The organism is Limosilactobacillus secundus, assembly GCF_020784695.1.
GTDB lineage: Bacteria > Bacillota > Bacilli > Lactobacillales > Lactobacillaceae > Limosilactobacillus > Limosilactobacillus reuteri_F.
This window is the reverse complement of the sequence record NZ_JAJGUA010000022.1, coordinates 57,672-227,890: the sequence shown is the minus strand read 5'-3', so window position 1 is coordinate 227,890 and position 170,219 is coordinate 57,672. Positions and strand designations below refer to the sequence as shown.

General features: G+C 38.2%; 164 protein-coding genes, 1 tRNA gene, 1 other RNA gene, 2 pseudogenes and 1 riboswitch (1 of these 169 only partly in view). Of the genes and pseudogenes, 51 read left to right on the top strand and 117 right to left on the bottom strand.

The features are described 5' to 3' along the window. From LMB57_RS01645 to LMB57_RS01635, 3 genes and pseudogenes are all read right to left on the bottom strand, one after another. Positions 1-193, bottom strand: a pseudogene (locus LMB57_RS01645) (ISL3 family transposase); the annotation flags it as partial. A 195-nt stretch (positions 194-388) separates the two neighbouring features. Next, entirely contained in the window at positions 389-742 is a 354-nt protein-coding gene (locus LMB57_RS01640) for a hypothetical protein (protein ID WP_229271969.1), read from the bottom strand. Between the two features lie 132 nt (positions 743-874). Continuing rightward, positions 875-1,522 (bottom strand): DsbA family oxidoreductase, encoded by a 648-nt coding sequence (locus LMB57_RS01635; RefSeq protein WP_229271970.1) that lies wholly within the window; start codon positions 1,520-1,522, stop codon positions 875-877. Between the two features lie 247 nt (positions 1,523-1,769). Here LMB57_RS01635 and LMB57_RS01630 point away from each other — a divergent pair, with 247 nt between their 5' ends. Next, complete coding sequence (locus LMB57_RS01630) at positions 1,770-2,630, top strand: alpha/beta hydrolase (RefSeq protein WP_229271971.1); 861 nt, start codon at positions 1,770-1,772, stop codon at positions 2,628-2,630. Between the two features lie 329 nt (positions 2,631-2,959). Here LMB57_RS01630 and LMB57_RS01625 read toward each other — a convergent pair. Continuing rightward, positions 2,960-3,031: transfer RNA gene (locus LMB57_RS01625), tRNA-Arg, on the bottom strand. A gap of 170 nt (positions 3,032-3,201) precedes the next feature. On the opposite strand from LMB57_RS01625, the gene LMB57_RS01620 reads away from it, so the two are divergent. After that, on the top strand, positions 3,202-3,564 hold the full coding sequence (locus tag LMB57_RS01620) for a LapA family protein (protein ID WP_229271972.1): 363 nt from the start codon (positions 3,202-3,204) through the stop codon (positions 3,562-3,564). 20 nt (positions 3,565-3,584) lie between these two features. Beyond that, the gene (locus LMB57_RS01615) at positions 3,585-4,403 is read left to right on the top strand and encodes an HAD-IIB family hydrolase (protein ID WP_229271973.1); all 819 of its coding nucleotides are present in this window, start codon (positions 3,585-3,587) and stop codon (positions 4,401-4,403) included. A gap of 63 nt (positions 4,404-4,466) precedes the next feature. Here LMB57_RS01615 and LMB57_RS01610 read toward each other — a convergent pair whose 3' ends face one another. The 5 genes from LMB57_RS01610 to LMB57_RS01590 form a co-directional block, all read right to left on the bottom strand. Continuing rightward, positions 4,467-4,949 carry a nucleoside 2-deoxyribosyltransferase gene (locus LMB57_RS01610; protein WP_229271974.1) on the bottom strand — a complete coding sequence of 161 codons (483 nt, stop codon included), beginning with the start codon at positions 4,947-4,949 and terminating at the stop codon, positions 4,467-4,469. Positions 4,950-5,024: 75 nt separating this feature from the next. After that, positions 5,025-5,180 carry a hypothetical protein gene (locus tag LMB57_RS01605; RefSeq protein WP_229271975.1) on the bottom strand — a complete coding sequence of 52 codons (156 nt, stop codon included), beginning with the start codon at positions 5,178-5,180 and terminating at the stop codon, positions 5,025-5,027. Between the two features lies 1 nt (position 5,181). Next, positions 5,182-6,045 (bottom strand): alpha/beta hydrolase, encoded by an 864-nt coding sequence (locus tag LMB57_RS01600; protein ID WP_229271976.1) that lies wholly within the window; start codon positions 6,043-6,045, stop codon positions 5,182-5,184. Positions 6,046-6,120: 75 nt separating this feature from the next. After that, the gene (locus LMB57_RS01595; RefSeq protein ID WP_229271977.1) at positions 6,121-6,759 is read right to left on the bottom strand and encodes a DUF421 domain-containing protein; all 639 of its coding nucleotides are present in this window, start codon (positions 6,757-6,759) and stop codon (positions 6,121-6,123) included. A gap of 9 nt (positions 6,760-6,768) precedes the next feature. After that, positions 6,769-7,212: a DUF3290 family protein gene (locus LMB57_RS01590; RefSeq protein WP_229271978.1), complete on the bottom strand. Its 444-nt coding sequence runs from the start codon at positions 7,210-7,212 to the stop codon at positions 6,769-6,771. A gap of 116 nt (positions 7,213-7,328) precedes the next feature. Between LMB57_RS01590 and LMB57_RS01585 the strand changes: the two genes are divergently transcribed. Next, positions 7,329-7,598, top strand: coding sequence for a YbaN family protein (locus LMB57_RS01585; protein WP_229271979.1), 270 nt, complete (start codon positions 7,329-7,331; stop codon positions 7,596-7,598). Between the two features lie 40 nt (positions 7,599-7,638). Here LMB57_RS01585 and LMB57_RS01580 read toward each other — a convergent pair whose 3' ends face one another. The 5 genes from LMB57_RS01580 to LMB57_RS01560 form a co-directional block, all read right to left on the bottom strand. Next, a complete protein-coding gene (locus tag LMB57_RS01580) occupies positions 7,639-9,963 on the bottom strand; it encodes a phospholipase D-like domain-containing protein (protein ID WP_229271981.1) in 2,325 nt (774 codons plus the stop codon). Between the two features lie 193 nt (positions 9,964-10,156). Continuing rightward, positions 10,157-11,011, bottom strand: a complete 855-nt coding sequence (locus LMB57_RS01575; protein ID WP_229271982.1) for a DNA/RNA non-specific endonuclease — start codon at positions 11,009-11,011, stop codon at positions 10,157-10,159. A 109-nt stretch (positions 11,012-11,120) separates the two neighbouring features. Then, complete coding sequence (locus LMB57_RS01570; protein WP_229271984.1) at positions 11,121-12,512, bottom strand: amino acid permease; 1,392 nt, start codon at positions 12,510-12,512, stop codon at positions 11,121-11,123. A 284-nt stretch (positions 12,513-12,796) separates the two neighbouring features. Next, complete coding sequence (locus tag LMB57_RS01565; protein ID WP_229271986.1) at positions 12,797-13,636, bottom strand: LPXTG cell wall anchor domain-containing protein; 840 nt, start codon at positions 13,634-13,636, stop codon at positions 12,797-12,799. 127 nt (positions 13,637-13,763) lie between these two features. Then, the gene (locus LMB57_RS01560; RefSeq protein ID WP_229271987.1) at positions 13,764-15,539 is read right to left on the bottom strand and encodes a 1-deoxy-D-xylulose-5-phosphate synthase; all 1,776 of its coding nucleotides are present in this window, start codon (positions 15,537-15,539) and stop codon (positions 13,764-13,766) included. A gap of 167 nt (positions 15,540-15,706) precedes the next feature. Between LMB57_RS01560 and LMB57_RS01555 the strand changes: the two genes are divergently transcribed. Then, positions 15,707-16,963: a DUF2075 domain-containing protein gene (locus tag LMB57_RS01555; protein WP_229271988.1), complete on the top strand. Its 1,257-nt coding sequence runs from the start codon at positions 15,707-15,709 to the stop codon at positions 16,961-16,963. Continuing rightward, positions 16,960-17,652 (top strand): TVP38/TMEM64 family protein, encoded by a 693-nt coding sequence (locus LMB57_RS01550; protein WP_229271989.1) that lies wholly within the window; start codon positions 16,960-16,962, stop codon positions 17,650-17,652. The genes LMB57_RS01555 and LMB57_RS01550 overlap by 4 nt, the downstream gene beginning before the upstream one ends. 63 nt (positions 17,653-17,715) lie before the next feature. Here the strand turns inward: LMB57_RS01550 and LMB57_RS01545 are convergent, their stop codons facing one another. Genes LMB57_RS01545 through LMB57_RS01535 form a run of 3 tightly spaced genes read right to left on the bottom strand, consistent with a single transcriptional unit; the run spans position 17,716 to position 20,953 of the window. Further along, entirely contained in the window at positions 17,716-20,229 is a 2,514-nt protein-coding gene (locus LMB57_RS01545; RefSeq protein WP_229278036.1) for an excinuclease ABC subunit UvrA, read from the bottom strand. A 15-nt stretch (positions 20,230-20,244) separates the two neighbouring features. Then, positions 20,245-20,583, bottom strand: coding sequence for a fluoride efflux transporter FluC (locus LMB57_RS01540; protein WP_229271991.1), 339 nt, complete (start codon positions 20,581-20,583; stop codon positions 20,245-20,247). Further along, complete coding sequence (locus tag LMB57_RS01535; protein WP_229271992.1) at positions 20,576-20,953, bottom strand: fluoride efflux transporter FluC; 378 nt, start codon at positions 20,951-20,953, stop codon at positions 20,576-20,578. Before LMB57_RS01535 ends, LMB57_RS01540 begins: the two co-directional genes overlap by 8 nt. Positions 20,954-21,066: 113 nt before the next feature. On the opposite strand from LMB57_RS01535, the gene LMB57_RS01530 reads away from it, so the two are divergent. Continuing rightward, entirely contained in the window at positions 21,067-21,459 is a 393-nt protein-coding gene (locus LMB57_RS01530) for a VOC family protein (RefSeq protein ID WP_229271993.1), read from the top strand. 51 nt (positions 21,460-21,510) lie between these two features. On the opposite strand, the gene LMB57_RS01525 is transcribed toward LMB57_RS01530, so the two are convergent. Together LMB57_RS01525 and LMB57_RS01520 are read right to left on the bottom strand one after the other, a co-directional pair. Further along, positions 21,511-22,326: a YdcF family protein gene (locus LMB57_RS01525; RefSeq protein ID WP_229271994.1), complete on the bottom strand. Its 816-nt coding sequence runs from the start codon at positions 22,324-22,326 to the stop codon at positions 21,511-21,513. A 3-nt stretch (positions 22,327-22,329) separates the two neighbouring features. Then, entirely contained in the window at positions 22,330-24,066 is a 1,737-nt protein-coding gene (locus LMB57_RS01520; RefSeq protein ID WP_229271995.1) for an ABC1 kinase family protein, read from the bottom strand. A 139-nt stretch (positions 24,067-24,205) separates the two neighbouring features. On the opposite strand from LMB57_RS01520, the gene LMB57_RS01515 reads away from it, so the two are divergent. After that, a complete protein-coding gene (locus LMB57_RS01515; protein ID WP_229271996.1) occupies positions 24,206-25,567 on the top strand; it encodes a hemolysin family protein in 1,362 nt (453 codons plus the stop codon). A 59-nt stretch (positions 25,568-25,626) separates the two neighbouring features. On the opposite strand, the gene LMB57_RS01510 is transcribed toward LMB57_RS01515, so the two are convergent. Next, positions 25,627-26,055: a CopY/TcrY family copper transport repressor gene (locus LMB57_RS01510; protein ID WP_086141925.1), complete on the bottom strand. Its 429-nt coding sequence runs from the start codon at positions 26,053-26,055 to the stop codon at positions 25,627-25,629. Between the two features lie 154 nt (positions 26,056-26,209). On the opposite strand from LMB57_RS01510, the gene LMB57_RS01505 reads away from it, so the two are divergent. Beyond that, positions 26,210-27,598 (top strand): DHA2 family efflux MFS transporter permease subunit, encoded by a 1,389-nt coding sequence (locus tag LMB57_RS01505; RefSeq protein ID WP_229271997.1) that lies wholly within the window; start codon positions 26,210-26,212, stop codon positions 27,596-27,598. 50 nt (positions 27,599-27,648) lie between these two features. On the opposite strand, the gene LMB57_RS01500 is transcribed toward LMB57_RS01505, so the two are convergent. From LMB57_RS01500 to LMB57_RS01490, 3 genes are all read right to left on the bottom strand, one after another. Beyond that, entirely contained in the window at positions 27,649-28,104 is a 456-nt protein-coding gene (locus LMB57_RS01500; protein WP_042746096.1) for a DUF441 domain-containing protein, read from the bottom strand. 71 nt (positions 28,105-28,175) lie between these two features. Beyond that, a complete protein-coding gene (locus LMB57_RS01495; RefSeq protein WP_229271998.1) occupies positions 28,176-28,592 on the bottom strand; it encodes a cupin domain-containing protein in 417 nt (138 codons plus the stop codon). Between the two features lie 97 nt (positions 28,593-28,689). Next, entirely contained in the window at positions 28,690-29,166 is a 477-nt protein-coding gene (locus tag LMB57_RS01490) for a flavodoxin family protein (RefSeq protein ID WP_229271999.1), read from the bottom strand. A gap of 42 nt (positions 29,167-29,208) precedes the next feature. Between LMB57_RS01490 and LMB57_RS01485 the strand changes: the two genes are divergently transcribed. The 4 genes from LMB57_RS01485 to LMB57_RS01470 all read left to right on the top strand — a co-directional run bounded on the left by LMB57_RS01485 (position 29,209) and on the right by LMB57_RS01470 (position 32,802). After that, positions 29,209-30,093: a LysR family transcriptional regulator gene (locus LMB57_RS01485; RefSeq protein WP_229272000.1), complete on the top strand. Its 885-nt coding sequence runs from the start codon at positions 29,209-29,211 to the stop codon at positions 30,091-30,093. 45 nt (positions 30,094-30,138) lie between these two features. Further along, positions 30,139-31,029 (top strand): aldo/keto reductase, encoded by an 891-nt coding sequence (locus tag LMB57_RS01480; protein ID WP_229272001.1) that lies wholly within the window; start codon positions 30,139-30,141, stop codon positions 31,027-31,029. Positions 31,030-31,167: 138 nt separating this feature from the next. Then, the gene (locus LMB57_RS01475) at positions 31,168-31,434 is read left to right on the top strand and encodes an ACT domain-containing protein (RefSeq protein ID WP_229272002.1); all 267 of its coding nucleotides are present in this window, start codon (positions 31,168-31,170) and stop codon (positions 31,432-31,434) included. Positions 31,435-31,458: 24 nt separating this feature from the next. Continuing rightward, positions 31,459-32,802, top strand: a complete 1,344-nt coding sequence (locus tag LMB57_RS01470; protein ID WP_229272003.1) for a PFL family protein — start codon at positions 31,459-31,461, stop codon at positions 32,800-32,802. A gap of 54 nt (positions 32,803-32,856) precedes the next feature. Here LMB57_RS01470 and LMB57_RS01465 read toward each other — a convergent pair whose 3' ends face one another. Next, a complete protein-coding gene (locus tag LMB57_RS01465; protein ID WP_065867824.1) occupies positions 32,857-33,381 on the bottom strand; it encodes a GNAT family N-acetyltransferase in 525 nt (174 codons plus the stop codon). A 159-nt stretch (positions 33,382-33,540) separates the two neighbouring features. Between LMB57_RS01465 and LMB57_RS01460 the strand changes: the two genes are divergently transcribed. After that, positions 33,541-34,386, top strand: a complete 846-nt coding sequence (locus LMB57_RS01460) for an alpha/beta hydrolase (RefSeq protein WP_229272044.1) — start codon at positions 33,541-33,543, stop codon at positions 34,384-34,386. On the opposite strand, the gene LMB57_RS01455 is transcribed toward LMB57_RS01460, so the two are convergent. Beyond that, positions 34,360-35,208 (bottom strand): glycosyltransferase family 8 protein, encoded by an 849-nt coding sequence (locus LMB57_RS01455; protein WP_229272045.1) that lies wholly within the window; start codon positions 35,206-35,208, stop codon positions 34,360-34,362. The genes LMB57_RS01460 and LMB57_RS01455 overlap by 27 nt on opposite strands. Before the next feature lie 98 nt (positions 35,209-35,306). On the opposite strand from LMB57_RS01455, the gene LMB57_RS01450 reads away from it, so the two are divergent. Further along, the gene (locus LMB57_RS01450; RefSeq protein ID WP_418887468.1) at positions 35,307-35,963 is read left to right on the top strand and encodes an HD domain-containing protein; all 657 of its coding nucleotides are present in this window, start codon (positions 35,307-35,309) and stop codon (positions 35,961-35,963) included. Positions 35,964-36,026: 63 nt separating this feature from the next. Here the strand turns inward: LMB57_RS01450 and LMB57_RS01445 are convergent, their stop codons facing one another. Both LMB57_RS01445 and LMB57_RS01440 read right to left on the bottom strand, forming a co-directional pair. After that, positions 36,027-36,671 carry a hypothetical protein gene (locus LMB57_RS01445; RefSeq protein WP_229272047.1) on the bottom strand — a complete coding sequence of 215 codons (645 nt, stop codon included), beginning with the start codon at positions 36,669-36,671 and terminating at the stop codon, positions 36,027-36,029. Beyond that, the gene (locus LMB57_RS01440) at positions 36,668-37,546 is read right to left on the bottom strand and encodes a DegV family protein (protein WP_229272048.1); all 879 of its coding nucleotides are present in this window, start codon (positions 37,544-37,546) and stop codon (positions 36,668-36,670) included. Before LMB57_RS01440 ends, LMB57_RS01445 begins: the two co-directional genes overlap by 4 nt. A gap of 217 nt (positions 37,547-37,763) precedes the next feature. Between LMB57_RS01440 and LMB57_RS01435 the strand changes: the two genes are divergently transcribed. After that, positions 37,764-39,446, top strand: a complete 1,683-nt coding sequence (locus LMB57_RS01435) for an NFACT RNA binding domain-containing protein (RefSeq protein ID WP_229272049.1) — start codon at positions 37,764-37,766, stop codon at positions 39,444-39,446. A gap of 47 nt (positions 39,447-39,493) precedes the next feature. On the opposite strand, the gene LMB57_RS01430 is transcribed toward LMB57_RS01435, so the two are convergent. The 5 genes from LMB57_RS01430 to LMB57_RS01410 form a co-directional block, all read right to left on the bottom strand. Further along, entirely contained in the window at positions 39,494-41,968 is a 2,475-nt protein-coding gene (locus LMB57_RS01430) for an ATP-binding protein (protein ID WP_229272050.1), read from the bottom strand. Beyond that, positions 41,968-43,053, bottom strand: coding sequence for a carbamoyl phosphate synthase small subunit (locus LMB57_RS01425; protein ID WP_229272051.1), 1,086 nt, complete (start codon positions 43,051-43,053; stop codon positions 41,968-41,970). The genes LMB57_RS01430 and LMB57_RS01425 overlap by 1 nt, the downstream gene beginning before the upstream one ends. 76 nt (positions 43,054-43,129) lie before the next feature. Continuing rightward, positions 43,130-44,041: an RluA family pseudouridine synthase gene (locus LMB57_RS01420; RefSeq protein WP_229272052.1), complete on the bottom strand. Its 912-nt coding sequence runs from the start codon at positions 44,039-44,041 to the stop codon at positions 43,130-43,132. A gap of 3 nt (positions 44,042-44,044) precedes the next feature. Further along, positions 44,045-44,491: a signal peptidase II gene (gene lspA, locus LMB57_RS01415; RefSeq protein WP_229272053.1), complete on the bottom strand. Its 447-nt coding sequence runs from the start codon at positions 44,489-44,491 to the stop codon at positions 44,045-44,047. After that, positions 44,492-44,884 (bottom strand): EbsA family protein, encoded by a 393-nt coding sequence (locus LMB57_RS01410; protein WP_003666197.1) that lies wholly within the window; start codon positions 44,882-44,884, stop codon positions 44,492-44,494. A 38-nt stretch (positions 44,885-44,922) separates the two neighbouring features. Between LMB57_RS01410 and LMB57_RS01405 the strand changes: the two genes are divergently transcribed. Then, positions 44,923-45,318, top strand: a complete 396-nt coding sequence (locus LMB57_RS01405) for a ribonuclease HI family protein (RefSeq protein ID WP_229272054.1) — start codon at positions 44,923-44,925, stop codon at positions 45,316-45,318. A 174-nt stretch (positions 45,319-45,492) separates the two neighbouring features. On the opposite strand, the gene LMB57_RS01400 is transcribed toward LMB57_RS01405, so the two are convergent. The 5 genes from LMB57_RS01400 to LMB57_RS01380 form a co-directional block, all read right to left on the bottom strand. Beyond that, a complete protein-coding gene (locus LMB57_RS01400) occupies positions 45,493-46,647 on the bottom strand; it encodes a THUMP domain-containing class I SAM-dependent RNA methyltransferase (protein WP_229272055.1) in 1,155 nt (384 codons plus the stop codon). Positions 46,648-46,946: 299 nt separating this feature from the next. Continuing rightward, positions 46,947-47,423, bottom strand: a complete 477-nt coding sequence (locus LMB57_RS01395; RefSeq protein ID WP_229272056.1) for a class Ib ribonucleoside-diphosphate reductase assembly flavoprotein NrdI — start codon at positions 47,421-47,423, stop codon at positions 46,947-46,949. Positions 47,424-47,714: 291 nt separating this feature from the next. Beyond that, an RNA gene (rnpB, locus tag LMB57_RS01390) (RNase P RNA component class B) lies at positions 47,715-48,090 on the bottom strand. 31 nt (positions 48,091-48,121) lie between these two features. After that, positions 48,122-48,484, bottom strand: a complete 363-nt coding sequence (gene gpsB / locus LMB57_RS01385; protein ID WP_229272057.1) for a cell division regulator GpsB — start codon at positions 48,482-48,484, stop codon at positions 48,122-48,124. Between the two features lie 71 nt (positions 48,485-48,555). Continuing rightward, complete coding sequence (locus tag LMB57_RS01380; RefSeq protein ID WP_229272058.1) at positions 48,556-49,128, bottom strand: SLOG family protein; 573 nt, start codon at positions 49,126-49,128, stop codon at positions 48,556-48,558. Positions 49,129-49,246: 118 nt separating this feature from the next. Between LMB57_RS01380 and recU the strand changes: the two genes are divergently transcribed. Both recU and LMB57_RS01370 read left to right on the top strand, forming a co-directional pair. Further along, entirely contained in the window at positions 49,247-49,861 is a 615-nt protein-coding gene (recU, locus tag LMB57_RS01375; protein WP_229272059.1) for a Holliday junction resolvase RecU, read from the top strand. Positions 49,862-49,872: 11 nt separating this feature from the next. Continuing rightward, positions 49,873-52,143, top strand: a complete 2,271-nt coding sequence (locus tag LMB57_RS01370) for a PBP1A family penicillin-binding protein (protein ID WP_229272060.1) — start codon at positions 49,873-49,875, stop codon at positions 52,141-52,143. Between the two features lie 78 nt (positions 52,144-52,221). Here the strand turns inward: LMB57_RS01370 and LMB57_RS01365 are convergent, their stop codons facing one another. The 4 genes from LMB57_RS01365 to LMB57_RS01350 form a co-directional block, all read right to left on the bottom strand. Next, a complete protein-coding gene (locus LMB57_RS01365) occupies positions 52,222-53,139 on the bottom strand; it encodes a DMT family transporter (protein ID WP_229272061.1) in 918 nt (305 codons plus the stop codon). A gap of 22 nt (positions 53,140-53,161) precedes the next feature. Beyond that, positions 53,162-53,866: a DnaD domain-containing protein gene (locus tag LMB57_RS01360; RefSeq protein WP_229272062.1), complete on the bottom strand. Its 705-nt coding sequence runs from the start codon at positions 53,864-53,866 to the stop codon at positions 53,162-53,164. Between the two features lie 82 nt (positions 53,867-53,948). Then, positions 53,949-54,467 carry a cell wall elongation regulator TseB-like domain-containing protein gene (locus LMB57_RS01355; RefSeq protein ID WP_229272063.1) on the bottom strand — a complete coding sequence of 173 codons (519 nt, stop codon included), beginning with the start codon at positions 54,465-54,467 and terminating at the stop codon, positions 53,949-53,951. Between the two features lie 93 nt (positions 54,468-54,560). Further along, a complete protein-coding gene (locus tag LMB57_RS01350) occupies positions 54,561-57,425 on the bottom strand; it encodes a helicase C-terminal domain-containing protein (RefSeq protein ID WP_229278034.1) in 2,865 nt (954 codons plus the stop codon). A gap of 215 nt (positions 57,426-57,640) precedes the next feature. Between LMB57_RS01350 and mvk the strand changes: the two genes are divergently transcribed. From mvk to LMB57_RS01325, 5 genes are read left to right on the top strand one after another with little or no spacing between them, the layout of a single operon-like run. Then, positions 57,641-58,591, top strand: a complete 951-nt coding sequence (gene mvk / locus LMB57_RS01345) for a mevalonate kinase (protein ID WP_229278033.1) — start codon at positions 57,641-57,643, stop codon at positions 58,589-58,591. Next, positions 58,591-59,562 carry a diphosphomevalonate decarboxylase gene (gene mvaD / locus LMB57_RS01340; protein WP_229272066.1) on the top strand — a complete coding sequence of 324 codons (972 nt, stop codon included), beginning with the start codon at positions 58,591-58,593 and terminating at the stop codon, positions 59,560-59,562. Before mvk ends, mvaD begins: the two co-directional genes overlap by 1 nt. A gap of 27 nt (positions 59,563-59,589) precedes the next feature. Next, entirely contained in the window at positions 59,590-60,717 is a 1,128-nt protein-coding gene (locus tag LMB57_RS01335; protein ID WP_229272067.1) for a phosphomevalonate kinase, read from the top strand. Between the two features lie 15 nt (positions 60,718-60,732). Next, positions 60,733-61,779 carry a type 2 isopentenyl-diphosphate Delta-isomerase gene (gene fni / locus LMB57_RS01330; RefSeq protein WP_229272068.1) on the top strand — a complete coding sequence of 349 codons (1,047 nt, stop codon included), beginning with the start codon at positions 60,733-60,735 and terminating at the stop codon, positions 61,777-61,779. A 60-nt stretch (positions 61,780-61,839) separates the two neighbouring features. Beyond that, complete coding sequence (locus tag LMB57_RS01325) at positions 61,840-62,328, top strand: DUF1440 domain-containing protein (protein WP_229272069.1); 489 nt, start codon at positions 61,840-61,842, stop codon at positions 62,326-62,328. A 42-nt stretch (positions 62,329-62,370) separates the two neighbouring features. On the opposite strand, the gene LMB57_RS01320 is transcribed toward LMB57_RS01325, so the two are convergent. Then, entirely contained in the window at positions 62,371-64,560 is a 2,190-nt protein-coding gene (locus LMB57_RS01320; RefSeq protein ID WP_229272070.1) for an alpha-galactosidase, read from the bottom strand. Between the two features lie 163 nt (positions 64,561-64,723). On the opposite strand from LMB57_RS01320, the gene LMB57_RS01315 reads away from it, so the two are divergent. Further along, on the top strand, positions 64,724-65,743 hold the full coding sequence (locus LMB57_RS01315; protein ID WP_229272071.1) for a LacI family DNA-binding transcriptional regulator: 1,020 nt from the start codon (positions 64,724-64,726) through the stop codon (positions 65,741-65,743). Between the two features lie 121 nt (positions 65,744-65,864). After that, positions 65,865-66,743 carry a fructokinase ScrK gene (scrK, locus tag LMB57_RS01310; protein ID WP_229272072.1) on the top strand — a complete coding sequence of 293 codons (879 nt, stop codon included), beginning with the start codon at positions 65,865-65,867 and terminating at the stop codon, positions 66,741-66,743. A 75-nt stretch (positions 66,744-66,818) separates the two neighbouring features. On the opposite strand, the gene LMB57_RS01305 is transcribed toward scrK, so the two are convergent. From LMB57_RS01305 to LMB57_RS01275, 7 genes are all read right to left on the bottom strand, one after another. After that, positions 66,819-67,793 carry an L-lactate dehydrogenase gene (locus LMB57_RS01305; RefSeq protein WP_229272073.1) on the bottom strand — a complete coding sequence of 325 codons (975 nt, stop codon included), beginning with the start codon at positions 67,791-67,793 and terminating at the stop codon, positions 66,819-66,821. Between the two features lie 27 nt (positions 67,794-67,820). Then, a complete protein-coding gene (locus tag LMB57_RS01300; protein ID WP_094500817.1) occupies positions 67,821-68,561 on the bottom strand; it encodes an LrgB family protein in 741 nt (246 codons plus the stop codon). After that, positions 68,554-68,973 (bottom strand): CidA/LrgA family protein, encoded by a 420-nt coding sequence (locus LMB57_RS01295; RefSeq protein ID WP_152715392.1) that lies wholly within the window; start codon positions 68,971-68,973, stop codon positions 68,554-68,556. The genes LMB57_RS01300 and LMB57_RS01295 overlap by 8 nt, the downstream gene beginning before the upstream one ends. A 202-nt stretch (positions 68,974-69,175) precedes the next feature. Then, a complete protein-coding gene (locus tag LMB57_RS01290) occupies positions 69,176-69,907 on the bottom strand; it encodes a LytR/AlgR family response regulator transcription factor (protein ID WP_229272074.1) in 732 nt (243 codons plus the stop codon). Then, positions 69,888-71,651: a sensor histidine kinase gene (locus tag LMB57_RS01285; RefSeq protein ID WP_229272075.1), complete on the bottom strand. Its 1,764-nt coding sequence runs from the start codon at positions 71,649-71,651 to the stop codon at positions 69,888-69,890. Before LMB57_RS01285 ends, LMB57_RS01290 begins: the two co-directional genes overlap by 20 nt. Next, a complete protein-coding gene (locus tag LMB57_RS01280; RefSeq protein WP_229272076.1) occupies positions 71,652-72,518 on the bottom strand; it encodes an SPFH domain-containing protein in 867 nt (288 codons plus the stop codon). 18 nt (positions 72,519-72,536) lie between these two features. Beyond that, entirely contained in the window at positions 72,537-73,904 is a 1,368-nt protein-coding gene (locus LMB57_RS01275) for an RsmB/NOP family class I SAM-dependent RNA methyltransferase (protein ID WP_229272077.1), read from the bottom strand. 143 nt (positions 73,905-74,047) lie between these two features. On the opposite strand from LMB57_RS01275, the gene LMB57_RS01270 reads away from it, so the two are divergent. Beyond that, entirely contained in the window at positions 74,048-74,860 is an 813-nt protein-coding gene (locus LMB57_RS01270) for a Cof-type HAD-IIB family hydrolase (RefSeq protein WP_229272190.1), read from the top strand. A 57-nt stretch (positions 74,861-74,917) separates the two neighbouring features. On the opposite strand, the gene LMB57_RS01265 is transcribed toward LMB57_RS01270, so the two are convergent. Then, a complete protein-coding gene (locus LMB57_RS01265) occupies positions 74,918-75,154 on the bottom strand; it encodes a cytochrome b5 domain-containing protein (protein ID WP_003666157.1) in 237 nt (78 codons plus the stop codon). Between the two features lie 484 nt (positions 75,155-75,638). On the opposite strand from LMB57_RS01265, the gene LMB57_RS01260 reads away from it, so the two are divergent. Next, positions 75,639-76,292 carry a response regulator transcription factor gene (locus LMB57_RS01260; RefSeq protein WP_229272078.1) on the top strand — a complete coding sequence of 218 codons (654 nt, stop codon included), beginning with the start codon at positions 75,639-75,641 and terminating at the stop codon, positions 76,290-76,292. A gap of 207 nt (positions 76,293-76,499) precedes the next feature. Here the strand turns inward: LMB57_RS01260 and LMB57_RS01255 are convergent, their stop codons facing one another. From LMB57_RS01255 to sufC, 7 genes are read right to left on the bottom strand one after another with little or no spacing between them, the layout of a single operon-like run. Further along, complete coding sequence (locus LMB57_RS01255; protein WP_229272079.1) at positions 76,500-77,390, bottom strand: helix-turn-helix domain-containing protein; 891 nt, start codon at positions 77,388-77,390, stop codon at positions 76,500-76,502. A 16-nt stretch (positions 77,391-77,406) separates the two neighbouring features. Beyond that, positions 77,407-77,739 (bottom strand): metal-sulfur cluster assembly factor, encoded by a 333-nt coding sequence (locus tag LMB57_RS01250; protein WP_003667917.1) that lies wholly within the window; start codon positions 77,737-77,739, stop codon positions 77,407-77,409. Positions 77,740-77,771: 32 nt separating this feature from the next. Further along, complete coding sequence (gene sufB, locus LMB57_RS01245; RefSeq protein WP_229272080.1) at positions 77,772-79,181, bottom strand: Fe-S cluster assembly protein SufB; 1,410 nt, start codon at positions 79,179-79,181, stop codon at positions 77,772-77,774. Further along, positions 79,174-79,635: a Fe-S cluster assembly sulfur transfer protein SufU gene (gene sufU / locus LMB57_RS01240; protein WP_229272081.1), complete on the bottom strand. Its 462-nt coding sequence runs from the start codon at positions 79,633-79,635 to the stop codon at positions 79,174-79,176. The genes sufB and sufU overlap by 8 nt, the downstream gene beginning before the upstream one ends. Then, positions 79,622-80,860, bottom strand: a complete 1,239-nt coding sequence (locus tag LMB57_RS01235; protein WP_229272082.1) for an aminotransferase class V-fold PLP-dependent enzyme — start codon at positions 80,858-80,860, stop codon at positions 79,622-79,624. Before LMB57_RS01235 ends, sufU begins: the two co-directional genes overlap by 14 nt. After that, complete coding sequence (gene sufD, locus LMB57_RS01230) at positions 80,841-82,130, bottom strand: Fe-S cluster assembly protein SufD (RefSeq protein ID WP_229272083.1); 1,290 nt, start codon at positions 82,128-82,130, stop codon at positions 80,841-80,843. Before sufD ends, LMB57_RS01235 begins: the two co-directional genes overlap by 20 nt. A gap of 11 nt (positions 82,131-82,141) precedes the next feature. After that, positions 82,142-82,939 (bottom strand): Fe-S cluster assembly ATPase SufC, encoded by a 798-nt coding sequence (gene sufC, locus LMB57_RS01225; RefSeq protein WP_003666143.1) that lies wholly within the window; start codon positions 82,937-82,939, stop codon positions 82,142-82,144. Positions 82,940-83,161: 222 nt separating this feature from the next. Between sufC and LMB57_RS01220 the strand changes: the two genes are divergently transcribed. From LMB57_RS01220 to LMB57_RS01210, 3 genes are read left to right on the top strand one after another with little or no spacing between them, the layout of a single operon-like run. Next, positions 83,162-83,368, top strand: coding sequence for a FeoA family protein (locus LMB57_RS01220; protein WP_182589956.1), 207 nt, complete (start codon positions 83,162-83,164; stop codon positions 83,366-83,368). A 1-nt stretch (position 83,369) separates the two neighbouring features. Further along, positions 83,370-85,361 (top strand): ferrous iron transport protein B, encoded by a 1,992-nt coding sequence (gene feoB / locus LMB57_RS01215; protein ID WP_229278032.1) that lies wholly within the window; start codon positions 83,370-83,372, stop codon positions 85,359-85,361. A 6-nt stretch (positions 85,362-85,367) separates the two neighbouring features. Further along, positions 85,368-85,520, top strand: coding sequence for a FeoB-associated Cys-rich membrane protein (locus LMB57_RS01210; RefSeq protein ID WP_229272084.1), 153 nt, complete (start codon positions 85,368-85,370; stop codon positions 85,518-85,520). A gap of 211 nt (positions 85,521-85,731) precedes the next feature. Here the strand turns inward: LMB57_RS01210 and LMB57_RS01205 are convergent, their stop codons facing one another. Continuing rightward, complete coding sequence (locus LMB57_RS01205) at positions 85,732-87,153, bottom strand: o-succinylbenzoate--CoA ligase (protein ID WP_229272085.1); 1,422 nt, start codon at positions 87,151-87,153, stop codon at positions 85,732-85,734. Positions 87,154-87,167: 14 nt separating this feature from the next. Continuing rightward, the gene (gene menB, locus LMB57_RS01200; RefSeq protein WP_229272086.1) at positions 87,168-87,989 is read right to left on the bottom strand and encodes a 1,4-dihydroxy-2-naphthoyl-CoA synthase; all 822 of its coding nucleotides are present in this window, start codon (positions 87,987-87,989) and stop codon (positions 87,168-87,170) included. A 33-nt stretch (positions 87,990-88,022) separates the two neighbouring features. Here menB and LMB57_RS01195 point away from each other — a divergent pair, with 33 nt between their 5' ends. Next, on the top strand, positions 88,023-88,397 hold the full coding sequence (locus LMB57_RS01195; RefSeq protein WP_229272087.1) for a PaaI family thioesterase: 375 nt from the start codon (positions 88,023-88,025) through the stop codon (positions 88,395-88,397). 347 nt (positions 88,398-88,744) lie between these two features. Further along, positions 88,745-89,320 carry an RNA polymerase sigma factor gene (locus tag LMB57_RS01190; protein ID WP_003667942.1) on the top strand — a complete coding sequence of 192 codons (576 nt, stop codon included), beginning with the start codon at positions 88,745-88,747 and terminating at the stop codon, positions 89,318-89,320. 179 nt (positions 89,321-89,499) lie between these two features. Here the strand turns inward: LMB57_RS01190 and LMB57_RS01185 are convergent, their stop codons facing one another. Next, positions 89,500-90,684, bottom strand: a complete 1,185-nt coding sequence (locus tag LMB57_RS01185) for an MFS transporter (RefSeq protein ID WP_229272088.1) — start codon at positions 90,682-90,684, stop codon at positions 89,500-89,502. Between the two features lie 167 nt (positions 90,685-90,851). On the opposite strand from LMB57_RS01185, the gene LMB57_RS01180 reads away from it, so the two are divergent. Both LMB57_RS01180 and LMB57_RS01175 read left to right on the top strand, forming a co-directional pair. Beyond that, the gene (locus LMB57_RS01180) at positions 90,852-93,740 is read left to right on the top strand and encodes a YfhO family protein (protein WP_229272089.1); all 2,889 of its coding nucleotides are present in this window, start codon (positions 90,852-90,854) and stop codon (positions 93,738-93,740) included. A gap of 73 nt (positions 93,741-93,813) precedes the next feature. Beyond that, positions 93,814-94,539, top strand: a complete 726-nt coding sequence (locus tag LMB57_RS01175) for a potassium channel family protein (RefSeq protein WP_229272090.1) — start codon at positions 93,814-93,816, stop codon at positions 94,537-94,539. Positions 94,540-94,597: 58 nt separating this feature from the next. Here the strand turns inward: LMB57_RS01175 and rihA are convergent, their stop codons facing one another. After that, positions 94,598-95,539 carry a pyrimidine-specific ribonucleoside hydrolase RihA gene (gene rihA / locus LMB57_RS01170; RefSeq protein ID WP_229272091.1) on the bottom strand — a complete coding sequence of 314 codons (942 nt, stop codon included), beginning with the start codon at positions 95,537-95,539 and terminating at the stop codon, positions 94,598-94,600. A gap of 157 nt (positions 95,540-95,696) precedes the next feature. Further along, entirely contained in the window at positions 95,697-95,822 is a 126-nt protein-coding gene (locus LMB57_RS09785; protein ID WP_003666121.1) for a hypothetical protein, read from the bottom strand. Between the two features lie 551 nt (positions 95,823-96,373). On the opposite strand from LMB57_RS09785, the gene LMB57_RS01165 reads away from it, so the two are divergent. Then, the gene (locus LMB57_RS01165) at positions 96,374-96,613 is read left to right on the top strand and encodes a HigA family addiction module antitoxin (RefSeq protein ID WP_229272092.1); all 240 of its coding nucleotides are present in this window, start codon (positions 96,374-96,376) and stop codon (positions 96,611-96,613) included. Positions 96,614-96,669: 56 nt separating this feature from the next. Here LMB57_RS01165 and LMB57_RS01160 read toward each other — a convergent pair whose 3' ends face one another. Genes LMB57_RS01160 through xerA form a run of 3 tightly spaced genes read right to left on the bottom strand, consistent with a single transcriptional unit; the run spans position 96,670 to position 101,885 of the window. Continuing rightward, positions 96,670-99,798 (bottom strand): type I restriction endonuclease subunit R, encoded by a 3,129-nt coding sequence (locus LMB57_RS01160; protein WP_418887469.1) that lies wholly within the window; start codon positions 99,796-99,798, stop codon positions 96,670-96,672. Positions 99,799-99,848: 50 nt separating this feature from the next. Next, positions 99,849-100,904, bottom strand: coding sequence for a restriction endonuclease subunit S (locus tag LMB57_RS09865; RefSeq protein ID WP_229278031.1), 1,056 nt, complete (start codon positions 100,902-100,904; stop codon positions 99,849-99,851). 6 nt (positions 100,905-100,910) lie between these two features. Beyond that, positions 100,911-101,885 carry a site-specific tyrosine recombinase/integron integrase gene (gene xerA, locus LMB57_RS01150; protein ID WP_229272095.1) on the bottom strand — a complete coding sequence of 325 codons (975 nt, stop codon included), beginning with the start codon at positions 101,883-101,885 and terminating at the stop codon, positions 100,911-100,913. A gap of 42 nt (positions 101,886-101,927) precedes the next feature. Between xerA and LMB57_RS01145 the strand changes: the two genes are divergently transcribed. Further along, complete coding sequence (locus tag LMB57_RS01145) at positions 101,928-102,554, top strand: restriction endonuclease subunit S (protein WP_229278030.1); 627 nt, start codon at positions 101,928-101,930, stop codon at positions 102,552-102,554. On the opposite strand, the gene LMB57_RS01140 is transcribed toward LMB57_RS01145, so the two are convergent. Genes LMB57_RS01140 through LMB57_RS01130 form a run of 3 tightly spaced genes read right to left on the bottom strand, consistent with a single transcriptional unit; the run spans position 102,551 to position 106,387 of the window. Continuing rightward, positions 102,551-103,084 carry a restriction endonuclease subunit S gene (locus tag LMB57_RS01140; protein ID WP_229278029.1) on the bottom strand — a complete coding sequence of 178 codons (534 nt, stop codon included), beginning with the start codon at positions 103,082-103,084 and terminating at the stop codon, positions 102,551-102,553. The two genes, LMB57_RS01145 and LMB57_RS01140, sit on opposite strands and share 4 nt — an antisense overlap. Beyond that, entirely contained in the window at positions 103,074-104,606 is a 1,533-nt protein-coding gene (locus LMB57_RS01135) for a class I SAM-dependent DNA methyltransferase (protein WP_229272098.1), read from the bottom strand. The genes LMB57_RS01140 and LMB57_RS01135 overlap by 11 nt, the downstream gene beginning before the upstream one ends. Positions 104,607-104,623: 17 nt before the next feature. Further along, entirely contained in the window at positions 104,624-106,387 is a 1,764-nt protein-coding gene (locus LMB57_RS01130; protein WP_229272099.1) for a GmrSD restriction endonuclease domain-containing protein, read from the bottom strand. A 198-nt stretch (positions 106,388-106,585) separates the two neighbouring features. Here LMB57_RS01130 and LMB57_RS01125 point away from each other — a divergent pair, with 198 nt between their 5' ends. Further along, complete coding sequence (locus LMB57_RS01125) at positions 106,586-107,077, top strand: DUF805 domain-containing protein (protein ID WP_229272100.1); 492 nt, start codon at positions 106,586-106,588, stop codon at positions 107,075-107,077. Positions 107,078-107,137: 60 nt separating this feature from the next. On the opposite strand, the gene LMB57_RS01120 is transcribed toward LMB57_RS01125, so the two are convergent. From LMB57_RS01120 to LMB57_RS01110, 3 genes and pseudogenes are all read right to left on the bottom strand, one after another. Then, on the bottom strand, positions 107,138-107,413 hold the full coding sequence (locus tag LMB57_RS01120) for a hypothetical protein (protein WP_135951100.1): 276 nt from the start codon (positions 107,411-107,413) through the stop codon (positions 107,138-107,140). Between the two features lie 81 nt (positions 107,414-107,494). Next, entirely contained in the window at positions 107,495-109,414 is a 1,920-nt protein-coding gene (locus LMB57_RS01115; protein ID WP_229272101.1) for an amidase family protein, read from the bottom strand. Between the two features lie 131 nt (positions 109,415-109,545). After that, positions 109,546-109,743, bottom strand: a pseudogene (locus tag LMB57_RS01110) (DUF1440 domain-containing protein); the annotation flags it as partial. A gap of 118 nt (positions 109,744-109,861) precedes the next feature. Here LMB57_RS01110 and LMB57_RS01105 point away from each other — a divergent pair. Then, entirely contained in the window at positions 109,862-110,092 is a 231-nt protein-coding gene (locus tag LMB57_RS01105) for a hypothetical protein (protein ID WP_324255216.1), read from the top strand. A 139-nt stretch (positions 110,093-110,231) separates the two neighbouring features. Then, on the top strand, positions 110,232-110,543 hold the full coding sequence (locus LMB57_RS01100) for a hypothetical protein (RefSeq protein WP_003666102.1): 312 nt from the start codon (positions 110,232-110,234) through the stop codon (positions 110,541-110,543). 43 nt (positions 110,544-110,586) lie between these two features. On the opposite strand, the gene LMB57_RS01095 is transcribed toward LMB57_RS01100, so the two are convergent. Beyond that, positions 110,587-111,120 carry a GNAT family N-acetyltransferase gene (locus tag LMB57_RS01095; protein ID WP_229272103.1) on the bottom strand — a complete coding sequence of 178 codons (534 nt, stop codon included), beginning with the start codon at positions 111,118-111,120 and terminating at the stop codon, positions 110,587-110,589. Positions 111,121-111,347: 227 nt separating this feature from the next. On the opposite strand from LMB57_RS01095, the gene LMB57_RS01090 reads away from it, so the two are divergent. The 7 genes from LMB57_RS01090 (at position 111,348) to LMB57_RS01060 (ending at position 118,254) form a co-directional block, all read left to right on the top strand. Continuing rightward, a complete protein-coding gene (locus tag LMB57_RS01090; RefSeq protein WP_229272104.1) occupies positions 111,348-112,880 on the top strand; it encodes a gluconokinase in 1,533 nt (510 codons plus the stop codon). A 13-nt stretch (positions 112,881-112,893) separates the two neighbouring features. Next, the gene (locus LMB57_RS01085) at positions 112,894-114,237 is read left to right on the top strand and encodes a gluconate:H+ symporter (RefSeq protein ID WP_229272105.1); all 1,344 of its coding nucleotides are present in this window, start codon (positions 112,894-112,896) and stop codon (positions 114,235-114,237) included. Positions 114,238-114,319: 82 nt separating this feature from the next. After that, entirely contained in the window at positions 114,320-115,339 is a 1,020-nt protein-coding gene (locus LMB57_RS01080) for a LacI family DNA-binding transcriptional regulator (RefSeq protein ID WP_229272106.1), read from the top strand. 51 nt (positions 115,340-115,390) lie between these two features. After that, on the top strand, positions 115,391-116,920 hold the full coding sequence (locus LMB57_RS01075) for a gluconokinase (protein ID WP_229272107.1): 1,530 nt from the start codon (positions 115,391-115,393) through the stop codon (positions 116,918-116,920). Between the two features lie 180 nt (positions 116,921-117,100). Further along, the gene (gene amaP / locus LMB57_RS01070) at positions 117,101-117,646 is read left to right on the top strand and encodes an alkaline shock response membrane anchor protein AmaP (protein WP_229272108.1); all 546 of its coding nucleotides are present in this window, start codon (positions 117,101-117,103) and stop codon (positions 117,644-117,646) included. 15 nt (positions 117,647-117,661) lie between these two features. Then, positions 117,662-117,853: a hypothetical protein gene (locus LMB57_RS01065; RefSeq protein ID WP_229272109.1), complete on the top strand. Its 192-nt coding sequence runs from the start codon at positions 117,662-117,664 to the stop codon at positions 117,851-117,853. Positions 117,854-117,870: 17 nt separating this feature from the next. Beyond that, a complete protein-coding gene (locus tag LMB57_RS01060) occupies positions 117,871-118,254 on the top strand; it encodes an Asp23/Gls24 family envelope stress response protein (protein WP_229272110.1) in 384 nt (127 codons plus the stop codon). A 157-nt stretch (positions 118,255-118,411) separates the two neighbouring features. Here the strand turns inward: LMB57_RS01060 and LMB57_RS01055 are convergent, their stop codons facing one another. Next, positions 118,412-118,906: a GNAT family N-acetyltransferase gene (locus tag LMB57_RS01055; RefSeq protein WP_229272111.1), complete on the bottom strand. Its 495-nt coding sequence runs from the start codon at positions 118,904-118,906 to the stop codon at positions 118,412-118,414. A gap of 28 nt (positions 118,907-118,934) precedes the next feature. Next, positions 118,935-119,114: a hypothetical protein gene (locus LMB57_RS01050; RefSeq protein ID WP_078009056.1), complete on the bottom strand. Its 180-nt coding sequence runs from the start codon at positions 119,112-119,114 to the stop codon at positions 118,935-118,937. An 87-nt stretch (positions 119,115-119,201) separates the two neighbouring features. On the opposite strand from LMB57_RS01050, the gene LMB57_RS01045 reads away from it, so the two are divergent. Next, positions 119,202-119,525, top strand: coding sequence for a hypothetical protein (locus LMB57_RS01045; protein ID WP_019253404.1), 324 nt, complete (start codon positions 119,202-119,204; stop codon positions 119,523-119,525). 64 nt (positions 119,526-119,589) lie between these two features. Here LMB57_RS01045 and LMB57_RS01040 read toward each other — a convergent pair whose 3' ends face one another. The 5 genes from LMB57_RS01040 to parE form a co-directional block, all read right to left on the bottom strand. Beyond that, positions 119,590-119,979, bottom strand: a complete 390-nt coding sequence (locus tag LMB57_RS01040; protein ID WP_324255215.1) for an iron-sulfur cluster biosynthesis family protein — start codon at positions 119,977-119,979, stop codon at positions 119,590-119,592. 130 nt (positions 119,980-120,109) lie between these two features. Beyond that, the gene (locus LMB57_RS01035; protein ID WP_229272113.1) at positions 120,110-121,045 is read right to left on the bottom strand and encodes a manganese-dependent inorganic pyrophosphatase; all 936 of its coding nucleotides are present in this window, start codon (positions 121,043-121,045) and stop codon (positions 120,110-120,112) included. Between the two features lie 108 nt (positions 121,046-121,153). Continuing rightward, positions 121,154-121,621 carry an NUDIX hydrolase gene (locus tag LMB57_RS01030; RefSeq protein ID WP_229272114.1) on the bottom strand — a complete coding sequence of 156 codons (468 nt, stop codon included), beginning with the start codon at positions 121,619-121,621 and terminating at the stop codon, positions 121,154-121,156. Positions 121,622-121,636: 15 nt separating this feature from the next. Further along, complete coding sequence (gene parC, locus LMB57_RS01025; RefSeq protein WP_229272115.1) at positions 121,637-124,102, bottom strand: DNA topoisomerase IV subunit A; 2,466 nt, start codon at positions 124,100-124,102, stop codon at positions 121,637-121,639. An 18-nt stretch (positions 124,103-124,120) separates the two neighbouring features. Next, positions 124,121-126,145, bottom strand: coding sequence for a DNA topoisomerase IV subunit B (gene parE / locus LMB57_RS01020; protein ID WP_267493700.1), 2,025 nt, complete (start codon positions 126,143-126,145; stop codon positions 124,121-124,123). Between the two features lie 210 nt (positions 126,146-126,355). On the opposite strand from parE, the gene plsY reads away from it, so the two are divergent. After that, positions 126,356-126,985, top strand: a complete 630-nt coding sequence (gene plsY, locus LMB57_RS01015) for a glycerol-3-phosphate 1-O-acyltransferase PlsY (RefSeq protein ID WP_229272117.1) — start codon at positions 126,356-126,358, stop codon at positions 126,983-126,985. A gap of 41 nt (positions 126,986-127,026) precedes the next feature. Here the strand turns inward: plsY and LMB57_RS01010 are convergent, their stop codons facing one another. The 9 genes from LMB57_RS01010 to LMB57_RS00970 all read right to left on the bottom strand — a co-directional run bounded on the left by LMB57_RS01010 (position 127,027) and on the right by LMB57_RS00970 (position 135,558). Then, positions 127,027-127,905: an aldose 1-epimerase family protein gene (locus LMB57_RS01010; protein ID WP_473964532.1), complete on the bottom strand. Its 879-nt coding sequence runs from the start codon at positions 127,903-127,905 to the stop codon at positions 127,027-127,029. Between the two features lie 123 nt (positions 127,906-128,028). Beyond that, positions 128,029-130,149: a type I DNA topoisomerase gene (gene topA / locus LMB57_RS01005; protein ID WP_229272119.1), complete on the bottom strand. Its 2,121-nt coding sequence runs from the start codon at positions 130,147-130,149 to the stop codon at positions 128,029-128,031. A 121-nt stretch (positions 130,150-130,270) separates the two neighbouring features. Further along, on the bottom strand, positions 130,271-131,146 hold the full coding sequence (dprA, locus tag LMB57_RS01000; RefSeq protein ID WP_229272120.1) for a DNA-processing protein DprA: 876 nt from the start codon (positions 131,144-131,146) through the stop codon (positions 130,271-130,273). Between the two features lie 49 nt (positions 131,147-131,195). Further along, on the bottom strand, positions 131,196-131,966 hold the full coding sequence (locus LMB57_RS00995; RefSeq protein WP_229272121.1) for a ribonuclease HII: 771 nt from the start codon (positions 131,964-131,966) through the stop codon (positions 131,196-131,198). Then, positions 131,959-132,831: a ribosome biogenesis GTPase YlqF gene (ylqF, locus tag LMB57_RS00990; protein ID WP_229272122.1), complete on the bottom strand. Its 873-nt coding sequence runs from the start codon at positions 132,829-132,831 to the stop codon at positions 131,959-131,961. Before ylqF ends, LMB57_RS00995 begins: the two co-directional genes overlap by 8 nt. 21 nt (positions 132,832-132,852) lie before the next feature. After that, on the bottom strand, positions 132,853-133,074 hold the full coding sequence (locus LMB57_RS00985; protein ID WP_094511282.1) for a YozE family protein: 222 nt from the start codon (positions 133,072-133,074) through the stop codon (positions 132,853-132,855). A gap of 18 nt (positions 133,075-133,092) precedes the next feature. Then, entirely contained in the window at positions 133,093-133,695 is a 603-nt protein-coding gene (locus LMB57_RS00980; protein ID WP_229272123.1) for a YpmS family protein, read from the bottom strand. Between the two features lie 2 nt (positions 133,696-133,697). Further along, positions 133,698-134,624: an SGNH/GDSL hydrolase family protein gene (locus LMB57_RS00975; protein ID WP_229272124.1), complete on the bottom strand. Its 927-nt coding sequence runs from the start codon at positions 134,622-134,624 to the stop codon at positions 133,698-133,700. 91 nt (positions 134,625-134,715) lie between these two features. Continuing rightward, a complete protein-coding gene (locus tag LMB57_RS00970; protein WP_229272125.1) occupies positions 134,716-135,558 on the bottom strand; it encodes a DegV family protein in 843 nt (280 codons plus the stop codon). A 178-nt stretch (positions 135,559-135,736) separates the two neighbouring features. Between LMB57_RS00970 and trhA the strand changes: the two genes are divergently transcribed. Beyond that, positions 135,737-136,381, top strand: coding sequence for a PAQR family membrane homeostasis protein TrhA (trhA, locus tag LMB57_RS00965; RefSeq protein WP_229272126.1), 645 nt, complete (start codon positions 135,737-135,739; stop codon positions 136,379-136,381). On the opposite strand, the gene LMB57_RS00960 is transcribed toward trhA, so the two are convergent. From LMB57_RS00960 to dnaE, 21 genes are all read right to left on the bottom strand, one after another. Then, positions 136,370-136,858, bottom strand: a complete 489-nt coding sequence (locus LMB57_RS00960; RefSeq protein ID WP_229272127.1) for a dihydrofolate reductase — start codon at positions 136,856-136,858, stop codon at positions 136,370-136,372. The genes trhA and LMB57_RS00960 overlap by 12 nt on opposite strands. A gap of 15 nt (positions 136,859-136,873) precedes the next feature. Next, complete coding sequence (locus LMB57_RS00955; protein ID WP_229272128.1) at positions 136,874-137,836, bottom strand: thymidylate synthase; 963 nt, start codon at positions 137,834-137,836, stop codon at positions 136,874-136,876. 18 nt (positions 137,837-137,854) lie between these two features. Continuing rightward, a complete protein-coding gene (locus LMB57_RS00950; RefSeq protein ID WP_229272129.1) occupies positions 137,855-139,765 on the bottom strand; it encodes an ABC-F family ATP-binding cassette domain-containing protein in 1,911 nt (636 codons plus the stop codon). Between the two features lies 1 nt (position 139,766). After that, entirely contained in the window at positions 139,767-140,978 is a 1,212-nt protein-coding gene (locus LMB57_RS00945) for a CCA tRNA nucleotidyltransferase (protein WP_229272130.1), read from the bottom strand. A gap of 125 nt (positions 140,979-141,103) precedes the next feature. Further along, positions 141,104-142,369 carry a tetratricopeptide repeat protein gene (locus LMB57_RS00940; protein ID WP_229272131.1) on the bottom strand — a complete coding sequence of 422 codons (1,266 nt, stop codon included), beginning with the start codon at positions 142,367-142,369 and terminating at the stop codon, positions 141,104-141,106. A gap of 135 nt (positions 142,370-142,504) precedes the next feature. Beyond that, positions 142,505-142,780: an HU family DNA-binding protein gene (locus LMB57_RS00935; protein WP_003666054.1), complete on the bottom strand. Its 276-nt coding sequence runs from the start codon at positions 142,778-142,780 to the stop codon at positions 142,505-142,507. Between the two features lie 209 nt (positions 142,781-142,989). Further along, positions 142,990-144,303 carry a ribosome biogenesis GTPase Der gene (der, locus tag LMB57_RS00930; protein ID WP_229272132.1) on the bottom strand — a complete coding sequence of 438 codons (1,314 nt, stop codon included), beginning with the start codon at positions 144,301-144,303 and terminating at the stop codon, positions 142,990-142,992. 91 nt (positions 144,304-144,394) lie between these two features. Then, the gene (gene rpsA, locus LMB57_RS00925; RefSeq protein WP_003666049.1) at positions 144,395-145,645 is read right to left on the bottom strand and encodes a 30S ribosomal protein S1; all 1,251 of its coding nucleotides are present in this window, start codon (positions 145,643-145,645) and stop codon (positions 144,395-144,397) included. Positions 145,646-145,717: 72 nt separating this feature from the next. Continuing rightward, entirely contained in the window at positions 145,718-146,404 is a 687-nt protein-coding gene (cmk, locus tag LMB57_RS00920) for a (d)CMP kinase (RefSeq protein WP_229272133.1), read from the bottom strand. A 73-nt stretch (positions 146,405-146,477) separates the two neighbouring features. Further along, positions 146,478-147,050, bottom strand: a complete 573-nt coding sequence (locus LMB57_RS00915) for a LysM domain-containing protein (protein ID WP_324255214.1) — start codon at positions 147,048-147,050, stop codon at positions 146,478-146,480. Positions 147,051-147,134: 84 nt separating this feature from the next. Continuing rightward, on the bottom strand, positions 147,135-148,574 hold the full coding sequence (locus tag LMB57_RS00910) for a RecQ family ATP-dependent DNA helicase (protein ID WP_229272135.1): 1,440 nt from the start codon (positions 148,572-148,574) through the stop codon (positions 147,135-147,137). After that, positions 148,564-149,589 (bottom strand): helix-turn-helix domain-containing protein, encoded by a 1,026-nt coding sequence (locus LMB57_RS00905; protein ID WP_229272136.1) that lies wholly within the window; start codon positions 149,587-149,589, stop codon positions 148,564-148,566. The genes LMB57_RS00910 and LMB57_RS00905 overlap by 11 nt, the downstream gene beginning before the upstream one ends. 99 nt (positions 149,590-149,688) lie before the next feature. Beyond that, the gene (locus LMB57_RS00900) at positions 149,689-150,267 is read right to left on the bottom strand and encodes an ECF transporter S component (RefSeq protein WP_229272137.1); all 579 of its coding nucleotides are present in this window, start codon (positions 150,265-150,267) and stop codon (positions 149,689-149,691) included. Between the two features lie 117 nt (positions 150,268-150,384). Next, a riboswitch (FMN riboswitch) is annotated at positions 150,385-150,504 on the bottom strand. Positions 150,505-150,625: 121 nt separating this feature from the next. Further along, positions 150,626-151,339 carry a pseudouridine synthase gene (locus LMB57_RS00895; RefSeq protein WP_229272138.1) on the bottom strand — a complete coding sequence of 238 codons (714 nt, stop codon included), beginning with the start codon at positions 151,337-151,339 and terminating at the stop codon, positions 150,626-150,628. Beyond that, complete coding sequence (scpB, locus tag LMB57_RS00890; protein ID WP_019253453.1) at positions 151,339-151,944, bottom strand: SMC-Scp complex subunit ScpB; 606 nt, start codon at positions 151,942-151,944, stop codon at positions 151,339-151,341. Before scpB ends, LMB57_RS00895 begins: the two co-directional genes overlap by 1 nt. After that, positions 151,907-152,698 carry a segregation and condensation protein A gene (locus tag LMB57_RS00885; protein WP_229272139.1) on the bottom strand — a complete coding sequence of 264 codons (792 nt, stop codon included), beginning with the start codon at positions 152,696-152,698 and terminating at the stop codon, positions 151,907-151,909. The genes scpB and LMB57_RS00885 overlap by 38 nt, the downstream gene beginning before the upstream one ends. After that, positions 152,691-153,047: a reductase gene (locus LMB57_RS00880; RefSeq protein ID WP_229272140.1), complete on the bottom strand. Its 357-nt coding sequence runs from the start codon at positions 153,045-153,047 to the stop codon at positions 152,691-152,693. The genes LMB57_RS00885 and LMB57_RS00880 overlap by 8 nt, the downstream gene beginning before the upstream one ends. A 13-nt stretch (positions 153,048-153,060) precedes the next feature. Then, complete coding sequence (locus LMB57_RS00875; RefSeq protein WP_229272141.1) at positions 153,061-153,954, bottom strand: tyrosine-type recombinase/integrase; 894 nt, start codon at positions 153,952-153,954, stop codon at positions 153,061-153,063. Then, positions 153,954-154,835: a CvfB family protein gene (locus tag LMB57_RS00870; protein WP_229272142.1), complete on the bottom strand. Its 882-nt coding sequence runs from the start codon at positions 154,833-154,835 to the stop codon at positions 153,954-153,956. Before LMB57_RS00870 ends, LMB57_RS00875 begins: the two co-directional genes overlap by 1 nt. A 140-nt stretch (positions 154,836-154,975) precedes the next feature. Continuing rightward, on the bottom strand, positions 154,976-156,397 hold the full coding sequence (pyk, locus tag LMB57_RS00865; RefSeq protein ID WP_003665875.1) for a pyruvate kinase: 1,422 nt from the start codon (positions 156,395-156,397) through the stop codon (positions 154,976-154,978). Between the two features lie 185 nt (positions 156,398-156,582). Further along, a complete protein-coding gene (gene dnaE / locus LMB57_RS00860; RefSeq protein ID WP_229272143.1) occupies positions 156,583-159,927 on the bottom strand; it encodes a DNA polymerase III subunit alpha in 3,345 nt (1,114 codons plus the stop codon). A gap of 82 nt (positions 159,928-160,009) precedes the next feature. Here dnaE and LMB57_RS00855 point away from each other — a divergent pair, with 82 nt between their 5' ends. Next, the gene (locus tag LMB57_RS00855; protein ID WP_113896521.1) at positions 160,010-160,252 is read left to right on the top strand and encodes a YjzD family protein; all 243 of its coding nucleotides are present in this window, start codon (positions 160,010-160,012) and stop codon (positions 160,250-160,252) included. Positions 160,253-160,297: 45 nt separating this feature from the next. On the opposite strand, the gene pepT is transcribed toward LMB57_RS00855, so the two are convergent. The 8 genes from pepT to glyQ all read right to left on the bottom strand — a co-directional run. Next, positions 160,298-161,545 carry a peptidase T gene (gene pepT, locus LMB57_RS00850; RefSeq protein WP_229272144.1) on the bottom strand — a complete coding sequence of 416 codons (1,248 nt, stop codon included), beginning with the start codon at positions 161,543-161,545 and terminating at the stop codon, positions 160,298-160,300. A 26-nt stretch (positions 161,546-161,571) separates the two neighbouring features. Beyond that, positions 161,572-162,396, bottom strand: a complete 825-nt coding sequence (locus tag LMB57_RS00845) for a Nif3-like dinuclear metal center hexameric protein (RefSeq protein WP_229272145.1) — start codon at positions 162,394-162,396, stop codon at positions 161,572-161,574. Further along, complete coding sequence (locus LMB57_RS00840) at positions 162,383-163,090, bottom strand: tRNA (adenine(22)-N(1))-methyltransferase (protein WP_324255213.1); 708 nt, start codon at positions 163,088-163,090, stop codon at positions 162,383-162,385. The genes LMB57_RS00845 and LMB57_RS00840 overlap by 14 nt, the downstream gene beginning before the upstream one ends. 98 nt (positions 163,091-163,188) lie before the next feature. Next, a complete protein-coding gene (locus LMB57_RS00835; RefSeq protein ID WP_229272147.1) occupies positions 163,189-164,373 on the bottom strand; it encodes an aminotransferase class I/II-fold pyridoxal phosphate-dependent enzyme in 1,185 nt (394 codons plus the stop codon). A 215-nt stretch (positions 164,374-164,588) separates the two neighbouring features. After that, positions 164,589-165,731 carry an RNA polymerase sigma factor RpoD gene (gene rpoD / locus LMB57_RS00830; RefSeq protein WP_003665864.1) on the bottom strand — a complete coding sequence of 381 codons (1,143 nt, stop codon included), beginning with the start codon at positions 165,729-165,731 and terminating at the stop codon, positions 164,589-164,591. A gap of 1 nt (position 165,732) precedes the next feature. After that, positions 165,733-167,598, bottom strand: a complete 1,866-nt coding sequence (gene dnaG, locus LMB57_RS00825) for a DNA primase (protein ID WP_229272148.1) — start codon at positions 167,596-167,598, stop codon at positions 165,733-165,735. Positions 167,599-167,732: 134 nt separating this feature from the next. After that, a complete protein-coding gene (gene glyS, locus LMB57_RS00820) occupies positions 167,733-169,808 on the bottom strand; it encodes a glycine--tRNA ligase subunit beta (RefSeq protein ID WP_229272149.1) in 2,076 nt (691 codons plus the stop codon). Between the two features lies 1 nt (position 169,809). Continuing rightward, positions 169,810-170,219, bottom strand: partial view of a glycine--tRNA ligase subunit alpha gene (glyQ, locus tag LMB57_RS00815; protein ID WP_229272150.1) — the 3' end only. The gene runs 577 nt beyond the window's last position; 410 of the gene's 987 nt are visible here — the last part of the coding sequence; its start codon lies beyond the right edge, outside the window; its stop codon occupies positions 169,810-169,812.

The window sequence follows — 170,219 nt, the reverse complement described above, 5'->3', positions numbered from 1 at the left end:
GAAAGCCATCCTTATTAACTGTGGGAAAGCCACAGTTACGACAACGATTAATCGGATAAGAAAGAGTAGCTGTTATTAGCGTTATATACTCTTTAACAGAATCATTGTTGTGTTCAGCTTCTTCAACAGAAATAATTTTAATATTTTTATCTTTAATTCCAAGAATATTTAGGATAGAATCATTATGGGACATTTGTTTAACCTTCTTTCATGATTTTTGTGGTGAATTGATTGTATAACGAGGGGACAGCAAATGTCCTCTTTTTTGTATAAAAAAATCTGGCATGGAATCTCTCTCCATACCAGAAAGTGTATACCCAAAAAATAGGCAATCTAATAACGTAAGCTAAAAGCAAACATCATTGGATTGCCTAATAACTAGCATAATTTATTCACGTCGTAATATAAGATGCCAAACAAAAAAGCCAACTCCAATAATTAAAGCCAACCATGCCCAAAGCTGCAATGGAAGATAGATAGTACACGTTAATAAACCTAGAACCCAACTAATTAGCATCATCGATAATCCAGCAATATCGCCACCTAAACCATCAATACCACAAGTAGCGATATAGACGATTCCTGATGCCAGATATAACAGCGAAACAATTAATTCGGCTGTTCCAGCATAAATATGGATTGTAGGATTAGGATTCCCAAAACCTCTTACAATTGATTGAACAAATATAATAATGGCTAATACAATCATAATAATTCCTACAATAAGTTTTGTTACCTTCATTCTAAAGACCTCCTCAAGTTTTATTCTACTCGGATGATTAGAATTTATAAAGAATTACAGTTTTTCTATTTACAAATAGAGCAGGGGAGAATAAAAAACAAACCAGCAATTATCTTCTGGTTTGCTTAAATCTTATTTAGTTGTATTTTTTACTTTTTTCAAGGCTTCTAAAAATACTTCGTAAGGTTGCGCACCAGTGATTGAATACTTATTATTAATCACAAATAGCGGTGCACTTGGCATTCCAATCATAAATGCGCGCCGTTCGTTTTTTCGAACTTCATCTTCATACTGATTAGATTCAAGAACTTTTTTAACATCAGCAACAGGTAGTCCGATTTCATTCATTGCAACAGTTAGAGCTTCATAGTCCGCGATTGATTCATTATCATTAAAATAAAGTTGATAAAGACGTTTAACAGCCTTATTAAGTAATGCTTGGTCATTTAAACTCTCAATGTATTTTATTAAGCGATGAGCAGCTAATGTATTAACAGGAATCGCATTTTCCATCTTAATTGGTAAATCAATATCGGCAGCAAGTTGATCAATTTTATGTATTTGTGTAGCAGCTTCTTGCTTAGTTAGTTGATGAGTTTTTGCATAATATTCTGTCATTGATAAATCAGTTGTTGTTGGTAACGTTGGATCTAGTTGAAATGACATAAATTTTAATGGTGTCTGATCGGCAATCTTTAATTCTTTAAGCGCTCGTTGTAATTGTGTAATTCCCATATAGCAATATGGGCACGCAATATCAGCCCAGTATTGAATTTCCATAGATGATCGCTCCTTATAAATATATACTAATTTAATCTAACCATAAAATAAGCGAAGTTGCTAGTAAATACGTAAAGAGGGAACGATTTATTTTAAAATTAACCTGTCATTAAAATTATAGTTTTAATGCAACCGAAATAAAACTTTTTAAACAAAACTAATATTTTTGATTTATGTTTTAAAATATTTATGTAATACTATTGCTGAAGTCTATGGCAAAAGTATTTTTAACAAAGGAGTTTTTATCATGAAACATACGCTTAAAGTTGATCAAGTACGTGACGGTTTATGGCTAGATTCAGACATTACGTATACGCAAGTTCCTGGATGGCTTGGTAATACAACGCGTGATTTGAAACTCTCAGTCATTCGGCATTTTCAAACCAATGATGCTACACGTTATCCGGTAATTTTTTGGTTTGCTGGCGGTGGCTGGATGGATACAGATCACAATGTTCATTTACCAAATTTAGTTGATTTTGCTCGGCATGGTTATATTATTGTTGGCGTCGAATATCGTGATAGCAATAAAGTTCAGTTTCCTGGGCAATTAGAAGATGCTAAGGCTGCTATTCGTTATATGAGAGCTAATGCTAAACGCTTTCAAGCCGATCCTAATCGATTTATTGCGATGGGAGAATCAGCTGGTGGTCATATGGCAAGTATGCTAGGTGTTACTAACGGTCTTAACCAATTCGACAAAGGGGCTAATTTAGATTACTCCAGTGATGTTCAAGTAGCGGTTCCTTTTTATGGTGTTGTTGATCCATTAACAGCTAAAACAGAAAGTGCATCAAACGATTTTGATTTTGTTTACCGTAATTTGCTTGGCGCTGAGCCTGAAAACGCTCCTGAGCTTGATTCTGCTGCAAATCCCCTCACCTATGTAAATTCTAATTCTACACCCTTTCTTATCTTTCATGGAACGGAGGATGTTGTTGTTCCAATCAAAGATAGTGAAAAGCTTTATGATGCATTAGTTGAAAACAATGTTCCCGCTGAATTATACGAAATTGAAGGCGCAAGTCACATGGATGTGAAATTCCTTCAACCACAGGTATTTAAAATTGTGATGGACTTTTTAGATAAGTATTTAACCCGGCCGTAGAGCACTTCTTGCCTTCTTTCACATTAAATTGATGAAATCAAAAACAACCTAAGATTAGTTCAGGACAAAATTATTTTTGTCCTGAACTTTTTTGTTACTCTAAAGGTAGATCTAAAGTCGTACATAGTCTCAGGGACTTCAAGTCCGTATTAAAATGTGATTCGCCAATGATTATTTTGGGTGCACAAAAATTGCCGAATTGCACTATTTGTTCCCCAACTTTACAAACTTTCACCATTTCATACCATTTTAACTAAACAAAAACTCCGATAAAATGCCGTTATATCAGCATTTTACCGGAGCTTATTTTTTATACAATCTTACAAAAATGCGTCCCCCGAGAGTCGAACTCGGATCATGAGGACCGAAATCTCATGTGCTATCCATTACACTAAGGACGCCCTATAATTTTATTTTAGCGTATTTATTAAAAAAATAAAGAGAATTTGTCAATTTTATTTAAAAAAATACAAATACTGGTGGTGTTTATTTATTCCCTCCTTCTCCTTTACCAGCACTTCTTAAGTTAATATAATAGATATGTTATAAAAAATATGAGGGGGAATTTTCTATGAAAAAGCAATCTACAACCATTGCTTCAATCGTTATTCTAATTATAATCGCTATCTTTGCACTATTAAATACAGCAACTGTCATAGTCAACCTTTTTGGAGCACAAGTAAAGATGCCACTAGTGCTACTAATCTTTATCTGTTTACTTATTGGAGCTATTATTATTTACTTACTATCATTTTCTAATCATCTCAAAACTAACAAGCAATTAAAAGAATTACAATCGTCGCATGTTAGTAAAGACGAATTAAAAAAATATCAAAAAAAGATTGATCAACTGCAAAAAGAAAATACACAGTTAAAGCAACAACTTAAAAGTCAAACTATTGCAGAAAAGCCACAAGATCCTTCTGCAAATTAGTATTTCAGAGAGGAAATTAAATGGGAAAATACCGTTTTATTGCGGTCGATGTTGATGGTACCTTACTAGATGATAATGATAAATTCGACGTTAACCGTTTAAATAAAGATATTGAATTATTACAACGACAAAACTACCACTTTATTATTGCAAGTGGAAATAGTTACGATGCATTGTCAACGATCTTTCAACCGTGCCCACTTGTAACAGAATTTGTAGCAGAAAATGGTGGACGACTGGTAATAAACGGCAAATCTGTCTACGGAAAGACTCATTCAATTGCGACACTGCAACAGCTTTATGCTTTTATTAAGCATACGCTCCCTAGTCCCGACATCTTATCTTTATCTGGTGAAACACAAACAATCCTTGCTGAGCAGTATCGAGATGTTCCAGTCCCTTTCTATCCCCACCACACATATTTTTCTGACCTTCAAACAATCACTGAGCCAATTTATAACTTAAACCTTGGTTGGGCCAAACACAAATTATCCCAAACTATTATCCAAGGATATGTAAATCAATTAAATGAGCAGTTCCCAAGCTTAATTCAAGCAACTTATAGCGGAGCTTATGGCATTGATATACTACCGGCAGGCGTAAATAAAGCCTTGGGATTAAAAAGACTAGTTAAAAATTACTTAAATGGAACTTTAGCCCAAGTAGTTGCTTTTGGAGATACGTCAAACGATATTGAGATGCTAGCAGAAGTTGGTTATGGATATGCAATGAAAAATGCTACTGATGACCTGTTAAAAGTTGCGGATAAAGTGACAAGATATGATAATAATCATGCTGGGCTATTGTCAGAAATTGAACACCAATTCATTTGCCGTTAAAGATATTATGTAAACTAACATTAAGAAAAAAGATATGCGAGTTGAAATCGCATATCTTTTTTCTTAATATACTCCACCATCGTAGAAATTGTAAGATGGTTTATTAAAATCGTAATTAGGAAGTTCTGACATTTTAATAAAATTATCTGCAATTCCCCAACTCATTAAATTAATTGGTTTACCAAAATCCTCATCAGGAATCACTACCATAATATATTTACCTAGTGCGCGTGCCATTCCTAATTCAACACCCATTCCTACATCCTCTTCTTCAGGAATGTAAACTGCTAAAAGCATATCAGAAGTTGAAACTCCTACACGATCACCATTGTAAGTTGCTGTACTCCATTCGCGATCTTGCAAAAGCTCTGGATGTTCATCAACCCGTAATCCTTTATATTGGTGTTGTAATGGCACATAAGAATTTTCTACATCTACTGTCGGGTTAGTTTTAATTGCGTTCATTGCGTCCTCATAAGCTTTATTTTGCTTGTCAGTAAACCACCCTGCACAGAAATATACTGTCTTACTTTTTTGATTTGTCATTAAGTGAACTCCCCTTTAATTTTTGTACAGTTAAGATTCTATCATGGAATAATAACCTTAACCAATTAGGATTTTTTAATCTTTCTTGAGAGCTGTGTTAATTAATTGCTTGGCTGCTTTTGAAACTGAAATATCTTTTTTATCTGCATATTCTTTTAATTGTTGATATATAGCTAAGTCATCCGGCCCACGCCATATAATTCCTGTTACTTGACCATGTTCTTTATTCATTTTAATTCCTTCCCCACAAAATATTAGCGATATTGTTTAAAATTTTTGTTCGATGATGTAATTGAAAGTGAGTAGTCTTTGGATACACTTTTTGATGATACTTAATCGATGGATGGGCTTTAATTAATGATTTTAACATTTCTGATTGGATATGTGGAACAGCTCCATCAGTTGTTTTACTGCCTTCTTCACTCCCCATTAAATTATAAATCTCAACAGGATAATTCAGCTGCCAATTTTTCATCTCCAAAAATAATTGATGAAAATCCTTGTCTGTAGATTTATTAAGTAAATGATAGCGATATTTCAACTGATCGTTCAGGCTTTCTTCAACTGGAACTCCTAAAAAGACTACTTTATTTAACCGCATATGCTCTTGAAGATATTTTGAACTCATATAAGCATGAATGAATTCTGTTCCTCCATATGAGTGGGCGACTACATTAATTTTTTGCATATGATAGTGTTTTTGCAAATAGTTCAAAACAGTCGTCAGTTGCTTAATCTGTGGATGGTAGGTACCATTATAGTTCCAGGTAAATAAGACTTGAATTAAGGCATTCTTTTGCCCGTGAAAGTCACCCTCTGTCCAGATCCGTCCGTTAGGGGCAACCCAGATCGTTAGAACTTTTTGTGCAATGTGTTTCTGCTGATAGTACTTAATCATCTTATTATAAGTAACCGTACTTCCTCCCCAACCAGGAATAAGTAACGTAGGAACAGAAGAATATTCTATTTTATTTTGGTAATTTTGTGGTGATAAGGGTTGTCCGGGCGTTCCTCGCAATAAGAAACCTTGAATACCAAAAGCAAGAAGGATTAGACTACCAATACTAATCCCAGCAATTTTCAACGATTTTTTCATCAAATCATCTTCTTATCATTTCATTTTGTATTTTACTTTTATTATACGCTTGAAAATTATAAAGAGGATGATCTTTTAAGCCTTTGGATATGGAATTAAAGTTAATTTGCCATTAACATATTCGCCAAGATAAATGTCATCAACACTGCCATATCCTGCTTTATGGATTTGTTCAAATACCCACTGTTCATCATGATGAATCAATTCCATTACGTCAATATTGATCTGTCCATCATTAATTAGCGGAAAGCGAACATTAGCTTCATCATTTTCGATGATTACAAGTTGACCATTTTGTTCTAAAATTCCACTTTTGACCTTAGCAACTTCATAAATTCCATGACCACGAAGGCGGAACATAAGGTCATTGGCACTGATTCCTGCGCGCATACAATTCTCTACCAATACTTTGCCGTTTTGGATTAATATTTGCGGTCGTCCATCAATGATTCTTCTTACCCAAATGTTATGATCCTTTGCAAACTTTACAATAAATACAATTAATGTCCAAATCAAGAGTACCATTATAAATTCAAGGACAGAAATGTCACTATTGTAAATAATTCCGCCAATGATCCCACCTAAAACATAATTTTGGACTTGATCAATCGCAGAAGTTGGTGCAAGATTCCCTTTCCCCAATAAATTAATCTGAAGGATCAAACATAGCATACCAAGGACAAACTTTATAATGATTAACGAATAAGTATCCATTCTTCTCTCCTACTTCATTAAATTAACCTGATGATTAACAACATGTGCTCGTGTAAGAGTATAATTATCTCCTGTTTGACTTAAATTGACACGATAATCGCGATCTTCAATTCGGACAAGAATCCCATCCGTTAAAGTTGTGGAGTTAACAACTACTTTTTGTGGAGAAACATCATGATCCCGAGCAACGGCCTTAATAAAGGGAATCATTTGAGTTGTTTGGGATTGCTGGGTGGTACTTTTTTCCATATCGGTAACTTGAAAGCCAATAAAAAGCAATAATAATAAAAAGAAAATTATTCCTAAATCACGATAACGGGTAATAAGCCGATGCCGTAAATATAAAAGCGTCATTACTGCAATCAAAAGTGCAAAAATGATAATAGCAACGTAATTGAATAATTGATTCATATGTTGGTGATTTGATAAATAGTTGATTGTGTAAAATGTCAATTTAATTCTCTCCTTAACTTAAATGTAATAAAAACTTAAGCAGCTCCCCACCCTTTTTCCGTTTGCTCATGATAAAATAATGGTAACTATAGTATGAAAGAAAGGAGGAATTCTCAATGATCTTAAAACTAGCATTAAAACTTGGATGGATCTTATTAGGGAGCATTTCATTCGTCGGTGGAATAATCGGAATGCTTCTCCCTGTAATTCCGCAGGTTCCATTCTTCCTCCTCACAATTTGGTGCATTACTAAAATCTCACCACGTTTTCACAACTGGCTCCTTAGTAATCCACTCTACATAAAATATGCAACACCCTTGGTAAATCGGCTTGAAAATCTGAAACACCATCCGAAACAAAAGACACAAAAAATTAATAATAAATAAAAAGGTCTTGAATGCTATTTGCGTCCTAGACCTTTTTATATTAGCCAAATAATCGTGCCCAGAATCCCTTCTTTTGTTCTTTAACAGGTGATTCCGTAACTTTTTCAGCTGTATTCGTAGTTAACGTTTCATCATTACTTGCTTCGTTTTCCTCAATGTCTTCAACATATGGGTTGCGTTCACCGATCCATTTAAAGAATTCATCGGCTTTTATTTCCACAAATTTGCCACGTTTACCATTGATACCATCAACACAAAGTTCAATTGGCAGTGCATTTCGATACTTTTCAATACTATCAGCAGTAAATCCATTAAAAGTATTAAGCTTCGAAATATCAAATAACAAACTATGATCTTGTTGCCGGTATTTAAAGTCTTCTTCTTGTGTTAGGTAAAGCTTAGCCCACCGATTACGCGAACTTTCCTTAAAGTCATCGCAAATTTCATCTGCAAAGTAAGGAGGTACTTCCATATCTGCCATTTGATAGTAGTCGCGGAAAATTTTACGAGTATTCGCTAAGAAGTCAAGTTTTCCAGTCTTTTCATCAAATGCTCGCCATGGCGTTTCATCGTCTTCTAGTAAACTTGCCATCCGCATTACAAAATCCTTAAACAACGTATTATTTAAAGTTTGTCGTACATTATAGATATACTTATTTGCTTCTCCCTTTTGCTGATCATCGATTACCTTATCAATCTGAAGATAATAAGTTCGCCGTGCAGTTTCACGAAGCATCGTAAAACCAGAATCATAGTTAGTTGTTCCAATTAATGGCGCAATTGCATGTGGATTGTTAACCAATTCATTCATCGTATCAACAACCAAATGCCGACTATATTGATCTTGTTGGAAGAAGTATGGTTCAATCTCATCCATTAAAACGGGGTATGAACTTCCAAGTTTCATATAGTGCTCAATTGCATCAACAGTTTTTGCTTTTTTCTGTGGTGTATCTGTAGGATAGATAGTCCCAAAATCAATTAATGACCGGTCAGTATTCCATGTCAATTGATTAATAATCCGTAACAAAGTTGATTTTCCAGAACCAGCGGTTGCTCCTAGAATCAAGAAGTTAGGAATATCATTACCATCTTCAGGATTCAAACTAGCTTTCGCACGAATTTCCCATAAAAATGGTGCCGTAAAACTATATAAAATGGCTTCATAGAATCGTTTGCCATAATCATCATTGTAATCAACAACGTATTGCTGATACCCTTTTAATACCGCATCAATACTCTTTAAGCCATCACGAATTTGACTAATAGTCGCAATCTTCCCAAATTGAATTGGGTGCGTGCCTGTATCATTCGGTACGTACAGGCCACTATTATTGTTAACCAGATTTCTTTCCATGGGCCGATCATATAAGAATGTTGTGTATTTTTTCTCTGCTGATCGTTGTTGCGGTGTCATTCCACTAATCAGTGCATCCTGAACTTGTTTAAAAATCTTCTCTCGCGATTTCAATTTCGGTTTAGCTGCTCGTGGCGATACAGCTGTTTTTTGCAAAGTATAAATTGTATCGTGTTGTTGAATTTGTCGTTCTGCTTCTTCTTTATCTTGAGAACGGTTAGTCGTGATATTCCGCATTGACTTAGTAATCATTGCCGGAATTTTATTTTCATCAATTTGTTTTTGAACATCATGACTAATTAGGTCCGTCATATCTACAGCTGCAATTTGATCGGTGACTTCATTATCAAGAATTACAACCGCATTCTTAGTTCCCTTGTTATCTTTTAAGCTCTCATCAATTTGATTTTGTGCTGCATTTAAAAGATTTTCGGTAAAAAATGGGCGCAGAATTGGCTTAATGTCATTCTTATAGTGATTATCAAGATTTTGAAATAGCCGAATGTCATCATCAAAGACTAATATTTCTTCATATTGGTTGCGTTCTTTATCAAATGAAGCACTGTCTAAGTTAAGGCTTCCCAAAATCACACGAGTATCATGGGTCTCGGAATTACTCAAGAGATAAAAACGTGAATGGATTGCCTGAGTTGGCGCAATTGCAACTTGAAAAAGATTATTCAACACATTTGCTTGATTGTCACTCGTTAATGCTTCAAAGACTTTAGCAGGCTTTTTATTAGCAGCAGATAGCAATGCATTGGTTAAAGCTACCTTAGTGATTACTTCATCACCAGTTTTAGCTTCAAAATTCTCAGGGCTGCTCAACGCAACTTCGACTTTAATAAAGCGACTTAGATACTGATTAATGAAGTCAGCAGTCACGTTACCAGTAACTGCTGTTAATCGATTAAACTTATTAGCATCAAAAAGCTGGTTGATCTTTAATGGTGGAGTGTCTTGACCATTAAAAACAATATGAATCTTTTTTAGATCTGAATCTGTCATTGGCGTAGTCCTTTTCTAAACAATATTAACTCTTTTTATTTTCGTTTATTTAAACCGATTTTGCAAGTGACCATTGAAATATTTTGTTTCTACAGTAGTTTTCTATTATTGGTTTTATATGTAAATGATAAATACCCACTCAATCCTTTCAATTAGATGAAGCATTGAGTGGGTATTTTAATTACATAAGTTTCTACTTCGTATTCACTTGCGTTACTGCCCCAGTTGCATAATTTATACTGATATTGCGCTGGACATTAGGGACGAATACATTATATTGCAAACTGCCATCCTTTGACTTGGCCTCAATATGGGCACCAGAAGGCACTAAATTATTACCATCATATACATCAGTCACCCGATAACGAACTTGTTTGTTTTGGTCAAGAGCTTTTCGCACTAAGCCTTCATAGTAGTTCTGCCCGGTTGATGTACTACTTCGAGCTTCGTTGGCCCAAGCAGTTTGAGTTGCAATATTAGCGGGATTTGACTCTGAAGCATTAAAGCCACGGATACCACCCACTAACGCATATCCTAGTAAGTGTCCGCGATCGTAAGCATGGGAGATCCCACCCTTCAAGTTGTGGGCTTGTAAAAATCCAGCTGGCTTCCAATTAGTGGCGCCATTTCCAGTTTCGTTTCGATTACGGTACTGTCGTGTTGTTCGATTGAGCCACGCGTCACCCTGCCATGCTCGTCCACGCGAATCACGTCGATTAACTGCGTACGGTGCGTTATTAATATTTGCGTTCAACGCCGTCTGATTACTATTTAAAATAAACGCTCCGTAACCATTCCATTTTATGTCAGATGTTCCTAACTGCTGCCGAACACCATTCGAAAGAACACTTGTGGCCTGATCTTGGGTTGGCGGCGTAAAAGAAGATGATCGATTATTATTGCTAGAATGGCGCCAAGACGCTACCCGTTGGATCCCCTGCGGTAAGGTACTTCCCTTATCAGATGGCTGGGAAAAACTCCCAATGCCGAGAATCGCTACTAAAGCTAAAAGTAAATACTGGGTCTTTTTATTGAATCGAAATCGCATGTTTCTAAAATACCTTTCCTTTTAAACGTATGTTCGTAGAAGTATTTTATCATTTTAAGTGGTAAAAGAAAATACTCCCAAAACAATCTGTTTCGAGAGTATTTATTCTTTACGCTAATTTATCTTGGCGTTGAGTTCTTAACTTGTAGATAATGCTCATAATAACTAAGAAGACTGCCCCAACACTGACTGAAACCCGTGTATCTGGGTTAAAGAACATAAATAATAAGATAACACTTAGCGCAATCAAACTAAAGTAGTTATATGCTGGATAAAGTGGCATCTTGAATGGGTGGTCCTTTAATTCAGCTGGATTATTGCGCCGGAAGTTTAATTCTGAAATTAAAATAATAAACCATGGTACCATTCCGGGAAGGACACTTGAACTATAAACAATCACGAAGATATTAGCAGAGGCTGCATTAAACATCGACATAAGCATGTTAACAATAAAACCAAGGAAAATCCAAAAGGCAATTGTTAAGATCGCAACGTTTGGTACAACCCGCTTTGACAATTTACTAAATACCTTAGGAACTTCACCATCAACTGAAAGCTTAAAAAGCATCCGACTAGCACTATAAATTCCTGAGTTAGCACCCGACAAAGCAGCAGTCAAAACAACGAAATTAATGATACCAGCTGCACCAGTAATTCCGACCTTAGTAAATGTCTCAACGAATGGTGAACCAACCGCTTTTAACTCGTCCCATGGATAAATGGAAACGATAACGAAGATTGCTCCAATATAGAAAATTAAAATCCGCCAAATAACAGATTTAACTGACTTAACAATCGCATGGCGTGGTGAGGCCGCTTCACCAGCAGTAATACCAAGCAATTCAATTCCTTGATAGGATCCAGCAATCACAGATAGTGAGAACATGAATCCCATGAATCCACCAGTAAAGAATCCACCGTGTGACCATAAATTGGAAATTCCAACCGGATGCCAATTGTTACCTAATCCAAGGACAATTACTAACAATCCAAGAATGATCATAACAATAATCGTAACAACTTTAATCATCGCAAACCAAAATTCCAAGCGCCCATATGCCTTAGCAGATGCAAGGTTTGCAAGAGTTAAGATAATAATCATTACTAACCCAGAAATCCAATCTGGTAAGTTAGGCCACCAGTAATTAAGGTATTGACTCATAGCAATGATATCTGAAATACCAACAATAATAAACTGAAAGACGTTACTCCACTTTGTCAGGTATCCAGCTAAGGGATGAATATATTTTGATCCATAGTCAGCAAAGGAACCAGTTCCTGGACTGATATAGATCATTTCCCCTAACGCACGCATAACACCATACAGGACTAATCCTACAAAGGCATATGCTAATAGGACAGAAGGACCAGTCCATTTAATAGTTGACGTAGCTCCCATGAAAAGACCACTACCAATTGTCCCACCAATTGCAATCATTTCCATTTGTCCGGGAGTCATTGTCCGATTTAATTTAACTTCATTTTTCTGATTATCCATCATTCTAACCTCACTTTAAATAAAAAAGCTACCCAAAATGTCCCTAACCAACCCTTGTCAATTTTGATAAGTGGTTGAGACATCTTGAATAGCTATTGCTAACAGATTTAAGAGATATTAAAACTACTCAACCACGGTAATTGTTGTTGTGGTTGAGGTGGAGGTTAGGTGATGAATAATCGATTTGTTGTAAATTTGCATTTTAATTTCCTCCATTTCAGTTTTCAATAACATTAGAATACTATTAGAAAATTAAAAATGCAAGTCCTTTTATCAAGTTTTTTGTTTTATTTCTTTTTGTGTGCCCTATTTAGCGAAAAGAGACTCATCCCCGCAACCATTACTGTTATCCCCATACCAAGGAAAGTTGTTAAATCATCGGTCTCATTTCCCGTCTGGGGAAGTATTTGCTGGTCAGGGTTATCATTTTTACATGAATCTCGACGTGAACGCTTTAGGCGATTATTAATACCTGCTATCCGTTGATGCAAATTTTGCTGCTTTCTTGGGTTGTTTACCTCCCCATAATTTTCCATGACCTGATTATCATCCCCTAACTCTTCTTCCGCGTGGTAATTGTCTCGTAAAGCTTGCTTTTCTCCTTTTTTCTCCTCTGCTGTATTAGTTTTATTCTCTATAGCTTGTTCCATCTCCCTCTTTTCTTCTAAAGTATTCTCTTTACTATTCTTTTTCATTCCTTCGTCTTTAACGAGGGGCTGATAATAAACATTTACTGTACTTTTTAATTGTGGTAAATCCTCTATTTCTGTAACAGTCGGAATCTTATCCATTGATGGTTTAAAACCAGCTTGCTCAGGAATATCAACTTCTTCAAAAGGTTCAATTATCCATATTGCCTTTTGGGTGGGATCATTCGTTACTTCACAGTGAGCATAAGACATTTGTTCCACTTTTTTAACCCCACTTAAGAGATGAAAATAGATTACGCGCTTGATTGGAACTCGTTCTTTCTGATTATTTGCGCTAGATAAAGGCTGCGCAATTGGTTCTTGGTTCGCAGCTAGAACTGGTGGAATGTTTAATGATAGCAAAAAGATCGTTGACGCTGTCGTTAAGCCTACTAAGCAAATATTTCGCAATACACGAAGATGGTTTAAATGATTCATATTATCTCGCTCCTATTTTTGTATACTCTTTAATATATATACGTAAAAAGAAGCAATTTACATTTTTTAAATCAAAAAAGCTATCACCTACAAGCAATTCCTTACCTGCGATGACAGCTTTGTTAGCTTATAGTGAATGGATAACCTGCTCAATATCATCCACAATTTGTTTAGGGGTTAAGTGATACCATTCATAGAGGACTTCGGTAGGAACATTATCCGCAAATTCGCGTGGTGCTCCAAAGTTCAAAACTTTCATTCCTTTTGGTCCATAGTAACGAGCAATTGTTTCCCCGAAGCCTCCGCTAAGAACCCCATCCTCTAGGGTAACAACTACATCATGATTTTCTGCTAGGTGGTGAAGAACATCTGAATCAATTCCAGTTACAGACTTTGGATTGATCAATGTGGCATCAATGTTAAGCTTGTCTTGAAGTTCCTTCCTTACCTTTTCACCAAGTTCCCAGAAGTCACCAACAGCCATGATTGCAACTTCACTTCCGCGATGAGTAAGATCGTACTTGATCGTACTATAGTCATCTTGTGTTGGTGTCCCGTGAAGAAGCGGCTTTTCTGGTTGGCGAATTACTACTGGTTCATCAGTTTGCTTGATTGCCCACCGTAACATCGAAATCATTTCTTCGACGTTTGTAGGTGCTAAATATTCAATGTTTGGCAAATCACTAATCATTGAAATATCAAATGTTCCTTGATGAGTAGCAGAACTTTCTGTAATTGTCCCGCCTCGCACAATCATTACAACCGGAGCATCATTTAATGCCATATCATGAATCAATTGATCATATGCTCGTTGAAGGAAGGTGCTATTTTGAAATACAACAGGACGTACACCAGCTTGGGCCATTGCAACAGCAGTCGTAATTGAATCCTGTTCAGCGATCCCAACATCATAATAACGATCTGGGTGCTTAACCTTAAATTTGCCAAGATCAAAAGCTCCAGGAATTCCAGCATTAATAGCAACAACTGGTTTATCCCCTGCAATTTGCTTATCCAATTCAGCAAGAACAGCATTACTATACGATTCTCCACTTACCTTAATCTTATCTTCGCCAGTCTTGAGGTCAAATGGAGTGCGCCAATGATACTTCATCTTTTCTTCAATAGCTAGTTCATAGCCCTTTCCTTTTAAGGTGTTAACATGAAGGACGATTGGATGGTCAATATCCTTGATTTCCTTAAAGGTGTCGATCATCGTCTGCAAGTCATTACCATCTGCAACATACTTGTAATCGAGACCCATAAACTTAAAAATATTATTGGGAGATTCGCCATTAGTATCCCGTAGTTCTTTTAGTCCCTTGTATAAACCACCTTGGTTCTCATCGATTGACATTTGATTATCATTAACGAGAATAATCAAGTTAGAATTAAGCTTAGCAGCATTGTTTAATCCTTCAAAAGCTAATCCGCCACTTAAGGATCCATCCCCAATTACTGCCATAACGTTATTATGTGATTGAGGCTTCATTAAATCACGCGCTTGAGCCATCCCCACTGCAAGAGAGATTGACGTTGAAGTATGGCCAATTTCAAAAAAGTCATGAACACTTTCTTCTGGTGACGTAAATCCGGTAATATCTTCATAATGATCAGGATCAAGAAACCCTAATTTCCGACCTGTCAGCATTTTATGGGCATAACTCTGGTGTGAAACATCCCAAATAACTTTATCATGGGGCGAATCAAAAACATAGTGAAAAGCAATTGTTAGCTCCATTACGCCCAGATTAGGGCCCACGTGTCCACCGATTTTTGCATCACGCTCAAGAACAAGTTGACGCATTTCTGTTGCTAATTGTTTTAATTCTTCAAGTGACATGTCTTTAATATCGCTTGGTTCATTAACTTCATTTAAGAGGTAATCAGGATGCAGATTCATCTATTCCACTCCTTCTTGATTTTACATTTAATAATTAGTAATACTTATTGCTCTTATCATTCTAACACTTTCTAAAGCATTGAGTAAATTACTCTCAAGTTCAAATTGACGAAATTCATGCATTTCGATACCATTAAATAGAGTAATTCGTTAAAAAGGAAATAGTTATGAAAAATATAGACAACGCCGCAACTAATAAAATCTCACCATTTAAAAAATTAACGACAGAGCAAGAACAACTCGTCAATGACATTATTTCATTTACTAAACACCATCTAACACAAAATCATCCTGCAATATATACAGTCTACGGGGATGCAGGTACTGGAAAAAGCGTAATTTTATCACAATTATTCGTCCGTATTCAAAAAGAAGCGCGGACACAACAAAATTCAGTTCTTTATCATACTAATAATTATTTTCTTGTTAACCATCCAGAAATTTTGAAAGTCTATAAAGAAATTGCCGGGCCAATAAAAGAGTTATATAAAAAGGATTTCGCTCGGCCAACCTCATTAATTAATCAATTGGATAATCAAAACCAAACCATTGATGTTGCTGTTATCGATGAAGCTCATCTTTTATTATCCAAACCCGATCATTATAATAATTTTTACCATGATAATCAGCTTGTCGAGATTATTAAACGCGCTAAAGTTGTCATAATTGTCTTTGATCAATACCAAGTTTTACGGATGAAAAGTCTCTGGACCCCTGAACGACTTCAGGCAATTACGAATCAATATCCCCATAAAGATTATCATTTGACCCACATGTTTCGCATGAATGCGAGCGATGACTTAGTTAAGTGGTTTAATGAATTTACTAACTATAAATTAACCGCTTTGCCAGCATCCGCCCGTGATCATTATGATTTTCGCATTTACAGTGATGCCGAGGAAATGAGGAAAGCAATTGTCCAACGTAATAAAGAAGTAGGACTTTCCCGCATCCTTTCAACGTCTGGATATCCGTCAACGCTCGATGGTGGTAAACACTACATTGAGGAAGGCAGATTTAAGATGCCGTGGGATCAATATAACTATACAGTTACTCCCTGGGCAGAATTGCCTCAAACCATTGATGAAGTTGGCTCAATCTACACTTGCCAGGGGTTTGACTTAAATTACACCGGCATTATTATCGGTCCGCCGATTAGCCAAACGCCGCAAACAAACCAACTTCAAGTTAATTTAGATCGTTATACAGATGTTGAAGCATTCAAAAAACGTGACGACCTAACTGATCCAGCTGAAATTAAGAGTTTAGAAAAAAGAATGATTATGAATTCTTTGAACGTTTTATTCAAGCGTGGTGTATATGGAACTTATCTTTACGCTCATGATCCGCTTTTACGACATTCTCTTACCTCCCTTTTTAAGAAAGCTGGGTTTACGCTACCAAAGGAGGAAAAACAATTATGAAAGAGCGTAAATTAAATAAAACGTGGCTGATCGTTGGCGCAATTATCCTCGCTGTCATCGTTCTCTACTTCATTTATCGAACATATAAACCAGAGATTGATCTACTGCTCGACTTTAATGCTCATAATAAGGCCAAGCTTCTTCATATGATTAGAAGTCATGGTTTTACAGATATCTTTCTTCTTGTAGCATTGATCGGTATCCTAAATGCGATTCCAGGAATGTCTAATTCCGTTGTTTGTATCTTTGCCGGGTTATGTTATGGACCGGTTATTGGTTTTCTGATTAACTGGGTTGGCAATATTTTAGGAAACTCTACTGTAATGAGTATAATTCGAAAAGTTAACCTCTCCAAACGAGTAAAGAAAAACAAGATCCTTCATTACCTCTTGCAGCAAAAGCACCCGTTAATTGCACTTACCATCGGCTTTATGATTCCAGTCATCCCCAGTGTACTTGTAAACTACGCTGGTGCCCGTTTAAATGTGAGTCGGAAACATTACTTGGCGATGGTAACCGTGGGAATGGCACCGACCTCCTTTCTCTATGCCTTTGGGGGGGATGCTATTTTCAAGGGTAACATTAGACGACTGATCGGTGTTGCAATCGCGATTTTAATTCTAATTGGCTGTTACTTACTCGTTCGCAAAATTTGGCAAAACCATGAAGAAAAAGCAATGACAAAATAAGCAACTTAATTAAAAACAAGGCTCCAAACATTCGGATTTCCCGGACGCTTGGAGCCTTTATCTTTAATTAAATCTTGACCAATATTCTGCCAAATATTTGTTGGTTAAACTTTCCGGTTTTTGAATAAGATCCAGCGGCCTCCCCTGAGCGACAACTTTCCCACCATTACTACCACCACGCGGCCCCATATCAAGCATATAATCTGCGTTAATAATCAAATTTAAGTCATGAGTAATAGTAATGATTGTAGCGCCCCGATCAAGTAATTGCTGCATTACTGCTAAAAGGGTTTTAACATCAAGAGGATGCAAGCCAATAGTTGGTTCATCAAATACAAATAAAGTTTCGCTTTGATTATGCTTCAGGTGTTTAACAAGTTTTAAGCGTTGCGCCTCACCCCCAGAAAGGCTAGGCGTACTTTCACCCAAATGCAGGTATCCTAAGCCCACTTCATCCAATAATTGAAGTTCACGAGCAATTTTCGGAACTTTCTTAAATACACTTATGGCTGCCCGAACATCTAATTTTAAGAGATCGACAATTGAAAAACCGTGCCACTTAACTTTTTGAATTTCTTCATTGTATCGGCTTCCCCCACATGTTGGACAAGTCTGTGGCATATCTGGCAAAAATTGGATATCAAGAGTTACAATACCCGCGCCCCCACACGTTGGACATGCTCCCTGCTTATTATTATAAGAGAAGTAAGCGGGCGTATAGTGTTTCTCTTTAGCTAAGGGTTGGGCAGCAAATAACTTCCGCAGGTCATCCATAATACTGGTATAAGTTGCGACTGTTGAACGGTTAGTTTTACCAATTGGCGCTGCATCAACACTCACTACTGCATTTAACGGACTTGATAAGTTTCGAACTTGTGAAGGTAATTTTACTTCCCTTGCTTGAGCATGGATAGCGGGAACCAAACTATCAAGAATCAGACTTGTTTTACCAGCACCCGAAAAACCAGTGATAGCAGTCAGCCGATTAACTGGAATCGCTCCATGGACATCTTTAAGATTGTAATAATCTTTTACCTCAAAGATAATCTCTTGACTAGCTGGTTCGTTTGTTAACGGACGGCTTTTTAATACTGCTGTCCCATTTAAATAAGGACCAATTTTGGACTGAGGGTTGTCAGCGATTTGCGATGGTGTTCCCTCCGTAAGAATTTCTCCACCTTTTTCTCCAGAACCCGGGCCGATTTCAATAATCCAATCTGCTTCTTTGATAATATCAACATTGTGATCAACAACTACTAATGAATTACCTTGGGCCACTAATTTCTTAAATACATTTAAGAGACCTGTAATATTATCAGGATGTAAGCCGATAGAAGGTTCATCCAGAATATATAAGACACCAGTCGTTTGGGTTCGAAGAGTTCTTGCAAGCTGAATACGTTGTAATTCACCTGTCGATAACGTATTCCCGTTTCGCGATAAAGTTAAATAATCAAGGCCTAATTCCAATAATGGCCGTAAATTATCATCAAACTCTTTAAATAATGAAGTCGCCATCTTTTTCATATCTGAAGGAAGAGAAGCTAATACATCTTGCTTCCACTTGCTTAATTCCCCAAGCGTAAGATCACTAACTTGCGCAATATTTAAACCACCAGCTAATTGTTTTAATAATTCTGGTTTTAACCGTGTCCCATGGCAGACTGGGCACGTTGAATAATGGAAAAATTCACTAATTCGTTTTTGCGCTCGTTCGCTTTTACTACTCTTCGCAGATGCTAATACCGCTTCATGAGCGTTCTCATATAAAGCATTAAAGTCATGAAAAACACGGCCTGTTCCTGAGCGGAAGTCCATCTTAAACTTCTTTTGTGGACCATTTAAAACAAAATCTTTTTCTTTAGGGGTTAAATCTTTATATGGAACATGGATGCGAACACCCGCCTGTTCAGCAACACTCGGCATAAAGTTTCGTCCAGGTAAATGCCATGAAGCAACTGCCCCATCAGCTAAACTGAGATTTTCATCCCCGATAAGTTTACTTTCATTCAATTCACGAACTTTTCCTGTTCCATGACATCGTAAGCAGGCTCCGTCAGAATTGAATGCAAAGTCTTCTGCTCCATAGGTATAAAACTTTGTGCCACAAGTAGGACAGGTTAATTGTCCCATTTCATCGCCACTTTTACTCATTACCTCCGCAATTTCAAGACTTGGTTTTAAACGATGCCCATTTGGACAGAACGGTTCGCCAAGTCGCGAAAAGATCAGCCTAATTACATTCAACATCTCACTCATTGTTCCAACAGTTGCTCGTTCAGATGGAATTGCGGGACGTTGCTTCAATGCTAGTGTTGAAGGAATATGTTTAACACTTGTAACATCAGCTTGAGCACCTAACTTTATCCGCCGTCTTGTGTAAGTAGAAAGCGCTTCTAAGTACCGGCGAGATCCCTCTTCATATAAAATTCCCATTGCTAATGAGCTTTTCCCGGAACCAGATAATCCCGAAATCGCGACAAATTTATGTAGCGGGATATTGATATCAATGTTCTTAAGATTGTGGACCCTTCCACCTTTTACTTCAATTTGCGTTGGTAGTCTGGTTTCTGTCACTATTTTTTACTCCTTTCATATCATCATTCCACAGATGGCGGCAATAACTCCACCAAAATAACTTAAGCCAAAATAAACAGCGAACATTCCCCATCGCTTTTCATCAATCATTGAAATTAACTCAACATTAAAAGTCGAAAAAGTAGTATAACCTCCTAATAAGCCAATCCCAAATAATAGCATGATCGAGGAATTACTAGCAAAATTTTTGGTAAGAATGCCTAATAAAAAACTACCGGTGATATTAATAAATAGCGTTGCTAGGGGCCAATCAATTCTTAACTTTTTCCACCAGCTTGTAATGATATAACGGATCACGGCCCCAATTGCTGCTCCAAGACCTACATTAATCATTCTGCCGTGGACCTCCGTATTTTCGTGCCAGCATAAAGCCGAGCAGTGCCAAAGTCAAGCCGCCAAGAGAGCTCACAAGAAAATAACAGATACTCACAATCACACCTTGGCTTTTAAGCTTAACAATAGTTGTGGCTAAACTTGAAAATGTCGTAAAAGCGCCAATAAAACCAGTTCCTATCCCGGCATTTAGCCATGCTGCTAATAGGCCCCGCTCAATAAAATAATAAGTTATAAATGCTAGCAAAAATGAACCAATGAGGTTGGCATATAAAATTCCATCGCCGCCTAATAGGGCACTAAGCTCATAACGAGTGATTCCACCGAGGAAGCCGCCAATCGCTACACTCATTATTGTTTTTATATTCATAAAAATCTCCTTAGATCTGCAATCATTTTATTATACAATATACAACTTTTGCTATTTCAATTTAGAAACTTGTATAATAATATTGATTTAAAAATTTAAGGGAGATTTAGATAATGAAAATGCGACGAATTGATCACGTTGTTTTAACTGTAACTGATTTAGAGCAATCAATGCGCTTTTATCACGAAGTATTTGATATGCCGGTAATTAAAGAACAAAGTAATAATGACTTAATTACAATGCGGTGTGGACATCAGCTAATCCGTTTACAAAAAATTGACCGACCAACTACTCTAAAGGCGGCGCATCCAACCATTGGCTCTGCTGACCTATGTTTAGTTGCCGGCGATAGTATTGACGATATTGTTCACCATCTTAATAGCTATTATATTGATATAATTGCTGGACCAATTGTAAAACAGGGTGCAGAAGGCGAAATGACCTCGCTTTACGTTTATGATCCAGATAATAATCTGATTGAAATTGCAGTATATAAGAATAAATAAAGTAAATATGAGCGAGAGAAGGTTGTTTTCCACTTCTGTCTCGCTCATATTTTATTTCAAAATAAATTCAACTAAAAGTAAAAGGAGCGTGCTCACGCAAAATACCCACCAATGGTCCCGAATAATCCCGAGATAGTCCCGAATAAAAGTTAAGGGACAGTATCGCCAAGGCGTCTTGCTACTAACAAATGACCAGTTTAATCCCAACTTCCTTGCATAAGCTCTCGCACGAAGAACATGAAAATCACTAGTTACTACTACAACCATCTCTTGCGGCTTAATAAGTTGACTAGCGAAGGTCAAATTTTGCCATGTATTAAGTGCTTGAGTTTCACGAATTATTTTTCTTGCTGGGATTCCGTGAGCAATTAAGTAAGCAGCCATGACTTCTGCTTCAGATACTTTTGCTTTCTGTACTATTCCCCCTGAAACAATAATTTTTGCAGATTGATGATTTTCCCAACAGCTGATGGCCTTATCAAGGCGAGTAGCTAAAACCGGTGGAACTTGGCCATGTTTAACAGCGGCCCCCAAAACCAGAAAGTCCTGAACTGTAGTAGGACATTTTTGCAGGCGGGTACAAGAACTGAAAACACAAAATAAAATTAAGTTAAGCGTACTTAAAACGTCAATAGTTGTTACTGCTAATGCACTTAGCCAACTCACTGATTGAATCGGTAAATTTTTAAGCAAAAAAGCAAAAATAGGCAATACTACTACCAGGTTGAGCAGCATCAAAGTAAACGCAAACGTATTGAATTTAGCCACCTTAGTTTCACTATTTAAATGGCGGATCAAAATAAGCCTAATCGTGATCCCCCAGCATAACGCACAAATTAATTCATTAACTAAGTTTAAATATATCATTAATCATCGTTTCCTTCGCCAATTTCGCCATCTATGGACAATTTCTGTAACAACTAAAAGAATAATAATTATGATTGCAATAATATAGCCAGATACTCCTAAACGATAGATATGCGAATCCGCTGGTGTCCCCTGGACTAATAATGATGATCCTAAAATTACTGCTGCCAAAATAATTGCAATCATAAAACGGTTCATTAACCGTTCTATTTGCTTTAGCACTCGTTGCTCATTTTTATACTGTAGATCAACCTTGGCGTCCCCGCTCACAAATGTATCGATCAATTCATTAATTCTTTCTGGCATCTTCCCCATTGCTTTACTTGCAAGGAAAAAATTGACTAGGTTATTATCAATAGCAGAACGCCAATTAAAGTTTCGTTTTAAATAACGCCGCCCAAACGATTGGGCAACCTCAAGCATTGATATTTCAGGATCAAGTTTAGCAACCGAGCTTTCAAGGGTTCCAAATGCCTTAATTAGCATTGTTACCTCTCCCCGCATTTGAAGGTGGTTTTTCTTACATAATTGAACAATTTGGTACAGCATTTTCACGAAATCAATATTACCAAGGCCAGTTGAAAAATATGGTTGAATAAAGGCACCAAGTTCTTTATAAAATGCATTTTCGTCAACTTCTCCGGTCCGATTACAAACATTTAAAACTGCTTTCCCAATTTTTTGCGTATCCTTTGTGTTGATAGTAATCACAATATTCGCAATACTATTTGCCATAGCTGGACTTAACCTTCCCATCATTCCAAAATCAAGGTAGATGATCCGGTAATTTGGTAATGCCTCCTGCTGATCATAACTAATGGTTGTATTATAAATGGTCTTTTCATGGTGTTTGGTCGTTGCGTATTGCCTTGCTGACTCATCCGGACGTAATTCGTGAATTAATATATTTCCTGGATGCGGGTCTGCATGAAAATAATGGTCAACAAAAACTTGTTTTAAAAAGTTATTAACGAGCGTAGTAGCAATTTCATGATTAACGGTCGTTGCCTCTTGATCATTATCATTTGGCTGCTTAAAACGATACCGAATGCTTTTTCCTTCCATCGCCTCATTAACAAGAATCTTGGGTGCACAATATTTCATATATACCTTAGGGACTAAGATTGGCCCATCGCCGTTATTTAATGTGTAAAATTCTTCTCCATTTTTTGCTTCTTCAAGAGTATTGACCTCACTTAATAATGAAGTACTGAGTTCATCAATCACTTTATCTAAATCAACTACTGCAATGTCTTGCGGAACATACTTAAATAAGACCACCGCTTTCCTTAGGAGGGCTAAATCAGTATTAACAAGCTTACCAACTTCTGGATGTTGGACTTTGACAACAACTGGTGTTCCATCCTTAAGCGTCGCATGGTGAACCTGTCCAATCGATGCCGAAGCAAAAGGCTTTTCCGCAAAGCTAGCAAATTCCTCATTAATTTTCTTCCCGGTTTCTTCTTCAAAAGTTTGCTCCACAGTTGCAAAACTATCCGCTTTAACTTGATCTTGCAAGTGGCGAAGTTCTTTAATATATGCTGGTGAGACAAGGTCTGGACGGGTTGATAATATTTGGCCAAGTTTAATAAAAGTCGGTCCCAGTTCTTGTAACGCCTGACAAATTGCTTGTGGATTAGTTTGATGGTAAAAATTACTAACAAAATGGTATTTTCGCATCACTTGCATAATCTTACGCAAGCGTGCTGACTTCTTGATTTCATCTTCATTTGTCGTCATATGTCTTCTCCTACTTATTTTCCTTTATTTTAGCATTTCCACTTATAAAAAAATAATTAAACTCCCCTTTCACTACATTTTACTGATACAATAGTAGTCGATAAATTTTTTAAGAAAGTTTAGGTGAAATTTTTAAACGATGAATGGTTTATGGAATTCATATTGGTTTAAATTAATTATCATTATTTTGATTTTGCTGTTAGCTGCCTTGTTTACACTACTGGAATATTCAGTTGTTAAAGTGCGGCCTAGTGAGTTAAAGGAGCTCCGGCAAACACGAAAAGTCAAACGCGCAGAACACATGGTAGCAAATCTTAATGAGTACCTATCAACAGCTCAAGTCGGCGTTACGATGACTTCTTTAGTTTTAGGTTGGTTAGGTGATGAATTTATCACAGAGCTGTTGCTAAAGATTAATATCATTCCGCACGATGTTCTTCAAGCGATTGCACCTGTTATCGGTGTTTTAATTTTTACGTTCTTCCACGCGGTATTTACTGATTTGGTTCCGAAAAACATGGCGATTGATCGACCGGTACCAATTCTATTATCAATTGTTCACCCGGTACAATTCTTCCATACTGTTTTTTATCCATTCGTTTGGTTATTTGCGGTAGTCGCTGCGGCAATTACAAAAATGTTAGGCTACAATGTTCAGCCAGAAGAAGACACATATTCACAAAATGAAATTATGACCTTATCTCAACAATCGGAAAAAGCTGGTGAAATGGATAAGGAAGACGTTATCTTTATGCAGCGGGCCTTTGAAATGAATGATAAAGTTGCTGAGGATATTATGATTGATCGGACACAGTTAGCGGTTATCGATATTACGGCTTCAATTAAAGATGCAGCCAAACTTTATTTTGAAAAGAAATTCACGCGCTTCCCAGTTGTCGCTAATAATGATAAAGACCACATTCTTGGTTACATTTTTGCATACGATATTATGCGGCAAAACCAAATTAACCCACAACAATCTGTTCGAACGATCATGCGGCGAATTCCAATCGTTTACGAAAATGAACAACTTACCAATGTCCTTGCTGAGATGATGAAAAAACAAGTGCCAATTGTTGTTGTCCAAGATGAATACGGTGGTACTTCAGGAATCATTACCGATAAGGACATTTATGAAGAATTATTCGGAACAGTTGGCGAAGAAATTGATCACGCAACCTCTGACATGATTGAAAAGAAGGAGCCTGATAGCAAGGGTAATCCTACCTTCGAAGTATCTGGTAAGATGCCATTAGATGATTTTGAACGTTACTTTGATACAAACATCGAACAATTTGATAACTCTGAAGTAACAACCTTAACTGGGTTCTTCCTTGAACGGCAGTATGACTTAAAAGTTGGACAGCCAATTAGAGTCGATAATTTCTCATTTACACCTCTGGATTTAAAGAATGCTTATGTTAATAAATTCAAGGTAGTTTATATTAAGCCTAAAAAGAAGAAACCATCAGCTGATGAGGATCAAAATAAAGAAAAATAGATATTAAAAAGGCTCTCCGCAATTTAGGAAAGATTTCCTAGTCGCGGAGAGCCTTTTCATTAGCAATTCATCTGCATATCAGGAATACAGTTACATTTGACATGATCCGGTGAATCAGTTGCTTTGCTTGCCAATAATTCTTGTAACTTAGCAATATCATCCTTACTAAGGGTTACATTATTGATCACATGTTCAAGCGTGCTTCCAACATGTCGTTCACAAATATTATTAAATAAGTTGTCCGCCGCTTGGTCCATTGTTTGTTGTTCCGGAACTAAGGGCTCATAGATAAATCCACGTCCTTGACGAGTGGCAGATAAGGCTTTTTTATCAACCAGGCGGCGAAGTAAAGTCTTAATCGTTGCTGGTTTCCAGTCAACTTTTTTCTGTAAAATTTCAATAATTTGACTACTGGTCGTTTGCCGTAGACTCCAAACCACCCGCATAATTTGCCATTCAGCGGGAGTTATTTCTAAATTAATATTCATCTAATTCCTCCTGCGTTTACATATGTAAATCATTTATAACTATATTTTATCATTAATTTACTTACTTGCAAATTCCTAATGCGTATTGACATTAATAATCTAACTAGTAAACTCAATACTGTTTGACTAATTTTAAGGAGCGCTATATCTACAAATGGAAAATCAACGAATTAGCCATGCATTAGTAATCATGGTTTTTGGCACATTTTTCGGTCTTCTCTGTTCAACCTTAATGAACATTGCCCTACCAACCTTTATGAACGTCTTTCATATCAGTGAGGCGCAGGTCCAATGGGTGACAAACGGGTATATGCTTGTCAATGCCCTAATGATTCCCGTTAGTTCATTCCTCATAAAAAGATTCCCATTCAAAAATCTCTTTATTATTTTCTCTGGAATTTTTCTTTTAGGAACCATTATCGGCGCGATCGCGTGGAGCTTCAATCTAATTGTAATTGCTCGGATGATTCAAGCTCTGGGTGCGGGAATGATGATGCCGCTAGTAAACGTCTTGGCAATTCGCTATGCAAAGCCGGGGAAAAAAGGCCAAATTATGGGCATTATTGGCCTTGCCTTTAATTGTGCCCCTATCTTAGGCCCTGCCATTTCCGGCTTTCTATTACACTTTTTCTCTTGGCGATACCTTTTCTTGTTAATTATTCCTTTTGCAGTCGTCACATTACTCGTCTCATTCTTTTTACTTCCTAAAATTCCTCATAATGAGCATCCCCAATTTAATACATCAGCTCTTATTTTAATTACAGGCGGATTATGGTCACTATTGATGGGCTTATCAAATGTTTCGAACAATCACTTGCTTTCATTTAATGTCGCAGGGGATGTCCTTATCGGCTTAGTCTTTCTCTTGCTTTTCTTCCTTAACCAACGTCATAGTAATCGTCAGCTAATTAACTTTGGGATCTTCTCCCACAAACAATTTGTTTTTGCTACTGTCATTAATATGCTAATTACATCAACAATGTATGGCAATGCAATTTTGATTCCCCTGCTCGTACAAATTGTCTTGGGAAAAAGTACGGTTGTTTCAGCTATTGCTGTCCTGCCGGGGGCAATCTTAACGGGTCTCCTCTCAACAACGAGCGGCCGTTTTTACGATATTTATCCAATTAAGATTCTTGTTGGCACTGGTCTCATAATTGATATCGTTGGAACAATTGGTCAAGCTGCAATCGGTGCGCGTAGTTCTGTTCTCATGATCACCCTTTTTCAAACGATTCGACAATTTGGACTAGTGACAATGTTAATTCCTTTACAAACACAAGCATTATCGCTGCTACCTAATGAGATCGTTCCTGATGCAGTCGCTACTTTTAACACATTACGGCAAATCGCGGCGGCCTTTGGAACTGCCCTCATCGTTTCAATTGTTGGTATTGTTAATCACTTAGTGCACAATCCGTCCTCACACCTCGGTATTCAAGCTGGCTTTCTTCTGTGCTTATGCTTACTATCGACTTCGCTCTACCTCAGTACTAAGCTATACCATAAAATTTCTTCGCAAGAGCAATTAGAAAATGCATAAAACAAAAACCAAGTGAGATCCATTTTGGTCTCGCTTGGTTTTTTACTATGTTAAAAATGCAAATTCAATAACGTTACAATACAATACGTCATCCCACTAGCAATAACTGGGCCAGCTGCAATCCCTTTAAATGCAACTACTCCAATAATCGTTCCAAGTACCAAGGCAACGGTGACTTGAGGAACAGCTGCCAACTGGTTAACGCCATACTTTGATAAGATAGCAACTGCAATGCCCATGCCGACTGCAATCCAACCAGCAGGGGTTTTAAAAGCAGCCCATAAATCATTAAAGCCAATTTGACCAGTCGCAATTGGAATTAAGATCGCAACTGAAATCACTGTCACACCCCAATTAATTCCCTTATGTTGTATCAAGGGCAACCATTTGGCGGTATAAGGAATTAGTTTCAGGGCCATCACTACTACCGTGGCAATAATCAATGATGAGTTATGGCCAAAGATTGCAATTAATAATACTAACGCTAAAAAAAGCCAGCTTTCCATTTAATCTCCTCCTCAAACTTTAACTAGTATAACAAAGTTGAGAACGAGGACAAAGAAAGCTGACTAATTAACTAATCGGAAAGGCGATTGTAAGTAACGTCATCTACTTCTTCGCACCATTCGCTAGTTCCCTTCGTAATAGCAATATGAGAGAACCAACTATCTTTAGTAGCTCCATGCCAATGCTTTACACCCCCATGAATTGCTACAACATCACCGGGTTTTAACAATTGCGCCGGCTTGCCTTCTTCTTGATACCAACCCTCACCAGCAGTTACTAATAAGATTTGAAAACCATCATGGTGAATATGCCAGTTATTACGACAACCGGGCTCAAAATTAACGTTTGAAACATTTACATCAATGTTATCGTCAGGAGATACTAATCCATTAAGATAACTTGTACCGATAAAGTATTTTGCAAATGCAACGTTCTTATCACCAAAACCAAACAGGTCATTTTTTACTTCGTGTTCATTCTTAGCCATTATTACTAACCTCCAATTAATTGTTGGTTTAATAATAAACTGTAGTATTAAGAATGTAAAAAGCTTATTATAAATGGTGAGTTATTCAAAAAATGAATTATAATTTTCGCAGCCATGAAAATAATGACTTTTCATTGAAAGCTGGACTATCATGAGTAAGAATATGGTAGCCAGACGTGACATTTAGCTTACCAGCATTGTTGATAAAGTCCTCTTGATAATCACCAGTGCCACTCCAACCTGTACTAAATGGCGCAATCTTACCAGTGAATTCTTGAAGCTGTTGAAGCAAAGCAATAATCGGTGAGGCAACTTTCCCATTCCAGACTGGTCCACCAACTAAGATCAAGTCATAATACGATAAGTCAGGTAAGATAGTCACTAGTTTAGGGAAGTCATGCGTTTTAAGCTGTTGCTGATAAATTTTTCCGGTTTCTTCCATATCCAGTGGGAAAGTATCATCGGGAACCTTAATTCTTACAATATCGGCACCAGTCGCTTCATGAATCTTACTAGCGAGTCTAGCAGTATTTCCAAATTGCGAATAATATAAAATCAATGCTTGCTTTGCCATCATCAATAACTCCTTAATATAAATAAAAACGAGGGATACTATATGGATACACGTGTATTAAAATACTTTTTAACTGTTGCACAAACTAATAATATCACTAAAGCTGCAGAACAATTACATATTACGCAACCTACCCTTTCCCGGCAAATCATGGACCTAGAAACCGAATTAGACATAAAGTTGTTTAACCGAGGAAATCGGCGTCTTCAACTCACAAAAGCTGGAATCCTATTTCAACAGCGAGCAACGACCATGCTGCAACTCTTGGATCAAACTGAAAACGACCTCCACCAACAAGAAGAGGCATTAACGGGAGAAATCAATCTTGGCTCAGCGGTTTCGAGTGTCTCTCCTTATATAACGAAACTAATTTTTGAATTTCAAAAGCTCTACCCAAACGTAATCTTTAATTTATCTGATGGGGATGGCGATGTCCTTCGGCGACAACTAGATGAAGGGCTCAATGACCTTGTATGCCTCCTTGAACCCGTTGAAGCTGCTAAATATAACTTTCTCGAATTGCCGATCCGTGAAGAATGGGGAGTAATAATGAAAAAATCGGCCCCACTTGCCAAGTATTCTACTATTACCAAAGAAGATCTTTACAAAATCCCCCTAATTCTTCCTCACCGTAGTATTGTTCGCGATGAAGTTAGTGACATTTTAAAATTAGATCAAACGCGTTTAAATATCCGTGCCACAACCAGTTTACCGGGAAATACCGTTTCTCTTTTAAGAAATAGTAATTACTATGGTCTGACAATTAAAGGGGTATACGATAACTTCCATGATCCAGACCTAGCTTTTGTTCCACTTACGCCAAATAAGTCAACGGGGGATGTCCTTGCCTGGCGTAAAAATACGGTCCTTTCTCCCGCTATTGAAAAGTTTCTTCAGTTTGTTAATGAGCAAATTCAAGAATCCTAGAGCTTTTAATGCTATAACTGATTTAGAAAGGAGTATTAGATTAATATGAACCAAAATCTACAACCAAAGATAAAACTAAACAACGGTTACCTTATCCCCCAACTTGGCTTAGGGGTCTGGAAAGCCTCACTTGCGGAAACACAGCAAATGGTTAAAGAAGCCATTATTAATGATTACGTCTTGATTGATACAGCAAAACAATATGGGAATGAAGCAGCTGTCGGACAAGGTCTTCAGGAAGGTCTTGCAGCAAGTGGTCGTAAGCGCGATAGTATTTTTCTCACTACTAAAATTTTCAATGGTGATCAAGGAGATTATGATAAACTTCGGCAAGCAGTAAATGCGCAATTAAAAAAGTTGCAAACAAGCTATGTCGACCTTCTCCTTCTTCATTGGCCAGTAAATGATAAATACAATGAAAGCTGGCGTGCGTTAGAAGATATTTACAAGGACGGTCAAGCAAAAGCGATCGGCGTCTGCAATTTTAATGTTGAACGAATGACTGATTTGCTCGATCACGCCAAAATTAAACCAGCAATTAATCAAATTGAATTCAATCCCCTCATTCACCAACCTAAGATTGTAAAGTTTTGTCGAGAAAATGATATTCAGCTTGAAGCCTGGTCGCCACTAGGCAATGGTCGTCTTCTTTCCAATGATGTTATTAAGCAAATCGCAGACGAGCACCAAAAGAGTCCGGCCCAAATTATTCTTCGCTGGGAAATTCAGCAAGACTTTGTTGCCCTTACTAAAACTATTCATCCTCAACGTATGAAGGAAAATGCAGAAATTTTTGACTTTACCCTGTCGCCAGACGAGATGAAGCAAATCGACAAGTTAGATCAAGAAAAGCATTCCATTTGGTATGATAAGTTTAAGTGGTCAGGCAATCCTGACGGTGTAAATGACTATATTGGTAAGCCGGGCGCATTTTAGCTCCAACTAATTTCATATTTTTTTACATAAAGGGCACCGCTAAACGAGGAGTGCCCTTTTTATTAACCAAAATTTTCTAGAAATGTTCATATTATTATACTACAATTAAAATCATTAAAAGAAAGAGAGGATTCTTTAATGAAAGCTGTTGTATCTGTTCTAGGTGAAGACCAAGTTGGAATTATCGCTAAGGTAAGTGCCCTTCTTGCCCAAAAGCAAATTAATATTCTTGATGTTTCACAAACAATAATGGATGGCAATTTCGTAATGATGATGTCTGTGATGATTCCTGAAAATCTTGATAGTTATCAATTAACTAATGAATTTACAGAACTCGGTAAAAAAATTGGCGTTGAAATTAACCTTAGAAATGCCAAAATTTACGATGCAATGCACAACCTTTAATAAGGACGGGAGGATCATCCTTTAATGAATTCACAACAAATTTATGAAACTAGCCACATGATTTCCAATGAAAACCTTGATGTGCGGACAATCACGATGGGAATTTCTTTACTTGATTGTATCGATAGTGATAGCGATATTGCTTGCCAAAAAATTTACGACAAAATTACAACCAAAGCCAAGAATTTAGTTAAGATCGGCCAACAAATTGAAGCCGAATATGGCATTCCGATTGCTAACAAGCGAGTAACCGTTACTCCTATTTCCCTTATTGCCGCGGCCTCTCAAGACCATGACTATGTTAAATATGCCAAAATATTAGACAAGGCTGCTAAAGCATTAGGAATTGATTTTATCGGTGGTTATAGCGCGCTTGTTCAAAAGGGATATCAAACTGGTGATCGTACATTAATTGCTTCCCTCCCTGAAGCACTTGCAGAGACTGACTTTGTTTGTGCTTCAGTAAATGTTGGTTCTACTCGCAGTGGAATTAATATGGATGCAGTGGCGCAAATGGGCGAAGTAGTTGTTGCTGGCTCAAAGCTTGATACGATGACAAATGCTAAACTTGTTATCTTTTGTAATGCTGTTGAGGACAATCCCTTTATGGCAGGCGGATTTCACGGTGTTGGTGAACCAGACGCAGTGATAAATGTTGGTGTTTCAGGACCTGGTGTTATCAAGACTGCCTTAGAAAAAGTTAAAGGTGAATCAATGGATGTCGTCGCTGAAACAATCAAGAAAACTGCCTTTAAGGTGACGCGGATGGGTCAATTAGTAGGAACTGTTGCGGCGGAAAGACTGGGCGTCCAATTTGGAATTGTTGACCTTTCCCTTGCCCCAACTGCTGCCGCTGGTGATTCAGTTGCGGAAGTCTTAGAAGAAATTGGGGTCGCCCAAGTTGGAACTCATGGTACAACGGCTGCCCTGGCAATGCTAAATGATGCGGTCAAAAAAGGTGGCATTATGGCCTGTAGTCATGTTGGGGGCTTATCTGGTGCGTTCATCCCCGTCTCTGAAGATGCCGGCATGATTAAGGCAGTTAACGCAGGAACACTAAATATCTCTAAATTAGAAGCAATGACTGCGGTTTGTTCCGTTGGTCTTGATATGATCGCTATCCCTGGTGATACACCAAAAGAAACCATTAGCGCAATGATTGCTGATGAAGCAGCAATTGGAATGATTAATAATAAAACCACTGCTGTCCGCGTGATTCCCGCACCCGGTAAAAAAGTTGGTGATACGGTTGAATTCGGCGGTTTATTAGGATATGCCCCGGTAATGGCAGTCAACAAAGCCGCAAGTACCGCGATGATTAACCGTGGTGGACTTATTCCCGCTCCAATTCATAGTTTCAAAAATTAATTTTAAAAGAATAGCGAGAGATTAGGAATCCCTAGTCTCCCGCTATTTTAGTGTTTAATTACCTGTTAATAAGGCGTAAACATATGAATTTTCTTCTGGACGGTAAACCCCGTGAAGTTCACCAACTTTAGTAAAGCCATTTTTGTCGATCAAATGTTGCATGATCTTGTTGTCTTCATGAGTATCGATCCGAATAGTCTTAATATCCTTCCGATTATTCTTAATGTAATCAATTACACTAGTGAATAATGCTGAGGCATATCCTTTTCCAGCATGATTGGAGTGAATTGCCACCCGGTGAATAACAACATAACGATCAGTGTCAATTAACCAATCACCGTCAAGTTCATCATATGAGTGATCTGGTGCTTCAACAATTGATAATGCACCAACAGTTTCATCATCTTGTGATTGTACAAGGTATGCAAATCCTTTTTCAATATCTTCTTTGATATGTTCTTCGTTCGGGTAATCTCCTTGCCATTGATCGATCCCTTGTTCGGCTAATTGGTTCCGACCATCTCGCAGAATTTCCATAATTTGATTTAAATCATCCATTTTGGCTTGTTTGATTTGCATCGTATTACCTTCCCTTCTCATTACATTAATTAGATGTGTTATTCGTTAAACAACCCTAATACTGTAACATACTTTACGTTTTAAATACAACTGTTAACTATTAAAAGTTACCCCTTCAATATGCTATGATAGCACTAAAAAGAAAAAGAAGGTTTTTATATGACCAAATTTATTAAATTTACTTTAACAATATTTACTGCACTTTTTCTAACATTTATTTATGGACTAGCAGCAAAGCCAATTCACGCAGACCTTTCCAATAAATATATTCATTCTACTACCCCCACTCTCTTTTTCCATGGCTACGGAAGCGGTGCCCATGCAGAAGAATATATGGTAAACGGATTTGTGAAAGCAGGCGTGTCAAAAACAGTTATCACCGCAGATGTTGCTGGTGATGGAACCGTTACTCTTAAAGGAGATATCCCTCATAACGCTGTCAATCCGCTCGTAATGGTCAATTTCAATGACAACCATAGTACAAATTATGAATTACAAGGACAATGGGTTAAGAACGTTCTTGAAGAACTACAAGCTAAATATCATTTTAAAAAGGTAAATATTGAAGCACACTCCATGGGAAACATGGCAGTTATGTATTTTCTCCTTGCTAATGCCGGAAACCATAACCTTCCACAAATTCAAAAACAGGTTGCGATGGCTGGAACATTCGATGGTGCAATTGGCTGGAATGAACCTGCTAATCTAACAGTGAATAAAAAGACGGGAAAACCTTCCGCAATGAATGATTCCTATCAAAAGTTACTTCCATTACGTCATCGTTACCCACGGCAAATTAAATTATTGAATATTTACGGTGACTTAAAAGATGGCAATGATAGCCAAGTTTCAAACGCTTCCTGTCTTTCGCTTAAGTACCTCATTAATAATCGCGCACGTTCATACCGCGAAGTTAAGATTACTGGTCCAAATGCTAAACACGAATTACTTCATCATAACCCCCAAGTCAATAAAATCTTAATCAGCTTCCTCTGGGGAAAGTGATAACGCTGTGCTAATAAGCTTGTTAGTCATTTGAAAGTAGTTTTTATATAAAGCAGTGTAGCGTCCACTATTTTTAGTTGGTAGCCAGGGCTTGTCTCGGCCGCAGTAATGAAGAATCACAGTATTACGCATTACCCAATCGGTTGTCCATTCGCCAAAGGAAATCGTTTCGTAAATACCGCCTTTACGAGTATCAAAATTATATAACTGATCAGGAACAGATTTAATATAGCGTCCATACAAGGCATTTAAGACATCTTGATCAGGTAGTAAGAGCGTATGGGTACGGATGTAGTTAAAAATGTCCGTATCCTTTACTTTTTTACGGATAATATCAAGGTTCATCAAGAGAACGCCAGAATTATAATACCCGTCAGTATCAAAGTTTTGTAGACGAATCTTATTAATAACCTCTGTCGTATTTGTAAGGTTTGTATGGATGGCAGAAGCATATAGGTAGCCGTCTAATGAAGTCTCATACAGACTTGAAAGATCATTAATACACAAAACATCAGCATCCAAGTATAAAATTTTATGCAAATCTTGAGGTAAAAGACGGTGTGCTAGTAAACGATAATAAATTGTTGTCGGGTAGCGGTCTGTAACTGGTGCTTTGCTAAATAATTGATCATTAACTTTGATCGGAAAATAATTCATTCCTAATTGCTTACAAACTCTTTCCAAGTCTTCGGTTCGTTTCAATTTGTCCTTTTGTAAGACATATACGTTAAATTCTTGTGCTTGGGTATTTAACTTAATTGATAATAAAACGGTTGCTAATTGCGTAACAAATTTGTCGTTAATTGAAAATAATAAATTCATTTCATTCCACCCCTCACATCTTATTTTACAAAACGTTGACGTGGATTGCGATTCAGTATTTAATAATTAAAGAACCAATCAAGAATAGAGGTTTTATGATGAAACAAGCGGAACAATTAACTGCCATTAAAGAGTACACCATTCAAAAATTAGGTCAGGACAAGACTGGGCATGGGATGGACCATATTAACCGCGTAGTAAAAATGAGTAAACGGTTATCTCTGGGCGAAAAAGTTGACCCATTTCTGCCAATTGTGGCGGCCTACCTTCACGATACAATTGATGAGAAATTAGTTGACAACGTTGAGGCAGCTAAACAAGAATTAGTTGATTACTTAAAGCAAATTGACTTTAGTGATGAACAGGTCGAAATAATTATGGATGTCATCAACAATATTTCTTTTGCTCATACATTAGACAAAGAGGAAGTCAAACTCTCCATCATTGGACAAATAGTACGCGATGCCGACTGGTTAGATGCAATCGGCGCAATTGGCATTACTCGGGCAATCTATTATGGAGGCGCCCATCATGAGAAAATATACGATCCAGCTATTAAGCCTCGTCATAACATGTCCCGGGAAGAGTATCGTAATTTAGCAAATGAAACTATCATTAATCACTTTGATGAAAAGCTCTTACATCTAAAAGACATGATGAACACTGAAACTGCCAAAAAAATTGCCAATCACCGTCAACAAGTAATGCTCGACTTTCTTGACGAGTTTCATGCCGAATGGGACGCAAAGATGTAAATTGTTTATAGAAATAGTAAATGCCATGGAAGAAACACGAATGTTTTTTCCATGGCATTTTGCTTACTTATCATCTTTTTTATTTTTAGCACTTCTTAAATCGACAATAATCGAACCGCCCTGCTTATCGCCTGCAGAGTTACCTGAATCATTATGATGATTATTATCAATATGCAATGCTTTTCGCGCTATCCACCGACAAATCAATGAGATCGGCGCTACTAGGAAACCATACAATAATCCTGTCAGTAATGCGTTAGGAATAATTAGTTGAACAAATGTTAATCCACCTGTTGGCGTCCCCGTTAGGACTAATCCAATTAGCCCATAAAAGATTGAGATAAAGAATAATTGAACTAGACCGGTAAAAATAGCAAGCCATAATAATTGTGAATGATTGAGATCAATAGATAACGGAACCTGTTTGCGTAAAATCAAGCCAACCACAATCAAAATAACAATAAAATCGACTAATATTACCCAGTCGGCAGTTCCTAAGACAATCATGATTATGGCACTAACCAGCGTCACGATAAATGCAATATTAATTCCTAATGCAACTGCTATTCCCACTGCAATCACGCCAGCTAAAGGCATAAACGCCTCACCGGTCGGTAAAATAGTTTGAAAGCCAGTAAATGATATTAATATCATCAAAATACCAGCAGCAATTGCTAAAAGGGTTTTAATTAAGATTTGTTTTTTCATGCTAAAGGCTTCTTTGCTGTGTCTTGCATCCATGCTAAGGCCAGAGCCCCTTGTCCTAAGTGGGAACCAATTACCGGACCAAAGTAACTCAATTCAAAAGAAATATCAGGATGATCTGCTTGAAGTTTATCAAGCCACTTTTGGCCTTCTTCTGGAACATTGGCATGAATAACCATTGCTCTAACTGGATAGTCAAGTTTGGCAATATCCTCATCAAAGATTTGCTCACAGCGAAGTTTTGCCTTTTTCATTGACCGCACTTTTTCAAACGCTTCAATGGCATGCGTTGGAGTATGCATAGTCAAGAGGGGTTTGATTTTTAAAATTGAACCTACAAATGCAGAGGCGTTTGATAAACGACCACCGCGAACAAGGTTTTGCAAGTCATCAACCACAAATACATTATTAAAGGTATCACGATATTCTTTTACCTTTTTAACAATGTCATCTAAATCATCGCCTTCACTGGCTAATTTAGCTGCTTCTAAGGCTAAGTATCCCATCATTTTAACTGTTAGATGGGAATCAATTGGCACAATCTTAATTGTATCTTTCATCTGTTCAGCAAGTTGCTCAACAGTATCCAAATATCCTGTAATAGCCCGTGTTAAATGAATGCTAATCACAGCATCATACCCATCATCGGCTAATCCTTGGTAAACTTCCATCAATTGACCGATTGGCGTTTGAGAAGTCGTTGGAAAAGAGCTTGAATTTGCCATCTTTTCATAAAAATCACTGGTGGAAATATCGACACCTTCACGGTATGTTTGACCATCCAATGTCACTGGGATTGGGACAACATGAATATTATTAGCCGCCGCCTCTTCAGGAGAAAGGTAGGCAGTGCTGTCAGTAACAACAGCAATTTTCATCTTATCAACTCCATGTTCTAAATTTATATAAATTAAAAATAATTGCGTTTTTACGCGGATTTCACCCACATAATACAAAAAGCATACCACATTGACGGCCCTAAACCAACCAAAAATATGTCCACTAAAGTATCATTACTTTCCATTAATGATGTAAAACTGTATAATTAATAGTGCTATTTTCGTTTGTAATTATAATATTTAGGAGGCTACACTAATGTCTTTTGACGGCTTGTTTACTCATGCAATTGTCCATGAGCTAGATCAAAAATTAACTACTGGTCGGGTAGCCAAAGTTAGTCAACCTTATCCTGCAGAATTGATTATTACTATCCGGGCTCACCGACACAATTATCCATTGCTTATTTCTGCTAATCCAACATATCCACGAATCCAAATTACTGAGATTCCATACAAAAATCCAGCAGTTCCGACTAATTTTACAATGACGATGCGGAAATACCTTGAAGGTGCAATCGTTAATAAAATTGAACAAATTGATAATGATCGGATTATCAAAATTACATTTGACACTCGTGATGAATTAGGCGATAGTCAACAACTAGTCCTTGTGAGTGAGATTATGGCCCGGCATAGTAATATCTCACTTATTAATCTTAAGACGGCCAAAATCATTGATACTATTAAGCATGTTGGCTCAGACCAAAACCGGGTTCGCTTGTTATTGCCAGGTGCAACCTTTGTCATGCCACCAAAGCAAGATAAAGTTAACCCTTACTTACCAAACCAAATCTACTCTGATCTTGCAAGGCAAACCAATGACCAAGTAGAATTAAGTCACCAATTACAGCAACAGTATCAAGGATTTGGTAAGGACTCCGCACGGGAATTAGCTGCAGAATTACTGCCAAGTGATAATTTACCAACTACCTATCAGCACTTTCTTAAGCACTTTGAAAATCCAGAGCCAGTATTAATCACACTTCCTAATGGAAAAACTCAATTCGCTGCATTTCCTCCATTAAATATTGATGGTGAATTGCAACATTTTGACTCTCTCTCTGCCCTTCTCGATGCCTTCTATGCTAATAAGGCAGAGCAGGATCGTTCTAAAGAATTAGCTGGGCAAGTATTAAAGGTATTGAAGAATGAGCTGAAAAAAGACCGGCGAAAAGTAAAAAAACTGCAACAACAACTACAAGATGCAGCAACTGCAGATCAGTACCGCATTTGTGGTGAGATCCTTACTACCTATCTTAGTAAATTAACTCCAGGAATGAAAGAAATCGAACTTCCTAACTTTTATGATGATAATAGACCACTAAAAATCAAACTTGCCCCCGAACTTTCACCATCACGTAATGCCCAAAAGTACTTCACTAAGTATAATAAGCTTAAAACCTCTGTCGAATATGTAAAGGAACAGCTAAAACTGACAAATGATGAAATCAAATACTTTGAAAACATTGAAAATCAGATTAAATTAGCTGCTCCTGCTGACATTCAAGAGATTAAACTAGAATTACAAGAGCAAGGTTATATTAAAAAGAAGAAAAGTGGGAAAAAGCAACGAAAAGTTAAGGTAAGTGCTCCAGAAGAATTTCATACTAGTGATGGTACTACAGTTTTAGTAGGTAAAAACAACCTGCAAAATGACCGTCTTAGCTTTAAGATCGCCAATAAAAATGAAATTTGGTTGCATGTTAAAGACATTCCCGGTTCCCATGTAGTAATCCGCTCAACAAACCCATCTGAAGACACGATTCTGGAAGCCGCACAATTAGCAGCATACTTCTCTAAAGGTCGCGATTCCGATAACGTGCCTGTTGATTATCTCCCTGTCAAGCGACTTCATAAGCCAAACGGAGCTAAACCTGGATTTGTTATTTTTACAGGTCAGAAAACACTCTATGTAACTCCCAAAAAACTGTCTAACTAAAAAACTTCAGCCCAAGACACCGGGTTGAAGTTTTTTATATTGCTAAATTATTCTCCTAAAAATTGCATCTGAGCACCAATAACTCGGTTACGGGCAGGAATTCCACCCTTAACTCGCAACGCCTTAAACGGGAAAGTTGCACGATAATTAACAATCCCTGATACCGGTTTGGGCTCCAGCATTTTATCGAATTTACCAGTGAATAATTGAGTAAAAATTCCTGGTAAGCTAATATGAAGGGCTTTTGATAAAAAGGCCACTTCTGGCATTGACAATGGTTGAACTTTAATTAAATTAAACTCCCCATCATTCTCTTCAAAAATCACTTGGTATAACCCTGACTGTTCCATCTTTAATACAGCAACACTAGCCTGATCATTGAGATTTTGGTAAGTTGATGAAGAAAGATCAGCTGGGTAGCGTAAAGCGGTAGATTGATAGTTTAATGCAATTGGCGAAAAAAGATCAGTCATTGTCCCTAATGGATAAGCATAATTACCATCATAGACATAATTGAAGGAGTAACGTTGCCTATCGCTACTAGCAGCAGTAGTTGGTAATTCATCTGGAATTACGATGATTTTTACATCTAAGTCATAATTCTGCAATGATGTCAATAATTTACTATAACTAGCAGGAATAAACAAATACTGGGGTTGCTCTATCCGTAATATCTGCAAAATATTTTCAATCGTTACTGGCTCAACATAGCGTTTTTCAGCTAACTCTGGATTAAAGGTAACTGAACTAGGATTCGAATTTACAATGACATTATTAAAGCCCTCATTATGAAGCTCTTTTAATATCATAGCAACAAAGTAATCACCAGAATTACTTAATCCTAATCGTAGTCCCCCGGTGCCAATTACAAGGGCACTCGGTTGGGAAGTTCGACTAATTTCATTTTCTTCTTCATAGGCAGAGTAAAAACTATAAGTATGTTGATCAAACTCTCCGGCTGATGGTTCGATTTCCTTGTACCTTGTCAACAATTGGTGATCTAAACTCATCTGATAAACTTGCTCAGGGGTAGTTTTCCATAGTCTTGCAATAAGTTGATTGCTTAAGCCGTAACTCTTTGCTTTTTGTAAAACCGGTTCTTTATTTGGATGCTCAGTAATTTCCCGAATCAACAGCCGCATTTTATTAATTTGTTCAAAATAAAATGGGTCAATCTTTGTCATCTCTGCTAATTCGTTAACTGAATACCCTCTCTGCATTGCTTCAATTAATACAAAAAGTCGTCCTGCTTCTGGATGGACAATTTTGGCGATTAATTGGTCATCAGTCAATTGCTTTTGGGCGGCAAGATGAAAGTCAGCTGGCTCGTGATAACGGGATTCGATAGCTTTGAAAAGCGCTTCAATAGTACTGCGACCGATACCAAAAACCGTCCCAACCGACCGTTTTTCCGTTCCAAGTAACCGACTAGCTTTTGGTAAATCGCTGAATCCCCATATTGGAACTCGTGCAGCAATATGATCCATCGTTGGTTCAATAAGAGCTGCATGATGAACATAATTTTCCCCAAGATCAATGTCCCGCAAATGCTTTCCCGCATATAATTGTGCTGTTACTTGAGCAATTGGGTAACCAGTTGATTGCGCCACAAACGCTGTAATTCGATCAAAGTATGGACTGCTCTTAATGACATAAAAACGATCACTATTTGGGTTTAGGGCAAACTGTATATGATTTGTGCCGACAATTCTTAATTTGCGGGTAATAGCAAAAGCCGTATCCCGAATGTCTTGAATCTGCCGATCGCGAAGTGTTTGAACAGGATTGAAGGCAATTGAATCACCAGCATGGATACCAATTGGGTCCATATCCTCAATCATTGACAACATCATCATTGTTCCAGAGCTATCACGTTGAACGACGACTTCAATTTCCTTATAGCCGGCAAGACTTTGCTGAACTACTACTTGTTCCGCCCGCGACTGGCTCAAACAAACCTTTACCGCATTTGCCAATTCACTTCGATCATGCACAATTTTACGTGTACTACTACTCTTCGGTAATACCGACCTAATAATAACTGGATATCCTAGTTTAGTTGCCTCATCCAAAGCATCCTGGTAATTATTAACCGTTACGCTTTTCTTAACCGGGGCTTCCATTTGACGAAGCGTTCGTTCAAGTAAAACAGCGCTATTAATTTGACGAACAGTTGCCTCAGGAACTCCTAGCAGTTTAATATTTTCTTTACGAATAATTCCCTTTTCTAGCAATTCTTGGGTAAGTTCAAAAGCTCGCCGATTACCTAGCGTAGGTAAAATTGCGTCTGGATGAAACTTATTAATAATATCCACTAGACTTTCGACTTTTAATGGGATAATACAACCGTGATCAACATTTTCTAAGCTTACCGAAAATGGATTATCATCTGCTAAGATAGTTTTTATCTTCATTTGTTTAAAAACTCGTGAAACTTGGTAAATAGCAGAATCAAGCTCATCCCCGTGTTGAACATCGTTAGCTCCTGCTCCAATAATCAATACAGATTTCAACTTTTCCATCAATGACGATCCCCCCTCCTATTCATTGTATCGACGAACTCATCAAACAAGCCATCAGTTTCATCGGGCCCCGGTGCGCCATCAGGAAAAAATTGAACTGAAAATGCTGGATAACGACGATGACGAAGCCCTTGAACACTATTATCAAGCATATCAACGTATGTAATAAAAAGCTGGGAGCGGTCAACTGAATTGCGATCAATCAGGTACCCTTCTGCCTGAGTCGCATAGACAATGTGGTCAGTAATAATTTCATGAATTGGATGATTCATTCCATGATGTTCGACTGGAATTTGCTGAACATTTGCTCCATTGGCGATTCCAAATAATTCATGGCCCAGTCCAATAGCAAACATCGGCACTTTAGTTTGGACAGTACGAATCATTTCCAGAACTGATTTACGGACATTATTTGGGTTTCCAGGACCGCTTGAAAGTACAACTCCATCAGGATCTAATCGTAATATTTCTTCAGCGGTTGCGGTATATGGTAAGACAGTAATATTGCATTTTCGCCGACTTAATTCCCGTAATATTCCGTTCTTTAATCCAAAGTCAATCACAACAACACTTAGCCCAATTCCGGGATTAGGATATGGTTTAGGAGTAGAGACTTGGGCAACTTGCTGGTTCGTTAAAACAGTCGCGTGAAGCTGGTCAAAAGCGTGATCATCTGGAACTGGAACAATGCTTCCTTTTAATGGCTTTTCCGCTTTTCTTAACTTATGAACTACTGCCCGCGTATCAATGTTAGCGATTCCAGGAATATTCATTTGTTGAAGGTACTTATCAAGTGTCAATTGCCGTCCATTATCATCAGTACCAGCATCGGCAAGGGAACGAACAATAATTCCTTTAATTGTTGGTACAATCGATTCATAAATATTACGTTGAATGCCGTAACTCCCAATATTCGGCTGGGTAAAAACGACAATTTGGTTATTATAAACCTGATTAGTAATGATTTCTTGGTAACCAGTCATACTGGTATTAAAAACAACTTCACCAAAAGTAACAGCTGGTGAACCAAAACCTTCGCCAGCAAAAATTGAGCCATCTTCAAATATTAGGTATCGTGCTGTCACTGTCCCACTCTCCTAAAGCTTTGTTAATAATTGATCAATATTATTATGAACGTTCTCCTAATTAAACACAATAATTTTATTGGTCTGTCTTGCGTAAATGTTCAAGCATTTTTGTGAAATAGGCTGGTAATGGAGCCGTAAAAATCATTTCTTTGCCTGTTCGGGGGTGTTTAAAACCCAACAACCGAGCATGTAAATATTGGCCGTTGCCAGCAAGTGTTTTTCGCGGTCCATATAATGGATCTCCTGCCAGCGGGTGGCCAATATATTTCATATGAACGCGAATTTGATGAGTTCGTCCCGTTTCTAACTGGCAGGCAACTAAGGTATAATTTTTAAACCGTTCTAACACCTTAAAATGCGTTACCGCATGACGTCCATCAACCACAACTGCCTGCTTCTTGCGGTCCTTTAATGAGCGACCCAATGGAGCATCAATTGTTCCTTTATCTTCTTTTATGACTCCATGCACAAGTGCAATATATTCTCGTTTATTAGTTTTTGCCTTTAGTTGAGCTGTCAAAGAACGATGTGCCATATCATTTTTTGCTACCATCAATAGTCCTGAGGTATCCTTATCAATCCGATGAACGATCCCTGGCCGAAACTCTCCATTAATAGTTGACAATGGCGAATGATATAAAAGCGCATTTACAAGCGTATGGTCTGGATGGCCTGGTGCGGGATGAACTACCATCCCCTGCGGTTTATTAACGACAATAACATCATCATCTTCATATATAATATCAAGAGGAATATTCTCAGGTGCTAAATCAATTTTTTGTGGTTCTTCTGGGATTATTTGGACGTGGTCACCTGCAAGCAACTTATATTTAGGTTTTACTTGTTTGCCATTAACAAGGACATGACCATTTTCTATCCAATGTTGGATTTGTGATCGGGAAAATTGATCAAAGTGATGGCCAAGTTGCTTATCAATCCTTCCAACCATCTCACTATCAATTATTAATTCTAATTTTTCAGACATTTGTCAGTCTTTCTCCTTTAAGATGCAAATTATTAGCCAGATTACGCCAATTGTTAAGCACATATCCGCAATGTTAAAAATTGGAAATTTAATAAATGTTGTTTCAAACATATCCACAACATACCCTTGTCTTAACCGGTCAATAAAGTTGCCAATTGTTCCTGCCATAATCAAGGATAGTCCGATTAGCATAGGGATATTTTTCCGGTACTCCCAGATAAAGTAACCAATTACAATAATTGCAATAATGGTTATAATGGTAAAAAAAGTCTGTTGCCCTTCAAAAATGCTCCAAGCAGCACCTGAATTTCGTAAATTAGTTAACTCGACAATACCAGGAATTAGCTGTTTACTACCACCAAGAACAAGTGATGAAGCAACCCAACATTTTAATAATTGGTCACAAATTGTTAAAATTAAAATAATTCCAATAGCGATCCCAAGTAACAATTATTGAACCCCCTGTTGTTTCAATGCTAATTTCAAACGTGCAATAGCTTTGGTGGTAAAGGTAAAACTCATTACCTCTCCATTCACAGTAATTGTCACCGTATGCTTGGTAAACTCTGGCTGACGAATATCAGAGATGGGGATAACGAGATACTGTTTTTGTAACAAGCGGTTAAATACCATTTTAGTCGGAGTAATTACTACGGTTCGTCGCCGCCATTCTAATAAGGCAAGGATTACAAAAACTGCAAAAAAGAGCGCGCTGAGCCACTGAAAATGGGTAATTTCAAGCCAAATTACGAGACCAGCAATAAAGAAGAGAAAAGTCCAACACCAGCTAATAATTGTTCCCGTAAGGTCTGGTTGGTAAAAATAACGAGTTTCTTCTTCCATAATTATAATGTCATCCTTTCAGAAAAGAGGTAGTTTTTATGATCAAAATCTTTACAGATGCTGCAACAAAAGGAAACCCAGGCCCTACTGGTTTGGGAATAATAATAATTGCCAATCATAAACAAATTCAGCTTGCAATTCCAGTAGATAAGGAAAGAATGGATAATCACCATGGCGAATTTGCTGCAGCTCACTTTGGATTTAAATATTTAATTGATCACTTTAGCAATAATGAAACAATCCTATTTTATACTGATAGTCGTACCTTAAGTGATGCAATCGGCAAAAATTATACAAAACATTACCAAAAAGAATTAGCAGCACTAAATCCTCTCCTCCAACACTTTCCAACGGTTGTTACCCGATGGATTCCTGAAAGCCAAAATCGTGGAGCACATAATTTAGCAAATCAGGCCCTCCACAAAATAGAGTAATTTTAGAAAACAGCATATCAGTTTAATTATATCATCCACGTGTTCTATCAGCCACTAAACAGAGAAAAAGCCTTAGCGGTTGTTACAATGCAACTCCTTACTAAGGCTTTTATTACCGGGAGAGTTCCCCCACTTTTTGGCGTTTTTTAAGCAAGAGTTTCGTTGAAATCCTTGCTATTTAAGGGCTTTGATCTTAGAGCGATCTTTTTTGCCCCAATATTGGTAGAGATCTGTTCGTAAGGCACCGTTATAAAGTTTGCGACGCTTTGTTGCAGGCGCTCCATAATACTTTTCAAATTCCATATCAGCCGTCAAAATATATTTACTCCACGTTGTTAATGGGCGGTATAAATTACCCATTTGCCGATAAAGTTCATGAACTGATTCCTTATCACTTAACCGTTCACCATATGGCGGGTTAGCCACGATAATGCCATTAACCTCGCTTGTTTGCCAGTCTTTTACGGCTAATTGTTTAAACGTAATATCATGAGTTAAGCCTGCTGCACGAGAATTTTCTTGAGCAATATCAATCATATTTTGGTCAATATCATATCCGTGGATATCTAGTTCGATATCATAATTTGCTAAGGAATCGGCTTCATCCCGAACTTCATCAGACAAACCATCTGGAACTAAGTTAACCCATTGTTCGCAAATAAATGAACGGTTGATTCCAGGCGCAATATTATGCCCGTATAATGCAGCTTCGATTGGAATCGTTCCCGAACCGCATACAGGATCAACAAATGGATTATCCGGGAACCAGTGAGCCAGCATTACTAAGGCGACTGCCATATTTTCTTTCAAGGGTGCTCCACCTTTATTTTTACGATATCCACGCTTAAAAAGTCCCTCTCCACTAGTATCTAATGTAAGAAGAACATGATCTTTATTAATCGCTACTTCTAACGGGTAAGTGGCACCAGTTTCGGCTAAGCGAGTCCGCCGATGATATGCATTACTAAGACGTTGAACAATCGCCTTTTTAGTGATTGCTTGAACACTTGGTACGTTATGCAACTGTGAGTTATGACTTTTTCCTTCCACCGGGAAATTCGCGTCAATTGGTAACAAATCTTCCCATGCAATGTTTTCAGTACGATCAAACAATTCTTCAAAAGACCGAGCATCGAATTCGCCAACAACGATTTTTACTCGATCTGCCGTCCGTAACCAGAGATTAGTCCGAATGACATCCTTCATTGTCCCTTGAAAACGTACCCGACCATTTTCTACTTTGACTTCATAGCCAAGATCTCTTAGTTCTTTTCCTACCAATGCTTCGATACCGGCAGCAGCAGTAGCAATTAACTGATATGTTTGCACATTAAACTCTCCTTTAGACTTATTCCTATTAATTATTTTACCTTATGTTGCTTCAAAATGAAAAGAAGCCGCAAGAAGAAGAGAGGCTGAGAAAAAATTTTATTTTTTCAACAGCCTCTTAATTTATACGAATATTATTAAGATATCGCGAAAATTAACCACAAGGTTCAAGGCTAAGTCCGAACGATAATCAGCCCGTGCCGTGCTAATCACTGTTTTAGCCTTAGTCCACCGCCTTATCAAGAAGTTAATTCCCCCTCATCTCTTTTGTTTATGAATGGTAGTTGGTTTTAACTTAACTATATTAATGAATTCTCATTTGCTTTATCAGTTAATATTTTATAAATGCGTTCAATGTCTCGGGTGGTGCCACGAGATTCAAACGCTGCTAATAAAGGTAAATCGTATTCTTTAGCGTATGTCTTGGCAGTTATTACATACATCTTCCCTAAGGTTAAGTTTCCACTGCCAATTATTCCCGCACAACGTTTAACATTATCATAACTTTCCAAATAATCGTGCATTGGCGTTGTTAAGATCTCTGTTAAGGTCGGCGTAAATCTACTCCCACCAATCATATATGTTGGCAGTAAAACAAAAAATTTACTATCGCTTTCAGTCGGAAGTGTCTCCTCTGAAATCTCCAATAAATCGACTAAAGGATTTTCATTATTTAAATGATGCTGTTGTGTTGCGTATTCTTGAAGCCGATGAGTAAATGACCGTACATTCCCAGAAAACGACATATATACAATTTTTATTCTCTTATTATCCATAATTCCCTAACTTCATTATCTGATTTTTTATTAATCGAGAGATAAGTTAATTTACAAATAACTCATTTTAAATCCCTTTACCATTATAAGCGCACTTGCAATAAAATGAAATGATTATTTATATTTTATTGCTATTTTAAGAATTTTCAAGGTGTAGCTATCACAAACTCCTAAAATTTAATTTATCACTGTTTAACGTTTTTCCTCAGGCAAGGAAAGAAAAACTAGAAAACCAGGCCCTGATTTTTAAAATAAAAAAACCCGAGCGAACTCGGGTGCCTGTATGCAAGTATCTGTAGGCCATGTTTTGTCATAATATAATTATCAGGCATAATTATATCGAGGTAATCATCTATCTCAGAGTACCGAAATACTCTCCCCTGGAATCACTTCAATTTGTTATCCAAAGCTCCCCTACCGTAGTTTGGGTTTACCGCTTGAGGGGTTTACCGCGTTCCACCAATATCGTTTCCGATATTGTATCGTCACTGTGGCACTTTTCAGGAATACTAAGACATAGTTAAAACCTTAGCCTGTTTTTCCGCCGTCACCATAAAATGGTGCCCCGCCTTATTTTTTCAGCGAGCACAAACACTACAGGCATCGCAGCCTGTGCGAGCATGGACCTTCCTAACACAACATAAGCTGTGCTCAATTACCCAAAACTTGCAAATTATTAATAAACTATTCGACACGCACTAAAGCAAATGTGAGTCATTATTATCGCTACCATCTAATTGTGAACCGAATACACGACGTTCTAGATTAGATAGACGCTTTAAAATATCCATATTTGTAGCGCTCGATACAGGTTGACGGGAAGTAGTTTGGCTATTCATAGATGAACCAACTTCGACTTGACGATTTAATTCGTCAACCTTTGCTCTCAAACGTTCATTTTCATCATTCAAACGTTCAAGCTCTTTGTTATAGGTGTCGTAGTCTTTAATAACATCATCTAAGAAAGCATCAACATCCGCTTCGTCATAGCCTTTGCCAATATTTCTCTCCTTAAATTGCTTGTGCAAAATATCTTGTGGAGTAAATTTTATGTTATCCAACTTAAACACCTCAATTGCTTAGTTTGCGTAGTCCAATAACTATAATACCAAATCAAAGAAAAAATGCAAGATTAAAATTCATCTTTTTCCCTTTGATGCGCAGCCCATTCTTCTGCCTCTTCTTGAAGTTCATCAAAATCAATAAAAGTCATCGAATACCTACTTTCTTCTTTATATTTTTGAATTGTCTCATAATCATACTTAGTTTTTCCTTCATACTCTGGATCGTAAAGGAGAAAAGCTTCATCAGTATGTGTAAGCATAAACTGCTGATAATTCCGCAATTGTTGCGGGGACTGATATGGTTTATCTGAAACATTCGCAAAAAAATCAACTTGCTGAGTAATCTTCGTCAGCTTTAACTGATTTCCTTCATTCCATTGCTTACCAAATTCTGCAAAAGGAAACATTAAAGCTGTTTTTAATTGTGGGAAATCAGCTTGGAGTTCTAAAGTAACTTCAAGTCCCCATCTTTCCGTTCCCATTTGTGGCCCAGTTATTACCCAAAATTCATCATCATTTAATTCCAATTGAGCCTTTAAATATTTTTTTAGAACCTCTTTTATTACTTGAACTTTGGGATCATCATCATTAAATATATTTAATTCGTAACTTCGATAACCAGTAATCCACACTCTCTTCATAAAATCCTCCCTAAATAAGCAGATATAAAGCCGTTTAACTTAAACTTGTAATCATCTTGTATCAATCATTATGCAACTAGTCTGGTATAATAAATCTCTAGTTAGGAGAGTGATCACCGTGACCATTCACTATCCCAATGGTCAGCAACCTGTACAACACTATAATACACATAATGAATTACCGACACCACATCAATCTATTTATGCCAAACGTGGGATGTCGTTAGAGGATGAGATCAATCATAGTAATCAGTACTATCTGGCTCGCCATATTGCTGTTATTCATAAAAAGCCTACCCCTATTCAGCTTGTAAAAGTTGATTATCCCAAGCGGAGTGCGGCTGTTATTAAAGAAGCATATTTTCGGCGTCCATCAACTACTGATTACAATGGGGTGTACCGTGGATACTACATTGATTTTGATGCTAAAGAAACACGTAATAAAAATTCTTTTCCATTAAAGAACTTTCATCCCCACCAAATTCAACATATGCGTGAATGTGTAGCACAGGGTGGAATTTGTTTTGCTTTCATTAAATTTACGGAGCTTGACCTGCTATACCTGCTTCCCGCTTCCAACTTGTTTCAATATTGGGACCAACAGCAAAATGGCGGCCGTAAATCAATTTTGCGAACTGATATCGCTAAAGAAGGCTATCAAATTCATTATCAACTTAATCCGCGTTTACCATATTTAAACGCTGTTGATAAAATAATTGCTGCAAAAGCGTAAAGGAGTTTACTATGTCAAATGATAATCAGTCAACGCGTAGTGAGCGTCATAATAACAATGACAATCAACAGCGCAATGTTGGCGGCTTAATAAAGAAAATCTTGCTATGGGTAGCAGGAATCGTCGTTCTACTAATGGTGGCATCTGCAGCATTATTTTTCTACTATGCCTCAAGCGCTCCTAAAATTAGTAGAAGCGACTTAACAAGTCAGAGTATTACGACTATTTACGATGATCAAAATCGAGTGATTTCTCGTTTAGGAGCACAGAAACGAGAATATGCCAAGGATAATCAAATACCAAAGCAATTAAAAAATGCTGTTGTTTCAATTGAGGATCGACGCTTCTACAAGCACCATGGTGTTGATACAATTCGAATTCTTGGAGCAGCCACTTCTAATGTTTTTGGTCGTTCAGCCGGGATGCAGGGAGGAAGTACGCTGACTCAACAATTAGTTAAATTATCCGTCTTCTCAACAGCTGCCTCTGATCGAACATTAAAACGCAAAGCCCAAGAAGCATGGCTTGCTATTAATGTTGAGCAGCATTTTAGCAAGAGTCAAATCCTTGATTTCTACATTAACAAGGTTTACATGGGAAATGGAATTTATGGAATGCAAACAGCAGCTCAGTATTACTACGGTAAAGATTTAAACGATCTTGACCTTTCCCAATTAGCTCTTCTCGCCGGAATGCCACAATCTCCCACTTACTATAATCCACTTGTAAGTAACACAAAGTATGCAACGCAACGGCGAAATGAAGTATTAAATGCGATGGTCCGCAGCAATTACATTACCCAATCCCAAGCTAACCAAGCAGCAAGCGAAAGTGTTACTGCTGGTTTAGACCCGGATCATGGTAATATTTCAGGAAGCGGAACTGCTGTAGATTCTAAAGTTGTTGACCCTTATGTAAAACAAGTTCTTGCTGATTTACAAGCACAAGGATACAACCCATATAGTGATGGGCTAAAGGTTCACACCAATCTTGACCTGGATGCACAACAACACCTTTATGATGCTGCAAATAAAAACGTTCAGTTCCAAAATGATAAAATGCAAGCTGGTGTTGCTGTTACTGACCCACACAACGGACAAATCATTGCTATGCTCGGCGGCCGTCATACAGGAAATGTCGTGTATGGGCTTAACCGTGCTGTACAAAGCAATCGTAGTTCTGGGTCAACCGCAAAGCCATTAATGGATTATGGTCCGGCTATCGAATACTTACAATGGCCAACCTTTAAGTCAATTGCTGATACTCGGTTTGTCTTTCCTGGCACTAATACTGTCCTTCATGACTTTGATAAAAAATATAAGGGTAATATGACAATGCGTGAGGCTTTAGTTCAATCACGGAACGTTCCTGCTATTCGCGCATTGCAAGCCGTTGGGATTAAGCGCGCTACTGCTTTCCTTGATGGGTTAGGAATTTCGCAAAAGCAACCATATACTTTACAAAACGGAATTGCGTTGTATATCTCCCCACTCCAAGTTTCTGCTGCATATGCGGCCTTTGCTAATGGGGGTACCTACTACAAACCTTACTACATTAGCTCGATTACTACTCAAGATGGTTCAGTAAAGCAATTCAATCCGAAAGGTAAACGGGCAATGAATAAGGCCACTGCCTACATGATCACTGACATGCTTAAAGGAGTTTTCACTGACTCACAAGGAAGCGCAACTGACGCTCGACTCAACGGTGTTAACCAAGCTGGTAAGACGGGAACGACAAACTATCCTGGAAATTCTAGCCAGTCTGGCGTAATGGATTCCTGGATGGCTGGTTATACCAAGAATTACTCAATTGCAGTTTGGACTGGTTATGACCACCCACTTGAACCTGGTGGCAGTATTTCAGAACAATATGTAAAATCAGCACAATTACTTTACAAGGACTTAATGCAATATCTTGACAGCCAAAATCACGCATCTGATTGGACGATGCCAGACACTGTTGAAGCTGTTCGAGTTAAAGGTAAACGTCAGCTTGTAATTCGTGATTCAAAATGGGCATTCGATTATACTGAATATCCATCAGATGATCGTGATAGTAGTTCTACTTCTAGCTCAAGTGACTCATCATCGTCTTCATCTTCTTCCAGTTCTGCTTCAAGTAGTAGCAGCGAAAGTCGCACAGAAGAACGAAATAATGCTCCCACTGAATCTTCATCAAGCAGTGCTCCGGCCAGTTCAAGTTCATCTGCACCTGCACAAAGCTCAAGTTCTAGCCCTGCGGCTGCCCCTGCTACGCAACCAAGCACAGCTAATCCCTAATAAGACCTTTTAAAAATTGAAGATAATAAAAAGGATTGCGGAATTTTTTCTCCGCAATCCTTTTTATTATCAACTTTTTTAAGAATGAATTGGATGTTTTCGTCGACCATTTTGAAGAATATAGACGGCAATAATTACTAAAATAATTCCTAAAATTTCTGCCCAATTTAAGTTCAATTTAAAGAAGATCACACTTAAAATCGAAGTTGTAATTGGTTGAACGGCATCCATGATACTAACTACATCAGATGGGGCATATCTAGTTGCATGAAGCAAAATTCCAAATGGTAAAATCGTTCCAAATAATACCACTGTCGCAACTGATGCTACTAACGTGGTAGTAATATGTGGCGGGTTAACCCAGAACGGCCGGTAGAGGTTAAATAGGATTCCGGCAATCATCGTCCCCCAACCGAGGACAACAATTGGCGGATTCTCATCAGCAGCACGTTGGGGAAGGACAACATAGAATGCAGCTGTAATCCCAGATCCCAAGCCCCAGAGAAGGGATACAAACGGTAAAGCTAATTGGGTAAAGTTACCACGCGTGATACATAATGCTACCCCAATCAAAGCAACAACAAATGCAATAATATCGCTCCTGAACGGACGACGATGCATAAAAACAATTCCACCTAACACAATAAAAAGTGGGGAAAGATATTGAAGAATTGTTGCTGCTGAGGCATTTCCTGTTTGAATAGCATAATAGAACGTAAGTAAGTTTGCCATCAACCCTAAAATAGCATAACTAATAACTGAAATAGCTGTTGCACGTGTTTTAAATACGTTAAAAATCTTTTTTCCATATAAAAATACACTGATTACTAATAAAATCACTCCTGCTGAAAAAGTCCGCATTGAAAGCATCCACGTAGCAGGAATTGCTAGGTTTTGTGAGATAAGTTGTAAAACGGTTCCCGATATTCCCCACATAGCAGAGGCAATCGCTGCCCATATAATTCCCTTCATTACTTGAGAAGAAGATTTTTCCATGTCAACCACCCTTTATTTAATTTTATTCGCCTAATTTATAAATCGGTATTTTAGGCTTTTTTAATGTCTTCTTTTCCGGCTTTTGTCCAGCCTCTTTTCGCTGTTCAAACCTCTTTTCGTGCTCATTGATATCTCTTTCAGTTCGTAAGCCCTGACGATCCCAGCTTTGTAGAATCCGATCCATGTACTGAAGATTTAGTGCACTATTCATTACTGCCTGCCGCAAAGCAAGCTTAATCATTACTGCCGAATAATTATCCTTATCCAACCAGTCATTAACAATTTGCAATTCCATTGATGAGAGGGGCCGGCCAAATTCGGCCTCTAGCTGATTAAATGTTTCAACCCGACTAATAGTATTTTCAACTCTAATTGCTTCCTCTTGGTCATTCTCATTGAGCAACGCTAATTTATTGATAAGGAGCGAAAAATCATATATTGCATCTTCTTTACCATCTTCCATTTTTCGCATCTTCTGCTCAACAAGATGGTTTGTCATCATTTGGTGAAGTTGTTCAAACACCTGTCGCTCTGTTGTTCCTAAGTTCTTTGCAATTGTGCGAACGTCTGGATTCATTATTCCTCGGTCCTGGTAAGATTTGAACTGAAGATATAAGACAAATTGAGAGGTTGTCATCCCCAATTCTTTATAATGATGTAGCAACAAATTACTTATATTGGTCTCTCCCGCCTGCAAGTAATGTTGTAAAAGGCTTGCATCTGTCATTTAATCAGCTCCTCTCTTAAAAAGTATTTTTGCAAAAGTAAAGAGACTGAGTAATCCCAGCCTCTATTAGTTTCAGCTTTTATTAAAGGTTATTAATATTTTGAACGTATTGTCCAGTCTTAAAATTAATCAGATCGTAGCAGAGATTTCCTTTTTGATTACGATATGTTACTTCCCAGACAATCTTATCATTAAATATCCCAGGAGCAACTTTTAAAATTTCACGCGGATTGCGATTTGATTTTGTCATCGCCCGTGCTCTTGCAGCAGTAATCCCACTCGATTGTTTTAGAACCCTGATCTTGCCACCATGTTGGGGAACCATAACCAAGATCGGTTGATTTTGCTGATTTTTGCCACTAATCGTATAGTAAGTATTCTCCCGATTATAAATATAAAATTGGTCAGGAGATTGGAGATGAGCATATTTTTCAGCAAGTGAAATTGTCTGTCGTCGCGCTGAATTTCGCGGCTGATTGCTAACTGCAAAAACACTCCACACTATTAACAAGATTAGTAAAATCGCAATCAAAAGGTTACGAATTGTCCGCATTGAGGAACCTCGACTCTGTTCACGCTGAACTTCACGTCGACTTTGCATATCTTTTCCCTCTTATCTCTTTAGTTTTTTAGATTCTTATATGACAATCGTTTTTGATTATACCAGAAATCGGTAATTAAAAGTTGATAAAGTTTAATTAACTTTGTCCTCTTTACCATTTTGTAAAAATTTCTGAGTAATTGAAATCAAGTCAGCAGTTTTTTTACTATTAACCGGTAAATCAGTGGGCAGACTACTCAAAATCGTCTTCCCGTACCGTCTTGTTTGTAGTCGTGGATCAAGAACTACTGCAATCCCATGATCATCTTCTGTCCGTAATAATCGTCCAATCCCCTGCCGTAATCGCATCGTTGCTTTTGGCAGTTCTGAATGATAAAACGGATTTTTCCCTTGTTGCTGAAGTAACTTATTATGAGCACGATTCATTATTTCATCAGGCGAATCAAACGGCAAGCGCGTAATAATTAAGAGTTCAAGAGCGGACTCTGGTAAGTCTATCCCTTCCCAAAAACTAGAAGCACCAAGAAGAATCGAATTTTTTCCACCACTAAACTGTTTTAAGATTTTATCACGATTACCCGTAATTCCTTGAGCTAAAATATCCCGCTGATCAAATAGATCCGTTTCGCGAAGTTGGCTATATACCTGCTCAATCATCACCAATGAGTTGAATAAAATCATTGTCTGATAATCAGCATTCTTCGTTAGTTGGTAAATCGTATCACTGAGATATTTAATGTAGTCACTGTTATTTTGCGCACTAGGTACTGGAGCATCTTCTGCAATCAATAATTTAGCATTCTGTTTGTAATTGTACGGGGATGCAAAGCGACGCGTTAAAGTATTATTGCGCTCTAAATCTAATTGGTGGTAAAGATACTGTGATCGTGGTGATGTAAACAATGTTGCCCCCACAAATAATGGTTGAGCAAAATATGGATAAACATTCTTTGTGAGGTAGTGTGTTGCTTCCAATAGTCCCCCACTAAGCTGTAAGGCACTTTGTTCACTTGATTGGCGAATAGTAATCCAAAAAGCAGTAGCCTCTCCCTGTTGTTGAAGCGTTTCGTTAAATTCATTTAGTGTCTGGTCGGCTTCAATTAATTTTGCAAGCTGACTCTGAAATTGACTCATGAGGTAACGATCACTTAATAACCATCGGTCTGCTTGACTACTAAACAGATGACTAAGAGCGGAAAAATGAAGTTGCACACTGCTCAATGCTTGCTCCAGCTTCATCATCACGGGTCCACTAATATCTAAGAGAGAGATCATCTGATCATTTTGCAGCGGTTGTTCAATTAATTCATTGTCGGGATTACTAGTAGCACTTGCCATATATTGACGGTAAAGGGCTTGCTGAAAAAGATCAACCGCCTCTTCTACGGCATTGAGGTCACCACGAAGCAATTCAACATTATAACTGCCTAGTGCCTGTTCAGCGAAAATATCGGTTAAGTTCCGGTCATTGCCATTATTAACTAACCCAGACATTATATGAACTGCTGTGCGTAATTTTTGAAAATTAAATGTTCGCCGTGACCGTTTTAAAATGCTTTCGCTTAAGTGCTGAGCTTCATCGATTACTAAATATGGACGACGAGTCCCATCCCCTAATTCCTGGGCATGAGCAACCAAGTACGCATGATTCGTAATAATAATATCAGCTTGATGAAGCCGCTTTTCCCGCCGAACAAGAAAATCATCATGGTAAAAGGCATTTGCTGGATTCAAGCTCCGAATACCCTGATGACGGATTTCAGTAAAGTACGGCGACTGCTGAGAATTTAAATTAAGTTCATCAAGGTCCCCGCTTTGCGTTGAAAGCAGCCATACTAATATTTTAGCTTTCAACAACTGAACAAGCTTCGAATCTTCAATCACGCTTAAGGAATGGACAAAACGTGCAACATCAATATAATGAGCATTTCCTTTGATAATCACACTATTCATCTTAAAAGGTAACACCTTATTTAACTGCGCGATTGATATATCAATAATTTGTTGCTGCAAGATATTGGTTGCTGTGCTAATAACAATCTTCTTATCAGGATATGCAACATAACTTAGTGGAAAGAGATAGCCCAATGTCTTCCCTACTCCAGTTCCCGCCTCGACAATCATATTTTTGGGTTCATCATGAGTATAATTGTTGTAAATGCTGTTCATCATTTTTGCTTGAACAGGCCGCAGTCTCAATATATCTCCGTATAGCTTTTCCTTTGCCTTTTTAGTTGAAGGATATTTATGCTTTTCCCGCTGTCCATTAGCAGTGATCGGCCGCGATTTATGAAGAACAATTCCGTGAGAGACATATAACTCTTCACTTAATGGCTGGGACGATTTACGTCGACGCTGCAATTCAGTATCAAAAACCCCGGCTGTTTGCTGAGGTAAGTTGAGCTTCAACTGAGTAATCTTTTCAAGCGTCAGCGTTGGTAATTCTTGAACTCGTTTTAACAAATCATTAAGTAGGTCTGCCGTTGCTTCAGCGTCTGATACTGCACTATGAGGGTGAGCATGCTCAATATGCAACGAACTAGTTAAATCTCGTAAACGAAAACTCTTTGCAGTAGGAAGAAGAATTTGACTAAGGGTTACAGTATCAATTGCCGGAATTGATAATGAAGGGTATCCAGCTCGCTCTAATTCTGCATTTAAGAAAGGAAAGTCAAAATTAACATTGTGAGCCACAAAGGTCGTTTCCGCCAACAAACTATAAATAGTCCCAGCAATATCCTCAAATAGCGGTGCTTTTCGCACATCTTTATCTTCAATTCCTGTTAATTGAACAATTGAACGAGGAATTTTCTCTCGCGGATTTATTTTTGTTTCAAAGTGATTTATGATTTCGCCATCTTGAACGAGAACACAACCGATTTGAATAATTCGATCTCCATGATTAACATTCGTTCCGGTCGTTTCTAAATCAACAACTGAGTAGATTGGCGCTCTCTTGTCACGCTTTTTTGTGCGCTGACTACTACGCTGTGTCACACTATCACCATATTTCTCCGAAGTTATTATATAAGTTACTAAATATTCTAAACTAAATGATACACCATTCTACTATAAATTTCTCATTTTTACACGAATCGGTCTTTCTTCATGCTAAAATGTTTAGATTTGGTAACATCCATAATCGTTTTTAGCTAGAATCACTGTTTTATGCTATGATTAAGTTTGAATTTTTATGTAGAAAGTAGGTTACGATGGTGAAACAACAAGGGATTGGTACTAGCCATGCGAAAATCATTTTAATGGGAGAACATAGCGTAGTATACGGTCAACCGGCAATAGCCTTACCATTGCCAAGCGTTCAATTATCAGTTACGCTCAGCAGTCGCCAAGATAACCAGCGAATTATTAAAAGCCGTTATTATCATGGTAGTCTAAAAAATTTACCTTCCTCCATGATTGGAATTAAAAAATTAATTGACGCTTTATCTGCAAGGTTTAACGACCAAGAAACTGGTTGGGACTTAAAAATCGAAAGTCAATTACCTGCTGAACGAGGAATGGGGTCGTCTGCTGCCAGTGCGATTGCAATTATTCGAGCATTCTTTGATTATTATGATGAACCACTCGATCGAACATTATTGCTTCAACTTGCAGATGTTGAAGAACAAATTACACATCGTAGTCCATCCGGTTTAGACGCTGCTACTGTCAGTTCAGATAAACCGCTTTTTTATGTTAAGGGGCGGATTGGGGTACCAATTGAAATGAGCCTTGATGCTTCTTTAGTAATTGCTGATACCGGAAAAAAAGGTGCTACTAAGGAAGCTATTTTGGCAGTTAAAGATGAACTGAAAAATAGCAACGAAAAAGCTGAAGGACGCATTAAGCATCTCGGTGAATTAGTAAACCAAACAAAAAACTATCTTGCGCAAAATGACATTGTAAAATTAGGCGATGCTCTTAACTTTGCGCAAACTGATTTAACTGCTCTTAATGTGTCAGACCCATCATTAGATCACCTTATTCATGTTGCACGTGACAATGGTGCTCTTGGTGCAAAATTAACTGGTGGCGGTCGCGGTGGTTGCATGATTGCCTTAATGCAAACAGCTATGGGTGCTCGCCGCCTTGCAAGTATCCTAAAAGATAACGGGGCACATGATATTTGGCTTCAACCACTTGATAAGCGAGGGAATAACTAATGGCAACTGCAAAAGCACATACTAATATTGCGCTTGTTAAATATTGGGGAAAGAAGGATCAAGAATTAATCATTCCACAAACTGACAGTCTCTCCCTTACACTTAATGAGTTTTACACTACTACTACCGTGAATTTTGATAATCACCTTGCTTCAGACTTAGTTGCCATCGATCAACAAACACTTAGTAAGAAAGAGGCAAAAAAAGTAGTTCATGTTCTAAATATTGTTCGGCAACTAAGCGGAATAAAATCTTTTGCACGCGTAGAGTCAATTAATCATGTTCCAACTGCAGCTGGCCTTGCTTCCTCTGCTTCCGCATTTGCTGCCTTAGCAGGCGCGGCCAGTACCGCGGCCGGATTAAATCTCTCAAAACGTGATCTATCACGGCTTGCCCGGCGCGGATCCGGTTCGGCAACTAGATCTATTTATGGCGGACTGGTTGAATGGCAAAAAGGAACTGATGATGTCTCCTCGTTTGCACAACCGGTTTTAGAAAATGTTGATTTTCCAATCGAAATGTTAGCAGTCTTAGTTGATACAAAAAAGAAAAAAATTTCCAGTCGATCTGGAATGCAATCTAGTGTTGACACTTCACCCTACTATGATGCTTGGCGCCAAGTGGTAGCGGATGATATGGTTGCCATAAAGAAAGCTATCAAAGCAAAAGATATTGACCAAATCGGCCATATTGCTGAAGAAAATGCCCTTCGTATGCACGCACTTACCTTTTCGGCTGATCCCGGTTTTACCTACTTTAATGTTGAAACGCTAACCATCATTAAAGCAGTGGAAGACTTGCGCAGTCAAGGAGTAAACTGCTATTATACGATGGATGCTGGTCCGAACGTCAAAGTGATTTACAACCGAGAAAATCGGAGCAAAATTGTTGAAAAATTAAGCAATATTGTTGGCCCAGAACGGTTGGTGGTTTCACAACCGGGACCTGGAATAAAGATTTGGAATGAATAAAATTTAATGATAAGGGGACTTTAAATTTTGATTACTGAAAAAGCTCCCGGTAAATTGTATATTGCCGGTGAATATGCTGTTGTTGAAAATGGTTATCCTGCAATTTTAGTTGCATTGGATCAGTTTGTTACCTGTACAATTGAGGAAAGCGCTCAAGAAGTTGGCCAAATTATTAGTCGCCAATATAATAACGATCAACTATCCTGGCGGCGTTTAGGAGATCAAATGGTAGTTGACAAACGTGACAATCCTTTTTCTTACATTCTTTCTGCTATTAGAGTTACAGAAGAATATGCTCGTACTTTTAGTCGCGACTTACGGATATTTAATATCCATATTGACAGTCAATTAGACAGTGCTAATGGTCGAAAATATGGGCTTGGTTCCTCTGCTGCTGTTACTGTAGCAACTGTTAAGGCCCTTTGTCGGTTCTATAATTTGCCCGTTAACAAGGACCAAATCTTTAAATTAGCTGCAATCGCCCATTTTGAAGTTCAAGGAAACGGTTCGTTGGGGGATGTTGCCGCTTCTGTATACGGCGGTTGGATTTCCTACCATTCATTTGATCGGCAGTGGCTTGCCCAACAGCGTAAGTATCTTGACTTAAAGACGATTATTGATTTACCTTGGCCTGATCTTAATATTGAGTCTCTAACTGCTCCCAAAAACCTAGAACTTTTAATTGGCTGGACTGGTAAACCAGCATCAACCTCCCAACTTGTTGATAAAATTTCCCTTTTTAAAGCACGGCGGCAAACTGAATATCATCATTTTCTTGAAAAAAGTAAATCATGTATTCAACGAATGGTTGATGGATTTCACCGTCAAGATCTTGAAGCGATTAAAAATGAAATTCGTTATAACCGGGACCTCTTAAAACAACTTGGCACTAATTCGGGAGTAAACATCGAAACCGAATCACTATCTAAGCTTTGTCAAATTGCCGAATCTTTTGGTGGTGCTGCTAAGACATCTGGTGCTGGTGGCGGTGATTGTGGGATCGTCGCTATTGATAGCAACTCTAACTTTGGGAATGTTCTAAAGAGCTGGGCCAGAAATCATATCGAACAACTTCCTTTATCCGTACACTTTCTCGATAACGCAAAAAGCTTCAAAAAATCTGTTAAGCACCATCTTTCTTCCATCCACAAGTAGATCAAAGGAGGCTCCATGATGGAATCACGTCACGCCCAACGAAAAAACGAACACCTTTCATTAGCTGCTAAATATTATGACCAGGTTCATCAACACCATTATTTTGATCAAGTGCGTCTAATTCATGATAGCTTACCTGAAATGACGACAGATGATGTTGATTTGCATGTCCAGTTAGCTGATAATTTAGAAATTGAATGTCCTTTTTATATTGAGGCAATGACTGGCGGAAGTGATCAAGCCCTTAAAATCAACCAACAACTTGCTCAATTAGCTCATAAACACCATTTGGCAATGGCAACTGGATCTCTCAGCATTATTTCAAAAGACCCCCAATCCTTTTCGTCTTTTGAAATAATTCGCGAAGAAAATCCAAATGGCATTATTTTTGCAAATTTAAGTGCAAATGCCAGTCTTGACCAAGCGATAAATGCTATTTCCCTTCTGAAAGCAAATGCCCTTGAACTGCATATCAATGCGGCCCAAGAATTAATTATGCCTGAAGGTGATCGTGATTTTAATTGGTTAGATAATATCCAGTATCTTGTCAGTGAACTGGAAATCCCAGTTATTGTAAAAGAGGTTGGCTTTGGAATGAGCAAAACGACGATTGCCAAACTGCAAACCCATGATGTTCACCTCATCAATGTTAGTGGACGTGGCGGGACAAACTTTGCAGCTATTGAGAATCGGCGTAATCATGATATTAATTTTGAGAGTTTATTGGACTGGGGACAAACAACTCCCGAATCACTATTGGAAGCTCATTCAATTCGGCGAGGTAAAACTGAAATTATTGCCTCTGGCGGAATTACTTCTCCCCTCGATGTTATCAAGGCTGGTGTATTAGGAGCCCGGGCAGTTGGTGTTGCTGGTTACTTCCTCAACATTCTCCAAAACGAAGGTTATGAAGCATTAGACCAAACGCTCGGTGAATGGCAAGTGATTGTCAAACGCTTGCTCGCGCTCCTTGGTTGCTCATCATTTACCGAGCTTTCACGTGTTGAATACGTTTTAGGAACCGACTTGCTATCATATGCTCGTCAGCGTCACTTACGCTAACCTAAATAATTGAAATTCTTATTAAGATTGATACAATTGGTTTAATGTTTAAAGGCTTGGATGGTGATTGAAATGAATAAAATTAATTGGGGCAAATCAATTACAGTCGGTATAACCGCTGGGCTTGTTGCTGGGCTTGTTAAACTTGGTTGGGAAAATATTCTCCCACCACGGACACCAGAGCGAGATCAAACAAACCCACCACAAAAACTGCTTGAACAATTTGGCGTTCCAGCGCAACTTACACATGCTACTTATACCTATTCCGGTCAACAGTTGCCATGGGTAAGTTATGTTGTTCACTTTAGTTTCTCAGCTGGTTTTGGAGTTCTCTATAGTATCGGCGGACAGTTGGCACCTTGGATCAAAAAAGGTGATGGAGTACCATTCGGGATTGCCGTTTGGGATTTCTTCCATCTCAAGTTAATGCCATTAATGGGAACAGTACCTGCTGCAAAAGATCAACCACTTGAAGAACATGTTTCTGAATTTTTAGGACATGCAATCTGGATGTGGACGATTGATGCATTAATAAAGAGTAAAAAATAATAAAAATCCGAGAAAATTTTCTCGGATTTTTATTATTTTAAACTATTCGCCTTTAAAGTAATGCACCTCGGAAATGAAGTCCCCCGTATGAGTCGGGTCATGGAACAAACCGACATTCATCAATTCATCCCCACCATAAGTCTTATCAGTCATCTCATCATGATAATCAATTGTTGGATCAAGTCCCGCCATCTTGGTATTATTAATTTCAAAACGGTTAGTATGCAACTGCTTAAACATAAATAGCAGTGCTTCTGACTTATCAGGACTGACAAATTCCCAAGCGACCGTATTGCTATCAAAAGGACTTTCTAAGCGAATAAAGTCACCATATTGAATTAAGTGGCGGTGAGCCTTGTAAAACTTGATCTGTTCCTTTACCATTTGCCGATCCTCTTCAGTCAAATCTGCTAAGTCAAGTTCATAGCCAAAGACCCCACTCATGGCAACATCGCCCCGCATCTTAAAACTAGTAGAACGGCCAGTTTGTTGGTTAGGTGAAACTGATACGTGAGCAGTCATAGATGAGATTGGATAAGTTAAAGATGTTCCGTATTGGATCTTTAACCGTTCGACCGCGTCTGTATCATCTGATGGCCAACTTTGCGGCATGTAGTAAAGAATACCAGCATCGAAGCGACCACCACCGCCAGAGCAGCCTTCAAACAAGATATTAGGATAACGGGTAACTAACCGCTCCATTAAGTCATATAAACCTAAAACATAACGGTGGCTAACTTCTCCTTGATGTTCTGCATCCGCTGCGCTAGAGAAGACCTCAGTAAGGTTACGGTTGAAGTCCCATTTAATATAGTCAAGCGGCACCTGATCTAAAATTAAGCACATTTGATTGTAGATATTATCAACGACTTCTTTACGGCTAAAGTCTAGTACTAATTGATTACGAGAAAGTGTCATGCCACGGTTCGGTTCATGTAAGGCATAGTCTGGATGTTCCTTATATAACTTAGAATCGACTGAAATCATTTCTGGCTCAAACCAGAGGCCGAATTTCATGCCATGCTCGTGGGTCCGGTCTGCTACCCGCTTCAATCCACCAGTAAGCTTGTCCTGGTTAACAAACCAATCACCAAGCGATGAATTATCATCATTCCGGTGGCCAAACCAGCCGTCATCAAGAACAAACATTTCAATTCCCAATGGCTTTGCTTCATCAATAATTTGGTCTAACTTCTTATCATCAAAGTCAAAGAAGGTCGCTTCCCAATTATTAATAACAATTGGTCGGTCTGCATATTGATACTTACCGCGAGCAACCCGGTCCCGTAATAACTTATGGAATACTTGTGACATCCCATTTAGGCCCTGTTGACTAAAGCCCATGATTGCTTCCGGTGTCTGAAAATCTTTTCCCGATTCAAGAACCCATTCAAAGTTATAATCATTAATTCCAGTTATTAAGCGAATCTGGTCGATCTGATCTTTTTCCAAGGTAAACTGGTGATTACCTGAGTAGACAAGGAGCACTCCCAAAGCATTTCCCTGAAATTCATCGGTGTTCTTGTCAACCAAGGCCACAAACGGATTCATATGATGAGAACTAGAATTTCGGCGGCTAGAAAATTCTGTTATTCCCCGACGTAATTCTTGCCGTTCAGGTTGTCGTTCAAGAGCATATTGTCCTGGAACGGAGATAACATCATAATCATGTTTAGTTAAATCCAGTTGCATTGAGGCAATCTTTTCAATTCGTAATTCTTGATTGCTTGTGTTTACTAACCGCGCATTCCTTGTAATAACCGGCCGTTCGTTATAGATAGTGTACGAAAGAATAAGTTGTGCACCGATTGTTTCATCAACCAAAGTAACTTCCAACGTTTCTGCTTCTTTATCACTTTTAACATAAGATGCAGGTAACCCAGCTAGTTTCGGCTTCCCCGGTAAAATCTTATAAGACTTGTAACGGAAATCAGTCAGTCGTGAACCATTTTCTGTTTTGATAATAATTGCAGGCACACGATAATCTCCGGTATTGTTTCCCGAATACTCCTGCAATAAATCATCCTTCGAATAAGTCCGGTCCATCGATCCAGGAAGATTTCCTGAAAATCCACGATCAACTCGTGGATAGTGGCGTTCACCATGGTAATTACGAATTGCCGGTCCAAAATAAAGGTGACTGAGGATATTTCCCTCTTCTACTGAAAATAAATAGGAAATTTCTTTATTCTTTAAGTGAAAAACGCGTTGCTGTTCATCAAATGTAATCATTCGTTGTGGCCCCTTTCTTGAAATCGATTCCATAATAAACGTTTAGTTATTTTTCGTCAAGCGCTTCCATTGTTGATGTAACAATAATTAACCGTCATCATTGACTACTAAACGTTTACTAAAAATATGTTATGCTAGAAATTGATTAAAAGGAGGGTTTCCTATGATTGGTATCAGAAAAATAGCACGTGAGGCTGGTGTATCTCCTGCCAGCGTTTCACGTGTCTTAAGCAATGATTCATCTTTTTCAGTAAGTGAACAAACAAGAGCACGAATTAAAAAAGTAGCAGCAAAGTATAATTACCATCCCCATCTAAACAGGTCCGTCACTCCGCCGCTAGCTCCTCGTTCAATCCTAGTACTCACCACTCATTCCCTTGAGACAGAAGCTCATGACCCTTATTTCATTCAAGTTCATGATGGAATTATTCAGGAAGCTTCCAAGCAAAATATTCAGATCAAAGGTTTTATTCGTTTTCCCAATAAAGCATTTCAATTTACTGACGCTCAAAAATATGATGGCGTAATCGTCGCCGGAGTTTTTACGCAAGAATTCTACGCTAATTTAGCTAAAAATAATCCCCATATCGTTTTAATTGACGACTATCGCTACCTACCCGTTTACGATATTATCCGTAATTCGTATTTTGAAGCTACTCAAATCGTTCTTGATCAGCTACTAGAAAATGGCCTTAATAAAATCGCCTTTATCGGTGGAAATATTCATCCCATGAATAATAATGGCAAAACGACAGACTCGTATCAAGATATTCGAGCTAAAGCCTATTTGATGTGGACAAAACTTCATAATATTTCTCCATTGATTGCCCTGAATGGGTGGACTCCTAAAGATGGCTTTGATAGCATGAATACTCTTTTGAAAGATAATTTTCAGGCCGCCTTAATAGCTAGTGACCAACTAACTATCGGTGCATATCGAGCCCTGAAGCAACACCAGCTTAAAGTTCCCCAAGACCTTCAAATTATTAGCTATAATGATTCGGATATTGCTGAATATTTAGTTCCGTCCCTTTCATCGATCAATCCAGCAAGTCTTTCAATGGGGAAAATAGCAGTTCAAAGATTAGTTAACCGTCTGAATAATCCGAATGATATCCCTATCCATATTAATTTGCCCGCCAAAGCCACTTGGCGCGAAAGTTCCGAAATTAATTTGAATTAGTGAAACGTTTTATAAGTAAAAAGAGAGTAATTGTGCTTGTGATACCGTTTTCTAAGGTTTATACTCAAACATGGTTATCAGATTGATAAACGTTCACTTTAATTAAATGAGGTTTTTAATTATGTTATTAGGAAGTATTGAAGCTGGCGGTACTAAGTTTGTCTGTGCTGTCGGTGACGAAAATTTTAATGAAATTGATAAAAAAGTCATCCCTACAACTACCCCCAAAGAAACTTTAGGGGCTTCAATTGAATTTTTTAAGCAGTACCCTGAACTAGCTGCACTTTCAATTGCTAGTTTTGGGCCAATTGATACTAATCCGGCTAGTGAAAAGTATGGTTACATTACTGATACTCCTAAAGTTAAATGGCAAAATTGCAATTTTGTCGGTACAATGACTGACGCCCTCAATATTCCCGTCTACTGGACAACAGACGTTAATGGTTCGGTTTACGGTGAATATGTCAATTTAAAAGATAAGTATAATAATCCGGCCTTGGTTTACTATACCCTTGGAACTGGCGTGGGTGCTGGTGCAATTCAAGATGGTCGTTTTATTGGTGGAATTAGTACCCCTGAAATGGGCCACGTTCGTTTACAACGACACCCAGCTGATCTGAACTTTACTGGTATCTGTCCTTACCACCACGATTGCTTAGAGGGATTGGTAGCTGGGCCAACTTTCAAGGCGCGGCTCGGTATTAGTGGCGAAGATGTTCCTGATAATCATCCTGTTTGGGATATCATGGCATATTACGTTGCACAAGCTGCCGTTCAGGTCACTGCCATTTTACGACCACAAAAAATTATTTTCGGTGGAAGCGTTTCGCGCCCAGCCTTTCTTGAACGGGTTCGGAAGCAATTTGCAATGTTATGGAACGATTATCTTCCGGTTGGATCGCTTGATGAATACATTGTTAATCCTTCCATTCCAGGAAATGGCTCTGCTACTCTCGGTAACTTTGCATTGGCTAAGCACCTAATCGAAACAAATAAATAACCGTCGTTGGTCACTATAATGCAAAAATGACTAAGACTGAGGAAAATATTGCTCCTCAATCTTAGTCATTTTTATTTATTTCCAAAGATAGTTCAATAGACCCGCTTTAGTCATTCCATTTGCTGTCGTTTCACGCAAAACTGATGCTGAATTAATTAAAGCCTCTTGTTCACGCGAATCTAATGGTAATTCTACTACCCTTTGAATACCGTCTTTATCAATTACAGCCGGTGTCCCGAGGTAAATATCCTTTTCTCCATATTCACCATCTAAATATGCACTTACGGGTAATACTGTATTTTGGTCATACAAAATTGCTTTTGTTATTCTTGCCAAAGCAGTCGCTACTCCATAGTATGTTGCGCCTTTCCGGTTAATAATCTCATAAGCCTTATTACGTACTTGTTCTTCTAGTTTTAACAATTCTTGCTTTGTTAGCCCATTAGCTAAAACATAATCCATTAAAGGCGTTCCACCGATTGTCCCACAAGAATAAGCAGCAAATTCTGAATCCCCATGCTCCGCTAACATATCAACATGAACATCTCGGGGATCAATAGCTAACTTTTTACCAATCGCTACTCTTAAGCGTGCTGAATCAAGAGAAGTTCCCGATCCAATAACTTTATGTGCTGGAAAGCCAGAAATTTTTTGAACAGCATATGTCAAGATATCGACTGGGTTGGCAGCAATTAAGAAAATTCCATTAAAACCGGTATTAACTACTTCTTGAACGATTTCCTTCATAATCTTTAAGTTACGTTCAACTAATTTAAGCCGTGTTTCACCTGGCTTTTGCGCAGCACCTGCACAAATAGTAACAATATCAGCGTCTTTACAATCTTGATAGCTACCAGCCTTAACCTTTACTGGGGCAGTAAATGGCGTTGCGTCTTCCAAATCCAGTGCATCCCCAACGCTTCGCTCATTACTCTTATTTATAATAACTAATTCCTCAGCTAAACCTTGCTGGATCACGCTAAAAGCATAAGCGGACCCCACAACTCCATCACCAATTAAAACAACCTTTTGATGTTCTTCTGTCGCCATACTTCTTTTTCTCTCCCTAATTAAAATTTACATAAAAAGATGAGCATAAATAGGAACCAAAATGTCCATTGCTAACGAAACGATAACAACTGCCACTGCGGCCATTGCTCCTTGAATTGAACCTAGTTGAACCGCCTTAGCAGATCCAACAGTGTGACCAGCGGATCCAAGACCAAGACCAGTCCCAACCTTTGAGATTTTCTTTAACCTAAAGACCTTAATCAGGAATTCGGCAAGGGCATAAATAATAACTGCATTTAAGATACATGCCATCGCTGTTACCGCGGGATCACCACCGATTCCCTTTGCAATTGGCATCGCAACAGCGGTAGTAGCTGCTTGAGGAAGCATAGCGGCGGTTGAAACACGGGAAAGAGCAAATAATTTAGCTGTTCCTTGAATCAAAAATAATGAAATGAATCCACCTACAAATAATGTGAGAATTACATCGACCCAATATTTCTTAAAAACATCATTCCGGCGATAAAGCGGAATCGCAAATGCCATTGTTGCTGGGTTCAAGAACCAAAAAATCAAATTTCCGCCTGGCTGGTAAAATTTTTTATAAACTATTGCGGTCGTTGAATTAGCGACCTTGGCCCAGATTGCCAAAATTACAATTCCTAATACCATCCCTACTAACAATGGGGTGAAGAGGAAGAAGCCATTACTAATTTTGAAAAGCCACATCCCAATTAAATAGACCAGCAACGAAATAAATACCCCGGTAAAAGGTAACGCCAGATTTGTAATAAATACATTAGTCATTATCAGTTTCCCCCTTGTTAGTCTTGAACAATTTATGATGTAACCCAATAAAGAATGCTCCAACATAAGCAATTACTGCTAATAAAATAATTGTCGAAATAATAATAACAATTACATCTTGTAGCCCTTCTTTTTTCATTAAACCAAGGCTCCCAGCAAGCTGAATTCCTGATGGGACAAACAGAAAGGCGATTAAACTAATCATGAAATCTCCGAACTTTTCAACTTGTTCCAACTTAACAATATGGCAAGCTAATAAAATATATAATAAAATCATTCCAATTAATGGGGTAGGAACAACGAAACTCTTAGGAAAAAGATTAGAGATTAATTGTGATACGAATAAAATTGCAGCAAAGATTCCCATTTGAACTAAAATGGGCGCTTCCTTCTTCTTTTCTTCTTTCTTCATAATAATCCTCCTAAACATGATAAATATGTTTAAGCATTAACGTTAATACCATTTATCACAATCTATTTTACTAATTTTTCTTAATTTGTATTCGTTTTCACTATTAAATAACCTAAATTTGCGTTAAAATGCCCTCCAGTTAGCTTAAAATGCCTTACGCAAAAAAGGATTGGTGAAAAGATAAACAATTCACTAATCCTTTTTATAAACCTAATGCTTTTTTGGTTGTGTTAACATATGATCGACTTACTGGTAATTTACTACCATCGATTAATGTCAGCTCATAAGTATGATTGAAACTAGGCTGAAGCTCTGTTACGCCATTCAAATTAACAATAAAACTACGATGGATCTGTAAAAATTCTGGAGATTTTAATTGGTCATAAATATTAGTGAGCGTCTGTCGACTAATGATTTTATGCTTATTAAAAGTCCAGATATAAACAAATCCTTGTTGTGCCTGTACGTAAAGTATTTGTTTTTTCTGTAAAATGATCGTTCGCTCGTCGTTTTGAATCGAAATTCGAGGATTCTGCCTTAATTCCATCTTGGTTTTGGCAGCGACATCATCTGGCGGAATTAATTTGGCGACACGCATAATTGCTTCGTTGACCCTTTTAGCAGAAAATGGCTTCAAAATATAGTCAACTGCATCTGCTTCAAAGGCATCTAACGCATAGGAATCATAAGCAGTCGCAAAGACAATATGAGGACTATCAGCAAATGATTTTATTTTTTCAGCTAACGCCATTCCATTTCCATCAGATAACTTTATATCTAAGAAAACCATATCTGGGTGTTCATGTTTTACTTGTTCCTCTGCCATAAAAATGCCATCTGCTTCAAGTATTTCTGTAACTTCACTATTTCCCTGAATTAAGTAATGAAGTTCTTCACGAGCAAGCGGTTCATCATCAACGATTAAGACTTTCATTGTCTGCACCTTCCTTAGTGTGATATGGTAAAGAAATTTTGATCTTTGTTCCTTTATTACTACTTGTAATTTGAAGGGCACTATGCTGATCATATAGACCAATTAAGCGCTGATTCAAATTATATAGCGCATTTCCACTCCCCTTTGAAGATGTCAATGGTTCTTTTCCAAGTTTAGGAAGAAGTTCCGGTGCAATCCCTTCCCCATTATCAGCCACTTGAATTTCCAACCGTGCTTCCAGCTGCTTTATTGTTATCTGAACATTATTATGGTCTTTACGTGCTCCGAAAGCATGTTTAAGCGCATTTTCAACTAATACTTGAATTGTAAATGGCGGCAGGTAAACATCATTTTCGACTTGTTGATCAAAGGTGATGTTATATTTATGTGGAAATCTAGTTTGTTCCAGTTCAAGGTATGCATCGACTTGCGTTCGCTCTTGTCCTAAAGTAATTTCGGTCTCCCGGGCCCCAATTAAGTTAGCCCGGAAATAATTACTAAGTTGAAGGAGAAGTTCACGCGCTTTTTCTTGATCCCGGCGTAAAATTGCACTAATTGTATTAATAGCATTAAAAAAGAAATGCGGATTTATTTGGGCTTGTAAAGCTTTTATCTTAGCATCTCGAACTAATTGCGCCTGTACTTCTGCTTCACCCAATGCAATTTGGTTCGCAAAAATCTCACACAGACCGATTGCTAGCTGAATTTCAACCGGTGTTAAATGCCATTGATCAGTATAGTACATTTTTAATGTTCCGATAACTTCATTCCCAATTCGCAGAGGGGCAACAATCGCTGCTTCTAGAGGACAATTGGGATCGATACAACCAATCATTTTACTGTTATTTGCGACCTTTATTTGGCCCGTTTTGATCACATTACTAGATAAAGAAGTTTCTAGTCTATTTCCTGGGATATGATGATCATCACCAGCTCCAATATGTGCAAGTATTCTTTGTCTGTCAGTGATACTCACTGCATCAAAATTAGTATATTTTTTAATAATTTTGACTACTTGTTGTGCTGAGCTTTTATTTAATCCTTGACGAAAATAAGGCAAGGTTTCATTTGTTAATTGCAAGACAGAATGAGTTTGCATAGCGCGCAGTTCTTCCTCTTGGTGAAGGTACATTGAAATGATTGATAAGAAAATCGATGTCCCCAGCGAATTAACCAAGATCATTGGCAGGGCAATATATTTAACTAAAACCCATCCCGTGGGACTGAACAGTAAGATAAAAAGCATTTGAATACTTTCCATCAAAATCCCTACAATAAAACCATGCCACGGCGTCATTACCTTAAAATAACTTTTTCGATCATGATACAAAAAACCAGAAAGCGCACCAATCAAAACTGAACTAGGCACATAAAACCAACCTTGCAGGGGCGCACCTTGAATAATCCGATGAACCCCTGCTACTAACCCTACTAGACTACCAACCCATGGCCCACCGATAATTCCAGCAACTGAAACAGCTAAAATTCGGGCATTGACAATCGAGTCATTTGTTGAAATGGCCGTAAGAATAATTTTGTTATGCAACTGGTTATTCGCATCGATCTCTATTCCAGTCATATTAGCCATAATAGCAAAAATAGAAAAAAGAATCGTTAGCTGAATTTTGGCACTAATGGTTTGATTAAATAACAGGCGGCGAAATAGGGGTACACTAACTAGCAAAAACGCTAGAATAATAATTAAACCAACGCGCTCAGCCATTAAAATTGTTAAATATATCATTTATCCTTGTGTCCCTGTATTTATTACTGGTTGCGTTCCCCGTTCACTAATAATTGCTACCATAATATTATTGATGATTTGCAAACGTTGCTCATCTGTTAAATCAAGGTTAGCTTCCTTGCTTAGTCGTTCAATTGCTTCTTCAGTAATTGAAACAGCTCCTTCAACGATTATCTTTCGCGCTGACAGGATTGCCGATGACTGTTGCTTTTGCAGCATGGCACTCGCTATTTCAGTTGCGTAGGCTAAGTGGGTTAACCGTGTTTCAATAACTTTGACCCCCGCTACATTTAACCGTTCTTGCAGTTCAGCAGTTAAACGTTCTGATACTTCGGTTGGATTCCCGCGAAGGGTAATTGCATCTTGATCTTCAAAACTATCATATGGATATTCACTAGCAACATGACGAACCGCAGACTCACTTTGAATTTGAACAAATTGCTCATAATCATCAACCGAAAAGAGCGCTTTTGCGGTATCGACAACTTTATAGACAATTACGGCCGCAATTTCGACTGGATTACCTTTTGAATCATTGACCTTTAAAATCTGACTATTAAAATTGCAGACACGAAGAGAAACAGTCTCCTTATTTGTAAATGGTACCGTCATAAATAAACCCGCATCACGAATAGTCCCGATATAATTACCAAAAAAAGTTAAAACTTTGGCTTCATTTGGCTGAATAATTGTCAATGATGTACTAAAAAGAATCACAATTAAGAATAAAATAATGCCAATTGTCAAAACCACTGGAAAATTACCCGTAAAACCAACAAATATCAGCCACAAACTAATCAAACCGATAATTATCGCTCCGAGTAAACCGAGGTAGCCGTTAACGTGAAAGGCTGCTTTTTCCTTCATCTCGATAATCCTCCTAATTTAAAAACGTAACCCCTTGGGATAAAAGTTTTTGATTGTTTTGCCTACTAACTTTCCAAAACCAGTAGGATGCTCATCACATACTAATAAGTACCAACCATTCGGAAGGTCAGCATCAATATTGATTACATCCCCATGGACATATTGGTGCCACTGTTCCTGGCTTAGTTCAATAACCCGGTTTGCCTCCTGTGGTAAGCTGGCAAGCGCCCATGCCAACGCTGGTTCAAATCGATTTTTCTTAAAAGTGCCGAGGTGAAGTCCAGGCCGAAGGACATTTAGTCCCTCGATCTTGGCCTCTTCTAATGGCAAATCATAGAGCTGGTCACCAAATAAAATCAATTGGTGTGGTTGATAGTCTGGGAAGACGCCTGTAACAAACTGGTTAAAGAGTTTGACCTGTTCTTTGTCCGGTTTAACAATCGATTGCTTTTTCCGCTTATTCTTCTTTTTGCGCTTTTTATCAGTTGACTCTGGCTCACCATTTACTAACTTAGCAATGAAATGCCCCTCCCCCTTAAGATGGTGCGGAAATAGGCGAACTGTCTTTTTCAATTCTTCATTGCCATCAGCCCATTCCGGACGGCCATCATCCATTCCGGCTGCCTTTTTGATTGGGATAAGCTTCAAGTCTGGATAGCTATTGAGCAGCCATGAGATATTTTGTTCATCCTCTTCTGGCGCAAAAGTACAGGTCGAATATACTAATGTTCCTCCTGGCTTTAGCATTTTCATTGCGGATGCGAGGATCTTTTGCTGGCGGTTAGCACACTCAGCAGGGTATTCTGGTGACCAATATTCAATTCCGGCAGGCTCTTTTCTAAACATTCCTTCTCCAGAACAAGGCGCGTCAACAAGAATCCGGTCAAAATATTGAGGAAATTGTTTTTCTAAATCTGCGGGACTCTCACTAGTAACAACTGCATTTTTTGCTCCCCATCGTTCCAGGTTTTCAGCCAAAATTTTCGCCCGTTTAGGGAAAATTTCATTAGCAACTAGTAATCCCTGGTTATTCATTTTAGCAACCAGATGCGTTGTTTTGCCTCCCGGAGCTGCACACAAGTCTAGCACTCGTTCTCCAGCTTGTGGATTAACCACTTCTCCTACAAACATTGCTGACGGCTCTTGACTATATACCCATCCAGTAACATGGTCTAACGATTTTCCATTCACTTGACCATAATATCCTGTCGGCACATACGGTACTTTCCCCGTGGCTTTTTCAATTGTTGCAACCGGCTGTCCGTTCTTTAATGGATTCTCGCGAAAACCACTATAACTTGACTGGGCAAGTGCTGATAAAAACTCATCGGCCTCTGCTCCCATTAGTTTTTTGTATTTCGTGACAAATTCATTTGGTAATTGCACGTTATTTTTCGCTCCTCTTTATCGTAATATCTTTATTGTAACGTATTTTTTAGTCTTTTTAAGTCAAAATACTTGGCAAAAGGTTAAGTTTTTGTTTACAATATTATAATTGAATTTTTTATGGAAAGAGAAGTGAGATGGTAATGGATCAACACTTGATTGCGCTTGATCTTGATGGCACAACATTAAATAATCAATCAAAATTAACAAATGAGACAATTACAACTTTACGTGCCCTTGCCCGAGACGGACATATTGTCAGTATCATTACTGGGCGCCCTTACCGGATTGCCAAACATATTTACGATGAAATTGGGATCAAGACCCCGATGGTAAACTTTAATGGGGCCTTGACACATATACCTCATGAGCACTGGGATAAAGAATACGATGTTGAATTAACACGAGAGTTAGCCCTCGATCTCCTAGCCCATCGGAAAGAACTAGGAATTAAAACAATTACCGTTGAAAATAAACATCATGTATGGGCTAATCAAGCTAGTAATGATTTACCTGAATTCTTACCAAACAAATTGCGCGATGATCAAATCCTAACCGCGACTAACTTAACAGGCAATCCAATCGCAATGACAATCCAATATGAACCAGAACACCAAGAAGAAATCATTAAGGCAGTTAATGAAAAATACGGCGATTTCGTTGAACCACGAGTATGGGGGGGCTCTTATAACATCTTAGAACTGATCCATCGTGGCACTCATAAAGAATCAGGGATGTTTTATATCGCTAAGCAGTACCAAATTGACCGGCAAAATATTATTGCGTTTGGTGACGAACATAATGATTTGGAAATGCTTGATGCAGCGGGCCGTGGTGTTGCAATGTATAATGCGATTCCCGAGTTGAAGAGTATTGCTAATGATGTGACCACAATTGATAACGAACATAACGGGCTTGCAAAATACTTGCGGGATTATTTTAAGGTTACAATATAAAAAGCTAGGGAGAGATAGTTTAAAACTACCAATTCCTAGCTTTTTACATAGTTATTCCTAGTCAACTAGTTTGCCAACAACAGGGATACCTTCAAGAACTGATTCCAGATGGATAGAACGAGGCATTACTGAAGTCAAGTCACGACCAGCAAGGTTTCCATGGTGTTTACCATCCTTCCATTGCGGAACGTTAGAGACATCGTAAACAACACCTTTAACGGCAACGTATGCGGGATGTCCATTTCGACCATCGAACTCAGCGAGCTCGGTTGTTGTAAATGTTTTTTCTGCCATCAATGCTTCACCTTTCTCTGATTCAAGAATAGCTAATAATTACATTCTAGATCAAACAATCCGTAAATGCATTAATTATTAGATGATTATTATTTTTTCTTCAAACTACTTAATAAAGTTATTAAAATCGGCTTTTTGTTTGCCCAATTTACTTTTTCACTCTTTTCATAAAATAATTTATAGATAAAAAGATAATCTTTATTACATTAGCACAAAAAATTGGTATAATAAAAGGCGAAGGTGATTCTGCAATCACTTTCGCCAACATACTTCTACTGTGGACCATTGATGTTGTCATGTCATCAATGATCCTCTTTTATTTTACAGCATTAGTTTTATTCTGCAATAAATTTTCACAATTATTCCAGCCGTTTATTGAAACTATTTCAGCAAGTGTGAAAAATAATTTTTGGATCTTGATAATGATTAGCAAAAAGAAGATACTGAAGAAGAGATAACTTTAAGAATGAAAGCAGGTTTATTGATGTATAGAGTACTTGTGGCGGATAATTATCCAATCATTCGAATGGCAGTTAAAAATCTGGTTGAACAACTAGATAATTTTAAAGTAATTGCTGAAGAAACAACCGGAATAGATGCCTCGTTACGGGTTGAACAAGGTGATATTGATATCATTATCATGGATTTAGCGATGCCTCCTGGTGAAAATGGTCTGATCACAATCAAAAGAATTCATGAACATTTCCCTAACACCAAAATTATTATTTTTTCTTCTCGTAGTGAACCTCAATACATCAATCAGGCAATTTATAATGGCGCAAATGGCTATATCTTTAAGAGTTCCTCTCCGAAAGAACTAATTCATGCCCTAAGACACGCTATTAATGGTGAAAAATACTTAGACAATAATATTATGGTAACAAAGAAGGATTTATTAGTTATCAAAGGCGGTTCACCGCACTTCGATTTAGGAAATTACATTCCGCTTTCAAAACGTGAGCAAGAAATCTTGCCTTTAATTGTTTTAGGATATACTAACAAAGAAATTGCTACTAAGATGTTTATATCCCCTAAAACTGTTGAAGCCCATAAGACAAAGATTATGCAAAAATTAAACCTTGCTTCACACGCAGAACTTCTCCACTATGCAGTTAAACATCAATTAGTAGACCTATAGATAATGGGAGTGGAAAATAATCTTCTCGACGAGACGGTGGGCTAAGCTGGGGGGCGGTGATTAGCACGGTCCAGACTAATTATCGTTCGTACTTAACTTCGAGCTTTGTGATGACGCGAAGCTAGTTCCACGTTATCTTATTATTATTGTTCGTGAAAACAGTTGAGGCTGGGAGAAAAACAAAGTTTTCTCTCAGCCTCATTATTTTTATTTATTACTAATTGTCTTATCAAAGTTATTTAACAGGGCAGCTACTTGAACTTCAACAACATTGTTTTTATTGAAGCGAGCAAATACTTCTGCTTCAGTTAAAAGTCGGCGTATTTTTTTCGAGTTTTCTCCTAACTCAATTGCATTATTTACTTCTAGTAATTTAATTCGTGGTAAGAAATAAGTAACATGGTTGCTAGCACAGATCTTTGTCGTAGCCTCCAAAACTTGGTTACTAACCTCCAACCGCTTATTTAATGAATGATACTCTGCAGCGTAGTACATCATCGTTACAATCCGTAGATAATAGTTTCGATCAACACCTGCTAAGTCTTCATCTGCCTTTGATCTTAAAAATGCAATAACCTTTGAGAAAAAGAAATCAGCATGTTCCATTGAATTTTGTCGTGCATATAAGATTCCTGATCCTAAATATGCTAATGGCGAAAAGATCGTCCGATGTTGCTCATCCAGTTCATCTAAAATCTTAGTAAAGTTAAAAAGACTTGTCGACGCATTATTATTAGTTAAAGTGTAAATCATCCCTTTTAAATAATAATATTGCATCCGATCTTGCGGCGATTTTAAATCTTCAAGCCGAATCTTCTTAAGATTACTAACTGCCTGTGGAAAGTGTTCAATCATTAAAGCCAATTCAATCTGGTCAAGCAGACTTCTCATATAACGAATTGAGGATGTATTGTCTTTACTTAAATCACCAATCGTTAGTCCTAGACGGTCGCAAAGCTGCGCCAAAATCGTGAGTGAAGGTATTTGACCATTGCTTTCAAACTTACTTAAGGTCGACTGGGTACAAATCCCCTTGCTTAAGGCAACTTGTGAGTAGCCGAGTCTTTTTCGTTGATAAACAAAGCGTTTAATATCCATGTCTGACCTCCTATATCTAACCGTGAATTCCTAATGCAATTTTAGCAAACCTACTCATTCTTGACAAATCCCAAACTGGTTCCCACACAAGGTTAATATTACATTTAGTTACACCTTCAACAGAAGTAACTGCCTTGGTAATGTCGCGATTTAAGATGTCGCCTAATGGACAGCCCATTGTCGTTAAAGTCATTGTAACCGTACATTCACCATTATCATCAACCTTAACATCATAAATAAGGCCAAGGTTAACGAGGTCAATTCCCAATTCTGGATCAATAACTTCTTCCAACGCATCCATCACTTTATTTTCAATTGGTGAAAAGGGGGTATCTTTTTCGTCAGCCATAAACGTTCCTCCAAACTTATTTGTTAATTCAACTAACCAATTGAACCTTCCATTTCAAAACTGATTAAACGATTCAATTCAACTGCATATTCCATTGGCAATTCCTTCGTAAATGGTTCGACAAAGCCCATAATAATCATTTCAGTTGCCTTTGCTTCTGAAATCCCCCTGCTCATAAGATAGTAAAGTTGTTCTTCAGAGATCTTAGATACTTTAGCCTCATGTTCCATTGCGACATGAGCATTGTCAATTTCATTATATGGAATCGTATCTGAGGATGATCGGTCATCCATAATGATCGTATCACATTCAACGTGGGCTTTAGAGCCATCAGAGTGCTTACCAAAGCGGACCGTTCCGCGGTAATCAGTTGAGCCCCCCGTCTTAGCAATCGATTTTGAAACTATTGAACTAGATGTATTTTTAGCATTGTGGATCATTCGGGCTCCTGAATCTTGGTGAATTCCATTGCTGGCAACTGCAATAGAAAGCATTGTTCCCCGTGCACCTTCACCATTAAGGTAGACACTTGGGTACTTCATCGTAACTTTTGAGCCAAGGTTCCCATCAACCCATTCCATGGTTGCATTTTCTGCCGCTGCTGCCCGTTTTGTTTCTAGACTATAAACGTTATCAGACCAGTTCTGAATAGTTGTGTAACGGCAGTAAGCATCCTTGCAGACGTTAACCTCAACAACTGCAGCATGAAGACTATCAGAAGAGTAATTGGGAGCAGTACATCCTTCGACATAATCGACACTTGCCCCTTCATCAACAATAATCAAGGTCCGCTCAAATTGCCCTGAGTTTTCCGCATTAAGCCGGAAGTAAGATTGAATTGGCGTCTTTGTCTTAACGCCCTTTGGTACATAAATAAATGAACCACCCGACCATACTGCTGCATTTAGGGCCGCGAATTTATTATCAGTTGGTTGAACTAATTTACCAAACCATTTCTTAAATAATTCTGGGTATTCTTTTAAGGCTGTATCTGTATCAGTAAAAATAATCCCCAACTTTTCAAACTCATTTTTCATATTGTGATAAACAACTTCGGATTCATATTGAGCAGATGAACCGGCTAGGTATTTTCGTTCTGCTTCCGGAACTCCTAACCGATCAAAAGTCCGTTTTAAATCTTCGGGCACATCATCCCAGTCGCGAAACTTTTTATCGGTCATCTTTTGGTAGTAAAGCATGTTCTTAAGGTCTAACTCGGATAAATCTGGCCCAAACTTTGGCATCGGTAATTCTCTATAAATCTTGTAGGCCTTAAGTCGGTAATCTAGCATCCATTTAGGTTCATGCTTAGCAGCTGAAATTTTGCGGACAGTTTCTTCTGTTAACCCTCTCCCAGTTGAATATTCCGGTTCAACGTTATCGTGAAAGCCGTATTCGTACTGGTCATTATTATTTATAATGCTAGCTGCATCATTACTCATTATTTTCTTCCTCCTTGCTATCCTTTAACAATGCTCGTTGTAATGCCCACCACGAGAGCGTGGCGCACTTTATTCGGGCTGGGAATTCCATAATACTGGTAAGAATCCGGGCATCCCCTAGTTGATCCAATTCAACTTCTGAATGTTCTTTGCCAATTGCCATATCAGAAAAAGTCTTTGCCATTGCCAGGGCTTCTTCAGTTGTTTTTCCCTTAACAGCATCAGTCATCATGCTTGCTGACGCTTGACTAATAGTACAGCCATCACCAGTATAGGCAATATTTTTGATCTTGTTATCTTCTATTTCGACCTGAAGATTAATCGTATCTCCACAAGTAGGATTATGAAGGGTCATTGCGTTCGTAGTAGTTGCTAATTCTCCTTTATTATGTGGATGATCGGCATAATCGAGAATCACTTCACGGTATAAACTGTTTAACTTAGATAGTCCCAATGTTAAAGAACTCCTTTGTTTCCTTGATTGCGTCAATTAATTGATCAGCATCATCTTTAGTATTGTAAAAATAAAAACTGGCACGAGCAGTTGCTGTTACGCCCAAGTCTTCCATGAGTGGCTGCGCACAATGGTGACCGGCGCGGACTGCTACTCCATCCATATCAAGGGCCGTAGCAACATCATGGGGATGAAGGCCTTTGATATTAAAGGCAATTACCCCAGTATGCTTTGCTGGCGATTGTGGACCATAAATTTCGACATCTGGAATGGCAATTAACTTAGGCAAAACATAGTTAACAAGTTCCTGTTCTTTTTGCACAATCCTATCCATGCCAATACTATTTAAATAATCAATCGCAGCTCCCAGGCCAACCGCTCCAGCAATATTTTGGGTTCCTACTTCAAATTTAAACGGGATATCAGCCCAGGTACTCTCATTACGGTGAACAGCATTAATCATTTCTCCACCGTATTGGTAAGGAGGCATCGCTCGTAATAAGTTCTCTTTTCCGTACAAAACCCCAATTCCCATCGGACTCATCATCTTATGACCAGAGAAAGCGTAAAAGTCAACATCAAGCTCTTGTACATCGACCGGCATATGTGGAACTGCTTGCGCCCCATCACCGACAACGATTGCCCCATGTTGGTGCGCAATCGTTGCTAATTCTTTCAAGGGCGTCACTGTTCCTAATACATTACTAGCATGGGCTACTGCCACAATCTTTGTCTTATCGGTAATTTTCGTTTTAGCATCTGCAAGATCAAGTTCGCCATCTGGAGTTAATTCAATATATTTCAAGGTAGCGCCCTTTTCCTTAGCTAGTTGTTGCCAAGGAATAAGGTTACTATGGTGTTCCATGATTGAAATAACAATCTCATCACCAGGTTGAATATTTTGTTCGCCATAGGTTGCAACGACGAGATTTAACCCATCCGTACACCCCTTGGTAAAGATGATTTCATTAGCACTCGGCGCGTTAATAAACTTTTGCACTTTTTTTCGCGCTTCTTCATAATCCTTAGTCGCACGTTCTGCTAGTGTATGAACCCCTCGGTGAACATTTGCATTATCTTGTTCATAAAAGTTAACAAGTGCCTGAATTACCTGACGCGGGCGCTGAACAGTCGCAGCATTATCAAGGTAGGCTAAGCGTTCATCATTAACCTGCTGATTAAGTGCTGGAAAGTCGGCTAAATAATCATTCGTATTGTTGTCCATCGGCGAGCTTCCTTTCAAGAATCGTAATTAACTTATTCCGTACATCCGCTGCTGGGATTGCACTCAAGACTGCTCCTAAGAATCCTCGAATAACCATTCGTTCTGCTTGCGCGCGCGGAATTCCCCGACTCATTAAGTAATACATTTGTTGTTGATCAACTGGGCCAACACTAGCCGCATGTCCTGCCTCAACATCATTTTCGTCAATTAACAGAATTGGGTTAGCATCTCCCCGTGCTTGATCGGACATAATCAATACCCGGTTTTGTTGGTCTGCCTTTGCCCCATGAGCACCATGAATAATTTGCCCAATTCCATTAAAAATTAATTCAGACTTTTCAAGAATGACGCCCCGCTGGTTAATCAATCCAGTGGTGTGCTTGCCATGGTTGGTAACACGGTTGTTGACGCCAACTTCTTGGTCACGAGTAGTTACGGCAATCATCTTTGAGTTAGCATAACCCCCATCACCTAGCAATTCGGAATCCATGTCACCAACTGTGGCACCATCATTCATCAAGCCGACTGCCCATTCAACATGCGCATCTTTGCCAATATCGGCACGCCGCTTAAAATAAGTATGGGTATGGGGACCAAATTCATCTAAGGAAGAAAAGTCAATCTCACTATTTTCCTGTGCCATTAATTCAATCATCATATTAGCGGCATTCTCATGATCCCCAATCGTTGTAAGGTGCTGGATAAACTTAATTCGGCTGCCACGATCGGCAATTACTAGAATATGCGAAATCAGGGGCTCATCTTGAGTGCTGTCCTGAATAATTTCGACCTCAATTGGCTTTTCAATTTCAACGTTCTTTGGAATATAGAGGAATAACCCGGCATTAAGATAAGCAAGATGATAAGCAGTTAAGAGGTTTTCTTCGGGGTTAATGGCAGTCATGAAGTATTTATTGAAAAGTTCAGGATATTCACGAGCAGCAGCAAAGATATCTGTGAGAATAACCCCCTGATCTTGAAGCTTTTGTGGCAAGTTAACGTGGAGCAAAGTTTGTCCCAACTGGGTTACCTTAATTACTTCATCATCGGCGGCTGGTTTTTCAACTAAGCTGGTGTCTGATTCAATCCATTTCAATGGCCGATCCACAATAAGGGGCCAAGTTCGAAAATCGAATCGTTGCATCCGCGGCAAACGGAGCTTTTCCATCAACTCACGAGCACTAAGCCGGCGATCAATCAATTGCTGAGGTTCATTATTTGCCTTACTAGCAGCAATTATTTGTTCTTTTGCTGAGTTTAATTCTGTCATCAAACTGCCTCCTAGTCTTCATCATCTACAAGTTTGATATCAAGACCTAATTCGTCACGTAAGCCAGCGTAACCTTCATCTTCAAGTTTCTTAGCAAGATCAGGGCCACCGGTTTTTACAATTCGGCCACCCATCATTACGTGAACCGTATCGGGAACAATGTAGTTCAAAAGACGTTGATAGTGGGTAATAATTAATGAACCAAAGTTGTCGCCCCGCATTGAGTTAACGCCCTTTGAAACCACCTTAAGAGCATCAATATCAAGTCCAGAGTCAATTTCATCAAGAATCGCAAAACTAGGTTCAATCATTAAAAGCTGCAAAATTTCATTCCGCTTCTTTTCACCACCAGAAAATCCCTCATTAAGATAACGTTCAGTCATGGATTGACTCATATCAAGCAATTCCAAGTTCTTGTCGAGTTTCTTAATAAAGTCCATTACTGAAATCTGATCATCTTCAGGGCGACGAGCATTGATCGCTGCTCGAAGGAATTCAGCATTAGTAACCCCTTGAATTTCAGCGGGATATTGCATTGCAAGAAAAAGACCTTTTCGTGCCCGTTCATCGACTGGCATGTCAACAATGCTTTCCCCGTCAAGAAGAATATCTCCTTGCGTAACATGATAGTTAGGGTGACCCATGATGGTTTGAGAAAGTGTAGACTTACCAGTTCCATTTGGTCCCATAATTGCATGAATTTCTCCAGTCTTCATCTTGAGGTTAACCCCTTTAAGGATCTCCTTTTCTTCTTTGCTTTCTTCATCTTTAACCGAAACGTGAAGATCCTTTATTTCTAGTGTTGCCATAAAATTCATCCTCCTGACCGAAATATTCCAAAATATTCTCGGCAAATATTCCATAAATATCAATAAATTCTTTACATTCTTATTATATCCGAATAATAAAAAAATAAAACTATTCATCTCAATTTATTTTAAGCGCTTTCTCGATGAATAATTTGAGTGTATAATAAGATATAATATAACACTTATACAATTTCGGAATATTTAACAAGGCAGGTGGCGATAATGATTCAACAAAATTATATTCTTCACTCATTTGACTGTTTAAACACAGCCACTGCTGCCCGATTACATGATATGGGCTTGTGTGAAGGGTGTCCGATTAAAGTAGTTCAAAAATATCCCTTTCATGGTCCAGTGATAATCGAAAATGATCACCAACGAATTGGTTTGCGGTATGCTGTTTTTACAATGCTTACGGGGGCAGAATAAAATGACAACAGTTGCACTGATTGGAAACCCTAATACTGGCAAAACTACCCTGTTTAACTCGCTCACTGATAAATACGCCTATGTTGGTAATTGGACAGGAGTCACAGTTGAAAAGAAACAAGGGACACTTAAAGGAACGGATATTATTATTATCGATTTACCTGGTGTATATTCACTCGATCCTTTGACAAAAGATGAAGCAGTGGTAACTAACTACTTAATGCATAATCAACCTAATATGGTCTTAAATATTACAAATGCTAGTCAGTTAAAACGAAACCTTTTGCTAACAATCGAGGTATTGGAACTCGGCTATCCTGTTGTTTTGGTTCTTAATATGATTGATGACCTCCGTCGATCAGGGTACGACTACGATATTGACCTGCTTGAAAAAAGGCTGGGTTGTAAAGTAATGACAACAAATGCACGTGGACACCAAGGAATTGATCAATTACGAAAAGAAACTATCAATTGTAATTCGCTCCACCCTACCCAACTCGATTTAGATTATCCCCCTATGATCAAACAGGCAATCAGGCAGGCAAGTACAGCGCTGGAAAGTGATTATTCTTTTTCACCCCAAGTTGCGCGTTGGTTAGCGATTCAATTCATAAGCAAGAATAAAGTAATCCGTAAATTTGCCCAAGAAAAAGGGCTAACTCCCCTGCTTTCGCAACAAAAATATTATGACGCGCAAAAGTTTGCCGACCAGATTTTTGAAGTCCGGTTACAGTTTATTGAAGACACGCTTGATCAGACCCGTCATCCACTTAACAACGGTGGGCAAGTTGAGCTGACAAGTCGAATCGACAAAATCGTTACCAACCCGATTCTTGGCTTACCAATTTTCGTCTTAATTTTCTTTGTAATGTTTAAGCTGTCCTTTGATTGGGTTGGTACCCCACTTTCCGATATGCTTGATCAGTTTATCTCAGGCCCGGTTTCAACTACTGCTGACCAAACCCTCGCTAGTCTAGGGGCAATTCCCGCATTACGGTCGCTAGTCGTTAACGGCATTATCGCCGGAGTCGGGGGAGTTTTAGCCTTTATTCCGCAAATCTTCATGCTCTTTGCCTGCATTTCCTTGCTTGAGGACTCTGGTTACATGGCGCGAGCAGCCTTAGTAACAGACCGGGTAATGCAGATGATTGGTTTAAATGGCAAATCTTTTATTCCATTAATTATTGGTTTTGGTTGTAATGTTACGGGAATCATGGCCGCGCGAACAATTGAACAGCCTAAAGAACGACTGATCACTACCTTAATCATGCCGTTTATGAGCTGTTCAGCCCGCCTACCGATTTATAGTTTATTCGTTGCCGCTTTCTTCCCACGTCACCAAGCACTGATTGTTTTATCAGTCTACTTCCTAGGGATTGTCGTGGCTTTAGCAATGGCAAAATTCTATCAAGTAATCTTTAAGGTAAAAGAAAGCTCAGTGTTTGTAGTTGAACTCCCGCACTATCATCTTCCCCGTCTTGATGTAATTTGGCACGGCACATGGGATAAGGGTAAGGGATTTATTAAAAAAGCTGGGACAATTATTTTTGCCGGAACTGTTTTAATCTGGATATTATCAAGTTTTGGCCCTAGTGGTTTTGTTACTAATTCGGCTAATAGTTTTGCAGCCGGCCTTGGACACATCCTTGTTCCGGTCTTTAAGCCAATTGGTCTTGACCAGTGGCAGCCAATCAGTGCTTTGTTTACAGGAATCCTTGCCAAAGAGGTTATTACTTCTAGTATGATGGTAATGTTCCACACAAGCAGTAAAGCGTTCCTCATCGCTTCCCTTGGTCAGTTTATGACTCCGCTTTCTGCTTACACGTTACTGGTCTTTATTCTCTTATATGCACCATGTTTTGCAACGTTAGCAACAATCAAGCAAGAAACTGGTTCTACAAAGTGGATGCTTTATTCTGTTGCATCCAGTTTAGTCGTTGCTTATGGGATTGCATTTATTATCTTTCAAGTTGGTCGATTGTTTATTGGGTGATTTAAAATGAAATTAATTATTAATGTTATTATTATTGTTGCAATTATTACGTTAGCCTTTTATCTCCTTGTTAAGACTTTTCAACGAAGTAAGCAAGGTAAATGTGCGGCTTGTGACTACGATTGTGAAATCAAAAAGTTGGCAAAGAATAAAAAGTAATTATAAAAATCTGGAGACATGGAAGTAGGAAATAATCTCCTCGACAAGGCGGTGGGCTAAGCTAGAACGATGATTAGCACGGCACGGGCTGATTAGCGTTCGTACTTAAACTCGAGCCTTGTGACGACGCGAAGCTAGTTCCACGTTATCTTGCTATTGTTCGTAAAAACGAGGCGAGAGAAAACCTTTGTTTTCTCTCAGCCTCGTTTTTTTACTCACTATTCAATTTTTCTCGTAACATAAACCGACGAATCTTGCCACTCGCGTTTTTCGGCAATTCTGAAACGAAAATATACTGTTGCGGAACCTTATATCGCGCCAAATGTTCATAACCATACTTCATTAGCTTAGTTGGAGAAAGACGACGATCACTGACGACAAAGGCTACAGGCACTTGGCCCCAAACAGAATCATCTTGACCAACGACTGCAACTTCATTAATTTGTGGGTAACGTTGGTAGACCTGCTCAACTTCTTGGGGAAAAATATTTTCTCCGCCAGAGATCAACATTTCATCTGCGCGCCCATCAATATAGAGGTACCCTTCTTGGTCCAGGTGACCAATATCTCCTGTCCGGTACCAACCGTCAATCATTTTAGAAGGTAGTTTATTAGGCAGGTTAAGATAGCCAGGAGTTAAAGCCGGTGTTTTCAGCAGAATTTCACCATCTTTACTAAGTTTTAGTTGGGTTGAGAATAGTGGCTGCCCAACTGATCCTAATTTTAGGAGTGCATCGGCTGACCGTAATGCCGCAATTTGGGAACATGTTTCCGTCATTCCATAGCATTGAACAACAGGAATTGACCGTTGCAGACATGTTTCGAGCGTTTCCCGATCAATCGTTCCGCCCCCGAGCAACATACAACGAAATGCTGAATTATAGTGTATATTGGTCTTATTTTGTTGCTGAATAAGCTTTTTTAGCATAAAGGGAACAACTGACATAATGGTGACCGTTTCATTTGCCAAAATTCGTTCAATTTCTTCGGCACGAAACTTCTCAACCAAACGAACTGTCATCCCATAAATTAATCCCCGCATGATAATCGAAAAACCACTAATATGAAAGATCGGCGCTACGCATAACCACTTATCTGCAGGCGACAAACCTAAATTCAATGCGGAAGAGACTGCTGAATAAAAATGATTGCCAAAAGTTTGCAAAACTCCCTTCGGTTGACCAGTCGTACCGGAAGTATACATGATGCTAGCTACCCAGTTTGATTTAAAGACTGGAACCAACTCTCCTGGATCAGCGCTCGTTATCAAAAATGCACTGTATGACTTAAAAAGATTCGTCATTCCGGAGCGCCAGAGAGAATTTTCAACTAAGCACAGCTGAAGTTTACTATCTTTGATCTGCCGTTCAAGTTCTTCACTAGCAAGTCGCCAGTTCAACCAGACAATCGTGCGGCCACTACACATGATTGCTAATGCTAGTTTATAACTCATCAGACTATTGGTTGCTAGGAGACCAACCCGCGAACCAGGATTAAGGTAGTCAATTTTTCCCACAAGTACCTCTACCTGTTTTTTTAATTCAATAAATGATAAGCGCTCATTCCCATCGTCAATTGCAATCTGGTTCGGCTGAGTTGCTGCTTGCTTTAATAGCCAATTTTGTGTTTCCATTTAAATTGCCTCTTTTATGGGAACTTAGGGAACTGATCAAAATCAGGGTCTCGTTTTTCATTAAAGGCATCACGCCCTTCTTTACCTTCATCAGTGGTGTAGAAGAGCATCGTCGCATCACCACCAAGTTGTTGGAGGCCAGCTAGTCCATCCGTATCAGCATTCATAGCAGCCTTAATAAACCGTAATGCCGTTGGTGACTTCTTCAAAATTTCGTTACACCAGTCCAAGGTAACCGATTCAACTTGGTCCAAGGGCACAACTTTATTAATCCAGTTCATCTGGTAAGCTTCTTCGGCACTGTAGAAGTGGTTTAAGAACCAGACTTCCTTTGCCCGTTTGTGACCGATCACGCGGGCGAGATAGCCTGAGCCATAACCAGCATCAAAACTGCCGACCTTGGGACCTGTTTGGCCAAATTTGGCATTGTCAGCAGCAATTGTTAAGTCACAGACAAGTTGCAAGATATTTCCGCCACCAACTGACCAGCCTTTTACCATCGCAATAACTGGTTTAGGGATAATACGGATTAAATGCTGCAAATCAAGAACATTAAGCCGAGCAATTTTATCTGGACCTACATATCCCCCATTACCACGAACTCCTTGATCACCACCAGATGAGAAGGCCTTATCACCGGCGCCGGTTAGGATAATCACCCCAATTGTGCTATCATCACGACAGATGGTAAACGCGTCGATCATTTCTTGAATTGTAAGGGGGGTAAAGGCGTTCATCTTTTCTGGACGATTCATTGTGATTTTTGCAATCTTTCCCGCTCGTTCAAAAATAATTTCAGAATAATCTTTAACCGGTTGCCAATCAACTGTTGTCATAACTACTCTACTCCTTTTGTGAGGTCAATAATAATGAACCTATTAGAAAATTTAGATATTCAAACTCAATCAGTCACAGCCAACAAGTGCGTTATCACTGTTAAAGTAAGTGATAAACTCAAGCAACCTTATGGAATTGTTCACGGCGGAATAAACGCAGTCCTCGCTGAAACCGCAGCTTCCTTAGGTGCTAATCAATGGTTAGCTGATCGTCAACAAGATCAAATAGCTCTCGGAGTTAATATTACCACAGAGCACCTCATTGCGGTATCAAATGGTGAATTAAAGGCCATTGCAACGCCGATTAAATGTGGTCGACGAATCCAAACCTGGCAAGTCGATATCTATTGTAATGATCAATGCACTAGTACCAGTATAGTTACTCTGATCAATCAATCCCGGCCTTAATCTTCTGATCATTTCTTTAATTAGTATTCAAAAATAAAATTATTCAGAATTATAAAAACTGGTTATTCAACCTTAATACTATCTTTTCTCACCTTAACGTTCGATTAATCGTTCTGATTATACAAATTCTGTTATTGTTCTAAAATAAGACATTTGATAAATTAATACCAACGCGAGGCGAACTGCGTGATAAAATTAAAACGTTTTATCTTGCCTGAATTAAGGAATGAATCCCTTCTTTTAGGTCGTCAGTTTACCTATTTGGGGAGAAGAAAAATAAATAGGACAAACACTATGATGGGAAGCATGTCGCGTAAATTATAGTTTTAAAGGAGAGCATTTTTGATATGCGCTTCAATGAAGAAGATGAAGAAAAGTACCTTAAGTTGATTAACAATACCCGTCGCGGAAGCAATAAGGACTTCGAAGAGTTATTTCGCCGTTATTGGCCGCTCGTTCGCCGACTATGGCAACGATATAATATTAGCGGCCTTGAATTGGCAGATTGGGAACAGGAAGCCCGTGTTGTGATGCTAGAAGTTATTCGTTTATACAATAATCAAGGTCCGCGCATGTTTAGCTGCTTTTTTAAGGAATGCTTAACCAACCGGATTCGTGATATTCAACGACAAACTCAAGCCCATAAACGGATCCCAGCAGGCTGTCTTTACGCATTAAGCGATGATTTTGCTGAAACACTTACCGACTTTTTACATCATTCCCCTGATGACATTATTTATTGCCGGCAGAGTCTTGACCGTTTACTTTGCCACTGTTCGACATTTGAACGAAAAGTACTAGTGTATCTCCATACTGGTTATTCGATAACTGAGATTGCTGGTACCCTTGATTGCTCTAAACGGAGCGTCCAAAGTGCCTTACATCGTTGCCATGGCAAACTATTAAAAGTATTAATGAAGTAAGGACTTATAAAGCAAAAATAAGGTGCTGTGACATAAGTTAAGTTACTTTCATAAAAAGTAAATACGCAGTACAACAATGGCCTCTAACGTCTGGCTAAGCCGGACGTTAGAGGCCTATTGTTGCTTGCGGGGGCTCGAAAACGAAGTCACAAGTGACTTCTGTCTCGCTCCCTTATTTTTTACGCTTTCCTAATAAACAAACATGCAATCACGGCAACTAATGCACTGATAACAAGCCCGAAGAAAGCAGCCGAATATGAGCCGGCTGCTTGGACAATCCACCCAATTAGGAGCGGACCAACAAAACCGCCGAGTTGCCCACCAAAGTTAACAATCCCGATTGATGACCCATAAGTTTTTTCCGATAAAATCTGCGCAATGAAACTAAAGATGCCAGTAAATGCCAACGATTTGACAAAATAGATTAAAACATCAAAGATCACAACGCCTACTAATGAGGTTGACTTGAAGAGACCAAACATGAAAACCAAGGTCAGGAATGAAGCAATACTAATCATCCATCGTTCATGCTTCTTAAATAAATGCACCATCACAAAGCCGGAAATAAATGCCGCAATGCCTCCAGAAATAACTGGCAATGGTACTAACCAGGCCAAGTTCTTCAAGTTAATTCCTTGTTCTTGTAAGAAATAAACTGGCATCCAGGTTTCAAGCCCCTTAGTAATGATATTCAAGGCAAGTCCAATTACCACAAAGGCCCAGACACGGTGGTCAATCTTTTTCCATTCAATCTTGGGACGAGCCTGTCCATTTCTTTGACCATTATTAATTGGCTGTTCCACCAGGTAATAAGCAAGTAAAATAATAAACCCGCCAACCCCAAGCCAAACAAAGGCATTTCGCCAACCACTGCTAGCAATAATCGGCACAATAATTAGTGGTGCTACTGCTGCCCCGGCGTAATTTGATGAAATTAAGGCAGAAGTTGCCTGTGATTTCTCACTCTTATCATAATTTTCAGAAATTCGTTTTAAAGCTGCTGCTGGGTATGGTCCTTCTGCAATCCCAAATAGAAAACGAATCGCAATCAAAGCAGCAAGCGACCATGCCCAACCAGTCACCATCGTCATTAACGACCAGGCAAACAGGGAAATAACCACCATCAGTTTACTACCAAACTTATCAGTTAAGTATCCCCCAGGTATCTGCATTAAGGTATATCCTAAAAAGAAAGCACTAGCGGTTGCCCCTAATGCTGCTGCCCCAACATGAAAGTCTTTACCGATGTAAGCAAGGGAAATGTTCATCACTGTTCGGTCAGCAAACAAAACCATATATCCTAAATACAACAGTAGAAAAGATCCCCATCTCTTTGCGGTTGTAAAGTTACCTATATTTTCCATAAAATTACCCCTTTAATATAAAGATCTTTTTTATTGTAATTGATCATTTTAGAACTTACCACCCCAATTTTAAGAATGTCCACTAAAATTAAGAACGTCACTCTTAATATTTTTTTGTTAAAATATTAAAGATATCCTAAAAATGATTGTTAATCCAAGGAGGAATTATGGATTTCTCATTTAAAAAACGACCAGTAAAAAGACTATATGGTGAATATACTATTTTATTCATCTTTTTAGCCTTATGTATTTTCGGGACATATTTAGTTACTGGCCATACTTTTATCCTCAGCAAAGATGCTCTCAACCAGCATTTACCCTTACTAGCAAAGTATCGGGAAGCACTGATTAGCTTCTTCCACCATCCCCGTCTAAACTTCTGGTCATGGCAAATGGGACTAGGCAGTGATACCTTTCAAGTATATTCTTACTATACAATTGGAGATGTTTTCTCTTATCTGGCACTACTTTTTCCCGCAGCAAAGATTACCCTTGCTTACCAGGTAATTAATATTATCCGGATGTATTGTGTTGGCCTCGCTTTTGTCTATTTCGCTCAACACTTTAAGTTTCGCAATAGTGTCATTTTGATGGGGGCAACAACCTACCTGGTCAATTCGTTTTTACTCTATGCCTGTATCGCTCAGCCTTTCTTTACCACACCATTTATCATCTTTCCGTTAATTGTGGTCCAGATTGAGCGGATACTACAAGAAGGATCGCCCTGGCCGCTTGCTGGTGCCTTTACATGGATGCTAGTAAGCAACTATTACCTTGCTTATGTTTTAGGAATTGGTTCATTCCTCTATCTTGTCCTTCGCGTAGGAACGCATTATCGTCGCACGCTTAATTATGGGAAAGCCTTGCTTAAACTTGCCTTTGCGACAATTACTAGTATCCTCTTATCAGCGGTCTTGCTCGTCCCCGAAATTATCGCGGTCACAAATTCAACCCGGACTGGATCATTATTTGCTAATGGTTTAAAAACATATCCCCTTTATTACTACCTCTTTTTGCCTAAGTCACTGATTAACGGTGGCCAATGGTATTTCATGTTCTGGTCTGCGCTAGGGATCGTTTCGATTGGGTTTATCGCCCTTGTTTACATTTATTCCCGCCCGCGAAAATATCCCCTGCTAACGATTAGCCTTGGCCTTGCCCTCATCATGCTGCTAATTCCAGCAGTCGGCGCTTTCTTCAACGGAATGATGTCAGCGTCTAACCGTTGGACTCTCTTGATCTACCTTCCATTGGCGATGGCCGTCTGTATTCTGGCTGAAAACATTCCGACACTCGATCAAAAGACAATGGCGGTTCTAAGCTGGGCAACGGGGATTTACCTCATTGTCTTGATCGCAACCTTCTTTTTTGAAAATGAAAATGATATTTTTATGCCAGTTATTTTCCTAATTGGCTCCCTAATGGTCATCTGGTTGATTCACTTAAATAAATTTACTCATCCTTACCGGTGGTTACTAGCGATTACAATGCTTAACGCCGGGGTAAATGCAATCTACGCGGCTTTCCCTTATAATGGTGATTTCTCTAGTAGTATGCTGAGCCGGGGAGAGTATCAGGCAATTACCAGTAACCGTTACGGTAAACTTAATCAGGATTTGAAGAACAATTCTTTTTACCGCGTTTCAACCATTAGCCAAAATAAGATTATTGATGGCCCTAACCTTGATAACGACCTTACTTCCGGATTGCATAACATTGACTCTTACTATTCACTACAAAATAAATATTTGGGACAGTTTAATACAAGCCTGCAAAATAACCAGTATCAGGCTAACATCCCCATTCGGCAAGCCGATGATCGGACAGTTATGAATAATTTCTTTGGCGTTAAATATCTCTTTGTTCAAAGTAATGGTGAGAACGCGACAAAGATTCCCGCTGGTTACTTTTTAGATAAAGCAACCGATCCAGTCATCAATTACGATGAGGGGCAACCAAGCAATCCGCAAAGTAAAGATGAGTTTGTACCCACGCAAACGATGCGGTATAAAACGAACTATGCCTTCCCATTACTTTACTGGCAAGATAACTACATTAGCAAAAAAGATTATCAATCACTCTCGCCAACTGCAAAAGAACGCGTTTTAGCTACCGGTGTTCTGGTTGATAAGCAAGAAAAACTCCGAGGAATGAAGGCCGCTAAGCTCAAGATGCATGTCTATCCCCTTAAAAGCGAATTAGTTTCTAACCGCTTGAATAAGGTTAACCCGGCTAAGCTGACCTATACCGATAGTGAAAAAACTTATCAATTGCAATTACCAGAGCTGCAAAGTAAAAAAATGCAGCAAAAATTAAAGGGGAGCGAGTTGCATATTGAATTTTCTAAGATTAAGTACACCCCCTTCTCCATGAAAGAACAGATTGCCTATGAACAAGCACATCTCAAGGAAACTATCCTTAACCCTGGCAATGTTATTAATCAGCGCTATACCCACTATCGCTATTGGCGTTACCACGTTTTAAATGGTTCACCTGATATTAGCTTTAAGCTTAATATCGGCAGTAAGTTTGGAACCGCTACGATTGAACAGGCGCGGCAAAGTACCCTTTCCTTGTTTAAGTACGTTACTAATTCAACGCTTAATATTGGTTATTATGATGGCAAGCTTCCAACTTCACTTACCTTCCAACCTTCAAAACTCGGAACTTATGAGCTCAAATACCAGGTAGTAGCAGAAAAACTAGATAATAATTATTATCGTGAAGTTAAAACATTGCAGCGCCATCGCCTAGAGGACGTTAAATTCAAACGTAACCAAGTTCAGGGAACGATTAAAACTACTCGTCCTGGTGTCCTTACCTCTTCGATTCCTTATTCTACCGGCTGGTCAGTGAAAGTTAATGGTAAAAAAGCAACTACCTTACGAACAAACCAGGCTTTCTTAGGCGTATACTTACCTGCTGGAATTCACCATGTTACTTTTAGCTATGAGTTGCCGGGAATCAAATTAGGTGCATTACTCAGTTTGATTGGCCTTGGTTGGACCATTCTTGCCGGAATCATTACGATCGTCTGGGAACGAAAGCGCAAGTAGAGCAGAATAATTCTTGCATCCCTTTTAATAGACGCTTAAGATAAAATTAAATCTATGGGCAGGAGAAAAAATCGTGCATAAGAAGTTTACCTACATTGTCTACCAAATTATTATGGCTATCTTAGCTGTTATCTCGATTGGGATGCTGATTGCATATTATGCCAAGCGGATCAATATTGATACTTATCCTTACAATATGATTGACAATGGAATATGGCTAGTCTTCTTTAGTGATTATGTTATCCGCCTGATTATTTCACCAAATAAACGCGAATTTGTTAAAGATAACATCTTTGAACTTCTATCAATCATTCCTGCCAGTAGCCTCTTCTTTCTCTTCCGAATTGGGCAAATTGGTAGGACCTTTCAGATGCTTAAACTCATGCGAATTATGCGTTTAGTCGGTTTTACCGGTCGTCTGGGCGTCTTCTTTGAGCGAAATGAGCTGCTCTACTACTTGTATATTACGATTGCTGTCATAATGATTGCGGCTGCAATGTTTTGTATCTCAGAGAAAGTCTCTTACGAAACAGCCTTATGGTGGGCAATTACAACCGCGACTACGATTGGCTACGGGGATGTGATTCCCAAGACTGGCATTGGGCGGGCAGCCGCAATTGTCCTGATGCTCTTGGGAATTGGTTTTATTGGGATGCTTACCAGTACAATTACTGAATTCTTTGCTAAAAAAGACGAACGGAAGATTTCCGCCCAGTTAGTCAAAATTCAACATGAAAATCGCCAACTAAAGGCTGAGTTAGACGAAATTAAGCGTTTGATTCAGAAAAATAAACGTTAGCAAATAACCCCCATTCTTGGATAAATCCTTGAATGGAGGTTATTTTTAATCTAAATGACTAATCTGAAAAGCTTTGCAGGGTATCCATGATCAATTGGATGAATTTCTCACGATCAATATCAAGAAGGACTTCAGTATTTTGGGGCTTACCAGTTAACTGATAGTAGTCACAAACCGTCTCTCCCCGTGTGAGATCGCCTTGAGTTTCAACATCCACATTCATTTTGTCAGTACCGAACATAGTAGGATCAATCAACCAAGCAATCGTACATGGATCATGGAGGGGCGCACCTTTAAAACCCCACTTAGGATTTTCATGGTACTGTTCAAAGAAGTTTAGGAGACCATGGAAAGCCCGGGCAACTGGATTGTCGATTTGCCCGATTTGCTCAATTTCATCCTTCATAATCTGAGCTTTATGGGTCACATTCAATGGTGCCATTACCAGGGGTAACCCAAAGTTCATTACAATTTTAGCCGCTTCCGGATCAACAAAGATATTAAATTCGACTGATGGACGCCAGTTACCAAGTCCCATTGCTCCACCCATGAAGACAATCTGATCAATCTTTTCTTTTGCCAAGTCAGGATAGACCCGCAAGAATAAGGCCGCATTTGTCATTGGACCGGTGACAACTAAAGTGACTTTCTCATCACTGTCACAAAGGGTTTTAGCGATCAATTCAATAGCCGGAATTGGTTGAACTTTGAAATCGGGATCAGGAAGGGCAGCTCCGTCAAGGCCGGTTTCTCCGTGAACTTCCGGTGCAGTTTCAAGCGGCTCGACCAGCGGAGTTTGGTTCCCCTGAGCAACTGGAATATCTTCTCGATGGAGTAAGGTTAACATCCGCATTGCATTATTTAATGTTTTATCTGGTGTTTGGTTTCCAGCAGAGGTAGTTACAGCAAGGACATCAATTTCTGGTGAAGCAATCGCCATCGTTAACGCCAATGCATCATCATGTCCGGGATCACAGTCAAGAATTATCTTTTTGGTCATTTGTTATCGGCATCCTTTCTTTGTGAATCATTAGTATAGCGGTTACATTAATTATAACAAATGAACATTATTCCGTTTAATGTCGATCATTAAAAATTTAAAAAGACATAATAAAAGGACCACCTAATCGTGATCCTTTTCAATATAAGTTATAATCTTACGCTTTCTTTACTAAATAGATTGGTAAAGCAATAGCGCCAGCTAAAAGGGCTAAAATAGTAAACTTCTTCTTTGAATGCTTCTTAGGTTGTGTAGTTTTGTTTTCAGTTTTATTTTTCTTCATAAGAATCTACTCCTTTGTTCAAAAACCTATCACTACCTACACTCTTATTTTAGCCCCATTTTGCCTTTACGTAAAAATATATGGGCCAGGTAATTAAAGCAATTATAAATAACCAAACAATTATCTTTTGAAATAGGTTAAGTTTCCAAATATGTTTCATAAGTTCACCTTACTTCTTTTTGAGCCAACATTAGTAAGCTTGTTCATACATAAATTAATCTCTAAATTATATCATTAAAAGAAAAAGAACCACCTGCAAGTGATTCTTCGGAAAAAATTAGTTCTTCTTTGCCAACTTATATAGCAAGTACATTGGCCAAATTAAGGCTCCTGCAACAAGTGTTAATAAAACAATCTTTTGGTTCTTTGATAAGTTATGACATGGACACTTCATATCTAATCGCCCCTTTGTTGATCAGTTAAGTTAATTATAACGCATTTGGGTGATAATGTAAGGAAGCGATTTCAAGTTTAAAGAATTTATAAGTAGTAGGGTTTTAATTTAAGCTATAATTAAAATAGATTATTTTATGAGCTTAGGAGATAGTAAAATGACGAAAATTCCATTGCCAACTATTGGTGAAATTTTACAAGAAGAATTTATGATTCCACTCAGTATATCACCAGTAACTTTATCAGAGGAAACCACTATTTCTTTAGAGCAAATTGACCATATCCTGCATAATAAGTTAATAATTAATACAGATATTTCACAACGGTTAGGACAAGTGTTTCATGTCTCTGACAATTATTTCTTGAAGTTGCAAAGAGATATTAATAACCGAAAATAAGTGAATGGTAAAAAGACTAGTTGTTGTAACAGCAATTAGTCTTTTTACTTTAATAATTAGCTCTCTTGAGAAGCCATTTGTTCAGCTTGCTTTACTACGGTCTTAATTGCATCTGGAGCAATATCAGGTGGATAACCGTACTTACGTAGTAGATGTTTAACTGCAACACGCATTTTAGCACGAACATTACTGCGCCGCTCCCAATCGACCCCTGATTGTTGCTTTACAGTCTTTACTAATTCAGCAGCAATAAGATGTAACTTTTCTTCTCCTAATTCTTGAACAGCTTTCTCATGATCAGCTAGTGCATCATAAAAAGCCACTTCTTCTTTTGAAAGTCCCAGATTCTTACCTTCTTGTTGTTCTTTATTAATTTCCTTAGCCATATCAATTAACTTTCTAATTACAATTTCACTGGTAATTCCCCGCTTATTGTAATCATCAATTGACTCTTGAAGTAATTCCTCAAACTTCTTGCCTTTAACAATATTCGTTTTTTGGTAGGCTTTTACTTGCCCTTTTAACAGTTTCTCTAAAAGAGTAATTGCTAGATCTTTCTCAGTAATTTCATTTACTTTTTCAAGAAATTGTTCTGAGATTAAATCTAAGTTAGGGCGTTCTAATCCTAGGTCACGATAAATGTCAACGTTCGGCTCTGAAATAATTGATTGATCTAATAGTTGTTGCATTCGATAATCGACTGAGCTATGAATCTCCTTACTATCGTCTGGATTATCAGGAGCCTCAAGTTTAGTTAAAAATACTTTAACCGTTTTAAAGAATGCAATCTCCGCGCTTAAATCTTGGGCTTCAGGCTGTGTTGAAACTAATGCATAAGCTTTTTGAAGTTCTGTTACTACATCAAAGAATTTTTGCTTTGTTTCATCGTCCTCTGCAGCTAATTCATTTACAACACGAGTAACTGCCTTCTGACGAGTTTGGCTATCATCAGAATCAAATTCTGAGTAATCAATCCCATATAGGAAATCTTCTTTAATAATGTCATATTTCTCTTTTAGAAGCATTAGTGCACGATCAACATTAATTCCAACTTTTCCTTGGTCATCCTTTGTATATACATTTAAGGCAAAACGAAGAGCATCAGCAATCCCAATATAATCAACAATTAGCCCACTATCTTTATTCTTAAACACCCGATTAACACGAGCAATTGCTTGGATAAGATTATGTCCTTGCATTGGCTTGTCAATGTACATGGTATTCATGCTTGGAACATCAAAGCCCGTTAACCACATATCAACCACTATTACAATTTGTAATTCGTCATTGTTATCTTTCATTCGTTGTTGTAACGTAAATCGATCTTGTTTGCTTGTCTTAAATTTAGCAAATTCTGGGCCATCAGAAGCATTAGATGTCATAATAACTTTGATTTTTCCCTTATGAATATCATCATTGATCCACTCAGGACGTAATTTTGCAATTTCATTATATAGCTTTACTGCATTTTGTCGTGACATTTCAACAATCATCGACTTACCAAATTCTTCCTTTTGTCGTGATTCAAAATGATGAACAAAGTGTTGGGCTATTTTTTCTAACCGTGGTTTTGCACCGGCAAGGGCCTCTAATCTAGTAAATGCCCGATTCCGTCGCTCAGTTTCCCTAAGATTAGGATCGTCATTGATACCAGCTTCTTTAATTAACTTTTGATATTCATCAATTGCATTGTCCTTAAGCTTTAATGGGAAAACGTGACTTTCATAATAAATCCGGACCGTGGCATGATCATTAACTGCTTGAGTAATATCATAAACATCAATGTAATTTCCAAACATTGCCACGGTAGATTTATCTTCAGTATTTATTGGTGTTCCTGTAAAACCAATAAATGAGGCGTTAGGAAGAGCCTCACGCAAATATTTAGCATATCCATAACGAATACCATTATCGGTTAGTTTTGCTTGCATTCCATATTGAGACCGATGAGCTTCATCAACCATTACGATAACGTTAGAACGGTTTGTAAGTATAGGCATATGTTCTTCACCTGTATCAAAGTTTGGTGAGAATTTCTGGATTGTACTAAAAACAATCCCGCCAGAATTCTTACTCATATACTTACGAACTTCTCCTCGTGATTCAGCGTGATCGGGGTTTTGTTGTAGATATTCATGAGCAGCCGCAAAGGTACCAAATAACTGATCATCTAAATCATTACGATCGTTAATTACTAAAATAGTTGGATTACCAAGTTTACGAGCTACTATTCCAGAATAAAAGACCATCGACAATGATTTACCAGAACCAGTCGTATGCCAAACAACACCAATTCGTTTGTCATCAGGATCAGCCAATACTTTTGATGTTCTTTTTACAGCTTTATTAACCATATAGTATTGATGATATGCTGCTAAAATCTTGATTGTCTTATCGCCATCACTTTCAAAAAGAATAAAATTCTGAATGATGTTTAATAAATCAGATGGGGTAAGCATGTATTTTATCAATATTTCTAATTCCATCATTGAATCGTCAATATCTACATTTTTCGGCTCGCGCCACCGCATAAAGCGATCAATTCCTGCTGTTAATGACCCAGCTCGCGCATTAATCCCATCAGAAACAATTAAAATTTCGTTATATTGCATATAAGAAGATATCTCTTCTTTATAAGTAGAAAATTGGGCAAAAGCTTGTTGAATACCTACATTCGCATTTGCTGGGTTCTTTAATTCAAATGTAACTAAAGGAAGCCCATTAATAAAAAGAGTAATGTCTGGTCTTCTTTCATGTTCTCCTTGTTTCATTGTAAATTGATTTGTTGCAACAAAAGTATTGTTATCAACATTCTTAAAATCAATCGGATACAAAGTTATAGTTCGGTCTTCACCTTTAATTGATGTTTTTACTTTTGCTCCGCTGATAATTAATTCATGAAGCTTATGATTATTAAGCATCATATCTGGGCTATCTGCTAGCATCTCAAATTGATGAATGGCATTACGGTATACTTCATCATTAAACCCAGGATTTAATTTGCGTAAGGCGTTTTCTAATTGTCCTTTTAAAATAGATTGTGTATGATCATTATTTCTCTCAGCATCTATTTCTGCATTCGGGCTAGTATAACTAGCACTTTTGTAGACTTGATAGCCAGCTTCATCAAGGCATCTTAAAGCAATGCCCTCGATATTTTCTTCGTTAAGATAACTTGCCACAATAAATCACCTCTTTCTGTTTGATTTAGGGAGATAAATGATAATTTAGCAGCTTAAAAATATTTATTAAGCAAAGTCTGCTTAAGTTTCGATAATTGTTGATTTTCTTTAATTAGGTTTAATCTTTGACTATAAATTGGTGCTAGTTGACTATCCATTTTCTCTAAAAATAATTGAGAGGGAATATATACTGGTGATGATTTTAAATCACTTCTTTTGATATGACCCATGGTTGTAGCTTTTCCAGCGGCAATTGCTTGAAACCTCAATAAATGATACTTAGTCCATTCATAGATAAACCATGCAGGATACTTATTAGAGGTAACCTTAAATAAATGTTGATTAAGACCTGCTTTGTCTCCCGTCCAATTTTTTACTAATAAAGTTCCTGACCACGAAAAAATTATGTCGCCAGTATTAACTATTACAGAATTATCAAGATTAGCCGAACATCTATCGGACGAATCATCAGTATTTCCTTGATTTAACTCTTTTATTTTAAGAACTGGTAAGCTTTCTTCATTAGAATTAGGCCTATACTTTTGCATAGCTAACCCATTTTTATAATTTGCAATTTGAGTTAAGTCTGATTTTTCAAAATCGTCATTAATCATATATTTTTTGAATATATTAGTTAATAAAGCATCTAAATTATCATTTATTCTTTTATTAAGTTGTATTTTTCTCTCTATCAGTTCAATTTTACTTGCAATTTCATCTTGAATATCTTTCTTTGGCAAGTCTAACTCGACTTTAGACAAAGCTGCAATAGTAATTTGAGATTGAGCTGACCCAGAATCTAGATTGCGTAAATTCAAGCTACCTAAAAGAAGCTGTAAATATTTTTTATTTATAAGCTTATCATTAATAATATCCACTATAATTGATAAATTAGTTATGAATGATTTTGGTGGGGCAATCTTTACATCTCCTGTACCGCCAACACCACGAGCAACAACAATAATTACAGACTTATCATACATATAAATTGGATAAAACCCAGATATTTTGTAACCCGTAAATATTGGATATCCACTATCTCGGATTAAATCTTTATTAGGCATCTTCCCATATTTTAGATTAGCAATTTCCCCTAATTGTTTTTTCACATTCCATCACCCTATATACTTTCTATGTGCTATCTTTACATTTTGTTGTTTAACCATCGCATAATGTAAAGTTGTATCTATTCGTTTATGTCCTAAAAGACGCTGTAATTGTTCGATCGGCATTCCCTTATCTATTGCTGTTGTAGCTAACGTTCTTCTAAATTTATGTGGATATACACGCGAAATTCCTAATCTTTTACCTAAATGCTTTAATCGTGATTCAACTCCCCCAATTGTTAATCGTGTATGTTTCTTATATAACGAAACGAATAATGCTTCATTACTATCTGTACGAGTATATAAATATTTCTGCAAATGCAATTTAGCCCTTGCATCAAAATAAGCAATTCTTTCTTTACTACCTTTACCAAAAACAATGCATTCACGCTCTTGAAAATTAATATCATCTCTATTCAACAATACCAATTCTCCAACCCGCATACCTGTTGAAGCAAGGAAATCAATCATTGCTAAATCACGAATATTCTTACAATTATCACGTAACTTTTCTAATTCTTCGTCAGTGTAGGTTTCCTTCACAGTTGTTGAAACCTTAACCTTATGAATCCTTCTTACTGGGCTCTTGATAATATAGTCCTCATCTTCTAACCAGTTAAAAAAGCTAGAAAGGATTCTTCTAATATTATCAATAGTTACCTTACTAGAGTTATGAACTTCTTGATAATTAGTCAGATAGTTACGTAGCTCATCTGTCACGATTTCTTTAGCATTTTTACCAATTGAGGACAGAGCTTTAGTAATGGTAGTTTTATAGTACTTTAACGATTTTTCCGAGCATCCTTCTGCTCTTTTAGAAGCAAAGTATTTAGCAAGTAACTGTTGGTTATCCTTATAACTATCTACTTGTTTATTCCCCGTAGTAATTAGTTCATCTAGTGCATTTCTTAGACATAATAATTGTTGATTATTCAAGTATGGCAACATTTTTTGAATCAATTTTTCAGACTCTACTCTTTGCATGAATCAATTCTCCGTTTTTGAAAAATAATACACCACAGAGAGATGCTTAGTAGATTAAATGATAATTTACTTAAATTTACAACTGCATATTTTGATTCTGTTAAGAAAGAACAATATGTTGCTTTGAAAAAACTATTAGATGTACGAGATGGGACTCATAATTCTCCTAAACAGCAAAAAACTGGTTACCCTCTTGTTACATCTAAAGCTATAAAAGAAAATACCATAGACTTTTCTAAAACAAAGTTAATTTCAAAACTTGATTTTGAGGAAATAAATAAGAGAAGTAAGGTTAATACAAATGATATTCTTGTTAGTATGATTGGAACAGTAGGTATTATCTATAAAGTTATAGAAAATCCAGTCAACTTTGCAATAAAAAATGTCGGTTTAATTAAAGCAGGAGAAACATCGGATCTTGCTAACCTAGTCTATCTTTATCTAATTAGTAAAGAAGGGCAAAGTTATATAAATTCTCATCTGTCAGGCAGTACGCAACAATTTATATCATTATCAACTTTACGCAACTTACCTATTCCTACTCTTGATAATTTTACTATTGATCAAATAAATAAAATTGGAGAACTTTTATTATTGATTACACAGAATTCAAAGCAGAATGTAATACTTACTGCCCTGAGGAATGAGATATTAAATAAATTTTTCTAAACCATTAAATTATCATTTATCTTACTATTCTTCTCTATTTTTCTGGTAATTGGTAAAAGATATCTTAATATTTTCTTCTGCTCATCTAAACTGGGTATATCAACTTCAAAATTTGACATGACTTTAGTAGAAATTTCCTTAAAAGTTGATCCAGAAGCTATTTGCTCTAAATCTTGTTTACTAGTTTTCATAACAAAGTATAAATACTCAGGAATTACTAACTTTTCGTTAGGAATAATGCTTTTAAATCCCTGATTAGTTGCAATGGTATTTTTAGCAATAGCTACGTAGCCAATTGGAGCACGAGAACTGACTAAAATGCTATTAGCAGGAAGCAATTTAGCGCTAGACTTCGCCAATCCCTCATGTGTTATACTCCTACTGCCTTTTGCTATAAACATCTTGTTATATCCGCTCAAGTCTTTAGGAGTAAGCCATGGAATTCCTAATTCAGTATAATATTCTGGGTGTTTAGTTGATGGCGTTCCACCTCCAACAACCTTGCCAATTTCAGATAACCTAAATTTCATATCCAAGCTCCTTCAATACATCTTTAATTTGGGCTTGTAACTTGTTACTTTCCTCAAATTGTTCTTTTAATTCACTAGTTAGTCTCTTCATTTTAACTTCGTATGGTTCGCCATCGTCTTCTTGTTTAGCAAGACCAACATAGCGGCCAGGAGTTAATACATAATCGTTTTTTGCAATCTCATCTAACTTCGCAATTTTACAAAAGCCAGCAACATCCTTATATTCTTGATCATTTGTACCACGGTAAGCATGGTAAGTATCCGCTACTTTTTTAATATCATCATCATTAAATGCACGATGAGTTCGATCAATCATCTCACCTAAATTACGTGCATCAATAAATAATGTTTCACCCTTTCGCGAGCGTTCATCCTCAGATTCCTTATTCATATCAATAAACCATAATGAAACTGGAATTCCTGTCGAATAAAACATTTTTTCAGGTAAAGCAACAATTGCATCAATCTTATCATCTTCTAAAATCGCTTTACGAATAGCAAATTCTTCCTTATTAGAAGTCGATAAGGCACCGTTAGCTAAGACAAAGCCTGCTTTCCCATCTGGTGCTAATTTACTAATAATATGTTCGATCCAGGCATAGTTTGCATTTCCTGTTGGTGGAACACCGTATTTCCATCTAGCATCTTCTTGAAGCTTTTCGCCACCCCAATTTTTAATGTTGAATGGTGGATTAGCCAAAATATAGTTAAAACGAACACCTTTATGTAAATCATTAGTGAAGGTGTCTCCTTGGTGGGGGCCTAAATCACTATCAATTCCTCTAATCGCTAAATTCATCTTGGCTAATTTCCAAGTAGTTGGGTTAGATTCTTCACCAAATACGTGAAGATCCTTCAACTCTCCCTGATGATGACGAACGAACTCTTCTGATTGAACAAACATTCCACCTGAACCACAACAAGGATCATAAATACGTCCTTTATAAGGCTCAATCATTTCAACTAAGATTTTAACAATTGACCGTGGTGTATAGAATTCACCACCATGTTTACCCTCTTGGCTAGCAAATTCATTTAAGAAATATTCGTAAACACGACCTAAAACATCTTTATCTGTAGATTCTTTAGTTCCAACCTTAATGTCCGAAATTAAATCAACTACTTCACCCAAGCGTGTTTTATCAAGATCTGGTGAAGCATAATTTTTACTCAAAATCCCTCGAAATGAATCATTGCTTTTTTCAATCGCGGTCATTGCATCATCAATTACTTCACCAATTTGAGGTGTTTTAGCAGCATGTTCTATTTTTGACCAACGAGCCTCTTGAGGAACCCAGAAAATATTATTTTCTAGATACATGTCTGGATCTTCTGCATCTTCAGGATATTCTGTTTTTAAAAGCTCTTGTCTTCTTTCATCAAAGGAATCCGACGCATACTTAAGAAAAATTAATCCTAATACAACATTACGATATTCTGATGCATCCATGCTTCCACGTAATGCATCAGCAGCCTTCCATAATTTATCTTCAATATTTAGCTCTTTAGACTTTGTTGCCAAAATAAAAACTCCTATCTTTACATATTTTCATAAAATTCACGCATCTTTTTTGCCATTAAATGGCGACGTTGATTTAGAAAGTCGCTATAGTTATGAAAATCATAATCAACTATTTCTTCTGGAATTGCATTTTCATTATTATTTGTTTCTGACATAAACTCAGTAATATTCTTATCACTTAAATAATCTTTAGGGGCCTTATCACTAATCTCTAAATTCTTTGGCTGAGTAACCCAAACATAATTTGCGATTTGGTTGATATCACCTTTTGAAAAACCATTTTTACGTAAGTATGCTTGTGGAAATATATGATGAATATTCCCTTCTTCTAACATTACCGTTTCTGTTGATGTATCTTTTGCTAGCCAAGCAGTATCTTTTCCATAGATCTGTGACATTTGAAAAATCCGCCAGCTCGATGCTTGAGTAGATTGAACTCGTAGCATATTTGGCAAAGTTCCATTCCAAAATGAATCATTCATTTCTCGATCTAAAATATCATCCAGAACATTAATTGGATTTGCATCACGACTAATCATCTTTAGGTCACTTTCTGTGATAGTTTCTGAAGATCCACTGTAACGTCCGGTTAATGCTGACATAATAATCCATCGTTTCAAATATGAAGCAATCTTTTCTTGGGAGAGATTAGTACTTCGATGAAGATAAAGAAATAAAATGTAGCCAAAGTTAAACACTCCATGCCCCACTAATCCAAGTTTGCCACTATTTCGCATCCCCATATCACGAAGAATCATCAAATAACGTTGGAAATTAGATTTATTAAAGACTAAGGTAGCTCCTATTTGCATTTTTGCGTAATTAGCCTTCATTCCTTCTTCACTATAATTTCGTGCTTCAAAGTCACGTCCAGAAATTAAGCTAACCATATCTGATAATTTCCCACGTTTAAATGAAGTTGCCAAGATTAAATGCAGAATATCTGCGTACCTAGGCTTATATATTGGATTTACCTCACTTGCAATCCACTTAATTTGGTTAAACTCTTTGGTGTTAGCAAAGTCAGAATCAAATTTCACGATATTTTCTAATAAATTTGGATCATTCAGAAGCTGTACAAAATATTCAATTTGTTTTCTTAAGTTATTACCGCCGTGAACTGTATCTGCAGATAAACGTGACATTGCTAAATCCGCAGATGATAAGGAAACACCTTTTGAGTTAATTCTATTAAAAATATCAGTAACCGCACCAATGCTTAGGTTATATCCTAGTTTGATATCACCTATTTCAGACTGCCGAATTGCAAGCAATTTCTGTAAAGTAGCCCCTAAATTTTCTGGTGCCATTCCTAACTTTTTTGCATTATCTGTTACATACGAATAAGAATTAAAATCTGACTTAAAAATATCAGAAATGTCATTTATCCATAATGGATCTTTCTCAATTGCGCTGTTTAAAGTATTAAACTCTCCAGTACTTGGTTTAAATGATATCTTTATTCGTTTAGTTATGTATTGTTGAGATACAACCTTTTCGCCACTGAGAGCTGCTTTTAAAGCTGTCAGTCTCTGCTGTCCATCAATAATAATCTCTTTATTATTGGATGATGAATCATTCTTTAATCCTATTGCCGGATTTTGCCATGTAACGATATATCCAATAGGATAACCATTATATAGTGAATCAATTAAATCTCTAACCTTTGCTGTGGACCAAACAAATGGACGTTGCATTTCTGGCAATCCAATTTTCCCCTGTTTAATCCAACCAAGAATTTCTTCTATCGTTACATTATCAACATGATAGTTTTTTACCATACTTTATATCCTTAAAATCAATATTTATTACAATTAGTAATCCTATAAATTATATACTCTAAAGTAAAGTGTGAAAAGTTAGCATACAAATGTACCAGCTATAGCTATGATTTCTTCTCCTCCCCAAATCATAAGTCAATCTACATCCCTGCAAAAATGCTATAATCAAACCATAACCTATCTAAGGAGGAGAATTGTATGTTTGAAGCTTACAAATACTACTGGCAAAACGCCTTTAAGTACCGGGCTACTTCAACGCGAGCAGACTTTTGGTGGCCAGTACTAGTTAATTTCATCATTTTTGTTATTTTATATTTCTTGCTGGCAATCGCTGGTTTTGCTTCTGTCACTTCGATTATGAACGGTTATAATCATGGTGGTGGATTCTTAATTTTCTTGCTTTTCGTTATTGCAGTATTTGCCATTGCTATTATTATTCCTGGAATTGCTATTTGTGTCCGGCGGGTTCGCGATACTGGCTTGACGGGCTGGACTGTCTTAGTTTTCTGGTTACTTTCCCTTATTTTTACAAGTAACGACAGTGCAGTGATGGAAACTATTTCCTCAGTCATTGATATAATTTTCTTAGTTATTCTTTGTTTGCCAACAGGCTATGTCAGCAAGCATGGGTGGTGGAGTGCCAATTACGATAATGATATTACTATTCCATCATTACGAAACAACGACTAATTAAAAGAGCTGGTGCCTCGAATGCAGCATCAGCTCTTTTAATTTAATTATTAACCTTAATTATCCTTTGTAAATAGGTTGGTATGAACCCCGTAAAGTGATCTTATCAAGTCCGTTATCAAGGTTGTACTTGTCGTCGCTAAGCTTCTTTTCCCGGTAACCTGCCCGTGAAAAAGCTTCAGCTAGGCGCGCCATAAATTCTTGCCCACCTTCTGCAGTTTCATAAACCATGTGGTCAATATATTGTGGCATATTTGTACTCTTCCGCAATAAAGTGATTAAGTACACCTGCTTATCAGTCTTGTTAATTTCTGAGGTATTTTGCATCAATGACATATCTATTTCCTCCTATTCAATCCAAGAATTCTCTTCCTATTCATATTATAAATTATGAACGGGATTAGTCAAAACTGTTTATCAAAATTTTCGCTTATTTTGGTATACACTCATCAAACTGAAGGGGAATAGGGCCAACCCAAGCAAAACTAACTCATTATTATCTGATCCTGTTTGGGGTAATTGCTTTTCATTTGTCGATTGTAATTTCCTAGCGTTTGCTTGTTTTGAAGTTCTTACCGCATCTTTGGGACTAACATCATTTGAAAAATTAAGCTTACTTGGGGCAGCTTGAAATTCATAAACCGCTTTTTCGCCTAAATTGTGTACAACAACTTTTGAGATATTTGCTGCGTCTTTATTTTGTTGCTCACTAGGTTGAGCATCATTATTTAACTTTTGGTAATCGCTTCGGAAGATTAATTTATCCTTTTCTTCAAACAATTTTCCTAATGCTAATAAAATCAGATCACTGCCCTTTTCTCCTTCTAGCTGAATCCCCAATGGTAATCCTTGTGCGTTAACATAGGTTGGCAAACTTAATGCTGGCTCTCCTGCTAAGTTAGCTAATTGCGTAAATGGCGTTTTGCTTAACCCATGATACCAAGCATTGTAAATAACATCCATTTGTTGATCAAAAGGCATATTAGCCATTTGCAAAATTTTAGCAACATCTGCTGGTAAAAATGCCGGATCAGAATTTAACGGTGCGACTGTTGCGGTAGTTGGCGTTAAATAAATCGGATATTCTTCATGAAAACTCTTCATCTGAGCCGCAACTAATGCCAGTTCATTATTATAAGTTTGCTTTATTTCTTTAGGTGCTTTTTTACTAGCTTCATATAGTGCATATGTCATTGGACTAACCACATGCTCTGTAACATCGCTAGCTTGTAGATTACGATGCAGTTTTTGCTGGGCTAGATAATTGGCAACAGTTCCATCGCTCAAGGCACCTAAATAGTAAGCACGCATCAACTTTACTCCATTAACCGGACTATCCTTTTCGACTACTTGGAAACCTTGTTGCCGTAAAAAGGCCACTGCATTCAGAACTGCTTTTTCAGCATCAGGACTGACAACGGAGCCAACTGGCGATTTTAATGAATATGCAATTTTTAAATCTTGAAGCTTAAGTGGAAATTCTTTTAATAATGATTTGCGCTTTGGATCCATTAATCCTTCAAATAGCTTGATCGTGTCATCAATCCGCCGCGTTTCCGCAAAGTTAACCACTGAGGGTGTTAATGAATCCCCAAGAATAATTCCCTGAGTAGGTTTTAACCCAATTACACCTGACCACGAAGCAGGAATTCTTAAGGAACCACCAGCATCATTTCCTGTTGCAATCGGTACTATTCCAGCAGCCACACTTGCTGCCGCTCCGCCAGAAGACCCGCCGGCATTTCGCGTGAGGTCCCACGGATTATGCGCAGGCCCATATAAATTAGAATCAGTCACGTTAATTAATCCTAACTCAGGATAATTTGTTTCACCAACAATTACGAACCCCATTTCCTGTAACTTTGCTACAAAATTTTTAGTGTAGCCATAACGATTATCTTGCATATACGGCAGTCCATTCGTATTCGGATACCCTTTATATGCCTGTCCCAACCCTTTAATTAGAATTGGCACCCCGTAAAAAGGTTGCTCTGAATTAGAGGTTGTAGTTGGTAAAGCATTTACTTGTTGGCTTGCATTTACTGGATCTTGATAAATCACACTATTAAGATCCTTATTTTGCTCTACTTTTTGATATGTATTATCAACTAGCTGTTGACTATCAACTTGCTGATCTTTAACTTGTTGTGCAGTTGCAAGAGCGGATTGGTTTTCAGTGCTCGTAATCGTTTTTGAACTTTGAGCATCAACTTTAACATCAGTTTGAATGTTAGTTTCAGCTGCCTCAGATGCATGAATTGGTAAAGAATAAAATAAATTGAACCCTAAAGGAACTAATAAGGAGAGAGTAAAACGTAATTTCCAATGCTTTTTCATTACAGTACCTCCAAAATCGGATATTACATTTTAATTATACGTTAGTCGAATGCGCTTTCAATTTTAAAATATGCAATAAAAAAGCGAGGTAACAATACTTTATTGTTTCCTCACTTAATAAAAATAACATTTTACAAATATTTATTAGTCAAAGTCTTAACATGTTGTGTACCGATCAAGAAGTATGCAACGGCAACGATTGACCAGGCCCAAACAATATGCCCGAAGAATTCAGAAAAATGTTCATCAAATGGAATATCCCATGGTGCTGGAGTGGTTCCAAGAGCCGGCATAAGAATAATGTGCCATATAATCCAAATAAGAATCCCATTCTTAAAATTTATGGTAATGATTATGGTACTACTTCCTTATTAAGTGTCAATGATCTTAAACGTCTTATACCTTTCATCTTATTACTGTAACTTTCCGTAATTAAGTGTTACTATAATGGCGAAAGGAAGCATAATCATGGAAATTAATGCAGATGCTCTTAAGAACTTCCAAGACTCGAAGTTCAATTTTGTAGATGCAAATGGTAATGATGTAGACTTTGATAACTTAGATGAAAGTGTAAAGTACACTCTTCGTGATGGCGAAACAGTTGTTGAAGATGATATGCATGCCAAAGAAGTTGTCGATACCATTAATAATGAATATGGTAAGACGATGAACGTTTAATTTCTTGAGATATGTAAAATAAAAATGGGTTCCTATCATTTAATCCTTGATGGGAACCCATTTTTTACTTTCTAAATTGCTTCTCTTACCCAAGAGTTCTAAAATTAGAGATAAATTGAAAGATAAGGAGCTCTTATTTATGATGAACATTTTATTAATCATCTTAACAGCAATTTTTATTATCGAAAGTATTTTTGAAGTTCGTTATTTTTACCAAATTCGAACTATTTTTAATCAATCGGGTCGTATTGAACCTACTAAACGAGTTCAGCGAATCGTCACAATTGAAACTCAATGGTCATGGATTTCATGGATCTTCTTACTTCTACTGTTCGTTTTACCAGACATGTATACCGCTATTCTCATCTGTGTTATTACCCTTATTGAAACATGGGTGGTCTACGAACTTTACAATGCTCGCGAATATGCTAAGAAAATCAATGAAAAATAATAAAAAAGAGGAAGGTGTTACAAGATCAACGCCTTCCTCTTTTTTATACTACACGCACTTTTGTTAATAGTTCATAAACATAAGACAACTCACTTGGACGAAAAGCGCCATGGAGGGTTCCCACTTTTTTAAAGCCGCTCTTAGTTGCGATTCGTTGCATTGCCATATTATTTTCATTTGTACTTAAACGAATTGATTTGATTTCTGGACGCTCGGTCTCCAAATACTCAATCAAACTCAAAAATAATTTAGATGCATATCCTTTTCCTGCATGTTGTGAATGAATAGCTACGCGGTGGATTACAACATAATTTTCAGTATTAATTAGCCACTCCCCGTTAAGCTTATCATAAAAATGATCCGGAGCTTCAACAATTGCTAACGTGCCAACTGTTTGTCCATCATCTGCTTTAACGAGATAAGCATAACCATTCTCAATATCTTCTTTCACATGGGTAACGTTCGGATAATCCCCCTGCCATTGATCAACGCCCCGCTCAGCTAACTGGTTACGTCCATCACGTAAAATATCTACTACTACATCTAAATCTGCCATTGTTGCTTTCCGGATTTTCATTGTAATCCCTCCTTAAAATCGTTGGTTACAGCTAAACCATAACAAATTAAGCAATTAATAGTATCATACCTGGAGATTCCTATGCAATTACTTTTTATTTTTTTAATTTAGGAAATCGATAAACTAATATTAAATAAATCATTGACATCGCTTACATCGAATATTATATTATTAGGTGTAACGATAAACTAAAGCGTTTTCAAATAAATAAAGGGAGAATTACTACAATGAATTATTTTATCGGTGTTGATGTTGGAACTACTTCTACAAAGGCAGTTCTATATGACCAAAATGCAACTGTGTTAGATCAATTTAGCCAAGGTTATTCCCTTTACCGCGATGCTAGTGGAATGGCTGAACAAAACCCAACTGCAATTGTCGAAGCAGTCGAAAAAGTTATTCATGATGCAGCACAAAAAGCAGATTTAACAAACGGAAAATTGTTAGCGGTATCATTTTCTAGCGCTAACCAAAGTGTGATTATGCTCGACAAGAATTTTAATCCTCTTTCACGAGTAATCACTTGGGCCGATACACGTGCGCGAGTTGTTGCAAACGAATTAAAGAATAGTCCTGCCGGTCAGCAAATTTATGCTAAAACAGGTACACCTATTCACCCTATGTCCCCATTGACCAAGATTATGTGGCTCAATAAGACGCAGGCAGATAAAGTTGCTCAAACGGCATATTTTGGCGATATCAAATCCTATCTCTTCCACCAATTTTTCAATACGTTTAAAGTTGATGTCTCCATTGCTTCCTGTACCGGAATGATGAATGTCAATACATGTGACTGGGATGATCAAGCATTAGAACTCGCTAATGTCAACCGTTCTCAATTACCAGAAATCGTAAACGGAACAACTCAGGCACATGGCCTAACAGCAGCGGCCCAAGAAAAAATGGGCATCCCCGCTAACACACCATTTGTTTATGGTGCCTTTGACGGTGCTTTATCTAATTTAGGTGTGGGAGCAATTAAACAAAATACTGTCGCCATTACGATTGGGACTTCAGCTGGTGTTCGGGTGGTAACTGACCATCCAGTGATCGATCCTCAGCAACGACTCTTCTGTTACGCCGTTGACAAAGGATTATGGGTAGTCGGTGGTCCGCTTAATAATGGTGGCGATGTCTATCAGTGGGCCGTTGAGCACCTAGTTGATGCTAGTGCAGTTAAAAATGAAAACATTGATCCATACACTCTTGCCAATCAGGTAATTGCAGGTGTTCCCGCGGGAGCTCACGGCTTGCTTTTCCACCCCTTCCTTGGCGGTGAACGGGCTCCATTATGGGATGCTAACGCGCGTGGTAGTTTCTTTGGCCTTTCCCATATTCACACCCGTGCTGATATGCTGCGCTCAGTAATGGAGGGAATTTGTATGAATATTGCAACTGTTTTCCAAGCTGTTCGCGACCTTGTTGGTAATCCCGCAAGCGTAACTGCAACTGGCGGTTTTGCGCGGGCCGAAGTTTGGCGGCAAATGTTAGCAGATGTCTTAAACTGTCCAGTTAATATCCCAAACTCATTTGAATCTGGTTGTCTCGGAGCAATCACCATGGCAATGAAGAGTTTAGGAATGATTGAAAACTACGAAATCATTAAAACACTAGTTGGTGATATCAGTTCTTATCAACCAAATCAAGCAGCGGTTAATGTATATCAAAATTATTTACCACTCTTTAAACAGGTCGAGGGATTATTAACACCAGCCTATTCGACCATTGCTAAATTACAACAACAATCTACTACTCATTAGGGGGTTAATTATTATGCCTTTACTTATTGTTTTAATCGGGGTTATTATCTTAATTTTCATGATTGTTAAACTAAAGATGAACACTTTCGTTGGTTTAGTAATCACTTCATTCATCGTCGGCTTGTTACTCGGCCTTCCACTTACAAAAATTCCGCAGACAATTGAAACTGGGATTGGCGGCCAACTGGGACACTTAGCCATCATCTTCGGTTTCGGATCAATGCTTGGTAAATTAGTTTCTGATGCCGGTGGTGGATATCGAATTGCGACAACATTGATTAATAAGTTTGGTCGGCGCTGGATTCAAGTTGCTGTTATCCTTGCTTCCTTTATCATTGGGTTAGCATTATTCTTTGAAGTTGGGCTTGTCGTTGTTTTACCAATTATCTTCATCATTGCCCGCGAACTTGATATGCCATTGATGTACCTCGGAATTCCAATGGCAGCAACCTTAAATGTTACCCACGCTTTCTTACCACCACACCCCGCCCCAACTGCTATCACCGACATTCTGGGAGCTAATCTTGGCCATGTATTATTGCTTGGTATTTTAGCTGCAATTCCAACAATCATTATCGCTGGTCCAGTTTATAATTGGGTATTACAAAAAGTTTATCCACGTGTTTACCGTAAAAATATTGATATTTCAGTTCTTGGCGAATATAAAGAATTCAAGCTCGAAGAAACGCCGAAATTCGGTATCTCTGTCTTAACTGCAATGATGCCAGTTATCTTAATTGCCTTCGCTACTATTTGTTCATTTATTTTCCCTAAAAACAATCCAGTTAATGAATTCATTCAATTTATTGGTGCTCCTGACCTTGCAATGCTTCTTTCATTAATTTTTGCAATCTTTACGATGGGACTACAACGAAACAAAAAAATGGAAGAAATATCAACTGCCCTTGCCGACTCAATCAAGCAAATTTCTGTAATGCTTTTGATCATCGGTGGTGGTGGTGCCTTCAAGCAAGTTCTTGTTGATGGTGGAATTTCAAAATATATTTCTGGTTTATTCGCTCAAACCAATATTTCACCAATTCTCGCTGCTTGGTTAATCACTGCTTTATTACGGATGTCACTCGGATCATCAACGGTTGCTGCGATGACGGCTGCCGGACTTGTAGTTCCAATGGCTCACCAATTTGGTGGTAACTCAATTATGGCAACATTAATGGTTCTTTCCATCGGTGCCGGTTCTGTATTTTGTGGACACGTTAATGATGCAGGTTTCTGGATGATCAAAGAATACTTTGGCCTTTCATTAAAAGAAACTTTACTTTCGTGGACAACGCTTACTTCCGTTTTAGCCCTCGCTGGGTTGGGAGCCGCCTACGCTATTTCATTATTTATCTAAGTCAATTTAAGCGTCCTAGTGAATTAGCTAGTGACGCTTTTTATATGGTTTGGTATTCTTAATAATAGTAGAACTATTAAGGATGATGAATAAACAAATGACGCAACATACTACTATCGCTGACGTTGCTAAAGCAGCTGGTGTTTCAGCGACTACCGTTTCGCGTATTATTAATGGTCGTTATGATAAAATGCGCCCAGCAACGCGGAAACGAGTGGAAAAAGCAATTAAAGACCTTCACTTTGTTCCAACCGCTTCTGCACGACAGCTTCGCCAAACTCATAGTCACGTTGTTGGAATCCTCGTTGGAGATATTTCTAACCCATTTTCATCTTTACTCGCCAAAGGGATTGATGATATTTTGCAACAGGCAGGCTATGATATCCTCCTCATGAATACAAACAACTCGCAGGAAAATGAAAGTCGTGCTCTTCAGCGGCTATACCAGCAACGAGTTGACGGAATTATTGTCCAACCTAATTCCCGCCACTTTAATCAATTTGCTCCTGCTATTCATAACGACATTCCCCTAGTGATCGTTGACCGTGAAGTTGATGACCAGCCTTCTACAGTTGGTAAGGTAACTTCTGCTAATCGCGATGCTTGTTATAACCTCGGTAAGACCCTGTATCAAAACGGATATCAGAATATTTTAACTGTGAGTGCCCACTTTGCAGAAGCATCTGGTCAAATTCCCCGAATTGCTGGTTTAAAGGTTGCTGCTGCTGATAATGGGCTAAGCTATCACAATATTGAAACCCGTGGACATGATCGCCAATGGCTTGCTAAAACGTTTCTGCAACAGTTAAATGAGCTCAAAGGCAAAACTGCTGTCGTTTCATTAATGGGCCCCATTTTATTTGACCTTTTAGCAATTTTTAAAGAACTAAACCTTTCTTTCCCTGATGATCTTGGCTTAGTTAGCTTTGATGACTGGGAATGGTCGCAGTATGTCGCTAATGGAATTTTTCTGTTGAAGCAAGATATGGAGTTAATGGGCAATTTAGCAGCTAATAAGCTTTTAACGCAAATTAACCAGCAAAGTACAATCAGTTCCACTACCCTTTTACCAGTTGAAACCATTGCACGCCAGTCACTTTAGCATATAATATTACAAAGAGAATTAAATTGAGTTTTTAAAGGAGAACAATAAATGAACTACTTAATTGGTGTTGACGTTGGAACCTCTAGCACAAAAGCCGTTTTATATAATCAAGATGCGCAGGTGATCACACAAGCTAATTATGGCTACGAGTTACACCGTAATGCGGCAGGAATGGCAGAACAAGAGCCAGAAGAAGTAATCAATGCTGCTGAACGAGCTATCCATGATGTTGCAGCAGCGGTTGATTTCAGTACAGGTAAACTACTGGCAGTCTCAATTTCAAGCGCAAACCAAAGTCTCCTCTTATTAGATAAAGATAAAAAGCCCCTTTCACGGTTAATTACCTGGGCAGATAGTCGAGCTCAGCGCGCAGCAGATAACCTCAAGATGATGACTGAAGGCCAACAATTGTACATGAAGACGGGGGTTCCTGTTCACCCCATGTCAACATTGACAAAGCTCCTTTGGTTAAGGGAAGACGAACCAGATTTATTTAGCCGTACAGCATATTTTGCTGATATTAAGGCTTACCTTTTCTACCGGTTATTTAATGAATTTAAGGTTGATATGTCAATCGCTTCCTCAACCGGCTTGATGAACCTTAAAACTTGTGATTGGGATGACCAGGCACTTCGGGTTGCAGGGATAACCAATGATCAACTGCCTGAAATTGTCGATGGAACAACTCAAGCAATTGGTTTAGTGCCTAAAGCCCAAGAAAAACTAGGAGTACCCGCTAATACGCCATTTATCTATGGCGCTTACGATGGTGCCCTTTCAAATATTGGTGTTGGTGCAACCAAGCAAAATACAGTAGCAATTACAATCGGTACTTCCGCAGCTGTACGAGTCGTAACTGATCACCCTGTTATTGATCCAGAACGCCGCCTCTTCTGCTATGCTATTAATAAAGGATTGTGGGTCGTTGGTGGCCCGCTTAATAATGGTGGCGATGTCTATGAATGGGCAGTAAAACACCTTGTCGATAGTAGCGCAGTTAAAAACGAACAGGTGGATCCTTATACTTTAGCAAATCACGTTATTGAAGGAGTACCAGCAGGCGCACATGGTCTCCTCTTTCATCCCTTTCTCGGCGGTGAACGGGCCCCATTGTGGAATGCTAAAGCGCGTGGTAGTTTCTTTGGCCTTTCTCATATCCATACACGGGCTGATATGCTACGAGCAGTCATGGAAGGAATTAGTATGAACATTGCAACCGTCTTCCAAGCAGTCCGAGCGTTAGTCGGTGAACCAGCGAGCGTTACTGCAACAGGTGGCTTTGCTCGTTCAAAAGTATGGCGCCAAATGCTTGCTGATATCTTAAACTGTCCGGTTAACGTTCCTGACTCATTTGAATCTGGCTGCCTTGGTTCAGTAGTTATGGCCATGCAAAGTTTGGGAATGATCACTAGCCTTGATACACCACAAAAGTTCATTGGCAAGGTTAGTTCTTACCAGCCAGATCCAGCCGCAGTAAAAGTATATCAACGCTATACTCCGCTCTTCCAACAAATTGAAGATATGCTTGCTCCGGCTTATTCTGAAATCGCTAAACTGCAAGAACGACAAAACAATTAAAGAATTAAAAATCGATCTTACATCAGAACGTGATTGTAAGATCGATTTTTTAATTATGACTATTCTGTTAATAGGTTCTTAATATTACCTTTAGTATTTCTCGAATCAATATAAATCGCTTCCATCCATGTTATGATTAATTCGTGGTAAAAAAACATTTATAGAAAGGAAGTGGTACTAATGGCCGCATGGAAAAAATGGTGGGTTTCATTTGTAATGATGCTTCAGGTAATTGTTGGACTCGTTGTCGTATCGTTATGGTTTTATCGAGACCAGACTTGGACGATTCCAATTAATGATTGGCTTCATAGCCCCATCGGTCAAAGTTTCTCAGCAGGCGTTGCAGTATTTTTAATCATTGTTGCCTTAACCGTAATAGTAATTGCTGTTTTTCGTCCAACAACAACTAAACAAATGACAATTGCTAAAGATGGTGCTAATAAAGTTCAAATTGATCAGCATGCAGTTGAACACAGCTTAACTACTTCAATTGCTAAATTTGACCTTTATAACCCAGTGATTAAACTTAAAATGCACCGGAATAATCGTAATGCAGACGTTACCGTTCATGGAATGCTCTCTAAGAGAACCAATCCAAAACTAATTCATACAGTCCTACTCCAGACAATTAGAGAAAACCTCAAGCGGGACTTCGACATTAACCTTAATAAATTACACATTAAGCTAAGTCCCTACTCAAACAGAGAATCAGTTAACATTGTCTAAAAAAGGAGGTACTCCATGAAACTTGCTACAATTGGCGTTATATTAGGATTGCTTATCAGTATCAGTTGGATTATGTGGGGCTTTTTCCCAATGATCGGCATTCTATTAGCTATCACTATCTTGGGTGGGATTGGCTATATTCTTGATGCAAAGGGCTATTCATTAAATAAACTTGCGATAAAAATGTTAGATAAATTTGCCAACTAATTCAAGGAGGAATTAATATGACAACCACTACAAATAATAAAACAATTGATGAGCAGTTAACATTCGATGATCAAGTAATTGAGAAAATCGCCGGAATCACCGCTAGCAAAGTTCCTGGAATCCTTTCCCTTGATGGAAATATGTTTAGTGAATTAGCAGATAAAGTAACTTCCGGAAGCAATCCAACAAAGGGAATTAATGCTGATGTTGGTGAAAAGCAAGTCGCATTAAAAATGGAAGCTACCATCGAATATGGCAAAAGTGCTCCAGAAATTTTTAAGGCTGTTTGTTCTGAAGTACAGCATGCAATCAATAAAATGACTGGCTTGAATTTAGTTAAGTTTGAGTTACATATCAATGACGTTAAGACAAAAGAAGAAGTAGAAAAAGATACAAAATAAGGAAACGAGCTAAGCATCACGAGCACCTTCGTTTTCACCACGGAGTCCCCATATGCAACATAAGCCTCCAGCGTTCGGCTTTACCGAGCGTTGAGGCTTATTCTGCTTGCTTCCTATGAACGTGATTAAACTTTTACCATACTCTTTTACATAATAATCATTTAAAATGACGCCCTAAAATAACTAAATCACGTTTAATCCCATCAAGCTCTGCCACTTGTGGTAAAAGCCCCCATTGAGTAAAACCAAACGATTTAAATAACTTTAGGCTTGGAATATTATGACCAAAGATATAAGCCACGATTGTATTAACTGTTAAATTAGGCAATTGACCAATAATAAATTCCATGGTTTTTGTACCAATCCCTTGTGTTCGTGACCGTCGATCAAGGTAAATAGCAATTTCACTAGTATGATTATATGCTGGACGACCATAAAAATGTTCAAGAGCCACCCACCCGAGAACCTCATTTTGAGATTCGATTACCCAGATTGGATGATTTTCGTCAAAAGCTGCAAACCATTCTTTACGTTCGTCAACTGTTATCGGGGTAAGGTCTGCAGTCGCTAACCGTGATGGAATAATTTGATTATAGATTTCAACAATTTTTGGTAAATCTTCAAGTGTTGCTTTTCGGTATCCTAACTCCAATATACTTCCCCTCTAAAAATTTCCTAAACTAATTTTTTTGAACCATTCGAACTAACCTAATCATCATACTTAATAAAATTCCTATTGATGCTAGTAAGGTATATCGCCGTAATTGTTGATTTTCTTCAGTTAATAATTTTATTTCTCGTCGCATAGCTTTTTTCTTCACTGTAAGCACCGCCTTCATTAATTCTAACAAGATCATCATATCATATTATTTGCGATTGCTTCTTAATATTTTATCTTTATCCTGTTAATGGCTATAATAAAAATCATAAGGAAGTGTGTAGAGGGTATGATTTTAAACGATATTATCAGTATTTTATTATTTTGTGTGTTTGCTTATCTTTTTAATTTTAATTTTCACCGCGACAACTATGCCTATGCCATTGTGATGTTTATTGGCATGATGGTATTTTATGGCGATTTTTACCATCATCTCCCAATTAACTGGAAATTATATATTTTACTTATTGCTACGTTTTTATGGGCTTTATTCACAATTTTCATGGGAAGGCAAGCATTAATTAAACCAGCTCAACGTAAACATTTTTCTTATGCAACGATTATTGGAATTTTTGCAATTATTATCACTTTTATTTTCAGAATTATTCTTTAAAAGTAATGAGGGAGCGAGATCATGCAGTCGTAGTTGACTTCTATCACGCTCCCTTATTCTATTCCTAACAATCATGGGCTTGATCAATTTGAGAATTCAAGTCTGTATTACTAAGATCCAGAACTTCAAGATTATCTGTTAAAACACGTTTAGGACTGACAAGTGGCATTGTAAAGTATCGAGGATTAAACTTTACTTCCATTTCATCATCAAATTGGACTGCTGTATGACCTTTAATAAAAACATCCCCTAAATTGGAGGTAATCTTTTCATTATAATCTGGGGTAGCTAAGTCTTCTTTAACAAGAATTAGTCGATAATCACCATCTAAACTACAACTCCCAACTGCGGAAAATGGACCAACTCCATCATCAAAATCTAGGAGCATCTTTTTAGACGACAATTCATAACGTTGTAAACGCTCAATAGCTTGATCAGTAAATGTGATATTCATTAATATCAACCCCATTTCTTAAAATCAGTACTTATATTTTAGCTAATTAAGAATAAGCTTTGAAATTTAAAGCTCAAAAAAACTGAGAAAAATTGCAAAATCTTTCTCAGTTTTTTAATTAATTTATTTATTAACCTTCGAATGCATCAGTCAAAGGAGGAACAACTTGCTTCTTTCGTGATACAACACCTGGTAAATTCATCCGCTTGTTTTCGTTAAGTTTCTTACCAAAGGCTGCTTCAACCTTTTCAGCAGGATCACCAATAACTAATAATTCTGAGTCGCTGTTTAAGATGTTAGTAGCGATTAATAAGAATAAATCATAATCGTTATCATCCATCATACTTTGCATTTGACTTTCAAGATCAGCTTGACGACCAAAAACATCATCTAAATCGACGGTGTTAACTTGACCAATACGAACTTTCTTACCGCCAAGTTCAAAGGTCTTAGCATCACCATCAACGATATCAGCATCAGACTTAGCACCAAGGTTAGTACCAGCCTTAAGCATTTCAATACCGTACTTTTCGTAATCTTCAACGCCAGCAATCTTTGCTAAGTACTTAACAGCTTCACGATCATGGTCAGTTGTAGTTGGTGACTTCAAAAGTAAGGTATCAGAAATGATAGCAGAAAGCATCATCCCAGCCAAGTTAGCGGGAATATTAATATGCTTTTCTTGGAATAATTCTGTAATGATTGTACTTACGCAACCGTAAGGACGAGCAGTTGCCCAGAGTGGTTGGGCGGTTTCAAAGCCGGCAATCCGGTGGTGGTCAACTAAGTGCGTTACAGTGACTTTATCAATATCACTAACACTTTGTTGTGGTTCATTGTGGTCTACAAGCATTACCTTATCTACTTCGTTTGCAGCGGTTTCGATTACGCGTGGTGCTTCCATACCGAAAGTCTTCAATGCAAACTTAGTCTCATCATTTGGTTCACCCAAAGCAACTGCTTCCGTTTCATATCCTAATTGGTTTTGGAAGTATGAAAATGCCATCGCAGCGGTAATCGCATCTGTATCAGGCTTTTGGTGTCCAAATACTAATTCTTTGCTCATATAAATTCCTCCTGTTTGTTCACTACTTTAATCCTAGTTATTCCTAGTAGGTGAAACAATTTACATTTTCTATTCTATCATGGAAGTTGATAGATTAAAGAACAATTATTAAATATCTTTCCTATTATGAATAAAACCTTTTAAGATTTGCCACATTTGTTCATGTTGACTGTTAAAAAAGCGTGGCGGTTCTTCATCTAACGAAAAATATTCAATAGTTGTCGTTTCTGTAATTTTGGGCTGATAATGCTTAGCGTTACTATCCTTAACGAGATAAAAAGCATTAATTGGTTGAACACGATCACCATTAGGATAAGTGTAAAAATCCTGATCGAGAATTGCTAGTCGTTTGACGGGCACGACTTCCACTCCCGCATCTTCTTTAAATTCCCGCTTTACAGTTTGTTCAAAAGATTCGCCAAATTCCATATAGCCGCCTGGAAAGCCCCAATCACCAGTATCAGCTCGTTCTTGAAGCAAGACAGCTCCTTGCTTATCTAAAAGTGCTCCAGAAGCACTGGTCATTATTAAGGGACGGTTCCCAACTAAATCACGAATTTCTTTAATATAAGCCAAACTCCTCGCCTTCTTTTAATTTTGGCTAACAGGTTCTTCAGATAAAACATTCGTTTGTTTCATTCGAAGTTTTACTGGCTCCCCTTGCGTATCGGTATCAATTACAAAAGTCCCGTTTGACTTAATCGAACTTAGATGATGGTCAGTAGCCATTATATCTTGGAATGCTGGCCGGTTAGTAATAGCCTCAAAAGCTCCTTGATAATCATTGTTATAAGCAAGGAAGTCTGCAATTTCATGGGGATGTGATTTTAACCGACGAAGGACAAGTTCTCCTCGCCGTGCTCGTGCCCCAACTTCAATCTCATCAACTGGCATTTCCTTAAATGCTCCTCGTTGGGTAATTACAGCAATATCTTGACCATCCTTAACCAAAATTTGATCTGCTACTTGGTCATCATCTTTCAGGTTAATGGCCCGTACACCAGCTGTTCGAATCCCGGTTACAGGAACATCTGCCACATCATACCGCACTGCATATCCTTGGCGACTGATCGTCAGCAGTGAACGATTCTCATTTGTTGGTTCATAGTAATCAACATTTACAACTTGCGCATTATCCCTAAGCTTAATTGCAACACTTGCATGACTCTTATAACGAGACCCGGGCTTATAATCATTAAAAGCTGTTTGCTTTACTTGCCCATCGCTGGTTCCCATAATAATTGTACCTGGCTGATCCAGTTTATCAAAAATCATTGCTTTAATGATCTCTTCATTATCTGCTAAGCCGATTGTTTGTGAGATATGTTCGCCAGTATCCTTCCACCGCGCATCCGCAATTTCATGAATTGGGCGGTAAATAATATGCCCAAGATTGGTAAACATAAATAAATGCGATAATGTGTTTGTTTGTTGAATCAATAATGGGTAATCGTCTTCCCGGAGACCGTTTTCTTCTGCTTCTGAAGCCTTGAAGGAACGAATGCTGCTTCGTTTGATATAGCCCGCATGCGAAACCAAGACCACAACATCTTCGTTGGCAACCGTAACTTTAGTATCAATTTCAAGTTTTTCAACATGATTTTCAATCTTCGTCCGTCGCGGATTGCCAAATTCCTTCTTGATGGCCCTAATTTCCTTAGTAAGGACTTTTGCTAGCTCATTTTCGTTAGTCAAAATTAACTGATATTCATTAATCCGCGAATTTAATTGCTCTTGTTCTTTTTCTAACTCAGTTACATCCGTATTTGTTAAACGATAAAGTTGCAAGGTAACAATTGCTTCAGCCTGTTCAGGTGTGAAGTTGTATTCTTTTACTAAGTTTTCCTTTGCATCCTTACGATTCTTACTTGCCCGGATCGTTTTAATGACCTTATCTAAAATTGAGAGTGCTTTAATTAACCCTTCAACAATATGCAAACGTTGTTGAGCCTTCGTTAGGTTATATTGTGTCCGTCGACGAATAATCTCTTTCTGGAATTCGAGATAGGAAGTCAAAATTCGCTTCAATCCAACACGCATTGGTCGCTGATCATCAATCGCAACCATATTGAAGTTATAGTTAATCTGTAAATCGGTGTTCTTTAATAAGTAATTAAGAATACCGTTCGCATTAGCTCCCCGCTTTAGTTCGATTGCAATTCGTAATCCACTACGATCAGTTTCATCGCGAGCTTCCGCAATTCCCTCAACTTTTTTAGCAAGGCGCAGATCGTTAATTCGCTTAACCAGTTGCGCCTTATTTACTTCATACGGAATCTCCGTCACATTAATTTGTTGACGGCCACCCCGCAAGGTTTCAATCTCCGTTTTTGCTCGCACTACAACCCGACCGCGACCAGTCTGGTATGCCTTACGAATGCCATCAATCCCCTGAATGATTCCACCAGTTGGGAAATCAGGGCCAGGAATAAATTCCATTAACTTATCCAAAGAAGCAGTTGGATGCTTGATAAGATAAATCAGTGCATCAAGAACTTCACTTAAATTATGTGTTGGGATCTCAGTAGCATATCCAGCAGAAATTCCCGTTGCCCCATTAACAAGTAAGTTAGGAATACGTGCTGGTAAAACTGTCGGTTCCTTTTCAGTATCGTCAAAGTTTAAGGCCATCTCAACCGTATCTTTGTCGATATCTTGAAGCATTAAACCTGCTATTTTGCTAAGCCGTGCCTCAGTATAACGCATGGCAGCTGGTGGATCACCATCCATTGATCCATTGTTACCATGCATTTCAATTAGGGGGTCACGTAATTTCCAATCCTGACTTAACCGGACTAATGCTTCATAAATTGAACTATCACCATGGGGATGGAAGTTACCCATTACATTCCCAACTGATTTAGCAGACTTACGAAATCCTTTATCATAAGTATTTCCATCTTTATTCATGGCAAATAAAATTCGGCGCTGAACCGGTTTTAATCCGTCACGAATGTCAGGTAAAGCTCGTTCTTGAATAATTGATTTTGAATAACGCCCAAAACGATCACCCATGATCTGTTCGAGCGTCATATGTTCAATTTTTCCGTTTCTCACAAAACTTGATTCCCTTCTCTATTTATTCCATGTATTAATTGTAGGCGCTTTAGTCTGAGGTAATTGCCCTTTATTCTCAACTAATTTATCGGATTCTTGATCATCGGCTAACGTGAATTGGACATTCTCTTCAATCCATTCTCGCCGTGGTTCCACCTTATTACCCATCAAGGTAGTTACACGACGCTCAGCTAATTCAGCATCCTCGATCCGAACTTGGATCAGTGTCCGAGTTTCCGGATTCATCGTCGTTTCCCACAACTGATCAGCATTCATTTCACCAAGCCCTTTGAACCGTTGTAATTGTGCTCCCTTACCCATCTTCTTAGTCAATTTTGTTAATTCTTCATTAGTCCACGCATACGTGATATTAGTCTTAGCTCCACGTCCCCGTTGCAAACGATAAAGTGGTGGAAGAGCAATATAGATCTTCCCAGCTTCAATCATTGGCCGCATATACTTATAGAAGAAGGTAAGAAGAAGAATCTGAATATGTGCACCATCATCGTCGGCATCAGTCATAATAATAATCTTATCGTAGTTTGAATCTTCAACGTTAAATTCAGAACCAGCACCAGCGCCAACAGTATAGATAATTGTATTCAATTCTTCGTTTTTTAATACATCATCTAACTTCGCCTTTTCTGTATTTAGCACTTTCCCTCGTAATGGTAAAATTGCTTGGAATTTACGGTCACGTCCCTGCTTAGCTGACCCACCAGCCGAATCCCCTTCGACTAGGAACAATTCATTTTTCTTAGCATTTTTTGATTGGGCAGGAGTCAATTTTCCAGAAAGATTGCGTTCTTTTTTACCTTTTCGTTTACCACCACGGGCTTGGTTACGGGCTTTACGGGCAGCTTCTCGGGCTTCTCGGGCCTTTAATGCCTTACGAATTAACATCTGGGCAAAGTCACCATTTTCCATTAAAGCATAGTTAAGCTGCTCACTGACAATCGCATCAACAATTTTCCGTGCCTCAGGAGTTCCCAGTTTATCCTTTGTCTGGCCTTCAAATTGAAGTAGACGTTCCGGAATCCGGACAGAGATAACGGCTGTTAACCCTTCCCTAACATCACTACCTTCTAGATTTTTATCATTAGCCTTTAACAGACCAACCTTTTTTGCGTATTCATTGAAAGTCTTCGTCCAGGCACTCCGGAATCCGGCTTCATGAGTACCACCATCTGGAGTTCGAACATTGTTAACAAATGATAATAAGCTCTCAGAATAACCGTCATTATATTGAGCTGCTACTTCAACTTCGACCCCATCTTGCTTTCCGTCAAAGTAAAGCGTCTTTCCTAAAACGTCTTTACCCTCGTTAAGATAAGAAACGAATTCTTGAATTCCATTATCAAATTGGAATATATCTTGTTTCTCTTGACCAGCTCGCTTATCGGTAAGGGTAATCTTAATCCCTTTCAATAAAAAGGCCGACTCACGAAGCCGATTAGCTAAGGTATTATAGTCATAAACAGTAGTTGAAAAAATCTTCGGGTCCGGCTTAAATGAGACGGTCGTTCCGTTCTCAGCTTTGGTTTTTCCTAATTTTTTCAATGTTCCAACTGGTTGACCGCCATCCTTAAAAATTTCTTGGTAACGGACGTGATCACGGACAATTGTCAGAGTCAAATGTGATGATAAGGCATTTACAACGGAAGCTCCAACACCATGAAGTCCACCTGAAGTCTTATAACCGTCTGACTGACCAAATTTTCCTCCAGCATGAAGAACCGTCATAATAACTTCAGGCGTTGGCTTACCGGAAGCATGCATCCCAACTGGCATCCCCCGACCATGATCTTGAACTGTAATCGCATTGTCTGCTTCAATGGTGACGTTAATCTCATCACCATAACCGGATAACGCTTCATCAACGGCATTATCCACTATTTCATATACCAGGTGGTGCAATCCACGTGAGTCAGTAGACCCAATATACATCCCTGGTCTTTTTCGTACTGCCTCAAGCCCTTTTAATACTTGTATGGATGAGGCATCATATTTTACTTCTTCTTTGGCCACAAAATGACCTCCCATTGCCAATATTATACCTAAACGTATGTTCGGAAAATTATTTTACCATTTACATTTGTTAATTGTAAAGCTAAACCGGCTACAATTTCAATTCATAATTAAAATGATACTGAAAACTTGGTAGATTGGCAAATTGTGTCTTCCTAGTGGTTAAAATTAAATATTCATGCTATGCTTAAAAGCTGTATAAGCTATTATTAAGGAGCTATTTATATGATTTTTGAAATTATTGGGATGATTATTATCGCTTACCTCTTAGGTTCAATCCCAACTGGCCTCTGGATTGGTAAGTATATTTATCATAAAGATATCCGCAAGTTAGGTAGCGGTAATATCGGCACAACAAATACCTTTCGGACACTAGGTTTTAAGGCGGGTGTCGTTGTTTTGGTTATCGATATTCTAAAGGGAACACTTGCTGCCAGTCAGCCATACTTTTTAGGGATATCTGGAACCGTCAATCCACTGCTGATCGGACTATTTGCCAGCCTTGGTCATACTGTATCAATATTCGATAATTTTCATGGTGGAAAGGCAGTGGCAACTAGCGCGGGGATTCTATTAGCTTATAACCCCCTCCTCTTTGTTATTGCATGTTTGATTTTTATCTTCGTCTTATGCTTAACAAGTATGGTTAGTGCCGCCAGCATGGTAGGTATTAGTGCAATTTTTATTATTGCCATCTTCATTCATGCTTGGATTTTAGCAATCGTGGCTGGAATATTAACAGGATTGGTCTTTTACCGTCATCGATCAAATATTCATCGAATTTTAACTGGAAAAGAATCAATGGTAAGTTTTGGCCTTGGCTATTATTTACGAGAAAAGAAGCTAAATAAATAGGAGACTGGAAATGGAAAGTTTCACAGTCTCCTATTTTTTCGTTAAAATGGCTTAATACTAAAGTGATAATTATCTGTTTCATTTGGTGCAAGACGATGCATCCCTTGCTTATGAAGGAGCAGCCCATCAGCATTGACATTATCTGCTATTCCCCACCATGGTTCTACACATACAAATGGAGCTGTACTTGGATACTGCGACCAAACTCCTACATATTCCGTATTAAAGGTATCAACTACGACCCCATGATTAGCAACAGTATCTGTTAATTTGGCTGTAAAATGGCCGCCATCTGTTTTGAAAATAATAGCATCCTTGTTAAAAAGATCATGATTAAGTGATAACGACTCCTTCATATCAATCAATTGCGGATGAGCTGAATCGTTATAGGAGCCATCTAAAACGATCCGTGAATATTCTGTTGCCGGTTTAACGCTTAATTCTGTTTGTTCAAAATTCCCGGCACCAGTTAATGGCATATTAAAACCAGGATGTGCTCCAATAGCATAGATTAAGGTTTCATCTCCACTCGGGTTTTTTACCGCATAGCTGATTTCAACCTTATCAACAACTAATTCGAATTTTACCTGAAGACTAAATGAAAAAGGAAATACCTTCTTAGTTTCACTATCATCATGCTCTTCCATCACAACCATCGATGGTGTTTGCTCAATAACTTGGAATTTTCGATCACGTGCAAAACCATGTTGCGTTTGATGATAAGTTTGGTTGCCATATTGATATTGATCATCTTTTAAGCGGCCCACGAACGGAAAAAGGATTGGCGCTTGGCGATTCCATGAAGCGGGATCCCCCTGCCATAAGTATTCGATTTCGTTATCCTGCCGTTTAATACTATGTAATTGAGCACCTAATTCATCAATTTGCACAGTTAATTGTTGGTTTTGTAAAGTAATCATTGTTATCGATCCCTTCAATTGATAATCGTTTAACATTAAGTATATAAAAAAGGTTCCAAACGCACAATAGCAGATTTTGGAACCCTTTTCAATAAAAAATTAAGTAAAACAAGTGCAACATTTTTACTTCTGAACTTCTTCTTGGTAATCTCCATTTGGACAGACAACCTGTTTGCCGCCCTTAACTTTCTTTTCAACAAGGAAATGGCCATCCTTAGGGCAATTACGTCCAATCGGTTTATCCCATGAAACAAAGTCACAATCTGGATAACGAGAACAGCCATAGAAAGTTCGGTTTTTCTTTGACTTTCGTTCAACAACCGTTCCTTGTCCACACTTTGGACATGTAATTCCGGTATCTTTTACAATCGCTTTGGTATTCCGACAATTTGGGAAGCGAGAACATGCATAAAATTTACCATAACGTCCCATTTTAATAACCATTGGGGCCCCGCAAATTTCACAATCTGTTCCAGCAAGCTCATCCTTCATCTCAATCTTATCAACCTCTTCTTCAGCTGTATCAACTTCTTTTGAGAATGGTTGATAGAATTTATCAACAACATTAATCCAGTTTTGCTTCCCTTCTTCGATCTCATCAAGCTTTCCTTCAATATCGGCAGTAAATTGGACATTGACAATATCAGGAAATTGCTTTTCGATAATTCGATTGACAATTTCACCCAATTCAGTTGGCTCAAAGTGGCGTGATACAAGGCGTACATAATAACGGCGCTGAATCGTATCAAGAGTTGGAGCATAGGTTGATGGACGACCGACGCCATTTTCTTCCAAGGTTTTAATAAGAGCCGCTTCTGTATAACGAGCAGGCGGCTGGGTAAAGTGCTGGGCCGGATCGTCCTTTATCATTTTTGCTTTGTCACCTTCAGTTAATTCTGGCAATAAGTTATCTTTTTCAGTTCCTCGTTTATATACTTTCGTAAATCCAGGGAACTTAACTTTTGATCCATTTGCACGGAAATCGACCCCATTTTGCTGAAGGTTAATACTCATCGTATCAATTACTTCTGCAGTCATTTGACTAGCTACAAACCGTGACCAAATCAAATTATAAAGTTTATATTGGTCAGGAGTTAAATATTGCTTCATTTTAGCTGGTGTCCGGTAAACTGAAGTTGGCCGGATAGCTTCGTGAGCATCTTGTGCTCCTTCAGGTAATTTTCCCTTAACCGGCTTTATTGCCGCATATTCCGCTCCATAGTTTTCATGAATATAGTTAGACGCTTCATGCTTAGCAATTGAGGCTACCCGAGTCGAGTCCGTCCGCATATAGGTAATTAACCCAACTGGCGCCCCTTCTTTAATGTCGATTCCTTCATATAACATTTGTGCTGCCATCATTGTCTTTCGTGTTCGGAAGTTCAAACGACGGTTGGCGTCTTGTTGCATAGTCGAGGTCGTATATGGTGGCTGTGGTTGCCGACGACGTTCTTTTTTCGTCACCTTAGTAACATCAAAGTCTTTCTTTTTATCAAGTTTAGAAAGGATTGCTTGCACGTCATCATTATTCTTCAAGGAAACCTTTTTACCATTTTCACCGTAAAAACTAGCCTTAAATTCTTCTTTGTCCTTCTTGAAATCAGCATCAATTGTCCAGTATTCCTCTGGTTTGAAGTTTTTAATTTCATTTTCACGTTGAATAATCAGATAAAGGGCAACTGATTGCACACGACCAGCACTTAAGCCTTTTTTAACTTTCTTCCATAAAATTGGGCTAATTGAATATCCAACTAATCGATCTAATACCCGTCGTGCCTGTTGGGCATCCACGAGATCCATATTAATTTCTCGGGGTTCCTTAAAAGCTTCTTTAACCGCATCCTTAGTAATTTCATTAAAGGTAACCCGGTTCTTTTGATCATCGTCAAGCTTTAAAATATTTGAAACATGCCAGGCAATTGCTTCCCCTTCACGGTCCGGGTCAGATGCAAGATATACGGCTTTCGCATTTTTAGCGTCCTTCCGTAGTTCCTTAATTACATCACCCTTCCCCCGAATTGAAATGTAATCAGGGGTGTAGTCATTTTCAATATCTACCCCCATCCGGCTTTTTGGTAAGTCCCGAATATGGCCTAAACTAGCCACAACCTTATAGGACCGGCCTAAAAATTTACCGATTGTTTTTGCCTTTGATGGTGACTCCACGATCACCAGATTTTTTTTAATTTTTGAACGGCGACGAGTTGTCTTTTTCGCCGTTGATTTGGTTGTTTTGGTTGCCATTCTGGTAGGCTCCTAACATTTTTAATATTTCATTCAATAATATTATTAATCCATTTGACTACCATCTGTCAAATATAATCTCTAACTGAACAAAATATTTTAATCAACTTCTCACCAGAAATCAAGCCTTCGAATCATACAGCTGAAACTCATCTAGCAGATCTTGGGCGCTGAGAATTGGTTTCGCGCCAGCTGCGATTAAACTGTTACATCCTACTGATAAAGGAGCATCAATCCTTCCAGGAATAGCACATACCGACCGATTTTCATCTAAGCCGATATTAGCCGTGATTAAACTCCCACTCCGTTTCTTTGCCTCGACAACCAAAACCACTTCGCTTAAACCTGCAATAATTCGGTTCCTTTCTGGAAAGTGATAAGCCACAGGTGGTTCGCCCCGCCCATACTCAGAAATTACTAATCCTTGTCTGGCAACTTCATCTTGAAGAGCGTGGTGATTTCGTGGGTAAGCTTGATCTAAACCTGTCCCAATCACTCCAATAGTAAGGCCACCATGTTTTAGCGCAAGTTCATGGCTAAAACCATCTACTCCTTGAGCTAATCCGCTGATTACTACTATTTGCCGCTTAATTATTGGTGGTAATAATCCCCGTAAAGCGCTCTGTCCATAATTAGTTATTTGTCTAGTGCCAACAACACCAATTGAAGGTTGATGAAGCAAACTCAAATTACCACGATAAAACAAAACTAAGGGCGGACAGTACGTCTCTTTCAAGGGCATCGGGTATAATGGATCCACAATCGTAATAAACTTTTCCTGCCTATTTAAGGCCACTGCTTGATCAAGTTCTGGACTTGTCCAGTTATTTTTTAATGATGATGCACTTCGCAAGCTAATATTTGCATGATCAATCAAATAGTTAATATTATTAAAGCATCGTGCCTGTTGAGCACACTCCCATAGACGATACTTTGAAACTAAGCCAATCCCGCGACATAAACTTAAACGTAATAGAAAATCGTTTACTTGTAACATAAAAAAGCCTCCCTATATTTATATACGAAAGCTTTTTGAAAATGCATTTTTAATTTAAATATTTTGGAACAGGATTAAAAGAACGTCGATGAATAGGAGTTGCTCCCATTTTTTCTAAGCCGGCTAAATGTTCTCTGGTCCCATAACCCATATTTTGTGCAAAACCATACCCTGGATAAACATAGTCATAGTCTCGCATTAAGTGATCTCGGTATTCTTTCGCGACAATGCTAGCCGCAGCAACACTAATACTCTTTTGATCCCCTTTAATTAAGGTTGTCTGAGGAATATCAATTGCTAACGGAACAGCATCAACGATCAGATGGTCTGGCCGATGGTGAAGGCGGTTAACTGCTTGAATCATTGCATTCTGGGTAGCAGCATAAATATTCATTTGATCAATCACTGGCGCATCATTCACCGCGATGCTGACTTCAACTGCCTCATCAACAATCCGTAAATACAAATTTTCCCGTTCATGCCTAGTTAATTGTTTGGAATCTGTTACCCCTATCAGGTCAAAATCTGCATTTAAAATTACTGCACAAGTAACCACCGGTCCAGCCAACGGTCCTCTCCCTACTTCATCCATTCCTGCAACATACTGGCATCCATTTTCCCAGTAGTAATTTTCATATTTGAACCGCTTTTTGAACGCCTCTTTAGCTTCCTTTTGCCGAGCAATTCGGCGCTCAAATTGCTGAATTGCCGTTTGAACACCCTTTCGCGAATCATCACGAATAGTCTGCAAGTAAGGATCAGTTGTATCTGTAATAGTTTGTAAACGGGTCTTAATTTGACTAATGGTTTCCTTATTCATTTAGTCCATCCTCGTTTAGATCAACTGGTACTTCCAAAGTAATTGGTCCTAATTTCCCTTTTCGCAAGTCAAAAATCAACCGTTCACTAGCTCGATCATAATCATCACGAAAACCCATTTTAGCAGTAATCGTTAATAGTAAATCTGGATTGGCAACCGATTCATCTAGCTCGGCATCAGTTAAGTGGTAACGTTGTTTTAATAATTCTGGCTGGTGTTGCCGCAAATAATCGAGGGCAAACAATGCTACATCGTCCTTTGCGTATAAGCTATCTTTAATTGCGCCTGTTAAAGCCAACATTAACCCTTGTTTAGGAGTAGCAAATTTATGCCAAAGGACACCAGGAGTATCGAGTAATTCCAATTCTGCTGATGACCGTAACCATTGTTGCCCAGTAGTAACTCCTGGACGATTTCCAGTAGCCGCAACGTTCTTTTTTACTAAGTGATTTAAAAGAGTGGATTTCCCCACATTAGGAACACCAACACACATTGCCCGAATTGGCCTCTTTTTCATCCCCTTAGCTCTTTCTTCTGCTAATTTATCTTTTAATATTTCTTTACTTTTAGCCGTTACAACTTTTGCCACATTATTTTGTCGTGAATCGAGGGCAAGAACTGGTTGATTATGTTGCTCAAAGTATTTAGTCCATTCATTTAATCGTTTCTGGTCTGCCAGGTCTGTCTTTGTCATAATCAAAAGTTTTGGCTTTTCTCCTGCAGCTAGTGCCACTTCTGGATTTTGCGACGAATAAGGGACACGAGCATCAACTAGCTCAAATAAAATATCAACTAATGACATTTGCTCACGAATTTGTCGTAATGCTTTTGCCATGTGTCCTGGAAACCATTGAATTGTTGCCATTTAACTTTCTCCCTTTCTCTTTTAATTCATTGCATCAATATACCGTTGCCATGCTTCATCAAAAATTGTCATCGATGGCAAATAGTCGGCATTCTCTTCTAGATAGTGCGAAACTTCATCAAAATCCTCTGAATGCTTAGGGAAAGTAGTATCTAAAAAAGCATTGTTTGCAAACTGTTGAACTTCATCTGCGCTATTCGGATTTCGTTGAGTCATTAAAAACTGATAAAAACTCATTCTCATTTTAATTTCCTCCAATATTTATTCATTGCTTGTTGGGACTGTGATTAAAAACTTAAACCGTCCTTCTTGCATGTTAATTTCCTGAGCTGAGTACTTAAGAGAACGATGCTTGCTATAACGGTTAAGATCTAATAAAACTGTCTTCTTTTGTGGATTAATTGTTACCCATTTAGGAATATTATAATTCTTTGCAATGTAACCCATCACAAATTTGATCGGGATATTTAACCGTCCAACTGAAAGTCCCTTAGCGCGCAACAAGACATTTCCATTATTTAACCGTTCGGGAATAAAGTTAATGGCAAATCGTACCTTAGCTCCTAGAAACTTAGTATTCCCTGTCAGGGTAGCATACTGATCGCCAACAATAAAATCATAACGGATCTTTTGCCCTTTTAAAAACTGATTCAAATAATTAGCAGCTAAAGCATTCACCTGTTTTTTATTTAATTCAACTGTCACCGAGGAATCACTCGGTTTTACCGCTTTGCTCATCGTTGTTGCTGGCATAGGAGCAGTCGCTTTATTTAATACAACCCCGCAACTAATTACAATCAGCGCAACTAAACAAAAAAAGGCCCACTTCCACCAATTAATCTTTTTTCCTTCAGAATTTTTCATTTTTACCTCCGTGTAAATTCCCAGCTATCATGTTTTTGCATTACCTTAAATAATTGGTCAGCAATTTTAACGTATCCCGTATGATTAGGGTGAAAATTATCTTCTGTTGAAATATATTTATTAAGGTTCTTATCCTTATGATTCATAATTTCAATGACTCGTTTTTGACTGACTTGCCCTTGGTTAGCCTTTTCTTCTTCCTTAACCAGCTGTTGTTGCTGACTTTTCGTCTGATATTGGCCGTATGACATCAACTTATTAATGTTCACAAAATACATTGATTTATAATTATTCATTGTATCTTGCGTAGTTTGGTTCCATTGATTGATGGACTGATTGATAATTGTTACATCTGGGAAATAGGTATAGAAGGGATTATAAATACTCATTACAAAAATAGGGGCCTTGGGATTTTCCTTTCGAACTGCATCAAATAGCTTACTCAATTTTTGTTGATAAGTTTTTTCACCGCTTTCCACACTACTAGTGACTTGTCGTTCAGAACCCATTACGTTTTTTTCTAGGATCTGCATCAAGTCGTTTCCACCAACAGTCATTGTAATTACATCCGCGCTCCGTAAATCACTGCGCAACTGAGATTGCTGATTTACCCGGTCAAGAATCTGGTCAGACCGATCCCCTGTTACCCCGTAATTGACTGTTGTAACCTTAGTTTGGTGATAACGATGTTCAATTTTTTTCTTAATTACTCCAACGTATCCACCATTATTAGTCTCATCCCCTTGACCATGAGTAAGGGAATCGCCGAGCGCAACCAGCTTTACATTTTTCTTTTCAACATACTTTGATTTGACAACTTTTGAACTATTACTAGTTAAACTTGTAAAGTAGTTAACAGTAAACCATCCTCCACCAATAATCACAATAGCCAAAAGTGATAATAATAGCCATTTAGTCCACTTTTTCATCTATCTATAGTCCTTTATTTTAAAATTTTAAGAAGATAGAGGCTGGGAAAAATTTCCATTTTTCTCAGCCTCCACTTATTTTTATCAAAGATTATTCTGTATAGTATAGCAAACAACAAGCACCCATTCCAGTGTGAGTTGCAATAATTGGTACTGTCTCACGAACAGTAACATCGATTTCTGGATAAAGTTCTTTTAGTTTTGCTAATAAGCGTTCTACTTCTTTGCCAGCATCGACATGAGAAATCCCAATTCGCTTAACTTTAGGTCCTCGTGCCATTTCATCTAAAATCTTATCCCATTCTTTACGTATTGATTTAATGCCGCGACCTTTGGACTCAATATGAATCTGACCATCATACACATGGAGCATAACCTTAATGTTTAATAGATTAGAAATAGCACCCGCAAATCTACTAATCCGGCCACCAGCAACTAAATTATCAAGGTTATCAATTGCCAAATAAAGTTCAGATTTACTAAGTACTTCTTTCATCTTAGCAATTGCATCTTCAACGCTCCCACCAGCTTCAATCACTTGGGCGGCTTCAATTATTTCAAAGCCCATTACTTGATCTGTTGACTGGGAATCGTAGACTGTAACTTTTGTCTTTGTCATTCCAGCTGCTTGTTCAGCCGCATGGGCGGTCCCACTAATTGATTCCATCATTGTAACGCATAATACTTCGCTGCCATCTTCGCCTAGTTTATCAAAGGCATCTACAAACTTCCCAATTGGTGGCTGGGAAGTCTTTGGTAGTGACTTAGCATTCTTCATCATTTCAGGGAACTGTTCGTTTGTAATTGTTTCACGCTCAACGTATACCGTCCCATCAATCATTACACTTAATGGTATAATTGTAATGTCATATTTTTTAATTTCTTCATCAGTTAATCCTGCTGATGAGTCACAAACAATTTTTATCTTTGCCATGAAACTTACCACTCTTCCTGAACAATTTGTGCTATAATTATCTAGTATTGAGAACTAGATAATTAATTTCAAGTACTATTATACTCAATTTTATCTAATTTTGTAGGATCAATTACTATTTATTTAGTATAACAAAAATATTTTAAAAATTCATTGGTCTTTGGAAAGGGGTTTTTTGATGGATACACAAAAAGAAACAAGAGATCGGCGTACTTTGTTGACAGAAATAGGTAATGCGGTTACTCATGGAATTGGAGCAGGACTATCGATTGCTGGCTTGATCTTGTTAATTATCAGAGCTGTTCATACTGGTAGTCCTATGCGAATTGTTACCTTTACTATTTACGGAAGTGCTTTAATTCTTTTTTACCTTTCGTCAACCTTATTTCATGCATTGATCTTTACACGAGCCAAACGAGTTTTTCAAATTCTCGACCATTCAATGATCTTTGTGCTTATTGCTGCCACATATACCCCCTATTGTTTAGTTAGTATCCGTGGCTGGTTAGGCTGGACAATTTTCGGAGTGATTTGGGGACTATCTATCATTGGAATCGTGTATAAATGTATTTGGTTAAAACATAGAAGTAAATATTCAACCATTATTTACATTCTTATGGGCTGGCTATGTCTAGTTGCCTTCATGCCTCTCTGGCGTGCTCTTGGTCCAGTTGGCTTCGGATTGCTTTTACTAGGAGGACTCTCCTTTACACTTGGCGCCCTCTTCTATAGTCGACCAACTGCATATACCCATTTGATTTGGCATATTTTTGTCCTCATCGGAACGATATTAATGTATTTCTCAATTCTCTTATACGTTTAGTTCCCATTCTTCAAAACGACAAACTAGCTGAGCATCTTTTTCATAATTATTGTGATTTACTAAGTGCCAACGGTCATAATCGATCGTTGGCATTTTTGTATCTCCAACAATTTGCTTATTTATCACCGTTCGTGTTAGCTTTGTCGCCATTGGGAGTAATTGCTGATAGATGGTTGCCCCGCCGATTACAAAATATTCGTTTGGATTTGCTCTAAGATATTCTTTAAGGGCAGCCAAAGTATGAACGACCTTCACTCCTTCAGCATCTATGTTCTGACTGGTAAGCACAATATTTTCCCGCTTAGGCAACGGTTTATTACCAAGCGAGGCAAAAGTTCTTCGTCCCATTATAATTGGGTGCCCAGTAGTCTTTGTCTTAAAATGCTTCATATCGGCAGAAACATGCCATGGAATTGTATTGTCTTTGCCAATCCAGCCATTTAAATCTTCCGCCCAGATTAAATTCAGCTCACTCATTTTGAACCACTCCTTTTAAACTGCTACAGGAGCCTTGATTGCCGGCTCATGAGTATAGCCTTCTAACTTAATATCAGTCATTTCATATTGATCGATTGGTTTTGGTTCGGCAGGTAAAATCAATTTGGGAGCTTCATGAGGTGTTCTTGTCAACTGTTCTTTAACTTGATCAAGATGGTTTAGATAAATGTGAGCATCCCCTAATGTATGAACAAACTCGCCAGGTTCTAGACCGCATTGATGAGCAATCATATGCGTCAATAAGGCATAACTAGCGATATTGAATGGAACACCTAAAAAGATGTCGGCGCTTCGCTGATAGAGCTGACAACTAAGCTTTCCATCATTAACATAAAATTGGAACATTGTGTGACAAGGAGGAAGAGCCATGGAAGGAACATCTTCTGGATTCCAAGCCGAAACAATCATCCGCCGTGAATCCGGAGTAGTTTTAATCTGCTGGATAACATTAGCAATTTGATCAATTGTGTCTCCTTGACTTGTCTTCCACTTTCGCCACTGACTTCCATAAACAAGCCCTAAATCGCCGTACTTTTGGGCAAATACATCATCGTCAAGAATTCGCTGACAGAAAGCCTTCTTTTCTTGGAGATAGACCTTCTTAAACTCTGGATCTTTAAGCCAGCGGTGACCAAAGTCCGTCATATCTGGGCCTTGATATTCATCACTTTCCACCCACTTCTTAAATGCCCATTCATCCCAAATATGATTCTTGTGTTGAAGTAAAAAGCGAATGTTGGTGTCACCTCGTAAAAACCATAGTAATTCACTCTTAATCAAGCCAAATGGGACCTTCTTAGTAGTTAAAATAGGAAAACCTTTACTTAGGTCAAATCGCATCTGATATCCGAAAACAGATTTAGTACCTGTTCCTGTCCGATCGCCTTTTTGATGTCCATTCGTCAAAACATAACGAATTAAGTCTAAGTATTGCTCTTCATTTACATTTGTTGCCATCCTTATTTGTCCCTTCCTTTACTCATCAACGTATGTGCTTAAATACTCCCAACGAGCTGTCTTTTCATCAATTTTTTCTTGTATTTCATTTAGTTGCTTCTGTAACTTAGCAATTTTCGTATAATCACTTGCCGCTTCAGCCATTTCATTTTCTAATTGTTGATGCTGTTGATCAAGGTCATCTAATTCTTCATCAATACGATCCCACTCGAGCTGCTCAGCATAAGTAAGTTTTGTTTTTTCTTTTTTGGCTGGTTCTTGCTTATTTATCTGTTTTTTAGCAAGGTTTTTTTGATTATTTTTATACTCTTTGTCTTTATCTGCTTCTTCCTTTTTAGCAGTCAAATAATCAGTAAACCGTCCCGTATAACGCTCAATATCTCCATTTCCATTGAAGATTAGCAAATTGTCTGCCACTTTATCTAAGAAATAACGATCATGAGAAACCGTAATTACAGTTCCCGCAAAATTATCTAGGTAATCTTCAAGAACTGTTAATGTTCCAATATCAAGATCATTAGTTGGCTCATCGAGTAGTAAGACATTGGGCTGCTGCATTAAGATCTTTAAGAGGTATAACCGTCGCTTTTCACCCCCAGAAAGCTTTCTGATCAAAGTACCGTGCATAAAACGCGGGAATAAGAAACGTTCCAATAACTGAGTAACGCTGAGCTTATTGCCATCCTTGTCAGTAACATTATCTGCAATTTCAGACAAGAAACTAATCATCCGTTTATCATTGTCAATTCCTTCTGTTTGCTGGGTATAATACCCTAACTTAACGGTTTCCCCAATCTTAAGGACACCACTATCTAGGGGGACACGTTGGGCAATCACGTTTAATAAACTCGTCTTACCCGCCCCGTTTTCACCAGTAATTCCAATTCGATCACCTGCTTGAACAAGCCAATTGAAGTCATGAAGAATTTGGTGATTATCAAATTTTAAGTTGGCGTCCTTAAATTGAATGACATCTTTTCCTAAACGTTGTGATCCAAGATTGATAGCAATATCTTCATCCGTTTTAAGATTACCGATTTTTCCTTCTAATTCGTGGAACCGATTGATCCGTCCCTTTTGTTTTGTAGAACGGGCTTTTGCACCTGTTCGCATCCAGGCTAATTCTTTTTTATATAGCTGTTGATTCTTTTTCTCAGTATCTTTAGCTAACGCTACTCGTTCTGCCTTTTTCGCTACAAAGTCCTGATAATTTCCTTCGTAGTGATAAAGTTTACCAAAAGATAGTTCCCAGATATGATTTGTAATTTGATCCAAGAAGTAGCGATCGTGAGTAACAACGAGGACGGCACCCTTATAACTGCGAAGAAAATCTTGGAGCCAAACTACTGAATCAAGGTCTAAGTGGTTAGTCGGTTCATCAAGTAATAAAAGGTCTGGCTGTTGAATTAAGACTTGCGCTAACCCAACTCGCTTCTTTTGTCCTCCAGAAAGTTGAACAATCTTTTGACTTACATCTTTTATCTTTAACTGGGTCAGAATCGTCTTTACCCGACTATCTGCTTCCCATGCATCTTCTTGGTCCATCCGCGCCTGCATTTTTGTGTAACGGTCGATTGCTTGTGGATCTTCTGGGTGCTTTGTAAAGCGTTCAAGAGCCAGCTCATATTGACGAATTGTTTCAAAGACTGGCTGTTTACCTTCAAAAACAGCTTCCATGATTGTTTTGTTTTCATCAAGCTCAGGCTGCTGCTTTAAATAACCGATCGTATAATCATTAGGTTTAGTGATCTGACCGCCACCTTCTGGGTTTACTTCCCCACTAATTACGTTAAGAAGACTTGTTTTTCCACTTCCATTAACGCCAATCAGTCCAATTCGATCATTTTCATTGATAATAAATGAAATATCATCAAATAAGGTCTTTTCACCGTATGTACTAGTTAGACCCTCTGCATGCATAGTTTGCATATTATCCCTCTTTCGTTATCTCTTCTACTTTTTCTAACAAGTTTGTTGCATCGTTAGCTATCTCACCATTTACCACTGCAAACGTTAATTGCTGAAGAATTTTGCCCATCAATGGTCCTGGTTTTACCCCCGCTTTAGTAATTAAGACTCGACCATCAACTGCTAATTCTTTAGCGTTTTTAATTGGTAATTTTTGATAAGCTTTTTGCAATTCTTCATCATTAATTGCCCATCCATATAACTTAGCTACTTGGTTAGCATCATGAAGGGCTGCTTTTCCGGTATTAAACATTAGTGTTGGTGTAAGCTCATGTTGGCGAATTGCTTGGACTGCTGGAACTACTTTTTTGACCTGCGCAATTAAATCATTTGCTGTCTTCCACTTCTTTAAGAATTTACCAATTTCTGTTTGATCAAGCTGGAGTTGTAAGCTTAAAACTGACCACAATTGAACCTCATTTTCCAAATACCATTGGTGAAGAATTAATAAAGCCGATAAAGCAGCTTGCGCATTTTCCAAACCTGGACAATATCGATACAATCCAGTCGCAATAAAATCTTTTAAGCCCGCTACTGGATTTTGGCCTAGCAATAGTTTTTCTAGCTCAACTCGGATTCGTTCAACGGCAATTTTTTCTAATAATGGTGCATTTTCTTTAATCCCTTTTAATGTTGCAGTATCAATGACAAAATCAAGCTTACTTGCAAAACGCACAGCCCGCATCATCCGTAAAGCATCTTCATGAAAACGTTCATTAGGGTTGCCAACCGCTTTAATAAGATGTTTTTGCAAGTCTTCTAGTCCGTCAAACAGATCAATAACTTCCCCATCTTCACGTAAGGCGAGGGCGTTAATTGTGAAGTCCCGACGCTGGAGATCTTCACTTAATGAACGAACAAAAGTCACTTTATCAGGACGGCGGTAGTCTTGGTAACCTGACTCGGTTCTAAAAGTAGTTGTTTCATATCCCGTTCCATGGTCGAGAATCATAACTGTACCATGTTCAATTCCGGTATCAACAGTATGGTTAAAAATCGCCTTTATTTCACTAGGGTAAGCACTCGTTGCTATATCTATATCATGAATCTCATCATGCAAGATAGTGTCACGGACACAACCGCCAACAAAATATGCTTCGTAGCCAGCCTCCTCTATTTTTTGTAAGACAGGGCGTGCTGGTTCAAATATAGCTGGTAATTGTTTTATTTTCATTTAATCATGTCCTCATTTTGATAATCAAAGTTGATTATAACAAATTAAGTTACTACTAAAAAGAGACAGGAAGCGTAAAGAACGGCTAAAATCGTTAACGTTTCCTGTCTCATTTAAATTAAAAATTATTTGTAATCTTCATATTGGTCATAGAGATCCTGCATTTCAGTATCCGTTGGAACTAACCGGAGATAGTGTTCCAATTCATCTATTAACTTATCAGTTTCACCAGTTTCGCGGTAGTAATTAATTAATTCTTTTAAGAATGTTGGATTTTCACTGTATGCTGGCAAAGCAGCTTCATAATATTTTCCGGCTAATTCAAGCTGATCAGTTCGTTGATATGACCGCGCAAGATTCCAATATAATTGTGGATCAGTTTCATCTTCTTTTACCAATGGACTCAAAAGCTTAATATTTGCCTCATCATCGTGTTGGTGAAGTAAGAAATTACTATATTGCAAGGTGATCGTCATATTCTCTGGAGCAAGTTCATGCGCTTTTACCAAGTATTTCTTCATTAACTTTTGATCGCCAAGGTGACTGGTAATTTCAGCCGCCAGTGAATAAAGGTATTCATTGTATTGATCAACACTGAGCCCTTCTTGAACAACTCGTAATGCTTGCTGATACTTATTTTCCTTTTCATACGCCTTTGCTAGTTCAGGATAAGCAGATGCATATTGGTTATCATCGTTAATAAGATCCTCTAAAGTTTTTATTGCCTTTTCAGTATCTCCTAATTGAAGTTGGGTCAATCCCTTTTGGAAACGAATATCACTAGTCTGGTATTCCGGCTTAACCTGATTGAAGTAGCCTAAAGCCTTCTTAAACTGACCACTCTGAGCGTAACAAATGCCTAGGCGTCCAGCAATATCAACTTTCGCAAAGTCAGTATATCCATTTTTAATTAATTGGAAGTAATATTGGATTGCTTCAGAATATTGGCCAACCATAAAGTAAAATTCACCGAGCGCAAATTCAACAGCTGGTTCATCGGGAGCTAATGCGTAAGCTTCTTTTAACTTGTCCTCCGTCACTTCAAATTCTTCTTCAGTTTGATATAAGTCCGCTGCAACCAGTAATGATTGAACATAAGCTGGTGAGTTCGGCTTAATCTGGGCTAAGTATGATAAAGCTTCGTCATTATGTCCCTCATCAATTGCAATCGTCGCTAAATTAGTCTTTAATTCATCTTCATCGGGATAACGATCTAATAATTTTAAGTAAATCGTTCGTGCCTGTTGAAGAAAGCCCAATGCATATAATTCCTCTGCAAGGCTAAATAACATATCATCATCATCATTAATTAGTGCGAGTTTAAATGATTTTTGGGCTTCTTTTAATTTTCCTGCTTCTAATTGGTCAAGCATTTGTTCTGAGTAGGTCATATTATGCCCTCCTTTTACTATCACTTTTAAATATATCACAATCAATGATTTTAAGCATTGTACACGCCTTTAAAAAGAAAAGAGACTGGGAAGAGCACATGCTTTCCTAGTCTCTTTTTAACATTTAACTGTTAATTACTTAACAGCATCCTTTAAAGCTTTACCAGGCTTGAATGCTGGTACCTTACTTGCAGGAATGTTAATTTCTTCTCCAGTTTGTGGGTTGCGGCCCTTACGTGCAGCACGTTGACGTACTTCGAAGTTACCGAAGCCGATCAATTGAACCTTTTCACCCTTAGCTAAAGATGCTTGGATTGAACTGAAAACAGCATCTACAGCTGCAGTAGCATCCTTCTTGGTTAAGCCAGTTGCAGTAGCAACATTGCTTACTAATTCTGCTTTGTTTGCCATGTTGTTTCACCTCCCACAAATAACGAAAGTATTAAACTTACGTCTGTGAATGTTAATTTTGAGTGGTCCAAAATTAACGAAATAACTACGAGAAGTTCGTATCATTTCATTGTTAAGATTAGCATAGTGAAAGCCTGCTGACAAGCGGTTTTCTCAACTTCTATCCGCATTTTTAATGTTTTTTCATTTTACAATGGATTCTTTAACTTTTACTGCCGTTGACGCTTGATTAAATGGATTGGTGTACCAGAAAAGTCAAAAGCTTTCCGAATTTGATTTTCCAAATAACGCTCATAGGAGAAATGCATTAACTCTGGATCATTAACAAAGATAACAAATGTTGGTGGTTCGGTTGCAACCTGTGTCCCGTAGTATACTCGCAAACGCCGACCATTTTGTGTTGGAGTCGGATTGGCAGCAATTGCATCCATTAAAACATCATTTAAGACTGCCGATTGGATCCGTTGACGGTGATGTTGATATACTTCTTCGATCAATCCCGGTAATTGATTTAAGCGTTGCTTTGTCTTCGCCGAAACGAAAATAATTGGTGCATAACTGAGGTACTGGAATTCTTGCCGAATCAGATTAGTAAAATCTGTCATTGTTCGGTGATCTTTTTCTTTTAATGTATCCCACTTATTAACGACGATAATAACCCCACATCCTGCTTCGTGGGCATATCCAGCAATATGCTTATCTAATTCGCGAATACCTTCTTCTGCATTTAAGACAACAAGTACAACATCACTATCATCAATCGCCCGCATGGAACGCATTAATGAATAACGCTCAGTATTCTCATATATTTTTCCTTTTTTGCGGATTCCAGCAGTATCAACCATCGTGAATTTTTGTCCATCGACTGTTTCAAATTGAGTATTAATGGCATCACGTGTAGTTCCGGCAACGTTAGAAACAATTACCCGGTTTTCACCTAAAATTGCATTAACTAGTGATGATTTCCCCACATTAGGACGACCGATAAAGCTAAAGTGAATGGAATCATCTTCATCATTAGCGGCGTTATCAGGAAACTCTTTAATAACGGCATCCAAAAGATCACCCATTCCAATACCGTGAACACTTGAAACTGCATACGGCTCCCCTAGACCAAGGGAATAGTAATCATAAATATCACTACGCCGTTCTGGGTTATCGACTTTATTAACAGCTAAGACCACTGGTTTATTGGAGCGATATAAAATTCGTGCTACTTGCTCATCAGCATCAGTCACTCCGTTCTCTACATCGGCAACGAAGATTATTACATCTGCTTCATCAATAGCAACTTCTGCTTGTTGACGAATCTGTGTCAATAATGGTTGATCTGATATTTCAATCCCACCAGTATCAATCATGCTAAAATGTTTTCCTAACCATTCAGCATGAGCATAAATACGGTCTCGAGTAACTCCAGGAGTATCTTCAACAATTGAAATCCGTTCTCCTGCAATACGATTGAATAATGTTGATTTTCCAACGTTTGGACGACCAACAACTGCTACGATTGGATTTGCCAATCTTTCCACCTTCTTTCATTTTATTTTAAATGATTAAAGAGGAAGTAACAATCATGTCACTTCCCCCTTAAAAGATAATTAATTTAAGAAACTAGTTCCGTAGGTCCTTAAGCTTGTCACCAATTAAGTCACCCATTGAGAAGCCACTTTCTTCTTCTGGAGCATTGTTCATAAAGCTCCGGTTGTTATTGTTACGACGTGAACGACGACGACCACGGTAGTTTTCGCCGTTGTTATTGTTGTTTTCGTCTTCCTTTGGACGTTCTTCAAGAGCCTTCATTGATAAGCCAAGACGTTGGTGTTCAGGATCAACATTGATTACCTTAACTTGTACTTCTTGACCTGGCTTAAGAACATCTGCAGGTGTAGCAATGTGCTTGTGTGAGATTTGTGAAATGTGAACTAAACCTTCAACACCAGGGAATACTTCAACGAAAGCACCAAAGCTAGTCAAACGCTTAACAGTACCAGTTAATACGCTGTCAACTGGAGCCTTTTCTTCAATATCATCCCATGGTCCTGGTAAAGTTTGCTTAATGGATAATGAAATCCGTTCACGTTCAGGGTCAACGCTTAATACCTTAACCTTAACATCTTGACCAGCAGTCAATACATCAGAAGGTTTGTCAACATGATCGTATGAAATTTCAGAAACGTGAACCAATCCATCAACGCCGCCAAGGTCAATAAATGCACCGAAGTTAGTCATCCGTGCAACTTTACCTTCAACAACATCACCTGGTTGTAATTCAGCAAATACCTTTTCAGCAGCCTTTTCGTGTTGAGCTTGAATAATTTCCTTGTGTGAAAGAATCAAACGGTTTTCGCTTGGTTCAATTTCAACAATCTTAAATTCAAGTTCTTGACCCTTAAATTGATTAAGGTCTTCAACATAGTGATCAGTAATCATTGAAGCAGGGACGAAGCCACGAACTCCAGCATCAACGACTAATCCACCCTTAACAGCTTGAGTGACTTTGGCGGTAATGTGTTCACCTTCATCAAATTTCTTTTGAATGTCATCCCATACCTTACGGGCTTCAAGACGACGGTGAGAAAGAAGGTAGCTACCATTTTCCTTATCGTTACCGATCTTAGAAATGACAACTAAGTCTAATTCGTCACCTACTTTTACAGCATCATTGATGTCTTCAACTGGCTTGGTTGATAATTCCTTAGCAGGGACGACACCTTCAACCCCTGCATCTTTAATACCAACGATAGCTTGACGATCGTCATCGATTGCCAAAACTTCACCCTTGACAACATCGCCCACCTTAACTTGTTCAATGCTATCAAGCGCTTCTAACATATCGTTTTTATTTTCGTTGTTTTCAGCCATTAAAAAAAATCCTCCTTGCAACAATCAACTCTAAAAGATATTTTACTAAAATTTGTTTCACATTTCCAGTATTTAGGCTAATTCATCTTGTGTTTTTTTAATTATTTTACTGATTTCACTCACAACTTCATCAATTGTCATATTTGTTGTATCCAATTTGATTGCATCGGGTGCTTGTGTAAGAGGCGAAACTTCTCGTGTTGAGTCTTTTTTATCCCTTAATTCAATTGCTTTTTGTAATTCTTCAAGCGACGTTGTATTAATCCCTTTTGCTTGGTTTTCAGCATATCGCCGGCGTGCCCGTTCATAGGCACTCGCTACCATGAATATCTTTACAGGTGCTTGTGGTAAAACAGTTGTACCAATATCCCGTCCATCCATTACAATTCCACCATTTTCAGCAATTTGTCGCTGTTGCTTAGTCATCTCTTCGCGAACAGCTGGAACTGCCGCTACAGCAGATACATTTGCTGCTACTTTAGGCAACCGGATATCACGAGTCACCTCTTTACCATCCAAGAAAACTCTTTGTTCGGTTTTACCAGGTTCGAAATCAATTTTTATTTGCCGAGCAATTTCAGCAACCTTTTTATCATCTTTGGGATCAATGCCCTGGTTTAATGCTGCTAATGTAACAGCTCGGTACATTGCGCCGGTATCACAATAGACATAATTAAACCTTTTTGCTACTAATTTGGCGACCGTACTCTTTCCTGCTGAGGCCGGACCATCAATTGCTACTTGCAATCTCTTACACATTATTAGCTATTCACTCCTCTATTTTCAATCCAATCCACTACTTTATCAGAAAATTGCTGCCAATACTCTATTGTTAACGATAACGGTTTGTATTTTCTGTATTATTATTGTAGCGATTATAGGTTTGGTTATTGTTATAACGCTGCTGATAACTACTGTAGCGATTAGGAGTAGTCCGGTTTTGATACCCATTACCGTAACGATAACTACTACTATATCGATAATAACTGCTACTGCTTTGCGGAGCACTATAACTTTGGCTGGTTTGCGGCGAACTCGATTCTTCAATACTTGAAGAAGAAGATTCACTACTGCTTACACTAGATTCCTTCTTTGAATGCTCACTAGAGGTATTCGAACTGTGAGATTCTTTTTTTTTACTATTTTCAGAACTAGTAGCTACTTGTTCAGTTCTCACCGGATGATTAAAGGACTGTTTATTATTAATCCAATAAATAAGTGGTGTAGCGGCGAGAACGATAATTAACACGATTAAGATCGTAGTAATCATTGAATTATGCGATCGTTGCTTACGGTGTTCTGTTCGGGATAAATGGCCATCACTATCAAGGTCTTCGTTATCGGTAAACTTTTTATCCCATAATTCATCATTAGCTCGTCGGCTCTCTTTCCGTTCCTCACTCAAAGTAATCATGCCTCCTTATTTTGAGAATTAACATTCTGATTGTATCGCAAACTTTTGATGATTGTCTAGCAACAACACTAAACTTTAATTTTCGGTAATATTTAATAAGTCCTTTAAACGATCTTCCCATCCTATTTTGTTGTTTTCAGAAACTGCCTGGCTGGCTGGCAAAATAAGTTTAGTGGACCAATCTGAAAGCTCATAATCACAACAGAACTCATTTGAACCATCAAATTGCTCACCAAAGTATGTTAAAAGGTATTCTCGTTTACAACCATCCTCTTTGATATAAGCCACCATTTCTTGCAATTCTTTTTTTGTTTGAATTTTGCGCCGCTCAAACATCGTAATTATTTGCTGAGGGGTAAAAGAATGTTCAAGATAAAACTCAAATAAAGACGCTTGCTCCCCTAAAACACTTGCTGATAACTTGCCATTCTGAATCTGCTCTAAGACTGTAACTGGTGGGATATCAACGCTTGTTAATTGTCGTTGAATCATTTCGTCGCCATTTGCATAGAGAAGAACTGCCAAACTCTGCTTGCCATCACGCCCAGCTCGACCAATTTCCTGCAAATAATTTTCTAAATTACTTGGCAAATGATAATGAATAACGTAACGAATATCATTTTTATCAATTCCCATCCCAAAGGCACTTGTTGCACAAATCACCTGTAATTCATTATTCATAAATTGATTTTGGATTCGAAATCGTTCAATCGGAGCAACACCAGCATGATAAGCTGCCACATTTAAATCAGTTTGGTTTTTAAGCCATTCTGCCATCTGAGAAGCCAGCTTGCGACTTGCAAAGTAAATAATCCCAGGACCTGTAAATTTTTGAACTAATTTCAGAAGTTCACCGTCTTTTTCCTTCTGAGTAGCTATGGGTTGAACAGCTAAAAAAATATTAGGACGGTCAACGGATTTAATTACCTGATAAGCAGTCGTCATCCCCATTTTTTTCAAAATGTCCTGTCGAATACGGGGAGTAGCAGTTGCCGTCAACAGTAATGTTGGCGGCGCTCCTAATTGTTGCCGCACTTCCTTTAGTAATAAATATTCAGGACGAAAATCAGGGCCCCACTGTGAGATACAGTGAGCCTCGTCAATAACCATTAACGCAATCTTATTTTTCTTAAGCGCTATCAAAACATTCTGATTATCGAGCATTTCTGGGGAAGTAAATATAAACTTAAATGATTTCAAATTGCGGAGAACACTTGCTCGCTCTTTTCCGACAAGCTGGCTGCTTAACATAATGACTCGTTTTTCTCCCTGACAATGAAGACGGTCAACTTGATCCTGCATTAATGAAATCAACGGTGAAACAATGAGGATCGTTCCTGGCAATAAATAAGCTGGTAATTGATATAAAAGGGATTTTCCGGCGCCAGTGGGAAGAATCGATAAAGTATCTTTTCCTTCCAGCAAGGCGTTAATTGTCTCTTCTTGGCCTGGGCGAAAATTATTAAAGCCAAAATGATTTTGTAAAACATCTAGAATTTCTTGCTTATTTTTCATTTGTTATTCCTTGAAATATTTGATATAGGCGATATTCATAAAAACTGGAAATTTGCTCAGCAAATTTCCATGTTGTTGGTTCTCCTTTATAAAATCGACTAAGTTCGTTACGCTTACTCTCTGGCAAAAGGATATCCCAATCTAGCTTGGCCGGAATAAGAATTGCTGCTTCTAAGAGATGCTCCCTAATTGTATTTTCTTTCAAGTGTCGTTCTTGAGCAATTAGTTCAATTGACTTCCCTTGGATATACAAGTCAAACGTTACTTGGGCACTCCGGTTTAGTGGACTCTCATTAATCAGTGGAAGAAGCAATTGTTGTAGAGGACCAGGAAAATTACGAGCGTAAGCGCTAACTGCCAACATCTCGTCATGACGTAAGTACTGGATATCATCGATTTTTATTTTTAATTCTTGAGCTGCTTGATTAATTGTCCATCCTGATCGCTGATAACCAATCAGGACATTAAAAAGGTCCGTTGTCATTCGTGGATCTTCACTTTCCAAAGCGCTGCCAAACCGATGAAGATCAGTATAGAGATTTTTAACCAGATTGTGATGATAATTTTGTCGAAACCACTGCTTCACAGCAATCATTTCACCATATGAAATTGCCAATGGGACATATTTTCTTTGATGATGTGAGAACTCTGATACGACTTGAATAGCCAAAAAAAGTCGTTGGATTATTCGTTGAGTATTAGATAACCAATACCAGTCGTAAAAAGATGGGATGTAGAAACCTTCTTCTTCGTTTTTTAAAACTTTCGCACCCTCTTCGGTAAGAATTGCTTGGGATTGATCATCAATCACTAATAATTTCTCAGCCACAAGTTGATTAATAAGCTGGTCATATTCTTGCCGATTCAGTGTTCGATCTGCTCCTAACCACTCTAAGATTCCATACTGTCGAGCCCAAAAGAGAGTTGCGACTGTTCGCCGACTTCGCAGAGTGTTTTCAATTACACGAATTCTCCGTGGCTGATGATAGCTAAAAAAACGCAATAATTTATTCATCTATCTCACCTCCCTATATATTTATATACGTAATTTATTTAAAAATTCTACCATAAAAATAAAAGGCCAAGAAAAATCTCAGCCTCTTAATTTATCTTTTTAAATCATTCTATGCTGGTCTAGCCATGGACGCAACCGACCGGCGATAATTACATATACAATTGTAACAAGCAAACCCTTAATAAGGTTAAAAGGCAACACACCAATCGCCACTAGCTGGGATACTGGTAATGTCGACTTCCAGTTCCAAACTGCCATATATAAAGGAGTAAGGATCCACAAATTCAATAAGGACATTAAGACAGTCAAAGTTACCGTTCCCAAAATAATTCCAGTAATCGCTTGTCTTTTCTTACTCCAGTTATGGTGATGCCATACCCAGCAAAATGGAAGCAGGAGAGCGAGGGATGAAATAAAGTCACTGGTAACCCCAATTAATTCGGCTGGCGAAAAGCCGTGAATCATTCCGTGAATTAAACATTTAATTGCTGCAATAATTATTCCCCCAACTGGTCCATAGATATATCCCCCTAGTAAAACAGGGACATCAGAAAAGTCGAGTTTAAGATATGGAGCCATCGGCAAAACAGGAAACTCGAAAAACATTAAAATAAATGCTAAGGCACCCAAACATGCCATGCCTACCAATCGTTGAATACGTTGATGCGTTACTGTCATTAATAACAACCTCCATTTGAGATTGCCTCCACTTGGCATCCTGTATTAAAAAAGCGTTGCTGACTTACTATTTGTTTGTCAGCAACGCAAATAAACTATTTAAAGATTATTTAATACAGAAATCTTCTTTATACCAGACTATACTGTCGGCTCTGGAATTACACCAGATCAACCATTAGCAATGGGTTGCGGGCTGTCACCGCCGGTCGGGAATTTCACCGCGCCTTGAAGACAAACGTTTTATAATTTTACAAGTCCTATTCTAATAGGCTTTTACTGTCATGTCAACGTTTATAGTCTGGCTCTTTTTCCATAAATTTCTGAGAAGTTCGTCCCATAGTTACTCCATGAGATTATTTTACTTTTTCAACAACTGTACTTCTTCAGGCTTTAATGCACGAAACTCACCCGGCTGAAGACCATACAAATTTAATGGTCCATATGTTTCACGATGAAGTTTAGTCACTGGATGCCCCACTGCTTTAAACATATTCTTAACTTGATGGTTTCGTCCTTCATGGATTGTTAATTGAACAAGACTTGTCTTCTTGGCACGGTCAACATTCAAGAGTTTTGATTTAGCCGGTTTTGTCTTTCGACCATCGATAACTACCCCTAAACGCAATTGTTTTAGTTCATCATTTTTGACGATTCCTTCAACCTTAGCAATATAGGTTTTTTCTACTTCATATTTAGGGTGCATCAGTTTATTTGCTAAAGCACCATCATTTGTTAGGAGAAGAATTCCGGTTGTGTCATAGTCTAAGCGGCCAACTGGATAAATACGTTCATCAATCTCAGCATCATGGATAATATCAACCACTGTTCGACGACCTTTATCATCATGAGCACTTGAGATAACTCCCCGCGGTTTATTTAGCAAGTAGTAAACGTGTTGTTCATGATGGATTGGAACCCCATTTACTACAATCTCATCGTGAACGCCAACTTTAGTCCCAAGTTCAGTCACAATCTTGCCATTAACTGCAACTTTCCCTTGAAGGATAAGTTTTTCTGATGCCCGACGAGAAGCCACTCCTGCTTCCGCCATTGCCTTTTGTAATCGTTCCATTAATTATCGTCCTTTCGTTCTTCTCGCGCTTGTAACGCTTCGAGGAAAATATCACCATTAATATTATTCATTTCTAATTCATCTTGATCAGGTAGCGGTGGAAGTTCATCCAAATCGCTTAACCCGAAATAGTTTAAGAAAGCCGGAGTTGTTGAATATAAAAATGGCCGGCCAGGTGCATCCAAGCGTCCATGAGTGTCAACTAAACCACGAACCATTAATTTTTGTAATGATCCTGAACTTTGCACTCCCCGAATATCGTCAATTTCTAGCCGCGTAATTGGTTGCCGATAAGCAACAATGGCCAATACTTCTAGTAATGCTTTAGTTAATGGCACCGTTAATGGAACTTCAAAGTAATGTTTAATGACCTCTGCTAATTGGGGCTTGGTTGCTAAACGATAGGTCTGATCACTTTCAAGCAAGATAAAAGCAGACGTGGGATCATCTTCATACTTCTTTTTTAGCTCTTGTAATATTGCTAGAACAGCCGGTTTCATAAAACCAGAAATTTTTGCTAAATCGCCTAGGGTAATCCCTTCATCCCCACTAATAAAAAGTAATCCCTCAATCTGCGCTTGGTTGGTTAGTTTGGTATTCGTCACTCTTAGGTCCCTCCGCTAAAATTATTGGTTCAAACAAGCCACCTTGGTTAATAATAATTGCTTGATGCTTTGCCAGTTCAAGAATTGCTAAAAAAGTTGTAACTAAGCCATCACGAGTATGTAAATCTTCAAACAAGTCCTCAAACCTAACCGGACCATCATGAATAATTTCAATCACGTGGTTCATTTGTTGACCAATGCTTACTTTTTCAGCTGCAACGGTTTCAACTAATGGAGTAGCTAATTGTTGACGGCGAAGAACTGCTGCAAAAGCTTGTTGCAAATCCGTTAACTTGATGCCCGGCTCCACATGAGATTTTACCATTTCACGAGGAACCTGCATTGCTGGCCGAGTATACTCCTGTTGACGCAGATTTTCTTTATCTTTTAACCGATCTGCCGCTTTTTTATAACGCTGATATTCCAAAAGCTGTTCCACTAATTCTTGGCGAGGATCAAGCTCCTCTACTTCTAGCTCATCATCCAATACTGGCGGCGAAGGTAACAGCATCTGACTTTTAATGTCCATCAGAGTTGCAGCCATTACAAAATATTCACCTGCAACTTCTAATTGGTGACTTTGCATCTGATGAAGGTAATCAAGATATTGACTTGTAATTTGTGAAATCTGAATATCATAAATATCCATTTCAGATTGTTTTATTAAATGAAGCAATAAATCTAGTGGTCCTTCAAAGTCATGAACCTTTATGACGGGTTGAAATGGATTTTGTGGTTGCACTTGCTTATTCATTATTTCTCTCCCACATGCTAATTATTGGTTGGGTTGCTAAGGTTCCCATGAGGCGTTTACGAGGATATTGATCGTGGACGCCGTCTAACAAAGAAAAAATATTATGCCCCGTTCGTTCGCTTGGCGTAAATGATAAGCGGCGAACCAGCACGTAACAATCCCCTATTTCTATAATCACAATTCCAATAAAGTGGCTATCATCCATATCTTTCCACAAAAAGATTGGCCAGTCATTAGCAAGCGCCCAGTTCATTTCCTCCATAAAGCGATTATCTTTTCGAAGATCTTTTACTAAAGACAATAAACCAAGGGCAATTTTTTGGTAATCTTTTCGATAACGAACTAACATCGTATTTTCCTTTCTATGCGCGAGGATGATATTTCATATAGTTAGCAGATAACTGTTGCGGCGATACCTGTAAATATGGTTGGAGAGCTTTCATCGCGTTATAACCAAGAATTTCTTGAATTAGTTGAACATCGGCACCATTTTCTATTAAATGAACCGCAAAAGAATAACGCATGGTTTGCGGAGTAACTTCTTTTTTAATTTTAGCCTCGCTGACCCATTCCTTCATTTTTTTCCAAATTCCTTGGCGCGTTAAAGGATAACCATGAGCATTTAAGAACACCCGCGTTTCGTGATTATCTCTGAGCAAACGTGGCCGACCACGGTCTAGGTAACCGGTAAGCCACTTGACTGCTGGTTGACTTAAGGGAATCATCCGCTCGCGTTCATTCTTTCCCGTTAGTTGTAGAAGCTTAACGTCGAGATGAAGTGCTGTCAGATCCAAAGCAATTACTTCACTAACTCTCATTCCCGTTGCATCCATAATCTCTAATAATGCTCGATCACGAAGGCCAATTGGGGTTGAAATATCAGGGACTGCCAGCAGTTGTTCAATTTCTTTTTCAGTTAAAATTACCGGTGCAGGTGGTTGGTTAAAGGTATACTGATGATCAATCATTTCCATTGGATTAATGGTTAGGTTATGGTGACGGATCATGTATTTATAAAATTGCCGCAAACTTGAAATCACACGGTTAATTGTCGAATTAGCTTTCCCCTGCTGACGAAGACTATTAAGGAGGTCAATTAGCAAATAGTGGTCCACCTGTTGCCAATCAGCTATCCCTCGATCTTCTAAATAAGTTACAGTTTGTTCTAAGTCCCGTTGATAACTCATCAAGGTATTATCGCTTAATTGTCGTTCATCTTTTAAAAAAGCTAGAAACGCAGCCACTTCACTATTCATTAATCTTGATTCTCTTTTACTAGGACTAATTGACCATTTTCTTGTTTTACTAATTTTTCTTTAAGCAAATGCCCAATAGCACGTTTAAACTGTCCCTTGCTTATTCCAAAGACATCGCGAATAATCGATGGATCTGTCTTATCAGTATATGGCAAGCGATGATTTATATCATGTTCCAACATTGTCAAAATCATTTGTGCATCTTCACCAATGGCTTGATAGGCACGAGGCTTAAGGGAGAGATTAAGACTACCATGTGATGAGATTCCAATAACCCGCGCTTTAACCCGTTGACCTAATCGTGGTTCCTGGTCTCGTTCACTTGGATGGATGAATCCTAAACGATAATCATCAGTAATCACAAAGGTTCCACTCATCTTAAGGCGGTAAACTGTGGCATAAGTATCATGGTTGAGCAAGCGTTTATCTGGAGCTGCTGAAATAGTTTGATAGATTTGGTCATCTGCTAATTTACCCCATAGACGGTCCTTATCATCAACTTGAAGGGACATTAATAAACGGTCACCTGGTTGTGGCCATAAGTGTTTCAAGCTTGGTAAATCATCTAAAGAGACGACAATATCCTTATTTGGAAGACCGATATCAACAAAAACTCCTAAATCACGACGAACATTAACTACTGTACCATAATCGTAATGGTCAACCTGGATCGTTGGAATGTGCTTACAGGTCATCTGTAGTTGGTGGTTCTCATTTTCATAAACAAAGCCGCGTACCTGTCCACCAATATGTAATTCTTGAGGACTTTCGCTTTTCGGTAATCGATACGTTTGCCCATTACGATCTGGTTGAACAAAATAATCGGTATCATTTTCATCAATCATTACCGCTGTAACAACTTTTCCTAATGCTGAATTCATTTTTATCACTTATCCTTTTTTATTCTATATCGATTTTACACGGTAAAGGCTTATTTTGCTAGTAAGATCAATGATTATCATTGTACAAAAAAAGATCGGTTACTAATACCGATCTTTTCGCAGACAATATTATAAATATATTAGTCGATAGTCTTAACACGCATCATGTTAGTTGCACCTGGTACACCTAAAGGAACACCAGCAACGATGATGATCTTGTCGCCCTTCTTAGCAAAGCCAAGTTCAACAGCCTTCTTAGCAGCTAAGTCGAACATTGTATCAGTGTTCTTCATTTCATCAACAACGTATGGTTGAACACCCCAGTTGATCATAAGTCCACGTTCTACACGTTCATTTGGAGTTAACGCAACGATATCAGCATTTGGACGGTACTTAGAAATCATCTTAGCAGTGTAGCCTGAAGCAGTGTAAGCAACAATTGTGTGAATGTCTAAGTCTTTAGCTGCGTTAGCAACAGCAGAACCGATAGTTTCAGTTACGTCAGACTTGTCCCAATCGAACTTTTCAGTACCGAATTCCCAAAGGTGGTTTTCAGCCTTGATATCAATGTCGTTCATCATTGCAACAGATTCAACTGGGTAGTCACCGTTAGCACTTTCACCAGAAAGCATAGTAGCATCAGTACCGTCAAATACGGCGTTAGCAACGTCTGATACTTCGGCACGGGTTGGACGTGGGTTTTCTTGCATTGAGTCAAGCATTTGGGTAGCAGTAATAACTGGCTTACCTAATTCGTTACAACGCTTGATCATGTGCTTTTGAACAATTGGCACATTTTGGGCAGGAATTTCAACACCCATGTCACCACGAGGTACCATTAAACCATCAGAAACAGCAATGATTTCTTCAAAGTTGTCGATACCTTCTTGAGATTCAATCTTAGGGAAAATTTGAACATCTTCCATGTTCTTTTCCTTAAGTAATTCGCGAATGTCAAGAACATCTTGAGCCTTACGAACGAAGGATGCAGCAATGTAGTTAATCTTGTTTTCCAAACCAAAACGAATATCGCTGCTGTCCTTTTCAGTAATACCTGGTAAGTTGATTGATACACCAGGGGCGTTAACACCCTTCCGAGAACCAAGAACACCATGGTTTAAGACGTGACATACAAGTTCCTTGTTTGCATCGTCTTTTTCATCAATAACCATGTCAATTAAACCATCATCAAAAAGAACATGGCCACCAACATGAGTATCATCGTATAAGCCTGGGTAGGTAACAGCAATCTTGTCATGAGTACCTTCAATTGAAGGATCCATTGAAATGCGAACCTTGTCGCCAATTTCAAAGTTGATCTTACCTTCTTTTTGAACAGTAGTCCGAATTTCGGCACCCTTAGTATCAAGCATAAGACCAACGTGCTTGCCAGTAATTTCTTCAGCCTTGTGTACGTTTTCGATCCGACCCAAGTGTTCTGGGTGGTCACCGTGTGAGAAGTTGAAACGGAAAATGTTAGCTCCCGCATTGATCAACTTAACGATCGTATCAACATCAGTACTTGCAGGACCAAGTGTACTTACAATCTTGGTTTTCTTCATAAATGAATCTCTCCTTTTGCATCTATAGCATCAATTACAATCTGTAATTGTATGCCTCATTTGCACACTGTTATGATAGCACTTTTCAAATAACGTGTCTTTATTTTTTATACAAAAGGTTTTAAAAAAGCGCTATCATTCTAAAATTAGTTATTTTTTCTAACTGTTATTTAATTTTATAGCTTTCAGTGATTACTATTAAGCTGTTGTAAGACAACGTTTTCTTGGCCAAGAACGGCGACAAGCGCCTTTTTTGCTTTCTGAGAATTTTTTAACCATCGTTTTTGGTCAAGCAGGATCTTCTTATCGTTTGCTGGATAAAACAACAAGACAGGAATTGAACCATGGTATTCATTAAAAACATTATTTAACTCTCGATGCACCATCTCAGTGTCTAATGACGGTAAGATTCGTAAAACCCATCGTTGCTTGCGGCGTTTCTGTTGAACTTTTTTAACATCCTGCAATTGGTTAGCAACTAATTGTAGGCCTCGTCCCTCACGGTATTCTACTCGGCCCCGGACAATTAAGACCTTATTTGTTTCTAGTTGCTCTTTGAACTGCTGATATTGTTTTGGAAAGACGGTAATATCAACTGCTCCGGTCTCATCCGTTCCATTAACAAAGGCCATTTCTCGATGTTCACGTTTAGTATAAATAGTCTTAATGTGATTTGTAAGAACAATTATTGTCGCTTCTGAATTCGGATATAAATCATCAATTTTAGTGGCATGAAGTTGCTGGCCTAATTGATAATATTGAGTAACTGGGTGGCCAGAAAGATATACTCCTAAGTATTCATTTTCCTTAGTTAGACGGGTCAATAGAGGAAATTCGTTTCGTTGATCGATTGCCGTTTGGAGTGCCGGATCGGCAAAATTAGCAAAACCAAACAACTCAATTCCTGAAATTAATTTAGGAAGGGCATCAATCATCTCTGCTCGGTTGTAGCCCATATTATCAAAGGCACCACTATAGATTAATGGTTCAATTAATTCTTGTTTTTGCCAGCGCTCTGGAATACGCGTAATAAAATTACGAAGATCTGTAAACTTGCCATTTTCCTGTCGTTCTTTAAGAATTGTGGCGATAAAATCACGACGTACTCCTTTGATAGCAGAAAAACCAAAGTAAACTATTTCATCATGTAGTAGAAAACTACCCTCACTTATATTGATTCGCGGACCACTAATTTTGACGCCAAATTGCTTTGCATCCCCCACGTGACGTTTCAATTTCTCAATATTAGTTTCTGCATTCATTAGGGCAGTAAAAAAAGCTGCAGGGTAATGGACTTTCAAATATGCCATCTCAAACGCCATCATAGAATAAGCAACTGCATGTGAGCGATTGAACCCATAATTAGCAAAGCGATCAATATATTCAAATACTTGGTGAGCGACTTGTGCTGAATAGCCGTGTTCTGTTGCACCAGCAATAAATTTTGTTCGCATATCCTCCATTGCGGCCTTTTTCTTCTTACTCATTGCCCGGCGTAAAAGATCCGCCTCTCCTAAGGTAAAACCAGCCATTACAGAAGCCAACTGCATTACCTGCTCTTGATAGACCAAAATACCGTAAGTTGATCCCAGAATTTTTTCAAGTGAAGGAGCAGGATAAGTAATTTTCTCTTTTCCAACTTTGCGGGCGGTAAAATGAGGAATATTTTCCATTGGGCCTGGACGATAAAGTGCATTCACTGCCACAATATCTTCAAAATTCGTTGGATGAAGATTAATCAAGACATGTCTGATCCCACTTGATTCAAATTGAAAAATCCCTTCAGTTTTTCCTCGCTGGAACAGTTGAAGAGTCAATGAATCATTAAAGTTAATTTTTTGCAAATCAAAATTAGGGTCTTCTTGCCGAATCATTTGAAGGGTATTGTCCATGATTGAGAGGTTCTTCAATCCCAAGAAATCCATTTTTAATAGCCCCAACGCTTCTACTGTGTCTTTGGCAAACTGCGTCATTAATAAGCCATCACTACCATCTTGTAACGGCACAACTTCATGCAATGGCTGCTCAGAAAGAACAATTCCTGCCGCGTGAATTGAATAATGACGCGGCAACCCCTCTAATTGCTGGGCAACTTGAATCAGCAAACGAAATTTAGGATTATCGTTAAGAAGATTTTTTAGTTGTTGCGACTCATTTAATGCATCCTTGAGTGTCACGTGAAGGCCATGCGGTAATGCATCGATTAACCTTTGCATATCGTAACGGGGCAAGCTAAAGACCCGACTCACATCACGAACGACTTGCTTAGCAGCTAACGTTCCAAAAGTAATAATTTGGGCTACGCGTTGGTGTCCATATTTTTGATGTACATATTGCAAGACTTCATCACGCCGATTATCAGGAATATCTAAGTCAATATCGGGCATTTGAGCTCGTTCTGGATTCAGAAAACGTTCAAATAATAAGTTGTATTGCAAAGGATCAACTTCTGTAATTGCTAAAGCATAGGCAACTAATGATCCCGCAGCTGATCCCCTTCCAGGGTCAGTCGTAATCTTTTGCTGGTGAGCAAAATTCATTACATCCCATACAATTAAGAAATAATCATCAAAGCCCATTTCGTGGATTACTTTTAATTCCATCGCTAAACGTTCCTGATACTGTTGAATGGTTTTTCCCGGTGCTACTTGTCTTTTTTTCAATCCTTGAATACATAGAGAACGCAAATATTGTTGCGATGATATCCCTGCTTGATTTTTAAAATGAGGAAGGACCGGGGCCCTAAATTGAAGTTCAACGTTGCACCGGGTTGCCACTTCAACTGTCTTTTGCGCGGCTGCACGAAGCCCTTTCGCCTTATAATCTTGGACAACCTGTTCTTTTGAATGGAGATAATGTTGTCCTCTTCGCTCCGCTTCTATCGTCGGATCTTTCAACTCAACTCCGGCATCAATTGCTTGTAAAACACGACTAGCAAAAAGATCGTTGGCGTTTAAATAATCAACTGGAGACGTTCCTACTAATGGTAAAGATAATTGTTCTGATAATTGTTGCAAGGTATCTATTTGAACGGCATCTAACCGCGAATTGACTCCTAACAAAACGCTATCATTATCCCCCAAATTAGCAAGTTCAGTTAAAATTGATGTTGGCTGAGCAAGGATACTAAAAACTGTACTTTGTGGAGGAATAATTATAAATAATTCACCCAGTAAAGGACTAATTTGCGCAATCGTTAAAGGTACTTTTTTATCTTTTCGCGTTTGCTGAAGCGTCGATAGATCCATCAGATGCTGGTACCCTCGTTGATTCTTAGCTAGAAACACTAAATTTAACTTGGTACCATCTATCTCATTTAATGCAACTACCAGCCGCAAGCCGAGAATGGGTTTAATTCCTGCTTTTTTTGCTGCATTATAAAATTCGACAGTCCCATATAAAACATTTTCATCTGTTAATGCTAATGCCTTATACCCGCGTTCCTTAGCTGTTGTAACTAGGTCAGAAATCCGGGTTGGACTTTTTAACAAGCTATAACTACTCTTAACATCTAAGGGCGTAAAATCCACTTCATTTCACCTCTCAATAAAATTATATCAAATCAAACTAAATAGAGAAATTAGCCCAACCCTTTCAAAAGTATTAATAAATATGCTAGAATATGGTATGACTTCAAAGGGGATGACCAACATGAACTTTTTATCAAAGAATATTGTGGCTGGTATTTGGGCACTTATTCTGGGTGAGGTCCTAGCTTACATCACAGGTCAACTAGAATCGATGACACCAGACTATACCCTTGTCGGCTGGTGTTCTGTAATTATGGGATTAGTCGTTATCAATTGTGTGGACAAAATTACCGCAGATGCAAATCCTAGCAAAAATGAAGATTAATTAAAAAGGATTGAGTCCAAAACGGCTCGATCCTTTTTAATTTATTTAGGCTTCTTCCGCAGTCAACCGCACAATCTCAAGCAGGGTGTCCAATGCCCGCTCCATCGTTTGCAGTGATACATATTCAAAACGCGAGTGCATATTTTCTCCACCAGCAAAAAGATTAGGAGTTGGTAAGCCCTTGTAAGAAATTGTTGAACCATCTGTCCCGCCACGAACTGGATAGATATCAGGTTTAATGTCCAGATTTTCCATAGCTTTCTTTGCAATTTCAACAACTTCCATGTGATCCTTAAGCGCATCTTTTAAGTTGTAATATTGGTCATAAAGATTCATCGTTACTAGATCTGCACCAAGTTCATCATTTAAGCCAGCAACAATCCGTTCAAGTAAATGCTTCCGCTCAATAAATATTTGCTTATCATGATCGCGAATTAAATAAGTCATTGAAGCATGATCAACAGTTCCATCAAACTTATATAAGTGATAGAATCCTTGCCGTTCATCTGTCCGTTCTGCTCGATCATGGGCTGGCAAACTATTTTGCAAGTCAATTGCAACCTGAATAGCATTGATCATCGTTCCTTTGGCAACCCCAGTGTGAACATCTTTTCCTTGAATCTCAATTTCCGCCTGAGCTGCATTAAATGTTTCATATTCCAATTCGCCAAGTGGGCCACCATCAACCGTATAGGCAAAATCGGCCCCAAAATCTTTAACATCAAAATGATCAGCCCCGGTACCGATTTCCTCATCAGGTCCTAAGCCAATCTTAATGGTTCCGTGCTTGATTTCAGGGTGAGCCATCAGGTAAGCAGCCATTGTAACAATCTCCGCTACTCCTGACTTGTCATCAGCCCCAAGCAAAGTAGAGCCATCAGTAGTAATCAAAGTATTGCCCTGATATTTTTTCAATGATGGAAATTCGGTAGTAGTTAAGATATATTGCCCATCTTTATCAAGCTTAATATCTGACTTGCCATCGTAATCTTCGACAATCTGTGGATTAACATTATGAGCATTAAAATCTGCAGTGTCGATATGGGCAATGAAACCAACTGTTGGCACATCTCGGTCAAGATTACTTGGAATTGTGGCGACCAAATATGAACTTTGTGGATTAATATGAACATCACTCAACCCTAGAGATATCAATTCATCTTTTAATTCATTTAAAAATGCAGTTTCCTTAGGATCAGAAGGAATTGTTTTTGAATCTGGATTTGACCTGGTCTCAGTTTTAACATACTTCAAAAAACGTGGTAATAATCCCTCATACTTTTCCTCACTCATAATTAGCATCCTCCTTATCTAAAAAACTATTTACTAATAAAAGTAAATGGCTCTGTATTAACTCTGCTCTCTAGCACTTCAAACTGCCAATTATTTTCATCTTTCCACTGAGTAATTAAATTAGCAAGCTGATGAGCGGCTACCACTTCAATATGATGTCCAGGATCAATAACAACAAGGTGATTAGCAATCATATCATGCGCAAAGTGGTAACTTACATCGCCTGTGACATAAGCATCTGCGCCAGCTTCAAGAGCTTGTTGATAAAAATCTTGACCAGCACCACCAAGTACTGCAACACGTTTAATCTCTCTCTTTTGGTCAAGCGGGTTGACAATTAACCGTAATCCCTGTACATCAAAAACATCCATACAATATTCTGCAAATTTTTGCGGCGTTAATGGTTCAGCCAGTTCACCAACCCGTCCCATTCCAACTGGTTTACCACTTATCGGATCATTTCCTGCCGATACTAACGGTACAGTATTAGTTAGATGGAGTTGATCTGCTAACCAGTCATTCATTCCGCCATTAGCAGTATCCAAATTAGTATGAGCTGCATAAACAGTAATATTATTCGCCAAAAGTTTAGCGTACATTGCATTTTGCGGATCCCGCGTATCTAGATCTTTTGCTGGGTGAAACATAATGGGATGATGAGTAAAAATAAAATCAACATTTTGCTCAACTGCTTCATCAACCACTTCTGGGCGAACATCAAGGGTTGTCATTAGTCGAGTAATTGGGAGATCTGGATTGCCAATTTGCAAGCCGACATGATCCCATTTTTCTGCTAGTTGCGGATTAGCAAATTTTTCAAAACGCGCAATTAATTGGTTACCGGTTGTCATCGGCGATCGCTTCCTTTACTTGTGATAAAAACTGATTTATTTCATTAATCTTTTTTACTGGTGGCTGTTGAGCCTTTTGCATCTGATCAATAACATGGGCTTCACGTTGAAGGTATTCTTGCCATTTCTTCTTAAAAATAGGCCCTTTATTTTCCAACAAAAATGGCCCAAAATCAAGCTCATACTTGCTGTATTTAAATGGGACAACTGATGGCTCCGCAACGATAATTTCATAAATATGATTGTCTTCTTCAATTATTTTCTCTGTCATTATTTGATAACGATTATTCATTAACCATTCACGCAACTGACTTTCACCCACATTCGGTTGAAGGACAAGTCGCTTAATTCCTGTTAGCTTACTCTTGCCCTTCTCTAAAATGGAAGCAATTAAACTTCCACCCATTCCAGCAATCGTAATTGTATCAACTTTATCTGCTGGTTCAATCGCTGCTAAGCCGTCTGCCAATCTTGGGATAACTTGACCTTCTAATTGGTGATCTTTTATTTCATGAACAGCATTTTCATAAGGCCCCCTTACTACTTCGCCAGCAATTGCAAAATCAATTTTACCATCTAACACTAATGCGGCTGGTAAATATGCATGGTCAGAACCAATATCGGCAACCCGTGCACCTGATGGAACTAGAGAAGCAACACATGCTAGCCGTGTTGATAAGTGCTTTTCATCCACAAAAATCATTCCTTTATCTATTTAATAAACTAATTATAACAAAAAGAGGAAGTAAGGTAGCACCCACTTAGGAGTCCCATTCCTACTTCCCTATTAATTTACACAAGATGGTCTAAAAATTCACCAATCCGTTTAATTGCTTCTGTTAGGTTTTCATCAGAGGAGGCATATGACAGGCGAACATAACCATCGCCACCTTTACCAAAGGCACTGCCTGGCGTTACCCCAACTTTTGCTTCTTTAGCAAGCTGTTTTGCAAAGGCAACATCGTCAGTTCCGAATTGGGCTGGAATCTTAGCAAAAAGGTAAAAGGCCCCTTCAGGAGTTAACATTTCAAAGCCTAATTTCTTAAGACCGGCAACGAGTAAATCACGGCGATGCTGGTAAATTTTGCGAAATTCTAATGGATCATCCAAGCCATTTGTCAGTGCTTCAGCCGCTGCAACTTGAACGTTATTAGTTACTGTTGTGACTAAGAAAGCATGCATCTTTGAAATATTAGCCATAATTTTAGCTGGAGCAGCAACATATCCTAAACGGTAACCAGTCATTGCGTGAGATTTTGAAAGTCCAGAGATGAAAATCGTCCGCTCCGGAATCATGGTAGCAATTGAATAGTGCTCTACCCCATAGACTAATTCGCTATAGATTTCATCAGCAATCGCATATAAATGATGCTTCTTAATTACTTCAGCTAATCCTGCTAGAACTTCCTGAGGATATTCACGACCAGTTGGGTTGCTTGGGTAGTTAAGAATAACGGCTTTGACGCCTTTCCCCTCTTCTTCAAGGACTTCTTCAAGTTTTTCTGGAGTCAAAACAAAATTATCTGCTGAAGTATCAACCTGAACAACCGTTGCTCCTGTCATTTCAATCAATGGGAAATATAGGGAGAAAATCGGGGTAGGAACCACAACTTTATCTCCAGTATTAAGAATTGCAAATAAGGTTGCATCAAGGGCCTCAGTTGCTCCCACGGTCGCAATTATTTCAGTTTGCGGGTCATAGTGCACATCACGAGTATTCTGAATATAATCACTGATTGCTTCAAGTAATTCCGGCTTTCCCATTTGGGGAGCATAGTGAGAATCATCTTCCTCAATACTTCTAATGGCTGCTTGCTTAACGTGTTCAGGAGTTGCCATGTCTGGTTCTCCTAATGTTAATTTAATAATTCCTGGAATCTTTGAAACTTCTTTATTGAATGCACGAATACCTGATGGTTGTAATGCATCCAACTTATGACTAACAGTTCCATATAAATCAGCAGATAACTCTGGCATTGTTCGATCTCTCCTCGATTTTTATTTATAATAGTTTTTAAAAACGCTTTATAAAAATTTTACCCGAACAATAGAATGTTTTCAATATAAAAATAAGATTTCTCTCATTTATTTTAAATAAAATTAAAAAGCAGCTTAAGATAATTAATTAACTTAGGCTACTTTTTTAGTGTAAATCCGTCTTTTTTACGTATATATTTAAATGAAGAATCTTTTTATTCTAAGAAATCTTTTAATTGCTTAGAACGTGATGGATGGCGTAATTTCCGGAGTGCCTTGGCTTCAATTTGACGAATCCGTTCCCGCGTTACCCCGAAGACTTTTCCGACTTCTTCAAGCGTTCGTGTTCGACCATCATCTAAGCCAAAACGAAGCCGGAGAACGTTCTCTTCACGATCAGTTAATGTATCAAGAACATTTTCAAGCTGTTTTTTCATCATTTCATAAGCAGCATGGTCGGCTGGGCTTGTTGCATCCTGGTCTTCAATAAAGTCCCCTAAATGAGAATCATCCTCTTCACCAATAGGCGTTTCAAGAGAAACTGGTTCTTGGGCAATTTTAAGAATATTCCTCACTTTCTCAGTTGGCATATCCATTTCTGCACCAATTTCTTCTGGTAACGGTTCACGGCCTAAATCTTGAAGTAATTGTCGTTGAATTCGGATCAATTTGTTAATGGTTTCAACCATATGAACCGGAATCCGAATTGTCCGTGCTTGATCAGCAATTGCCCGCGTAATAGCTTGCCGAATCCACCAGGTAGCATAAGTAGAGAACTTAAATCCTCGCCGGTAATCGAATTTTTCAACAGCTTTCATAAGTCCCATGTTACCTTCTTGAATTAAATCAAGGAACTGCATTCCACGGCCAACATAACGCTTTGCAATTGAAACAACTAATCGCAAGTTTGCTTCAGCTAGTTCTTGTTTAGCTACTTCATCACCTTTTTCAATCCGTAAAGCAAGCTGAACTTCTTCATCAGCTGTCAAAAGATTTACACGACCAATTTCCTTCAAGTACATCCGCACAGGATCATTAATTTTAACCCCGGTTGGTGCTGATGTATCCTTCATGGCAGATTGTGATAATTTTTCAGTAGCTTTTAAAGCACGAGGATCTGGATCTCCATTTTCATCGACAACACTAATTCCGGCATCTTCAATATTTTGAAGTAAATTATCAATCCCGTCAGCGTTCAATTCAAATGGTTTAGCAATTTTAGTAGTTAATTCATCGTATTCAATCTGCTTTTGCTTCTTGTAATTACGAATTAACTTACCAACTGCGGTGTCATATTCTTGTTGGTCAAAATCGGCGCTGTTAGAAATAACAATGTCTTTTTTCTTACTTTTTGCCATATTAATTAGTCTCCTCCGTTTTTAAGCGTTGCTGCTGTTTTAATAATTTTACCAGTTCAATTGTTAATTGCGTAGCCAATTCTGTATTATGCAACGAATTAGCTTCTTTTAACTGGGCTTGTTTATCTGCAATTTGCGCAGCTAACGGCGTTTGTTCCATGATCATATAGATGCAATCATCAATTGCTCGCATATCAACTTCTCGATCAACGTTTAAATTTTCAATTTGCCCTAGAGTACCTTGTAGACTACTTTCATCTAAATAATCGAGAAAGTCAGCAGTTGAATACGATCCGTTTTCAGAAAAATAACTTGCGGCTAATAAATACAAGGTTTGATATTTCTCATGTGCAAAATGAAAATTGTGATCTGCTGTCACATGCATCCATACTTCACGATCATATAGCATATACCTTAGTAAGATCTGTTCCGCTAATTCAGTCCTACTAAGTTTAATTTTTTGATGTTCTTCCTCACTAGTTTGTTGAAAGTGCTGATGACGAGCTGGTGAAGGCTGTTGCTTAATCCATGACTGATTATGAATTCCTAGTTGTTGTCGCAATTGATCTAACTGTGTCTTTAAGGTTTGCCGATCTAACTTGAACTCACCTGCCAACCGTTGCAAGTACATATCTTCTTCTAAGGGAGCTTGAACCCGCGCAATTACCTTCAATGCTTGGTTAAGATATTGCATTAGTTCATTCTGATTATCTAAATCTTTCCCATTTCTTAAAAAGCGCAGGTAAAATTCTGTCGTTGTTTCTTCCTTATTCGTAAGATAGGCATTGAATTGCTGTGGACCATACTTTTGAACATATTCATCTGGATCAATCCCAGCCGGTAATTGAACAACCTTCACCTGCAACTGATTAGGGCGATGATCATTAACAAGGCTAATTGCACGATCAATTGCATTTTGTCCTGGTTGATCTCCATCGTAACAAATGTCTAATTGCTTAGTAGCTCGACCAATAATTGCTACTTGCTCTTCGGTAAAACTGGTTCCCATTGAAGCAATTCCATTTTCGACCCCAGCATCAAAGGCAGAGATCACATCCATAAATCCCTCAAATAAGTATAACCGGCCATCTTTACGAGCCGCTTTTCGTGCAACGTCAAAATTAAATAAGGTTCGTCGTTTATTGAAAATCGGTGTCTCAGGACTATTTAAATACTTGGGTAAATTTGTTTTACTAGTATCAATTAACCGTCCAGAAAAAGCAATCACCTGACCTTGACCATTTTTTATCGGATACATTATCCGTTGAATAAACCGATCTCGCAACTCTCCTTGTTGGTCTTCACTAAAAAGTCCACTTTTTCTTAGTAATTGATAATCAACCTTTTGCTGCTGAAAGAATGGCTTCAAAATTCGCTGATCAGGAGCATATCCTAAGCCGAATTGTTCAATCAGCTCTTCACTCATTCCCCGTTTTTTTAAATAATTAAGTGCACCTTGCCCAGCCGGTGTATTTACCAATATATGGTGATAAAGTTTAGCTGCTTTATCATGAAGGTCAAACAGTTGTCGATTCTCGTTATTTAATGGTTTAGTCGGAATGCTAACATATTGTTCCGGAATCTTAATATTACTATCGTTAGCGATCTCTTTAACCGCATCTACAAAATCAATCTGCTTTAGCTCCATTAAAAATTGAAATACATTTCCACTCCGGTGACAGCCAAAACAATAGAAAAACTGCTTTTCTTCATTCACTGAAAAAGATGGCGTCTTTTCATCATGAAAGGGACATAACCCAATTAAATTTTTTCCAGCCTGATGCAATTGGACATAACGCCCAATTACATCCCCAATATCAACTGAATTTCGTATTTCATCAATCACATCACGCGGTATCTTTGCCATTGATCCACCTCATTTAGTAAGCGAATAGCAACGAAATGAAAGGTCGCAACCTAACGGAATGCGACCTCCACCTATTTTTACATTTAACTAGTATCTATAATACCACAAGTTAGCTGCAATACAATTAAAACGTCTTATTTTACAATCAAGTTATCCAAGTTACCAATTAATGATGCTTGATGAGCCAAAATACTTAATTGGGCTAAACGATTCTTACGAATATCTTCATTCTTATCCATAATCATATTTTCATCAAAGTATTCACTAATTATTGGTGTTAAAGTCCGTAAGGCTGCAAAGTTTTCACTTACCGTTTGCTTATCTTCTTTAAGCAATTCTGAAACAACAGTATGCATCTTGTTTTCAGATGGATTTTCAAATAAATTAGGATCTACTGCAAGCTCATTAACTGGACGATTATCCTTCTTTGCAATCCGTAATACTCGGGTAAGAGCTTCGATATCTTCTTTAAAGTTATCATCATTCTTATGATCCTCAATAGTTTGAATAGCTTCAAGAACATTGGCAATATCATTTTGGCGGGTATCAGTCGCTGCATCAATGATATCGTGACGAACCTTTTGACCATGGAATAATTGTTTAATCCGGTCTAAGAAGAATGAACGGACTTCATCACTGTTTTTATTCAAATCAAAAGAAACATTGATTTCAGCATTTTCAAAGGCTGGAATAATTTCTGATTGAATATTTAATAATGGAAGGTGCCAACCACGATCGGCGATAATCCGGACAATTCCAAATGCCTGCCGACGTAAAGCGTAAGGGTCATTCGAACCACTTGGAATCATGTCAACCGCAAAGAAGCTCATAATACTGTCAAGTTTATCGGCAATTGCTAAGACCGCTCCAATCTTAGTTTGTGGTAATTCTCCTTCTGCAGAGATTGGCATGTAATGTTCGCGAATGGCTGTGGCAACATCATCTTTTTCACCGAACAACTTAGCATAAATTTCGCCCATAATTCCTTGTAATTCAGCAAATTCACCCACCATTTGCGTAGTAAGGTCAAATTTATAAATATGTGCTGCTCGATCAAGGTCTGCTAGTTCTTCATCCGAAAGATTCAATTGCTTACCAAGAACATTTGCAATCACTGCAACCCGTTGCATCTTATCATACATTGAACTGATCTTATCGTGAAAACTAACTTTCTTTAACCGTTCAACATATTGATCAATTGTCAACTTTTGGTCTTCTTGGTAGAAGAATTGGGCATCTTCAAGACGAGGAACAAGAACCCGTTCATTTCCCTTAATAACATTATCAAGGTAGTCTGTATTACCGTTACGAACCGAAATAAAGTGCGATAAGAGGTTACCGTCTTCATCTCGTACACAGAAGAAACGTTGGTTATCCTTCATGGAAGTAATTAAGACCGGATCAGGTAATGCTAAGTACTTCTCATCAAAAGATCCAGCAAAGGCAGTTGGCCATTCAACTAGGTTATTAACTTCCTCGAGTAAATCTTCATCCCAATCAACTTGCCAGTTGTTTTCATTAATAATTTCAGTAATTTGATCCTTAATTAACTCTTTTCGCTTTGTTTGATCAGCAATAACGAAATCATTATTTAAGGTTTCCTCATAATCATCAGCCTTAGCAATTTCAACTGGATGTCCTAAGAACCGGTGACCTTGTGTTTCTCGGCCGGCTTCAACATCTAAAATGTTAAATGGAACAACTTCTTCATTTAATAATGAAACTAGCCACCGAATTGGACGAATAAACTGTAAGTTATTGTAGCCCCACTTCATCAAGGTTGGGAAATTCATCGAAGTAATAACTGCTGGCAATCCTTGAAGGACTTCAGCAACAGTCTTTCCAGCAATATGCTTTTCAACAAAAACATATTCAACACCTTTTACTTCCTTGAATTCAATATCTTCAACAGAAGCACCTTGACCGCGGGTAAAACCGATTGCGGCTTTTGTCCAATTACCATCAGCATCTTGAGCAATCTTTTTTGCAGGACCCTTAACTGATTCATCAATATCAGGTTGCTTATCACTTAAGCCACGGATTAATAACGCCATCCGTCGTGGAGTTGCAAATTCTTGAATACTATCAAAAGTAATCCGTTGTTCTTTAAGGTACTTCTCAACGCGCTCGTGTAACTGTTTAATACTTGGTGTTACAACGTGAGCAGGCATTTCTTCAACACCGACTTCTAATAAATATGTATTTGCCATCTTACTTTTCCCCCTTTTGTGCTTTCTTAGCTGCTTTTTTTGCGGCCCGTTCCTTTGCTTTTTCCGCTTTTTTTGTATATTCTTCGACTGTCTTTTGACGGACTGCTTCATCATGAATTAATGGGAAGCCACGTTTACGCCGCTCTTCAACAAAGGCCTTTGCAATTGATTTTGCCATAATTCGAATACGGTGAAGGTACCCAGCACGCTCAGTAACCGAAACTGCACCACGCGCATCTAGCAAGTTAAAGGTATGACTACACTTTAAAACATAATCATAAGCTGGGTGAACTAGTCCAAGCTTAATCAAACGTTTAGCTTCCTTTTCGTAATCATTAAAGTCTTGCAGAAGCATGTCTTGATTACTTTCTTCAAACGCATACTTGGAATGTTCGTATTCAGGTTCTTGGA

Coding starts and splice junctions, on each gene's coding strand:
- LMB57_RS00950 (WP_229272129.1), bottom strand. CDS start 139,765: ATGCAAACTATGCATGCAGAGGGTCTAACTAGTACATACGGTGAAAAG.
- LMB57_RS01535 (WP_229271992.1), bottom strand. CDS start 20,953: ATGAATATAAAAACAATAATGAGTGTAGCGATTGGCGGCTTCCTCGGT.
- LMB57_RS01380 (WP_229272058.1), bottom strand. CDS start 49,128: ATGAAGAGAGTGTGGATTACTGGTTATCGAAGTTACGAATTAAATATA.
- dnaG (WP_229272148.1), bottom strand. CDS start 167,598: ATGGCAAAGATACCGCGTGATGTGATTGATGAAATACGAAATTCAGTT.
- LMB57_RS01585 (WP_229271979.1), top strand. CDS start 7,329: ATGATCTTAAAACTAGCATTAAAACTTGGATGGATCTTATTAGGGAGC.
- LMB57_RS01365 (WP_229272061.1), bottom strand. CDS start 53,139: ATGGAAAAATCTTCTTCTCAAGTAATGAAGGGAATTATATGGGCAGCG.
- LMB57_RS00905 (WP_229272136.1), bottom strand. CDS start 149,589: ATGAATAAATTATTGCGTTTTTTTAGCTATCATCAGCCACGGAGAATT.
- LMB57_RS00960 (WP_229272127.1), bottom strand. CDS start 136,858: ATGAGTGAGCTGAATTTAATCTGGGCGGAAGATTTAAATGGCTGGATT.
- LMB57_RS01515 (WP_229271996.1), top strand. CDS start 24,206: ATGAATGGTTTATGGAATTCATATTGGTTTAAATTAATTATCATTATT.
- rpoD (WP_003665864.1), bottom strand. CDS start 165,731: ATGGCAAAAAGTAAGAAAAAAGACATTGTTATTTCTAACAGCGCCGAT.
- mvaD (WP_229272066.1), top strand. CDS start 58,591: ATGGCAACTGCAAAAGCACATACTAATATTGCGCTTGTTAAATATTGG.
- LMB57_RS00855 (WP_113896521.1), top strand. CDS start 160,010: ATGCTAGAATATGGTATGACTTCAAAGGGGATGACCAACATGAACTTT.
- LMB57_RS00940 (WP_229272131.1), bottom strand. CDS start 142,369: ATGACCTACTCAGAACAAATGCTTGACCAATTAGAAGCAGGAAAATTA.
- LMB57_RS01305 (WP_229272073.1), bottom strand. CDS start 67,793: ATGGCGACAGAAGAACATCAAAAGGTTGTTTTAATTGGTGATGGAGTT.
- LMB57_RS01555 (WP_229271988.1), top strand. CDS start 15,707: ATGAAAAATATAGACAACGCCGCAACTAATAAAATCTCACCATTTAAA.
- LMB57_RS00970 (WP_229272125.1), bottom strand. CDS start 135,558: ATGGCAAAGATAAAAATTGTTTGTGACTCATCAGCAGGATTAACTGAT.
- LMB57_RS01105 (WP_324255216.1), top strand. CDS start 109,862: ATGGCGAAAGGAAGCATAATCATGGAAATTAATGCAGATGCTCTTAAG.
- LMB57_RS01360 (WP_229272062.1), bottom strand. CDS start 53,866: ATGACAGATGCAAGCCTTTTACAACATTACTTGCAGGCGGGAGAGACC.
- LMB57_RS01500 (WP_042746096.1), bottom strand. CDS start 28,104: ATGGAAAGCTGGCTTTTTTTAGCGTTAGTATTATTAATTGCAATCTTT.
- LMB57_RS01250 (WP_003667917.1), bottom strand. CDS start 77,739: ATGGCTGACGAAAAAGATACCCCCTTTTCACCAATTGAAAATAAAGTG.
- LMB57_RS01600 (WP_229271976.1), bottom strand. CDS start 6,045: ATGAAAAAATCGTTGAAAATTGCTGGGATTAGTATTGGTAGTCTAATC.
- LMB57_RS01180 (WP_229272089.1), top strand. CDS start 90,852: ATGGATTTCTCATTTAAAAAACGACCAGTAAAAAGACTATATGGTGAA.
- LMB57_RS01540 (WP_229271991.1), bottom strand. CDS start 20,583: ATGATTAATGTAGGTCTTGGAGCAGCAATTGGGGCCGTGATCCGTTAT.
- LMB57_RS01220 (WP_182589956.1), top strand. CDS start 83,162: ATGATTCAACAAAATTATATTCTTCACTCATTTGACTGTTTAAACACA.
- LMB57_RS01580 (WP_229271981.1), bottom strand. CDS start 9,963: ATGACAGATTCAGATCTAAAAAAGATTCATATTGTTTTTAATGGTCAA.
- LMB57_RS01045 (WP_019253404.1), top strand. CDS start 119,202: ATGATTTTAAACGATATTATCAGTATTTTATTATTTTGTGTGTTTGCT.
- LMB57_RS00835 (WP_229272147.1), bottom strand. CDS start 164,373: ATGCCAGAGTTATCTGCTGATTTATATGGAACTGTTAGTCATAAGTTG.
- LMB57_RS01260 (WP_229272078.1), top strand. CDS start 75,639: ATGTATAGAGTACTTGTGGCGGATAATTATCCAATCATTCGAATGGCA.
- LMB57_RS01130 (WP_229272099.1), bottom strand. CDS start 106,387: ATGGTAAAAAACTATCATGTTGATAATGTAACGATAGAAGAAATTCTT.
- LMB57_RS01480 (WP_229272001.1), top strand. CDS start 30,139: ATGAACCAAAATCTACAACCAAAGATAAAACTAAACAACGGTTACCTT.
- LMB57_RS01085 (WP_229272105.1), top strand. CDS start 112,894: ATGCCTTTACTTATTGTTTTAATCGGGGTTATTATCTTAATTTTCATG.
- LMB57_RS01270 (WP_229272190.1), top strand. CDS start 74,048: ATGGATCAACACTTGATTGCGCTTGATCTTGATGGCACAACATTAAAT.
- menB (WP_229272086.1), bottom strand. CDS start 87,989: ATGACAACAGTTGATTGGCAACCGGTTAAAGATTATTCTGAAATTATT.
- LMB57_RS00845 (WP_229272145.1), bottom strand. CDS start 162,396: ATGACAACCGGTAACCAATTAATTGCGCGTTTTGAAAAATTTGCTAAT.
- LMB57_RS00955 (WP_229272128.1), bottom strand. CDS start 137,836: ATGGCAACAAATGTAAATGAAGAGCAATACTTAGACTTAATTCGTTAT.
- LMB57_RS01560 (WP_229271987.1), bottom strand. CDS start 15,539: ATGAATCTGCATCCTGATTACCTCTTAAATGAAGTTAATGAACCAAGC.
- LMB57_RS01495 (WP_229271998.1), bottom strand. CDS start 28,592: ATGGCTAAGAATGAACACGAAGTAAAAAATGACCTGTTTGGTTTTGGT.
- LMB57_RS00935 (WP_003666054.1), bottom strand. CDS start 142,780: ATGGCAAACAAAGCAGAATTAGTAAGCAATGTTGCTACTGCAACTGGC.
- LMB57_RS01475 (WP_229272002.1), top strand. CDS start 31,168: ATGAAAGCTGTTGTATCTGTTCTAGGTGAAGACCAAGTTGGAATTATC.
- trhA (WP_229272126.1), top strand. CDS start 135,737: ATGGATACACAAAAAGAAACAAGAGATCGGCGTACTTTGTTGACAGAA.
- LMB57_RS00910 (WP_229272135.1), bottom strand. CDS start 148,574: ATGAAAAATAAGCAAGAAATTCTAGATGTTTTACAAAATCATTTTGGC.
- LMB57_RS01165 (WP_229272092.1), top strand. CDS start 96,374: ATGACGAAAATTCCATTGCCAACTATTGGTGAAATTTTACAAGAAGAA.
- LMB57_RS01430 (WP_229272050.1), bottom strand. CDS start 41,968: ATGGAAAAGTTGAAATCTGTATTGATTATTGGAGCAGGAGCTAACGAT.
- LMB57_RS01355 (WP_229272063.1), bottom strand. CDS start 54,467: ATGCAAAGTCGACGTGAAGTTCAGCGTGAACAGAGTCGAGGTTCCTCA.
- ylqF (WP_229272122.1), bottom strand. CDS start 132,831: ATGGCAACAATTCAATGGTTTCCAGGACACATGGCAAAAGCATTACGA.
- LMB57_RS01100 (WP_003666102.1), top strand. CDS start 110,232: ATGATGAACATTTTATTAATCATCTTAACAGCAATTTTTATTATCGAA.
- LMB57_RS01095 (WP_229272103.1), bottom strand. CDS start 111,120: ATGAAAATCCGGAAAGCAACAATGGCAGATTTAGATGTAGTAGTAGAT.
- fni (WP_229272068.1), top strand. CDS start 60,733: ATGATGGAATCACGTCACGCCCAACGAAAAAACGAACACCTTTCATTA.
- LMB57_RS01510 (WP_086141925.1), bottom strand. CDS start 26,055: ATGAATATTAATTTAGAAATAACTCCCGCTGAATGGCAAATTATGCGG.
- LMB57_RS01630 (WP_229271971.1), top strand. CDS start 1,770: ATGAAACATACGCTTAAAGTTGATCAAGTACGTGACGGTTTATGGCTA.
- LMB57_RS01235 (WP_229272082.1), bottom strand. CDS start 80,860: ATGGACAACAATACGAATGATTATTTAGCCGACTTTCCAGCACTTAAT.
- LMB57_RS00880 (WP_229272140.1), bottom strand. CDS start 153,047: ATGTTAGTTCGTTATCGAAAAGATTACCAAAAAATTGCCCTTGGTTTA.
- LMB57_RS00945 (WP_229272130.1), bottom strand. CDS start 140,978: ATGAAAATAAAACAATTACCAGCTATATTTGAACCAGCACGCCCTGTC.
- LMB57_RS01255 (WP_229272079.1), bottom strand. CDS start 77,390: ATGGATATTAAACGCTTTGTTTATCAACGAAAAAGACTCGGCTACTCA.
- LMB57_RS01185 (WP_229272088.1), bottom strand. CDS start 90,684: ATGGAAAATATAGGTAACTTTACAACCGCAAAGAGATGGGGATCTTTT.
- LMB57_RS01615 (WP_229271973.1), top strand. CDS start 3,585: ATGGGAAAATACCGTTTTATTGCGGTCGATGTTGATGGTACCTTACTA.
- LMB57_RS01460 (WP_229272044.1), top strand. CDS start 33,541: ATGACCAAATTTATTAAATTTACTTTAACAATATTTACTGCACTTTTT.
- LMB57_RS01465 (WP_065867824.1), bottom strand. CDS start 33,381: ATGCAAATCAAACAAGCCAAAATGGATGATTTAAATCAAATTATGGAA.
- LMB57_RS01550 (WP_229271989.1), top strand. CDS start 16,960: ATGAAAGAGCGTAAATTAAATAAAACGTGGCTGATCGTTGGCGCAATT.
- LMB57_RS01120 (WP_135951100.1), bottom strand. CDS start 107,413: ATGTCATTGATGCAAAATACCTCAGAAATTAACAAGACTGATAAGCAG.
- LMB57_RS01140 (WP_229278029.1), bottom strand. CDS start 103,084: ATGAAATTTAGGTTATCTGAAATTGGCAAGGTTGTTGGAGGTGGAACG.
- LMB57_RS01065 (WP_229272109.1), top strand. CDS start 117,662: ATGAAACTTGCTACAATTGGCGTTATATTAGGATTGCTTATCAGTATC.
- LMB57_RS01265 (WP_003666157.1), bottom strand. CDS start 75,154: ATGGCAGAAAAAACATTTACAACAACCGAGCTCGCTGAGTTCGATGGT.
- glyS (WP_229272149.1), bottom strand. CDS start 169,808: ATGGCAAATACATATTTATTAGAAGTCGGTGTTGAAGAAATGCCTGCT.
- LMB57_RS00900 (WP_229272137.1), bottom strand. CDS start 150,267: ATGACAGTAACGCATCAACGTATTCAACGATTGGTAGGCATGGCATGT.
- LMB57_RS00885 (WP_229272139.1), bottom strand. CDS start 152,698: ATGAATAAGCAAGTGCAACCACAAAATCCATTTCAACCCGTCATAAAG.
- cmk (WP_229272133.1), bottom strand. CDS start 146,404: ATGTGTAAGAGATTGCAAGTAGCAATTGATGGTCCGGCCTCAGCAGGA.
- LMB57_RS01090 (WP_229272104.1), top strand. CDS start 111,348: ATGAATTATTTTATCGGTGTTGATGTTGGAACTACTTCTACAAAGGCA.
- LMB57_RS01440 (WP_229272048.1), bottom strand. CDS start 37,546: ATGAAAATTGCTGTTGTTACTGACAGCACTGCCTACCTTTCTCCTGAA.
- LMB57_RS01325 (WP_229272069.1), top strand. CDS start 61,840: ATGGTGATTGAAATGAATAAAATTAATTGGGGCAAATCAATTACAGTC.
- rihA (WP_229272091.1), bottom strand. CDS start 95,539: ATGACCAAAAAGATAATTCTTGACTGTGATCCCGGACATGATGATGCA.
- LMB57_RS01040 (WP_324255215.1), bottom strand. CDS start 119,979: ATGAATATCACATTTACTGATCAAGCTATTGAGCGTTTACAACGTTAT.
- LMB57_RS01285 (WP_229272075.1), bottom strand. CDS start 71,651: ATGATATATTTAACAATTTTAATGGCTGAGCGCGTTGGTTTAATTATT.
- LMB57_RS01470 (WP_229272003.1), top strand. CDS start 31,459: ATGAATTCACAACAAATTTATGAAACTAGCCACATGATTTCCAATGAA.
- LMB57_RS01565 (WP_229271986.1), bottom strand. CDS start 13,636: ATGAATCATTTAAACCATCTTCGTGTATTGCGAAATATTTGCTTAGTA.
- LMB57_RS01605 (WP_229271975.1), bottom strand. CDS start 5,180: ATGAATAAAGAACATGGTCAAGTAACAGGAATTATATGGCGTGGGCCG.
- parE (WP_267493700.1), bottom strand. CDS start 126,145: ATGGGAGGTCATTTTGTGGCCAAAGAAGAAGTAAAATATGATGCCTCA.
- LMB57_RS01530 (WP_229271993.1), top strand. CDS start 21,067: ATGAAAATGCGACGAATTGATCACGTTGTTTTAACTGTAACTGATTTA.
- LMB57_RS00975 (WP_229272124.1), bottom strand. CDS start 134,624: ATGAAAAAGTGGACTAAATGGCTATTATTATCACTTTTGGCTATTGTG.
- LMB57_RS01075 (WP_229272107.1), top strand. CDS start 115,391: ATGAACTACTTAATTGGTGTTGACGTTGGAACCTCTAGCACAAAAGCC.
- LMB57_RS01080 (WP_229272106.1), top strand. CDS start 114,320: ATGATGAATAAACAAATGACGCAACATACTACTATCGCTGACGTTGCT.
- rpsA (WP_003666049.1), bottom strand. CDS start 145,645: ATGGCTGAAAACAACGAAAATAAAAACGATATGTTAGAAGCGCTTGAT.
- LMB57_RS01145 (WP_229278030.1), top strand. CDS start 101,928: ATGCTTAGTAGATTAAATGATAATTTACTTAAATTTACAACTGCATAT.
- LMB57_RS01060 (WP_229272110.1), top strand. CDS start 117,871: ATGACAACCACTACAAATAATAAAACAATTGATGAGCAGTTAACATTC.
- LMB57_RS00995 (WP_229272121.1), bottom strand. CDS start 131,966: ATGAATAAGGAAACCATTAGTCAAATTAAGACCCGTTTACAAACTATT.
- LMB57_RS01050 (WP_078009056.1), bottom strand. CDS start 119,114: ATGATGATCTTGTTAGAATTAATGAAGGCGGTGCTTACAGTGAAGAAA.
- LMB57_RS01525 (WP_229271994.1), bottom strand. CDS start 22,326: ATGATATATTTAAACTTAGTTAATGAATTAATTTGTGCGTTATGCTGG.
- LMB57_RS01595 (WP_229271977.1), bottom strand. CDS start 6,759: ATGGATACTTATTCGTTAATCATTATAAAGTTTGTCCTTGGTATGCTA.
- LMB57_RS01410 (WP_003666197.1), bottom strand. CDS start 44,884: ATGGAAGAAGAAACTCGTTATTTTTACCAACCAGACCTTACGGGAACA.
- mvk (WP_229278033.1), top strand. CDS start 57,641: ATGGTGAAACAACAAGGGATTGGTACTAGCCATGCGAAAATCATTTTA.
- LMB57_RS01640 (WP_229271969.1), bottom strand. CDS start 742: ATGAAGGTAACAAAACTTATTGTAGGAATTATTATGATTGTATTAGCC.
- sufC (WP_003666143.1), bottom strand. CDS start 82,939: ATGGCAACACTAGAAATAAAGGATCTTCACGTTTCGGTTAAAGATGAA.
- LMB57_RS01485 (WP_229272000.1), top strand. CDS start 29,209: ATGGATACACGTGTATTAAAATACTTTTTAACTGTTGCACAAACTAAT.
- LMB57_RS01010 (WP_473964532.1), bottom strand. CDS start 127,905: ATGATTACTTTACAAAACCAACAATTAACTGTGCAAATTGATGAATTA.
- LMB57_RS01490 (WP_229271999.1), bottom strand. CDS start 29,166: ATGGCAAAGCAAGCATTGATTTTATATTATTCGCAATTTGGAAATACT.
- sufB (WP_229272080.1), bottom strand. CDS start 79,181: ATGAGTAATGATGCAGCTAGCATTATAAATAATAATGACCAGTACGAA.
- LMB57_RS00875 (WP_229272141.1), bottom strand. CDS start 153,954: ATGAATAGTGAAGTGGCTGCGTTTCTAGCTTTTTTAAAAGATGAACGA.
- sufD (WP_229272083.1), bottom strand. CDS start 82,130: ATGACAGAATTAAACTCAGCAAAAGAACAAATAATTGCTGCTAGTAAG.
- LMB57_RS00985 (WP_094511282.1), bottom strand. CDS start 133,074: ATGAGAATGAGTTTTTATCAGTTTTTAATGACTCAACGAAATCCGAAT.
- LMB57_RS01620 (WP_229271972.1), top strand. CDS start 3,202: ATGAAAAAGCAATCTACAACCATTGCTTCAATCGTTATTCTAATTATA.
- LMB57_RS01290 (WP_229272074.1), bottom strand. CDS start 69,907: ATGAAAGTCTTAATCGTTGATGATGAACCGCTTGCTCGTGAAGAACTT.
- LMB57_RS00980 (WP_229272123.1), bottom strand. CDS start 133,695: ATGAAAAATTCTGAAGGAAAAAAGATTAATTGGTGGAAGTGGGCCTTT.
- plsY (WP_229272117.1), top strand. CDS start 126,356: ATGATTTTTGAAATTATTGGGATGATTATTATCGCTTACCTCTTAGGT.
- LMB57_RS01205 (WP_229272085.1), bottom strand. CDS start 87,153: ATGGAAACACAAAATTGGCTATTAAAGCAAGCAGCAACTCAGCCGAAC.
- LMB57_RS00870 (WP_229272142.1), bottom strand. CDS start 154,835: ATGAATTCAGCATTAGGAAAAGTTGTTACAGCGGTAATGATTGATGAA.
- LMB57_RS01445 (WP_229272047.1), bottom strand. CDS start 36,671: ATGAAAAAACAAATCTTAATTAAAACCCTTTTAGCAATTGCTGCTGGT.
- LMB57_RS01125 (WP_229272100.1), top strand. CDS start 106,586: ATGTTTGAAGCTTACAAATACTACTGGCAAAACGCCTTTAAGTACCGG.
- LMB57_RS01505 (WP_229271997.1), top strand. CDS start 26,210: ATGGAAAATCAACGAATTAGCCATGCATTAGTAATCATGGTTTTTGGC.
- dprA (WP_229272120.1), bottom strand. CDS start 131,146: ATGTTACAAGTAAACGATTTTCTATTACGTTTAAGTTTATGTCGCGGG.
- pyk (WP_003665875.1), bottom strand. CDS start 156,397: ATGAAGAAAACCAAGATTGTAAGTACACTTGGTCCTGCAAGTACTGAT.
- LMB57_RS01295 (WP_152715392.1), bottom strand. CDS start 68,973: ATGAAGAAAGAAGAAAAGAAGAAGGAAGCGCCCATTTTAGTTCAAATG.
- LMB57_RS01435 (WP_229272049.1), top strand. CDS start 37,764: ATGTCTTTTGACGGCTTGTTTACTCATGCAATTGTCCATGAGCTAGAT.
- LMB57_RS01520 (WP_229271995.1), bottom strand. CDS start 24,066: ATGACGACAAATGAAGATGAAATCAAGAAGTCAGCACGCTTGCGTAAG.
- LMB57_RS01315 (WP_229272071.1), top strand. CDS start 64,724: ATGATTGGTATCAGAAAAATAGCACGTGAGGCTGGTGTATCTCCTGCC.
- LMB57_RS01450 (WP_418887468.1), top strand. CDS start 35,307: ATGAAACAAGCGGAACAATTAACTGCCATTAAAGAGTACACCATTCAA.
- scrK (WP_229272072.1), top strand. CDS start 65,865: ATGTTATTAGGAAGTATTGAAGCTGGCGGTACTAAGTTTGTCTGTGCT.
- LMB57_RS01190 (WP_003667942.1), top strand. CDS start 88,745: ATGCGCTTCAATGAAGAAGATGAAGAAAAGTACCTTAAGTTGATTAAC.
- xerA (WP_229272095.1), bottom strand. CDS start 101,885: ATGCAAAGAGTAGAGTCTGAAAAATTGATTCAAAAAATGTTGCCATAC.
- LMB57_RS01635 (WP_229271970.1), bottom strand. CDS start 1,522: ATGGAAATTCAATACTGGGCTGATATTGCGTGCCCATATTGCTATATG.
- LMB57_RS01320 (WP_229272070.1), bottom strand. CDS start 64,560: ATGATTACATTTGATGAACAGCAACGCGTTTTTCACTTAAAGAATAAA.
- feoB (WP_229278032.1), top strand. CDS start 83,370: ATGACAACAGTTGCACTGATTGGAAACCCTAATACTGGCAAAACTACC.
- pepT (WP_229272144.1), bottom strand. CDS start 161,545: ATGAGTGAGGAAAAGTATGAGGGATTATTACCACGTTTTTTGAAGTAT.
- LMB57_RS01575 (WP_229271982.1), bottom strand. CDS start 11,011: ATGCGATTTCGATTCAATAAAAAGACCCAGTATTTACTTTTAGCTTTA.
- LMB57_RS01195 (WP_229272087.1), top strand. CDS start 88,023: ATGAACCTATTAGAAAATTTAGATATTCAAACTCAATCAGTCACAGCC.
- topA (WP_229272119.1), bottom strand. CDS start 130,149: ATGGCAACCAAAACAACCAAATCAACGGCGAAAAAGACAACTCGTCGC.
- LMB57_RS01455 (WP_229272045.1), bottom strand. CDS start 35,208: ATGAATTTATTATTTTCAATTAACGACAAATTTGTTACGCAATTAGCA.
- LMB57_RS01210 (WP_229272084.1), top strand. CDS start 85,368: ATGAAATTAATTATTAATGTTATTATTATTGTTGCAATTATTACGTTA.
- LMB57_RS01610 (WP_229271974.1), bottom strand. CDS start 4,949: ATGACAAATCAAAAAAGTAAGACAGTATATTTCTGTGCAGGGTGGTTT.
- LMB57_RS01035 (WP_229272113.1), bottom strand. CDS start 121,045: ATGAGCAAAGAATTAGTATTTGGACACCAAAAGCCTGATACAGATGCG.
- amaP (WP_229272108.1), top strand. CDS start 117,101: ATGGCCGCATGGAAAAAATGGTGGGTTTCATTTGTAATGATGCTTCAG.
- LMB57_RS01395 (WP_229272056.1), bottom strand. CDS start 47,423: ATGGATAATAAGAGAATAAAAATTGTATATATGTCGTTTTCTGGGAAT.
- LMB57_RS09785 (WP_003666121.1), bottom strand. CDS start 95,822: ATGAAGAAAAATAAAACTGAAAACAAAACTACACAACCTAAGAAGCAT.
- LMB57_RS00895 (WP_229272138.1), bottom strand. CDS start 151,339: ATGGAACGATTACAAAAGGCAATGGCGGAAGCAGGAGTGGCTTCTCGT.
- LMB57_RS01570 (WP_229271984.1), bottom strand. CDS start 12,512: ATGATGGATAATCAGAAAAATGAAGTTAAATTAAATCGGACAATGACT.
- LMB57_RS01420 (WP_229272052.1), bottom strand. CDS start 44,041: ATGTCTGAAAAATTAGAATTAATAATTGATAGTGAGATGGTTGGAAGG.
- LMB57_RS01280 (WP_229272076.1), bottom strand. CDS start 72,518: ATGAAGGAAAAAGCAGCCTTTCACGTTAACGGCTACCTCGGTTTACTC.
- LMB57_RS01115 (WP_229272101.1), bottom strand. CDS start 109,414: ATGAAAAAGCATTGGAAATTACGTTTTACTCTCTCCTTATTAGTTCCT.
- LMB57_RS01300 (WP_094500817.1), bottom strand. CDS start 68,561: ATGACTAATGTATTTATTACAAATCTGGCGTTACCTTTTACCGGGGTA.
- LMB57_RS01405 (WP_229272054.1), top strand. CDS start 44,923: ATGATCAAAATCTTTACAGATGCTGCAACAAAAGGAAACCCAGGCCCT.
- LMB57_RS01370 (WP_229272060.1), top strand. CDS start 49,873: ATGTCAAATGATAATCAGTCAACGCGTAGTGAGCGTCATAATAACAAT.